A 229,397-nucleotide genomic window follows, 5' to 3' on the forward strand; every position below is an offset into this window, starting at 1 on the left:
CCCCCCCCCCCCCCCCCCCCCCCCCCCCCCCCCCCCCCCCCCCCCCCCCCCCCCCCCCCCCCCCCCCCCCCCCCCCCCCCCCCCCCCCCGCCGCCCAACGATCCCATACGGAATCGAAGGAGGAAACTGCCAGCCGGCCTGTAAGCCGGGTTCTGTGCCGCAGCCGAAACTGCGCGGCGACCATTCCTCTGGGACGCCGCTCGCGCGGCGCCTCTAGCAACCTACCCGGACGACGGCCCCGGAGCGGGTGACGGTTGCCCGTCGTGTCGTCCCTATTCGGTCTTGCTCCCGGTGGGGTTTACCATGCCGCCGTCGTTGCCGAAGGCGCGGTGGGCTCTTACCCCACCCTTTCACCCTTACCGCGACGGGTCGCCCGGTCGCGGCGGTCTGCTCTCTGTGGCACTATCCCTGGGGTCGCCCCCGCCGGGCGTTACCCGGCACCGTTTCTCCATGGAGCCCGGACTTTCCTCCCCCGGCGTCTTTCGACATGTACCGGAAGCGGCCGCCCAGCCAGCTGGCGCCCCGCGTGTCGCGCGCCGAGGCTAGCCTGTCAAGGCGCCCCATAGATCAGAGCTGGGCGAGGATCGTGCGGACCTTCTGGCAATAGCGCGCGGAGGTCGGGTTCATGCGCTTGGAATAGTGGCCGGCGTTGTATTTCAGGATCGTGCCGCACAGCGTGCCGTCGCCACGCCGCTCGGCACCCGCCAGATACTTCATGCCGTACTTGATGTTGACGGCCGGATTGTAGAGGGCGTTCGCGTCGCCATCGAAGCCCATGTCCCGGGCGGTCGCCGGCTTGATCTGCATCAGCCCGATCTCGCCGGCCCGTCCGGTCACGTCGATGCGGTAGTTGCTTTCCACCGACACGATGGCATGCGCCAGTTCGATCGGAACGTCGTTGGCGCGCGCTTCGCGCTCGATGATGTCGGCGAAGGGGCGGGCGGCCAGGGTCGCTTCGGTGTCGTCGGTCTCGACTGCGTCGGTCTGCTTGGTGATGGCGGGCTCCGCGACGGGAGCGGTGGACGTGGAGGATGCGGTATCGGCTTGGGCACCGGAAATCTGGGCAAGCAGAAGCGTCGCGGCGCAAGCCGCGGCAGGCAGTCGATTCATCGTGGTTCCGTGGATTCTCGAGGCCCCCTGTCGAACGGACGGGCGCCCTACCCCTCATGAGCCGCCCGATACGCGGCGGCGATGACGGAGGAGCTTTTCCCGCACGAAACGACCCGCAATGTGGCCCTCCGTTCACGGAGTATTAACGAGTGAAACAATTCGGCAATACGGGGGAATCGAGGCTTGCGCCTAGCTTGCGGACGGCCGGGTGATCAGAAGCCGATGCAAGGTCGCGATAGACCCCATGTCCGCGACCCCGTCCAAACGGCTCGGCCGGAAATGACGCTGGAACGCGAGGGTGTTCAAACGCGTTGCCTCATCGAAGGTTCCATCGATTTTTTGATCGTATCCGTAGGCTGCCAGAAGCCCCTGGTAGGCTTCGACCGGCTGCCCTCGATCCCCCAGCGTCAGAAATCGACCGCTGGGCGCTACGACGGGCTCCGTCCAATGGCCGACGCCAGCGAGGAAGAGTTGATCCCAAGGGAACAATTCGCCGGGATCCTCCTTCCGATCGGGCGCGATATCCGAATGGCCCAAGATCGAATGGGGCGCGATCGACCACCGCGTGACGCAATCGCGACACAATTCGATCACTGCCGAGACTTGGGCGGTTGGGAATGGCCGATATCCGAACTCGTGGCCGGGATTGACGATCTCGATGCCGATCGAGCGCGAATTGACGTCGCCTCGGCCCGCCCAAGACGAGACGCCCGCATGCCAGGCGCGTCGCGCCTCGGGCACGAGTTGGACGATGCGGCCGTCCTCCTCCACGACGTAATGCGCGGAAACCTCGCTGGCGGGATCGGTCAGGCGCTGGATCGCGGCCTCTCCGGTCTGCATTCCCGTGTAATGAAGGATCAGGAGTTCTGGCTTGGCTCCATCCCGCCGCTCGTTGTGCGAAGGCGACGGGACGATCTCGGAGACCAGCGCGCTGTCGGGCGTCACGTCACCGCCATCCGGCCGACGAGAGACCAGGCGGCGTTGATCGCCTTCATGCGCTCCGTCGCGATCGCCATGAACTCCTCCGGCACGCCGCGAGCCGCGAGACGATCGGGATGGTTCTCCTTGACGAGCTCGAGATAGCGTTTGCGGATCGCCTCCGGCGGATCGTCCGGATCCACGCCTAGAACGGCAAAGGCGCCGTCGACGCCGCCGCGAACATGCCTTGCCTTGACGCGCTCGAACTCGGCCTCCGTCAGGCCGAAGATTTCCGCGACGCGGCGCAGGAACTCCAGTTCCCGCTCATGGACGTAGTCGTCCGCCCCCGCGATATGGAAGAGACCGTCGAGGACATCGCCGAGCAGCGCGCAATCTCCGCCCCCGCCCCCATCGCACAAACCGCGCATCTTGGCGGCGTAGATCTCGAAGCCCGCCGTATCCTGGCGGGCGAGGTCGTAGAGGCGGAAGACGTTGCGCACCTCGCTCGGCGGAATCTTGAAGATTTCCTGGAAGGCGCGGATCTCGTTCTGGCTCACCACGCCGTCGGCCTTGGCCATCTTGGCCGCGAGCGCGATCATCGCCACGGAGAAGGCGACGCGGCGACGCGTTTCGCGATCCCCCGCGAAGGCGGAGCGGACACGCTCGACGATCGCCTCGACCGCTTCGGCACCCGAAACGGAAAGGTCGCGCAAAAGCTGCGCCAGTGTGGAGAAGATGGACATGGCCGACGAACCCCTTCGCCCCGAAGCGAATCCGCCGGGTTTTACCGCATCGCGTCGAAACGCATAAGAGGCGCGATCGAGCCGCGCCTTCCACACCCTTGGAATCGAGAGGGGCCCGCACCGATGGGTGCAGGCCCCTGCTTCGACCTTACGAAGGGTCGATCCAAGCTTACTGGGTAGTCGTCGTGCCGGTGGTGCCGGTCGTGCCCGTTGCCGGAGCCGGCGTCGTGGTGGTCGTCGTACCGGTGGCCGGGGCGGTGGTCGTCGCCGGAGCCGTGGTGGTGGTCGACGTACCGGCGGCCGGCGTCGTGGACGAGGAATTGCTGTTGTCGGAGCATGCGCCGAGCGCCAGCATCGAGAGGGCGCCAACGGCAATGGTCAAAGAACGCATGATCATTCTCCTGATATGGAACTGACCACACAACGACGCCAAGACCGGTTCGGTTCAATGCCTTCCGATCACGCATCGTGACAAAAGATTACGCAGGCGGGAATTCATTCGATCGTGAATTCGAAGTCCGGTCAGCCCGAGGTAAGGCTCCCGCACGAGTTTGCGGGTTGATCCGCCGATGATGACGCCGACACGGGAAGCCGCATGAATTCGACCCTCCGTTCGTTTTCGCGTGCGCCGTTGGCGGCGCGCCTCGTCGCCGTGGCCTGCGCGGCGCTTCTCCTTGCCGGTTGCCGCAGCGCTTCGCTCGATCCGAACGACCTCGGCCTCACCCCGCTCGGTGGATCGAAGCCGTTCCACTACCCCGTCCACGGGATCGACGTGTCCAAGTACCAGGGCAAGATCGACTGGGACTCGGCGCGTCTCGGCGGCGTCGCCTTCGCCTATATCAAGTCCACCGAAGGCGGGGACCGGGTCGATTCGGCCTTCCAGCGCAACTGGGACGGAGCGGGCGCAGCCGGAGTGCCGCGCGGCGCGTACCACTTCTTCTACTGGTGCCGGCCGGGCATCGAGCAGGCCCGCTGGTTCATCCAGAACGTTCCGCGCGACCCCCTAGCCCTGCCCCCGGTTCTCGATGTGGAATGGACGCCGGACTCGCCCACCTGCACCCGCCGCCCGCCGCGCGACGAGATGGTGCGCGAGATGACCGCCTTCATGGACGCCCTCGAAAAGCACTACGGCGTGCGCCCGATCATCTACGCTCCGATCGACATCCACCGCGATCGCCTCGTCGGCACCTTTCCCAAGCACCAGTTCTGGCTGCGCGGCGTGAAGGACCATCCGAGCGAGAACTATCCGGGCCGCGACTGGCGCTTCTGGCAATGGACGGCGACCGGCACGGTGCCGGGCGTCGCCGGCGAGGTGGACCGCAACGCCTTTTCCGGCTCCAAGGCCGATTGGGACGCTTGGTTGAAAGCGCATCGCCCCGCCGCCTGACGGCGCTTCTTCAAACCGCCCGATTTGCCGTTTCTACGGCGCACACGAACGATCGACCGAGGAGCCGTCCGCCCGCCATGGCCGCAACCTTCAAACGCCTGATGCTCGCCTCCACGCTTCTCCTGGCCGGCGCCTCGGCCGCCGCGGCCCAAGGGGCGCAATGCGGAGGCAACTGGAACGGCTTCCTGGACGGCGTCCGCGACGAGGCCCGAGCCAAGGGGCTGTCGGACGCCGGCATCGACCGGGCGCTCGCCAACGTGCGTCAGGACGAGAAGGTCCTGTCGCGCGATCGCGGGCAGGCCGTGTTCCAGCAGGAATGGAGCCGCTTCCAGGGCCGCATGGTCAACAAGGACCGGCTGGTGCGAGGCCTCGCCAACCTCAAGAAGTACGATGCGACCTTCCGCGCGGTGGAACGGGAGACCGGCGTGCCGGGCGCCGTGATCACGTCCTTCTGGGGCCTGGAAACCGACTACGGTGCGGTGCTCGGCGACTTCGACACGCTGAGCGCGCTAGCGACGCTCGCCCACGACTGCCGGCGCCCGGAAATCTTCCGCCCCCACCTGATCTCGGCGATCGAGCTGGTGGATCGCGGCTATCTCCCCCCGGACCAGATGCGCGGCGCCTGGGCGGGCGAGCTCGGCCAGACGCAGATGCTGCCCGAAGACTACATTGCCTTCGGCACCGACCAGGACGGCAACGGGCAGATCAACCTTCTGACCGACGTGCCGGACGTCCTGATGACGACCGGCAAGTTCATTCAGTCCATGGGATGGCAGCGCGGCCAGCCCTGGCTGGAGGCGATCCGCGTGCCGGCCGACTTCCCGTTCGACCGTGCCGCGCTCGTCAACAAGGAGCCGCGCCGCGCCTTCGCCGCGCTCGGCGTCACGAAGTCGGACGGCTCGCCGCTCGAACGGGACGACGTTCCCGCCTCCATCATCCTGCCGCAGGGCAAGGGCGGGCCGGCCTTCCTCGCCTTCCCGAACTTCGACATCTACCTCCAGTGGAACAATTCGCTGACCTACTCGCTGACCGCCGGCTATTTCGGCACGCGGCTGGCCGGCGGCCCGCCGGTGGACATGGGCAACCCGCAGCCCGGGCTCGACGGCGACCAGATGAAGGTCCTGCAGAACCGGCTGGTTTCGCTTGGCTACGACGTCGGCAAGGTGGACGGGATCCTCGGCGCCAACACGCGCGCGGCGGTGGCGAGCGAGCAGGCCAAGCGCGGCTTCGCTCCGGACGGCTGGCCGACCACGCAGTTCCTCGCCGCATTCAAATGAGCATTCCGGCAGGGTCGTTTCGACGAACCTGCCGGACAAGGTTTCGGGTCTCGTCCGCCGCTGATAACAGGGGGCGGGCGAAAACGAGCCGCCGACCTTCGAGACCCCGGACCTCATGAACGACGCATCCCCCTTTCGCGACACGCCCCGACGCTACGGGCTCGTCAGCCGCGCGCTGCACTGGGCGGTCGCCTATCTCCTGCTTTGGCAGTTCCTGACTCTCGCCGGATGGAAGCTGATCGGCGACGGCGAGGTGATGCGCACCGTGTCCGAGTTCGGCCCCTATCACGGAACGGTCGGCGTCCTCGTGCTGGCGGCGTTCGTGCCGCGCGTGATCTGGCTCGTCGTCAACCGCCGCCGCCGGCCGAAACAAGCGCGCACGCCGCTCGGCATCCTCGCGACGGCCGGGCATCACACCCTTTATCTTCTGATGTTTCTGGTGCCGGCGCTGGCGCTCCTACGCGCCTATGGCAACGGCAAGGGCTACACCCTTTGGGGCTTCCAGCTCGTGCCCACCACGGGCGAACGGATCGAATGGCTGGTCGCGACCGTGAACTGGCTCCATTCGCCGCTGGCCTGGGTCCTGGCCGCCATGATCGGCGGCCATATCCTCATGGCGCTCTTTCACCATACCGTGCGCCGCGACGACACGCTCCGCCGCATGGCGGGACCGATCCGAGCTGTCTCTCCGCAGGCCTGACGCGTCTTCGGCCGGAGAGGCGGCTTAGGCCGCCTTCTGCCAGCCAGCGCCGCCGGCCTCCGTCAGCAGGAACGCCTCGCCACATGCCTTCGCCAGCGTTCGCACGCGAAGGATGTAGCTCTGCCGCTCGGTGACGGAGATGACGCCTCGCGCGTCCAGAAGGTTGAACGCGTGGCTCGCCTTGATCGCCTGATCGTAGGCCGGTAGCACGCAGCGATGCAGGGCCTCCCCGGCGGTCGGCGCGCCGGCGGCGAGGATCGCCGCGCATTCCTTTTCGGCGTCGTCGAAATGCTGGAGCAAGAGCTTGGTGTCGGCGATCTCGAAGTTGAAGCGCGAATATTCCCGCTCCGCCTGGAGGAAGACGTCGCCGTAGGTGACCTTCTCGTCGCCCTCGCGCCCGTTGAAGTTCAGATCGTAGACGTTGTCGACGTTCTGGACATACATCGCCAGCCGCTCGAGACCGTAGGTCAGCTCGCCCGCGACCGGCGCGCATTCGATGCCGCAGACCTGCTGGAAGTAAGTGAACTGCGAGACTTCCATCCCGTCGCACCAGCATTCCCAGCCAAGGCCCCAGGCGCCGAGCGTCGGTGATTCCCAGTCGTCCTCGACGAAACGGATGTCGTGCAGCGACATGTCGACGCCGATCGCCTTCAGGGAGCCGAGGTAGAGCTCTTGCAGGTTGGGCGGGTTCGGCTTCAGGATGACCTGATACTGGTAGTAGTGCTGCAGGCGGTTGGGGTTCTCGCCGTATCGCCCGTCCTTGGGCCGGCGCGACGGCTGGACATAGGCCGCGTTCCACGGCCGAGGCCCCAGCGCGCGCAGCGTCGTCGCGGGATGGAACGTGCCGGCGCCGACTTCCATGTCGTAGGGCTGAAGAACCACGCAGCCGTAGTCCGCCCAGTAGCGGTGAAGCGCCAGGATCAGCCCCTGGAACGAGCGTTCGGGCCGCATGTGGGGCTGGAGTTCGGACATCGCGATCGGACCTTCGGAAATGCGCGGCGTCGGGATCGCCGGTTCGAGCGCCCGCGAGTTGCCACGCCCGGTTCCCCGGGGTCAAGCCTTCGGCGGAAAGGTCAGTCCCGGCGCAGGCGATACACGCCGTCGAGATCGCGCTCCAGCGTGCCGTGCGCGCCGGTTCGCGTTTCCGCCTCGGCCCGCTTGTTGCGCGCCACGACGCGCGCCGTTTCGCGGCGCAACTGACGGAAGCCGAGATAGGCGGCGGCACTCACCATTCCGAAAAGCAGGATGGGCATCACATCGACCATGGTTCACCTCGTCGGCAGTATCGGAAGCGTTTCGGGCGAACGCAAGGCGAAAGACGAGGCGCTCAGAGCCCGAAGCGCGCCCACATCGCTCGTTCTTCGGCCACACCGAAGGCGGCCTCCACTCCGGCCCCGACGAGCGAAGCCGCCGCGCCACCCGGCCGGCGCGAGAACAGCCCTCGTTTTTCTCGAATGACGGCAAGCTTGGCCTTGTCGCCGTACTTCTCCCGGACGACCGAGCGCAGATCGCCCAGGCGATCCACCAGCCCGAGTTCCAGCCCCCGCGTGCCGGACCAGAACAGGCCGGTGAAGAGATCGGGATGGTCGGAGAGCTTAGGTCCGCGCCGTGCCTTCACGAGGTCGATGAAGGTCTGGTGAACGTCGAGCTGCAGCGCCTTCAGATGCTCCACGTCCTCCGGCCGCTCCGGGCGGAAGGGGTCGAGGGTCGCCTTGTTCTGACCCGCCGTGTGGACGCGGCGCTCGACGCCCAGCTTCTTGATCAGATCGACGAAGCCGAAGCCGCCGGACACGACGCCGATGGAGCCGACCACGGACGAAGGGTCGGCGACGATCTCGTCGCCCGCGCAGGCGATCATGTAGCCGCCGGATGCCGCGAGGTCTTCGCAGGCGACGATGACGTGTTTGTTCTTTTCCACCGCCAGGTCGCGGATCCGCTGGAACACGAGGCGCGACTGCACCGGCGAGCCGCCCGGCGAATTGACGAGGATCGCGACGGCCGGCGCCTTCTTCTGCGCAAAGGCCTTTTCGAGAAGAGGAGCCACCGACTGGAGAGAGATCGAGGAGCGAAGCGGCGAGCCGCCCGACATGATCACTCCGTTCATCCGAACGACGGGAATGACGATGTCCTTCGAGCGGAAGCGCTGGGGCACGAGCTTGGCGAGCGGATTGGGCAAGGGAGCGGCCTTATACGTCGAGAGAGCCTGTCGGCGTCCCTCGCATGTAGGATCGCCTCGCCCTCGCGCAAACGGCTGGCGGGGCCGCTCAGTCCATCGTGATCCGCAAGGCGCCCTCCCCGAGCGCTTGGTTGGTAGCCTCGTCGAGAAGCAGCATGGGAAGAAGGCGCAGCGGCGCCCGCGAGCCGCGCCGGGCGGAAACCAGGAGCCGGACGGCGGGCGCATCGCTATGCGAATGCACCGGACGGATGCGAAGATCGCCGAAGCGGCCCATCGCCGCAGAGAGGATTTCGCCGAGCTGATCCGGCCGCCCGATCATCACGAGCTCGCCGCCCTGGCGCAGAAGCGCCGCCGAGACACGCAGCCAGCGATCGACGAAGTCCGCGTCCGGCGCGACTTTGGCCGCGTCGCGCAAAGGGTCCGGCGAGCGCCGGCCCGACGAAGGGTGAAAGGGCGGATTGGTCAGGACGAGGTCGAACGCACCGTCGCAAAGCCCTGCTGCTTCGCGAACCGGGCGCTGCGCCGTCACGTCGAGGCGGGCAAGTTGCAGCCGCGCCGTCCAGGGCGCGTTTTCCGGCAACAGGAGTGTCGCCTCGGCGAGAGTGGCCATACGCTCGTCGCGCTCAGCCATCACAACCTGGAGGCCCGGCGCCCGAACGGCGGCGGCAAGAGCAACGGCGCCCGCGCCCGATCCGAGATCGACCGCCCGACCCTTCCGCTCCGGCGCGACGGTGGACGCCAGGAGCAGCGCGTCATGTCCTGACCTGAGGCCCGCCCGCCTGGGCTGAAGAAGATGGAACCGGCCGGCGAAGAAGGCGTCGCGGCTGAAGTCTTCCCCCGCCAACCGATCAACCCGCGATGTCGGACAGCTCGTGCCCGAGGTCGGCATCGCGCAGCAGGCGGCGCGCCTGCGCGATCTCCTCCTCGTCGACCAGGAGCCGGCGCGGCAGGATGCCGATCGAGCCGTCGAGAACGCTCATGTGACTGTCGGCCAGAAGATGCGCGATCCCGGCGTCGCGCAGGAGCGCTTCGGCAAAGGACAGGAGGACCGGGTCGTTGGAGCGCAGGAGTTCGATCATTCCCCCCAGTGGCCCCAAACGGCTCCGTTCCGCAAGCGATCTCGCCCGTTCGGAGCACCGATCGTGCGATTCAAACGGCCACGCGTTCTCCCGAAGCACTTGCCGCCCTTCCCCGGCCCGGTTATGCCGCGCGCAGCGAACGGAGAAGTCCAGTGAACCTTGCCAGCCCCCTGGATCAGCACCGAGCGGTCGCCTCGATCGATCCGATCCTCGGCTTGACGCGCGCGGACATGGAGCGCGTCAACGCGCTGATCCTTTCCATGGCCGGGTCGAATGTCGAGCTGATCCCCGAGATCGCCGAGCACCTGATCTCGTCGGGCGGCAAGCGGCTGCGCCCGATCCTGACGATCGCCGCGGCGCTGGCCTTCGGCTACGAGGGCGAAGGCCACGTCAAGCTCGCCGCCAGCGTCGAGTTCCTTCACACCGCGACCCTCCTCCACGACGACGTGGTGGACGAAAGCGACCTTCGACGCGGCCGTAAGACCGCGCGCACCATCTGGGGCAACCAGGCGAGCGTTCTCGTCGGCGACTACCTCCTCGGCCAGGCCTTCAAGATGATGGTCGAGGTCGGCTCCATGCGCGCGCTCGCCATCCTGTCCAACGCATCGGCGGTGATCGCCGAGGGCGAGGTCTGGCAGCTGTCCGCGGCCAAGCGCCTCACCACGACCGAAGCGGACTACATGGCCGTCATCGGCGCCAAGACGGCGGCCCTGTTCGCCGCCGCCGCCGAAGTCGGCCCGGTGATCGCGGGTGCGGGCGCCCCGATGGAAGCGGCGATGCGCGACTACGGGCTCCATCTCGGCCTCGCTTTCCAGCTGGTGGACGACGTCCTCGACTACGGCGGCTCCGCTTCCGATCTCGGCAAGAATGTCGGCGACGATTTCCGCGAGGGCAAGATCACGCTGCCGGTGATCCTCGCCCATCAGGCGGGCGACGAGGCGGAACGCGCCTTCTGGCGCGGCGCGATGGAGGAAGGGCGGAGCGACGACGCGGCGCTCGCCGAGGCGCGCCTCCTGTTCGACCGGCACGGCTCTCTGGAAGCTACCAAGGCGCGGGCCCGCGAGCATGGGCGGCTGGCAGCCCAGGCGCTCGGGGCGCTCCCGCCCTCGCCCTACCGCGACGCGCTGGAAGACGTGGTCGCCTTTTCGGTCGAGCGGATCCGCTAGCGCGCTGGCGCTTTGCGCCGTCGCAAAATAAACATGCTGGAAGCGGAAGGGTAACGGGCGACGAGCGGCAGGATCTGCGACGCCCGATGCGGCAATCTCGCGCGGGCGGCAGCGGCCGGATCGCGAAAAGAGGGAATTCGACGTGGACAAGACCAGCATCTCGCGGATCGCACTCGCTGCCGCCATCGCCGCAACGCTGCTGGCCGCTCCGGCGCGCGCGCAAAGCGAGACGGCGCCGGACGCCGCGCCCGTCACCGGGACCGAGCGCGCCACCGTCGACGTCCAGTCGCTTTCGGGCGCCTATCTCGCCGCCAAGATCGCACGTGAGAACCGGCAGCCCGGTATCGCCGCCGACTACTACGACGAGGCGCTGCGCCTCGACCCGACCTCCGAGGTGCTTCAGCAGGAGGCGATGTTCGCCTATCTGGCGGACGGCCGCTTCGAGAAGGGCGTCGAACTCGCCGGCAAGCTCGAGAAGAACGCGGACATCGGCAAGGTCGCCCAGATCGCGCTCGCCCTCGATGCGCTGCACGACAAGCGATACGACGCGGCGATCGAGTCTCTCAAGCTGCGCGATACCAGCGATCTCGACTCGCTTCTCGTCGCCCATCTCTCGGCTTGGGCCGATGCCGGTGCTGGCCGCAAACAGGAAGCGATCCGGCGGATCGACGACCTGCAGGGCGCCTCCTGGTTCGCCGCCTTCAACCAGTATCAGACCGGCCTCCTCGCCGGCTTCACCGGTGATACGGAGCGCGCGCGCACCGCGCTCGGCGCGCTGATCTCCGACCAGGGCTCGGCCCAGACCTCGGTGGACGCCTACCTCGCCGGCGCCGAAGCGCTGGCGCGCCTCGAAGCGCGGGCCGGCCGCAAGCAGCAGGCGCTCGACGCGATCTCCAAGGGCCTCGACCTCGCCCCCGTCTACGAACCGCTGACGCAGCTTCGCTCCGAGATCGAGGCCGGCAAGGACATCGCCGCCCCGATCGACAGCGCGCAGGCCGGCGCTGCCGAAACGCTCTACATCCTCGGCCAGGCCATCAACCGGGGAGACGGGCAGGATGTCGCGCTCCTCTACTTCCAGTTCGCCAAGGCGGTGTCGAACAAGCCCGACGCCAAGCTGCTGACAGCTCTTGCGGGCGTCGCCGACCGCTCCAAGCAGATCGATCTCGCGATCTCCTACTACGAGCAGATCCCCGAGACCTCGCCCTTCCGCCGCACGGCCGAGCTTCAGATGGGGCTCGACCTTTGGCAGGCCGAGCGCAAGGAAGAATCCAAGGCACATCTGCGCAAGGCCGTCGCCAACTATCCCGACGACCTTCAGGCCCATCTCGCCTTCGCCGACGTTCTGGCGGCGGATAAGGAATACGGGGAAGCCGTCAAGCTTCTCGACCGCGCGATCGAGCTGGCGCCCGTCGACGGGCCGAACAACTGGAACATCTACTACCAGCGCGGCATCGCCCACGAGCGGCAGAAGGAGTGGGACAAGGCCGAATCCGACTTCAAGCGGGCGCTGGAGCTGCAGCCCGATCAGCCGCAGGTCCTGAACTACCTCGGCTATTCATGGGTCGACATGGACCGCAATCTCGACGAGGGGCTGCAGATGATCCGCACCGCCGTCGATCTGCGCCCAAACGACGGCTACATCATCGATTCGCTCGGCTGGGCCTACTACCGGCTCGGCCGCTACGACGACGCGGTGGAGCAGCTGGAGCGCGCCGTCCTGATCACGCCGGCCGATCCGACGATCAACGACCATCTCGGCGACGCCTATTGGCGCGTCGGCCGCCAGCGCGAGGCGCGCTTCCAGTGGAACCGCTCGCTCGTGGGAGACCCGAAGCCGGAAGAAGCGGACGCCGAGCGCATCCGCCGCAAGCTGACCGAAGGTCTCGTGGTGGACGGCAAGCCGGTTCCCCCGGGCACGCCCAAGCCCGTCCAACAGCGGGCGTCCAACGACGCCGGCGAGACGGCGGACCCGCAGCCCAACTGAGATGGACGCGCTCGTTCCCGGATCGACCACCGCCCGGCTGACGGCGCGCGCCAAGATCAACCTGGCCCTGCATGTTCTCGGGCAGCGACCGGACGGCTACCACGAACTCGAAAGCCTCGTGGTCTTCGCGAAATACGGGGACCGGCTGGAGATCACCCCGAGCGACGCCGATCGCCTTGTCATCACGGGATCGTTCGCGGATGGGGTTCCGACGGACGAGCGCAACCTCGTTCTTCGGGCGCTTCGACTGGCGCGGGAGGTGGCGGCGGAAGCCGGGCTCGGCATCCCCCCCTCGCACATCCGGCTCGAGAAGAACCTGCCGCACGCCGCCGGGATCGGCGGGGGCTCGGCCGACGCGGCCAGCCTGCTGGCTTACGTCGGACATCTGCACCCGGCGATACGAACCGTACTCACGAGCCGCGCAGTCGAGCTTGGAGCCGACGTGCCGATGTGTCTTCACGGCCGGCCGTCGCATGTGCGCGGCATAGGGGAAGACGGCCGGGATATCGGGGCCCTCCCCTTTCTTCCCCTGCTTCTCGTGAACCCCGGCGTCTCGGTTTCCACCCCTTCGGTCTTCGGTGCCTTGGCTCGGCGAGAGTGGCCGCCGCTGCCGCCGGTTCCGGAGGCAGGGTTTGGCACGCAGGACGAACTCCTCGCCTATCTCGCGCAAACGCGGAACGATCTTCAGCCTCCCGCCGTATCGATCGCACCCGTCGTCACCCAAGCGATCGACGCGGTCGCGGCGACCGGTGCTCGGCTCTCCCGCATGTCGGGATCGGGCGCCACGGTGTTCGGGCTGTTCGGCGACGAAGCGGCGCTTCGCAATGCGGCGACGCGGTTGAGGGAGGTCCACCCGGAATGGTGGATCCGCGAAACGCACTGCGCCGGAACGGGATCGATCCATGAGTGAGCGCGACTTCATTCCGCTTTCCATTGCCGTCCTCACCGTGTCCGACACACGGGACGCCGCCAACGACCGCTCCGGCGACACGCTGGCCGAGCGGCTGCAGGGCGCCGGCCACCGGCTCGCCGACCGCGCCATCGCGCCGGACGATCGCGACGCGATCCGCTCGCGGGTGCTCGCATGGTCGCAGGACCCCGGCATCGACGTCATCCTGACGACGGGCGGAACGGGCTTCACCGGCCGCGACGTGACGCCGGAAGCGCTGGAGCCGATCTTCGAAAAGCGGATGGACGGGTTCTCGGCCGTGTTCCACCGGGTGTCGTTCGAGACGATCGGCGTTTCGACGATCCAGTCGCGCGCCACCGGCGGCGTCGTCAATGCGACCTTCGTCTTCGTTCTGCCGGGCTCGCCCGGCGCTTGCCGCGATGCCTGGGACCATATCCTTGGCCCCCAGCTCGACTACCGTCACCGCCCCTGCAACTTCGTCGAGATCATGCCGCGCCTCGACGAACACCTCCGGCGCAAGGCGGGCTAGCCGCGCGGCGCCCTCACCGGCCTCATCCGTTCTATGGTTGCGAGCCCTGATCCCGCTTGGGCGAGCTTTGCCAGTTCCCCCTTCGGCAGGAGGCGTCCGCCCCGCCGGGGTCCGAGCAGTCGTTGTCGAAGGGTGCGCGGACCAGCCTCGGGCAGAAGAAGGGGACGGTGACGTGAGCCAGGCGACCCGGCCGAAACATGACGGATGGTATCGTCCATCCAACCCTCGCCAAGCCGCACGCCGGCCGCGAGGACGAGAACCCAATCCCCCTTGAGCCGGTCGACGTGTCGCAGACACTCCGCCTCGGCTTCCAGACGGCAACCGGCATGTTCGGCGAGCCTACGCGCGTCGCTCTCACTTACGTCCAGCACCACGACATCGCGCACGATGCCCTCCACCGCGCCGCTGATCAGCGGCGGCAGGCCGATCGCGAGCGTCGCGGCATCCCGAACATCGTGAATCAACACCGTCAGCATGGCTTCCGCAGTAGCGCGAGCCGAAGCGATCTTCCAGTGCCTCGATCCGTCGCTCGGTTTGTTCTTGTATTGTTCTCTTCGAATGCATAGGATTGGCGTCATATCGGGGTCGCATCCGAAGGGAACCCAGTCCCATGTCCGAGATCCGCAGCATCGACCGTTCCGCCCTTGCCCATGGGCAAAGCGTCGATATGGCGAACCATATGCTGAACCAGTCGGGGCTTCGCGTCGGCTTCGACCGGCGCCGCGGGCGCGGCGCCGGGCTCAATCCGGCGGGTCGCTACGAGCCCTTTTCGCGGGCCGCCTTCGACGACGGCTGGAACACGATCGACGAGTTGCCGGCGTTCAAGACCGAGGTCCAGAACGAGGCGGCGCGCACCATCATCACGCGCAACACCTCGCCCGACATTTCCTTCGAACAGTCGGTGAACCCCTATCGCGGCTGCGAGCACGGATGCGTCTATTGTTTCGCGCGTCCGAGCCATGCCTATATGGGTCTGTCGCCCGGTCTCGACTTCGAGTCCAAACTCTTCGCCAAGCCGAACGCGGCCGAGCTTCTGGAAGCGGAACTGTCGAAGCCGGGCTACGAGCCGAAGTCGATCGCCATCGGCACCAACACCGATCCCTATCAGCCGATCGAGAAGACGCGGCGCATCATGCGCGACCTTCTGGAAGTGCTGGAGCGGGCCAATCATCCGGTCGGCATCGTGACGAAGTCGGCGCTGGTCACGCGCGACATCGACATTCTCCAGCGCATGGCGGCCAAGGGATTGGCGCGCGTTGCGATCTCCGTCACCACGATGGACCGCAAGCTGGCGCGCACCATGGAGCCGCGCGCGGCAACGCCCGCCAAGCGCTTCGAGACGGTGCGCCAGCTGACGGAGGCGGGCATCCCGACCATGGTGATGACGGCACCGATCATCCCTGGTCTCACCGATTCCGAGATCGAACGACTTCTGGAGGCGGCCCGGGAAGCGGGTGCGCGCGAGGCCGGCTATGTCCTTCTCCGCCTGCCACTGGAGGTTTCGCCGCTCTTCAAGGAATGGCTCCTGCGCCACTACCCCAACCGCTTTCGCCATGTGATGACGCTCCTACGCGCGATGCGTGACGGGAGGGATTACGATCCCGAATGGGGACAGCGGATGACGGGCAAGGGTCCCTACGCCCTGCAGATCCGCCGCCGCTTCGAGTTGGCCGCCAAGCGGCTGGAACTCAATCTCGAACGCAGCCGGTTGCGCACCGATCTGTTCCGCTCCCCCAAGGGCGGCGGCGTCCAGCTTTCGCTTCTTTAGCGCATCGCGCTCCTCATCGGCGGCGGTTCCCCACCTCGCACCGCCGATCGGCGCGCCGGTTTTCCAACCCCGGCCGGCGCGCTTGTGAAGGATCGGAGAATGCGCGAGTTTCGCCGCATCATGACTCGCCATCTCTCCGATCCTTCCTCCCCTCTTCGCAAACCCCGCACTCGCAACATCGCGTCCAGGATACTCGTCGGCCCCGACTCCAATCGTGAGGAAGCCCTTCGCAAAAGTGGATGCCGCCTCGTTGCCGGCGTCGACGAGGCGGGCCGGGGTCCGCTGGCGGGTCCCGTCGTCGCCGCTGCCGCCATCCTCGATCCCGAGCACATCCCGGCGGGTCTGAACGATTCGAAGAAACTGACCGCTGGGGATCGCGAACGGCTGTTCGAAGAGATCCTCCGCTTTGCGGTCGTCGGTGTTGGAAGCGCCAGCGCGTCGGAGATCGACGAAATCAACATCCGGCAGGCGACCTTTGCCGCCATGCGCCGAGCGCTGGCCGGTCTCGCCGTGAAGCCCGACCATGCGCTGATCGACGGGCGCGACGTCCCACCGAAGCTTCCCTGCCTCGCGACGGCCGTGATCGGCGGCGATGCGGCTTCGCTGTCGATCGCTGCCGCCTCGATTGTCGCCAAGGTGGTTCGCGACCGGATGATGCATCAGCTCGGGCTGGCGTTTCCGCTCTACGGCTTCGGTGCGCACATGGGCTACGGAACGCCCGCGCATCTGACTGCCATCCGCACGCACGGTCCCTGTCTCCATCATCGGCGGACTTTCGCGCCGGTCCGCGAGCAGCTGATGCTTGGGATCTGACGTCGAGCATCGAACTTCGCAGCAGCCCGCCGGGCGGCGGGTTGCGATGCTAGGTATGGAGCGCAAGGGGTCGCCCGGCGGCGACATCCCCGGTTCCGGCCGCTCGATGGACCGCTTCGCTTGTTTCAACGACGGTCCGCGCCGTTCATTCGGGCCCGGAGACTTCCGCCAAACAGTCCACGGCAAAAAGAAAGCCGCCCCGGAGGGCGGCTTGCTAACCGTCTTGGAACGATGCGGGATCGGATCAGTTCAGCCGGCGCCGAACGTCCTCGATAGAGCGCTGGGTCATCTGGCCGTCACCACCCAGATTGCGCTCAGCGATGATACGCGTCGCGGCATCCACCGCGATGTTGACGGCGGACGCACGTACCTCGGCGATCGCATCGGCCTCGGCCTGAGCGATCTTCTGTTCGGCGACCTGGGTGCGGCGAGTGACGTATTCCTCGCTCTTGACCCGCGCCTCTTCGACAAGAGCCAGCGCCTCGCGCTGCGCGCTGGCGACGATCTCGGACGCCTCGGTTTCCGCCTCGCGGCGGCGACGCTGGTAGTCGGCCAGCTGGCGCTTGGCCTCTTCCTTCAATTCACGCGCTTCCTCCATCTCGTTCTCGATCCGCTTGGCGCGGTTGTCGAGCGAGCGGGCGGCGAAAGCCGGCGCCTTGAAGTAGACGACGATGGCGAGAAACAGGACGAGGCCGATCAGCGCCCAGAAAGTTGCATCGAAAGCCATGTCACTTCTCCTCAGGCGCGGACAGCGCGCACGGCGTTCGAAACGTCTTCGCGCGGAACGCTCGTCCCGGTCAGTTCGGTCAGGATGGCGTCGGCGGCCTCTTCGGCGATCGTGTCGACATCGGCAAGAGCCTTCGCCTTGATCTCGGCGATACGAGCCTGGGCGGATTCGAGCTTGGCGTCGAGTTCGCCCTCGATGCGCTTGCGCTCTGTGTCGGCGCCGGAACGCGCGGACTCGCGGGCGTCGAGCGCGATCTTCTGCGAGTTGGCGCGGGCGCTCGCCAGTTCCTGCTCGTAGGCGGCCTGCGCCTCGTCGGCGTCGGCGCGCATCCGCTCGGCGGCTTCCAGATCGGCCGCGATGCGCTCGCGACGATTCTCGAGCACGGAGGCGATGCGCGGCACGATGGTCTTCGACAGCACGTAGTAGAAAATGCCGAAGGTGATCGCCAGCCACAGGATCTGGGAGGCGAAGAATTCCGGGTTCAGCGGCGGAAAGGTCCCGCCCGCTTCGTGCGCGCCTTCCGGCACGCCGATGGCTTCGGATGTCGGGGGGGTCGGGGATGTTGTCAACGGAGTACCGTGTTCGACCGGGTGCGCCTCGGTCTGTGCATAAGCTTCAGTGACGAACATGTCCAACTCCGATGATACGGGTCCGGCCGCCCCTCCCGGGGCGGCCGGCTGCACAATCCCGAGAAACGCTGCTTAGACGAAGAGAAGAAGCAGCGCGATGAGCAGCGAGAAGATGCCCAGAGCTTCCGTGACGGCGAAGCCGAAGATCAGGCGGCCGAACTGGCCGTCGGCAGCCGACGGGTTGCGCAGCGCGCCGGTGAGGAAGCTCGAGAAGATGTTGCCGAGAGCGAGAGCCGTGCCGGCCATGCCGAAGCAGGCCAGACCAGCGCCGATGTAACGTGCAGCTTCCGCGTCCATGAGAAACTCCTTTGATTGGATCGTGCGGTGAAAGGGTCTGCGGCGCTCGAAGAGGAAGCCGCAAGACGAGGGGAAGCGGTCAGTGGTGAACGTGAACCGCGTCGTTGAGGTACATGCAGGTCAGGACTGCGAAGACGTAGGCCTGCAGGAAGGCGACCAGGAACTCGAGGGCCGTGATGCCGACGGTCATGAGAAGCGGAAGGATCGCGCCGCCGACGCCGATGGCGCCGAGCGCACCGAGCGAGGTCACAAAGCCCGCGAACACCTTGAGGGTGATGTGGCCCGCCAGCATGTTGGCGAAGAGTCGAACCGAGAGCGAAACCGGGCGCGACAGGAACGAGATGACCTCGATCAGCACCACGAAGGGCACTACGGCCGCCGGAACGCCCGAGGGAACGAACACCTTGAACCAGCCGAGTCCATGGCCCTTGATGCCGGCCACGACCACCGTGCCGATCACCAGAAGGGCAAGGCCGAAGGTGACGATGAGATGGCTGGTGACGGTGAAGAAGTAGGGGAACATCCCGAGGAGGTTCGCCACCAGGATGAACATGAATAGCGAGAACACGAGCGGGAAGAACTTCATCCCGTCGCGGCCCGCCGCATCGCGCAGCATGGAGGCGATGAACTCGTAGGACAGCTCCGACACCGACTGCGCGCGGTTCGGAACGAGACCCCGGCCGCGGGTCGACCAATAAAGGAAACCCGTCGCAACGGCGACGGTGGCGACCATGAACAGGGAGGAGTTGGTGAAGGAAAGATCCAGCCCGCCGATTTCGATCGGGATAAGCCGAGAAATCTGAAACTGATGAAGCGGATCGTTCGCCAAACGCCTGGTCCTCTTATGCTCGCCCTCTCGGAGCGAACCTGCCATAGCGTCCCGAACCGCGCTTCGCAACACCCATACGGGCGAAATGGGGGCTTCCTCCCCCGTGAGTTGCCTTATCGTGAACGCGGGTCCGTCGGCGTCGTGGTCTGGCTGGTGGAGCGGATAACGTTGAGCACGCCCGCGCCGAAGCCGAGAAGAAGGAACACGATCAAGCCGAACGGCAAGGTGCCCAGCAGCGTATCGACGCCGTAGCCGATCGCCCCGCCGACCAGCACTCCGGCGATGAACTCGCTCGCGATCTTGAGGCCCTGCGCCATGCCTTGGAGGCCTCCCGGGCGATCGACCTCCGGCTCCAGCGTCTTCTGCGTGGACTTGAAGCGATCGAGGCGCTCGCGCAGACGGGCGCGGTCGGCTTCGAGCTCGGCGTCCGTCGGCCGCATGTCGTCGTCGCGATCGCTCATGGATTTCTACCCTTCACTGGCCGTCGGGTAAGCCGCGCCCGTTCACGTCTGCGTGTTACGGACCGGCGTGTCCCCTCCTGTCATCTAAGGCGCCCTCGGACCGTTCGAAAGGCCGATTCGCGGCTTAGCGCCAGCCGCCGCCGAAGGTGCGGTAGAAGATGTGGTAGCCGATCTTGTCGACCCGCTGCATCGTCGCCGCCCAACGCGGCTTCACGTAGGTCGCGTGGTAATGCGTCGCCGAGCCGACCTCGGGGATCCAGGTTTCGCCGCGCGTCACCTCGCCGGCGATGCGTCGGGCGGTGCCATAGGCGCGCTTGTTCCAGATCACGTCCTTGATGCCGTCGCATGCGAAGGAGAACTGGCAGCGGTTGCGCCATTCCTTGTTCTGGTAGACCACGCCGCAGATCGTCTTGGGATAGGCGGGGTTGCGCACGCGGTTGAGGATGACCTGGGCAACGGCGGCCTGCCCCTGCTCCGTTTCGCCGCGCGCTTCGAAGTAGATGCCGTTGGCAAGACAGGTCTGCTCCTTCTCGGTGAAGGAGGAGGCGGGCAGGATCGACGCGGCCCAGGCATGGTCCTTCTCGCCGATCGGGGGAATGAAATCGGCGCCCGGCGGATGGAGCACGGCGTCAAACAGGCTGGACGAGCCCGGCTTCGAATCCGGCGCATAGGCCGCCAGCGTCTGCAACGCATCGACCGTGCCGGCCGGAGCGCCGTCCTCGTCGTCAAGCGTGGCCACCTGCACGGCGTCCGGCGTCGCGGGGGCTATGCGAACCCCGTCGGCCGGTCGGCGAAAGGCCGCCATCAAGGTCGATCCTCCGCCCGCGGGCGTCGGGCCGGCCAGCGCCGTGCGCATCTCGTCGTCGCCGAGCGCCAAGCCGGGACGCAGCAGGTTGGCAGCCGAGAACACGGAGCCGGCGGCGAACTTCGGCTGCACCTGAACCAGCGGACGCGGCCCGACGCGCCCTCCCCGCTCGGCCTGAACGCGCCGCGAACCATCCGCGACGAACACCGCGCCTTCGCCGAGCGGCGCGCGCATGTCGGGGGCGGCATCGGCGAAGTCCGGATCGTCGGCAAAGGCGGAAAGGGTCAGGAGCAGGTCGGCGGCCCCATCGCGACCAGGCCCGGAACTCGAGCCCGAGGATACCAGCGCCGTCGGCACGAGAGGCAGAAACAGAAGCGAGATCCCGAGCGCCAGCGCATGCCGTCGCAGCGCCGCGACCCTCGCGCCGCCGGTCTTTCGTCCCGGCCTTGGGGCGCGGTGTGTGGCTCGCGTCATGATCGGCTTCCGAGGGTTTCGATGGAAGCCGATCATCCCTCATTAACCTTAGTGAGCGGTTAACGAGGCGTCCTAGCGGTCGTCAGCGCGATTTCGCCTTGTGGGCGAAGGGATTGTCCGACTTGCGCATGGTGATGCGGATCGGAATGCCGGTGAGCCCGAACTGGTCGCGCAGGCCGTTGACGAGATAGCGGACATAGGCGGTGCCGACCGCTTCGGGACGCGAGGTCGAGATGATGAAGGTCGGCGGACGCGACTTGATCTGCGTCATGTACTTGATGTTGACGCGGCGGCCCGCAACGGCCGGCGGCGGATGATGCCCGACCATGCGCTCCAGCCACTGGTTGAGCTTGGCGGTGGAGATGCGGCGGTTCCAGGTTTCGTGGGTTTCCGTCACCGCCTTCATCAGGCGATCGAGCCCCTCGCCCGTCGCGCCCGCGACCGTCACCGCCTTGACGCCCCGCACCTGCGGCAGGAGGCGTTCGGTCTTTTCGCGAAGGTCCGCCAGCGTCGCCTGTCGGTCTTCCACGAGGTCCCACTTGTTGAAGGCGAGAACCGGCGCCCGGCCCTCCCGCGCGATCAGATCGACGATCGTCAGGTCCTGCTTCTCGAACGGCACGGTGACGTCGAAGACGATCACCACCACCTCGGCGAAGCGGATGGCGCGCAGCGCGTCGCCGACGGAGAGCTTTTCCAGCTTCTCCTGGACGCGCGCTCGCCGACGCAGGCCCGCCGTGTCGAACATCTTGATGCGCCGCCCGCGCCATTCCCATTCCACCGAGATGGAATCGCGCGTGATGCCTGCCTCCGGCCCGGTCAGCATCCGGTCCTCGCCGAGGAACCGGTTGACGAGGGTGGACTTGCCGGCGTTCGGTCGGCCGACGATGGCGATGTTGAGCGGCTTCGTCGCGTCGTAGCGCTCGATCGGCTCGCCGTCCTCGTCGAGCTCGATCTCGACGCCGGTGGCGTCGGAGTCCGCTTCCGGTTCCGCGAACGCTTCTTCGCCGAGCGCCTCGACGATCGCGTCGCGCAGGTCGCCCATGCCCTCGCCGTGCTCGGCCGAGATGGCGCAGGGCTGGCCGAGGCCGAGCGCGTAGGAATCGTAGAAGCCCGCGTCAGAGCCCCTCGCCTCACTCTTGTTGGCGACGAGGATCACCGGCTTGTTCTTGCGGCGCAGGAGGTCGCCGAACACCTCGTCCTGCGGGGTGATGCCGCTCTTGGCATCCACCACGAACAGGGACAGGTCGGCGTCGTCGATCGCGATCTCGGTCTGGGCACGCATGCGCCCTTCGAGCGTCTCCGCGCCGGCGTCCTCGAGCCCGGCCGTGTCGATGATGCGGAAATCGAGGTCGAGGAGACGAGCCTCGCCCTCGCGCCGGTCGCGCGTGACGCCGGGCCGATCGTCGACCAGCGCCAGCTTGCGGCCGACGAGCCGGTTGAACAGCGTCGACTTGCCGACGTTCGGCCGCCCGATGATGGCGATGGTGATCATGGTCGAAAGGTCCTTCGCGTCACGCCGGCGGCTGCGACGGGGCGGGCGCAGCCGGCGCGGCGGCGGGGTCCGTGGCGGGAGTCGGTGGCTCCGGCGTCGGCGCGGGCGCAGCCGAAGCGGGTGCCGGGGCCTCGGTCGGCGCCTGCGGTGCGACAGTGGTGGCGGCCGGGGCCGAGGCCGCGATGAGTTCCAGCATCAGGGACGCCCGTCGGCGGATGCCGGCCGGTGCGCCGAGGTCTTCCTGAAGCTGGGTGAAGAGCGTGTTGGCGGTGTCGCGGTCGCCCGCCTTCCAGGCGGACAGGCCGAGCGCCTCGCGCGCGGGGAAGCGAAGGGGCTCGGCGTCACCGGTCAGGCGCTCGACGCGGGAGCGGACCTCGTCCTGCGTCCCGGCGTCGACGAGAAGATAGGCGGCGCGAACGGCCGCCATGTCGCGCAGGCTCTGCGGCGTGCCGGAAGCGGCGGCCACCTCGTCGAACGCGGCGATGGCAGCTTTCGGATCGCTCGCGCCCTGCTGCTCGGCTAGCCGCATGCGGGCGAGCGCGGGATAGGCGTTCACGCCGTTGCCGGCGAGCGCTTCCAGAGCGGCACGACCCTCGTCGGTCTTGCCCTCCGTCAGAAGCGCGTTGGCGGCCAGGAGACGATCGCCGTCCGCTGCCGCGACGCCGGCCTGATGCCGCTGCCAGAGAACGTAGCCCGCAACGCCCAGAACGATCAACACCGCCGCCGCGATCGCGATCGTGCCGTAACGCACCCACAGCGTCCGCACACGCTCCTGCCGAAGCTCCTCGTTCACCTCGCGAACGAATGTGTCGTTACTCATGGACGCTCAACCTTGCGCGAATGGACGATGCCGCGCGGTGCGGCCGAAAAGACGTGTCGGCTGCGCTTTTGAACGATTTTTCGGCGCGAAGGAAGCGGGGGACGTCAATTGTCAGAGCGCGGCTTCCACGCGGGTCGCCGCGCCGGCAGGCAGCCAGGCACGCCAGACCGAGGGATAGCGCCTGAGGAAGTGAAGCGCGGCGGCATCCCCGTCCGCCCCGTTCTCGTCCTTCCATCGGAGAACCTGGTTGACGACGGCATTCGTCCACGAGCGATGGGCGAGATAGCTCGCCGGCGCCGGCGCGCCGTGTTCCAGCCGGGCGGAGACGAGGGTCCGCACCTCGGCCGGCGTCCAGGCGTTCGGCTTCGGATCGGGGCATTCCGGCTGCGTCGTGCAGCGAAGCCATTCGGCGCGGTCGAATGGAACGTCGAAGGCAAGCTTCTTCATCGGGTATCGGCCGAGAATGCCGGTCGGCGACCAGTAATAGCCGATCCATCCGCGCCGGGCGGTGAAGGCCGCCTCGATCGACGCGTCGAGCTCCACCGAACTCGCGATCTCCTTCAGGCGAAACCCTTTGCGCTCGCCGCCGGCGGCCCGGAACAGGTTCTCCACCATGATCTGGCAGCCCCAGCCGGCGGGGCAGCCCTGCATCACCCCTTGCGCGCCCTGGTCGTCCTGGAAAAGGTCGGGCCGCGCCAGGGCGTCCGATAGGCGCCGGATCTCGGGATGAGCGTCGGCGAGATACTGCGGGATCCAGAAGCCTTCCTGCGATCCGTCCGCGAGCACCTTCGCGCCGTAGTCGATCCGCCCGAGGCGGACGGCCGCATCGAGTTCGTCGCGAAACTGGTTCACGAAGATTTCGGGCGCGACGTCCGGCTCGCCGCTCGCCGTCATGGATTCAAAGGTCGGCATCGTGTCGCCGGGCACGAGCACGGCGTCGCAGCCGAAGCCGTGCTCGAGGATGAAGCGGTCGATGGCGGCCATCACCTCCGCCGAACCCCAGTTCATCGAGGCGATGCGAACCGTGCCGCAGGTGTTTGTGGGTCCCGCCGCGTCCACCGGAGGTGCAGCGCCCACCGCCAGCATCGTTGCAAGAAAGAGGATGGGACCCGCGCGAAACATCGGCGACCTGGAAGCTCATGGAATGGAAGCGAGGCGGATGCCGCGCCGCCCGTCCCTATCCCCGCTTCGTTTCCGCTCTGTGTCGTCGGGTGCGACCCATCATTCCCACTCGATCGTGCCGGGGGGCTTGGAGGTCACATCATAGACGACGCGGTTGATGCCGCGCACCTCGTTGATGATGCGCGTCGCCGTGTTGCCGAGAAATTCCATGTCGTAGGGGTAGAAGTCGGCCGTCATACCGTCCACCGATGTGACGGCGCGCAACGCGCACACGAACTCGTAGGTCCGCCCGTCGCCCATCACGCCGACCGTCTGCACGGGCAGAAGCACGGCGAAAGCCTGCCAGATCGCGTCGTAGAGGCCGGCCTTGCGGATCTCGTCGAGATAGATCGCGTCGGCCTGCTGGAGGATCGCGATCTTCTCGCGCGTCACGCCGCCGGGGCAGCGGATAGCAAGGCCGGGACCGGGGAACGGATGACGGCCGACGAAGCGCTCGGGCAGACCGAGCTCACGACCGAGAACGCGCACCTCGTCCTTGAAGAGCTCGCGGAGCGGCTCGACGAGCTTCATGTTCATGCGATCAGGAAGACCGCCGACATTGTGATGCGACTTGATCGTCACCGACGGGCCGCCGGTAAACGACACGCTCTCGATCACGTCCGGGTAAAGCGTCCCCTGCGCCAGGAACTCCGCGCCGCCGATCTTGGCGGCTTCCGCCTCGAAGGTCTCGATGAACAGGCGGCCGATGGTCTTGCGCTTGACCTCGGGATCCATCTCGCCTTCCAGCGCGCCGAGGAACAGGTCCTGCGCCTGCACGTGAACGAGCGGAATGTTGTAGTGGTCGCGGAACATCGTGACCACCTCCTCCGCCTCGTTGAGGCGCAGGAGACCGTGGTCGACGAAGATGCAGGTCAGCTGCTCGCCGATCGCCTCGTGGATCAGGACGGCAGCGACGGACGAATCGACACCGCCCGACAAGCCGCAGATCACCCGTCCCTTGCCGACCTTGGCGCGGATCTCGGCGATCGCCTGTTCGCGGAAGGCGGCCATGGTCCAGTCGCCCGGCAGCCCGGCGATGCGGTGGACGAAGTTGGAGATCAGCTTGGCGCCGTCGGGCGTGTGGATGACCTCCGGGTGGAACTGCACGCCGTAGAAGCGCCGCGCCTCGTCGGCGATGGCGGCGAAGGGCGCCCCGGGCGAGGCGCCGACGATCTCGAAGCCCTTGGGCAGTGCGGTGACGCGGTCGCCGTGGCTCATCCAGACCTGATGGCGCGTGCCTTCCGCCCAGATGCCGTCGAACAGGGGCGAAGGCTTCTGCACCTCCAGAAAGGCGCGGCCGAACTCGCGGTGCAGCCCGCCCTCGATCTTGCCGCCGAGCTGGGCGCACATGGTCTGCTGTCCGTAGCAGATGCCGAGCACCGGCACGCCGGCCTCGAAGATCGCGTCGGGGGCGCGGGGCGAGTTCTCTTCCGTCGTGGAAGCGGGAGAACCCGACAGGATCACGGCGCGCGGGTTAAGACGCCGGAAGCCCTCCTCGGCCGACTGGAACGGCACGATCTCGGAGTAGACGCCCGCCTCGCGCACGCGGCGCGCGATCAGCTGCGTCACCTGGGAGCCGAAGTCGATGATGAGGATGTTGTCGGGGTGCTGGGTCATGTCGGACTTCTAGTCAGGCAGTGCCGAAAAACAAGGGGCGTACGGTGCGATTTCGGCGCCGTATCAGGCAAGCTCGCTCACACGCGGCAGAACCGCCTCCAGCGCGTCCACGGCCTCGGCCAACCGTTCGTCGATCACTGGCAGGAGCGCCGTCCAATCCTCGTAATGCCGAAGTTCCTCCGCCCCATCCGAAATGCCGCGCAGCGCGATCACGGGAACGCCGAAGCGCGAGGCGGCGCGGAATACGGAATAGGTCTCCATATCAACCATATCCGCATCGATCGCTTCGTAGGCGTCGCCGGACACGACATTGCCGCCCGTGGAAAGCCGCGCGATCGGAAGGCCGGGAAGAAGGGTCGGCAGCGCGATCTCGGCGGGCGCGTCCAGAAACGGGGTGACGCCTTTCGCGAAGCCGAGAGCGCTGGCGTCCATGTCGCGCCATGACACGGAGGACGCCTGATACACCGCGCCCTGCGCCAGCGAGGCGGAGCCCGCCGAGCCGAGGCTGACGACGAGGTCGGGCAGCATCCGGCAGGTGGTCAGCGCGAGCGTCGTGGAAACGGCGGCCTCGACCGGACCGACGCCTGTCATCACCGGGCGGATGCGTTCCTTGAGCGCCGGCCCGTATTCCGGTGCCGCGGCCATCACGAAGAGGACGCGCCGCCCGCCGTAGAGCTGCCAAGGCTCGCCCGTCACCCGTTCAGCCTCCAGATCGCGAAATTCAGAAGCGTCGCATAGGCCACCCACATCGCGTAGGGCACGAAGCACCAGAAGGCGATGCGATCGCTTGAGGCGACCCGCGCTAGGAACGCGGCGATGGCAACGAACAAGCCGACAATGACGACGAGTGCCGGCAGGATCGCATGGGCGGAGAAGAACAGGGGCGACCACAGGAAGTTCAGCGCCATCTGGACGCCCCAGGCGACCATCGCGCGGCGATTGCCCACGCGGAACGCCCGCCAGCCGGCGATCGCGACGAGGACGTAGATCACCGTCCAGGCCGGCGCGAAGATCCAGTCCGGCGGGTTGAACCAGGGCTTTTGGAGGTGGCGATACCAGTCGTCCGGCGTATTGCCGGAGCCGATCAGGAAGCCGCCGCCGACCGAGATGACGAGAAAGACGAGAAGGCTCCCCCAGCGCGACATCACACCTTCTCCAGGAGCACGAAGAAGAAGCCGTCCGTGCCGGAGCGACGAGGTGTCAGAGTCAGGACGGAGCCCTCGCCCATGCGTTCTGCGTGATAGGCCGGCGGGGCGCTGGGCAGTCGCTCGGCCCAAACGCTCTCGGCGTCCAGAAGGCGCCAGCCGGGCGTTCGTTCGAGAAAGGCCTCGACCCGAGCCGCGTTTTCCTCGCGCAGAACCGAGCAGGTGATGTAGGCGAGCCGGCCGCCGCTCCTGGCGAAGCGCGAGGCAGCGTCCAGAACCTTGTCCTGCTCGCCCGTCCGCTTGGCGACCTGCGCTTCCGTCAGTCGCCACTTGGCATCCGGCCGCCGCCGCCACGTGCCGGCGCCCGTGCAGGGCGCATCGACGACGACGAGGTCCATCGTCCCATGAAGTGGCGAAAGGTCGTCGCGCGGCGCATGAACCGTGACGGACGTCGCGCCTGCCCTCGCCAGCCGATCCCAGATCGGGGCGAGGCGCTGCCTATCGGCGTCGAAGGCATGGATCTCGGCCTCGTTGCCGCTGGCGGCGGCCAGCGCCAGCGTCTTGCCGCCGGCCCCAGCACAATAGTCGAGGACACGCTCGCCTGTCTTCGCGCCGCTCAAGATGGCGGCGATCTGCGAGCCCTCGTCCTGGATCTCGAAGCCGCCCATCTGGAAGCCGCGCTCGACCTGGACGTTGGGGTGGCGCCCCTCCCCCGCGATCGGCGCGATGCGAAGGCCGACGGGCGAGATCGGCGTCGGCTCCGCCTGAAAGGGCGCGAGTTCGCCGAGCACCTCGTCGGGTGTTGCCTTAAGCGTGTTGACGCGCATGTCGAGCGGCGGGCGGGCGGACAAGGCGCGCGCCTCTTCGATCCAGTCCGCGCCGAGCGAGCGCTCGAGCGCATCAGCCAGCCAGTCGGGAACATCGGCGGCCACCGCCGGCGCCGCACCGTCCAGCGTCCCGTCGCTAAAGCGACGAAGGGGCTCGTCGTCCGGCAGGGTGGGCGCGAAGCGATCGCCGGCGAGCGCGGCGCGCAACTCGTCGATCGCCATGCCCGAACTGTCGAGACAGGCGCCGACGACAAGGAATCGCGTCTCGTCCGAACCCATGCGATAGGCCAGCGAACGGCGCTGACGCAAAACGTCGTAGACGAGGTTGCCGATCGCCGAGCGGTCGCCAGAGCCCGCAAAGCGATGCGACAGGCCCCAGTCCTTCAGCGAATCCGCCACCGGGCGACGCCGCGCGGCCATGTCGTCCAACACCTCGATCGCCGCCGCCAACCGTCCGCCAAGCCGCATGGAACTCGTTTCTCCGTTTAGGAGGCTTGGTAGTCCGCCGCACAGACGATCACAACCCGGCCGAAGCTGGGGAACCGGTTTCAGCGGCTCGCGTCGAACTCCACGTCGGCCACGGGCGCGTTCGGCAACTCGTGGTCAAGGCTGGAGCGGAAGGCGACGCAGCCGCGCATGAACTTCGGCCATGGCGGGACCGCGGCTTCGGGGCCGAGCGGCTCGGGAAGAAGCCCCCAAAGCTGCGGATGGAACCAGCAGAGGTCATGCCCCGAACTGTCTCGATGCTCGCGAATGCCGGCCCTCAACCGCCGCACCTCGGCGGCCAAGTCTTCACGGCTCATTGCGTGCAGATCGTCGTCCATATCCCCATCCCATCGCATGCGAAAAGGGCCGGAATTGCTCCCGGCCCTTTTCTATTCCAAACTCAGGTCCCAGCTTATTCGGCGGCGGCCGAGTGGCTGGTGGTCAGGCTGGCCTGCGCGTCGTCGCGGCCGAAGTTCGCCAGCGCGCGCCGAACACCCGCGCCGTAGTCGGCATGGACCTTATCGAAATGCGCCAGCTGCCGGTCCAGAATGAACTGCGGCACGCCCTGCATGGCGCCGGCGAGCGTCTGGAACAGGCGCTCCTTGTGCGCGTCGTCGAAGAGTTCGAACAAGGCGCGCGGCTGGCTGTAGTGGTCGGCTTCGCCGCGATAGTCGTAGCGGCCGACTTCGCCGCTGTAGCGGTGCGGCGGCTCGGCGACGCTCGGGTCCTCCACCGGGCCGTCGAACGAGTTCGGCTCGTAATAGGCGTCCGGGTTGGTGCGCAGGCCAAACGGCGTCGTGCCGTCGCGGTTGTAGTGATTCACCGGCGAGCGCGGCTTGTTGACGGGCAGCGACTCGTAGTGCGTGCCGATGCGGTAGCGGTGCGCGTCCGGGTAGGAGAACAGACGACCCTGCAGCATCTTGTCCGGCGAGAAGCCGATGCCCGGCACCACGTTGGACGGGTTGAAGGCGGACTGCTCGATCTCGGAGAAGTAGTTCTCCGGGTTCCGGTTGAGTTCGAAATGGCCGACCTTGATCAGCGGGTACATCCCGTGCGGCCAGACCTTGGTGAGGTCGAACGCGCTCCAGCCCGTCTTCCGCTCGAACTCGTCGGCTTCCAGCTCCGGCATGACCTGGATGAAGAAGTCCCACTTCGGGAACTGCCCGTCCTCGATCATTCCGTAGAGGGCTTCCTGATAGCTCTCACGCGAACGGGCGATGACCTTCTCGGCTTCCTCGTTGGTGAAGGTCTTGTGACCCTGCTGCGTCTTGAAGTGGAACTTCACCCAGAAGCGCTCGCCGGCGTCGTTCCAGAGCGAGAACGTGTGCGAACCGTAGCCGTTCATGCGGGACGGATCGACCGGGATGCCGCGATCCGACATCAGGATCGTCACCTGATGCAGCGACTCCGGGCAAAGCGACCAGAAGTCCCACATGGCGGTCGCCGAGCGCAGGTTGGTGCGCGGATGCCGCTTCTGCGTGTGGATGAAGTCCGGGAACTTGTAGGGGTCGGCGACGAAGAACACCGGCGTGTTGTTGCCGACGACGTCCCAGTTGCCCTCCTCGGTGTAGAACTTGAGGCTGAAGCCGCGCACGTCGCGCTCGGCGTCCGCCGCGCCCTGCTCGCCGGCCACGGTCGAGAAGCGGGCGAGAAGCTCGGTCTGCTTGCCCACCGTATCGAACACCTTGGCTCGGCTATAGCGCGTGATGTCCTCGGTCACGGTCAGCGTGCCGTAGGCGCCCCAGCCCTTGGCGTGGACGACGCGCTCGGGAACGCGCTCGCGGTTCTGATGGGCCAGCTTCTCGATCAGCTGGTAGTCTTCCAGAAGCACCGGGCCGTTGCGACCGACGGTCTTGGAATTCTGGTTCGAGGAAAGCGGCGCGCCGGCCGTCGTGGTCAGCCGTGGTCTGTCGGTCATGGATCACCTCCGATGCAAAGTTGAGAACCATTCCAACCCGATTCTTTCGATCGGTTCCAATCGTATTTGCAGCCGCTCTCGATCAGTTTATCCTATTGGCATGCTGACGATCCGGCAGATCCGCTATTTCGAGGCGCTGGCCGAGACGCTCCATTTCGGCAAGGCGGCCAAACGGCTCAACATTTCGCAGCCCGCCCTGTCGGCGCAGATCGCGCAGATGGAGGCTGACTTCGGCATGTCGCTGTTCGAGCGCCGGCCGAGCGGCGTATCGCTGACACCGGAAGGCGCGGCGGTCGGCCGCCGCGTCCGGCGTATCCTCGCCGAAATCCGGGATCTGGAAGCCCTCGCCAAGGCCAGTGACGAGCTTCTGGTCGGACAGCTGCGCCTCGGCATCATCGCCTCGCTCGCGCCCTATCTCCTGCCGGGTCTCCTGGCCGAGCTTGCACGCTCGTTCCCGCGCCTTGCCGTCGGCGTGCGCGAGAACGTGACGGCCTATCTCGGCGAGGAGTTGGTGCGCGGCGAGCTCGACTGCGTGGTGCAGGCCCTGCCCGTGGAGCGCAAGGGAATCGAGACGATCCCGCTTTGCGAAGACCCCTTCTTCCTGGCGGTGCCGGAAGCGGCAGCCGCGCGGATCGCCGCGCCCGTTTCGCCCGACCAGCTCGGCAACGAGCGGCTGATCCTCTTGGAGGAAGGGCACTGCCTGCGCGACCAAGCGCTCGACGTCTGCCGCATCGCCGAATCGCGCGACCTCGCCTCGCTCGGCGCGACCAGCCTCAATACGCTGATGCGCATGGTGGCGGGGGGCCTCGGGGTGACGCTCGCCCCGCAAAGCGCGCTCGAGGCCGAGCGCCGGGCCGGCGGCATTGCCTTCCTGCCCTTCGCCGAGCCGGTGCCGTCGAGGACGCTAGCCCTCGCCTTCCGCTCCTCATCCGGTCGCCGTTCGGACTTCGAACGGCTGGCCGAGATGATCCGCGCCTGCCTTGGGTCGCCTCAGGCGCCGAAGCCGGGGTAGTTCGGGCTTTCGCGGGTGATGGTGACGTCGTGCGCGTGGCTTTCGCGAAGGCCGGCGTTGGAGATGCGCACGAAGGTCGCACGCTCGCGGAAATCCTCCAGCGTCGCGGCGCCGGTATAGCCCATGGCGGCGCGCAGGCCACCGGTGAGCTGATGCAGGACCGCGCCGACGGCGCCCTTGTAGGCCACCTGCCCCTCGATGCCCTCGGGCACGAGTTTCAGCGTGTCGCGCACCTCGGCCTGGAAGTAGCGATCGGCCGAGCCGCGCGCCATGGCGCCGACGGAGCCCATGCCACGATAGGATTTGTATGACCGGCCGTTGTGCAGATACACCTCGCCGGGGCTTTCCTCGGTGCCGGCCAGAAGCGAGCCGACCATGACGGCGGAGGCACCGGCGGCGAGCGCCTTGGCGAGGTCGCCGGAGAACTTGATGCCGCCGTCGGCGATCACCGGCACGCCCGCCTTGTCGGCGACGTCGACGGCATCCATGACGGCGGACAGCTGCGGCACGCCGACTCCGGCCACGATGCGGGTCGTGCAGATCGAACCCGGCCCGATGCCGACCTTGATGCCGTCGGCGCCCGCGTCGATGAGGGCCTGCGCACCGCCGGGGGTCGCGATGTTCCCGGCGACGATCTGCACCTCGTTGGACAGCTTCTTGACGCGCGAAACGGCGTCCAGCACCCGCTGCGAGTGGCCGTGGGCGGTGTCCACCACGATGAGGTCGATGCCGGCGTCGATCAGCCGTTCGGCGCGCTCGAACCCGTCGTCGCCGACGCTGATGGCGGCGGCGGCCAGAAGGCGCCCCTGCGCGTCCTTGGCGGCGTTGGGGTTGAGCTGGGACTTCTCGATGTCCTTGACCGTGATGAGGCCGATGCAATGGCCCTCGCCGTCCACCACGAGAAGCTTCTCGATCCGGTGCTTGTGCAGGAGACGCTTGGCCTCATCCTGCTCGACGGTCTCGCGCACGGTAACGAGGTTCTCGCGCGTCATCAGCTCGAAGATCTTCTGCCGGTCGTCGGAGGCGAAGCGCACGTCGCGGTTGGTCAGGATGCCGACGAGGCGGCCCTTGGTCTGCCCGCCCCGCCCGGCGTTCTCGACCACCGGGATGCCGGAGATACGGTGCGCGCTCATCAGCGCGCGCGCGTCGCCGAGCGTCGCGTCCGGGCCGATGGTGACGGGATTCACCACCATGCCCGATTCGAACTTCTTGACCTGCCGCACCTCCTCGGCCTGCTCGGCCGGCGTCAGGTTGCGGTGGATGACGCCGATGCCGCCGGCCTGGGCCATGGCGATGGCGAGGCGCGACTCGGTCACCGTATCCATCGCGGCCGAGAGAATCGGGATGTTAAGGTTCAGGGTCCGGGTGATGCGCGTGCGCACGTCCACCTGACCCGGCATGACCTCCGAATGGCCCGGCTGCAGCAGCACGTCGTCGAAGGTGAGCGCGAGGGCGCCGGTGGCGGTCTCGATGATGCGGGCCATGGCCAGTCCTCGAAAATGAAAGCGGGCGCCCTTGGGGGGCGCCGGCGTTTGAAGGATTGGCACGGGCTCGTAGCATGGAGCCCCGGCAAAGGAAAGCTGGCGGAAAGGGCTCTCAGCCCGCCGCCAGATGCTGGTAGGTTTCCGGCACGAAGCGGAAGGCGTCGCCGTCCTTCTGCACGTATCCGAGGCCCGGAAACGGCAGATGGTAACCGAGGAAAGGGATGTTGCCTTCAGCCAGGAGCGTGGCGAAGCGGCGCCGCGTTTCGGCGGCCGCCGTCTTGTCCTGGTCGAAGCGGACCTGCCAGTCAGGCCGCTGCAGAGAAACGACGAAATGGCTGAACGTGTCGGCCATCAGGAACAGACGCTGCCCGGCCGACGTCACCTCGAAGGCGAACATGCCGGGCGTGTGCCCGAAGGCGGCGCGCGCCACCATGCCGGGCACCACCTCGTCGCCATCGCCCAGAAGCGTGGTGCGGTTCGCCAAGGGTACCACCATCGCCTCGACCATCTTGGCGTTCTCGGCGCGCGGCCCGTTCTTCGCCTCGTCCGAGGTCCAGAAGTCCATCTCCGCCTTGCCGACGGCATAGCGCGCATTGGCGAAGACCGGCGCGCCGCTTTCCATCAGGCCGCCGATATGGTCGCCGTGAAGATGCGTCAGAACCACCAGCGTGACGTCGCTCGGGTTGATACCCGCCGATCCGAGGCGCTGGTTGAGGAGCCCCAGCCCGTTGGCGCGTCCCCCGGCCCCCATGCCGGTATCCACCAAGATCGTCTGGTCGCCCATCCGCAGGACCACCGGCTGGAAGAAGTTGGCGAAGCGTGCCGGCGGAAGCGCGTTCGCCGCCATCAGGGCGCCGACCTCGTCTTGGCTTTTGTCCTCGCCGAAGGTCGGGAAAGGCCCCTCGCCCGGGCGCACCCCGTCGAGAATCACCGTGATCTCCGCGTCGCCATGTTTGAAGCGGCGCCAGCCGGGTGCCAGGGGATAGGTGTCGCTGGAGGCTTGCATCGTTTGTCCTTGTGCAACGGCGGCGCCCGGCGCCATCATCGTTCCGGCGACGCCACCGGCGGCGATGAGAAGCGCATCGCGGCGGTTCAGATTGAGACCTTCCGGCATTTCGGCCATCCCCGTTCGTTCCTGATCGATCGACTGGTGGGGATGATGTGCCACGCCGGACGAGAAGCAAGGGCACGGGTCGCGACGATCGAGGTCGCGACCACGCCTCCAAGGTCACTGGCGCCGATGCTAAGGGGCGCTTATATCGGCATCACTTTCCCGTGCCGAAAGCCGTTCCCTTGAAGCGCATCGTCCCGCTCGTCCTCGCCATCGCCCTGTTCATGGAGAACATCGACTCCACGGTGATCGCGACCTCGCTGGCGACGATCGCCAGGGATATCGGCACCAGCCCCATCGCTCTCAAGCTGGCGCTGACGAGCTACTATGTCGCGCTCGCCGTGTTCATCCCGATCTCAGGGCGCATGGCCGATCGCTTCGGCGCCAAGCCGATTTTTCAGACCGCGATCGGCGTGTTCCTCGTCGGCTCGCTGGCCTGCGGCTTCGCCCAGACGCTGGAGGGCTTCGTCGTCGCGCGCTTCGTGCAAGGCATGGGTGGCGCCATGATGACGCCGGTGGGCCGGCTTCTCCTGGTTCGGGCCGTGCCGCGCTCCGATCTCGTGTCGGCGATGGCCTGGTTCACCATGCCGGCCCTTGTCGGCCCGCTGATCGGCCCGCCGCTCGGGGGCGCGATCTCGACCTTTGCCGACTGGCGCTGGATCTTCTTCATCAACATCCCGATCGGAATCATCGGCATGGCGATGGCGCAACGCTTCCTGCCGCGCGTCGAGCCGGTGCGCGACGTCGTGTTCGACTGGACGGGCTTCGCGCTTTCGGGCCTCGCCTGCGCGGGCGTCGTGTTCGGCCTTTCCGTCGTGTCCCTGCCTGCCCTGCCGCCGGCGGTGGGCGTCGCCACCACGCTGGTCGGCGCCGTCTTCGCGGTTCTCTACATCAGGCATTCGCGCCGCACCGAGCATCCCGTCGTCCGGCTGGAGCTCCTGCGCATCGCGACGCTGCGCGCGTCCGTCGTCGGCGGGGCCCTGTTCCGGATCGGCGCGGGTGCCGTTCCGTTCCTGTTTCCGCTGATGCTGCAGCTCGGCTTCGGCTATTCGGCCTTCCAGTCGGGCCTCGTCAGCGCGGTGTCGATCGGCGGCGCCATGACGACCAAGGCGCTGATCCGTCCGATCCTTCGCACCTTCGGGTTCCGCTCGGCGCTTCTCTTCGCCTCGCTCGTCGGCGGGGTTCTGATCGCCGCCATCGCCTTCTATCGGCCGGACAGCCCGGTGGCGCTTCTCGTGGCGTTGCTTCTGATCGGCGGCTTCTTCCGCTCGATGTTCTTCACGGGCGTGAACACGCTGGCCTTCGCCGATGTGCCGCAGCGCTATTCCAGCGACGCGACCTCGATGCTGGCGGCCTTCCAGCAGATCGCGATCGCGAGCGGGGTCGCGACGGCGGGCGGCATCCTGGAAGCGGGCATCGTCCTCAACGGAACGGGCCACGCGACCCTTTCGGACTTCTCGGCCGCCTTCCTCGTCGTCGGCTTGGTCACCATGCTGGCCGCGCTGCCGATCCTCCGTCTGCCGAGGGAGGCCGGCGCGGAACTCGCGGGCCGGCGCGTTCCGGCGGAATAGCGCGGTGGGGACCTAGCCGAGCGGCCCGGCCTCCTCGTCGTCCTCTTCAGCGCCGTCAGGGCCGGCCTTGGCGGCGCCGCGAAAACCCTTCGCCAAGAGGTAGAGCTCCACCGAGCCCTCGCGCGATGCGGGCGGCTTCACATGGTGGACCGAGCGGAAGTTGCGCTTCAGCATCGCCAGTAGCTCGCCCTCCGTTCCGCCCTGAAAGGTCTTGGTCAGGAAGTGGCCGCCGGGCTTCAGTGTGCGGATGGCGAAGTCGGCCGCCACCTCGCACAGGTGCATGGTGCGCAGATGGTCCGTCCGGCGATGCCCCGTGGTGGGCGCAGCCATGTCCGATAGGACGATGTCGGGATCGCCGCCGAGCGCCTCGATCAGCCGCGCGGGCGCGCTCTCGTCCAGGAAGTCGAGCTCTAGGATGGTCGCGCCGGGAATGGGATCGACGGGCAGGTAGTCGATCCCGACCACATGCGCCTCGGCCGCCGAAGCGCTCGTCCGCTCGACCGCCACCTGGCACCAGCCGCCCGGCGCCGCGCCCAGATCCACGATCCGCATGCCCTTGCGCAGAAGCTTGTAGCGATCGTCGATCTCGATCAGCTTGTAGGCCGCGCGCGAGCGGTAGCCGTCGATCTTGGAGCGGCGTACATAGGGGTCGTTCAGCTGGCGCTGAAGCCACTGGCGCGACGATTCCTTTAGCTTGCTCTTCTTCTTGACGCGGACGGTCAGCCCGCGATCGTCACCCCGTCCCGAACTCGCCGTCACGCCGTCTGCCTTGCATTCGCGGGCGCGGGACGGCGCCAAACGCCGTCCGCTACCATCATTTCCGTCAAAAGCCCTTCGCGAAGGCCGCGATCGGCGACCCGCAGCGTCTTGGCCGGCCACACCCGGCGGATCGCCTCCAGAATGGCACACCCTGCGAGCACGAGATCGGCCCGCTCCGAGCCGATGCAGGGGTTGGCCACGCGCTCCTCGAAGCTCCATCCCGCGATGCGCGACACCAGACGATCGACCTCCGAGTCCGTCAGCCACAGGCCGTCCACCTGCCGGCGGTCGTAGCGCTCGAGTTCGAGTTGGACGCCGGCCAGCGTCGTCACAGTGCCGGACGTACCCAGAAGGTGAAACCCGTCCTGGCCGACGAGATCGCGCAGCTTGTCCGCCCCCGCGAACCCGGCGATCATCCCCTCGACCTCGCGGATCATCCGCTCGAACACGTCGGCCGAAACATCCCGCCCGCCATGCCGCTCGGCCAGCGACACGACGCCCACGGGAAGCGAGGTCCAAGCGACGATGTGGTTGGACAGGCGCCGGCTCGCTCCGCGCCGAAGGTCGAGAAGCGCGATCTCCGTGGACCCACCGCCGATGTCGAAGAGCACCGCTCCCTTGGCCGAACGGTCCACCAGCGAACCGCAGCCCGAAACGGCGAGCCGCGCCTCGGTTTCGCGCGTGACGATCTCCAGCGACAGGCCCGTTTCGCGCTGGACGCGCTCGATGAACTCCGCGCCGTTGGCCGCCGAGCGACAGGCCTCGGTGGCGATCAGCCGCGCGCCGCGAATTTCACGGGCGGACAGCTTCTGACTGCAAATCTCCAGCGCGGCCACCGCGCGGTCCATCGCGGTCGCCGCCAAGCTGCCGGTGCGCCCGAGCCCCTCACCGAGGCGCACGATGCGCGAAAACGCGTCGATCACCCGAAACTGGCCGGGGCGCGTCGGCACGGCCACCAGAAGCCGGCAATTGTTGGTGCCGAGATCGAGCGCGGCATAAGCCGGCTGACGCCCGAACTCGGTGCTGCCGAGCCCGGCTGCGCGCCCCGAAATCGGCACCGCGATCGAAACGCGCGCGGGCGCCGGGGAGAAGGGTGCCTTCACCGGGGCCGCACGCCCGCGCCCACGCCGTCGCCGCCGCCCCTTGCCGGCTGGCGCGGCGGCCTCCTCCGGTGCGTCGCGGCCACGTAACGCACGCTCCGCTTCCACGACCTTGGCACACAAAGCGGGCGGAAGGTCGTGCAGCGAAGCGTTCGTCGTCGAAGGAGCGCTGGCGGACTTGCGCCGGCGTCGGCGCTGACGTTTGGAAAGCTTGCGATCGCCGGGTTCGGACGCCCCGTCGCCGCCCTCCACGATGCGTTCGGTCTGAGCGGCCTCGCTCGCCTGCGGCCGCTCCATGGATGGGGAAACGGAGGCCACCCGCGGGCCGAGCATTCCGACGATATCGCTGTCTACCTGCCTCGCGGCCGACCGACCCTGCGGTTCATGGATCACTATTCTTCTCCGGAGCAGCCGCGAGGGCGCTCGACGATTTGCTGGTTCTCGACGTTGGCCGGAGTGTAGCCGACGCGCCACAATGCACAAGGGTTGACGAAGCCCCATCCCCCGATTGCGCCATGGGGACATGTTTTCGCCCCATTGGCGAAGAGTCGCCCTCGTCATGAATTGAACGGTTGACGGCCGCCGGCAAATCTCTTATTTGCGGCCTCAACGAACGCGACCGGTTCCGCCGGTTCGTTCGGTTCTCCTTTCGAGGCGGACATTCCTGCTGGGGAATAGTTTAAGGGTAGAACAGCGGACTCTGACTCCGCTAGTCTTGGTTCGAATCCAGGTTCCCCAGCCACTTCTTCCACAAAGTCCCGCGTACACAAATTGCTTTGCCGCAGTCGCCTTTGGCTCTGATCGGTCGTGGCGGAACAACTCGCCAAGCGCTCTCAAGGTATCTACACCATCGCCTTGAGGTCGATGCCGATCCATCGGCATCGACCTGGCGAAGAGGCGAAAGGCCGAGCGCGGGATCGCACGGGAGGTGTTCCGAGATGAAGGATTTTGCGCAAGCGCGGGCCGAGGCCGTCCGTCTGTTCAAGGCGGGTGTTGCGGCCGCCGATCCGACCGAATCGGTGGTGCGCTCGCTGCGCGACGCGCCGCTGCCGCCGGGCGGCCGCCTGTCGCTCATTGCCGTCGGCAAGGCGGCTCCCGCCATGGCGAAGGCCGCGCTTTCCGTGGTCGAGGCGGATGAAACGCTCGTGGTGACGATCGACGGATTGGATGCCGCGATACCCGGGGCCGAGGTCATGGCTGCCAGCCACCCGGTGCCCGACGAACGGGGCGAGCGCGCGGCGCGCGAGGCCCTGCGGCGCGCGAGCGCGCTCGGGCCGCGGGATCATCTTCTGGCGCTCGTTTCGGGCGGAGCGTCGGCGCTCCTGCCCGCCCCCCTCGAAGGCCTGACGCTCGCCGACAAGATCGCGGTCAACCGCCTGCTGCTTTCGTCGGGCGCGGACATCAGGGAAACCAATCTCGTCCGGCAATCGCTGTCGCGCCTCAAGGGCGGCGGCCTCGCGCGGGCCGCCCATCCCGCCCGGGTCGTTTCGCTCGTTCTGTCGGACGTCGTCGGCGACGATCTCAGTGTCGTCGCCAGCGGCCCGACCGCGCCGCCGCTCGGCACGCCCGCCGAAGCTGCTGCCCTGCTCCGCCGCCTCCATCTGTGGGACAGGCTCCCGGACGCCGTTCGAACCCATCTCCTGCGCAGCGATCGGCCGGCGAGCGCCCCGCCCGTGGCGGACAACCGGCTGATCGGGTCGAATACCCTGTCGCTGATGGCCATGGCGGAGGCGAGCGGGGCGGCGCGGATCGTCGCCGAGCCGCTCATCGGCGATGTGGCGGACGCTGCCGATACGGTTCTGCGGCATATGCCCGAGCCCGGCGGCGTGGTTCTCCTGGGCGGGGAGACTACGGTGCATGTCGTCGGCGGGGGCCTTGGCGGGCGCAATCAGGAACTCGCGCTGCGCGTCGCCGCGCTGGCCAAGGAACGCGGGCTCGCGGGCGACTGGGTGTTCCTTTCGGCCGGCACCGATGGCCGCGACGGACCGACCGACGCGGCGGGCGGCCTCGTCGATCCCGGCACCATCGCGCGCCTGCGCGCCGCCGGCGTGGACCCCTCCGACGCTCTTGCGCGCAACGACAGCTACCACGCGCTTCAGGCTTCCCGCGATCTCATCCGCATGGCGCCGACGGGAACGAACGTGGCCGACCTCCAGGTGCTGATCCGTCTTTGATTAGAGGCAACCGCTTCGTACGGCTTCGTGCCGAGCGTCCACCCGCTATCCATCGTACGCTCGATATTTTGCCGGTTCATCAAACAATATGCCGTCAGAGCGGAACCGGCATTCCACGCAGGCGATCCCGACCTGGTCCTTAACCTCTGACCTCTATGCGTTTGCGCTGGAGGAACGATGAACGTCCTGCTGAACTGCCTTGGTGTTCTGAACGATCCAAGGCTTCTGACCCTTGCGGCCGCGGTCTGCCTCGTCGGCGTCTACGGCTCCTTCTCCGTGGCGCGCCACGCGGGGCGTCGCGACGTCAGGGGACGGCGCCGCTGGGCGGTCTTGTCCCTGGTGACGGCGGGATGCACGGCTTGGGCGACGCATATGGTGGCCCTTCTGGCCTTCCGTCCGGGAATGCAGTCGGGGTTCGAGCCGTTCACCACGGCGCTGTCGCTTATTCTCGCCATTGCCGGCATCGGCGCCGGCCTGATGCTGACGCTCGGGCGCCGCGAACGCTGGCGGCGGTTCGCGGGCGGGATCGTGATCGGGCTCGGCGTCACCGTGCTCCACTATGTCGGACAGTCCGCCTATGTCGTCAGGGGCCATGTTGCCTGGGACATGACGATCGTATCGTCCACGATCCTGGCGAGCCTTCCCCTGTTCGGACTGGCGACCCTCGCCTCGGTGGAACGCCAGCGCGCGGTCAGCGCTGCCGGCGCCCCCCTTCTCGTTCTGGCGATCGGCGTGCTCCACATCGGGGGCATGGTGGCGATGACGCTGGAGTTCGATCCCCGTGTGCGGCTTCCCGCTTCGACGATCTCTCCCGACATCCTGGCGCCCGTCGTCGCCCTGGTCTCGTTCGGCCTTGCGGCGACCGCGATCCTCGGCCTGCGCCTGACGCTCGTGGCCAAGGCCAAACTGAGATACGAGAGGCAGCGTCTGGGCGAACTCGCCAATCTCGGCCTGGAAGGGCTGGCGATCTGCGAAGGAAACCGGATCATCACGGCCAACGACAGTCTGGCACGCCTGACGGGAATGTCCCGCGAAGCGCTGGCGGGGCGCGATCTGGCGCCTTTGCTCCCGGACATCGATCTTCGCGCCCTGCCCGAGCGCGAGGAGGTGGACGCCCGGCTCGCGACCGTATCGGGGGCGTTGCTGCCCGTTCGTGTCCTACGCAGCGACGTCAACCTCGCCGGTAGCCGGCAGACGGTGGTGGCGTTTCGCGATCAGAGCGAGCGTCTTCTGGCCGAGGAGCGCATCCGCACGCTCGCCTATTCCGACGCCCTGACGGGGCTGGCGAACCGGACGCGGTTCCAGGACGGCCTTTCGGCATGCGTCGGCGAGCATAGCGAGATCGGCACCCCCTTCTCGCTGCTTCTGATGGACCTCGACGGCTTCAAGGACGTGAACGATGCCGTCGGGCACGTGGGAGGGGACGAAGTCCTTCGCGCGGTGGCCCGGCGCGTCCGCGCTGTCGTCGGCGAAACACACCTTGTCGCGCGGCTCGGCGGTGACGAGTTCGCCGTTCTCCTGCGCGACACCGCCGATCCCCTGAGGGCGGCCGACGTCGGTCGCCGGCTCATCGCAGCCGTCGAGGACCCGATCGAGGTCGGTGATCAGATCGCCCACGTGTCGGCCAGCGTCGGATTGATGCCGTCCCAGTCGGACAGCATTTCCGCCGCCGACCTGATGCTGGCGGCCGACCTTGCGCTCTACGACGCGAAGGCCAATGGGCGAGCCCGTGTCCGCTTGTTCACGCCCGAACTTCGGACGTCCCTCAAGGAACGCCTCGGCGTCGCCGACGATCTGCGCGATGCATGGGACAGTCGGAACTTCGAACTCTACTACCAGCCGCAGGTGAACCTCGCCGACGATCGGATCGTGGGCGCAGAAGCCCTGATCCGGTGGAACCACCCCTATCTCGGCGTCCTGTCGCCGGCCGCCTTTCTGTCCATCCTGGAGTCCGGCCATCTCGCCGCCCCGGTCGGCGACTGGATCCTGCAGACGGCCTGCCGGGACGCGATGGCGATAAGGCGCTCGATCTGCCCTGATTTTCGCATCGGTGTGAACCTCTTCGCCGCGCAGTTGCGCATGCCCGACTTCGTGGAGCGCGTCGAGGAGGCGTTGCGCGTCACCGGTCTTCCAGCCGACGCCCTCGAACTCGAGATCACGGAGAACATCGTTCTTCGCAACGAGCGAACGATCGCCAACCATCTGTCGCGCGTTCGCGCGATGAACGTCGGCATTGCCTTCGACGATTTCGGAACCGGCTTCGCCTCGCTGACGATGCTGAAGCAACTGGATATCACGCGGCTGAAGATCGACCGCTCCTTCGTTCGCGACATCGAGACGGACGAGAAGGATCAGGGCATCGTGGATGCCGTGGTTCGCATGGCGCAGGGGTGCAGGCTCGAGGTCATCGCCGAAGGGATCGAGACGAGAGCGCAGGCCGACTACCTGAAGGACCGCGTCGTGGAAGGCCAGGGCTACCTGTTCGGCAAGCCGATGTGCCTTCGGGACTTCGAGCTCGCGCTGGAACAACAGGGGCGTGGCGAGGCCGCCGCGCCGGAAGCACGAGCCGTCGCCTGAGGGATCGGCGCGGCTTGTCGGCCGCGCTTCGAATTGGCTTCGTCCGTCGGCGAAGAGACGCGCGGGAGGCGGAACGGCCCGTCCCTATTCGGCGGCCAGCAGGACGTTCGCCTTCGGCCCTTGCCGGTCCGCGTCGCGCAGGAGGGGCCGGAGACGATCCGCCAGGATGCGCACAAAGGGTTCGAGCACCATCCCGTCGTGATCGCCCGGCACTTCGCGGATCGTCAGGTCGGCGACGAAGGGCGACCAGCCGTTGTCGTCCAACGCCGCGTTGCGGCCCGCCTGCAGGCGGCGTCCGCCGCGCAGGCGATATAGAACCTCAAGCCTCGGGCGAAGGAGCGCGACGCGCCCCTCGTAGGGCTGAACGGTGTAGCGCGGCAGCGCGGCGCGGAACGCCGTCTCGATCCGGGCACTGCGCAGCGAGGCTTCGCCCGCTTCCCCGTCGCGGGCTTGTCTCGTCGTGCGCAAATGCTCGCGCCAGTTGGCGCGGTCCTCGCGCCAGCGGCGCATGAAGCTGCGCCCGTCGCGGCGCAGGTCCTGCAGCTTCATGTGGAGCCGGTCGGCCAAGTCGAGCGACATCGCGCCGGGAAGCGGCGTATCGAGCATCACGACGAGTGCGACCTCCTCACCCGCCGCACGCAGCCGGCGCGCCATTTCGTAGGCGGTGATGCCGCCGCCCGAAAACCCGCCGAGGAGATAGGGCCCATGCGGCTGCACCGCGCGGATCTCCGCCAGGCACGTTTCGGCCATCTCCTCGAAGGTTTCCTGCGGGCTATCTCCTTCCAGAAGACCGCGGGCCTGGAGCCCGTAGACCGGACGCTCGGTCGCCAGATGAAGGGCGAGTTCGCGCAAATTGAGGACGTTGCCGAACATGCCCGCGCACAGGAACAACGGCGTGCCGTTCGCACCCGCCTGGGCGCCCATGGCGACGAGATGCGTCGGCCGCCGCGCGGGATCGGGGCCCTCGCCGGCGCGCGCCTTGCCCCCATCGTCATCCGCGACTGGCACCTCGCCGATCAGCGCGGCGCAACCGGCGATCGTCGGCGCCTCGTAGAGAACCGAGATCGGCAGATCCACGCCGAAGCGTTTGCGGATCATGCGGAACAGGCGCACCGCGATCAACGAATGGCCGCCGATATCGAAGAAGTTGTCGTCGACGCCGATCCGCTCGATCCCCAGGAGCTCGCTCCAGAAGCCGGCGATCGTGGTTTCCAGCTCCGTGCGCGGGGGCACGAAGGCACTGTCGAGATCGGGCCGCTCGAAGCGCATGCCGTCGGTATCGCCACTCGATCCCATGCCCATAGCGCCGCCCGCCGCCTGGCGCTGGAGCGTCGGCAGGTCGAGGGAGGATAGGATCGGCTGCGCCTCGCCGCTCGCCAGCGCCCGGCGTAGGAGTTCGAAGCCCTCGGCGGGCAGAATGCCTTGCCGAACCTGTGCTTCCAGGCGCTGCGTTTCGGGGCTGGAAGGGCGCACTGAGACCGCGCGCACGGGCTCAGGCCGGCGCGCGGCGAAGGCGACATCGCTGTCCAGCCGGCGCATGACGAAGCGCTCGATGCGGGCGAGGACACGGCCGTCGGGATCGCAAAGAACGACCGAAAAGCTGGCGAACCCGTCGCCGAGACGATCGGGAGACAGGGTCACGATGCTGGTGACCGATGAACCGAGCGGCGCATGAATCGCGACACGGCCATAGGACATCGGAGCCCAAAGCACGTCGCCGGGCGCGAAGCTCGGCTCCAGCCCCATGGCGAAACCGGTCGCGATGTCGAGAAGCGCCGGATGCATCTGCGCCGCGTCGCCGACGAAGCGCTCGTCCAGCGCCAGATCGGCGATCGCCTGGCCCTGCCCCATCGCGACGGACCGCAGGACCTGCCAGCGCGGACCGAACCCGATGCGCCCGTCCTGCACGGAGCGCAGCGCCTCGCCCTCGTCTGCACGCTCCGTCGCGCCGCAGGCGAGCCGGATGGCGTCCAGCGACAGTCGCTCCGGCGCGGCGGTCTGTCTGACGGGCACGAACCGGGCCTGCGCGAAGGTCTCGAACACGTCGGAGCGTTTCGCCTGGATCAGGGCGCGGTAGCCCTTCCCGTCCGGCTGGAGACCGGCGCGCAGGGTAACGATTTCGTCGTCGCCGACGAGAAGCGGCTGGAGAAAGGTCAGGTCCTCGATCGCCAGCGCGCGGCTGAAGCCGCATTCGGCCATCAGCTGCGCCAGGATCTCCACATAACCGGTGCCCGGCATCACGGCTTGGCCTGACACCATACGGTGTTCGTTCAGGACCCAGTCGGTGCGGGGCGAGAGCACCGTTTCCGCCCAGGAGGCGCCACTCTCGTCCTCGACCCAGGATCGGAAGAACGGCCCCTTGGCCGGCACCGGATCGGCGGACGCGGCCGGGTCGGCGCGCCCTGCCGGCATCGCGCGGGCGGCCAGGCCGATCTCGTTCCAGACGCCCCAGTGCAGGGCGAGCGTGCGCCGTCCGGGCCGGCCGCGTGCGGCGTCCGCATAGGCGTTGAGATAGGCGTTGGCCGCCACGTAGTCGGCTTGGCCGACCGGCGCGGTGTCGGTGCTGGTGGAGGAGAAAAGGACGAAGAGGTCGAGCGGGGCACCCCCGAAGATGCGATCGAGCACCCTCGTCCCGTCGACCTTCGGCGAAAGGACGGCTTCGAATGCCTCGTCGCCCTTGGTCGCAGCCAAGCCGTCGTCGACGAGACCGGCCGCATGGAACACACCGTCGATCCGGCCGAACTTACGGCGTGCATCGGCGACGATCTCGTTCATCGCGTCGAAATCGGCGACGTCGGCTTGGGCGATGTGCAGTTCGTACCCCTCCGCCTCCAGCGCTTCGATGCGCTCGATCGCGCGCCGAACCCGGTCGCTTCGTGCGCGAACCCGCCGCTCCGCCGCCCAGTCTTCGCGCGGCGGCAGGGGGGAGCGGCCGACGAGGACGAGGCGGGCCCCGTAGCGCTCGCACAGCGATCGGGCGAGCGAGAGGCCGAGATCGCCTAGGCCGCCGGTGACGAGGTAGACGCCGCCCTGCCGGATCGGCAGATCGGCCTCGCGATCGACGGGCGGAAGCGCCAGCGGCTCGACGATGCGCGTCCAGCGATGGGCGCCGCGATAGGCGACGATCTCGCTCGCGGGGTCGGCGTCCAGTTCCTCGATCAGCTGGCGATAGATCGCGGCGTTCGGCTCGGCCGCGGAAGCGTGGCGCGCGCGAATTTCCATCAGCACGGGGTCGATGTCGAGAACGCGGATCGAAAGGCCGGGCATCTCCTTCGGCAGCACCTGCGCCGGGCCGAGCACCAGCGCCTTTTCCGGCTGCAGGCCGGCTTCCTCGCCGATGCGCTGCAACCTGTTGGCGACGACCTGGATCGACCACGAGGCAGGAACCGCGTCGCCGGCGGCCTGCGTCAGATGGAGGAGGCTGAAGAAGCCCTCCTGCCGCACGCGCCGCGGATCGTCCTCGCCGCCGGACGTGACGAGCCAGAGGTGGAGAACCGTTTCGGGAATGCCGCCGCTCGACTTCAACGCCGAAACCAGCGCCTCGTAGCCGGCGCGCCCGTCCGCCGGGCGGAGCGAGTAACGATCCGGCGCATGCCGCGCGAACAGGTCGCCGACCCCCACGGTCACGACGCGGCGGCCCGACGCCCGCAGGGCGGAAACGAGCGGCGCGACGAACCCCTGTCGATCCAGAAACACGAGCACGGCGCCGCGCTCCGAAGCGTCGCTTTTCCCGAGCGTCAGACCGGGCGCGGAGCGGCGCCAGCCGGGACGCCAGCCCCAGCCCGCCATGTCGGGCAAGCGGCGCAGCGGGGCATCCTCCTCGGTCGCGGCGCTGGGTTTCACCCGCTCGATGAAGTAGCGCTGGCGCGCGAACGGATAGGTCGGAAGCGACACGCGCCGGCCGCCGGCCGCGCCCGGCAGGGCCGCGACGGGAACCGCGAGGTCCGCCAGGAAGGCACGGCCGAGCGCGCCTAGGAGATGCTGCGCATCATCCGCCGGATCGTCGCCGCGCGGCAGGCTGTTGATCACCTGCGCAGCGGCCACGCCCGGTTGAAGCTTGGCGAGCGAGGACAGGACGCGGCCGGGGCCGACCTCGATTAAGATCCGCCCGCGCCGCTTGGCCAGAAGCGCCATACCCTTGCCGAACTCGACGGTGGAGCGCAGATGGCGCACCCAGTAGAGCGGGTCGGTCGCATCCTCCACGGACAGCCAGCCGCCCGTCAGGTTGGACACGATGGGGATCGCGGGGCGCGACAGGCGCAAGGTACGCAGAAAGGCCTCGAAGCGGGGCAGAAGCGCATCCAGCATGCGCGAATGGGCCGCGATGTCGATCGGCACCCGGCGCGCTTCCTGCCCCCGCGCCTCCAGCGTTTGAGCGAAGCGCTCCAGATCCTCGTTGCGCCCCGAAACGACGCAAAGCTCGGGCGCGTTCTGCGAGGCGAGGTCCAGCGCGTCCGGCAGGATCTCGAGCAGCGCCTCACGGCTCATGGCGACCGATAGCATGCCGCCGGCTTCGGCCGTCTCGAAGAGTTCGCCGCGCAGGCGCACGAGACGAACGGCGTCACTGAGGGTCAGGACGCCGGACACGCAGGCCGCCGCGTTCTCGCCCATGGAATGACCCATGAGAACGGCCGGCCGCACACCACGCGCCATCCACCAGCGCGCCACCGCGACCTCGACGATCAGGATCGCGGGCAGTTGCAGCGACGGTCGCAGGAACGCCGTCTCGCCGGCCGCCCGGTCGTCGCACTCGGCCATCCAGACGCTTCGGATCTCGGCGGCGACCTGCGGCTCCAGCGCGGCGAGACCTTCCTCGACGGTGGCGCGAAAGCCCGCATCCGACGCGATCAGCGAGCGCGCCATGCCCACATGCTGCGCCCCGCCGCCGGGAAACAGGAAGGCCGGCTCACCCGCCTCCGCCACCGCCTCCTGATCGAAGGCGAGGCGCGGCGCCTCCCCGCGCAGCGAGGCGATCGCATGGGCCCGGCTTCCCGCCACCACGACACGCCGCTGCTCGAAGCGCTTGCGGCCGGTCAGGAGCGTGTGCGCGGTGTCGGCGAGTGTCAGTTCGGGGCGCTCGGACAGGGCGTCGGCCAACCGGCGTTCCGCCTCGTCGAGCCCGGTTCTGGTGCGCGCGGACAGAACCAGAAGCGCCGGGCCTTCGGGCGCAGCGTAGGCCGGAGCCTTCGCCGCGCTCGGCGGCGCTTCCACGATCGCATGCGCGTTGGTGCCGCCGACGCCGAGCGAATTGACGCCGGCCCGGCGCGGGCCCCGGCCCGCCGGCCAGGAGATCAGCGCATCGGCGACGCGGAACGGGCCGGTCTCGAAGGGGATCGCCGGGTTGGCCCGCTCGAAGCCGAGCGTCGGGGGAATGACGCCGTGCCGGACGCAGAGCGCGGCCTTGATCAGGCCGACGACGCCGGCGGCCGTGTCGAGATGGCCGATATTGCTCTTCACCGATCCGATCCGGCAGAAGCCGGTGGCATCCGTGGATTGGCGGAACGCCTGCGTCAGCGCCTCCACCTCGATCGGATCGCCGAGATAGGTGCCGGTGCCGTGGCATTCCACGTAGCCGATCGTGTCGGCGGCGATGCCGGCAAGCCCCAGCGCCTCGATCACCGCCTCGGACTGGCCGCCGACGCCGGGCGCCAGATACCCCGCCTTGTTCGAGCCGTCGTTGTTGACCGCCGTCGCCTTGATGACGGCGTGGACCGGGTCGCCGTCGGCGAGCGCGTCCGAAAGACGGCGCAGCACCACGACGCCGGTTCCCGACCCGAACACGGTGCCGCCGGCGCGATGGTCGAACGGGCGGCAGCGCCCGTCCGGTGACAGGATCTCGCCCTCCTGGTGGAGATAGCCGTGCCGATGCGGCAGCTCGATCGTCACGCCGCCGGCGAGCGCCGTCTCGCATTCGCCAGCCAGCAGGCTCTGGCACGCCATGTGGACGGCGACGAGCGAGGTCGAGCAGGCGGTCTGGACGTTGACGCTGGGGCCGCGCAGATCGAACAGGAACGAAGCGCGGGTGGTCAGGAAGTCCTTGTCGTTGCCGGTATGGCGCAAGAGGAACAGGCCGACCTCGTCCAACAGCTTCCGGTTGCCGCAGACATTGGCGTAGAAGTAGCTGCCCATGCCGCAGCCGCCGAAGACGCCGACCGGGCCGGACGTGGCGTCCGGCATGCGGCCCGCATCCTCCATCGCCTCCCAGGCGCACTGGAGGAACTGGCGATGCTGCGGGTCCATGATCGCCGCTTCCTTCGGGCTCATTCCGAAGAACTCGGCGTCGAAAATCTCCATGTCGGGAAGCTCGGCCGCGCGCGCGACATAGCGCGGGTCGTCCACGCGGTCGCCGGCGTCGGCGGCCGCGTTGCGCTCCTCCGCCGTCAGATCCCGGATCGACTCCACACCGCCCACAAGGTTCGCCCAGAACTCGCCGACGTTGCGCGCGCCCGGAACCCGCATCGCCATGCCCACGATCGCGATGTCGCTGCCCGACGCCTCGTCGCTCGATCCGCTCATGCCGCTTGTCCTCGCCCACGCGATCGACCGCCGGGATCGCCCTCCTCGTTTCAACTCATCGTTGCCGGGGAGAGGACACGCCGGACGGATCGCGATCCATGTCTTCCTTTGCCGGATAGAATGCCCAGAATGTCTAAAGGCAAAGCATCAAATGTTCGGCGTATTGGTAAACCTCCCTCTACGGTAAACAGTCCTGCAGCATTTGATCGATTTCGCTATTAACCTCACATCTACTTCTCGTCTGACAAACCGCAGGTCGGATGGCAATCTTGGCGTGTGACGCGGCAAGTGTGCCCGTATCCACGGATATCCGACATCGAAGGTCGCCATGATGGGCTTTTCCACTCTCCTGGTCGGTGACGAGACGCTGCTCGTGCAATGCGCCGAGATTCTCAAGGCGTGCGGACACACGGTGTCAGCGATCGTCACCGACTCCGGACCGATCCGGGACTATGCCCTCGCCCAAGGCATCCCCAGCTTGCCGCGCGGGGCCGACCTTGCCGAGCGCCTCGCCGCCTTCCGGTTCGACTGGCTGTTCTCGGCGGCCAACCTCTTCGTCCTGTGCCCGGAAATCCTGGCCCAGGCGCGCCAGGGCTCGGCGAACTTCCACGACGGGCCGCTGCCGCGCTATGCCGGGCTGAATGCGCCGGCCTGGGCGATCATGACGGGCGAGCGCGAACACGGTGTCACCTGGCACGAGATCACGGCCGGCATCGACGCGGGCGCCATCCTCGCCAGCCGCCGTTTCGAGATCGCTGCGGACGACACGTCGTTCCTCCTCAACACGCGCTGCTTCGAAGCCGCGATCGACGCCTTCGCTGAGCTGGTCGAGCGGATCGAGCGCGGCGAAGCGCATGGGCTCCCCCAGCCGGTCGAACCCGGCAGCTATTTCGGCCTCACCGACCGCCCGCCGCTCGCCGGAACGCTGCGCTTCGACCGGTCCACGAGCGAGCTCGACCGTCTCGTGCGCGCGCTCGACTTCGGCGCCTCGTATCGCAACCCGCTCGTGACCGCCAAGGTGCTTTTGCCGGACGGACCGCAGGTTGTCGCGACTCTTCGCGTCCTTCCGGGCGAGCCAGTCCCGTTCGGGGCACAGCCCGGTACGGTGCTCGGCACGAACGGCTTGCGACTTCGGATCGCGGCGACGGACGGCGTCGTCGAAGTCGAACTGGCGGAGGAACCCGCCGTACCGCTGATGCCCGGTACGGTGTTGCCGCTTCTTTCCCAGAACGAGCGCCAAGCGCTGGACGAGGCCGTGGCGAAGGCGGCCCGGTTCGAACGCGCCGCGCGCCGGCGCCTCGCCCATGCGGCGGACTTCGACCTTCTCGGCGTCGCCCCCCTTCGCGAAGGGCATTCGCGTGACCTGCAGTCGATCGACCTCCCGTCTCTCGCAGGCCTCGACGCCGATACACGCGTCGGCGCGGCGGCGGCGCTTCTTCTTCTCCTCACACGCAGCGAGGCGGCCTCGTTCGCCTATTCCGACGCCGCCTCGCGCGCGAGCGCGCTCCGCTTCCCCGGCTATTTCGAAGCCGCCCGTCCGCTCAACGTCGCGGCGGGAGCGGACACCTCGACGGAGGGCTTCCTTGCCATCGTCGCCGGCGAACTCGCCGCGCTGCGCCGCCACGGACCGCACCTTGCCGATCTCCCCATGCGCGAGCCGGGCCTCGCGCCGGTTCGGCTGACGGCCGCGATCGTGGAAGGCCAGGGCGATATCGCCGACGTGCCGAGCGGGGCGGCCCTCGCTTTCGTCCTGCCCGACGACAGTACCTGCCGGCTCGTCTTCGATGCCGCCCGCATCGAAGCCGCGGACGCGCGCGATCTCGCGGCGCGTTTGCAACTCGTGGCCGAAACCCTTGCCCATGCGCGGCCCGAGCGCCTTGCCGACCTGCCGCTGATGCGAGAGGACGAAAAGCGCCACCTTCTGTTCGATCTCAACGACACCGCGCGCCCGCCGCTGCCCGAAACGACGCTCCACGCGCTGATCGAGGCGCAGGTCGACCGCACGCCCGATCTCGTGGCGGTCGTCGATGCGCTCGGCTCCCTGACCTATCGCGAACTGGAAGCCCAAGCCAACCGGGTGGCGCACGCCCTCGTCTCGCTTGGGCTTCGGCCGGGCACGATGGTCGGCCTTCACCTTTCGCGCTCCACATCGCTCGTGGTCGCCGCGCTCGCCATCGCCAAGGCCGGCGGCGCCTATGTGCCGCTCGACCCGATGTTTCCCACCGATCGGCTCGCCTACATGGTGGAGGACAGCGCGGCGCCGATCGTTCTCACCGAGCGCCATCTCCTCGGCTCCATCGCGACACCAACCGTGCGCTTCGCCGCGATCGAGGACCTTCTCGCCTCCGACGCGCCGACGAGCCGTCCGGCCGTTCCCGTCGGGACGAACGACCTCGCCTACGTCATCTACACGTCCGGCTCCACCGGCCGTCCGAAGGGCGTGATGCTGGAGCACGGCAACGTCGCGAACTTCTTCGCCGGCATGGACGAGCGGGTTCCGGCGAAGAGAGCCGATGGAGCTCAGCCCGTGTGGCTCGCCGTCACCAGCCTGTCCTTCGACATTTCGGTGCTCGAACTCTTCTGGACGCTGGCGCGCGGCTTCAAGGTCGTCGTTCATTCGCCGGAGGTGCGCAGCCAATCGGCCGGGCTGGTCGCGGCGGACAGCGCCGGCAAGCTCGGTTTCGGCCTGTTCTTCTGGGGCAGCAACGAAGGGTCGGGTTCGCAGAAATACAAGCTGCTTCTCGACGGCGCGCGCTTTGCCGACGCCAACGGCTTCTCGGCCGTCTGGATGCCGGAGCGCCATTTCCACGCCTTCGGCGGCGGCTTCCCGAACCCGTCCGTCACCGCCGCGGCCGTGGCCGCCCTCACCCGCAACGTCGCGATCCGCGCGGGAAGCTGCGTCCTGCCGCTCCACCATCCGCTGCGCGTGGCCGAGGAATGGGCCGTCGTCGACAACATGAGCGACGGGCGCGTCGGCCTCGCCTTCGCATCCGGCTGGATGCCGGAGGACTTCGTCCTGCGCCCGGAGAACGCGCCGCCGCACAACCGCGAAGCGCTTCTGCGCGACATCGACACCGTGCGCCGACTGTGGCGCGGCGAGGCGCTCCCCTATCCGTTCGGCGAGGGGCGAAGCGCCGCCGTCGTCACGCAGCCCCGCCCGATCCAGCGCGAACTGCCCGTCTGGGTGACGACGGCAGGCAACCCGGACACCTGGGTCGAGGCCGCCCGGCTCGGGGCCAACGTCCTGACCCATCTTCTCGGCCAGTCGATCGCGGAGGTCGGCGAGAAGATCGCGCTCTACCGGCGGACGCTTCGCGAGACGGGGCGCGACCCGGCCGAGTTCAAGGTCGTCCTGATGCTCCACACGCTGCTGGGCGAGGACCGTGAGGAGGTCCGCGCCCGGGCGCGCGAGCCGATGAAGGCCTACCTGAAGACCGCCGCCAACCTCATCAAGCAATATGCCTGGGCCTTTCCCGCGTTCCGAAAGCCGGCGGGCCTTGGCCAAGCCCTCGATATCGACCTCCAGGGCCTGTCGGCGGAGGAGATGGATGCGATCCTCGAATTCGCCTTCGCCCGCTACTTCGACGACAGCGGCCTGTTCGGCACGGTCGAGGATGCCAAGCACCGCGCGGGGGAACTCGTCGCCATCGGCGTCGACGAGATCGCCTGCCTGATCGACTTCGGCGTGGCCGAGGATCTGGCGCTGGAACGGCTATCGCCCTTGGCGGAAGTCGTCGCAGCCTTCGGGCCGACGTACGCGGACTCCCCGCCGACGATCCGACGCAGCGTCGCCGAGGATATCGCGGCACACAGGGCGACCCATCTCCAGGCGACGCCTTCGATGATGCGCATGTTCCTGTCGGACGACGAGGACCGGCGAGCGCTCGGGCGTCTCGCCCACCTCTTCGTCGGCGGGGAGGCCTTTCCGGCCGCCCTCCTGGCTGAGCTTCGCGCCGCGACGGACGCCACGATCGAGAACATGTACGGGCCGACCGAGACGACGATCTGGTCCTCCACCACACGCGCCGAGAATACAGGCGGCGTCGTGCCGCTCGGCACGCCGATCGCCAACACGCAGCTCTACGTGCTCGACGAGGCGCTTCGCTTGGTACCGCCGGGAAGCCCGGGAGAGCTTTGCATCGGCGGCGCGGGCGTCGCGCGCGGCTATCATGGGCGCCCCGAACTGACGGCCGAGCGCTTCGTGCCCAACCCCTTCGCGCCCGGTCGGATCTACCGGACCGGCGATCTCGTGGCGCGGAGCCGGGACGGCACGCTCCAGTTCCTCGGGCGCACCGACCATCAGGTGAAGGTGCGCGGCTACCGGATCGAGCTCGGCGAGATCGAGGAACGGATCGAGGCCTTCCCCGGCGTCGCGCAGGCCGTCGTGGTGGCGCGTGAGGACCGGCCGGGCGACGTGCGCCTCGTCGCCTATCTGCGCACCCCCGCAGGCGCGGTGGACGAGACGGCGCTGCGTGCGCATCTGGCCGAGCGCCTGCCCTATTACATGGTGCCGGCCCATTTCATGACGCTCCAGGCCTTTCCGCTGACGCCCAACGCCAAGGTGGACCGCAAGGCCTTGCCGAAGCCGGGCAACGCGCCGGTGCCAACCCGCGCCCCCGCCGTGGAAGCGCCGCCGCTGGTTCCCGTCCTCGGTGCTCCAGGCATTCCGGCGGGCGAAATGGAACGGGCAGTCGCCGAATGCTTCGCTCGGGTGCTCGGCCTGTCCGAGGTGGCACCCGGCGACAGCTTCTTCGCGCTCGGCGGCCACTCGCTTCTGGCGGTGCAGGCGCATCGCGAGTTGAAGGCGAGCGTCGCGCCGGACATGGCGATCACCGACCTGTTCCGCTTTCCAACGGTTCGGGGCCTTGCGGAGCACCTGTCGAACCGCACGGGCGGCAACGAACGCCTCGACCGGGTAGCCGACCGGGCGGCGCAGCGGCGCGCTGCGCTCGGCGGTCGCCGCGCCGAAATGGAGCGCGCGCGGGGCGGCGGCTGATGGCGTCGGCCCCCGCGCGCGCGCTTCCGCCGGAGCAACGATCGGATCTTCGGGCCCTGTTCGGTCCGGGCGTCGCTCTCGCCTTCGGCGACCCGCGCGCGCCGTGGCCGCTCGCGCTCCCGGCGGAAGAGAGGGCGATCGCGTCGGTCGTCCCCAAGCGCCGCGCGGAGTTCCGAGCTGGGCGGGCGCTGGTTCGCCTCGCATCGGCCGAACTCGGCGCCCCTCCCCTGACGATCCCGGCCGGGGCCGACCGCGCGCCGCAATGGCCGGCGGGCTGGACCGGCTCGATCAGCCATTGCGCCGACCTGTGCGGCGCAGCCGTCGCACGTGCCGGCGACGGCATCCTGTCGCTGGGGCTCGATATCGAGCCCGCCGAGCCGCTGGACGTCAATCTCATCCCTTTCATCGCGAGGGCAGAGGAGCAGGCCCTTCTCGAAGGCGACGACGCACTCCTGCGCGCGCGGATGCTCTTCGGCGCGAAGGAATGCGCCTACAAGGCGCAGTATCCCTTGAGCGGCGCGATGCTGGAATTCGACGATCTCCATGTGACGTTCGAGACTGGCGGGCCGTGGTTCACCGCCCGGTTCATGCGCGGTGTCGGCCCGTTCGCCCAAGGCGACGCCATCGCGGGCTTCTGCGTCCAGGACGGCGCGCATGTGATCAGCGGCGCGGTTCTGCGCACCGGCGAAGGAGGCGACCGTTGAGCCTTGCCCGAACGACGGAGATCGTCGAGCCGCAGCCCATGGGAGGCCGGCTGCTTCTCGTCACCGCCGTGCGCCTGCGCCGGGGGGCGCAAGGGTTGGAGATCGACGACCAGACGGCGGCCGGGCTCGAACGGTGGGCGGAGCATTTCGCCGCCGTCACCTATGCCGGGATCCTCCTGAAGGGCGAGCGCGAGGAGAACACCACGGCCAACTGGGTCCCGGTGCGCCGCATTCCCGGCGCCGAGCGCATGCGCTTCCTGGCCCTGCCCATGGCCTATCGCATCGGTGCCTTCGCGCGCACCTACCGCGCGACGCGGCGGCAGCTCGGCCGCGAGATCGCGGCTGCCGATCACCTCTGCTTCACGCTCGGCTATCTCGCAGGCGACTGGGGCGCCGTCGCAGCGCTGGAAGCGCGCGCTCAAGATCGGCGCCACGCCGTGTGGTTCGACCGCGTCGAGCACGAGACGATAGCCCGCACACTGCATGCCATGCCGTGGAAACGGCGGCTCAAGGAACGCGCGTCGATCGCGCTGATGAAACCCTACCATCGCCGCCTGATCGCCGGCAGCAGCCTCGGGCTCTTCCAGGGCATGGACACGTTCGACGCCTATGCGGCGGGGTGCGCCAACCCGGCCTGCGTCTACGACGTCCACACGCGCCCGGCGGACTTCATAGGCGAGGCTGCGATCGCCGCAAAGATCGAGCGCCTCGCCTCTGGCGCGCCCGTGCGCATCCTCTATGCCGGACGCGCCGCCGAGATGAAGGGGCCGATCGACTGGCTGGAGGCGCTGGCCGAAGCGCACGCACAAGGCTTGGATTTCCGGGCGCGCTGGCTCGGCGACGGGCCGATGCTCGGCGCCATGCGCGAAGCGGTCGAGCGCCTGGGGCTCGGCCCCCATGTCGAGCTCGCCGGCTTCGTTTCGGACCGCGAGACCGTGCTCCAGGCGATGCGCGAGGCCGACATCTTCCTGTTCTGCCACAAGACGCCGGAATCGCCCCGCTGCCTCGTGGAGGCCCTCGTTTCCGCCTGTCCGCTCGTCGGCTACGAAAGCCGATACGCGTCCGGGTTGGTGGAGGGCTCCGGCGGCGCGCTTCCCGTCCCGCCGAACGATCCGCAGGCGCTGGGGCGCGCCCTGGCGGGACTTGCGAGCGACCGGGAACGGCTCGGAACCCTCGTGCGCCAAGCCGCCGTCTCGGGCCGCCGCTTCGACGAGGCCAAGCTCTACGCGGAGCGCGCCGGGTTGATCGCGGCTCATGCGTAAGGCTCGGGTCTTCGCTCTCGGCCTCGGCGCGCTTCTGACCGGGGCGGCCTTCATCGCCGCCCGTGAAGCGCCCGACCCCGCACGTATCGCGGCTCCCCGACCCATCGAGAGCGCGCGGAAGCTTTTCGTGTCCGGGCACAGCCTCACCACGCCTTTGATCGGTCCGCTGAACAGGATGACGCCTCCGCTCGACGTCGTGTCCCACTCGATCGACGGTTCCACCATTCGCCAGCGACGGGATACCGGCCCTTCCGCCGATACGGACATCCTCCTCGTCACCGAGCAGCATCGCCTTCTCGATGCGATGACGCTCGCGGACACGGTCGGGAGCCTGCGTGAGATGCACGAGCGCTTTCGCGCCCTCAACCCCTCCGGCGTGACCGTCTTCTACACATCTTGGGCCGATCTTTCGGACCCGGAGGCGCCGGAAGCCTGGGTCGAATTCGAACGCCGAGCCGCCCCGGTCTGGGCCTGCCTCGCGCATCGAGCCGGCGAGGGATCCGACGCGATCCGCGTCCTTCCCGCCTCGCTCGCGCTGGCCGATCTTGTCGCGGCGCTCACAGCCGAGCCCGACGCCTTCCCGGGCTTCGAGGGCACGGCGCCGCGCGCGATCACGCAGGCAATGTTCACGGACCGCGTTCACGTCAGCCCGCTCGGCGGCTTCTTTCTCGCCCGGCTGTCGGCCGAGTTCCTGGTCGGGAGCGAGCGCGCGGCTTCGCTGCGGGCACCGCCCGATCTCGACCCCGCGCAGGTACGCTCCGTCTCGCAGTTTGCCGCCGGATTCGCGAAGGATTGGCGGGCCGCCGGTGCTCCGGCCGATCCCTGCCGGGGCGCCACTCCAGCTGGCTTCGTGCCGGCTTATACCGACTATATGGAAGCGACCTATGGACAATCCGGCGAAAGCGTCTGGCGCAAGGAGGCCAGCCGGCTTCGCCACGCCCTCGCCCTGTATCGGCGACTGTTGCTCTGAGCCCGACGCCTACCGATCCCGGTCCGTCCTGATCCAGCCGGCGCTGCGCGAGCCGAGCGCCATGCGTGCGTACATTCCCGCCTTGGAAGCGGCATAGGGGAGAACGTGCAGCGCGAGCCGCATCGGCAGGACGGCACGCCCGAACCGCACCCAGGCCACGAACAGCGATCCGACGAGAAGCCCGAGCGCGCCGGACGCCATGGCCAGCGGCAGCGGCACCCGGCCGAAGGCGAGCTGCGCCAGCATCACCAGCACAAAGAAGGCTCCGACGACGAGGATCAGCAGCGTCAGCGGCGGGATCATCGTGTCGAGCGCCAGCATCGCGCTTGCCGGCCGCCTCGCCCGAACGGCGCGGGCGATGTGACGCGCCGCCAGGGCGATCATCCCCAGATGCCCCTCTTCCCAGCGCCGGCGCTGCGTTTGGGCGCCGCGCTCCGACATCGGAAAGTCGCTGAGGATCAGGGCGTCTTCGCAGAAGCGCGCGCCCGAGCCTGTCAGTGCCAGATCGAGCCCGAGGCGCATGTCCTCCACCAGACTGGAATGGGCGAGATCGGCGTCGCGGATCAGGGCCCAGGGAAAGGCCATGCCGCTTCCGGTCAGGTGGCACGGCAGGCCCATCCGCTGGAGGCCGGCAGGGCGGACACGGTTCTTGACCAAGAAAGCGAGTTCCGCGACCCGCATGCCGATCCGCGCCTCGGGCGGCGAGCGCATGAGATAGCAACCCTGGACCGGGCGGCGTTCGCTGACAGCCATCTCGTGAAGACGAGCCAAGGCACCCTGTGCCAGACGGCAGTCGGCGTCCACGACAACGACGACGGCCGGCGGATTCGTGGCGAGGTGGCGCAGGCCGAAATCGAGCGCGTAGCCCTTTCCCCGGCGCTCGCTGTCGAACCGCTCGATCACTTCCGCGCCGACACCGCGCGCGATCCGGGCCGTCTCGTCCCGGCAGTTGTCTGCGACTACGAGGATGCGAACGCCGCTCCAAGCCTGCGCCCGAAGGTTCTCGATGGCTCCTGCAATGCCGCCGGCCTCGTCATGGGCGGGAACCAGCACCGCGAGATCCGCCGGCGCCCCCGAGGCGACGCCGCTCGCAGTATTGCGCCGGCGCCCGGGAAGACAGGCGGCGGCAACCTCCAGGGCGAAGAGGCCGGTCAGGATCAAGAGCCCCAAGGCGGGAACGGCCAGGATCGTCTGCAGGATGGTCGGCATGGCAATCCCTCGAGCGGCAACCGGACGAACCTCGCATGCCGGCGGTTACGCGATCGCGAACGCCACCCGAACGCAACCCATGGTGGATGCCGCCGCTCGTCCGCCGTTGCGCTTCAATGAGCGCCGAAACCACCTTCGACCCTATGAAACGCCCGCTTCATACGGCAAGTGCCGCCACGTTAACCGTCTCAATAGATGATAGTCGCCACCAACTTCCAAGCGAACAATTAAACTGCTGTAACCCATTCGCGACACTCATCGACTTGCATAAAATTCGACGCATCCTCGGGGAGAAGAAGATGACACTGGCGTTCGACGGCGTTCCCCTTCTCAGACGGGCCAGCGATCGGTTTCTTGGAGTCGCGTTTCAGCGGATCGTCTTCAACGACATCATCGAAATTCTTGAGACGGTCGATCACGACGCGAAGTTCCGCTACGTCGTGACGCCGAACGTGGACCACGTCGTGCGACTGTCGCGACAGCCCGAACTCGTCGACATCTACCGAGGTGCCTGGCTGACGCTGTGCGACAGCCGCCCCGTGCGCCTCGCCGGCTGGCTTTTCGGCCGCGGCATTCCCGTCGTCACCGGGTCGGACCTGACGGCCACGATGTTCGGCCGCGTGATGCCGCATGGGTCGCGCGTCGCCGTGGTTGCCCCTTCGCAGCTGGCGCTGGATCGTCTCGTCGAGCGCTTTCCCCAGTTCGAGATCCACGGCCATGTGCCGCCGGCGGGGCTCGGGGGCAAACCGGAGGAGCTCGCCCGCTGCGCCGCCTTCGCGCGCGACTGCCGGGCCCGGTTCATCTTTCTCGCGGTCGGCTCGCCCCAGTCGGAGCGGATCGCCTGGCTGATGTCGCGCGATCCGGAGGCGCGCGGCACCGCCTTCTGCATCGGCGCTTCGATCGAGTTCATCACCGGCCTTCAGCGCCGCGCACCGCGCTGGATGCAGCGGGCGGGGCTCGAATGGCTCCACCGCGTGGCCAGCGACCCCGGCCGCCTGTGGAAGCGCTATGCGTTCTCGCTCGCCCCCTTCCTCGGCCTCATGACGCGCGAAGCGGATCGGAAGGCGGCAGACGCGGGATGGCGGCCATCGCCGCAGACCCCGCTTCCCGTGACGCGCGACCGGCGCTCCAAGGCCGTGGTGATCTCCCGGACCGGACGGCGGATCGACGCTTCCAAATCCCGCAAGGGTCCGCAAAGCGCGCACTGACCTCGTCGGGAGAACGTCCTGCGGGGCAGCTCAGTTGGCCACGAGATAAAGCGCCAAGGTGGCCATCGGCGCGATCGTCTGCTGCACAGTGTATTCCATCTGCATGACGAGACTCGGGTGCTCGACGAGGTACTCGTAGTAGGGCAGCGCGAAGCGCGCCGGCTCGATACGGCGGTGTTCGGCATCCTCGTCCCGCCCGGTTTCAGGCAGCGCCGACCAGGGCGGGCCGAAGATCCAGCCGAAGGCGGACGCCGATTGCGGCGCCCATCCATAGACCGTGATGCCGGGCGGCACGCCGACGCCCATCGCCAGACTGTCCTCGTGCAGGACGCCGCCGACGGAACGCACGCCGACCCCCGTCATCAGGCTGAGGCCGAGTTGGTTGGCGCCCAGCATCGCATGATGCGCACGCTCCATCGTCTTCAGGATGCGGGGGTCCCCGTTGAGCGTATGGGCGCGCATGAGAAGCATCGTCGCCCCGTAATCCGGAGAGCCGCCCTGCCCCCAGCCGGCCGGCGCGAACGGGTGCTTCATCGCGGGATAGCTCAAGCGATCCTGCGCGGCGACGAGACTGTCCGCTTCGGCCACGATCATCTTACCGATCTCGTTCTTGATCCGAGCATCGCCGCCCTTCGCCTGGAGATAGTCCCAGGCGGCATCGCCCTTGTGGGCGTAGAGATCCCAGCCGCCGTCCCATGCCTCCTCGAAGATTCGCGCCCGCGCCCGGCTTCCATCCAGCCGATAGAGCGCGGCGGCGGCGGCCACGCGAAGCTCGCCCGCCTGCGCCTGCATGGCGCGCCGCCGCTCGGACCAGGACGCAGCATCGAACGCGCCCGCCGCCTCGCCGGCCTGGATCGAGGACGCGAGAGCCGTGTCCGGGTCGGCATAGGCGGCTTCGGCAAAGAGCCAGGCGGCGAGCGCGCTCGCCTCGAACATGTCGGCGAGTTCGGCGCTACCGGCTTCGCGCAGCGTGCGCGCGAGCTTGGCGGCGGTGGCGGCGTAGAGGTAGCTCGACAGGTGGTCCGGCGCATAGGCGAACACCGTCCGGTGTTCCAGGAAGCTCGGCTCGCCCTTCTGTGGATGCCCGGCGCTCTCGATGCCGCCCGGAATGCTTCCGTCCGCGCCCTGGAGCCGCCGGTAGAAATCGAGAAGCCAGATCGCCTCGTGGACGAGCGGGGGCAGCGCGTCCGTGCCCCGGTAGATCGGGTCGGAAAGAACGGCGCTGGACAGGGGGATGGGGAGCGAGCGCGTCGACACGCCCGAGCGGGCGATCGCCTCCTCCACTTCCAGAAGCAGGGAGGAGACTTCCACGTGCTGGATGCGTCGATCCCAATCGCCCGCATCCATGTAGCCGCCCCAGGCGTCGGCCGGTGCTAGGCTTCGCGTGATCCACGGCTCCTTCGCCCCTTCAGCGAAGGGCACGAAGCCGCCGGCAAATTCCGACGACCAGGCGAGCGGCAGGCGCGAGCGCCAGACGCGAAAGCCATTCCCCGGCCGGAAGGCGGCAGGCCGCGTGAAGCCGGCCCGGTCGTCCAGCGCAATCCCGCTTCGGTGGTCGTAGAGCGCGCCGAGCGACAACGCGGCCGAGCGCAGCCAGATGTCGTCGGCGATCGTGAACGGGTCGGACACGCCGAGCCCCGGCACCTGAAGCCGATAGGCGCCGGGCGCCTTCGGCTTCCAGGCGGAATAGTCGAGTTCGAAGACGAAGGTCCCCGCCCGGTTCGTCTGGTGCGCGGGCGTCACCGAGGCACCCGGCTGCGCATGGCCCGGCAGGGCGGGACCGTCGAGTTCGGTGAGGGCGAAGCTCGTCCGGTCTGCCTCGGTCACGGTTCCGAAGGTTGCGGCCGCGTCCTGATCGCCGTTCAAGCGCTGAAGACCGACGCGCGTGCCGGCCTTCAATCCGTGCGGCTCCGTCGTGACGATGCGGACACCTTCCAGCGCGCGGATCGGAACGGGGTCGGCGTCGGCATCCAGCGTGTCGACGAGGTCGTGGGCAAGCCCGTTGCCGGGCTCGGGGTCGGCGGGGCCGGCGCGCAGGCGGATCGGGGCTTCGAAGACCGAGGCGCCGGCATCGTCGACGACGCGGAACGTCTTCAGCGCGTAGCGGCGGAAATCCACCGCCCCCTGATCGGGACCGCCAGGAAGCCAGAGCGACAGGAAGCCGACCTTGGCGAGGTCGTTTGCCCGGTGGCCGAGCTGCGTCGCGTGGATGGCGACGGCACGCGTTCGCCCGTCGTCGAAGGCGAAACGCGTATCCGCCGGCAGGACGCCGGGGGCGGCCAGCGCATATTCGCCCTCGCGAAGAGGCCCGTCGAGCTTGAGATAAAGCTGGTGTCGAAAGCTTGCCCCCGAGCGCTCCTCGCCGCCGGGCCCACGATACAGGCCGGAATCGTAGGGCATCGACTTGCGATACACGGCGGTGACGCGGCGCTGGCCGACGAGCCCGTAGTTCGCGGCATCGTCGGCCAACGCGCGGTCGAGGAAACTCGAAGGTGGCGTGTCGGCGAGCCGGAGATGGTCGCGCTCGGGCCCGACCACGAGCCCCCACCCCTCGCCGTGTCGCACCCATGTGCCGACCGGCTCGGAGCGCGGCGCATCGAGGCGGATCAGCCTGCCGCGTTCGAACGGCGGGCCCTCCAGCGTCAGGGCGACGATGTCGGGCGCGGCCATCGCGATCTCGCGCAAGGCAGGCTCCGCCTTCGCGTCCGGCGGCAAAAGGGCGATCAGCGCACCCGCGAGGGCGGCGAGGCATGGCAAGGTCACGAGCGTCCGGAACACTGCGTATCTTAACCCTTCGAGACGAATATGGACCACAACCAGGGGGGTGGGCAGGCCACACGTCCTGCCTATCGGCTAAGATGAAAGATCAGGGAAACAAGCGCGTCGCATGGAAACCCGCATGCCGACCATGATGAACGAGACGTTGCGATCGTTTTGGGCTTCGCGTTCGTCGGGTGACCGCGCGTCGTGAAGTTCCTGGCCCTTCTTTATGCGCTAATCCTCGCCGTTCCGCTCTGCATGATGCTGCGGGCGAGCCCGGCTTTCACGCGTCTGTTCTGGGTGGTCGTCGGCGCCCTGCCCTTCCTGGCGCCCGGCCTGCCCGTCTTCGACATCGGCCTCGTGAGCTGGGCGGACACGTGGGTCGGCTATGTCTACGGGCTGGAAGTCACCGTTCTCGACATCGCGATGCTGGCCGCCTTCTTCGCGTTTCGCGGTTCCCCGCTTCCGCTCTGGCTCAAACTGCCGGCGCTCGTCTTCGGCCTCGCGCTCGCGCTTTCGATGGGGCAGGCGGACGAGCCGATGGCCGCCTTCTTCGGGGTCTGGCAATACGCCCGCATGGTGCTCCTGATGATCGTGGTGGCACATGCCTGCCGCGCGGACCAAGACGTCGCCCCGCGCATCCTGCTCGGCATGGTGGTCGGCATCGGCGTCCAGCTCGCCGTATCGCTGGAGCAGCGTTTGTTTCTCGGCTTCACGCAGGCGCGCGGGCTCTTCGTCCACCAGAACACGCTCGGCATGATCGCGCACATGGTTCTGGTGCCGCACCTCGCCATGCTCCTTCATCGCGGCACCAGCCATTCCAGCACGTTCCGAAACCTCGTGGGCGTCGGCGCCGCTGCCTCCGTCGCGATCCTCACCGCCTCGCGCGGCACGATCGGCATGGCAGCCGCCGGGATGGCGCTGACCTATGGGGCGCTCGCCTTGTCGCACCTGACCCTGCGCAAGATCGCCTTCGCCGGCTCGGCCGCGCTGGTTCTCGTCGTCGCCGGGCCGCTCGCCTATTCGACGCTGGAAAACCGCTTCCACGCCGCCCCCTTGCGAGAGGACGTCTACGACGAGCGCGCCGCCTTCGCCGCCTCGGCCAAGGCGATCGTGGCGGACCATCCGTTCGGCGTCGGCACCAACCACTATGTCCACATCGCGCGCGACGAGGGCTATTCGTACCGGGCGGGCGTGGCGCGCGGCAGCCGCGAGAGCCTCGTCCACAATGCGTTCTGGCTGACGGCGGCGGAAGCCGGCTGGTTCGGCATGGCCGCCTTCATCGCCATGCTGGCGACGCCGCTCGTCACCGCTCTCGTCGTCGGCTGGCGCGTGCGCGGCACGTTCGGCGGGCACCTGATCTTCGGGCTCGGCCTGTCGCTGGTGCCGGTCTATCTCCAATCGCTCTACGAATGGGTGATCTACGCCCGCGAGGTGCAATATGTGCTGTTCACCACGATGGGAATGACCTTCGGCCTCGCGCTCGCCGCGCAGGCCCATCTTCGCAAAACGGCCGCCGCAGCGCCACACGAGGCGCCCGGCGCGGCGCGGGTTCCGGCATGACGAACGAACCGCCCAGGCCCGCGATTCCGCTCGGCTATTTCCTCAACACCTACCCGGCGCCCAGCGCGACCTTCATCCGCAACGAGATCGAGGCGCTGGAAGCCCTCGGCCACCGGGTCTCGCGCTTCGCCGTCCGCCGTTTCCCCGGCGCCCTGGTGGACCCGGCCGACCTGCGCGAACAGCGGGCGACGACCTATCTCATGGAGGGGTCCAAGGCGAACCTGATCGCATCGGGCCTGCGGGAACTCCTGACCCGCCCCCTCGCCTTCGCCAAGGGGCTCGGGGCAGCGCTCGGCCTCCTGCGGCAGGCGCGAGGCGGCGTGCTGCGCCATGCGGCTTATCTTCTCCAGGCGGCCAGCCTGCGCCAGAAGGCGGCGCGTCTCGGCATCGCCCACATCCATTCGCACTACGGGACGAACCCGGCGGCCGTCGCGATGCTCTGCCGTACGCTCGGCGGCCCGAGCTACAGCTTCACCGCGCACGGGCCGGACGAGTTCGTAGGGGCCGAAGGCCATGGCTTCCGCACCAAGATCGAGCGGAGCGCCTTCACCGTGGCGATCACCGACCACGCCCGCGCCCTTCTGGAAGGGCTGGCGCGGAAGGAGGATCGCGGGCGGATCGTGACGGTGCGCTGCGGGCTCGACCTGCCGCGCTTCCAGCCGGCGCCGCCGGTGGAGGCCGGCAACCGGGTGCTGGTCTGCGTCGGTCGGCTTTGCCCGGCCAAGGGGCAGGTCCACATTCCCGCTGCCGTAGCGGCCTTGACGGCGACGCTGCCGGACATCCGGGTGCTCCTCGTCGGCGACGGGGAAAGCCGGCCGCAGGTCGAGCGGGCGATCGCCGAGCACGGCGTCGGGGAACAGGTGATCCTCCACGGTTGGGCGCGGGGCGACGAGGTGCGCGCGCTTCTCGCCTCCTCGCGCGCGCTGCTCCTGCCGAGCTACGCGGAAGGATTGCCGATCGTCATCATGGAAGCCTTCGCGCTGGGACGACCGGTCATCACCACGACGATCGCCGGCATTCCGGAACTCGTCGACGACAGCTGCGGCTGGCTGATCCCGCCGGGCGACGTGGCCGCGCTGACCCGCGCGATGGAGGCCGCGCTCCGGGCCGACCTCGCCGAGCTTTCGCGCATGGGTCTCGCGGGGCGGGCCCGCGTGGAGCGCCTGCACGACCGCAACGCGCAAGGCGCGGCGCTGTCGCGCCACTTCGCCGAGCGAACCTGACGCTCACTTGTACTCGATAAGGGCCCCCCGCCCGCGCCCCGACAACCGGTGGAGATGGAAGCGCAGGGCGCCCTGCGCTTCGGGAAACTTCGCCAGCGTCTGGAACAAGGCGCGAGTCCAGGCACCCTCGCCCCGGTCGCGCAACGCCAGCCGGGCGACCTGCAGCGGGTAGACGAGAGCCGCCAGCCCGAAGGCCGGATGCACGACAGGAGCCGCAAGCACGATCAGCGCGGGCAGCACTAGACCCCAGGCGAGCGCCCGCCGCGCCTCATGGCGCCAGATCCCGAAGGGCGAGCCGACATGGCGCGCCGCCACCTCGGCAAAGGCATGGCCGCCGCGCACCATGCGCCGCCACCATTGCGAGAAGCGCGTGATCGCCGCATCGTGCGAGGTCATCTCGGCATCGATCCGTTGGATCGTCCAGCCCGCCGCCCGCAGGCGCACGCAAAGCTCGGGCTCCTCGCCGGCGATCAGATCGGGCGCATAGCCGCCCGCCGCGCGCAAGGGTTCCGCCCGCATGAGGCAATCGCCGCCGATCGCCAGCGCCTCGCCGACGGGCGTATCCCATTCCGCGTCGCAAAGCCGGTTGTAGACCGTCTGCTCGGGGTGGATCTCGCGCCGACGCCCCGCCACGGCCGCGACTTGAGGATGGGCCGCGAGGAAGCCGGCTGCCGCTTCGATCCAGCCCGGCGCCAACCGGCAATCGCCGTCCACGAACTGGACGAAGCGGAGATCGGGCAGAAGACGTTCCAGCTCGGCCAATCCGGCGTTGCGGGCGCGCGCCGCCGTGAACGGGCGGGAAAGGTCGAGTTCCACGACGGCGACGCCATGAGCGCGGGCTGCTTCCCGGCTCCCGTCCGTCGAGCCGGAATCGACATAGACGGCGCGCGCCGTGAGATCGCCGAGGGAATCCAAACAAGCCAGAAACCGCTCGCCCTCGTTGCGCCCGATGACGACGACGCCGATGCCCTCCGCCCGGACGCTCACCACGCCATCCCGCTGAAGGCGGTGCCGTATCCCAGCTGCCAGCGGACCGCGCTCGCCAGCGCCAGGGTGCCGAAGAGGAGCAGCGTCGCCAGGAGGTCCTGCCCGAGGAAGGGCAGGCGCTCGCGGATCTGGCCGGCGGCGATCACCAGATAGCGCGGCAGATCCGCGAGCGCGATCACCACGATCACCCCGCCGAGGCCCACCGTGCCCCAGGTCACCGTCAGCCCGAGTGCGAGGCACAGGAGCTTGGCGAGATTGCCCCCCGCCCCCCAGAGCGGGCGGCCGACACCCAGAAGGACGTATTCGTTGAGCGAGCAGAGAACGGCGACGAAGGCGCCGAGCAGCAGGACCGACAGCATCCAGCCGGCCTGCACATAGCGCGCGTCGTAGACGAGATCGACCGCGACGTCGGCGAAGGCCGCGCCGAGGCCGATCGCGGCCGCGCAGGCGATCAGGAGCTTGCGGCGGATCGGCACGAGATGCGCGTGCAGGAGGGCGCGCGGCAGGTCGCGCTCGCCCGAGATCAGCGGAAACAGGAGCGAGTGCCCGAGGCGCCCGGCGAGCGCCGCGGGAAGCTCGGCGATGTTGCGCGCGATGCCGTAGACGCCGAGCACCGCCAGCGGAATGGCCTGCCCGAGGAACAGCTTGTCGACGCTGGCGCAGGCGAAGGACAGGAGCGAGGCGATGTAGATCCAGCGCCCGAAGGACAGGATCCGCCCGGCATGGTCGCGGTTCCACTCGAAGCGCACGGCCGCTTCGGGCAGGAAGAACGTCGCCACCGTGCGAACGCCCGTCGCCACCACCGTCGCATAGATCAGGGACCAGATCGTCGGGCTGATCAGCGCGAAGCCGACCACGAACACGACCCCGACCGCGTCCATGGCGAGGTCGAACAGGTTGAGCGCGACGACGCGCAGACGCCGCTGCAGGAGATAGATCGAGATCGACGAAGCGCCCAGAAGCGGTATGCTGAGCGCGGCGATCTCGAACGCCGTCGTCGGCAGGCCGTAGAGCCGGGACAAGGGCGTCGCGGCCGCGAAGAAGATCGCGAACAGAAACAGGCCGCGCAGGAGCTGGATGGTCCAGGCCGTATCGCGAAAGGCCCTGTCGCCGCCGTTCGGGCTGTGGACGATGTTCTGCCCGATGCCGACGTCGGACAGAAGCTCCAGGCCGTTGCGCAGCGTGTTGATGATCAGCATCACGCCGAACACTTCCGGTGCCACGAGCCGGGACAGGACGACGTTCGAGCCGAAGCGCAGGACCGTCGACACGCCGTAGGTGCCGACGGTCCAGGCGGTGCCGCGCAGGACGAACTTTTCCGAAAGGTTCACGATCGCGCGCCCTCTTCGCGCAGGGCGAGGCGAACGGCGGGCGTGGGCGCCTTGCGTCGGCGCCGAAGCGCCTGGAACAAGGGCTTCTCGATCCGTTCGAACGCGAGTTGCCCCGCGACCCAGGACAGGAGGATGGCGAAGGCCACCGCGAGCCCGCCGCCATGCGGCATGCCCGCGACGAAGACGAGGCCGAGAAGGGCGATGTCGAGAAGAAGGTTGTGGAGGAGATAGACCGAATAGGACCCGTCCCCCAGCGGCGACAGGCGGGCGAAGAGGCGTGGCAGGCCCCTGCCGATCTCGCGCCGGACGAGGCCGAAGACGAGGCAGGTGCTGGGGATCCCCCACAGGATCACGGTCGGAATGTCGGGAAGCCCGGCGGCGATCCCTGCCGCGAACCCGACGACCCCGAGGAGAAGCACGAGATCGCCGACCCAGGCGGGAATGCGCCACGTCATCAGCGCCTTGGCGACCCAGACGCCGGCCAGGAACTCGAGCAGCAGCGGGTTGGTGACGACCTGCCAGAACGATCCGGACAGATCGAACGCGATGCCGGAAGCGATCATCGCCAGAAGCGCCAGCGTCAGCGCCGGCAAGGACAGAACCACCGGCAGCGCGATGCAAAGGCCGAAAACGAGGTAGAAATACACCTCGTAGGACAGGGTCCAGCCCGGCCCGATGATGGCCGCCGAACTTCCCGGCCAAAGCGCCAGGGCCGGCAGGACGCTCCGCCATTCCAGCCCCACGGTTCGGAACACGAGGACATGGAACAGGAGATAGAGCGAGGCGTAGAGCCAGTAGACCGGATAGATCCGCTCGAAGCGATGGCGCAGGAACGCCAGCGCGCCGCCTCCGGCCTGCGACCGGCCCGCCGTCGCATAGACCATGATGAAGCCGCTGATGACGAAGAAGACGTGGACCCCCGCCTCGCCGGCGACCGACAGGGCGAGCAGGCGATCATAGGCCGGCCCGAGGAACCCGTGATGTCGCCCCGCGATGCCGCCATGGTAGACCACGACGACGAGGGCCGCGACGAAGCGCAGGGTCTGGATCGAGGCGAGCGAGCGTCCCGGCATCAGGAGCGGGGCCCGCTCCCTCGCCATTCGGGTCCCGGCCGCGCTCATCGCCCCGCACCGGCGTGGCGCAGGCCATCCTTGGCGCGGCGGGCAAGGCGCATCGCGCCGGCGAGCGCGGGCATCCGGTCGAACCATTTGAGCGCTCCGATATCGGTTCGCGACGCCCGCTGGTGCGCGAGCGGGGGCATCAAGGCGTAGGTGCGGAACCCCTCCTGCCGCCGCGCGATGTTGAGCGCGCCGTCGATCGGCATGACGCCGCCGTCGGGATGGCCGCGCTCGCGGGCGAGAAAGCGCGCGGCGGCCGCCGCCAGCCGCTCCAGCGCGCACCCGTTCACGGCGTAGCAATGGAGGCCAATGAACTCGGCGTCCGGCGCGATGGCGACGAGGCCGGTCTCGCGCCACTCGCGCCGTACGCTCGGGTGCTGCATGTGGCCGAGATAGAGGATGTCCCAGTCCGGCGGCAGTGGTGCGGCATCGAACTCGGCGACACGCCCGCCGCGATCGAAGGCGACGTCGTCCTCCATGACGAGGATGGAGGCGCAGCCGACGGAGCGCCGCCAGAGTTCGAGATGGCTGAGATAGGCGCCGTGCTCGCCGATCGAGGAAAAGCCGCCCGTCTCGACGGGCCGCGTCGCGGCGACGAACTCGGCGCTTGCCCCGATCCGGCCGAGTTCCGCTTCCGTCTCGGAGCGACGGTCGGTGCGCTCGCGAAGATTGATCACGAAACGGCGCTCGAACGCGTTCAGCATTCCTGTCTCCGATCGGGCGAACGATGCCGGTGTTTAACACAACCTGGACATCAATCCCCTACGGAACGCCGACACGAATGCTTTAACGGTCGATAACCTTAACAGAGATCGCCTTGGACTCGGGAAGTAGGAACCAAGGCGATCGATATCGACGATTTGAACTATACTGTCGCGCCGATCGCCTCGCCGAGCGTGCGGACCATCTCGTCGATCTGCGCCTCCTCCACGATCAGCGGCGGCGACAGCGCGATGATGTCGCCGGTGACGCGGATCAGGAGCCCCTTCTCGAAGCAGCGGACGAAGACGTCGTAGGCGCGCGTTCCGGGAGAGGCGTCGCGCGAGGACAATTCGATGCCGGCGACCAGGCCGATGGTGCGGATGTCGATCACGTTCGGCTGGTCCCGCAGCGAATGCATCGCCGTTTCCCAGGCCGCTTCGAGGCTTGCCGCGCGCGTCAGCAGCCCTTCCCGCTCGTAGATGTCGAGGGTGGCTATGCCGGCGGCGCAAGCGGCCGGGTGGCCGGAATAGGTGTAGCCGTGGAAAAGCTCGATCGCCCCTTCCGGCCCGCGCATCATGGCGTCGTGAACGGCGCGGCTCGCGAACACGGCGCCCATCGGCAGGACACCGTTGGTCAGGCCCTTGGCGGTGGTGACGAGATCGGGAACGACGCCGAAATGGTCGGTCGCGAAGGGCGAGCCGAGGCGCCCGAAGCCGGAGATCACCTCGTCGAAAATCAGGAGGATGCCGTGACGCGTGGCGATCTCGCGCAGGCGCTCGAGGTATCCCTCCGGCGGCAGGAGAACGCCGGTGGAGCCCGCCACGGGCTCGACGATCACGGCGGCGATCGTTTCCGCGCCATGAAGCGCCACCAGCCGCTCCAGATCGTCCGCGAGCTCGGCTCCGTGCTCGGGCAGGCCGCCCCGCGTGAAGGCGTTGCGCGAAGCGTCGTGCGTGTGGCGCAGGTGGTCAGTGCCCGGCAGCTGCGGGAAGACGCGCCGGTTGTTGACGAGGCCGCCGACGGAGATGCCGCCGAAGCCGACGCCGTGATAGCCCCGCTCGCGTCCGATCAGGCGCGTGCGCGTCCCCTGCCCGATGGCGCGCTGGTAGGCGATCGCGATCTTCAGCGCCGTGTCGACCGATTCCGAGCCCGAACCCGTGAAGAAGACGCGGTCGAGCTTGGCGCCCGCCGGCCCCGGCGCGATCGAGGCGAGGCGTTCGGCGAACTCGAAGGCGATCGGGTGGCCCATCTGGAAGGACGGTGCGTAGTCCAGCGTCATCAGCTGGCTTTCCACCGCGCTCGCGATCTCGCGCCGGCCGTGCCCGGCGTTGACGCACCAGAGGCCCGCCGTCCCGTCCAGAACCGGGCGCCCTTCCATGTCGGCGTAGTGCATGCCGCTGGCGCTCGCCAGAAGGCGCGGCGCCTTCTTGAACTGCCGGTTGGCGGTGAACGGCATCCAGTAGCTGTCGAGGGCGGGCTGGTTGGAACGGGAATGGAAGGTCATCACGGCAGCTCCTGAGAAGGCTGGCGGTTAAGGAAGCCTGCCTGTCCTCGCACAACAAGTCCTTTTCTCCGTTCGTGCAAATCGTTGACAAGGTTGCGCGACGCGGCGAACCGTTGCGGATATCGAACAGGAGAAACACTTCGGTGACTGACGAGATCGATATCGGCGGCCGGTTGCGCCACCTCCGGCTGGCGCGCGGGCTTTCCCAGAGGCAGCTCGCTCGCGCGGCCGGCGTCACCAATTCGACGGTCTCGCTGATCGAGGCGAACGCCACCAACCCGTCCGTCGGGGCGCTGAAGCGCATCCTCGACGGCATTCCGATCGGGCTCGCGGAGTTCTTCGCGATGGAGCCCGATGCCCCGCGCAAGGTCTTCTACCAATCGGAGGAGCTAGTGGAGATCGGCAAGGGCTCGATCTCCTACCGGCAGGTCGGCGACAACCTCTTCGGCCGCGCCCTGCAAATCCTGAAGGAGCGATATCTACCCGGCGCCGACACCGGCAAGGTTCCGCTGGTCCACGACGGCGAGGAAGGGGGGGTCGTCCTCGCCGGGCGGCTGGAGGTGACGGTCGAGGACGAGCGGCGCATCCTCGGGCCGGGAGACGCCTATTATTTCGAAAGCCGGCGGCCCCACCGCTTCCGCTGCGTGGGGCCGAACCCTTGCGAGGTGGTCAGCGCCTGTACGCCGCCGACCTTCTGACGGCGATCAGGCGCCGTAGCCGACGACGCCCTTGATCTCCAGGAACTCCGCCAGCCCCCACTCGCCGTATTCGCGCCCGTTACCGGACTGCTTGTAGCCGCCGAACGGGGCACCCGCGTCCCAGGCCGGGTGGTTGATATAGACGTTGCCCGAGCGCATTCGCCGCGCGATGGAGCGCGCGCGTTCCAGATCCGATGACTGGACGTAGGAAGCGAGCCCGTAGACCGTATCGTTGGCGATGCGAACGGCCTCCTCCTCGCCGTCATAGGGGATGATCGAAAGAACCGGGCCGAAGATCTCCTCGCGCGCGATCGTCATCGACGGATCGACATGGGAGAAGACGGTCGGGCGCACGAACCAGCCGCGGTTGCAGTTTTCGGGCCGGCCGGGACCGCCGGCGGCGAGCGTCGCGCCCTCGCGCAACGCGGTCTCGATCAGCGCCTGGATCTTGTCGAACTGCACTTCGCTGACCACCGGCCCCATGGTGGTTCCTTCCGCATCGGCCGGGCCGACGACATGGGCGCTCGCCGCGCGCGCCGCGATGGCCGCGGCCTCGTCGTGGCGGTCGCGCGGCACGAGCATGCGTGTGGGCGCGTTGCAGCTCTGGCCGCTATTGCCGAAGCAGGAGTTGGCGCCCTTGGTCACGGCGGTCTCGAAGTCGGCGTCGGCCAAGAGGATGTTGGCGGACTTGCCGCCGAGTTCCTGATGCACGCGCTTGATCGTGTCCGCGCTCGCCTTGGCGATCTGGATGCCGGCGCGCGTCGAGCCGGTGAACGAGATCATGTCGACCTCGGGATGGACGGAAAGCGCCGCGCCCGCCTCCGGCCCGTCGCCGTTGACGAGGTTGAAGACGCCGGGCGGCGTTCTCGCCTCCTCCATGATCTCGGCAAACAGGATCGCGTCGAGCGGCGCAATCTCGGAGGGCTTCAGCACCATGGTGCAACCCGCCGCGATCGCCGGCGCCACCTTGCAGGCGATCTGGTTGATCGGCCAGTTCCACGGCGTGATCAGCCCGACGACGCCGATCGCCTCGCGCAGGATGCGCGTCGTGCCCTGCGCCTCCTCGAAGCGAAACGTGTCCAAAACCTCGATCATCTTTTCCAGATGCAGCTTTCCCATCGCGGCCTGCGAAGCGTGCGACATGGCGAGCGGCGCGCCCATCTCGCGCGAGATCACCTCCGCCATCTCGTCGTAGCGGCGCATGTACGCCGCCAGAATGCGGCGCAAGAGAGCCTGTCGCTCGGCGGGCGCCGAGGCAGCGAAGGCAGGGAAGGCGCGCCGGGCGGCCGCCACGGCGCGATCGATATCGGCGGCGCCGCCCATCGCGATCTCGGCGAAGGCTTCCTCGGTGGACGGATCGAGAACGGGAAGCGTGCGGGAGGAAAGCGGTGCGACCCACGCGCCATCGATGAAGAACTGAAGGGCATTCGTCATGGGGAATCCGTGAAACGGGTGGGGAAAGGGGCAGCGCCGGCGCGGGTGCGAAACTCGGGCGCTCCGCAAACTTGACAGGCGCAACGGCGCCTTGTCCAGCCCGCTCCGGACTTCAGTTTCGAACGCGCGCCGCGCGAAGGGCGCCGGCCAGGTGCAGTTCGGGATACTTGGCGTCGATCGTCGCGAGCTCGTGGCTCACCTCCGCCGCGATCCAGTCCCGGACCGCCGTGACCGCCGGTCGCGCAGGCCGATCCCGGGCGCGTACGAGTTGGCAGGAGCGCCCGGTGATCCGCATCTTCGCCGAAGCCGGCACGAGAGCGTCGACGCAAAGCCAGTGCGCCACGACACTGAGCCAGCCCAGCGCGATGCCTTGGCCCAGAAGCGCCGCCTGCACGACGATCGTATAGTCCGAGAAGGCCAGCGAGTGCCCGGTCTGGAAGGCGCCGGTGAAGTCCACGAGGTTGGACCAGTCCGGCTGCGCGCTCGACAGGTTGATGATGGCCTCGCTGTCGGTCGGCAGGCGTCCGTCGCGCAACTGGTCGCGATAGGCCGCGCTGCAGATCGGGAGGAGCACCTCGGGTGCGAGGAACAGAACCTCGTGATCGGCCCCGAACGCATCGAACCGCATCCCGAGATCCACCTCGTCCACCGCGCCGCCGAGCGCGCCGGGGACGAGCTGGAAGCGAAGATCCACATGCGGCAGATCCTGTTGGAACCGGTTGAAGCGCGGCATCAGCCAATGGGTTGTGAAGGCCGTGGACACCGACAGGGTGACGCTCTGGCTGCCACTCTGCCGCCGGGCGATCTCTTCCAGTGCCGCCTCAATCCCCCGGAAGCTCTGCGAGATGCCGTCGAACAGGATGGTTCCGTTTTCGCTGAGCGTGTTGCCCGTGGCGGAGCGATGTATCAGCCGCGTGCCGAGATGGTCCTCCAAGCGCCCGATCATGCGGCTGACGGCGGGTGGGGTGACCGAAAGCTCCGTCGCGGCCTTGGCGAACGAACCGCAACGTACCGCCGCTTCGAAGGCCAGGAGCGTGTTCATGGAAGGGACGAGGCGGCGAAGCGAGGGCATTACATTTTGTAACTCCATGCGGCACAATTATGCAATTGCGTCGCTGGCGACGATTTGTTCATCTGTAGAAGAAATGAGGTTCCGAACACAAAGTTTCGGGTCATTTTCAACCGAACGAGCCTCCCTTCGCGCAAAGAAGCGCGCTGGGTGGCGGCGTCCGACTTCGCTGCAACGCGGCACGAAAAGTCATCCATCGCAACGACGAGGTCCAGCCATATGCAGATACGCGAACGGGTGGGAGTGGAGATCGAGGGGGCGACGAGGCAGTACGGAAAGTATCTGGCGCTCGACAACCTTTCCTTGTCCGTCGCCCCCGGCGAGTTCGTGTCGCTGCTCGGCCCCTCGGGTTCTGGCAAAAGCACGCTCCTCGGCATTTTGGGCGGCTTCGTGACGCCGACGGCTGGCCGCGTGCATATCGGCGGGCAGGACGTTACGTTCACCCCGCCGCACAAACGCGACATCGGCGTCGTCTTCCAGAACTACGCCCTGTTCCCGCATCTGACGGTGGGCGAGAACGTCGCCTTTCCGCTGCGCGCCCGGCGCATCCCGAAGGCCGAGTGGCCTGCCAAGGTGCGCGACGCCTTGGCGATGGTCGAGCTGTCGGGCTACGAGGACCGGCGCATCTCCGCCATGTCGGGCGGCCAGCGCCAGCGCGTGGCGCTCGCCCGCGCCATGGTGTTCGAGCCGCGCCTGATCCTTATGGACGAGCCGCTATCCGCGCTCGACAAGCAGCTTCGCGAAACCATGCAGATCGAGTTGCGCGAGCTCCATGGCAAGCTCGGCGCCACCACGATCTACGTCACCCACGACCAGCGCGAGGCGCTCACCATGAGCGACCGCGTGGCGATCCTGTCGGACGGCAAGCTCGTCCAGGTCGATGCGCCCCAGCAGTTGCACGATCATCCGGCGGACGCCTTCGTCGCCCGCTTCATCGGCGAAGCGACGCTGGTGCCCGCCCGGCGGCTGGACGAGCGGACGGTGGAGGTGGCCGGCACCCCGATCGTTTCCGCCCGGCCGATCCCCGAGAACGGCCCCCTGTTTCTCGCCGTCCATACCGAGAAACTGCTGGTGGACGGCGGCGCGGCCGGCACGAACCGCATTACCGGCACGGTCGGAGACGTGATCTACCAGGGCGAATCCCTTCGCGTCGGGATCGACCTTCCCGGCGGCGCGCGGCTCGCCCTTCGCCAGCCGAGCCACCACCTCGCGCGCGCCGCGATCCCCGAGCGCGGCCAGCCGATCACCCTTTCCCTTCACCCCGAGGACGTCATCGTCGTCCCGGAAAAGCGCGGCTGACCTCCAGCCCCATCCCAACCGCAACAGGAACGACAAGATGGCATTCGAGCGGTTCAAGGTCCTCACCTTCGACGTCGTCGGCACCCTCATCGACTTCGAGAAGGGCGTCCTCGACAGCGTCCGGGCGCTCAACCCCGATGCCGCCAAGGATCTGTCGGACGACGACATCTTCAAGCCGTATGTGGAAGGCCGCGACCTCTTTCCCGGCCGCTCCAGCCAGGCGATGGCCGACGTCTATCGGCATCTGGCCGGCAAGCTCGGCCTCGACGCCGCCGACAACACGGCCGCCAGCTTCCAAGCGCGCATCCTGCAGCACCCCGCCTTCCCGGACTCCGTCGAGGCCTTGAAGCGCCTGCGCTCGCGCTTCCGGCTGGTCGCGATGACCAACGCCGACCGCGTCACCTTCCAGAGCTATTCGCACACGCTGGACAACCCGTTCCACGACAGCGTGACCGCGGACGAGGCGGGCACGCCGAAGCCCAGCCCCCTGTTCTTCGCCTTCAACCGCGGTCGGCAGTCCGCTCACGGCTTCAAGCAGGAGGAAATCCTCCACGTCGCGCAGAGCCAGTATCACGACATCGGCGTCGCCCGCGAGCTTGGCTACAAGGTATGTTGGATCGAGCGGCGCCAGGGGCAGAAGGGTTTTGGCGGCTCGCCCGTGCCGCCGCAGGTGACCAAGCCCGACTTCCACTTCTCGACGCTGGCTCAGCTCGCGGACGCGATCGAGGCAGAAGCGGGCACGGCCGTCCCGAACCGGGCCGCCGCGTAATGGACGCGGGGACGGCTCGTTTCCCGATGAACTGGCCGTCCTCGCTCTGGGCGGAAACCGCCCTGCCCCTTTCGAGTACCGTGGCCGGGCTCGAAGGCGACCACGCGGCGGACGTCGTGATCGTGGGGGCCGGATATACCGGCCTTTGCGCGGCGCTTCGGGTGGCCGAGCGCGGTCTCAAACCCGTCGTGATCGATGCCAACGCGGTCGGCTGGGGTGCCAGCGGGCGCAACGGGGGCGTCGTTTCCACCAAGTTTCGCGTATCCCTGCCGGGCGTCGCGCGCAGCCACGGCGTCGAGATGGCGCGGCGCATGTACGAGCTCGGCCACGACGCGGTGGCCGAAGTGGAACGCCTCGTCGAAACCCATGAGATCGAGGCTGCCGACTTCCGTCTTTGCGGCAACCTGCGCTGCGCCCACAACGAGGTGGCGATGCGCGGAATCGCCGACGAAGCCGAGATCATGGCCAAGACCTTCGGCGACCGGTCGATCCGCGTTCTCGATCGCGAGGAAGTCGCGGCCGAAACCGGCTCGCGCGACTTCGTCGGCGGCACGCTCGGCACCCATTCCGGCGCCATCCATCCCCTGAACTACGCACGGGGGCTGGCGCGGGCGCTTCTGCGCAAGGGAGGTGCGATCTTCGAGGAAACGCCGGCCCTTTCGATCGAGCGCACCGGCGCCGGCATCGCCGTGACCACGCCGAAAGGCCGTGTCTCGGCCCGCCACCTGATCCTGGCGACCAACGGCTACAGCGACCTGACGCCCGCGACCGGCCCCGTGCGACGCGCCGTCATCCCCTTCCGCAGCGCGATGGTCGCGACCGCGCCGATGGGCGACAACCTGTTCGCCACCGTGATGACCGAGCGCCGCTCCTATAGCGAGACCCGGCGCATGATGCGCTGGTTCCGCCCCTTCGGAAGCCGCATGATCTTCGGCGGGCGCGGCGCCTTCGGCAAGGCGGACAGCCAACCCGCCTTTGCGGCGCTGGAAAAGGCGATGGTGCAGATCTTCCCCCAGCTGGAAGGAACGCCGATCACCCATCGCTGGTCCGGCCTCGTCGCCATGACCCTCGACAGCCTGCCCCAGGTCGGCCGCGTCGACGAGCGGACCGCCTTCGCCATGGGCTACAACGGCACGGGAATCGCGATGGCGAGCCTGATGGGCGGCCGCGTCGCGGATCTCGCCCTCGGCGACACGCCGGAACTTGCCCTTCTGGCCGCGCCCGCGCCGAAGAACGTGCCCTTCTACGCCATCCGGGAGCCGGCCGTGCGCGCGGTCGCCGGCTGGTACCAGTTCCTGGATGCGATCGGACGCTGATCGCCATCCATCCACCCCCAACGACGCCAGCGACACCAGGAGACATGCCATGACAGCATTGAAACGCCTTCTCGCCGCGGGAACCGTCATCGCGCTCGGCGCGGGCGCCGTCGCCCCGGCCCTCGCGGCCGGACAGGTCACGTTCGTTTCGCAAGGGGGCGCCTATCAGGAAGCCCAGACCAAGGCGATCCTCGACCCGGCCGCCAAGGAACTCGGCATCACAATCAACCAGGATTCGGCTCCCGACGCCTGGCCGAGCATCAAGACGCAAGGCGAAACCGGCAAGCCGATCTGGGACGTGGTGGACACGCCGCCCGCCAACTGCGTTCGCGGCGGCAAGGCCGGGCTGATCGAGACGCTCGACTTCTCGAAGATCCCGAACGCGCAAAGCATGCCGGACGCCTACAAGACGCCCTATTCGGTGGCCTACGAGTTCTATTCCAGCGTTCTGGCCTACAACAAGGCCAATCTCGGCGACAAGATTCCCCAGACCTGGGCCGACTTCTGGAACGTCAAGGAGTTCCCCGGCACCCGTGCCCTGCGCAATCATCCGCATGTGACGTTGGAAGCCGCACTCCTCGCCGACGGCGTGCCGCGCGACAAGCTCTACCCGTTGGATGTCGACCGCGCCTTCAAGAAGCTGGAAGAGATCAAGCCGAACGTCACGGTGTGGTGGACCTCTGGCGGCCAGTCGGCGCAGCTTCTGGCCGATGGCGAAGTGGACATGGCCATGGTCTGGAACGGGCGCGCCAGCGCCGTGATCAAGGACGTTCCCGACATCGCCTTCACCTTCAACGACGGGTTCCTGCAGAACACGCAGCTCTGCATCCTCAAGAACGCGCCGAACCTAGAAACCGCGACGACCTTCCTCAACACAGCCGTTTCGCCCGAGCTTCAGGCCAACCTGCCGATGGAGATCGACTACGGCCCGGGCAACCCCGCCGCCTTCGACACTGGCAAGATCCCTGCCGAACGTGCGGCCGAACTGCCGAGCTCGCCCGAGAACGCAGCCAAGCAGACGCTGATCTCCGACGAATGGTGGGCCTCGCCCGAAGGCGAAGCCGCCGAACAGCGCTGGCTGAAGTTCATCCAGTAAGACGACGCATCCCGCCGGGCCCGCTGCGACGGGCCCGGCGCTTCCGCTCATTCCGAGATGCCGGAGACGCCATGACCGCCCTTCGAGACGCCCATCAGGCCAAGCGCTTCGAGCGGCGCGAGCACGCGCTGATGACGCTTCTGGCGATGCCCGCCTTCGCCGTCGTGTTTTTTCTGCTCGTTCTGCCGCTCGGCTGGCTCGTCGCGCAGTCCTTCTGGGACAACGGTCCGTCGCTGAACCACTATATCCGGTTGTTCTCGGACCCGGTCTACTTCAACACCTTTCTCCTGACGTTCCGCATCAGCTTCATCGTCACCATCATCGCGCTCGTTCTCGCCTACCCCGTCGCCTATGTCGCGACGGTCGCCAAAGGCGTCTGGCGGGCGCTGATCCTCGCCTTCATCCTCGTGCCGTTCTGGACCAGCGTCCTCGTGCGCGCCTATGCCTGGCTGATCCTGCTTCAGCGCTCGGGCGTCGTGAACGGCACGCTTCGCGACATCGGGCTGATCCAGCAGCCTTTGTCGCTCGTCCACAACGAACTCGGCACGATCATCGCGACCGTCCACATCCTCCTGCCCTTCATGGTGCTGCCGTTGCAGGCGACCATGGCCAAGATCCCGCGCGATCTCCTGACCGCCGGCTCCAGCCTTGGCGGCAGCCCGCTGCATGTGTTCCGGCGCGTGTTCCTGCCCTTGTCGCTGCCCGGCATCATCGCAGGCTGCACGCTCGTTTTCGTCCTGTGCCTCGGCTTCTACATCACGCCGGAGCTGATGGGCGGCGGGCGCACGGTGATGGTGTCCATGGTGATCTCGCGCAACATCGAGCTGTATCAGGCCTGGGGTGCGGCAAGCGCCGTCAGCGTCGTCCTTCTCGTCATCGTCGGGCTGATCTTCTGGACGGTCAGCCGCTTCCTGCCTCTCGACCGGGTGTTTTCGACGCGATGAACCAGTCCGCCCCCTCCCGCGTGCTGACCTATGCGCTGGTCGGCCTCGTCCTCCTCTTCCTGATCCTGCCGATCGTCATCATCATTCCGATGTCGTTCTCGGACGCCCGGTTCCTGACCTTCCCGCCGCGCGTTTATTCCACGCGCTGGTACGAAGCGTTCTTCTCCAACCCGGCCTGGACGAGCGCCGCCAAGACGAGCTTCCTCGTCGCCGTGCTCGCCACGGTGGTCGCGACGCCCATCGGCGTCGCCGCGGCCTATGCGATCACCTATTCCTCGCTGCGCGTCATGAAACTGCTCCGGCTCCTCCTGATGCTGCCGCTGATGGTGCCGATCATCATCGTGGCGATCGGCGTGTTCCTGATCTACGCGCAGACCGGACTTCTTTCCTCCGTGCCCGGCCTCGTTCTGGCCGACACGATGCTCGGCATTCCCTTCGTCGTGCTCGCCGTGACGGCGGGTCTCCAGAGCTTCGACCACACGCAGGAAATGGTCGCCCGCTCGCTCGGCATGAACCGCCTGCGCGCCTTCATGACCGTGACCCTGCCGCAGATCCGTCCGAGCGTCATTTCGGGGGCGATCTTCGTCTTCATCTCCTCACTCGACGAGACGGTGGTTGCCCTCTTCATATCGGGAGGCGAGGTGCAGACGCTGACCAAGCGCATGTTCACCGCGCTGCGCGACGAGATCGATCCGACGATCGCGGCGATCTCGACGCTCCTCACCGTCACGTCCTTCGCGCTGATCATGATCATCGGCCTGTTCCAGCGGAAGGCGGACTGAGTGGAGGCCGATGTCCTGATTCTCGGCGGCGGTTCGGCCGGCTGCGTCCTTGCCGCCCGCCTGTCGGAAGACCCGTCCCGCCGCGTGCTTCTCGTGGAGGCGGGACGCGACATTTCCGCCGAAACTATGCCGCCGGAGATCCGCTCACGCTATCCCGGCCGCGCCTATCTCGACACCGACAATATCTGGAAGCGCCTGACCGCGCGCATGGCAGCGCCGAAGGGAAACGGCCCTGCCCCGTCGCCGCGACGATACGAGCAGGCTCGGATTCTAGGCGGCGGCTCGGCGATCAACGCCCTGATGGCCAATCGCGGCCAGCCCGCCGACTACGACGAATGGGAGGAGCTCGGCGCCTCGGGCTGGGGGTGGGACGCCTGCCTTCCCTTTTTCCGCAAGCTGGAAGCCGACCAGGACTTCGACGGCTCGCTGCACGGCGCGGACGGCCCGATGCGCATCAGGCGCGCGCGCCCCGATCAGCTCTCGCCCTTCGTATCCGCCGTGATGAACACGCTGGCGGAAACGGGAACGCCGAAGGGCGAGGACCAGAACGGTATCTGGCGCGACGGCACCTATGTCGGCGCGCTGGCGGCCAGCGACGCGGGCGAACGTCTGCCGACCTCCGTCGCCTACCTAACGGCTGCGGTTCGCGCCCGCCCCAACCTTCGCATCCTGACCGGCCACATCGCCGAGACGCTCCTGTTCGAAGGCCGCCGCACGGTCGGCGCGCGGATCGCGCCGCTGGCCGGCGGTGAGGCAGCGATCGTGCGGGCGGGCGAAACGGTGGTGTCGTCCGGCGCGATCCATTCCCCGGCGCTGCTTCTGCGCAGCGGCATCGGGCCGGGTGCGGAACTCGCAGGCAGCGGCATCGAGGTGATCCGCAACTCTGCGGGCGTCGGGCGCAACCTGATGGAGCACCCTTCGATCGCAGTCTCTGCCGTCCTGAACCCACAGGTCCGCACGCCGCACGCCGAGGAGCATCACGAACAGGCGATCTGGCGTTTTTCCTCCGGCGTTGCCGGCGCGCCGGGCGGCGACATGCACGGCGCGATCCTGTCGCGCTCAGGGTGGCATTCGGTCGGCTGGCGGATCGGGACGATCTTCTTCTGGGTCAACAAGTCCTTCTCGCGCGGCTCGCTCCAGCTCGCCTCGCCGGATCCGCGCGCCGAGCCGGAGGTCGACTTCCGCATGTTGTCGGACGAGCGCGATCTCGATCGCCTCAAGCTGGCGATGCGTCGGGGCGCCGAGGTGCTCCGGCATCCGTCGCTCCGCGATGCCTGCCGACACGTCTTTCCCGCCAGCTATTCGCCCCGCGTTGCCCGCGTCGCCGTACCGGGCCGCTGGAACGGCGTGCAGCGCGGCGCCTTGAGCGCGCTTCTCGACCGCGCGGGACCACTCACCGGCGCGCTGGTCCACCGGCTGGTGACCGAAGGCGTGACGCTCGACCATCTCCTTTCGAGCGACGAGGCGCTGACCGGGTTCGTGCGCCGCGCGGTCGGCGGAACATGGCACCCGTCCGGCACCTGCCGGATGGGGCGGGAGGACGACCGCGCCGCCGTCACCGACCCGCAGGGCCGCGTCTACGGCGTCGAGAGCCTGCGCGTCTGCGACACTTCGCTGATGCCGAGTATCCCCTGCGCCAACACCAACATCCCGACCATCATGATCGCCGAGCGCATCGCCGCCTTCATGCGCGAGGAACGGCTGGAAGGCAGCTCCTCGCGGTGATAGCAGCGCTCTACGTCAGAGCCCGCCCATGTGGAACGATTTCAGCTCGAGATACTCGTCGATGCCGTAGGCCGAGCCCTCGCGGCCGAGGCCGGACTGCTTCACCCCGCCGAACGGCGCGGCTTCCATCGACACCGAGCCGGTGTTGAGCCCGACCATCCCGAACTCCAGCGCCTCGCCGACCCGCCAGGCGCGGGAGATGTCGCGCGTGTAGAAATAGGAGGCGAGACCGAACGGCGTCGCGTTGGCGATCTCCACCGCCTCCTCCTCGCGCGAGAAGCGCATCAGCGGTGCAAGAGGCCCGAAGGTTTCCTCGCTCGCGAGAAGCATCGACGTGTCGGCCCCCGTCAGAACGGTCGGCGCGACGAAGCGGCCGCCGGTCGGCTCGGCCGCGCCCGCGACGAGCCGAGCGCCCTTCGACAGCGCGTCCGACAGATGCCGACCGACCTTTTCGGCCGCCGCGTCGTTGATCAGCGGGCCGATCGTGACCCCGTCGTCGAAGCCGTTGCCGAGCTTCAGCTTGGCCGCTTCCGCGCCCAGACGCTCAGCGAAGCGGTCATAGATTCCGTCCTGCACCAGGATGCGGTTGGCGCATACGCAGGTCTGCCCCGCGTTGCGGAACTTCGAGGCCATCGCCCCGGCCACGGCCTGATCGAGATCGGCGTCGTCGAAGACGATGAAGGGCGCGTTGCCGCCGAGTTCCAGCGACAGGCGCTTGATGCTCTTGGCGGACTGCTCCATCAAGAGGCGGCCGACCGGGGTCGAGCCGGTGAACGAAAGCTTGCGCACGAGCTCGTTGCCCGTCATCTCGCCGCCGATCGCCTGCGCCTTGCCGGTGATGACGGACAGGACGCCTTTCGGCACACCCGCGCGCTCGGCAAGCACGGCCAGCGCCAGCGCCGATAGCGGCGTCAGGTCGGCCGGCTTGACGACGATCGGACAGCCGGCGGCAAAGGCGGGAGCCACCTTGCGCGTGATCATCGCGATCGGGAAGTTCCACGGCGTGATCGCCGCGCAAACGCCGACCGGCTCGCGCAGCACCAGGATGCGCCGGTCGCCCGTCGGTCCGGTAAAGGCGTCGCCGTAGATGCGCCGCGCTTCCTCGGCGAACCATTTGGCGAAGCTCGCGCCGTAGATCGCCTCGCCGCGCGCTTCGACCAATGGTTTGCCCTGTTCGGCGGTCATGATCGCGGCCAGATCGTCGGCGTTCTCGACGATCAGCGCGTACCAGCGCTCCAGGATCTCGGCGCGCTTGGCCGGCGGCGTCGCGCGCCACGCGGGAAAGGCGGCGGCAGCGGCCTCGATCGCCTGACGCGTTTCCGCCGCGCCGAGATCGGGCACCGTCGCGACCACCTCGCCCGTCGCCGGGTCCACGACCTCGATCGTGCGCGCTCCGTCCGCCCACTCGCCGGCTAGAAACGCTTGGCTGCGCAGGAGGGTGGGGTCCTTGAGACGGTTCTGAAGCAGCATCGTGGTCACCTGTCGCTTGGTCGCTGCGGCCTCATACGAGCCGCCTGGGTTTGGCATGCGATATAGGATCGTGAATCGGGCCGCGCGACCTGCATCAAGTCTTCGGCCGATGGACGCTCGAGATCGGGAAAGGCCAGCATAGAAGATCCGAACCCGGAGGCTCGATGTCTTCTCTCGGCAATGCGCCACGTTGTGCCGTTCGGTGCCGGCCTTGCGGCATGTCCTGCGGGCCGTTCGGCTCTAGCTTGCCCCTTCCAGGGAGCCTTGCGGCCGAATCCAACGATCGCGCAGCCAAGCCACGAAACAGGACAGACCATGAGCCAGGACCGGCACTACAAGATCGCAGTGATTCCCGGCGACGGGATCGGTCTCGAAGTGATGCCGGAGGGCGTGCGGATGCTGGAGGCGGCGGCGGCCCGTTTCGGCTTCACGCTGGACCTCCAGCACCACGCCTTCGCCTCCTGCGACTATTATCTCGAACACGGCCGGATGCTTCCCGAGAACTGGAAGGACCTTCTGACGCCGACGGACGCGATCTTCTTCGGCGCCGTCGGCTGGCCGCAGAAGGTGCCGGATCACATCTCGCTCTGGGGCTCGCTGCTTCAATTCCGCCGCGAATTCGACCAGTACGTCAACCTGCGTCCCGTCCGGCTGATGCCGGGCGTGCCCTCGCCGCTCGCCAACCGCAAGCCGGGCGACATCGACTTCTACGTGGTGCGGGAAAACACGGAAGGCGAATATTCCTCCGTCGGCGGCACGATGTTCCCGGGCACCGAACGCGAGGTGGTGATCCAGGAAACGGTGATGACGCGCCACGGCACGGACCGCATCCTGCGCTTCGCGTTCGAACTCGCGAACTCGCGCCCGAAGAAGCACCTGACCTCGGCCACCAAGTCCAACGGCATCGCCATCACCATGCCCTGGTGGGACGGGCGGGTCGAGGCGATGGGCGAGAGCTATCCCGCGGTTCGGCACGACAAGTACCATATCGACATCCTGACGGCGCATTTCGTCCTGAACCCCGATCGGTTCGACGTCGTCGTGGCCTCCAACCTCTTCGGCGACATCCTGTCCGATCTCGGCCCCGCCTGCACCGGCACGATCGGCATCGCGCCATCGGCCAACATCAACCCGGACGGCCGCTTTCCCTCGCTCTTCGAACCGGTCCACGGCTCGGCCCCGGATATCGCGGGCCAGGGCATCGCCAACCCGATCGGCCAGATCTGGACGGCCGCGATGATGCTGGAGCACCTCGGCGAGCGCGAGGCGGGAGAGGCGATCGTGCGCGCCATCGAGGCCGCGCTCCAGACGCCGGAAGGGCGCACGCGCGACCTGAAGGGCGAGGCTTCGACGAGCGGGGCCGGCGCGGCGGTGCTCGCCGCCTTCGAGACGGCCTGACCCGCGCGGCAACGTGATGCGTCGAAGGGCGCCGGCGTCCGCCCCATATGAGGGGGAATGACGCCCCGCCCGCTGATCGACCCCAAGCTGATCTATCTCGAGCCCGCCGTGCGGTCCTATCCGCGCGGCGTCGAGATTCTCGCGCGCTATCCTCACGCAGCTCAAGTGGAGGTCGAAAGCCACTGGCGCATCCCCGAGCTTTCAGCGGACGTCGCCAAGGCGGAGGACTGGCTGTCGGTGAAGCGAGACGTCCTGGTGCTCGGCATCAAGAAGGGCATGACCATGCGCCCCAACGGGCGCAGCGCCGACTTCATCGCCCCGTCCTCCTCCAACGGCTGCGCCATGGCCTGCTCCTACTGCTACGTGCCCCGGCGCAAGGGCTACGCCAACCCGGTCTCGGTCTTCGTCAACATTGACGACATCACCCGCGCCCTTCATCGCCACGCGGTGAAGCTCGGCCCCAAGCCCGAGCCCAACAGCGTCGATCCGGTCGATTGGGTCTACGATCTCGGCGAGAACGGCGATCTGTCGGTGGACGCCACGGTCTCGGACAACGTGCGCGATCTCGTCGCCGCCCTTCGCACCATTCCGGGCGCCAAGGGCTCGTTCGCCACCAAGTTCGTGAACACCGATCTCCTCGCCTACGACCCGCAGGGGCGCACCCGCATCCGCTTCTCGCTGATGCCCGCCGCGATGGCCAAGACGGTGGACATCCGCACCTCGCCGATGGAGAGCCGTATCCAAGCGATCAACGACTTCGTCGCCGCTGGCTACGAGGTGCATGCCAACTTCTCGCCGGTGATCGTCCACGAAGGCTGGGAGGCGGAATGGCGCGAACTCTTCCAACAGGTCGCTGACACCTTGAGCCCGGCGGCGAAGGCACAGCTCAAGTGCGAGGTGATCATGCTGACGCACAATGCGGGCCTGCACGAGGTCAACATGGCGTGGCACCCGAAGGGCGAGGCGCAGCTCTGGCGGCCGGACATCCAGGAGGAGAAGGTGAGCCAGGGCGGCATGGTGAACCTGCGCTACCGTACGCCCTGGAAGCGGCAGTGGCTCAACCGTCTCCTCGGCTGGATGGGTGAGACCCTGCCCTATTGCGAGGTGCGCTACGCCTTCTAGCGACGATCCAGTCGATAGAATGTTTCAGCGTTGCCGCCGAACACCTTGCGCAGTCCCTCCGGCCCGAGATGCCGCCCGAGAAGCGCGCGGGCGGCATGGGCGACCTCGCCATAGGATGCGGCGAGCGTCGCCACCGGCCAGTCCGATCCGAACAGCAGTCGATCCTCGCCGAAGCAGGCGACCACATGGTCGACATAGGGCGCGAGATCGTCCAGCGACCAGTCGGCGCCGGCTTCCGTGACCATGCCGGACACCTTGCAGGACACGTTCGGAAAGCGCGCCAGAGCCGCCATGCCTTCGCGCCATGGGTCGATCTCGCCGGCTGCGATCGCCGGCTTGGCCAGGTGGTCCACCACGGCGCGAAGGCTCGGCACCTCTCCCAGCGCCTCCGCCACATGTGGCAGATGGCGGGGAAACACAAGAATGTCGAAGGCGAGACGGGTCTCGGCCAGCCCCGCGAGATTGTCGAGAACGCGCGGACGCAGGATGAACCGATCGTCCGGGTGGTCCTGCAGCATCGGACGCAGGCCGACGAGCCAAGGGTTCGCCTCGTAGCGGGCAAGCCGTTCGCCGAAGGTGTCCGAGTCGAAGTCGAGCCAGCCGACGACGCCGGCCACGAACGGCGTTCGCGCGGCGATATCCAGAAGAAAGTCGGTTTCCGCTTCGGTCTCCGCCGCCTGGACCACGACCGTCCGCTCGATCCCGGTTCGCCGCAGGAGCGGGGCGAGATCGTCCGGCATGAAGTCGCGCAGGAGCGGCGCGACGTGCTCGCCCATCCACGTGTAGTCGCCGCGCGACGTCAGCCAGAAATGCTGATGGCTGTCGATCGTAATGCGTGAGGGTCGCGCCTCGTCCACCGCCGTCAGAACCCGAGCCGCCGCATCGTGTCCCGGTTGGCGGCCACCGCGCGCGTGGGATCGGCTCCCGCCTCCTCGGACTCCTCCTCCACGACGATCCAGCCGTTGAAGCGTGGTGCCTCGCGCACGACCTCGACCACGGCCGGAACGTCGAGAGTGCCACGCCCAAGCATCGCCCAGTCGCCGTCCGGTCCCACGTCCTTCAGATGGAGGTAGCGGATGCGGTTGGCATGCGCGCGCAGCGTATCCTGAATATCGCGGTGGCCGCGCAGGATATGCCCGGTGTCGGGAACCCATCCGACATCGCGCGGATCCAGAAGAGCGAAGAGCGTGTCGTAGTCCGCCCGGTCGAACAGAAGCGTATCGTGGTGCGAGCTCGGATGCACGGCGACATCGACGCCGACCGAGCGCCCGAGCTCGCCGGCCCGGTTGTAGACCTCGGCCGCGATGCGGAACTTGTCGGCTCTCGGCCCGTCCGACATCACGGTCGCCGAGCCCATGGAGATCAGCGCTCCGGGAAAGTGGCCGACGAAATCGAGCCAGCGCCGCACCGCCTCCAGATCGGTCTCGACCTCGTGCGCTTCCGTGAAGCCGCTCTTGGAGGCGACCGCGAAGGCGACGAGCGACAGGTTTCGATCACTGAGCGCCCGGGCGAAGGCGTCGGGGCGCGAGCTGTAGGGGCCGATCATCGCGTCGGTGATCTCGATCCCGGCATAGCCGCCGGCCGCGATCGCATCGATGAGGTCGTCCGGGCCGCCGCCAAAGCCGGCACCCAGCATTTCCCACGTGTAGGTCTGGCAGCCGACCCTCAGTTCATTCGTATTCATATCGCCCTCCCCTCGAGCCGGCGTCAGTCTGCCGATCGCGGTCGGAGGGTCAAGGTCCCTATGTCTTGAAACCGTCGAGCCCGGCTGCTAGACGTCGCCCCGCATCAAGAGTTGGACGACGTCCAACGCCAACCTGCCGTCCGGGCAAGGTGGCGCTCCCATCGGGAGGATGTGGCCGCACCGGCAATCCAACGGAGCTCAGCCATATCTCGTTCGTCATGTCCCGCGCTCGACCACGCGGAGATCGAACCCATGTCGCATACCGAGGCGCCCTTCACCCAGGACCATGGCCATCCACTGGCAAAGGCCGGCGTCGAGCGCATGTTCCTCGGGATGTCCCGCCACGCCGAGACCGGTTTCCGGCGGCGGCACGGCGAGATCTGGATCGTGCGCCACGCGGGCGAAACGGAGTGGATCGCCATATACCGGCTGGACCCGCGCGACCGGCGTACCGTGCATCTGGAGCGCGTGCTGGACGGAGCGTCGTGGCGCGATGGGCTCGCCTTTGCGATCCGAACCTTCGCGCTGGAAGCCGAGCGATCCGTGGTCGCAGCGAGCCCGGCTGCACGCACCGCCTCGGCCAATGACGAGGTGATCGAGAACCAAGCCCGCGCGGCTGCGGCATAGGGTCCGGCAGGGCTTCGATCCCCACGCGGCGCGGCAGCCCGCTCGCCGACCTCGCTTTCTCCTTGGAACCCTCTCGCCGCCGCATCGCTTGCCCGTCGGATGTGGCGAAGCGGCGAAGCGGGAATTCCGAGCGCTGATCGCCCGGTAACGCTCGCATGAGGAGACGAAGGCGATGAACGAACGCAACATGTCCCGCCGCACGGTTTTGGGAGGCGCGGCCTTGGGCGTGGCGGCCGCAACCGTTGTCGCGCCTGCCCGAGCGCAGGAAAGCGCGGCGCAAAGTGAACCTGTCCTGCGCGACCCCCGTACGAAATACACCAACGAGCCGTTTCCCGAGCAGAAGCAGCCCTGGCCGGCCCTCCAGTCGAAGATGAACCCCGTGCCCGACTGCGGCGAAACGAGCTACAAGGGCTCGGGGAAGCTAACGGGCCGGCGCGCCCTCGTCACCGGCGGCGACAGCGGTATCGGCCGGGCGGCGGCGATCGCGTTTGCGCGCGAGGGCGCGGACGTCGCGATCAACTATCACCCGGACGAGGAAGCGGACGCGCAGGATGTCGTCCGCTTGATCCGTGACGCCGGGCGCAAGGCCGTCGCCATTCCTGCCGACATCCGCACGCTGGAGGCCTGCGAGGGCGTCGTCGCCAAGGCGGTGGCCGAGCTCGGCGGGCTCGATCTCCTCGTCAACAATGCGGCCTACCAGCAGAGCAAGGAAGACATCCTCGAAATCAGCGACGAGCAGTTCGTTCGCACCTACGAGACCAACGTCTTCCATACGTTCCGCTTTTCCAAGGCCGCCATTCCGAACCTTCCGGCCGGTGCCTCGATCATCAACACCGTCTCGGTGAACTCCTACGACCCCGGCGAGGAACTGATCGACTACGCCTCCACCAAGGCCGCGATCCTCAACCTGACGAAGGGAATGGCCAAGCAACTCGCCAAGAAGGGCATCCGCGTCAACGCGGTGTCGCCGGGCCCCGTCTGGACGCCGCTGCAGGTCGCGGGCGGGCAGTTGCCGGGCACCATGGGCGAGTTCGGGCAGGACACGCCGCTCGGGCGGGCCGGCCAGCCCGCCGAACTCGCCTCGCTCTACGTCGCCTTGGCATCGGACGAGTCGAGCTTCAGCACCGGCACCGTGGTCGGCGCCCATGGCGGCGACGGCAATCCGTAGGCACAAGCCATAATGAAAGGCCGGCGCATCGATGAGATGCGCCGGCCTTTCCCCTTCGAAGTCGGCGAGCCGCGGATCGGCTCGCCGACAAGCGGTCGTCAGGCGACGCCCGCGCCGCCGGTGATGCCGTAGACTTCGCCGGAAATGTAGCTGCCCTCCTGGCTGGCGAGGAGCACGTAGATCGGCGCGCATTCCACCGGCTGGCCCGGCCGACCGAAGGCGCTCTCGGCCCCGAACTTCTGAACCTTCTCCTGCGGCTGGCCGCCGCTCGACTGGAGCGCCGTCCAGAACGGGCCCGGCGCCACCACGTTGGCGCGGATGCCCTTCTCGATCAGTTGCGCGGCCAGCGCCTTGGTGTAGGCAACGATGCCCGCTTTGGTGGTGGCGTAGTCGAGGAGAATGGCGGACGGGTCGTAGGCCTGGACCGAAGCGGTGGTGATCACCGATGCGCCGGGCGGAAGATGCGGCACGGCGGCCTGCGCGATCCAGTGCATGGCGTAGAGGTTGGTCTTCAGCGTCTTGTCGAAGTCCTCCGACGTCACCTTCGAGATGTCCTCGCGATTCTGCTGCCGGCCGGCGTTGATGACGAGGATGTCGATCCCGCCGAGTTCCTTGGCCGTGCGCTCGACCAGTTCGCGCGACCAGCTTTCCTGCGTGATGTCGCCGGGCAGCGCGAGAGCCTTGCGCCCTTCCGCTTCGATCAGCCCGATCACTTCGCGCGCGTCGCTTTCTTCGCTGTCGAGATACGAGATCGCCACATCGGCGCCTTCGCGCGCGAAGGCGATGGCGACGGCGCGACCGATGCCGCTGTCGCCGCCCGTGATTAGAGCGCGGCGTCCTTGAAGTCGACCCGAGCCCTTGTAGCTCGTTTCGCCGTGGTCCGGCACGGGGTCCATCTTGGCCGCCAGCCCCGGCACGGGCTGCGGCTGGCGCGGGAACGGGGGCTGCGGATACTGCTGACGGGGGTCCTGCATGGTGAGGCGATCGGTCAAGTGTGTCGTCCTTCTTGGAAGAGGTGTCCGCCCCTTAAGGGTGCGAACGCCGCTCGCGTTCCGAAGGCGCTCGCGGCGTTCACCCTTCAGCGTTCGGGAACCCTTTTCCCGTTTCGCGCGTCCGTAGACGATCGGAGGAACGCCCGGTGCCAGCCGCCGGGTCTTAGACCGGAGCCCATCGAAGAAAGATCCGCACCATGGCCCAAGCTTTTGTCCGCGAGATCGACGACGCACCTCCCCCGCCGCTGCCCGAGCATCCGGTCAGCCCGCATGCGAATTTCGTCACCGCGCGCGGCGCTTCGCTGATCGAGAAGAAGCTCGAGGAGCTACGGGACAAGCTATCCAACGAGATCGACCACGAGATGGAGATGCTTCTGGCGCGCGATCTGCGCTATTGGCAGACACGCCGCGCGACCATGCAGGTGCTGGGCCCGGACCCGGCATCCGATACCGTCGCCTTCGGCTCGCGCGTCACGATCTCGCGCCGAGGCCAGACGACGACGCTGCGCATCGTCGGCGAGGACGAGGCGGACCCTGCGATCGGCCTGATCGGCTGGACCGCACCGCTCGCGCGTGCTCTGCAGGGGGCGAGCGAGGGCGAGGAGGTCGAGTTCTTCGCCCCGGGTCACCGGGAAACGGTGGAGATTCTTGCCGTCGGCGCTTGAGCGCAGGCCCTTCGTTCGTCAGTTCGGATAGCGGCCCAGCGCTTGGTTCAGGGCCGTCAGACCCCGTGCGCCCTCGCTGCTGCCCGAGCGAGACACGGCGGAGAACACGCGCTCGGCGTCGGCGTAGCGTCGAAGCTCGAGATAGGCGTAGCCACGCAGAACCATGAGATCGAGGCGCTCGGGTGCGATCCGGGCCCGCTCGTCGAGGGCCTGCAGAGCCTCGACCGGACGCTTGGCCTCGAACGCGCTCGTGGCGCGGGCGCTGAGGATCGCGATGTTCAATTCGTTGCGCCGCTGCACGGGCTGGGGCGCGCGCGACGCCGCGATCGCTGCCCGATCGCTGACGCCGAGGCGCAGGTAAGCGAGGCTTTCGCCATAGGCCGAGTCCTGCCGCGTCCGGCCATTGCCGCGTCGCGCGGCGCTTTCGAACGCTGCGGCGGCTTCCAGCGAGCGGTTGAGGTTCAGGAGACACCAGCCCCGGGCCATGGACGCGTCGGGCGACAGGGTCGAGGGCTCGACCTGCCCCGCACAGCCTCGCTGACCACCCCCGCCCCCGCCTTGTGCGGGTGCCGCGCTACGGGCGGGACGCGCCGCCGCCCGGCGAACGGCTGGGGCGGTCTCGGCCCGCGGCTCCGGCGTCTCGTCATAAATGGCGGCGGTTGCGGGTGAGCTCGCAGGGATCGCCGGCTGGACCGGTGCGAAGGCAGCGGTGCTCGAAGGTAGTGCGGCAGGTGCGACGGCAACGGCCGCGACCGCCGGCGACGACGCGATCGCGGGAGGCGGCCCGCCGTTCCCCTCGCGCGCAGCCTGGGCGGCCGCCACCTCGGCCTGGTCCGGGCGGCCGATCGCCGCGATCCGGGGCGAGCGGGCGGCCCATTGCCGCTGCAGCGCGGAAAGGCCGACGGTTTCGCCGACGCGCTGGCGCACGAGGGCAAGGCCGTAGGCCGACTGCTCGTCATCGCTCTTCCAGCCGAGCGCCGTGGCGAACCATTGCCCTGCGGTCTGGAACTGGTTCAGCCCGTAGGCATACCAGCCGAGCTGCTGGGCGCTGGCCGCATCCCGCCCCTCGCCGACGGCGCCGACGATACGGGTGAGAACGGCGGGATCGAGCGTTTGCCCGGCGCTGGCGGCCAGAAGATTGGCAGCCGCAGCCAGATACACGGCCTTCGCCCCGTCCGACGTGGTGCGATAGTCCGCCATCGCGGCTTCGGCTTCGGCAAAGCGCCCGGCGGAGATGAGCGACAGCGCATAGCCCTGCGAGATCGTCGCGCTGTCGGCGCGCTCGCGAGCCCGGGTGAAGGATTTCAGCGCATTCGCCTCGTCGTTCCGACGATAGGCGTACCAGCCCAAGAGCTCGTCGTCGGACGCTTGACCGTCCGTCGCGTCCGCCAGGCGGCGGATCAGTTCGAGATCGGCCGGTGCGACGGTGACGGACGCGTCGTCGGCCGCCGACACGAGGCTGGCCCTGGCGAGATCGGCGCGAACCGAGGTGAACTCGCCGACCCCGTCCGGCCCGGTCCGCTCGGTCGCCAGAAGCGCGTCGAGATCGGGACGCTTCAGGCGCTGGGTCGCCATCTGCATCGTGGCGAGGCGTTCACCGGCGTCGTTGCAGTTGGTCAGGACGTAGAGATAGGCGTCCTTCGCCCGTTCCGGCCGGCCGGTCTCGGCGAAGGCGCGCGCCACGCGCCACAGGACGTCCACCTCCGAGCAGGTCAGAAGGCTCGGCGTGTCCGCCGCCAGGCGGATCACGGTCTGGTACTGCTGGAGATTGGAAGCGTTGACGAGCTGTAGTCGCGCTTCGGCAACGTTCAGCCGCTCGATGAGATCGGCCGGCGGCTGCCAGTTCGGCTGGCTCTGCGTGCGCGCGGCGATCGCCTCGCGCGCCTGCGCGAACTGCCCCTGCGCATAAAGCTGCCAGATACGATCGAGCTCCGGGTCGCCCTGGGGTGCGGAGGACGCCGCCTCCAACGGATTTTCCGGTGGTTGCCAGTTCGGATAAAGCGCCTTGAGCCGAGCGATCTCGGCTTCCAGCCGACGCGTGTCGCCCTGCTGCGCGAAATAACGGAGCGCCGTCAGGTCGATGGCCGGCGGCGCATCGGCCGGAGCCGCAGCACCTGCGGGAGCGGGCGCGGCACTCGCGGCCGGCGCCTGTGCGGTGGTCGGCGCTGGAGGGGCCGTACCCGGCGAAGGGGCAGGCGCTGCGGGGCTTGCCGGCGGGGAAAAGGCCTGCGCGATCCGCGTCGAGGCCGGGTCCGCCAGCAACTCGGCGGAAGCGCCCAAAGCCGGTTTGACGCCCATCGTCAGAGCGCTTCCGATCGGTGTCACCGACGCATCCTCGCCCCAGCCGCGCATGGCGAAGGCGAAGGCCGCGACCGCGCAAACGGCGACGGTGGTTCTCAACGCAGACATTCCGGGTGGACCTCCGTCAGGTGAGCCAGCGTCAGAAGATGCAGCGTCGAGGGATAGTAGAGGGTGGACGTATAGGTTCGTAGGTCCGGCGGCACCGGCACCTCATCGAGCACGCAGGCGACGGCAGCCGGAATGATCCGATAGCCGGGCTCGGTCAGCGCCTCGCGCGTCGTGTCGGTGGCAAGATCGACGATCCGCACCGCGCCGTTCGGGTCGGTCATCGCGCTTGCCATCTTGCGCAGGATGGCCTCGTCCCCATCGCCCGCGCGCAGGAGATAAAGCGGGATGCGCAGCGCGTTGTAGCCGAACTCGGCGGGAAAGCCGTCCGCCGGGCGCGCGATGCGCGCGACCGATAGCCATTCGGGCGGCAGCGACGAGTCACTCAAAACCGAAGCGAGAAGCGCCTTGCCGCCGTCCACCGCGCCCTTCCAGTCGTAGTTCGGCGCCAGCGCGGCCAGATCGTCGAACGCTTCGAACACCCAGTAGGACAGGTTGACCACGGGACCGTCGGCGCGCTCGCCCCGGTCGAAGCCGGTGACGGCCGGCCGCAGCAGGGTATGATCCTCGTTGATGAAGAGAAGGCGCGAGCCGATCGAGTCGGCCAGCGAAGCGGCCGCCTCTGTCAGATCCGGGCGCTGCCACAAGGCACCGCCCCGGGCCAAGGCGTAGGCGATCAGGATGTCACCGTCGCTGGCATCGTTGAGATCGGTGACCGGAGGCTGCTGGCCCGGCGTCCAGCGCCAGGCCGCGAGCCCGTCGTCGCGCACCAGGAGCTGCGTGCGCGTGAAGCTCCAGATTCTGTCGAAGTTGGCGGCGTCGTCGGCGAGAACGGCCAGCAGCAGACCGTAGCCCTGTCCCTCGCTGTGGCTGATATTGCCGTTGCCGGTATCGACGATGCGTCCGTCCTCGCCCAGGAAACTCTGCCGATAGGCGGCCCAGGCGTCGGGGGGGATCACAGGCGCGGCAAGCGCCGGGATGGAAGAGGCAATCAACGCCAAGGCTGCAAGCCCTTTCGAGACGATCCCGCACATCATCTCTGCCCCAGCGACCGGACGAAGACCGTCGTAGCGACGCCCAGAAGCAGCGCCACGGCCACGATCAGCGAAGCGTAGGACAGGACGTTTTCGGAAAGCCAGTTCGCCGCGATCAAGCGAACATTGGCGAGCGAGAGCGGCTGCGTCGTGATGAAGGTCACCTCCCCGATCGGCTGGCTGGTCATCGTGGATCTTGCGCCGTCGTAGCTCGAAACACGGCCCGCAAGTTGCACCCAGTTGCTGTCGCGAACCAGGAGATTGATCCCCTCGTTCAGCGCAGCGGTGCTCGGCGCCGCGATCACGGTCCAAACACTGCCGCTCGTCGTCCCCTCGCCCTGGCCCACCACGAGCGCCGATCCGTCGCCCGGAGCAAACGGCTGGCTGTCCCTCGGGATCAGCCGCAATCCATCCGCTTCGATCGAGAAGGTCGTGCGCAGCCAGTCCATCGCGCCGTCCACTCTCGCCGCCCAGCCTTCCGACGTGTCGAACTGCTCGCGCCAGCGATCGAGAGTCAGACCGTCCGAGGCGGCCGGCGCTGGCCCCTGTCCGCCCCACTGCACGGCGCTGGCGGGATCGATGTTGGCGCGCGCCAGGACGGCGGGCGCGATCTGGCGCGGCGTGCCGATGAAGAGCGCGCGGGTGCTGGTCTGGGGAAGAACGTCGCGAACCGCGATCGGAATGACGTGCCCGGCCGCAAAGGCGAGGCGACCGACCACGCTGGCCGCCGCCGAAAGCCCGGCCGCGCGATCGTCGGGCAGGACGACGTCCACCGGCTCGCGGGCCGTGTTGTAGGGAAATCCGACGCCCTGGAAGGCGGAAAGGTCCGGCACGCGCGCGATCCGGGCGAAATCGGGAATCTCGATCCGCGAGGAGTCGAACAGGGCGAAGCGCGGAACGTCCTGCCCCGGCGTTCCCGGCGCGCAGGCCTCGTCGGCCCGAGTCAGGAGATTGGCCTCCAGCGCGATCGTGTTGGCGCCGGGGCGCAGGTGGCGCATCGTCATGCGCAGCGGAAACTCGTCGAGATATCCCGCTCCGCCGCCACCGATCGGCAGCGTCGTCGCGATGTTGCCGTTGACATAGAGGTTGATCAGGCTGCCGGGCAGGATCTCGCGGCTATAGGCGGCGTCGATGCGCATGACCGCCTCGCCATAGGCCTCGGCGAAGAAGTCGCCGGGAACGGCCAGCGCGAACTCGGTGCGGAAGCGCCGTCCGGCGAACTCCTGCGAGGCGACGCCGAGATCGCGGAACGACACGGCCCCGCCTTCGCGCACCAGAAGCGCGTCCGGCTGCCGCAAGGCGGGGTTCATCACGGCCGGGCGAGGCGGCGAGTCCGCGTCGCCCGCAAACGAGACGACCCGCTCGACGCCCGCGCGCACGTCATCCCATCCGTTGCCCGTGACGGCAAGCACGCTGGAACCGTCGGCGCGCTTCAGAAAGCCGTTCGCGCTCGTTGCCGCTCCCTCGAGCCCACCGAGCGCGTCGCCGAGTGCGCCGACGGGGCCGACCACGACATCCAGCGTGCCGGCACGCTCTTCCGGCAGGGGACCCTGGATCACCTCGACGGATTGGTTGGGCATGCCGACGACGATGGATAGTGCCTGCGCCAGACGAAGGACCGTCGCGCTGGCGTCGCCCAGTTCGCCATCCGGCACGGTGAGGCGGATGCGGGTCAGGCCCTGCGTGTCGAGGCCGGTGGCGCGCAGATCGTCCAACCGGCGAGGGGCGAAACTGGCCGCCGGTCCGTCGAACTCCAGAAAGCTGCGCGTCGAATCGAACGTCGTCCAGAGATCGTAGGTGGAGGCGACGGTGCAGTCGGTCCGATGGCGGAGCTTGGTTTCCAGCGTCAGCGTGTTGAGCCCCGGTCGCAGGAGGCCGGCGGGAACCGCTGCGGCGAGATCCTTCACGCTGTCGGACGAGGCCACGGGCTCCTGAACCAGCGCCGTGTCGTTGATCAGGAAGCGAAGCTGCGACGTTTCCGGCGCGGCCAGGACCGCGTTCTGGTAGGCCAGTTGCAGGCGGGAAGCCGCTTCCGCTTCCTCGCGCGTCAAGTAGATCGCCCAGCTGCGCCGATCGATCTCGCCCGAAAGGGAAAGCTCCGATCCGGCAAACAGGTATCGCCGCCATGGCGAGGCTGCAGCCGCCGCGCCCGGCGCGTCGGCTGGACTGGCTGGGGCGGTCGCCGCGGCAGCCGGACTTGGCGGTGCGACGGGCGGGGACGCGACAGGAGGGCTCGCGGGGGAGGCTGGTGCGGTCTGCACCGGAGCCGGGGCCGGGCTCGAAGGGTGGACGGAATCCGCGCTCGGGGCGGCCGGAGGGCTGGCGGGGGCGGATGGGCCCCGTTCGGCACCCATGTCGAAGGGTGCGGTCTGGGCAAGAGCCGGGCCGGCGAGGAAGGCCAGAAGCAGAAGGGCGTTGGCGCGGGGCAACATCAATGCGCCCCCGCCTTTTGCACCGACGCGGCCGGCTTTCGGCCGGCTCCCTTGAGGAGATAACCGAGCCCCCGGAACGTCTGGTAGAAGCAGACGCCGAAGAACCACAGCGAGCCGCGAAGAAGGCCGGGATTGCGCCGCCGCGCGAGCTGGAAGGCGCGCCACTGGCCCGAATCGGCGAAGATCAGCTCGGCCATCAGCCGGTTGTGGTGCGCCCCTTCCGGCTCGAACGAGCAGCCCAGCACCTTGCTGTCCGCATCGCGCATGATGCGGGCGATGCGGATGGGGATGGTGTCGCCCCCGATCTCGCGGTCGATCCGCACTCGCAGGACGGCCTTGGCGCCCTTCTCGAAATCCGCCGGAAGCGAGCCGACGACGCGCGCGGCGATGCCGGACACGGAGACGTTCTCGATCGTGCCCGGCAGTTCGGTCTCTCCGACGACGATCTGGCACCGCCGCTTGAGCGAGATGCGCCGATCCGAGGTCGGGGTGCCCCTTTCCGATACGACGCCGAGCGCGCAGCCGGCGATCAGGAGGTTGAGGACGTTCCAGGCGCCGACCACCATGGTGAGATCGGCCCGGTAGGGCTCGGTCATCACCCGGTAGACGGTGGCGACCAGCCCGAGAACGAGAACCGCGAAGATGATGTAGAACGGCAGCCCGATCTCCGACACGCGGCTGACCGCGATCGACTCCTCCTTGGACGTCACGTTGAAGGTCGGCTTCTTGGGATGAAGGATCACGGAAACCACGGCGGGCAGGAGATGCACGCTCTGCACATACTCGTAGAGCTCCGAGATCCAGGGCCATCGGAACGAGCCGTACATGTAGTTCTGCATCATCAGGTTCACGGCCATGTAGGTCAGGGTGTAGGCCACGAACTCGCCCGACGAGGCGGTGAAGATCTGCAGGTCGAAGAACAGGTAGAAGAGGGGCGCGATCAGGAAGATGAGGCGCGGAAACGGAAACAGCCAGAACAGCGTCGAGGACATGTAGCAAAGGCGCTGCGGGAACGAGAGGCCGCTCTTCAGGATCGGGAAGCGGAAGAACAGGATCTGCATCATGCCCTGCGCCCAGCGCGAGCGCTGGCCGATGAAGGAGGCGAAGGTCGCCGGCTGAAGCCCGGCGATCAGCGGCTTGTCGATATAGATGCTGTTCCAGCCTCTCGAGTGCAGCTCGATCGCCGTTTCACAGTCCTCGGTGATCGACACGCCGGAGAAGCCGCCGGTCTCGTTCAGCGCCTCGCGGCGAAGGAGCGCCGCCGAGCCGCAGAAGAAGGCCGCGTTCCACTTGTCGAGCCCGCGCTGGATGATGCCGTAGAACATCTCGTTTTCCGACGGCATCGAATCGAAAGTCTGAAGGTTGCGCTCCAGCGGATCGGGGTTGAGGAAGAAGTGCGGCGTCTGCGCCAGGAACAGGCGCGGGTCGTCCTCGAAGTAGCCGACGGTTTCGGCCAGGAAGTCGCGGGCCGGCGCGTGGTCGGCGTCGAACACGGCGATCAGCTCGCCGGTGGACTGCGTCATGCCGTTGTTGAGGTTGCCGGCCTTGGCGGACGTGTTGCGCGCACGCGTGAGGTATCGCGCGCCCAGATCCTCGCAGAGCTGCTTCAACTCGGCATGACGCCGTTCGGCGGCCTGCGCGGAGACCATGTCGTCGGACTGGCGCTTCTGCTCCGACCCACCGTCGTCCAGCAGCCAGACGGTGAAGCGATCGGGCGGATAGTTCATCGCGAGCGCCGAGGCGATCGTGTTGGCGAGAAGCTTGGTCGGCTCGTTGTAGGTCGGGATGAAGACGTCGACGGTGGGGGGACGACGATCGGGGTCGAGCCGGCGGGACGGGCGCGGGGGCACGGGAGCCGCCACCACGAACAGGCTGAGCGCCAGCATGAACACGCTGTACATCTCGGCCAGATACAGGAGGAAGCCGGGGATGAAGTTCTCGAGCTGGTTGATCGGTGGCAGCGTCGAGGTCGTGCGCCAGTAGACGTAGCGCAGCACGATCGACGTGCCGAGCGCCAGCGCCACCAGCCGCCAGACGCCGCCCAGATCGAACGCCTTGAGGATGATCATGACGCCCAGAACGAAGAGAACGGCGAAGAGCTGAGCCTGAAGGCTGACCGGCAGCGTGATCACCCCGATCGCCAGGATCGACGTCACGATCCAGAGAAGGGTTGTGCCGATCCTCAACATGCGATGCCCTCCACGGACGCAAACGCTCCGTCAGCCACTCTTTGCGGATGAGAAAGCCCCGCCTTCCCGCCTACCGCTGCTGCGAAGCCGAAGCTCCCGCCCTGAAATTCTTGCGCCTGCCCCCACCACATTCAACGCCAAGCGCCTCCACGTCCACCAGTTATGGTTGATGCTGTATTAAGGAGGCCACACGGGGCGGAAGGCCGAGGTCCGGCGAAATCTCGAAGGTTCAGCAACCCGCATCCCCCTTCAGCCGGCCATCGGCGCAGACAACCGGAGCGGGCACCACCGGACGCACGGCCGCGCCTGCCTCCAACGGAGTGGTCCCACCCGACTGGCCCGGCATCGCTGCCGGCGACGTGCTGGAAAAACCACCGACGGAGGCGCCCGGCGGCGGCGGGACGGCGGGTCCGATCGGAGCCGGAAGGGGTTGGAGAACCGGGGCCGGCGCGGCGGGCGCGGCTCGGCGAACCGGTGGCCGCCGGCGAACCGGCTGGACCGCGGGCGCCGGCGGGTCCTCGACCAGAACGTCGGCCGGCGCGGCGACGAGGCCGGCGGAGACCGGCGGCTCGGGATAGATCGGTGCGCCGGTTTCGCCGAGTTCGGGCGACGGGCTCGGCGGCGCGCCGTAGGGAACCCAGCTGAAATGGTTGAGGAAGGCATTGATACCGAGGCCGTACATCGTGGCCAGAAGTTCGTTCTCGCTCGCCCCTGCGGCGCATAGGCGCAGCCGCATGTTGATGATGCCGCGCGGGCGCAGGAGCAGCGTGGCATGGTCGGTCCCGCTCATGCGCTGCCAGGCGTAGACGCAGGTCGTATTGCCCAGCCGACCGCTCGCGTAGCCGAAGGGCCCGTAGCGATTCTGGACGTAGAGGGCCGACCGGCGCATGGCGACGCCGGGAAACTCCTGCCGCAACTCGGCCGATATGTTGGTGACCGCCAGCGATCGCTCCGACAAGGGCGTGCGCCCAGACGTCGACGTATCCACCGGCCCGATGAACTGGACGCGCATGGCGTTCTGGACGGTGACCCCGCCCCCGCCCGACAGGACGATCTCCTGTTCGACGCCGTTGCTGTAGCGCTGCTCGAGGACCCCCACCACCGACGGCCCGCCGGCCGGCGGAAGCACGAACGCCTCACGCGGGGAAACATCCCGCACCGCCGAGAACCGATCGATCTCACCCCGGCCGGCGCAGCCCGAAAGGATCAGGAGCACCGACATCGCGAGACAAGAGCTGATCGTCGAAGAAGGAACACGCATCGTGGACAGCGAACACCATTGCCGGATTCGAATCGTACCTAGTTGATAATCTCCTTAGCTTAGCTTGCCCGAGACTCAACAGCAGGTTGCAACCCCCGTTATGTCACTCTTACGTTCGGAAGTCGAAACATGCTGGACTTATCCACCACAACCGGGAAGCCTGCCCTGAGACACCAAACGAGGAACGGGGGATAGCCGAGCGCAACATCGGGAGGCGAACCGCGAACGGGATGGGATGCATGCGGGACGAACGCGATCATCTACCGGGGCGGACGACGCAGCGCACCGCGTCCCGAAACATCCGGCGGACGGCAACCCACGCGCCGCCGACCGGGAATGCACCCGTCATTACACCCGCATCTTTTCTGCCTAAGTCTATTCACCGTATCAGCGTTTCATGATGCCGAGTTTGCCGAACGACCCCCTTTCAAGACCCCGCCGCCTATCGGATCGAGCGGTCGGTCGGCGCCAGCCGCGGCTGAGAAACCGAACCGTCTACTGGATGGGGCTGATCCTGCTCCTGCTCGGCTTCTGCGGTGCGTCGGCCGTGACGCTGGTGGAGTTGCGCAACGACAGTTGGGCCGCGGCCAACGGGACGGCCCAGAACCTCCTCACCGTGTTCTCGCAGGATGTGGAAAACGATATCCAGACCTACGACCGTGCGATCTCCACCGTCGTCAACAAGCTGGAAAACTCATCCCTCGGCCAGCTGGAACCGGACCTGCAACAGGAGTTCCTCTTCGATGGAGCGCTGGTGGCGCCCTATTTCACCAGCATTCTCGTTCTCGACCGCGATGGGAATGTCGTTCGCGATGCCGGCGGGATACCGCCGAGACGCGACAATTTTTCCGACCGGACCTACTTCCAAGTCCATGCCAACGGCACCGCACGCGGCCTCTATATCAGCGCGCCGTTTCAACGGCGCCTGACGGGAAGCGACGACGTGCTGGGCCTCAGCCGGCGGATCAACGCCCCTGACGGCAGTTTCGGGGGCGTCGTGGTCGGCACTCTGCGCCTGAGCTATTTCCGCGCGCTGTTGGAGAGAACCACACTCGGCCCGCAAGATTCGATCAGCCTCGTATCGGACAGGGGCACGCTCGTGATGCGCAGCCCCTACCATGCGGATCAGATCGGGCGCGACTTCTCGAACACCGAGAATTTTCGCAACTTCATATCGCGGCCCCAGGGGACCTTCACGGGCAAATCGACGGTGGACGGGGTAACGCGCGTCTACAATTTCGCCCGCGTCGGCTACCTGCCCCTCATTCTGAATGTCGCACTGTCCTACGACGACATCTTCATAGCGTGGCGTGAACAAGCCTTCGTGATCATCGGGATTCTCGCGTTCCTTTGCCTTCTCACCACCCTTCTGGGCCTGGTGGTGCGCCGCGAGTTCAAAAGGCGCGCGTCGGCCGAGGCGAAGACGCGAGAAAGCGAAGCGCAATACCGCCTGTTGGCCGACCACGCGACGGACCTGATCCTGCGCCTCGACGAGGGACTGACGCGCCGCTACGTTTCGCCGGCCTCGCGCACCATGCTCGGCTTCGAACCCGGCGAGATGGTGGACCGCAAGACGCGCGATCTCATCCATCCCGACGACTGGCCGATCGTCGAACGGATCGCCGACGAAGCGACGAGCAGCGACACCTATGCCGAGGCGGTCTACCGGCTGAAGCACAAGGCGGGACATTACGTCTGGGTGGAGGGACGATATCGGCATGTGGCGCGCGACAAGGGATTCATCGTCGTCCTGCGCGATATATCTCAGCGCAAGAGCGCCGAACTCGAGCTGGAGGCGGTACATGCCGAACTGGCGCGAAGGGCCGATACGGACGGGCTCACCGGCCTTGCCAACCGCAGACGCTTCGACGAGATGCTGCGTGCCGAGATCGCTCGCGCCGGAGAAAAAGGCGCGCCAATCTCCATGCTGCTGATCGACGTAGATCGGTTCAAGCTCTACAACGACAATTACGGCCATCCGGCAGGCGACGAGTGCCTGCGCCGGGTCGCGCAGGCCATCGCCTCCAGCATTCGCGGCGACGACTTCTGCGCCCGCTACGGCGGCGAGGAAATGGCGGTCATTCTTCCCGACACCAACGAGGACGACGCGCAACTCGTCGGCGAGCGGGTCCGGCGCGCGGTGGAGCAGCTGCAACTCGTCCACGAGTTCAACCAGGGCGGCTACGTCACGATCTCGGTCGGCTGTGCCATGCAGCGCGTTCCGGCCAACGACAACGCGGCGGAGAAGCTGATCACGACCGCCGACCGGGCGCTCTACGAAGCCAAGCGGACGGGCCGCAACAAGGTGGTCAACGCCGCCTCCCTCGAATCGCCGACCCCCCTGCCCGCTCTGGTCGACGACAAGGCGCGTCTTCGCGCGGTGGCGGATTTCCGCGAACGCATCACACAGGACGGCGCGCCCGATCTCGACCAGGTCGCACGCGCCGCCGCCCAACTTCTGGATACGCCGATCTCGTTCATATCGCTTGTCGGGCGGGACGAGCTGACGCTGATCGGCCGCTACGGGGTGAACGTGCAGAGCGCCGCGCGCGACGCGGGGTTCTGTTCCTACACGATCGCGGGCAACGAGCCGATGGTGGTGACCGATGCCCAGGCCGATGTCCGATTCCGCGACAGTCCGCTCGTGCGCGGCAAGGACGGGCTTCGATACTATGCCGGAGCGCCGCTGGTGGACCCCCACAGCGGCGAGACGGTCGGCGCCGTGTGCGTTCTCGATCGGAAGCCGCGCGAGGACACGTCGGCCTCCGATCGCGAGATCCTGAAGAACCTGTCGCAGATGGTGACGAACGAGATGAAGTAGGGCGAGCGTGGCGGCCCGCCCGAGACGCCGCGTCGAAGCCTTGGCTATTTTCTCGTCGACCCGACACGACAGCCAAGCGGGAAAAATCCGTCCTACGCCCTTCGACCGACGTGTAGTTCACGTTCCTTATTGTCTATTATTTTGGTATATAGTCCTCCGGCAGGGCGTCGCCCTCGCTTTATGTTGGCGAGATCAATGAGAGGGCGCGTGTTCTGCCCGCTCGCCGAACCCCGATCGTGCAAGGTGGTCCATGTCCGTCGCGATTTCCGCTGCCAATCCGTCCCGCCCCGTTCCCAACCTTAAGGGATTACGCCCCGTGTTCGGACTGAAGGACGCGATGCGCCACCTCGTCGGGGGCGTATGCGTGATCACGGCGGGGTCCGGTGCCGATCGGACGGGCGCGACCGTGACCTCCGCCCATTCGCTGGCGATGGATCCCGAAACCATGCTCGTGTCGATCAATCTCTCGTCCTCGACCTGGCCGGTGATCGAGCGCTACGGGCACTACGGGGTCAACCTTCTGGCCCATTACCAGCAGCCGATCGCGGATCGCTTCGCCGGGCGTGGCGGCCTGAAGGGCGCGGACCGCTATGCCGGCGCCGAATGGGAAGTTCTGGAAACCGGTGCCAGCCTTCTGACCGATGCATTGGCGGTGGTGGATTGCGAGGTCGAGCGGGTCGTCGAGCATCACAGCCACGCCCTCATCTTCGGCGCGGTGCGCGCCGTGCGCCTCGGAGAGGGCGAACCCCTCGTCTACAGCCATGGGCGCTATGGCCACTATCCCGTTTCGGGCTGAGACCGAGGGCTGGGACCACACCATGGGAAACCGGGCCGTCTTGTCTTCGACATGCAGCCGGAGGTGACCGGAAATTACTGGTGATGGCGGGGGCGCCGCAAAACGGCGCCCCCGCCACGTCGTCTCAATCGAGGCCGAGCTTGCCGCGCAGGGTGGAAAGATCCTCGGCCAGCGTGTTGACGTTGGCGGCAAGCACCTTCCGGTCGCCGTCGGTCAGCTCGGAATAGTGGGCATAGCCCTCGCCCTTGCGATACTTGGCCAGCGTCGTGTCGACCGTCTGGAAGCTTCCGTTGACCTTTTGGACGAAGGCCGTGTCGTCCTTTTCGATCAGCGGGCGCACGAGGTCGAAGATCTTGCGCGAGCCGTCGAAGTTCGCCTTGAAGTCCCAGAGATCGGTGCCGCTGTAGCGGTCCTCTTCGCCGGAAATCTTGGTGGCGGCCACTTCTTCCATCAGCGCGGCGGCGCCGCCCACGACCTTTTCGGGCGGCAGGGCGAGATCGCCGATGCGCTTTTCGAGATCGGCGACGTCAGCCATCAGCTTGTCGGCGACGGGCGCGAGCCCGTCCGTCGAGCCTTCCGCGAAGAGACCGTGCTCCAGCTTGTGGAAGCCGATGAAGCCGGGGTCCTTCTCGGCCTGTTCGTGATCGTCGGCGCGCGAGTCGATCGAGGCGTCGAGATCGCTGAAGAGTTCGGCGATCGGCTCGACCGCCTCGTAGCTCATGCGCGTCGGGGCGAAGAGGGTCTTCGCCTTCTCGAGGTCGCCGGCCTTCACCGCGTCGGTGAAGCTCTTGGTGTCGCGCGTCAGCTGCTCCAGCTTCTCGGACACGTAGATCTTGTACTCCGCCACCGGCTGGACGATGTCCAGCGGCGATACGGCGGCGAGCGCGGAGCCCGCGCCCAGGAGGATCGAGAATGCGGCGAGAGATCGTGTCAGCATGGGGTCTCCAGGTCTTGCGTCAGGATCGGATGTCGCGAGCCGCCGCGATCAGCGAGCGGCCGAGATAGTCGTCCCCGTCCCGGACGCCGGGCAGGGTGAAGAAGTAGCCGCCGCCGACGGGCTTCACGTATTCTTCCAGCGGCTCGCCATCGAGGCGGCGCTGCACGGCGATAAAGGCGCGCTCCAGGTCGGCCTGGTAGCTGATGAAGAGAAGGCCCTGATCGAGCTGACCGTTCTTCGTCACGCCGTTGGAATAGTTGAACGGCCGGCGCAGCATCAGGCTCGCCTGCGAGCCGGCGTCGCGCGGATTGGCGAGGCGGATATGGGCGTCGAGCCGGGTGGTGGCGCCGTCCGGGTCGGCGCGGTAGTTCGGCACGTCGGTCTCGTGCGATCCGTCGAACGGCGCACCCGATGCCTTGCGTCGCCCGATGATGCGCTCCTGCTCGCCGAGCGGCGTGCGATCCCAGCGTTCCACGAGGTTGCGGATGATGCGCACGGCCTGATACGTGCCGCCCCGCGCCCAAGGATGCTCGTCGCGGTCATCCTCGCCGACCCAGACGACGCGGCCCATCTCGGCGGGATCGCGCGAGTCGGGATTGGCAGAACCGTCGCGAAAGCCGAGGAAGTTGCGCGCGCTTTCCGAGGTGCCGTCGGGCTTCGCCGGCAGGATCGGCACCGTTCCCTCCTGCTTCCAGCGGATTACCAGAAGGTCGGGGACCGACTTGATGACATCGCGCAGGGCGTGGATCGTCGCGTCCGGGGAATTGGCGCAGATCTGGATCGACAGGTCGCCGTGGCAAAGCTCGGCGTTCAGCGCGTCGTTGCGAAATTTCGTCATGCGCTGCAGCCGGGCGGGCTTCAGCCCGGCGGCCCACGGACGGTCGGCGAAGAAGCTGGCACCCAGCGACAGCGTCATCGTCAGGTCGTCCGGCGCGATCACCGGCCCGAGGATTCCGGAATCGGCCGGCGGAAGCTTCGGATCGAGTTCGGGCACCGCGCCGCCGGCCATCAGGAAGCGGAAGCGATCGGTGAGCGTGCGAAGAAGGCGCTCTACCTCGTCCGGCGTCTGCGCCACGGTATCGAACGAGGCGATCATTCCGGCGGCCGGGCGGCGCGTGACGACGCCGGCCTGATGGGCGCCATGGAAAGGAACCACTTCCGGCCGATCGCCGAGACGCGGCGCGTCCGCGACCTGATCCGGCCGGTTCTCGGCGGCGCGCGCGGCAGCCCCCAGGCCCAGCACCGCCGCGGCCCCGCCGGCCGCTCCGAACAGGAGGCGCCGCCGGTCGGTTGCCAGATCCGTGGATGGTGGGGGCGACTTGTCGCTCACGCCCCGCCCTCCCCCAAGCCCAGCGCCGTACCCAGCCGCTCCATCGTATCCGCCGCCCGGTGGAGCGCATCACTCAATTGACGACGACGTTCGGACGGGATCGAGGAGAAGTCAGGCGTTTCGCCCGTGCCGCGCATGGACCGGAGATCATCATCGACGCTCGTCAGCGCCGCCTCGACCTCGGCGAGGGCAGCGGGCGCGCCCTGCGAGGCCACCGGCCTCAGCAGCGCCTCGATCTTGCGCAGGCCCGCAAGCTGGGCGTCGAACTCGTCGAGATCGTTTCCGGCATAGGGACTGATCCCGGCGGAAACGCCGGTATCGGCCATGGCGCGAAGGCCGCGCACCGCGCCTTGCGCCATGTCGTCCGGACCGAGACGCGCCGCGCGCAACCGGTCTCGTAGGAGCGCCGTGTCGGCCACCAGCTTTGACGAAACCGGCGCCAGCCCGTCGAGGCTGTTCGCTTCGAAGAGACCGTATTCGAGGCGGTGATAGCCGGTGAAGGCCGTGTCCGCTTCGCGCCCTGCCAGATAGCCCGCCGACGGGTCGATCGCGTCGCGCAAGTCCGCGAAGCGCGCGGCGACGGGCTCGACATGCAGATAGGGCGTGCGCGCCTCGCCATAGGCGCGGCGCGCCCCGTCCAGATCGCCGGCGCGGATCGCCGCGTCCAGCGCTTCGGCCGTGCGAGCGACCTTGGCCCCCTCGGTGGCCAGATACACCTGATACTCGGCCAGGGCGCCGATGAAGGCGGTGAGCGTCGGCTTCTCGGTCGCGTCGGCGGCGGTGGACGGGGTGACCGTCAGCGTGCCGCGCGGATTCGACAGGAGGCCGCAGGTGATCGCGTAGGTACCCTCGCGAAGCCGCGCCGAAAGGGTCTGCGACAGGCCGGGGGCGATGTTCTCGCGCTCCTCCACCACCATGACGCCGTCGAGGATCTCCCATTCCACGGCGCGATCCGTTCCGTTCACGATGCGGAACGTCGAGCGTCCGGCGGGAACGGTGAGTGCGTTCGGCTGGCAGGCGCCGTCGCGCAGCGTCACCAGAACCGCGTCGGGCGAGGCCGAGGCATCGCTTCCGGCCCGCATGGAAGCAAGCGCGAAGGCGACGCCGCCGCCCACCATCAGAAGGGCGGACGCGGCGACACCCCACCAAAGGAGACGGGGCGGCGGCGCCTGGGTCGAAGACGGAGCGCTCATGGCGTTTCGGCCCCTGCCGGCAAGGCGATCGCCGTTCGCGGCGCGGCCGGTCGCAGAAACAGGGTCAGCGTTACCAGGAGATACAGGACGTAGACGATCGCCTCGCCGAGCGTCGGATCGGCCTGATAGCCGAGGAGGCCGGAAAGCACCGAGCCGACGAGGCTGTCGGTCGGCAGGACCCCCGTCAGGTCGACCACCACCGTCTGCAACCCGTTCCAGAGACCGGCCTCGTGCAGGTGGCGCAGCGAGCCGGCGAGGATTCCGGCTGCCACGAACAGGATGAAGACGCCGGTCCAGCGAAAGAAGCGCGTGAGGTCCAGCCGGACGCCGCCCCGATAGATCCCGTAGCCGAGCAGCGCGGATACGAGAATGCCGAGGAGCGCGCCGAGGGGCCCGGCGGCACCCGGGCTCTGCTGGAAGATCGCGAGCAGGAAGAACACCGACTCCAGACCCTCGCGCGCCACGGCGAAGAAGACGAGGCCGACCAGCGCCAAGCTGCGGGTCTGCGATCCCGCCAGAGCCGCGTCGATCGAGGATTGGAGTTCAGACTTCATCGAACGGGCCGCCCGGCGCATCCACAGGACCATCGAGGTCAGGAGCACCACGGCGATGACGCCGACCACCGCCTCGAATAGTTCCTGCGTCGCCTGGGGAAATTCGGCGCTCGCCCATTGCAGCCCGGCGCCCGCGAAGAGCGCGAGCGCAACCGCCAGGAAGATGCCGATCCAGACCGCCGGCATCCAAGCGCGGCGCCCCGTGCGGGCGAGATAGCCGGCGACGATCCCGACGATCAGCGCAGCTTCCAGCCCCTCCCGCAGCATGATCAGAAACGGAACCAGCATGGCGCGCACGACCCAAACGAGACGAACTCCGGCCGACGCCCGGAACTCCTCAACCCGATCGGCACACTGCATAGTCGCTTGGAAAAAGCTTAGCAATCACAGTGTTTTAGAACCGTTCTAACGAGAACGTGATGGCATGGGAAAAGGCAATCCATCCGTTGTTTCGAGCAGTCTTTGTCTTCGTTTGATAACCCTCCCGACATTCATGATGGTCGACGCTCCATAAAACCCAGCGCGGCCGCTCGACGGGCCGACCCGCACGCGCAATCCCTTTCTTCGGTCGCCAGCATCTGGATCGTCCGTGGATCGGAGACGGTTCGTCAAGCCGACCGGGCTTTCGCCGGCCGCAGCGCTCGGCCATCTTCCGGGCGAACCGGGCCAGCTCCGAGCCCTTCACCGATATCGAAGAGGATACCATCATGAAAATCGCCCTGATCGGCGCGTCCGGAAATGCGGGCTCGCGCATCGCAGCCGAACTGTCTTCGCGTGGGCACAAGGTCACCGCGATCGCGCGCGATGCGTCCCGCATCACCGCGCTGCCGGGGGTGACGCCGCTGGCCCTCGACATCGCCGATACAGCCGCCTTGGCCGATGCGCTGAAGGGTCACGACGCGGTGGTGAGTTCCGTCCACTTCCTGGCTTCCGATGCGGAGCAGCTGATCGGCGCGGTCAAGGCGTCCGGTGTCCGGCGCTATCTCGTGGTCGGTGGTGCGGGAAGCCTTGAGGTGGCGCCGGGGGTCAAACTGTTCGACACCCCGCAATTTCCGCCGGAGTACAAGGCCGAGGCGACCAAGGGCGGCGCCTTCCTCGACAGGCTGAAGACGGAAAGCGATCTGGACTGGACGTTCCTGTCGCCCTCGGCCGTTTTCGTGCCGGGAACGCGCACGGGCACGTTCCGCCTCGGCGAGGACCAGCTGCTGCAGAACGAGAACGGAAGCAGCATCTCGTTCGAGGATTATGCGATCGCGCTCGTCGACGAGATCGAGACGCCGCGCCATTCGCGACGGCGCTTCACCGTCGGTTACTGAGCGGCTGAACGGCGCGTCCTAGCGCGGAAGGTGGATCGCGGCTTCCAGACCGGGAGCCCGATCCCGCAGAAGCACATCGCCCCCGTGCTGGCGCGCGATCGCGCGCGAAATCGAGAGACCGAGGCCGACGCCCCCGGTCTCGGCGTTGCGGGAGGTTTCGAGGCGCAAGAACGGGGCGAACACGTCCTCCTTTCGATCGGCGGGAATGCCGGGGCCCTCGTCCCGCACCAGGATCTCGATGCCGTCCGGTACGTTCGCCAGCGAGACGCGCGCGCAGCGCCCATATCGAACGGCGTTCTCGATCAGGTTGCGCACCGCGCGCCGAAGGCTGTCCGGTCGGCACCGCAGCGTGACGCGCCCGCTTTCCTCGAACCGGACGTCGTTGCCGACCTCGGCCAAATCCTCGCACAGGCTTTCCACGAGGGTTTCCAGATCCACCGTTCGCGTCGTTTCGATCTCGCTTTCCTGGCGTGCCAGAGCGAGGATCGCCTCCGTCATCGACCGCATCTCGTCGATCGTGGCGAACATGCGCGCCTGGAGTTCTTCGTCTTCCACGAATTCGGCGCGAAGGCGCATGGTGGTGAGCGGCGTGCGCAGGTCATGGCCGATCGCACCCAGCATCCGCGTGCGGTCCTGTACGAAGCGGTGAAGGCGCTCCTGCATCCGGTTGAAGGCGGCCGCGGTGTGTCGGATGTCGTCGGGGCCGGTTTCCACCAGCGGAGAAACAGGCTCGCCGCGTCCCAACGCTTCGGCCGCCTCGGCCAGTCCGGCGAGAGGCTTGGCGATGCGCCGGATCGCCACCAGAGCAACTAATGCCACGAGCGCGGCCGTCATGGCGAAGGTCACCGGGATCGGGGTGGCCAGGATCGTGCCGGAGAAGTGGTTGCGATAGGCCGCATTGAAGGTCGTGCCGTCGTTCAGCGGGATCGTGAAACCAGCGCCGAGGTCTCCCGCCAGATCGATGGCCTGCGCGCGCGCATCGAGATCGTCGGGCCAGACAGCGGGTGGCGACTGCTGGCTGGCGATCCGAGCCTCGGCCATGGCGCGGGCGGTCTCGCCGGGCGAACCGGCGCCTTGCCGGGTGGCGTCCTCGCCCGCTTCGAGCAGGCGCGTCAGCGGCGTTTCGAACTCGGCCCGCATTCGCCCGAGCCATGCGTCCGGCCCCGCTTGCGATCCGGGCGCGATCCAGAACCTCGTGTATTCGGTAGCGCTGGCACGCGCCACGCCGTCGCGCACGGCGGGGCTGAGCGAGGCGACGAGCCGGGCGAGCGACTGGGTGCGGTTGACGAACTCGGTGCGCTCGCTCGCCTCCAGCACCTGCTTGCGCTCCTGCCAGACGAAGAGGAACGAGATCGCTTGCGAAAGGAAAAGAGCGCCGAGAAGCGCTGCCACCAGTTGGCCCGACAGGCTCTTGCGCCACCACCGCATCATGCCGGCGCCACTTCGGCGGCCAGCCGGTAGCCGCCGCCCCAATGGGTCTGGATCAAGGACGGGTTCTTGGGATCCTTCTCCACCTTTTTGCGAAGGCGGCTGATCTGGTTGTCGATCGAGCGGTCGAACACGTCGCCTTCCCGGCCAGTCGTCAGGTCGAGGAGCTGGTCGCGCGTCAGCACCAGCCCGGGATGTTCCACCAACACCTTCAGGAGGCGGAACTCGGCGGTGGACAAGGAAACGCTGACCCCGTCCTCCCCCAGCAGCTCGCGCCGCCCGAGGTCGAACAGCCAGCCCGCGAAGCGCACGCGCTGGTTCGGGGGAAATTCGCGGTTCGGCGGGACCGCATGGAACCGACGGAGCACCGCCTTGATGCGCGCCAGAAGCTCGCGCGCGGAGAAGGGTTTGGTCAGATAGTCGTCGGCCCCCATTTCCAGCCCGATAATGCGGTCGGTCTCGTCGGCGACGGCGGTCAGGAAGATGATGGGAACGTTGGACTTCGCGCGCAGCTCACGGCAGATGCCGAGCCCGTCCTCGCCCGGCATCATGATATCGAGCACCACGAGATCGGGACGCTCGAACTGGAGAAGGCGGCGCAGCGCCCGCCCGCCGTCCGCCACGCTGACGCGGTAGCCCTGCTGGACGAGATACTTGCACACGAGGTCCCGGATTTCGCGATGGTCGTCGACCACCACGATATGGGGAGCGGCGGACATGAAACGGTCCTCGGATAGGTTCGAGCGGTGACGCCCTTCCGCTTTACATCGTCGCAGGCCGGCGAAGGGCGAAAACTTTGTAACCGAATGTGCCGCATCGGCGTTCAGGTGAGTTGCTGATACAATTTGCGACAAAGCACTGGGTTGGTGACACACCTTGTGCTGGCGCGCCGCGTTATGACCCATGCCCAAGATGGCGAGGCTTTGCCCTCGCGACCCGGAAAAGGTCCTCATGCCCATGCACTCCTCTTCGCTGCTTCGGCGCGCCGCAGGGCTTCTGATCTCGGCCGCGGCGATCATGTCGCTGGCGGCCTGCACCGAGCCGGAGGCCGCCTCCTCGCGCGACAACGCTCCCCCGGCGCCGACGCAGGTCGGCTTCGTAACGCTCCATCCCCAACCGGTGACGCTGCACAGCGACATGGCGGGACGCGTCGTTGCGTTCCGCACGGCCGAGATCCGGCCGCAGGTTTCGGGCATCGTCGTGGAGCGGGTGTTCGAGCCGGGAAGCCGGGTGGAGGCAGGCGACGTCCTGTTCCGCCTCGACCCCAAGCCCTATCAGGCGCAGCTGGCCTCCGCGCAGGCGACGCTCGCCAAGACGCAGGCCGCGCTGCCGAGCGTGCAGGCCAAGGCCGAGCGCTACGCCAACCTGTCGGCCAACTCGGTCGTCACCCAGCAGGACCGCGAGGACGCCCAGTCCCTGTTCCTGCAGACCAAGGCCGACATCGCGGTGGCCGAGGCGGCCGTCGAAACCGCCCGCATCGACCTGGAGCGCTCCGAGATCCACGCCCCGATCTCCGGCACCATCGGCACCACCAACGTCGATGTCGGCACGCTCCTGACCTCGGGGCAGGCGGATGCGATCGCCACCATCCGGCAGCTCGACCCGATCTATGTCGACCTCACCGAATCCTCGGGCAACCTGATCCGGCACCGGCAGGCACTCCAGACCGGCGCCTTCCGCTCCTCCTTCGGCGATGCCGCCTCGCCGCCCGAAATCCGTTTGAGCATGCCGGACGGCACGCCCTATCCCGAGACCGGCGCCATCGAGGCGCGCGACCGCTTCGTGTCGGAAACCACCAGCAGCTTCACCGTGCGAGCGCGCTTTCCGAACCCTGAGGCGGTTCTCCTGCCTGGGCTCTACGTGCGCGCATCGCTCGATGTCGGCATCGACGAGAAGGGCTTCCTCGTCCCCCAGCGCGCCGTGACGCGCAACAACAAGGGCGAGGCCACCGCCAGCTTCCTGACCGCCGAGAACACGGTGGAAACGCGCACGATTGAAGTCTCCACCGATGTCGGCGGCTCCTGGGTGGTGACCGCCGGCGTCAAGGATGGGGACCGGGTCGTGGTGGACGGGTTCCAGAAGATGCAGCCCGGCAAGCCGGTCTCCCCGATCGAGGTGCAGCTCGACGAGAACGGCGTGGTGAAGCCGGGATCCGAGCCGGCCGCCGCACCGCAGGCGCCTGCCGAGCCGGAAGGGCCGAAGGTCGCCGCGCGCGGCGAGGCCGCGGCTGCCGAAGCGAAGGAGTGACCCCGTGGCCCGCTTCTTCATCCGCCGTCCCGTCTTCGCCTGGGTGATCGCGATCGCGATCATGCTGGGCGGCATTCTCGGCCTGTCGCAGCTGTCGATCTCGCGCTATCCCGACATCGCCCCGCCCAACGTGCGCATCTCGGCGACCTATCCCGGCGCCAGCGCGGAAACGCTGGAAAACTCGGTGACCAAGATCATCGAGCAGAACATGACCGGGCTCGACGGCCTTCTCTACATGGCGTCGAACTCGACCTCGGCCGGCACGGCGCAGATCACCCTGACCTTCCAGAATGGCACCGACCCCGACATCGCGCAGGTGCAGACCCAGAACAAGCTCGCCCAGGTCACCTCGCAGCTGCCCGAAGCCGTCCAGCGCCAGGGCCTGACGGTGTCGAAGTCGTCGTCCGGCATCCTGATGGTGGCCGCGCTCACCTCGGAGAACCCGAACTACTCCTCGATCGATCTCGCCGATCTCGTATCCACCAACCTCGAGGACGCGATCCGCCGGGTGCCGGGCGTCGGCGATCTCAACATCTTCGGGTCGGGATACGCGATGCGCATCTGGCTCGACCCGGCCAAGCTCGCCCAGTTCCAGCTGACGCCGGGCGACGTGACGAGCGCGATCACCGCTCAGAACAGCCAGGTTTCCGTCGGCCAGCTCGGCGCCACGCCCGCCGCGCCGGGCGCCCAGATGAATTTCACGATCAACTCGCAGAACCAGCTGCAGACGCCCGACCAGTTCCGCGCGATCATCCTGAAGACGGCAACCGACGGCTCGCTGGTGACGATCGGCGATGTCGCGCGCGTCGAGATCGGGGCGGAAAGCTACAACACGAGCGGGCGCTACAATGGACACCCCGCCGCCGGCTTCGGCGTCAACCTTGCGGCCGGTGCCAACGCGATCGACACGGCCGAGGGCGTCGAAGCGGCGATGGAGCGGCTGAAAGGCTCGCTCCCTTCCGACGTCGAGATCGTCTATCCCAACGACACGACGCCCTTCGTGAAGCTGTCGATCGAGAAGGTCGTCCACACGCTGATCGAGGCGGTGATCCTCGTCTTCGTCGTCATGCTCCTGTTCCTGCAGAACTGGCGCGCCACCCTGATCCCGACGATCGCCGTGCCCGTGGTGCTCCTGGGAACGTTCGGCGTCCTGGCGGTCGCCGGCTATTCCATCAACACGCTGACCATGTTCGCCATGGTGCTCGCGATCGGGCTTCTCGTCGACGACGCGATCGTGGTGGTGGAAAACGTCGAGCGCGTGATGGAGGAAGAAGGGCTGGAGCCCCGCGAGGCGACCGAGAAGTCGATGAGCGAGATCACCGGCGCGCTCGTCGGCATCGCCCTCGTCCTGTCGGCCGTGTTCCTGCCGATGGCCTTCTTCGGCGGTTCGGTCGGCATCATCTACCAGCAGTTCTCCATCACCATCGTCACCGCCATGCTGCTTTCGGTGCTGGTCGCCGTGGTGCTGACGCCCGCGCTCTGCGCCACCATGCTGAAGCCCACTCACGGCAAGCCGAAGAACTGGTTCTTCCGCGGCTTCAATCGCGGCTTCGGGGCGCTGACCAACGGTTACGAGCGCACGACGGGCGGCCTCGTCGCCCGGCCGCTTCGCTTCCTTCTGGCGTTTCTCCTGATCTGCGGCGGCACGGCGTTCCTGTTCACGCGCCTCCCGTCCTCGTTCCTGCCCCCGGAGGACCAGGGCGTCCTGATGACGCAGATCGAGCTGCCGGTCGGCGCCACGCGGGCGCGCACGGTCGACGTGCTCGAACAGGTGGAGCGCTACTACCTCGAAGAGGAGAAGGCCAATGTCGATGGCGTCTTCGCCACGCAGGGCTTCTCCTTCGGCGGCCAGGGCCAGAACCTTGCCATGGCGTTCGTGCGGCTGAAGCCGTTCGACGAGCGTAGGGAAGACGGGCAGGACGCCGCCTCCATCGCGTCCCGTGCCATGAAAGCCTTCGGCAAGATCCGCGACGCGCGCGTCGTCGCCCTGTCGCCGCCTGCCATACCCGGCATGGGGCAATCGGGCGGGTTCGAGATGTACATCCAGGATTCGGGCAATCAGGGCACGGAAGCGCTGGCCGACGCGGGGCAGCGCCTGCTGCAGGCGGCGCAGGCCGACTCGGGGCTGACGGGCGTGCGCCGCAACGGAACGCCGACCCAGCCGCAGCTCGACGTCAAGATCGACCACCAGATGGCCGGGGCGCTCGGCATCGACGTGTCGGCAGTCAATGACGTCCTGTCCAAGGCCTGGGCCGGCTCCTACGTCAACGACTTCGACAACGACGGGCGCATCAAGCCGGTCTATGTCCAGGCCGACGCGCCCTTCCGCATGAACCCGAGCGATCTCGACCGCTGGTATGCACGCAACGACAAGGGCGAGATGGTGCCCTTCTCGGCCTTCACGCAGGTCGGATGGGACCAGGGGCCGGCGCGCCTCGAGCGCTTCAACGGCCTGTCGGCGATCAACATCCAGGGCACGGCGGCGAGCGGCACCTCGTCCGGCGAGGCGATGTCTCGCATAGAACAGATGGTGGCGGACCTCGGGCCCGGCTGGACGGCGGACTGGAGTGGGCTTTCCTATCAGGAACGCCTGTCCGGCTCCCAGGCGCCGCTTCTCTACGCCCTGTCGGTGCTCGTGGTGTTCCTATGCCTCGCCGCGCTCTACGAAAGCTGGACCGTGCCGTTCTCGGTGATCCTCGCGGTGCCGATCGGCGTCTTCGGGGCGCTGGTGGCGGCGACTGGCGCCGGCTTGTCGAACGACATCTACTTCAAGGTCGGTCTGCTGACGACGATCGGCTTGGCGGCCAAGAACGCGATCCTGATCGTGGAGTTCGCGCGCGATCTCCATGCCGCCGGCAAGCCGTTGCGCGAGGCGACGCTCGAAGCCGCCCGCCTTCGCCTTCGCCCGATCCTGATGACGTCGTTCGCCTTCATCCTCGGCGTCCTGCCGCTCGCGATATCGACGGGCGCGGGCGCGGGCGCGCAGCGCGCGATCGGCATCGGCGTGATGGGCGGCATGATCGCGGCCACCGCGCTCGGCATCTTCTTCGTGCCCTTGTTCTTCTCGGTGGTGATGCGCCTCAGCGCCAAGCTGACGAGACGCGGCAATGCGACATCCGCTCCGCCGGCCATCGCCGAACCGGCCGAATGATCGGCTAGGGGACGTCGGCGGGCGCGCAGTCGATAACGAACACTGTCCGGAAGCCATGTGCCTTCGGACAGTGTCCAACGGTTCCTCATTCGAAGACGGCGCGCAGTTCGGCGCCCGAATCCGCCTCCTTGATGGCCAATAGCCGTGCATGGACTACGGGCGGTAATGCGCAGAAGACCGGAAACAGCGCGATCTGGATCAGGACCGGCAAGCTGAGCAAGAGATCGGAAACGAGGCTACCGTCCTCGGGAACCTGCTCGATGAAGAAGGCCGATCCGAAGAAGAGGGCAAGACCGCCGAGATAAAGAAGGACGATCAGCCCCATGATCGGAAGGCGGTAGTCCCGCGTCAGACGCTGCGAGCGGCCCAAGGCGCCCCAGTTCCTGCCCTCCCAAACCAGCGCGGGCATGAAGGCGCTGAAGCAGGCCGCCACCCAGAGGCCGAGAATGCCGATCACGACCGAGCCAAGGGCGACGAGAAACGACGCCACGAGCCCCAGCAGGAAGACGATGTGAAGTCGCCGGGCCGAATGGCGCAGGGCGGCACCCAAGCTGCGTCGCTCGCCCGCCAACTCGTCGCAACCCACCACGGTCAGGACGCTCGTGCCGAGGAGCCAGGACGCGAGCGAAACGAAGACGGCGAGCGCGATCGTCGCCGCCTCGATACCGGTATCGGTCAGGGTGCCTTCGGGATCGACGACGCTCATCAAGGCGCCCAGGCCCGATACGACGCCGACCGGGATGACGATGAAGAGGAGAAGGCCGAGCCCGAGAAAGACGCCGGGCCTGCGCCGAAAGGTCAGCGAGAGCAATTCACCCAGCCGGGCGAAGACGCCGAACCGCGGTCGCTTGCCCGCCGTGACTGTGTCGGAGATCGTCATGACATCCTCCGCCGCACCGTTGCGGGGCTCATTCGAAGACCGTGCGCAGAGCTTCGCTGCCGTCGCCGTCCTTGATCGCGACGAGCCGGTGGTAAGCGACCGCGCAGACCGCGACGAAGAGGGCGGTGGTGACGGCGCTGACAGGCGCATCGAGCAACAGATAACGCAGAAGGACCGTCGTCGTGTTCGAGAAATCCGCGGGAACGAGGACCGCGAACAACCCCACGATCATACTGATCGCGATGAGCACGAGATAAAGCAACGCGAACAATCCGACGAGCGGCCAGCGGTAATCCTTGGACAGACGGCGGGTACGACCGAGAACGCCGCGAGCCCGGTCGTCGCCGATCATCACGACGGGTGCCAGGCCGTATACGCCCGCAAGCCAGACTCCCGGAACGACCAGTGCGACCAGACCGGCGGCGATGAGGAGCGAAACCAGAATGAAGCAGAGAAACATCGGCAGCATGAAGCGGAAACCGACACCGATCGCCTTCCCCGCACTGGTGCGCTCACCCGCATCGCGTTTCAGGGCGACATGGAAGATCGCGCCGGAAAAGGCTGAGAACACGATGGTAAGCACGAGCCCCAGAAGCACGAAGAGGACGATCTGGATGGCGCTGAACCCCGTCTCGGCCGCTTGCTCCACCGTTCCAAGCTGAATTCCGCGATTGGCCAACCATAACCCGATCCCAAACCCGCCGATCTGGATCGCAAGGGAATAAAGGAAGCACACACCGACCAACGGCAGGAATGCGCCGCGTATCAGACCGAACGAGCGGCCGAGAATGGCGAACACGCCGAGCGGGGGGCGCGGGCGGGTATCGAGGGACGAACTGCTTTCGACGACCGTCATGTCAGGCGTTTCCCTTGCTGGTTCGGAACGGGACTTGAATGCGCGCGTCGTCGATCACGGCGTTTCCTTGCCGCTTGTCGCCTCGCGATGGAACTTGTCGCCCCGCGCATCGCCGAAGAGCTTCTTCTGCTCCAGAAAGGCGCGCTGGGCCCGGTAGAAGGCGAGAAGGAAACCCGCGACCTCAATTGGGGGCACTTCCTCGCGGTAGTCGATCTTGCGCCGAATGCTGGCGGCCACCTCGACGAGCGCTTCCGACGGAAGCTCTCCGGGCGTGGTTGTCTTGGTGCGGAGAAGCCTTTCCAGGACCTGCAGTTCGTAGGCCCCGTAGAGATCGAGCTGGGCGGTATCGAACACGAAGCGCTCAGGAGCCGGGTCGCCGCCGCCCTTGCCTTCGGGCACGACGGCGAGATCGGGCAGGAGTTCCTGCCTCGGCTGCTCGACCACGACCGTATCGGCCGCGAAGTCGCCGATCCGCTGATGGGCACGGCTGCGCCAAACGACGCCCAGCACGACGGCGGACCAGCCGAGCGCCACGAAGCCGACCGGCGAGCCGGTGAAGAGCGACGGCAACATCTGGATGGGAAGCAGCACTTCCACTTCCTTCAGGAGGTTGCGCATCACGACCTGATGGGTCGACAGCCCGTTGCCGTCGAGCGACACGACGCGGATGCCCAGAAGGCGCTTGCCGGGCGTGCGCCCGTTCATCAGAAGTTCGAACAGGATGTAGAGCGGCGTTCCCGCCAGAAGCAGCACCAGCGAAACCAGCACCATCACGGCATCGCGCGGAATGGCGTCGGCGACGACCAGCGCGTAGACGAGAACACCCGCAGCGAGCGAGGTGAGAAGGAAGTCCACGATCTGAGCGCCGAGGCGCGCGCCGAGCGTCGGGATCGTCAGGTGCAGAGGCACGCCTTCCGGCGGCATGAGAACGAACGAGCGGCTCGTGGACGCCGCGCGGCGCCTGACGGCCGCAGAGACGCTGGGCGACACGGCGCTCACGCCCCCTCCTCCGGCCCGGGAGCGTTATCCTTCGACCCGCCGCGCCCCGCCAGCCCGAACCAGCCGAGCCAAAGGAGGCCCATGCCCCATCCGACCCCGATCCGGGTGTACGGATCGGTCACGAGCTGTCGCCCGAAGCCTTCCAGGAGGCCCGCCGCGATCAGCATGATGGAGGCGACGACGGCGAGCTTGGCCGCATCGCGCGCGGCGTGCCGCAGCGCGTTTCCCCGCGTTTCGAGGCCCGGAAACAGGACGGCGTAGCCCAGCCGCAGCCCGCCTGCCATGGCGATGGCGACGGCCGACAGTTCGGTGACGCCATGGATCGACAGCCAGGCGAAGAGATCGAAGGCGAGGCCCTTCTGCGCGTGGATGGCGAAGAAGGCGCCCATGATCGCCCCGTTGTAGAGCGCCAGCAGCATGGTCGGCACGCAGACCACGACGCCGAGCGCGAAGGAAAAGAGCGCGACCTGCGTGTTGTGCGAAAAAAGGTAGGTGGCAAAGGCCCCGAGCGACCCAAGGGACCCGGGATCCTGGTCGTAGAGCCCGGCCCGCAAAGCCTCGGCGCTGGCTTCCGGTCCGCGCCCACCCGACAGGCCGGAGGGCACCAGCGAGTGATACCAGCTGGGATCAGCCCGAACCGCGGCGAAGGCGAGGAGCGCGCCGAACAGGAGCCCCGCGAAACTGGCCGCGATCGCGAGGGCCGACCGGCGCATCGCCTGCGGCGCGCCCTGCGCGAGGAAGCGGGAAACGACGCCGCGCAAGCTGACGCGCGGCGCGTAGACTACGAGATAGGCGCGGGCGCACAGGCTCTCGAGATAGGCGATGGGCGCCGAATCGAGCGAAATCTCCCGTGCCACCGACAGGGCGGCGACGGCTTGGCGATACAGCGCCACGAGTTCCTGGACCTCGCGGAAGCCGAGCGCGCGCACGCCGCGCTTTTCGGCCGCGACGACGAGCGCTTCCAGTCGACGCCAGTCCGCTTCTCGCTCGGCCCGAAAGCGGCTGGACCGCAGGAGGTTCGGCACCGCGTTCATATGAGGCCGCGTCCCTTGACGGAAAGGTAGGTGTCGAGGAGCGGGGCGACGAGCTGACCGGGGGCTGCCTCCACCACGAGAACGCCGAGGCGGCGCAGCGCCTCCAGAGTGCGGCGCCGCTCGGCCTGAAGATCGGCCGCGACCACGGTCTCGGCGGCCTCGCCAAGGCTCTGGGACGGCCGCAGGAGATAGAACCGAACGAGCGGATCGCCGATGGTCACGAAGATCACGACATGACGCCGGCGCATCACCGCGACGTTTTCCAGAAGAAGCTCGGCGCTGGTCGTATCGACGAAGTCGGAAAACAGGACCACGAGGCTGCGACGGTGCAACTGCCCCTGCAGCTGCGACAGGGCGAGCGTCGGATTGGACTCCGTCGATCGATATTCGAGCTCGGCGGTGCGCGAGCGAAGCGCGGCGAAGGTTCGCCGGCCCCGATCGGGCGGCACGAACAGGCGCGGGCGCGCGTCGAAGGCGTAGAGGCCGACGAGATCGCCCGCGCCGAGCGCCGCCCAGCCGAGCGCGAGGGCGGCCGTCAGCATATGGTCGATCTTGGGGAGCCCTTCGATCTCCTCACGCATGAGGTGACCGTTGTCGAGCGCGAGGATGACGCTGTGGTTCTGCTCGGCGCGCATCTCGCGCACCAGAAGCGAGCCGTGCCGCGCCGAGCGTTTGTAGTCGATGGCGCGCGAATCCATTCCCGAAACAAAGTCGCGCAGCTGGTGGAATTCGGCCCCTTCGCCCCGGGTCGCGGCCGTCCTTGCCCCGAAGGTCACGCTGGCGACGTGCAGATCGACCTCGCCCGAGGTGACGGCCCGCATGTTGGGCACGACGCGCAACGCCCCTTCCAGCGGATGACGCGACAGAAGATCGAGAAGACCGAGCCGGCTGGCGCGTAAGAGAACGACCTCGCCCAGCGGATAGACGCCGCGCCGCACGGCGCGAACGCGAATGTCGGCCCTCGCGGCTCCGCCGCCTCCGTCCCGGCGTAAGTCGAAGGCGTCCGGTGCCTCGATCCCCGCACCCCACGCGATGCGCGCCTCAGCCGGCCCGGCGGGCATCCCGTCCGCGCGAGACAGCGAGAAGGCAAGGTTCGCGCCTTCGCCCGCGAAGATTTCGCGCATGCCGGGGCCCGCCAACACGAAGTGCCGGCGACGGGGCGAGATGACGACGTCGAGGAGAACCAGAAGGACGATGAGCCCCCAGAGTATCGGGACCGTTCGCGGCGGCAGGAACGGCAATGCCACCACGGCGAGCGAGGCCGCGGTGACGAGAACCGCCAGAAGAAGCAGCCGCCGCGAAGGTCGCACCATCAGCGCGGCGCCTCGATCGTTGCCAGAAGCGCGTTCAGCACCGAGACCGGATCGCGCCCTTCGATCTCGGCCGAGGGGCTGAGCACGATGCGGTGCCGGAAGGTCGGCACCACCAGCCGCTTGACGTCGTCGGGAATGGCATAGTCGCGCCCCGACAGGGCGGCGAGCGCGCGAACCGCGCCGCACAAGGCGTCCGCCGCGCGCGTGGACACTCCGAAGGCGATGTCGACATGGGCGCGCGTGGCGCGCGCGATGTCGAGCACGTATCGCAGGATGCTGTCGTCGAGGCGGATCCCGTCCACGAGGCTTTGGCCGGCGCGCAGCTCGGGCAGGCCGGCTACGGGCCGGATCGCGGCCTTGCGGGCGTCGTGGTCCAGCGGCTGGCCGGCATGGCGCTGGAGAATGGCGAACTCGGCCTCCGCATCGGGAAAGTCCACGGCGAGCTTGAACAGGAAGCGGTCGAGCTGGGCCTCGGGCAAGGGGTAGGTTCCCTGCTGCTCGATCGGGTTCTGCGTCGCCACCACGAAGAACACGTCGCCGACGGGATGGTCGGTCCCGTCGATCGTGACGCGATGCTCGTTCATCACCTGGAGGAGCGCGGCCTGCGTCTTGGGTGGGGCACGGTTGATCTCGTCCGCCAGGAGCACGTCGCAGAAGATCGGCCCCTTCACGAGCTCGAAGGCGTGCGTCTGGAAGTTGAAGATGTTGGAGCCGATCACGTCGCCCGGCATCAGGTCGGGCGTGAACTGGATTCGGTTGAATTGGAGCGGCAGCGTCGCCGAAAGGCTCTGCGCCAGAAGCGTCTTGGCCGTGCCCGGCGGCCCTTCGATCAGACAATGGCCACGGGCGAAGAGCGACACGAGGAGAAGCTCCACGATCTCGTCCTGCCCCTGGACGGCCTTCTCGATCTCAAGCGCGATCGCGTCGTGAAGGGCGCGAAGCTCTTCCAAATTCATCCAAGATCTCCTGAAACACCAATTCGAAGGGCCCGAGCGCGGCGGACGACGCACGCTCGCCCGGCGCTCGCGACACGACATTGCGATAAGCCTCCTCCATCCGCGCGCCGAGTTCGGGCGAGCGGTGTCGGAGGAAGCGGATCACGGCGCCGTCCGCCCCGCCCTCGGAGGCCCTTCGCGCGGCCTTGCCGAGAAGCAGGTCCGACAGCGCTTCCATGCGCGCACGAGCATAGGCCGCAACGAGCTCCTCCCCGTCCCCCGCCAGCCGCATCAGGCGTCCCGAGGCGCGGATCGTATCGCGCTTCGACTGGAACCCTTGGGACGCTCGGCCTGCGGGCGGAAATCCGAAGCGCACGTTGCCGCGCCAAAGGCTGAGAAGAAGGATCGCGGCCACGCCGAGCCAGACCAGCACGAACGGGTAGCGGAAGAAGCGCGAGGGGTCGGCAAAGCTTTCGGTCTCGACGGTGGACCTCGGTGCGTTCTCGCCGCCCGGATCGAGGTAGACAGAGCCGCCGGGCGCCAGAAGCCGCATCATCGACACCGCCACAGCGGCGTTGTCGCCGAGCGACAGCCCATGATTGTCGAGAATATCGGGATCGGACAGGACGTAGAAACTCGATCCATCCTCCGAGAAGCCGTCGCAGAAGGCCAGAAGCGTTCCCACATCGGCGACCTCCCAGATCGGCTCGCAAGCGTCGTCGAAGGTCCCCCCCAGCACCTGCGGGGCATAAAGGGTGACGGTGCCCGGCGTATCGCCGCCGGCGCTCTGCACATCCCATCGTCGGAACGGCTCGCCGCCGGGCCGGCGAACGACCTCTTCGCCCTCGCGGAGGAAGCCGATCCGGTCGCTCGGGATCAGGAGAGCGGGATGGGCTCGCCCCCGCCCGACGATACCCTCGCGCCATTTGGGAAGGACGACGAGGGTTTCGGGCGACAGGAGGATCCGCTCCTCGAAGGCGGTTCTCGTCATGTCGCGCGGCGAAAGCGCGCCGAGGCGTTGGGCCTCCTCCGTGCTTTCCCCATCGGGGATCGTGTCACCGATGTCGTTGTCGTAGATCGGAAGGATCCGAAGCGTGTCCCACCCGTCCGGGTCGTCATCCGAGGGCGCCGGACGCCGCACCGGAATGCCCTCGCGCGCCAACCAGATGCCGAGCCCGTCGAAGCCGATGGCGCTGCGCTCCAGCGGATAGGGGCGCGTCAGGAGAAACAGAAGTCCGAGCGCGAGGGCGATCGCCGCCGCGAGCCCGAGCATCGGACCGGCTCCGTTGCCGGGCGCGGCGCCCTTCACGCGCCCTTCACCCGGAACAAAAGCGGCGCCGCCAGATCGAGGCATTCCTGATAGGACTTCGGGCTCATCTCACGCCCGCCGAAGACGGTGAGCTCCACCCGGCCCGCCAGTTGTTCCAGGTCGGCGCGATGGCGCCAGCTGCCGGGAAGCGAGCGCATGAGTTCGCGCGTCGTCAGGCTGCGTCGAAGGACGATCTCGTTTTCCTCGGCAGCCAGCGCCAGGAAACGCTTGAGAAGGAGACGCAGCCCGACGCGCGGATCGCTCTCAGCTCTGAGCCGCGCCAGGAGATCCCCATCGATCCCCCGCGCCTGCATGCCGGGCTCCGGTCCGGCCGGCTGAGGGCCGAAGGCGCGGTCGCCTCCGGCGAAGAGTTCGGCCAGGAATCGCCGATATCGAACGGCCAGAAAGGCCATCCCGATGCCGAAGGCCCCCAGAAACGCCCATGCCGTCGCGTTCATGGCGAAGGAGCTCCCCCCTCCGGCATCCCATGGCTCTTCGGTCCGTTCCGGCGCGACATCGACATCCAGCGCGGCGTCCGGGGGGAGATAGAGAATGTCCCGTTGCAGGGCATCGCCGGCCACGGCGCGATCGTAGGCCTGCGCCGAGGTTCCCCGCGGCGGCACGAGCGGTTCGACGCGGCCAGGCTCGCCTATGCGAGCGAGCGCGGTTCCACCGAACGCGCCGGCCAGGAGGCAGAAACTGGAAATCAGAACCAGGGCCAATCTCATACGTCGATCGTGCGGCAAGCGTGGATGCGATGGGAGGACCTTCACGCTTCATGATAAAGCGCAGCACAACCAGAAGTGAATTCCCGTGAACGGATTAAATCCCTCTGGCGCTTTTCTGCTGACACAGGATCAAGGGTCGGAGTCCCTAGGTCGCCCCGCGCGAGCGGCCCCATCGGACGTCACGACGAGGGCTCTGCCTCTCCGCCATCGGTCATGACCGGTGCGCGCGAGGGTTGGAGCGACCCACCCATGGGGCCGCTGGAGGGGACTGCGGCGTTGGTCCGCACGACATCCCTCACCCCGGAGTCGCGCTACACGAAACGCGGACGCCGCGCGTTGGCGCGGCCTCAAGGTGTTGCACATGCCTCGCATGGCAAAAGCCGCACGATCGCGGGCTCGGGTTTCCGTCAGCCGCCGACGATGGCGGGTGGCCAGCGCCCGCCAAGCCCCTACCAGCCGGCGGCCACGCGCCGGCGCAGTTGATGGACGGGTGATGCGTCCTGGCTGTCCCGGCCGATCTCGAAGCGCGACAGCAGCCCGTTCAACGCGTTGACCTCCGTGGACAGCTCGTTGCAGGCGGCAGTGGACTCCTCGACCATGGCCGCGTTCTGCTGCGTTCCTTTGTCGAGCGTATCGACGGCGATGTTGATCTCGCTGAGACCCGTCGCCTGCGAACGGGCCGTCGTCACGATCGAGGCGACATGCCGATTGACCTCGCCGACCTGCTCCACGATGCCCTTCAAGGCTTCGCCGGCCCGCCCCACGAGATCGACCCCCTCCACCACCTGGCTGCGGGAGGTCGAGATGAGATCCTTGATCTCCTTGGCGGCTTCCGCCGAGCGCTGGGCAAGGCCGCGCACCTCCTGCGCCACCACTGCGAAGCCGCGTCCCGCCTCGCCGGCGCGCGCCGCCTCGACGCCCGCGTTCAAGGCCAGAAGATTGGTCTGGAAGGCGATCTCGTCGATCACGCCGATGATGCGCCCGATCTTTTCGGAAGACTCCTCGATCCGCCCCATCGCGCCCACCGCCAGGGTGACGATCTCACCGGAGCGCTCAGCCTCCGTCTTCGTACGCGACACGAGTTCGCCCGCCTCGTCCGCGCGCCGGCTGGATTGACCGACGCCCGTGGTCAATTCGGCAAGTGCCGCCGAGGTTTCCTCGATGGCCGCTGCCTGCTGTTCCGTACGTCGCGCCAGATCGTCGGATGCGGAGCGGATCTGATCGGCGCCCGATTGAATCATGTCGGCGTTGCGGCGCACGGTCCGCATGGCATCGCGCAACGTCTCGATCGAGGCGTTGAAGCTCTGCCGGATGGGTTCGAGCGCCGGAATGAACGCGTCGTCGATGCGCGCTTCGAGGTTGCCGCGAGCCAGATGATCCAGCGCCGTGCCGAGGCGGCGGACCGCCGAAACGCGGGCGCTGACGTCGGTGGCGAATTTCGCCACCTTCACGACGCGGCCGTTGAGATCGAAGATCGGGTTGTAGGACGCCTGAATGAAGACCTCGCGCCCTCCCTTGCCGATGCGCAGGAACTCGTCGGCGACCAGCTCGCCCCCTTGCAGCTTCTTCCAGAAGGCTTGGTAATCTTCGGACTGCGCGAAGGCGGGCTCGACGAAAATCCTATGATGACGCCCGACGAGTTCGGAGGCGGGATAGCCGAGCGCATCCAGGAAGTTCTGGTTGGCACTCAGGATATTGCCCTCGGGCGTGAACTCGATCACCGCCTGCGCCCGGTCGATGGCGTCCATCTTGGCACCGTTCTCCAGTTCGCGCAGCTTCGTGGCCGTGATGTCGTTGGCGAACTTGACGATCCTGACCACCTTGCCCGACCGGTTGGAGATCGGGTTGTAGTTGCCCCGAATGAAGACCTCTTTCCCGTTCTTGCCGATCCGCTTGAACTCGTCGCACTCGAAATCGCCCGATCGCAGCTTGGCCCAGAACGCAGCGTATGCCGGCGAAGCGGCATAGGCCTCTTCGACGAACATCCGATGGTGCCGACCCACGATCTCCTCCGGCCGGTAGCCTAGAAGAGTGCAGAAGTTGGCATTCGCCCGCAGGATCGTCCCCTCGGGATCGAACTCGATGATCGCCATCGACTTGTCCAACGCGGACAGAACGAGCTCAGACTGCGACGCGCGAAATGTGAACATAGGGCATCGTCCGTAGGGTCAGGTGTCCGTGATCCCACTACTTGAACGAGAAGAGTTGAGGATTTCTTGGAAACCGAAAGGTTTCCGAGAAATTTCATATTGAACCGAAGCGATAGATTGTCGCATCGACGCGCGGCTCGACTACGATCCGGCCCTCGGCCCGGATATATCCCGCAGTGTTTCGACAAGTCGCAGGAGCCGTTCGATCCGCTTCGCCCTATGCGTCGGAGAACCTCCACCGAGCGAGAGGCGCTTCTTTCCAGCGGGTGCGCGCCCCCTTGAAGATCGGCTTGCCTCGCTGGGATCGATGCTTTCCAGCCGTGCGTTGATGTCGAAGCTTTGCGGCGCGCATGTCCCGTGCGCCCGCTATCTTTCCGGAGGCCGGGCCGAACCCGACGGGGTCGTGCGTAGTTCGCGGAGGTAGTCGTTGGCCGCCCTCGCCGCATCGAAATGGGCGGGGTCGAGGTCGGCGATCAGCATCGCCGCGCCGTCCGTCCCGGCGCAGGCCAGCGCCCTGCCGTCCGGAGCGGCGACGATCGACATTCCCTGATAGACGAACCTCCCATCCGCCCCGGACCAGTCGGCGTAGGCGACGAAGATGCCGTTCTCGAAGGCCCGCGTCGGCACGAGGCTTCGGGCGATGAAGCGTGCCCCCTCGCCGGCGGGAAGAGCAGTCGGGATGAGCACGAGGTCGGCGCCCGCGAGAGCCAGGGCTCGGACGGTCTCGGGAAACTCGACGTCGAAGCAGACGAGAAGACCGATCCGCAGCCCCGCCACCATCACCAGCGGCGAAGCCTGCGTGCCGACGCGGAACAGATCCCGCTCGTAATCGCCATAAAGGAAGCGCTTGGCGTAGACGACCGGCTCCTCGGCCGGGCGACAGAGAACGGCTGTGTTGTGCAAGCGGCCGCCTAGCATCATCGGCATGCCGAGCGCGACGGATGTGCCGGTTTCGTCCGAAAGCGCTCTGAGGTACGCGAGCGTTTCCCGGGCTCGCTCGCCCTGTGTGCGGATCGCCTCCGCGCCCGCGCCGTATCCCGGTATGGCAAGTTCGGGCAGGAGCACGAGATCGGCCCCTCCGTCCGCCGCGACGCGCACCCGCCGCTCGATCCCGGCCAGGCCCTGCCCCCCGCCGGCAGCTTCGGCGGCGTCGAGCTGGAACAGGGTCAGTCTCACCCGCGCCGCTCCCATGCGCCCAGAAGCTTCGGCAGGTCGCCGAACCGGGCGATCAGGCCGAAGACGATCGTCGCGAGTCCGACGAAGAGGATCGAGATCGAGGCCATGACGGGCGTGTAGCCGTAGCGCAGGGCGTTGAAGATCTTGATCGGCACGGTCTCCACCGTGAAGCCGACCGTCATGTAGGCGATGAGATATTCGTTGAGCGACAGGACAAAGGCGAAGGCGAAACCGGAGACGAGATAGGGGCGGATCATCGGCAGGACGATCGTGCGCCGGATCGTCGCCTCGTTCGCGCCCATCGTGCGCGCAGCCTCGACGATCTCGCGATCGATCACGGAGAAGCCCAGCGTCAGCGTCACCAGCGGCAGGCTGGTGAAGAAGACGGCATGGCTTACCACCACCGTGAAGGGCGAGCCGTAGAAGCCGACCGTCGACCAGAACGCGAGCGCGCCGAGCGCGGTGATCACCGGCGGCAGCACGAAGGGCGAGATGCCGAGAAGCTGCACGAGGCGCCCGAGCGCGGTGACGCGCCGCCACAGCGCATAGGCGATGGGAAGCGCGATCAAGACCGCCAGCGCGGCTGCGAGCACGGCGATGGCGACGGATGCGAAAAGCGCGTTGCGCCAGCCGGGATCGGTGAAGATCGCACCGTACCAACGGAGCGAGACGCCTTGCGGCGGGAAGACGAGGCTCTGCTGGGCGTTCACCGAAACGCCGGCAATGATCGCGACCGGTGCCGCCAGGAACAAAGCCACGAGCACGAAAAGGAAACGCCCGGCAAGACGGTTCACGATGCGACCTCCCTTCGGCCCCGGCCGAACAGCGCCGTCAGCGCGACGAAGAGGAGGCTGGTCAGGACGAGAAACACGGCCATCGCGGCGGCGAACGGCATGTTGGACTGGTAGATCGCCTGGTCGGTGATCAGAACGGACAGGGTCCAGTGCTGCGGGCGGCCGAGGAGCTGCGGGAGAAGATAAGAGCCGAGCGCGAACACGAAGACGACCACGAAAGTGGCCGCGAGCGTGCTGCGCAAGGCGGGCAGGATCACGGTCAGGAAGGCACGGATCGGCGAGGCGCCCAGCGTTTCCGCCGCCTCGCCGAGCGCCGGATCGAGCCGCGAGAAGGACGGGTAGAGCACGAGGACGCAGTAGGGAAACGCCTGGTAGGACATGCCGAGAAGAACGGCCGCAAAGCTCGGCGTCAGCGCCGTGGGCGCGCCCATCAGGCCGAGCGCGACGAGAAGGTTGGTCACCCCCGCCGTGCGGCTGAGCAGCGTCGACCAGGAAAATCCGATGATCACCTCGGACAGCGAGAGGATGGCCAGAAGCGCCACCAGCCAAGGCACCTGGCGAGAACGCGGCAGGCGCGACAGGAGGTAGGTGAAGGGCGCGCCGACAAGAAGGCAAAGCGCGGCGACCAGCGCGGACAGCCCCAGCGAGAACAGGAGAATCTGCCCGAAGAACAGGCTGAGGAAGCGCGCGTAGTTCGCCCCCGTCAGGACCGGCTCGTAGAAGCCGCCCTGGACACGCTGGAAGAAGGAAACGGCGATCATCAGCCCGAAGGGCACGACGAAGAAGGCGGCGAGCATCGCGCCGGGAAAGGCGAGCGCCGCCGGGGTGGCGCCCTCGCTAGACCCTGGTTTCGCCCCGCTCATGCGGTGCCGCCTTCGAAGACGATCGCAGCGCCCGGCTTCACACTGGCCGACACGCGTGCGCCCGGCGGCGGGGCAGCCGTCCTCGCCTCGCAATGGGCGATGATGCGGGCGTCGCCGCATTTCAGATAGATTTCCACGGCCGAGCCCATGTCGCGCACGAATTCGACCTCGCCCGCGATCGGCCCCTCCCCTTCGGGCGCGATGACGACGTCTTCCGGCCGGATCGAAACCAGCGCCTCGCCGGCCGGCAGTTCGATGCCGGGCACCACGCCGCCGGCGATCAGCGCGCCGCCGCTCGCGCGCCGTGCCGGCAGGAGGTTCGTCAGGCCGAGGAAGTCGGCGACGAAGGGTGTCGCAGGCCGGCGGTAGACTTCGATCGGCCGATCCATCTGGAGGACCCGGCCGGCCTGCATGACCACGACGCGATCGGCCATGGTCATCGCCTCGCGCTGGTCGTGCGTGACCACGACCGTGGTGATGCCGAGACGCTGCTGGAGGAGGCGCAGTTCCACCTGCATCGCCTCGCGCAGCTTGGCGTCGAGCGCCGAAAGCGGCTCGTCCAGAAGAAAGAGGCGCGGCGCGACGGCGAGCGCGCGGGCGATCGCCACCCGCTGGCGCTGACCGCCGGAAAGCTGCGTGATCGCACGCCCTTCGACCCCGGGCAGGCGCACGAGATCCAGGAGCTCGCGCACGCGCGCCTCGACACTCGCCCGGTTCTGCCCACGGATGCGCAAGGGGTAGGCGATGTTGTCGCCGACGCTGAGATGGGGAAACAGCGCCAGCGACTGGAACACCATCCCGAAGCCGCGCCGGTGGACCGGCACGTTGGTAATCGTCTCGCTGCCGAAGCGGATCTCACCGGCGGTCGGCGCTTCCAGCCCGGCCACCATACGCATGAGCGTGGTCTTGCCGCATCCCGAAGGCCCGAGGAGACAGACGAACGTCCCCTCGGGAATGGTCAGGTCGACGGCCTCCACGGCCGTGGCCGCGCCATAGCGCTTGGTGACGCCCTCAAGAACGAGCGCGGTCATGGATCATGGGTTCCCTTCGGGGTCGGCGATATCGGCGGGTGACGGAACGGCCGGAAGAGTTCAGCCGACGATGAGCTCGGTCCACTTCTGGTTCAGCCAGTCGGCCTTGGAAACGTAGAGATCGTAGCGCGGCACGATCGGCGCGGCACTGGACGAGACGGCGGCGAACTCGGCGTCGGTCAAGTCGAGAAGCGGACGGGCGATCACCGGCGCGGTGCCGACCTTGCGCGCCAGCAGCGCCTGGGTCGCGGGCTGCGTCATGTAGTTGATGAATTCGTGCGCGACGTCGAGTTTGGCGGAAGCCTTGGTCACCGCCCAGCAGCCCGAATCCGAAATCCCGCCTTCCTTGGGGAAGGTCGAGCGCACGGGCGAGCCCTTCGAGGCGGCCAGGCCCGTGACGTCGTGGTAATACTGGCCCATCGGGATTTCGCCCGATTTGAGCGCCTGCTCGAACTGCGCCTCGTCGCGGTACCAGAGCTGGACGTTCGGCTTCAGCTCGGCGAGCTTGTCCATCACCTTGAGAATGCCCTCTTCGGTATCGAGGACCTGCGTGCCGCCGAAATAGGTCGAGGCCGTCACTTCCAGCAGGAACGAGTTCGACACCAGCGCGAGAAGGCCGAGCTTGCCCGCGTTCGCCGGATCCCAGAAGGCCGCCCAGCTTTCGGGCGCCTGCGGATAGGCCTCGGTGTTGGTGACGAGGTTGATGTACCACGCGACGGCCCCGACGCCCGCGACCCGCTCGTCGGGATAGCGCACCAGGAACGGGGGCAGGATGTCGCCCGCGCGCTCGATGCTGGCGAGATCGAGAGGCGCCCAAAGGTCCGTGGACAAGCCCTTGCGCATGGCGACCTGGCTGACCATGGAAACGTCGGCGGGCGCCACGCCGGCGCGCGCGGCCTGCTCGAGCTGGACCAGCCAGGCTTCGCCGGTGGGCTCGGCGATGCTTTCCACCGTGATGCCGGTCGCCTGCGTGAAGGCGGGAAAGACGTTGGTGTCGAAGCTTTCCTTGAAGTAGCCGCCGTAGACGCCGACCTTGAGCGAACGCTCCTGGGCGCGCAGGATGCCGGGCATGGCGAGCGTGGCCCCCGCTGCGGCCGCGCCGATCAGCACCGAGCGGCGCGTCGGATTTCCAAGCACTGTCGTCATGTCGATGTCTCCGTTCGGTGGCTCAAGGCTGGGTGGGACGGATGGCGGGCGAGAATGGCACGAGGCTGAGGATCTCGAACAGCATCTGCGCGCCGGCATGCGCGGTGTTGGTGGTGGCGTCGTATTGCGGGGCGACCTCGACCAGATCGCCGCCCGCGATGCGGATGCCCTTCAGACCGCGAAGGATGGCCTGCGCCTCGCGCGAGGTGAGACCACCGATCTCGGGTGTCCCGGTGCCCGGCGCGAAGGCCGGATCCAGGCTGTCGATGTCGAAGGAAACGTAGACGGGGGCATCCCCGACCACCTCGCGCGCCATCTGGACGATGCGCGCGACGCCAAGATCCGTGATCTCCTCCGCGTGGATCACCGTCATGCCCGAGGCCGCCGAGAACTCCCAAAGATATTCCGAGGAGCCCCGGATGCCGATCTGGATGGTGCGTCGGGGGTCGAGCACTCCGTCGAGCACGGCCTGACGGAAGGGTCCCCCATGGTGGAACTTGCAGCCGTCGAAGGGACCACTCGTGTCGCAATGAGCATCGATATGGATCATCGCGACAGGCCGGTCGCGCCCTACCGCCCGCAGGATCGGCAGCGAGATCGAGTGGTCGCCGCCGACCGACAGCGGCACGACGCCGGCCGAAACGATCCGGGCGAGCGTCGCCTCGATGTCGGCGTGCGAGCTTTCGAGGTCGAACCGCGAACGAAACGGCACGTCACCGATGTCCGCGACGCGCAGGTCGAGGGTCGGCATGGTCTTCAGGACGTGGTTGTAGGGTCCGACGCGCTCGATCGTGCGCAACGCGCGCGGTCCGAAGCGACTGCCGTTCCGGTTCGTGACGCCGAGATCCATCGGCACGCCGAGAAGGGCGACGTCGAGGTCCGACAGGTCGGGAGCGGACCAGTCCACCGGGCGGTGCGGCGCGTCGAGCAGCGTCGGCATGCCCGCAAAGGGAGCCACGCGCGTACCCTTCGGGTCGAAGAGGCGCGAGGCGACGGCGGCGAAGCCCTCGTCGTAGATCGCTCGTTCGTTGTCGCCGCCGAAGCGGGCGCGTAGGGCGTCGAGTTCGTCGCTCATGCTTGCGGTTCCAGTGTTGGGGATGGTGCCGCGCCGCCCAGACCGATGGCGAGACGGCGTGCGATCTCGGCGATGAGCGGAACGGTGACGTTCGCGAAGGCGATCCGCAGGAACGAGGCCTGACCCGGCCCGAAGAAGCTGCCGGGCAGGACGACGATTCCCAGCTCGCGCGCCAGCCGGGCGGCGATCTCTTCCGACGCGCTCTCGCCGAAGGGATGGCGGACATAGGCGAAGTAGGCGCCGAGCTGCCGGATCTCCCAGCCCGGCAGGGCAGCGAAGGCCGCTCGAAAGGCATGGGCGCGCGTTTCGATCTCGCGGGCGCTCGCCGCGCGAAAATCGCCGAGCGCCTCGATCGCCCAAGGAAGAGCTGCCTGCGCCGGGCGGGGCGCGCAAATCTGGACGCAGTCGATGACCTTCTCGATCTCGGCGATGGTCCGCTCGCCCGCGATCATCGCACCGACGCGATGCCCGGGGATCGCATAGGACTTGGAGAACGAATACAGGGCGACGAGATGGTCCTCCGCCTCGCCCCGATCGAAGAGGGAATGCGGCCTCGCACCTTCGGGCAGGAAGTCGCGATAGGTTTCGTCGAGCACCAACACGACGCCACGCCGCACGCAAAGATCCAAGATCTCGGACAGGAGCGCGGGCGGATAGATGGCGCCCGTCGGGTTGTTGGGCGAAACGAGGACCACGGCCCGCACGCTCTCGTCGATCGCCGCGTCGAGCGCGCCGGGATCGGGCAGGAAGCCCGCGGCCGAGTCGAGGGCGAAGGGGCGCGGCTCGATGCCGAGCATTTCCAGCGTCATGACGTGGTTGAAGTACCAGGGCGTCGGCAGGATCACGGCCTCGCCCGGCTCCGCCAGGGCGATCATCGCGGCGAAGAAGGCCTGGTTGCAGCCGCTGGTGATGGCGACCTGCGCGGCGTCGATCGTGGCGGCATAGCGCTGCGACACATGCGCGGCATAGGCCGAGCGCAGGGCCGGGTCCCCCAGGATGTTCCCGTAGCGCGCGGCCTGGAGATCGGCGCCGGCCTGCCCGAGCCGCTCGGCGAACTCGGCCGGCGGCGCATGGTTGGGAACGGCTTGGCTGCAGTCGATGGCAGGCCCATGGCGACCGTCGTAGTCCGAGACCCAGCGCGCGGCCTGCGTAATCGGCGGAACCGAAACCCTTGCGAGGCGCGAGGAGAGGGTCAAGACATCCCCCCGGAAATGGTCATCCGCAAATGGAGACGATCAGGCTGCATGAGAAACGATCACACCCGGTTGATGCCGTATCTCTAACCATAGGAACAGTCTCGACGCCCCAGCCATAGGACTTTATCAAAGCTTACCTTGACGATCCTCCAGCTAAGGCGCCGATCGATGCGTGTCTCGGGAAGTGACTTGCGTCTCCTGCAGGTCTTTGACGCCGTGGTTCGGGGCGGCGGGTATGTGGCTGCGGAAGCCGAACTCAACATCGGGCAGTCCACCATCAGCAACCACATGACGGCGCTGGAGGAACGGCTGGGCTTTTCGCTCTGCCAGCGCGGGCGAAGCGGCTTCCGCCTGACCGAGCGCGGTCATGCCGTGCACGAGGCATCACGCCGCCTCGGCCATGCGCTGCAGGAGTTCTCGGCCGACATCGCAGCCCTCAAGGGCGAACTTCGCGGCGAGTTGCGCATCGCCCTTCTCGACTGCGTCGCGGACGATCCTTCGAACCGGCTTGCCGAAACGGTGGCCGAGTTCGGGCGGATCGCACCGGACGTGCGTGTGGTTCTGGTCCAGGAGCGGCCCCAGGATATCCAGCCGAAGGTGGCCGAAGGCATCTACCACTGCGGCATCGGCAGTCATCGCTCGCGCGTCGATGGGATCGACTACCGGCTGCTCTACGAGGAGCGGCACGGTCTGTATTGCGGTGAAGGCCATCCCTTCTTCGCGCGAGCCGACGCCGACTTCACCGACGCGGTGCTGGAGGATCTGCCCTATGTCCATCGCGGCTACTGGCGCGAGGAGGACGGCATGCGCCACATCCGCTGGCGCATCGAGGCGACCGTCCAGCAGATCGAGCCCGAACTGATTCTGATCCGATCGGGGCGCTACATCGGCTTCCTGCCCCATCACACGGCGCATGCCGAGGTCGAAGCCGGCCGCATGCGGCCCATCCGGCCGGACGACATCGGCTATATCTGTCAGTTCGAGCTGTATACGCCCCGTTCGGGGCGCGGCGGCGACGTCCTTTCGGCGTTTCTCGAGGCCGTCCGCCGAAGCTGGCATGAAGCGGAAGCGCGCTCCCCGACCCAAAGGACCCCCATGCGCTCCCGGACGTTGCGACCCTAGGCTCAGGGTCTACGGGTTCGACCTGCACGGTCCGATTCCAGGCGCCAACGCGTGAACCGGATTGGGGCGCCCTCTCCTTTGAGGTATCGAACGAGCAGAGGGGGGCCTGCGGCGGTCCTTGCCATAAGGGGACGGAAGGCCATGGGTCGATGAAACTCAGGGTTCCGAGCGGAACCGAACTCATCGATCGCAACGATCTGCGGTTTCGAGATGCGCCGAGAGATCGTGGACCCGCGAAGACGCTCGGCCATCGCCGGAGACTGGAAAGACGTCCTCGTCCCCATGGTGCAAGGGCTGGCGATAGCCGTTGCCGAGTGGAAGACGATCGTGTTCGATGCGATCGACCTGAGGGCACACGGCAGGGCATCGAGCGTTGCGGCCCGGGGGATGGCTTGGATGCCTAGTCGGTCGCATCGAGGGTGGCTTGAACACCAAGGTCCGTGCCGTGGTCGATGCGAACGGCGGCCCCTTGAGCCTCTTCTACCGGTAGGGAGCTACGAACGATAAGAAGCCCGCCCCGGATCGCTCCCGGGCGGGCTTCCCCATCAGTCGGTTCAGTTGGCAGGCGCGGCGGTCTCGCCCGCGCTGTTGCCGGGCACCGGCGAAGCCGGCGTGGTGGGAACAGGCGCCGCATCGGAACCGACCACGACGGTCGAGGCCGCATCAACGGGCATCGTCGAATCAATGCCGGAGTTGTTGCCCGGCACCGGCACCTTGCTCGTGGCCTCCGCCGTCGAGGCGACCGGCGCATCGCCACTCGTCACCACTTCGCTTGCGGCCGCTGCGGGGACGGTGGAATCAATGCCGGAGTTGTTGCCGGGGACCGGGACTGTGCTGGCGCTTTCAGGTGTCGCTACCGACGGCGCGGTTTGCGCCGAGGCCGCGCCATTCGCCAATGTGAATACGGTCATCGCGGCTAGGATCGTCGACTTCATTACGGGAATCTCCTTTGATCTCGCAGATGAAGTTTCGGCTGCGAACGGAGTTCCAGTCGTGTGGCAGATAATTCGACACGATTGAGGGAGCGGCACGTGATAGGCGTGGCGACCGACATCGTTCGAGCGATCTCGACAACGAAAGCCGAACGATTTTAGCTTTCCACAACCCCGAAAGGCGAACCCTCCCCTATGGACGGAGCTTGCCTGCCGACCGGGCGGCTTCCGCACCGTCCGCTCGGGCCCATTGGATCGTTGCCGGTTCATCCACCCACGAAAAAGGGCCGGACGTTGATGTCCGACCCTTCGAAAACGTCGTGAAGACTGACGTCAGAGCTTGCGGTGCGCGGCGTCCGAAAGATTGTCAGCCCCCCGCTTCACGGCTGCCTTCGCGTCGCCCACCGTCTGCTGGGCTTCGCCCTTCAGCTCCTGCGCCGCACCTTCGGCCTGCAGACGATCGTTGCCCACCGCCTTGCCGACACCCTGCTTGATGTTACCGACGGCTTCGTTGGCAAGGCCCGAAGCTTTGTCCGCCGTGCTACCCATGCTCTCATCTCCTACGACATGTTTCTGTCGGACACGCGCCGACAGATGTTCCATGTCCGAAACGTCACAGGCGTCATTTGGTTCGTCGGGGTCGAGGAAATGAAACGAGGCTTGTTTGGATCCGGAACCCGGCGGTCGTGACCGAAGGCCCCGACAACGCGATTGCGAAACTCGGAGACGAGACGGATATTCCCACGGGCATCCGCGGGTTTCGAATGCCGCCGAACTACAGTTCCCGCAACATCGGCCAGAAATGAGAATACCAGCTTTCGCGGGTGACGCGGCCCGACGTCTGCGCTAGGGCATGCATCGCCACTCCGCTCCGCGTGCGGTTCGAACAATTGTCAACGTTCCCGGTCGCCGCGATGCCTGATCTATCAGCACAGCCCTCCTCTTCCGACCGCATCGACGCCCTTCGCCGCAGTGGCCTTCTCAATCGCTCGGCGAAGGACGAGTTCGGTCACCTGACCAACCTCGTGCGAGATGTGCTCGGCGTCCCGGTCGCCATCGTCACGCTGGTGGACGAGGATCGGCAGGTCTTCGCGGGACATAGCGGTCTGCCCGAGCCTTGGAGCGAACGCGGCGAAACGCCCATGACGCATTCCTTCTGCCAGCATGTCGTGGACCGCAACGCTCCGCTGATCACGCCGGACGCCCGCCTCGATCCACTTCTGCGTGGCAACATGGCGATCGAGGATATCGGCGTCGTGGCCTATCTCGGCGTACCGCTATCCCTTCCCGATGGCGAGGTCGTCGGCGCACTGGCCGCGATCGACAGCCAACCCCGCGTTTGGACGGAGGATGATGTCAGGCGCCTTCGCCTAATGGCTCACACCGTGGAAAAGGAGATGGCGGTCCGCATCTCCGAAAGCCGGTGGCGGACCCTGTTCGAAAGCCTGCATGAAGGCTTCGTTCTGGGGCGTGTCGTGCGCGACGAAAGCGGCGCTGTGGTCGACTGGCGCTACGAGGAAGTCAACGACGCCTGGCACGATCTCGTCGGCGTGTCTCGCGGAACGGCGCTGGGACGAACCATTCGGGAGATATTTCCCGGCGTCGAGGACGAATGGATCAACGAGTTCGCCCGCGTCGTAGAAACACGGGAGCCGGTGCGCTTCACCCGTCAGGTCGGCTCGCTCGGGCGCTGGTATGACGGTGCGGCGCAGGCGATTGGCGGCGATCGCTTCACGGTGATCTTCATCGAGGTGACGGAGCGCATCAAGCGCGACCGGCGCCAGGCAGCTTTGATGACCCTCGGCGACGAGTTGCGTGGTCGCTCCAACCTGGAAACCATCGTGACGGCGGCGGCCCGCTGCCTTGCCGATGGTCTGGACGTCGATCGCACGGGCTCGGGCATCGTGGATCTGCGCAACGACACCGTCGATGTTCGATCCGACTGGTGCGAGCCCGGAATACGAAGCCTTGCCGGCCTGCACACCTTCGAATCGTTCGGTTCCTGTATCAACGAGCTGAAACGCGACGAGATCGTCGCCATCGACGACGTCCATACCGATGGGCGAACGAGCAGCCGATCGGTCGCGTTCGACGATATCCAAGTGCGCTCTCTTCTGGACCTTCCCATCAGCTTCGACGCGCATCTGCACGCCATCGTATTTGCGCATTCGCGCACCCTCCACATCTGGACGGACGGGGAGTTGCAGTTCGTGCAGCAGGTCGGCGACCGGGTGCGAGTGGCGCTGGCGCGGCAACAGATCGAGGACGCTCAGCGTCTTCTCACCCAGGAGATGGCCCATCGAATGAAGAATTCGCTGGCCATGGTGCAGGCCATCGCCACCCAGACGCTGCGTCAGGCCCGGACCATGGACGAAGGACGGGAAGCCATCGCCAGCCGCCTGTCGGCCTTGGCTCGAGCCCAGGACATCCTGACGCAAACGAGCTTTGCCGGCGCGAACACGAGCGACGTCGTGGAGGCGGCCATCGCCCCGCATCGGCTGCCGGGCAACCGCACCACCCTTCATGGCCCAGACATCGATCTGACGGCGCAGCAGGCACTGGGGCTTTCGCTCGCGATCCATGAACTCGCCACGAACGCCGCCAAATACGGCGCCTTCTCGAACGAGACGGGTTGCGTCGCCATCTCCTGGAGCAACACGGAGGGGACCTTCCAGTTCGTCTGGATCGAAACCGGCGGCCCACCCGTTTGCCCTCCGAAGCAACGCGGATTCGGATCCAAGCTGATCGAGCGTATCGTCGCCGCCTATTTCGACGGCGACGGTCGATTGGACTTCGATCCCGCCGGACTTCGCTTCACGCTGACGGGCGCGCCCGGCCAACTCTTTCGAAACTCGCAGGGCTGAAGCGCATACCCATGGCCCAATCCTTCGATCCCGCCCGCTATGCCGTTCTGGTCGTAGAAGACGATGCGCTTGTTCGTGCCGAAGCTGTCGACCTTTGCGAGGAAGCCGGCTTCGTCACCTACGAGGCTCGCAATGCCGAGCAGGCGATCCGGCAACTCGAGCGCCATTCCGACATTCGGGTTCTGTTCACCGACGTCGAAATGCCCGGCACGATGGATGGCCTGAACCTGGCCCGCGCCGTGCGGGATCGTTGGCCGCCGGTGACGATCATCGTGACGTCCGGCCGGGTCCAAGTCGGCAAGGACGACATGCCGGAGAACGGGCTGTTCTTCGCCAAGCCCTATCCTCCCAGAAGCATCATCAAGGCGCTGAACGACATCGCCGCGCAGATCCAGGAGTAAGCGTCGAGCCGTCGTTACAGGTCCTGGCACGCACTCCGACGCGAGAGCATCGCAACGAATCATATGGATTTGCGGGCCCCATTCTACTGGCGGCACCTTATAAATCCGCACCGGGTGGGCGTGCCAAAGCTGCAGCACGTTGGTGAAAGAAGGTTCGCGGTTCTCTGGTTGCGACGCCAGCGAGCGTGAGTGGATAACCCCGCACAACGACAAGACGGTATGGGAAAGGCTTACGTGTCGCTCCGAAAGTAGCGATAACTTTCGATAGTTTAGATCAAATTAAGTGGCGGAGAGGGAGGGATACTCCGCCACATTCCAAATTAGCCATTTGAAACAGGCCGTTAGCGCCCAGAGAGACCGCAGGGTTTCGAAGGGGGCTACAGACACCGTAATCCGGAGGTCTCGGGCTTGTCCAGAACCATCACCGGGAGCGGCGCGTCTGCCGCTTCCGATGATGGAGCGGACGGGTTCGCGTCGGTCTCCTCACAGCATGTCACGGTCGGCGGTGAGGTTGGCGCAACGCGCAGGTCCGGCCGGCATTCGCCCGTTCCCGCCCGCGAGCGCCACCGGCACGACGAGGTACTGTTCGGCCGCTTGAAGAGCTCGGGTTCACCCATGCGACGCGGTCGGCAGATCGTTCTCGTGGACCAGGAGGTCGAGGTCGGAAGGGCGTTCCCCCTGTCGTCCTTGCCCGCGCACATAGTCTTCTCCGGAACCGCCGCCCGGCGTGCCGGCGCCATCGCTCTGTCGTTCGACGCGTTCCTGGAGGAACGACCGCAGCCTATGGCTCGGCAGTGGGTCCTACGGCCTAGTATAGGTCCGGTCCGCCCAGACGAGTTACACGACGCCATCCGTCACCTGTCGGCCTCGTACGACGACGCGATGAAGGGGCTGACGGCTTCGGGGCGCGTCTCGCCGCTCCTTGCCAGTCTGCACCTCCGATGGATGGACGAGGTCCAGGCCTTCGACATCCATATGCACTGTGTGTGGAGCTGTCAGACCAGGGATGTCGCCGGCATCCAGGCGTTCCTCGCCCAGCTCCGGATCAGTCTGGCACGCCGAGGAGACGGCCCGTAACCCCGGCGCCGTGGTCAACTACGACTTGTCCGGTGTGCTCGACCACGCCGACCTCCTGTCCTGGCCGCCCGACGCGCTGCTTGCCGTGTCGAGCCTCCAGCGAGTGCGCTTCCACCGCCCGGCCGGAGCGTTCGCCGCGTTTCGAGCAGACCTTACGACGCAAGGTGTCAGGCTGCGACGGGGAGGCCATGGCATCGAGCGCGTTCCGATCGTGCGTCGTCCAGCACGTCAGGACGACGCGGACGCGACCTCCATGCCGGAGCGTGGGACGTTTCGTGGCCTTCGACACGTCCGTCTCGATGGTCGCCGCCGACTGTGTGCGGTTCACATCCTGACGGACATGGACCCTGGTGACGCAGAGAACGACTCGGAACGTCCGGATTCATCGGAGGGGACGATCATCCCGTTCTCTGTCAGGTATACGAATCCCACTTTAACTCCCCGTCTCGTCGATCAAACCGACCCGTCGTCGATGGACCACGATGCCGAGGAGGAGGACGCGGCAACCAGGCCCGAAGAACTAGATGGTGATCCCGTTCCCGAGATCGATGCGAGCCGATCTGAAACGCTCGTTCGCGACACCCAAGCGGAAGGGGACGCCGCCGATGCACCAGCCCTGGTGAGCCGACGAGGGCGGTGCGTCTGCGGGATGTGGGCGGACTGGTGGGTGCTTCTGCGGGTCCGTCTCATCGCAACCCTACTCGTGATCCGCATAGCCTGGGGCGCTCTGTGGGCCTTCTGGGAGCCTTCGGAACGATCGACTTTGCCGAAGAGGTTGATCTGCCGGCTTTCCTCCTCCGGGCCTCGTCACTACCGCCTATCGTCGTTCAACGACCACCGTACGATCAAGCGTCGACGCCTTCATCCTCCGATCCGCGCTGATCCCCGGTCCTGAATGGGTCATGAGAAGAGGCACACGGTGAACGGCGAGGAGCGCGTTGACCGATGCCCGCAGGACCGAACAGTTGGAAACTGATCCGCGATCACGAGGCTCACTACGGCGCCATGAGGGCGCGCTACGCCTCGTGATCGCTTCCGCATGTGTGATGCCGACCGCCATACCACCACGCCTTCTGCGTGCCGATGAGGTGCTCTACCATCGGTCAGCGGACCGGCTTCGAGTCCGAACTCGCTTCCAGCCGACGTGATGACCTTCAGCACGCCTTCATGCTGCCAACGCTACATTCGCCTTACCTTCTCGGGCGTGCGCCGATCGCGATCTCAGTTCGCAGCGGCGACAGCGTAGCAGGTGTAGGCCACGCGTTTGATCGCCGCACACGCCGTGTCGGCCGACGCCTTCGACGCGAAACCCGTGAAGCGTGCTCGGTAGAGGGTGCGATCTCCGTCACGTAGCTCCTGGGCGACGGGCTGAGACGCTCCCAGCACCGACGCGGCGAGGCGTGCCTGAACCTCCGAGAGGATGTGGCGGGCCGTCGCCTGCGACGGCGTGGCCGCGATCTGAACATCCCAAGTGTCCGACATCGAGCGGGACGCGACGAGCGACGAATGGACCGAGGCTGTCGGCATGCTCGCCGGACGCTGGAGTTCGGTTCCCGACATGGCCTTCATTGTCGGAACGGGCAGTTGGGCGGGCTTGGCACGGGGCTCCTCGGACAGCGCCTGCAGGATGGCGGCGCGCACGGAGTCCTGCGACGATCCCTTGTTCGGATCCACCACGACCTCGTCCCTGGAACGGCTCCCGAACGCCTGTGCGATCCGGCTCTCGACAAGATCGGGCTTGGCGGTCGGATAGGGAACGGCGGCGGGCAGAGAGGCCGCGTGAGAGCGCACTGCGGGGCCTTTGAACGTTGGCCGGAGAGATGCCATGAGGGGGCCGGATCGTCGCGTGCTGGCCTTCGGCAGATATGCCTGGACCAAGCTGCCGACATAATCGTCGCGGGAGCGCGCCGTACGGCCTCCGAACACGACGATCAACAGTCGCTTGCCTTCCGAACTCACCGAGGTCGCGATGTTGAAGCCGGAGGCGTTGGTGTAGCCGGTCTTGATTCCGTCGAAGATCGCGCTGCGCTTCAGAAGGTTGTTGTGCGTCGGGATGGTGGTGCCGCGAAACGAGAAGGACTTGATCTGGAAGTAGGCGTAGCGTTCGGGGAAATGCTCCCGGAGGGCCATGGCGAGCCTGGCGATGTCCGTCGCGGTCGAGACGTTGCCGGGGTTCGGAAGACCGTGGGCGTTCGCGAAGGTCGTGCGCGACATGCCAAGCTGGCGGGCCTTGGCCGTCATCATCTCGGCGAACCGGGCTTCGGTGCCCCCGAGTTGCTCCGCGATCACCACCGCCGCGTCGTTGGCCGACCGGGTGATGAGGGCCGGGATTGCCTCCTTCACCAGAAGGCTCGAGCCGACCTTCAGGCCGAGCTTGGTGGGCGGTCGCGCCGCTGCGTAGGCGGAAACCTTCATCGGCGTGTCGAGTGTCAGGGCGCCGGTCTCCAGTGCCTCGAACACGAGATAGAGCGTCATCATCTTGGTCAGCGAGGCTGGGAAGCGCTGCGTATCGGCCTCCCTCGACAGGAGGACCTCGCCGGTGTTCGCATCCATGACCAAGGTCGATCCGACATTGGCGGCCTTGGCCGGGGCAGCCATCAGGATCGACGCCGCCATCAGCACGAAGCCTGCGACCGACATCCCAAGGACGGACCGGTCTCCACGGCTCCGCTCGCAACCCCACCCAACCATCATCGCGAACGTTCCTACTTCGCCCGATGCGTCATGCAGGCGGGCGCCCGATCCGTATGGCTGTGGTAAGCCGGTGACAGTCGTTAGGATTGGTCAGGAACCCATAACATCCTGTTAAGCAGTATGCCTAACGGGCGGCGGCAGCGATCATGCCGAGCAGTTCGATGAAGCGGCTGGTTCGCACGCCTTTCGGGTTCTGCCTCGGATCAACGGTCTGCACCACGACGAGCCGTTTGGACGGAACGATGGCGACGGCCTGTCCGCCGTAACCGGATGCCAAGGTGGCCCCTTGGCCGAACGTGTCCGGGTTCAAGGTCCACCAGAGGTAGCCGTAGCCCATGCTGCCCCGGTCCGTCTGCGAATAAGCGGCGGTGGACGCCTTCACCCAGCTCACGGGAACGATCTGGGCCCCGTTCCATCGTCCGCCTTCCAGATAGAGCTGACCGAAGCGGGCTGCATCGCGGGCACTGAGCCGGAACGGATAGGCCGCATGGTCGGAGACGGGGGCGGACACGTAGCGCCCATTTCGGGCCGAGAAGTCCTCCATGCCGATCGGGACGGCGATCCGCCGCTCGAAGCTGCGGAAGATGTCTTCGCCGGTCTTCTGCCTGTAGATCGTGCCGAGCGCGTTGAAGTCCCAGTTGTTGTACCACCAGAAGGTGCCGGGAGCATGGCTGCCCCGCTTCGGCCGGTTGCGGCGCATCTCGCCGGTCTCGTGGGAGGCCGGATGATAAATGCCTGATCGCGCCATCAGGAGGTCGCGCACCGTGGCCTGCTTCTCCGCGTCGGTCAGCGCGGGCGCCTTGTCGTCGATCTCAAGCTCGGCGAGGGTACTGTCAAGATTGATCCGCCCGTCTGACACCGCGATGCCGTAGAGCGCGCTTAGCAGACTCTTACGCACCGAGGCGAGATCGACCTTTCGGGACACGTCGCCCCAGGCTGCGATCACGTGGCCGCCCTGCACCACCATCACGGAGGTCGGCTTCAGTTTGGCTGCATACGCATGGGCGGCTTCCAGTCTCTCGACGGACCATCCGACCGATGCAGGATCGACGGTCTGCCAGGGCCGTGCATTCGCGGTACCGGTCGCGATGACCACGACCAACGCGATGCACAGACCGACGGCACTGGTGACGGTCCGCTTCGTGGACGAAACCAGCAACCCTCGCGCATGTGCGATCACATCGTCTCTCAAGCGTGCCCCCCTGTTCGGAGTTGTTGTATCGGGGCTTGGCGGCATATCCATGTCAGGGCTATCCCTCACCCTATTACGGAAGAAGGCTCCGTTTTCAGACGGTCGTCTCCCAATGATGGATGTTCGCCGTTTCCACCTAACTTCTCTCGGCTAATCCGGTTCAATTTGGGTGTGCCTTTTCGGAACCACACGACGGTTAGTTCAGGAAACCCCTTTCACCCAACCTAACTGAACCGCTATGGTATGAACCATCCTAACGGAACCGATGGGTCATGCTCGCACGCCTCTACCTTCGCGCTTCGACCGATGAGCAGGACGCCGAGCGCGCCCGCGCCGACCTGGAGGCCTTCGCCGAAGATCATGGTCTCCGCGTCGCCGGAACCTATGTCGAGAATGACAGCTGCGCGAAGCTCGCTCGTCCCGAGTTGTTCAGGCTCCTTCGCGACAGTCGCCCTGGCGACGTTCTCGTGATCGAGCAGGTCGACCGTCTATCCCGCCTGACCGCGCAGGACTGGCAGAAGCTTCGGGCCGAACTGGACACGAGGCAAGTCCGCGTCGTCGCACTCGACCTCCCGACATCCTGGATGCTGACAGCGCCTTCCGACGAGTTCACGGGACGCATGTTCCAGGCGATCAACGGAATGATGCTGGACGTTCTGGCAGCCGTCGCCCGCAAGGACTACGACGACCGCCGACGCAGACAAGCACAGGGGCAGGCGAAGGCGAAAGCGGAGGGACGCTACAAGGGCCGCCCTGAGGACGCCAAGCGCAACGCTGGCATCGCGACGATGCTTCGGGCTGGTTCCTCGTGGACCCAGGTGCAGGGGGCGTTTGGGTGCTCCCGGGCGACGGTGGCGAAGATCGCGAAGCGACAGGCGGCGAACGTCCGTTCTGTGGCACAGGGCGATTGTTGAATTCCAGGAGTGCGGGCATCCTGGGCGATGCCAGCCATGCGCCATGTGGCGCAACTGGCCAGGGGGCTTGCGCCCCCGTGGACCCCCTTCCAGAGTCCTCCATGAAGACTTCCGACGCGACGATCCGCTTCCGCTCTCGCCCCGACGACCGGCGCCTCTACGAGCAGGCCGCCGGCCGCGCCGACCTGCGCCTGTCGGCCTGGGTGCGCCGGGCCTGCCGCAACGCCGCCACGGGTCAGACCGTCGACATCGACACGCGCCGCGACCTCGTGCGCCTGCGCATGTCGCTGAACCGCTTGGCGACCCTGTCCACCGCTCTTCCACCGGACGGCGAGGCGGCGGTCACGATCCGCGAGATGCGGGCCGTTCTCGACCGGCGCATCGGACGGGCGGGTCCATGATCGTCAAGAGCGTCCGCATCCCCGCCGACGAGGCCCTATCGCGCATCCGGGACCACCTTCTCCGGGGACCGGAGAACGTGGCGGTGCGCGTTCTACGGGGCTGCGAGGCGGACCTTGCGGACTTCCGCCGAATGGCCCAAGCCAAGGGGGCGACATACGCGATCCGGCACTTCATCGTCGCGCCCCAGATCGCCATGACGACCGAGGCGTACCTCGGCGTCGTCGACGACCTCGCTCGCGAGTTCGGCTTCGACCCTGCCGTGTGCGTCGTGCTGCTGCATGAGAAGCCGCGCTGCGTCGAGGCGAGCCCGACGCATCTGCATGTCCTCGTGCCCGAGGTCGATGCAGTGTCGGGCGGCATCCTCGACGACTCGCACGACTGGCTCCGGCACGAGAAGCTCGCCCGGATTGTGGAGTGGCGTCACGGGCACCCGCTGCTTGAGGGCGAGCACCTGGCGGCGGTCCTGCGCCATCTGGAACGGGAAGGCCACTTGGACCTGTGCCGGGCCCTGCGCGAGGCCTACCCGCAGGCGTCCGGCGGTCGGGAAGCCTTCACCAGCCAGAACGCCGCCAGGACGAAGCGGATGGCAGGCCTGGATCTTGCCCGCCTCAAGCAGTCGGGCCAAGCCGCCTGGCGTGCCGACCCGACACCCGAGGGCCTGGCGGGCTGGATCGCCTCGGAAGGGCTGACCGTCTCCCCCGGCGACCAGCCGCGCACCCTTGTCCTACGCAAGAACAGCCTTCACATCGCCTCGCTCAATCGCCTTCTCGCCCTACCCAAAGGGCAGACCTTCGAGGACCTCCGCCATGTCCCAGACCTCGTCGCCGCGCACCGCGCAGCCTGCGAACGCCCAGACCCCGAACGCCGCGACCCTGATCCTCGCCGAGACCCGTGCGGTCCGGCGGCTGATGGAGGAGGCGTTCTTGACCCCGGAGCCGTCGCAGGAGCCGGGCACGGGGCAGGAGGCAGACCCAGTGTCGGCGATCCTCGACGTGCAGGCGGCGATCCTACGAGCCCTGGAGGACATACGGGGGAGCCTCCAGGCCCTGCACCTGCGCCTCGACCGCTCGACCCGTCCCGCATCCGGCGACGCACGCTAGCGGCACGCCTGAGGCTCGGAGCGGCGGCGGAAACCCTCGACCGTCTGGCCTCGGTCCGCGAGGCCGCCAGCCGTGTCGCCCTGACGGCGGGCGAGGCGTGCCGGCGGTGGATCGCGGACGGCCTTGCCGCGATCGAGGCCGAGCGGGCGCGCCTCACCGGCCCGGATGACCATCTCGACGCCGAGACCGAGCGGCTGGCGCATCGTGCGCGCATGATGAAGGCGGCGCACGGGGGGTGCGAGAGCGACCTCGCCAGGGCGAAGGCCCGCATGGCCGACGTCGAACGGGTGGCGGCGGCCCGTGCCCGGTGGGGCTGGCTCGCTCCCAGGCCCGATCCCGACGCGCACCGGAAGGCCAAGGCGGACCTGGACGCGGCGCAGCTCCGGTTCGACAACGCGGTCACGATGGACCGGGACGCTGCCGGGGCCGAGGCCCGCGAGCGGGGGCGCGTGGTGCGCCTGCGCAAGGACGCCAAGGCCAGCCTGCCGGACGAGCTCGCCGCCCTGGACCGCCGGGCCGAGGCCTTGCGCACGTTCGGCCATCTCGTCGCCGCCGAGCCGCAGATCGCCTACGGGGGCGTGCCGGCCTTCGAGGCCTGGATTGCGGTGAAGCCTGTCGAAGGCGGACCGGCTCCGTCGTCGCCTGTGCGGTCGCCGCCTGTGACGTTGCCGGACGACGCGAGGCTGACCATCGTCGCGCCGGGTTCCGTCCGCTAGGCCAGCACCTCCTCCTGCCGTCCACTCGTCACCTGCCGTCCCTTGGCCCCCGGTCGCCCCTTCTTAGGCCCCGGCGCCTTTGGACGCCTTCCACCCTTGGGACGTCGCGCTGCCAGGGCGTCGAAGTCGAGGCCGGTGAACCCACCGAAGTCCAACTCCGCAGGCACTGGAAGGGTGCGCAACTCGTTCGCCTCCGCAGGCGAGAAGACAGCGGCATACTTCTCGTGGATGTCGGGCGCCTCGTGGCCGACCTGAAGCCGCTTCAGCCTCGCCTCGATCTTCAGGTCAAAGTCGAGGGCGATCCGCGTGCTACGAAGCGAATGGAACGTCTCCAGGTTGGCCCCGTCGAGCCCGGCCGAGCGGAACAGGCGGCCCATGCGCTTCTGCGCCGCGTCCGCCGGGTCCGCGCAGCCCGCCAGATGCTCGAACAGCCAGCCGGTCCGCTTCCGCTGCATCCAGTCGATCAGACCGACCTCCTCGAACACCTTGTGGAGAACGAAGGGGCGCAGGCTCGGCTTGGTCTTGAACGGAACGCGAACCGTCTTGCCATCCACGACCATGGTGGGCGTCGGGCAGATCATCCACACGCCATGGATCTGCTTATGCCATTCGTGCCGGATGAACGTCAGGAGCCCCTCGCGCCGGCCGGTCATCAGCGCCAGGAGGGGCAGGAGCTTGTCGGCCAGGACGTCCGCAGCGCGGCACTCGGCGAACACGCTGCCTACCTGAGGCATCGTCAGGGGATTTCTTTCGCGCTTGGACCTAGCCCGCTCTGGAATCTTGATGGTCTTGCCCGACAAGGGGTCGGCCACGTCCGCCTCGTCGCATCCGTGCCGGATGATCGACCGGACCCTGTCGAGATAGGTCCCCTCGATCGTGGTCTGCGCCAGACCGTCGGCATCGACCTTGCGTTGGGTGGCAACGTGCGCCCGCAGGTCGGACACCGTCGCGTCGGCGTTCTTCTTCAGGAAGTTCGCTTCCACGAAGCTCAGGTCGTTGACGTAGGCCTGGACCTCCTTGCGCGTGTACCGGTCGACCGGCTTGTCGCCCACCAGCGCGACGAAGACCTCGGACACACGCCGGATGGTCCCAAGGTCCGGATGGTCCGCCCGCTTCGTCGACTGGATGTGCTCGATGAGCGAGCGCGTGGCGTCCGAGAAGAGGGCGCCTGCCTTCGTCGGGGCGTGCTGCGCCTCCAGAAGGGCTGTTTGCCGTGCGTTCTCAGCCCGCATGGCTTTCATCTCGGCCCAGATAAGGTCGAACTGCCGGTTCTGGTCGGGCGTCGCCTCCTCTTTCGGAGGGAAGCCAAAGACCTCGCGGGCATGACGATCGCTCGATAGACTGAGACGCAGCGACCGCTCGACGGAGTCACCCATCATCGCCGTCAGGGCGCCCGTTCCCGTTGCCCGGTCGAAGCCGAGACCAGCGAAGCCGTCGAAGACCTTATCGCGGACCTCCGCGCCAATGTCCTCACCCAGGTCCCCGTCCAGGAGAAAGTTCATGCCGGCGAGAGACGGCATGACCAACGCCATCCTCTGGCCCTCGGTCATGGCGGCGAGAAGACGATCGACTTGCTCGTCCTCCGGCAGGCGTGGGTCGAGGGCTTGTGCCACCTGTGCGCATGTCTCGGGCGTCATGGGCGTGCGCCGTTGCCGGAAGAGTTGCCGTAGGAATCCCGCATAGACATCCGCCTTCGCCTGTGCCGCGATCCAACCGATGGGACCGAGGCGAACCCGAATCGGGCTCAAGACGTATTTTGCCCTCAGGCGCTGTGGGACGCGAATCTGGAAGAGGTAGACGTCACCGCGACGGGTGAGAAAGCGCGTCCGCACGTGTACGATCCGGTGTACATGCGGTATCGTGTGGCACAAACGGCTTGCGATTCGGGCGTTTGGAATGTGGCGGAGAGGGAGGGATTTGAACCCCCGATACCCTTGCGAGTATGCCGCATTTCGAGTGCGGTGCATTCAACCACTCTGCCACCTCTCCGTCCGAGGTCGATCTTGCGATCGATGAAGCATACGCTGTCGAGCGTGGTCGGCGCCCTGCGGCGCGAGGGCTCTCTAGCAAAGGAACGGGGCGTTTTGCGCGCATTCTCCCTATCAAAGGCTCGAGCCGTGCCGAGGACGTGCCGATCAATTCGATATCAGCGCTCCATCGACTGCCACTCGTGCTTTTTTGGCAGCCTCCACCAATCTAGCTCGGACCTCGTCCGACGCAGGTGCGATCATGTAACCTGTCCGGAGATCTCCGATCATGATTGAGGCAGACCGCGGATTCATCAACCAATGAAACCCTATGAGAGCGCAGAGAACGGCGTCCAGCTTATCCTGATCTGATTTCTGAGGCGCAGCGACCTGAGCCAACCGCGCTAGCCAGTCGGCCATACCGTTGATCCCATGTGTTCGCGCATAGTTGGTAGCAGTCACGACCATGGCGTCCCAGTCAGATCGCCGAAAGGTCTGCTTACGTGCGGGATTGTAACGTGGGCCAAGGAGGCGACCGAAAAAGGCGCTCTCGAACGAGGCTACAGCCAGAGCCGGGAAAACCTCGATCAGGAAGCGCCCGCTCGCGGCAGCTCGTGCCGCCTCAGGATCCTCTACCGCCTGCAGTTTTTTGAGGAAAGGCCATAGAGGCGCGCCATCGTCGAACATGCCGATCTTCGAGCGGTTGGCAGGCTGCACCCCACCGCCCAGCCACGAGATCAGCGATGCCGCGACACGATCCACCGGCCGGAGGCTTGTCAGGTTTGGGACGATGGTAGGCTGGTCCAGCGCAACGAGGCAGCGGTCAGAACCTCGCGCCTCGCGTTCAATGGTGTCGAGCGCCTGCCGAAAGGAGGCGAGCTCAGGCTCCTTAAAACCAAATCGGCCAGCGCCCTCGACCGTGATGACGCAGATCGCTCCCGGCGCCTTTGGCTTATCTGTCCATGCCGAGTCGAAGCCAACGATACATGTCGAGCCGATCGAGACGCCTTCTGGCATGGCCGGAACGTCGATGCTCATGCCGGCCAGTAGATCCGCTTGAGCGGAAGGAGCTGCTTGGTTTCGATATCGAGGCGGTCGTAGTTAGCTATGAGGGCCGCAACAAGTTCGTCGATCGTCATCAACTCTAACGGGATGGAGGCCCGATCGGCTTCGTAGTAGGCGTCCTTCGTGAAGCCGCCGGTCGATACGTAGAGGCCTTTGTCCTGGTTGTGACGGCCGCCGAGGAAACTCCGGATGGCCTGAGCGCCCATCGCCTCCTTCCGGTGCTTCACTTCGACGACAATCCTTGGCGACTCGAAGCCGAAGCCATCGGGCGAGGCGACGATGTCCTTGCCACGATCGGCGCCAGCCGGAGAGACGCGCGTTTTGTAGCCTAGCGCCCGTAGGAGGCCGGCAACGAGATCCTGCATCTGCGACCAGTCGAGGCTCGACACGCGATCTTTCGCGAACTCCAAGGCCTTGGCCTGAATGTTCTGGAAGATGTCCTCCTCGACGGCGTCGAGCGCGTCGGTGGTATTTTCAGACGCTGGCTCATTCGATTTAAGTGCACGACCGATGTCCTCGACCGTCTCTGGAGCCAGCTGAAAGAGCGTCGAAATGGCACCGAGGCTATTCCGACTCGCAGCGGACAGGAGGTCGCGCGACACCTCGCCACGCCACTTTACAGGACGCACGTTCGGATCCTCCGGATCCACGTTTTCGTCCCGGCGGTAGTCGCCAGCGATCTCTCCGACGAGATACACTCGACGTCTCGGGTCATAGGTCAGCACTGTGTCGCCGGCCTTCATCTCATTTCGAAAACGATGCAGCTGTCCAACGGCCATCGCCTGCGCCTGTGCCTTCCAGTCAGGCCACGCCGCGCGCACCTTGGCGGCGATCGCATCGCGGGTGCGAAGATGTTCGAGCGAGCCGATCTCGTGCCAGCCGATCGCGACGAGGCCCTCCTCCTTGAAGGGGTCGTAGAGCCGGCCGTTGCGTTCGGCACGCACCATCCACGCATTCGCCATCGGGTCCTTTCCCTCCCCTTCATCTCTGGTCGGCGGCAGCTTACGGTCCTGCGCGATGGACGTAAATGAACGCAGGGCAGTGCATGCTGACGGGTGGGCTACGCAACAAGGTCGACGCGGTCTGGAATGCCTTCTGGTCGGGCGGCATCGCCAATCCGCTCGAGGTGATCGAGCAGATCACCTATCTCCTGTTCCTGCGCGGTCTGGATGATGCGCAGACCCGCGAGGAGAACCGTGCAAGGCGCACGGGCAAGCCGATGCAGCGCCGCATCTTTCCCGAAGGCCGCGACGAGATCGGCAAGGACGGAGGCCTGCCCTACGAAGAGATGCGCTGGTCGCGCTTTCGCAACAAGGCGCCGGCCGAGATGTTCGGGATTGTCGCCGACCACGTCTTCCCCTTCATCCGCACCATGGCAGGCGCCGATACGGCCCATGCCGCGCATATGAAGGATGCGCGCTTCACCATCCCGACACCAGGCTTGCTTGCGAAGGTCGTCGACCTCCTCGCCGAGATCCCGATGGAGGACCGCGACACCAAGGGCGACCTCTACGAATACATGCTCTCGAAGATCGCGAGCGCTGGGCAGAACGGGCAGTTCCGCACGCCGCGCCATATCATCGAGCTGATGGTCGCGATGACGGCGCCCGGCCCGAAGGACGTCATTTGCGATCCCGCGTCCGGCACCTGCGGCTTCCTCGTTGGGGCCGGCGAATACCTGCGCGACAATCATCCCAAGATCTTCAGCGACGATGTCGCTAAGCGGCATTTCCACGAGAGCATGTTCCACGGCTTCGACTTCGACGGCACGATGCTGCGCATTGGCTCGATGAACATGCTGCTGCACGGCGTCGAGAAGCCGGACATCCGCTATAAGGACGCGTTGGCTGAAGAGCATGGCGGCGACAGCGACCGCTACAGTCTCGTGCTCGCCAACCCGCCTTTCGCCGGCTCGCTCGACTACGAGACGACGGCCAAAGACCTGCAGAAGATCGTCAAGACCAAGAAGACCGAGCTTCTCTTCCTCGCCCTCTTCCTAAAGCTCCTGAAGCCCGGCGGGCGCGCCGCCGTCATCGTGCCGGACGGCGTCCTCTTCGGCTCCTCCACCGCGCACAAGGCGATCCGCAAGATGCTGGTCGAGGACCATCGGCTCGACGGCATCGTGAAGCTGCCCTCTGGCGTCTTCCGACCCTATGCCGGCGTCTCCACCGCGATCCTCCTCTTCACCAAGACCAATTCCGGCGGCACGGACTTCGTCTGGTTCTACGACCTCAAGGCCGACGGCTTCTCGCTCGACGACAAGCGCACGGCCCTGCTGCCGGCGGAGGAACAGGGCGTGAACCCCGGTCGACACGAGGGCTCGACCTTCGTCGCCCACACGCTGAGTGAGGAGGAGCACGCCAGGAACAACCTCCCCGACGCCGCCGCGCGCTGGACGCGGCGGGCGGGCGAGGAACGAGCCCGCGCGCGGACCGAGCAGAGCTTCTGCGTGCCTAAGGCCGAGATCGTGGCGGCCTGCTACGACCTCTCGTTGAACCGCTACAAGGAGGTGGTGCACGAGGCGGCGGAGCACCGCGCGCCGAAGAACATAATCGCGGAACTGCGGGCGCTGGAGCGGGAGATCGCGGTCGGACTGGATGAGCTGGAGGCGATGCTGTGAGCACAGGCCTATCAGTTGGTTTCGAAGAACTCGTTGCAGACGTTTCCGCGGGAAACAACAAAATCCAGCGCACAAACTATCTTCTGACAGGCGCGCATCCAATAGTCGATCAGGGGCACGAATTGATTGGAGGGTATTCAAACTCCAGCGAAGATTTGGTTTGCGGCGGCGGTCCATGGGTCGTCTTTGGAGATCACACGCGATCGGTAAAGTATCTCGATCAACCGTTTTGCATGGGTGCGGATGGCGTGAAAGTCCTCCGACCACGTTCGTTGGAAAGACTCGATCCTAAATACCTCTACCATTTTCTAGTTGCTCATCCCGTTCCTAGCGCCGGCTACAGTCGTCATTTCAAGTTTTTGAAAAAGCTGGCCATTCCCCTCCCGCCTATAGCCGAGCAGCGGCGGATCGCGGCGATCCTGGACAAGGCGGACGCGCTGCGCCGGAAGCGCAAGCGCGCGCTGGAGCTGCTCGACAGTTTCCTCGTGGCTCGATTCATTGAGCTCTTCGGGCATCCGGGTGAGAACTCACGAAACCTCGCTACCGTATCTCTGGGTCAATTAGGAAAATGGCAAAGTGGAGGGACACCTCCACGATCTCAGGTTGCCTATTTCGGTGGGGGTATCAAATGGTTTTCATCAGGTGATTTAGGAAAGAAATTTTCTGAAAATAGCTCAGAAACAATCACAAAAGAGGCCTTGATAAATACTTCTGCCAAATTGGTTCCATCTGGGGCTTTGATGTTAGGCATGTATGATACGGCAGCATTGAAATCCACCATAGCAACAGAAGATTGCTCGTGCAATCAAGCTGTTGCATTTGCATCTATTAATCAAGATATAGCAATCACAGAGTATGTATACCATGCTATACAAATTGGAAAAGAACATTTTCGAAAAAAACAAAGAGGAGTAAGGCAGAAAAATTTGAACCTCGATCTCGTCCGGGAGATTGAAATTCCTTTTCCGCCGATGTCAGATCAAGCTCTATTTTTGTCGACTATAAAGACGATCGAAGTTGCGAACTCTGGCGCTGCAGCTTCTTTGATGCAGCAAGATCAGCTCTTTGCCTCCCTCCAACATCGCGCCTTTTCTGGCCAGCTGTAACGATGCCCGTCAACTTGGCTTGCAGCGACAGGACGGATTCGCAGGTCGACCTGATCGTCGCCGACTAATTCGACACGCTGGCGCTGGAGCTTCGAGGAAAACTCTTCGTGAGGAGCAACGCCGCGGTGCAGGTGCGAACGGGGCGCAAAAGGGGCCCGATCGAGTTCAAGCACCAGAACATCGGCGCCGTGTTGCTGCGATTTGGCATGCCCTGAAGCGAGGGCTACAAGCCGGTGGCCAACTTAAAGCGCGCGCTGGTCGACGGCGTCTAGCGCTTTTTTGCTGCCCGGCCGGCGCTGTTTGAGAACCCGGTCGCCACCGTCGCGCCGGCGTGGCTCGCCGAGCCAGAAAACCTGTTCCTTGAAGCGCCGACGACGCGGGGCTTCGAGCCGGCGTCGGCGCCTGGGGAGCGGATCGTGAAAAAGTTCGATCCGGCGCTAAGGGACGCGCGCAATCGAGCGCTTGGGAGAAAGGGCGAGGAGCGCATCTTTCTCGATGAGAAGGCGAGCTTGCGCGCCGCCGGCCGGGCCGATCTCCCGTGCGCCGTGCGCCGGGTCTCGGAGGAGGACGGGGACGGGGCGGGCTACGACATCCGGTCCTTCGACCTCGCCGGGCGCGAGCGGCTGATCTAGGTCAAGACGATGGTCGGGCAGAGCACGACGCCGTTCTTCCTGTCCGACAACGAGCGCGCCTTCGCCGAGGAGCAGCCCGACGCCTTCCGCCTCGCGCGGCTCTTCGACTTCGCGCGCCAGCTCCCCGCCTTTGAACTCGTGCCGCCGCTCGATCGCTGCATGATGCTGAGACCCGCCAACTGGCGGGCGGAATAGTAGCGCGGCCACGTTACAACTTGCGATTTCAACGCGTCCCAGCCAGTCTGAGGCCCATGTCCAATTTCGACTTCCTTCTCCCCGAATTTCCCCATATCCACGAGGCGGCGGTGGAGGCCGAGCGGCAGGTGGCGGCCTCGCCGACGGCGGGTGCCTTTTTTGCCGGCAAGGCCGTCGAGGTCGCGGTGAAATGGGCATTCCGCAACGATGGCGGGCTGAAGCTGCCCTATCAGGACAACATCGCGGCGCTCCTTGCCGAGCCAAGCTTCAAGCAGTTGGCAGGGCCGGCCGTCGTGGAGAAGGCGCGGCTGATCAACCGGCTGCGCAATCGCGCCGTTCACGAGGAGAAGGCGATCTCGCCCACCGAGGCGCAGGGGGCGGTGAAGGAGCTGTTCCACGTCTGCTTCTGGTTCGCGCGCACCTACGCACGGGGGACGCGCCCGGCCGATGCGCTGAGCTTCGATGCCGCCCAGCTGACGCGCCGGGACGACGTCGTGCGCCGCGCCTTCGCCCAGTTGCAGAGCCAGCAGAAGGCGCTGGAAGCGCGGGACGGCGAACTGACGAAGCTGCTCGCGGGGCGTCTGGAACTCGACCAGGAGCTCAAGGCCCTCAGGGCCGAGGTAGCGAAGGCGCGCCAAGCGAATGCCGCCGTTCCCGACACACACGACTACAAGGAGGCCGAGACCCGCGATCGCTTCATCGACCTGCTCCTTAAGGAAGCGGGTTGGGCACTGGATCGGCCGGAGGACGTGGAGTTCGAGGTCTCCGGCATGCCGTCCGCGAGCGGCATCGGCTTCGTTGACTACGTGCTTTGGGGCGCCGATGGTATGCCGCTCGCCCTCGTCGAGGCCAAGGCGACGAAGCACAGCCCTCAGAAGGGTCGGCAGCAGGCCAAGCTCTATGCCGACGCGCTCGAAGCACGGTTCGGCCGGCGCCCGGTGATCTTCCTCTCCAACGGCTACGAACATTGGATCTGGGACGATCTGCAATCGCCGCCCCGCGCCATCGGCGGCTTCTACAAGCGCGACGAGCTGGAGCTGATGATCCAACGCCGCTCGAGCCGCAGATCGCTGGCTTCGGAGCGGCTGAACCACAGAATCGTGGAACGGCCCTATCAGCACCGCGCGATCCGTGCGATCGCCCGAAGCTTCGAGGACGAGCGCGAGCGCAAAGCGCTACTCGTGATGGCGACGGGCTCGGGCAAGACGCGCACCGTGATCGCGCTGGTCGATCTACTGATGCGCGCGGGCTGGGTGAAGCGCGTCCTCTTCCTGGCCGACCGCACGGCGCTGGTGAGCCAGGCGGCGAACGCCTTCAAAGCCCATCTGCCGGACTCGGCGCCCGTGAACCTCGTGACGGAGAAGACGGTCGAGGGCCGGGTGTTCCTGTCGACCTATCCGACCATGATGAACCTCATCGACGGCAGGTCGCAAGGGCAGCGCGCCTTCGGTCCCGGCCATTTCGACCTCTTGGTAATCGACGAGGCGCACCGCTCCGTCTACCAGCGCTACCGCGCCATCTTCCAATATTTCGACAGCTGCCTCGTCGGCCTCACCGCGACCCCGCGCGAGGATGTCGATCACGACACCTATGCCCTCTTCGACCTCGAGGACGGCGTGCCGACCGACGCCTATTCGCTCGACGAGGCCGTGCGCGACGGTCATCTCGTGCCGCCCGAAGCGATGTCGGTCCCGTTAAAGATCATGCGTTCCGGCCTCCGCTATGACGATCTGTCCGAGGCGGAGAAGGACCAGTGGGACATGCTGGAGTGGGGCGAGGACGAGATCCCCGACAGCGTGGAAGCGGCTGAGATCAACAAGCGGCTATTCAACGAGGATACAGTCGACCACGTCATCGCGCATTTCATGGAGAAAGGCGTCAAGGTCGAGGGCGGCGACCGGCTCGGGAAGACGATCGTGTTCGCCAAAAATCAGGCCCATGCCGAGTTCATCGAGAAGCGCTTCAACCTCGCCTACCCCGAGCACAAGGGTCACTTCGCCCGGATCGTCACCTACAAGACCGATTACGCTCAGAGCCTGATCGACGACTTCTCCGAGAAGACCAAGGCGCCCCATGTGGCGATTTCTGTCGACATGCTGGACACCGGCATCGACGTGCCGGAGGTGGTGAACCTAGTCTTCTTCAAGCCCGTGCGGTCCAAGACCAAATTCTGGCAGATGATGGGGCGCGGCACGCGGCTCTGCCCCGACCTCTTCGGTCCCGGCGACGACAAGGCTTTTTTCCGCGTCTTCGACTTCTGCCAGAACCTCGAATTCTTCGGCGCGAACCCTGAGATGAAGGATGCCGGGGCCGCAGTCTCGCTCTCGACACGCCTCTTCGCGGCGCGGCTCGATCTGGTGCGTGCGCTCGACGACAAGCGGACGAAGGTCGGCGGGCTCGTCGAGGAGGCCGCGTCCTACGAAGCCAGGGATGACGCCGTGCGGAGCGAGGAGCAGATCCGCAACGACGCGGTCGCCGAGCTGCGCGAGACCGTCGCCGGCATGAATCTCGACAATTTCATCGTTCGGCAGCGGCGGCGCTCGGTCGAGAAATATCTGGCGCCCGAGGCCTGGATCGCGATCGACGCCGAGGCGCGCGATGAACTCGTCGAGGAGGTTGCCCCGCTGCCGACGGCCAAGCGGCACGGCACCGAGGAGGCGAAGCGTTTCGACCTTCTCATGTTTTCGCTCGAACTCGCCCTACTGAAGGGCTCGAAGCGGTTCAACGCACTACGCACGCAGTTGTTGGAGATTGCCTCTGCCCTGGAAGAGCAGACTGCAATCCCGGGCATCGCGGCTCAGGCCGTGCTGATCGAAGAGATCCAGAACGATCTCTGGTGGCAAGGCGTGACAGTGCCGCTGTTGGAACTCGTTCGCCTGCGCCTGCGCGATCTCATCCAGCACATCGAGAAGCGCAAGCGGTCGATCGTCTATTCCGACTTCGCCGACGAGATTGGAGAGGGGATCCTCCATGATCTGCCACAGGTCGGAGCCGTCGACTTCGTTCGGTTCAAGGCGAAAGCGCGTGCTTTCCTGAGGAAGCATGAAGACCACATTGCGCTGCACAAGCTCCGGCAGGGCCGGCCCCTCACCGCAACCGATCTCAGCGTGCTGGAGCATATGCTACTCGACGCTGGCATCGGCGACACCGTGGCCATCGAACAGGCGCGAGGGAGCAGCGCCGGCTTCGGCCGTTTCGTCCGCTCGCTGATCGGTCTCGATCGCAACGCCGTCAGCTCGGCCTTCGGCGAATTCATCGCCGATGGAGCCGCGACAGCCGCACAGATCGAGTTCATCGGTCTGGTCGTCGATCACCTGACCCAGCGAGGCGTGATGGAGCCGGAGCTTCTCTACGAGAGTCCGTTCACCGACGTCGCTCCGCGAGGACCCGACCAAGTCTTCGATACGGTGAGGATCGACCGTCTGTTCCAGGTCATCCGGGAAATTAACGAGAGCGCAGTGGCATAAGCGTTCCGCACCTAGAGTTCGTGCGCCTGCTCCTGCGCAACCTCGTGCAGCATATCGAGAAGCAGAAGCGTGCGATCGTCTACTTCGATTTTGCCGACGAGCTAAGCGAGCCCTCCACGAGCTACCGCAAGTGGGCGAGATCGATTTCGTGCGAGTGAAACAGAAGGATCGAGACGTTCAACGACAGCGAGATAGCGAACCAGAAGTTCGCGAACATCGTTGGTGATTCATACGAGCTCGCCAGCGAGCACCAGCTCCCTGTTCGCTCCGTCGTGCACATAAACAACCGCGCTGGCTGGTGAGCTCGTATGAGCGCCTGCCCCTATGCGACCCTTCAGCGCCGATAACCAAGACACGTTGAGGCGGTCGACGCCTCCTCACCGAGCTGAAGACGGATCAGTTGCGCGACCTCGCCATAGGTGCGCGGGCGTGCGATTACGCCAGATCCAGCACGCGCCATAATGCGTCGTAGATCCAGGTCATAGTGACGGGGGAACGGTTCACTGTCGTTCTGGAGATGCCAACACATGTCGGCAAGGGTGAACGACGATCCGTCGAGCTCGGCCGCCGCGCTCACATCGCCGTAGTCTGCATAGATTTCGAAGCGATTGCGGAAGAACCGCCGGAGGTCGGTTGAATAGGATGTCATCATGTTCTCGTTTTGTAGGTCGACGGAAACGGTGGGGACGCAAGCATAGAACCGGAGATGGGGAGTGTCGCGATGTCAGCAGCCGAATAGAGGTGTAACGGTTTCCCTATTATCTGTTCTTTTTAAAGAGAATATATTTTTGGGAAACCGTTACAGCACGGCTAGGACGCTAAGCAGCTTCCCCGTCTCCGGTTGTCAAAGACAGCGCTGCTGGGTTCACACAAGCCGCGGCTCGAACCTTCGCTCGATGCTTTGCGGTCCGGCGGCGTTGACCCTCTCTTCGCCGGCTATCCTGCGCCACCTGCACCGGCGACAGACATCCATGTCGCGACAGCATTTGCGCTGTGACCCGTTCACCAAACCGACTGCCGAACTCCTCGAAAGCGAGATCCTTGCGTCCGCCGGTAGAAACCTCCTGAGCGCCCGAGAGACCGAAAGACGCGGGCACATAGGCGATCTGCGGCAAGAACTCTTGAGCTGCCGCTCCCAGGACTCCGCGCTCACGATCAGAACGAAGCTCTCGGACAAGGTTTGCGCGCAGATGGGGCGATACAATACTCAACGCCATTCGGAGCGGCAGGTGACGCAGCTCTAGACACTGTCGGCCGATCTTAGCGTGCCATGGACCTGAGGCCACCGCTAACCGAGCAAGGAGCAGCGCTCTGAACTCGTCCTGCGCCACAAGGCCGCGATAGTTCTCGACACGATACTGCGGCAGGTCCATCAAGCGATCGATCGCCAATGGCATACGGTCGCCCAGGAACTTGTTGAACTCGAGCTGCCAAGCGACTGGCGAGCCCTTTGTGCCGAACAGCTGCGACGGTCTCGGTGCATGCTTCCACACTCGACCTCCAGCGAAGCGGAAACCGAACTCGATCAGGACATCGTAAGGCACGCCGATTTCGTCGGCACGCTGACGGGCCTTCCAAAGCTGGGTCAGTGAGCTCGACGGCTTACTAAAGATTGCCATCGAGAGCGCCTTCGCTTGCTGTGCCAGCGCGACGTCGCCATTGACGCGAATGTAGTTCTTGAACTCTCGGCGATAGATCTCGGCGAACAACTTCGTCGCGACCATTGGCGACGCGAAGCGGTAAGCAAACCATTTGCTTTGGGCGACCTCCTGTTCCCGCTCGAGAATGTCGGGCATGATCAGGCTTCTGGCCTGGATCGTGTCCAGGAGGCGCTCCCCCGCGCTGCATGAATAAAGGTGCATGTGTCCTCGCTCTCCTCGCTGCCGGCCTACTCTCCGAGCTTTTGCTCGGTTGGTAGGTCAGCTATAGCGAGATGGCCGGAGGGTTGCGTATTTTGTCGGAGAGAGCGGTGGCGCCTCGATACATGGCCTTGGGCTGCACATGCAGCCGGACGGGATTTTCCGAGCGTCCACGACCTCCTGATCACTTCTGCCTACAAGAACCGACCATAGATCACGTGGCGCGCTTTCCATATCGGCGAAAATACCGATCTTGGCCTCTGGTCGTCAATTTGATGTAAAGGTAGCGACAAGATCCCTCTTAATTGGCCTAAGAGGAAACTAGCGGGCAGTTTCGATTTACGGATCGGCGGAGCCGTTGGGCATGGATAACATTGCTCAACCGCCAAGGAATGTTGTCACCCCATCCGAAGCGGTGGTTGCATGCCGATTCCGGTCGGCACCGAGACGCATCTCCTTCGACTAATACGAATTCCTCTAGGACTTCGACTTTCGACGTCCTACTATCAGGAAATTCGCGCTACCAGATCGTCTGCACTCAGGTGGGAATACCGCTTCAGCATCCGAAGCTCCTTGTGCCCACTGATGGCAGAGACCTCGATCACATTTAGCCCTCGCTCGAAAAGGCGACTGACGGCTTCATGGCGCAGGTCGTGAAAGCGCAGCCCATCTACCTTCGCGTGCCTACATAGACGACGCCACATCTGCTCTAAGCTACCAGGTGAAATCGGGAACACCACGTCGTCCAGGTCGACGTCGTCACCCTTCAGTTCGCCAAGCATTTCGACCGCTCGCTTCGTCAGAGGCACCTGTCGCGGGCTACCGTTTTTCGTGACGTGGAGGGACGCGATCTGCCTCTCCAATGCTACATCTTTCCACCGGAGACCCAGAAGCTCGCCACGGCGCATCCCTGAGTCACTGGCGACGATCAGGAGGGCTTTCAAGCATGGCGTCCGCAGCAGCGCGCAGGCGGACAACAATCGGGCTTCTTCGTCGCCCTCCAGACGACGCTCACGGGCGTTGCTGACGTGCGGGCGACGAATGCTCTTCGCCCAGTTACGAGCGAGCGGATAGCTCCAGTCCCGGATGGCGACTTCCAGGACGTGCGACAAGACTGCGATCTCTCGGAGCGCCGTCGCGGGACTGACCGTCAGTAGACGCTCGTCTCGATATGTTGCGAAGTCTGACGCGGCGAGAGCGACCAGTGTGCGGTGCGCCAGGTCATGCCGCATGAGGACGTCGAGGCGTTGGTGCTCCTGGTCCCTCCCCCGCTTTCCTGGCGTAACCTCTCGCTGGTATCGTTCGAGAAGATCACGGAGGGTCGTGGTCTCCAGGATCTTCGTATCGGGCGCGGCACCGAAGCGGTCGACCTGCGTCTCCAGGTCTCGAGCCCAGCGCTCCGCTTCGCCTTTCGTGTCGAAGCTCTTCGCTCTCGGCTTCATACCTCGACGGCGCACTTGGGCTTGCCATCGTCCCCTGAGCTTCCTGATCGTTGCCACGTCGATCTCCTGATAGGTCTTGAAGAGATCGTCTAGGACGCCCCAGGCGCGGTCCCAAGGCTCCGTTGGGCAGAGGCTGGCTGCACGGCAGTGATGCCGAAGGCAAAGTCGCGATAAGAGTGAAGCGAACGACCAAAGCAGCTCGTTAGGTGCTCGACGTCGTCGGCGTCGCCGTCTCCATCTGAACCGCCCTCACCGCTTCGAGTGCCGCTAGCGCAGCGGCAACCTTGGCACGCGCCTCTTCGATGTCTGCCATCACGAGGCAGTCATTCCGCCGGATGGCCGCAAGGAAAGCGGCAAGCACGGCGGGGCAATTTGCGGCCAGACCTAGGAAGTGATCTCCGCTCGGCGCCCGTTCGCCGGACAGCCAGTTCTTCACTGTCCTCTCGTTCGCACCTGTCCAAAGGGCCACCGTCTTCACCTTCGAGGACTGGCCTTTGAGAGACGTCCGCAGAGCGGTCGAAATTAGCCGGGCGAAGGACGGTTGGGTCGGCGTCCCACGCCGCCGATTGGGCAAGGTCTTACACGACTTCGGAAAGGACATTCCACGCTCCTGCGCGCTGTAGTGCCGAGCGAGATACGCCGACACGATTGCAACGAGCGGAGCCTAGGCGATTGAGTGGACGTGACGGATCACCGCCGACGGCCGGAAGACGCGAGGATCGGCCGCGTTGGGCAGCAGCCTACGTGCGGATGTCGACCGAAAACCAACGCTACTCAACGGAGAACCAACTGGCGGCCATTGAACGGTTTGCCGAGGCTCGGAACATCGAGATCGTCCGGGTTTACGAGGATGCCGGCAAGAGCGGCCTCAACCTAGAGGGGCGCGACGCATTCCGGCGCCTCCTCGCCGACGTAGAAAGTGGTTCCGCTGGCTTCGGCGCGATCCTGGTCTACGACGTCAGCCGCTGGGGGCGCTTCCAAAACGCCGACCACGGGGCGCATCTTGAGTTCCTGTGCGCGCGGGCGGACATCGTCGTCCACTACTGCGCCGAGCAATTTGAGAACGATGGCAGCATCGGCTCCAACCTTCTGAAGACCGTGAAGCGGGTCATGGCTGGTGAATACAGCCGCGAGCTTTCCGTGAAGGTCTTCGCCGGTCAATGCCGCCTCGTCGAGAAAGGGTATCGTCAGGGCGGGATGGCTGGCTACGGCCTTCGGCGGCTTCTGATTGACGCGAACGGCGAGCGGAAGGCTGAACTCGCAATCGGCGAGCGCAAGAGCCTTCAGACTGATCGCGTAATTCTGGTCCCCGGCCCCTCTGAAGAGGTCGAAGTGATCAAACGTATCTATCAGCTCTTCGTCGATCTAAGAATCGGAGAGCTGGAAATCGCGGCACAGCTGAACGGCGAAGGCATTTTGACTGATCTCGGACGCCCATGGACGCGGGGCACAGTTCATCAAGTGCTGACGAACCCGAAATACATCGGCGACAACGTCTTCAACCGGGTCTCATTCAAGCTAAAAATGCGCCGGGTCGTTAACACCCAGGAGCACTGGGTGCGCGCACGCGGCGCCTTCGCGCCGATCGTCGATCCCGCCGTCTTCGAGCGGGCCGCGAAGATTGTGGAGGAGCGAAGCCGAAGACTGTCCGACGACGAGCTCCTCGAACTGCTCAGGTCTCTCTTGAGAGCGCAAGGGTCCTTGTCCAGCATCGTCATCGACGAGCGCGAGGACATGCCTTCGAGTAGCGTCTATAGAAACCGGTTCGGTAGCCTGCTGCGCGCTTATCGCCTCGTCGGTTACAGCCCTCAGCGAGATTACCGTTACGTCGAGATCAACCAGCGGCTGCGAGCCATGCATCCCGACGTCGTCACCGTGGTGGTTGATGGCCTGCGCGCTGCGGGCGGCGACGTCCACGTTGATCCCGCGACGGGGCTGATCGACGTCAACGGCGAATTCACCACGTCCGTCGTCGTGGCTCGGTGCGGGGAAACGCGAGGGGCCTCGCCGCGCTGGCGCATCCGGCTCGACACAGGACTCGCGCCTGACATCACCGTCGCGATACGCATGGACAGCGGCAACGTCGCTCCCCTGGACTATTACCTGCTTCCACGTCTCGACATGACTGCGCCGAAGCTTCGACTGGCTGAGAACAACGGTCTGTCACTGGACGGCTATCGCTTCGAGACACTCGACTTCCTGTTCTCCCTTGCAGCTCGAGCCCGATTTGAGGAGGCCGCATGACTGTGGCGAAGCACACCCAAACGCAGATGGTCCCTATCGACCAAATCATCATCCTGAACCCGCGTGCCCGTAACCGGCGTAAGTTCCTGGAGGTAGTGGAGAGTATTCGAGCGGTCGGATTGAAGCGGCCGATCAGCGTCAACAGGATGATCGGCCCGGATGGCCGGCGAACCTATGGCCTCATCTGCGGTCAGGGACGGATTGAGGCTTTTCGAGAGCTTGGCCGGGCAGAGATCCCGGCCATCGTCAAAGAGGCGTCCGAGGAGGAATGCCTCATCATGAGCCTCGTCGAAAACTGCGCTCGCCGGCAGCATCGATCCGTCGACCTGCTTCAGGACGTGGCGACGCTGCGCGGGCGGGGCTACAACGACCGGCAGATCGCCGAGAAGATCGGCGCCTCGCCCGAATGGGTTAGTATGATGGCGACGCTGATCGAAAAGGGCGAGCAGCGCCTCATCGAGGCCGTGGATGTGGGAACAATCCCCATCTCGGTAGCGATCGAGATCGCCCGCGCTGACGACGAGACCATCCAACAAATGTTGGCTGAGGCCTATACCGAGGGCAGGATCTCCGGTTCCCGGTTGGTGAAGATGCGGCGCCTGATCGAGCAGAGGACGCGGCGCGGCAAACACTTGTCGACCAATCCATTCGGCAAGAAGCTGAGCAAGGCTAAGACATCTGAGGCCATTGTCCGCATCTTTCAGCAGGAGGCCGACAAGCAGCGCTTGCTCGTGAAGAAGGCTGAGGTGACGCAGACCCGCCTGCTCTTCGTCGTCGAGGCGCTCAAAACCCTACGTGCCGATGAGAACTTCGTCACGCTTCTGCGGGCCGAACGCCTCGATACCATGCCTCGGGATTTGGAGATCCGGATCGTTGGAGGCCAGGCATGACGAACATCGAGAGCACAAGGGACATCGCCTTCGAATCGGAATGCGTTACCGTGTCCATCGCATGCCTCCTCCCTGTCCGCCCCCCTCGGGCGTCGGTCAAGGCGAGCCACAAATACCAGCAGATCCGCACTTCTGTAATAGAGGTCGGGCTGGTGGAGCCGCCGGTGATCGCAAGGATTGTCGGCGATCCGTGCAACTTCCTCCTTCTCGATGGCCACGTGCGCGTTGAGATCCTGAAGGATCTCGGCCGAACAGAAGTTGAGTGCCTCGTCTCAACCGACGATGAGAGCTTCACCTTCAACAAGCGGATCAGTCGCCTGTCCGCAGTCCAGGAAAACGCCATGATCTTGAAGGCGATGGCTCGCGGCGTCTCAAATGAGAAGATCGCGCGTGCCCTCAGCCTCCACGTCAACAGCGTGCGTAGGAAGGCTACACTGCTCGACGGCGTCTGCCAGGAGGCGGTGTCGATGCTCAAGGACACGATGTGTCCGATGGCGGTCTTCGAGATCTTGAAGCGAATGAAACCGCTGCGCCAGATCGAGGCCACCGAGCTGATGATCGCCGCGAATAACTATACGGTGGGTTATGCGACGGCGCTTCTGGCAGGCACACCTTCCAGCGAGCTCGCCGGCGACAGAAAGTCGAAAAAGGTGCGCAACGTCACGCCTGAGACGATGGCTCGAATGGAGAAGGAGCTTGCCCGGCTTCAGGAGACCATGGTCGAGATCCAGGAGACTTACGGTAAGGAGCATCTCCAGCTAACCGTGATGAAGGGTTATCTCGGCAAACTTCTTAGCAATCCTCGCATCGTTCGCTACCTTCTCCAGCACAGACCGGAATACCTTGAGCACTTCCAGGCAATCGCTGAGGCCACCACGCTGACCGACAAAGCGGCCTGATCCTCTGCTGGCGCCACGTAAGGTCTTTAGCCACAATAAGCCGTATCCGCTTCGTCCCTTCTGCCAGGACAAGGGGTGCGTGCAACGACGGAGGACCTAACACTCCGGTCGGAACGGTGACGCTGCGCTCACCTGCTGGCGCGAACCGCAGTTTCAGCCTCGATTCCGACGGTCCGCGCTAGCCGCTCGCATCTCAATCTGAGCGGTCGTGCCGGGATCGTGGCTGATTTTTCGAATTCTGCGCCGGCGTTCTAGGAAGCGTCGCAAAGAACCCAAAGCAGATATTGCCTCAAGTCAGTGTATTTGCTGGGAAATCGGCGGCGGAGAGGGAGGGATTTGAACCCCCGATACCCTTGCGAGTATGCCGCATTTCGAGTGCGGTGCATTCAACCACTCTGCCACCTCTCCGTCCGAGGTCGATCCCGAGGGATCAAAAGCATGCGCTGTAAGGCGTGGTCGACGCCGATCGGCGCGAGCGCTCTGTAACAAAACGTCGGATGGTTTTACAAGGGGCAATCGTCGGCAATCATCGCAGCCTGGCGACGGCGTCCCGCTCCGGTCAACGCGACGGCGGCGAACCCTTGTTGCGAGCGCTCGAGTTCACTTGACCTTTGCCCCCTCAAGGGCTAGGCAACGCGCGTCGATAGCCATGCCTCGGATCCCATCGAGCCTTGGTGAGCGGCTTCGGCATCGTCAAGAAACAAAAGAAGACGACCCGTGCGCCCTGACGCGCGAGAGTCGGACCCAAGAGGCAAGATGATGTTTGCAGTGATCAAGACCGGCGGAAAGCAGTACCGCGTCGCCGCCAACGACCAGTTCGAGATCGAGCGCCTTCCCGGTGCGGCGGGCGACAGCGTGTCGTTCACCGAAGTCCTGATGGTCGGCTCTACGATCGGCGCGCCCTTCGTGGCCGGCGCCACCGTCGTCGGCGAGATCGTCGAACAGACGCGCGGCCCGAAGGTGATCTCCTTCAAGAAGCGTCGTCGCCAGAATTCCAAGCGCACCCGCGGCCATCGCCAAGATCTGACGCTGATCCGCATCTCGGAGATCCTGACCGACGGCAAGGCGCCCGAGGCGAAGGCCGCCAAGGCCGAGACCGCCGGCGAGGAGACCGCTGCCAAGAAGCCTCGCGCTGCCAAGAAGAAGGCCGAAGGCGAAGAGGCCTGAGACATGTCCGAGGGAGCCTTGCGGCTTCCTCCCCGTTGAGACGCAAACACACTTCCAGCGCTCGTGCGGCGCCTTCCTCGAAGGCCCCGGGCGCATCCCGAGATCAGGAGATCTGAGACATGGCACACAAGAAAGCTGGCGGTTCTTCCCGCAACGGTCGCGATTCCGAGTCCAAGCGCCTCGGCGTGAAGAAGTTCGGCGGTGAAGCCGTGATTTCCGGCAACATCCTCGTGCGTCAGCGCGGTACGCGCTGGCACCCGGGTGCCAATGTCGGCATCGGCCGCGACCACACCCTCTTCGCTGTCGCCGACGGCACCGTGACCTTCCAGCGCAAGGCGCAGGGGCGAACCTACGTGTCCGTCATGCCGAAAGCCGAAGCCGCCGAGTGACCGGTTGCTTCAGAGCGCCGGCGTCCCACCGACCCGGCCTTTGAACGACGCAGCAGTCGGACAAGGAACAAGAACCGGGGAGATGGGCCGCCATCTCCCCGTTTTCTTGTTTCGGAGGGGTCCGATGACCTGCGAGGACAGTTGCTTGGATGCCGACGACGAATGTCGGCTCGAAGCCCACCATCTTTTTCTGCGGTCCGCGGGAATAGCCGATGCGCCCGAGATCGCGCGTCATGCGAACGACCGGCATCTGGCGGAAATGACGTCGCGCATTCCCCATCCCTATACGCTGGGCCACGCCGAGGCGTTTCTGGCGGGGTCGGCGGACGAACTGGTGCTGACCATTCGCGACCGCACGTCCGGCACGTTTCTCGGCTTGTGCAGCCTGGCGGCACGCGAGCGGGAAGGCGTCGCCGAGCTCGGCTACTGGATCGCCCGCCCCTTCTGGGGCCGAGGGCATGCGACCGAGGCAGCGCAGACCGTCCTCGACTACGGGTTCGGGCCCCTTTCGCTCGACGCCATCGAAGTGCGCTGCCGCGTCATCAACAATGCTTCGCGCCGCGTGATTCAAAAATGCGGCTTCGGCTATGTGGGAACGGGCCTTTCCACCTCGCTCGCGGCCGGGCGGGTCGCCAGCGAAACCTATCGGATGGATCGGCGCACCTGGCAGTCCTTGAAGAGTTGGGGCGTCGGCCGGTGAAAAGGCGATGTCTTTTCTTCGCTGGGATCCTGGCACCTGTGATGCTGGCGGCGCTTCACCAACCTGCGCTGGCCCAGGCGCACGATACGACGGACGTCTTTGCGTTCTTCGACGGTCGGAGCGTCAGCGAGGGTCGCATCCGCACCCTTCTCGTGTTCAAGGAGACGTTCACCGCCACGTTTCAGGGCCGGGCCGTCGCCGATCATCTCGATCTCGACGAGCGCTTCCACTTCGAAGACGGCGAGCGGTTGCAGCGGTGGGCGCTGGATCGAAACGGCATGAGTGTGTCGGGCACGGTTCGCACGGAACAAAAGGACGGTGCCCTGAGCCAGCCATTCCCCGTTCGGGGCGAGCTGACGACGGACGGCATGGTTCTCCATTATCAGAGCATCGCGCCGGGCGGCGGTTCCCTCCTGCTGAACTTTCGCCACGAGATGCATGCGAACGCCGACGCAACGATCGCCAACACGGTCGGCGTTTCGAAGTTCGGTCTGCCCCTGGCGCGATCGAGCGTGACCTTCGCCAAGAGCGAGGACGCCTTACGGGCGCACGACCAGCCGCGATGAACGGCACGGTTCTCATTTCAACCCGGCGCCAAGCGCGCTAAACAAACCGCAACCGGGATCGAATCCGCCCGTATCGGTTTCCAAGGCAGGACGATGAAGTTTCTCGACAAGGTCAAGGTTTATGTGCGCTCCGGCGACGGTGGCGCTGGCGCCGTGTCCTTTCGGCGCGAGAAGTTCATCGAGTTCGGCGGACCGGACGGGGGCGACGGCGGGCGGGGCGGCGACGTCTTCATCGAGGCCGTGTCGGGCCTCAACACCCTGATCGACTACCGCTACCAGCAGCATTTCCGCGCCAAGATCGGCATGCACGGCATGGGCCGCAACAGGACCGGCGCCAAGGGCGACGACGTCACGCTGAAAGTGCCGGTCGGCACGCAGGTCTTCGCCGAGGACGAGGAAACGCTGCTCGCGGACCTCACGGACGTCGGGCAGGTGTTCCGTGTGGCCGCCGGCGGCAACGGTGGCTTCGGCAACTGGCAGTTCAAGTCGTCGGTCAACCAGGCGCCGCGCCGCGCCAACCCGGGCCTTGAGGGCGAAGAGCTGACGATCTGGCTGCAGCTCAAGCTGATCGCCGATGCAGGGCTCGTCGGCCTGCCCAATGCCGGCAAATCGACGTTCCTCGCCAGTGTCACGGCGGCGCGCCCGAAGATTGCGGACTATCCGTTCACGACGCTGCATCCCAATCTCGGCGTTGCCAGTGTCGACGGGCACGAGTTCGTCATCGCCGACATTCCCGGCCTGATCGAAGGCGCGCACGAGGGCGTCGGGATCGGCGACCGGTTCCTCGGCCATGTCGAGCGCACCCGCGTGCTTCTCCACCTCGTCTCGGCGGTGGAGGAGGATGTCGCCCATGCCTACACCACGGTGCGCCGCGAGCTTGAGCTGTACGACGCCGGGCTGATCGAGAAGCCCGAGATCGTCGCCCTTTCGCAGGCCGATACGGTGGACGACGAGACGAGGCGTGACAAGCTGGACGCGCTCGCCGAGGTCGCTGGAACGAAGCCGATGGTTCTGTCCGCCGTCACGCGCCACGGCCTGCCTGACGCGCTGCGTCGCCTTCGGCGCGAGATCGAAGGCCTTTCCGCGGACGCCGCGGAAGAACAGGAGGCGAGCGACGCCAAGCGGTTCGGCGCCGCCTTGAGCGAGGAGGACTGGCGCCGATGAGCGACGGCCTTTCCGGGTTTCGGCGCATCGTCGTCAAGATCGGATCGGCGCTCCTGGTCGATCCGGAAACGGGCTTGAAGGCGGACTGGCTCCGCTCGCTCGCCGCCGACGTGGCGACGCTTCAGGGCGAAGGGCGCGAGGTTCTTCTCGTGTCGTCGGGGTCGATCGCGCTCGGGCGCTCGATCCTCAAACTGTCGCGCGGGGCGCTGAAGCTGGAGGAAAGCCAGGCGGCGGCGGCCGTCGGGCAGATCGCGCTGGCGCGCGCCTATAGCGAGGCGCTCAGCACCCACGGGATCGAAGCCGGGCAGATCCTTCTGACGCTCGGCGACACGGAGGAGCGGCGACGCTACCTCAACGCGCGCGCGACGGTTGGAACGCTGCTCGGCTTCGGCGCCGTTCCGGTGATCAACGAGAACGACACGGTCGCCACGGCCGAGATCCGCTACGGCGACAACGACCGGCTCGCCGCGCGCGTCGCCGCGATGATGTCGGCCGACCTCCTCATCCTCCTGTCGGATATCGACGGGCTCTACACCGCGCCCCCGGCGCTAAATCCCGATGCCCGCCACATTCCGCTGGTCGAGGCCATCACGCCGCAGATCGAGGCGATGGCGGGGGGCGCCGCATCCGTGTTGTCGCGCGGCGGCATGAAGACCAAGATCGACGCCGGCAAGATCGCCTGCGGCGCGGGTGCGGCGATGATCATCACCGCGGGCCAGCGGATGAACCCGCTTGCCGCCATCCGGCGCGGCGAGCGCTCGACCCTGTTTCACCCGGCCGCCGATCCCGTGCGCTCGCGCAAGCGCTGGATCGCCGGCCATCTCAACGCCTCCGGCCGTCTCCTCGTGGATGCGGGCGCTGTGCAGGCGCTGCACGCCGGCAAAAGCCTGCTTCCGGCCGGCGTTCGCCGTGTCGAGGGCGATTTCCGGCGCGGCGACACGATCCTCGTTCTGGACGAAACTGGGGTGGAGGTCGCGCGCGGCCTCGTCGCCTACGATGCGAGCGATGCGCGGCTCGTGGCGGGAATGCGCTCGGCCGAGATCGAGGCGCGGCTCGGCCAGGGCGCGCGCGGGGCAATGATCCACCGCGACGATCTCGTGGTCGGGCGCAACTGGCAGGATGAAGGAGCTGTGAGCGATGCTGGATAAGGTAGCCGACCTCCAGGGCCTGATGCGCAACATGGGCGCGCGCGCCAAGGCCGCCTCGCGGATCCTCGCCCAAAGCCCGCCCGAGACCAAGGACGCCGCGCTGCGCGCCATGGCGGACGCGGTGGAAGCCGCGACGCACGAAATCCTCGCCGCCAATGCTGAAGATCTCGAGCGCGCGCGAAGCTCCGCCATGGCCGCGTCCTTCATCGACCGGCTGACGCTGAACGAGGCGCGGATCGCGGGCATCGCCGAGAGCCTTCGCGACATCGCCGCCCTGCCCGATCCGGTGGGTGCCGTCGCCGCCGAGTGGACCCGGCCCAACGGGCTCGTCATCCGGCGCGTGAGGACGCCCATCGGCACGATCGGCGTGATCTACGAGAGCCGGCCGAACGTGACGGCCGATGCCGGCGCCCTGTGCCTCAAATCCGGCAACGCGGTGATCCTGCGCGGCGGCTCGGATTCGGCGCGCTCGTCGGCCGCCATCCATGCGGCCCTCGCGCGCGGCCTCGAAGCCGCCGGCCTGCCGGCGGACGCGATCCAGATCGTGCCGGTGTCCGACCGCGCGGCCGTCGGCGAGATGCTGGCGGGACTGGACGGGGCGGTCGACGTGATCGTGCCGCGCGGCGGGCGTTCGCTGGTGGAGCGCGTCCAGCGCGATGCCCGCGTGCCCGTGTTCGCCCATCTGGAAGGCCTGTGCCACGTCTATGTCGACAAATCAGCCGATATCGATATGGCGGTATCGGTCGCGGTGAACTCCAAGATGCGGCGCACCGGCGTTTGCGGGTCGGCGGAAACGCTGCTCGTGGACGAGGCGGTGGCCGGCACGCACCTTCTGCCGATCCTCGACGCGCTGCGCGCGGCAGGCTGCGAGGTGCGCGGCTCGGGTGCCGTTCGCGCGCTCGACCCCGCCGCCGTCCCCGCGACGGACGAGGACTTCCGCACCGAATATCTCGACGCGATCATCTCGGTCGACCTCGTGAACGGCGTCGAAGGGGCGATCTCGCATATCGCCCGCTATTCCTCCGGCCATACGGAATCGATCGTCACGCAGGATCCGGCAGCGGCCGAGCGCTTCTTCGGTGCGGTGGATTCGGCGATCCTCCTGCACAACGCCTCCACCCAGTTCGCCGACGGCGGCGAGTTCGGTTTCGGCGGCGAGATCGGCATCGCCACGGGCAAGATGCACGCGCGCGGACCCGTCGGGGTGGAGCAGTTGACGAGCTTCAACTACCGCGTCTCGGGATCGGGCCAGCTCCGGCCTTGAACTCAGGTCCCGCGCTTCGCCCGCCCCTGCCCGCCAACCTGCGCCTGCCTCCCGCCCCCGCCGGGGCGCGGATCGGGCTGTTCGGCGGGTCGTTCAATCCGCCGCACGAGGGGCACCTCCTCGTGGCCGAGACCGCGCTTCGTCGCCTCGGGCTCGATCGGCTGTGGTGGATCGTCACGCCCGGCAATCCGCTGAAGGCCGGGCGCCCGCTGGCGCCGCTCGCGGAGCGCATCGCCGCCTGCCGCGATCTGGCCCGCGATCGGCGCATCGTCGTCACCGGTTTCGAGGCCGCCCATCGTATTCGCTACACCGCCGACATGGTGGAACTGGTTCGCGCCCGGCGGCCGAACGCGCGGTTCGTCTGGGTGATGGGGGCGGACAATCTTGCCGGCTTCCATCTCTGGCAGTCCTGGCGGGCGATCGCGCAGAGCCTGCCGATCGCGGTCATCGACCGGCCTGGCGCGACGCTCGCCCCCATGAGTTCGCGCGCCGCGCGCACCCTGTGGCGCCATCGGCTCGACGAGCGCGACGCCCCGCTCCTGCCCTTCGCCGCGCCGCCCGCCTGGGTGTTCCTGCACGGGCGGCGCTCGACGCTGTCCTCCACCGCGGTTCGCGAAGCGTTAAGCCGTTCGTCTTGAAAGGGTCACGGAGGCTTGCCACCTTGATCGAAGACCGGCAAAGAACAAGTGCCGTGCCCCGCTCGCACAAGGATGATTGACCTGAGCCCCGTCGCCGAAATGAAATCGCAAGTCGAAGCCGCATCCGCCGATCCGTCCACCGAGGTCGCCGCCGATCGCCCGATGATCGATGTCGTGATCGCAAGCCTCGACGATTCCAAGGCCGAGGAAGTGGTCTCCATCGATCTGCGCACCCGGTCGGCGCTCGCCGACCATATGGTGATCGCGTCGGGCCGCTCGCATCGCCACGTGTCGGCCGTCGCCGACCATCTCCTGCGCGACCTGAAGGAAGCCGGCTTCGGCAATGCCAAGGTCGAGGGCTTGCAGAACGGCGATTGGGTGCTGATCGATACGGGCGACATCATCGTCCACATCTTCCGCCCCGAGGTCCGCTCCTTCTACAACATCGAGAAGATGTGGAGCCTCAGCGAATCCAAGGATTCGACGGTTCATTGAACCGGGCGACCCGGTTCTGACGCGGTGCGCCTCTGGATCGTCGCCGTCGGCCGGATGAAGTCCGGGCCGGAGCCCGAGCTCGTCGCCCGCTATCTCGACCGGTTGCGCAAGAGTGGCACCGCGCTCGGCCTCGAATGGGGCGGCGTCACGGAACTCACCGAAGCACGCCAGACCACGACGCCGGAGCGCAAGCGCGACGAGGCCGCGCGCATCGCGGACGCGCTGCCTGCCGGCGCGCGTTTCGTGGTTCTGGACGAGACCGGCAAGACGCCCGACTCACCCGAATTTGCCGACCTCATCGCCCGGTGGCGCGATTCCGGCATCCGCGATCTCGCCTTCGTCATCGGCGGCCCGGATGGGCTCGACCCGTCGCTGCGCGCCAAGGCCGAGAAGGCGATTGCCTTCGGTCGCCTCACCCTCCCCCATCAGATCGTGCGCATCCTTCTCGCCGAGCAGCTCTACCGCGCGACGACGATCCTTTCCGGGCACCCCTATCACCGCGCTTGAACCCGAGCGCCGGCGATGTCGATCCGCCACAACTCGTTGAAAATCATGAGATCGCAGGCCGTTGGTCATGGAACAGCCGCGCTCGCCGGTTTGCAATCGCAGCAAGGCGGGCGGTCCGTCATGGTTGATGAAATCTTAAACCCTTTCCTCGATCCTGGCCGAGCCTTCGAGGAGCGGTGATCGGGATCAGGACGTGCAGGGCTTGGGCAAATTCGGGCATGCGAAGGCGACGCGGAGCTTGATGCTCGGCCTTTTCCTGTCGGCGACCGTCCTTCCCCCGGCTCACGCGGCGCCGGACGGCGGCGCTCGGGAAACGCAGGACATCGCCTCCCGCCTCGCCGGCAACCAGGCCGAGTTGCAGCGGATCGGCGACGAGATCCGCCGCTCGCAGGAGCTTTCCGCTCGCTTGGACAAGGAGATCGCGGCGCTCGCGGCGGACCGCGACGGCATCCGACAGGCGATGATCACGGCGGCCGCCGAGCAGAAGCGCATCTCCGTCGAACTCGCGGCCTCCAGCGAGCGCCTCTCCGCCCTTCAGGGTCAGGAAGGCACCGTCAAGGCGTCGCTGCGCGAGCGGCGCGGCGTCCTCGCCGAGGTTCTGGCCGCGCTGGAGCGCATGGGCCGCAAGCCGCCCCCGGCGCTCCTGGTGAAGCCAGACGATGCGCTGGGCTCGGTTCGCAGCGCCATTCTTCTCGGCGCGGTGGTGCCCGAAATGCGCGAGCAGACCGCCAAGCTCGTGGCAGACCTCACTCGGCTGTCCGCGATCCGGAAGGAACTCGAAGACGAACGGACCACCTTTGCCGAAGCCGAGCGACGCGGGGTCGAGGAAGAGGCACGCCTCGAGCGTCTTCTGGCGGAGAAGCAGAAGCTGGAAGCCGACGGACGCCAGCGGATCGGCGAGGAGAACCGTCGCGCCGCCGAACTCGCCGCCCGCGCCACGACGCTGAACGATCTGATCGCCACCCTGGAAGCCGAGGCCACGCGCGCCGAGGCGGCCGAGAAGGAGCGCCTGCGGCTGGCCGAAGCCGCCGAGGCCGAACGCGCCCGGCAGGCCGAAGCGGCGGAGAAGAGCGCACCGGACGAGGCCGAGAGCCGCGTCGCCGAAACGCCGGACGCCGAGAAGCCGGCGGGCGCCTACGATATCGCGGCACTGCGTCGCGAAATGACGAAACTGGAACCCGCCGCCCCATTTTCGACATTGAAGAAGAGCCTCGTACGCCCCGTGGCAGGCCGGCAGATACGGCGTTTTGCCGAAGGAGACGGAATTGGGCGACCGTCTTCCGGCATCGTTCTGGCGGCGCGCTCCGGCGATGTCGTGACCGCACCGGCGGAAGGTCACGTCCTTTATGCGGGTCCGTTCCGATCCTATGGGCAACTCTTGATCCTGAACGCCGGCGATGGCTATCATATCGTGTTGGCCGGCATGAGCCGGATCGATGTGGCGGTTGGTCAGTTCGTTCTGGCCGGCGAGCCGTTGGCGGCCATGGGGCCGTTGCGGGTCGCCAGCGCGGCGGAAGCGGACGTGTCGAATGCCGAACCCTCGCTCTACGTGGAATTTCGCAAGGACGGGAAACCGGTCGATCCGACCCCCTGGTGGGCGGATGGATCATCTGGAAGGACGAGGAATGATACGTAAGCTCTCCATTCTCTTCGCCGGAGCGCTTTTGGGTGCGACCGCGATGACCGCGTTCGTCGGCCCGCATGCCGGCGTCGCCAATGCCGCCGGGTCCGACACCTATCGCCAGCTCGCGATCTTCGGCGACGTGTTCGAGCGCGTGCGCGCCCAGTACGTGGACGTTCCCGACGACCAGAAGCTGATCGAGACCGCGATCAACGGCATGCTGACCTCGCTCGACCCGCATTCGAGCTACATGAACGCCAAGGAAACGGCGGATATGCGCACCGAAACGCGCGGTGAGTTCGGCGGCCTCGGCATCGAGGTCACCATGGAGAACGAGCTCGTCAAGGTGATCTCGCCCTTCGACGGGACCCCGGCCGACAAGGCCGGCGTGCTGGCGGGCGACCTCATCGCCGAGATCAACGGCGAGCAGGTTCGCGGGCTGACGCTCGCCGAAGCCGTCGAGAAGATGAAGGGCGAGATCGGCACGTCCGTCGATCTCGTGATCGTGCGCGAAGGCGCGACCCAGCCCGTGCGGCTTTCGATCGAGCGCGCCGAGATCAAGGTCCCGTCCGTGCGCCACACGGTCGAGAACGACGTCGGCTACATCAAGCTTCTGCGTTTCAACGAGCAGACGACGTCCGGCATGGAAGAGGCGATCGCCGACATCAAGTCGAAGATTCCCGCCGACAAGCTCAAGGGCTACGTGCTCGACCTGCGCCGCAACCCGGGCGGCCTGCTCGACGAGGCGGTCAGCGTGTCCGACGCGTTCCTCGAAAGCGGCGAGATCGTCTCGACGCGTGGCCGCAACGCCGAGGAAACCCGCCGCTACAACGCCCGCTCGGGCGACGACGTGGACGGCAAGCCGGTGGTGGTACTGGTCAACGGCGGATCGGCCTCGGCCTCCGAGATCGTCGCCGGCGCCCTGCAGGACCAGAAGCGCGCGACCGTCGTCGGCTCGCGTTCCTTCGGCAAGGGCTCGGTGCAGACCATCATTCCGCTGGGCGCCAACGGCGCGCTGCGTCTGACGACGGCGCTCTACTACACCCCGTCCGGCTCCTCCATCCAGGGTCGCGGCATCCGCCCCGACATCGAGGTCGATCAGCCGCTGCCCGAGGAAATCAAGGCGCAGATGGGTCTGAAGGCCGACGAGGATCTGAAGATGGGCGAATCGTCCCTTCGGGGCCACATCCAGGGCGCCGAGGAGGGCGACGAGGGCTCCGGCTCGCTGGACTACGTGCCGCCGGAAGCCAAGGACGATCTCCAGATGCAGTACGCGCTGGAACTCCTGCGCGGCACCAAGACCAACGCGGCCTTCCCGCCGAAGCAGGACTCGGCCTCCGTCGCGAACTGAGGCGAGTCCCATTTCCATCGAAGGGCCCCGGCGACGACGCCGGGGCCTTTTTCGTTCGCCCTTAACGCTTCGAGACCGTTCGGGACGACCGTGGGCGGATCGCCGGGTGAAGCCGGGCATCCGATCGGCGACGATCATCCGTCCCCGCACGTTCTAAGCTCCGATCCAGTTCTGCGTCCTATGAAGGATGCATGCGTGACGAGCTCTACCGCCCCCTTGGCCAGGACCTGCAGCCGACCGACAGCCGCTCCCCGCCGCAAACGGGACGCTGGATCGCGGCTGCATCCGCAATCGCGCTTCTCGCTGCCGGCTCGGCCTTCACCGCCGCCACGCAGCCCCATTTCGCCCCGGCGCCCGCCGCGCCCTCCCCCGAGCCGATACTGTCCGCGAAGCTCGCGGAGACGCCGCCGCCCGAGCCCTCGATCGTTCGGATGAACCCGAATGGCGGCGTCACCATCACGGACGGCATGGGCACGCGCCCGCTGGTGGACGACGCCAATCCCTATACCGGCTCGATCCGCGTCCTGGAGCCGGGCTCGCTGCGCCAGCCGCAGGCCTTTGCCCATCTGCCGGATCAGGAACTCTTGGAAATGACCGACGGGGGCGCCCTGCCCGTTCGCGGCGGCGACGGACGGCGGCCGCTGGACGTCTATGCCGGCGCCTGGTCGGGCTCGGGCGGCACGCGCATCGCGCTCGTGGTCGGCGGGATCGGCATCAGCCAGACCGGCTCGCAGAAGGCCGTCAACGACCTGCCGCCGAGCGTGACGCTGGGCTTTGCCGCCGAGGGCAACAGCCTCGACCGCTGGATGCAGAGCGCGCGGCGCAGCGGCCACGAACTCGTCCTTCAGGCGCCGCTGGAACCCATGGGCTATCCGCAGGTGTCGGCGGGCGAGCACACGCTCACCGTCGCGGATGCGGCCGCCGGGCATTTCGATGCCCTTCGCTGGTCCATGGGGCGGCTCACCAACTATGTCGGCGTCATGAATTACATGGGCGCCCGCTTCAACGCCGATCCCGCCGCCCTGCAGCCCTTCCTCGGCGAACTATCCCGCCGTGGTCTCCTCTATCTCGACGACGGAACGTCGCCGCGCTCGCAGACCCGCGATGTGGCGCTCGCCAGCGGAACGCCGTTTGCCGCAGCCGATCTCGTGCTCGACGCCGACCGGACGCCGGATGCCATTGCCCGTCAGCTCGACGTCCTGGAGCGGATCGCCCGCGCGAAGGGCACGGCGATCGGCAGCGCCAGCGCGTTCGAAACCACCGTCGACGTCATCGCCGCCTGGACCGCCGCCGCGCAGCAGCGCGGCATCGAGATCGTTCCCATCTCGGCTCTCGCCTTCGATCCGGAAGCTCGGACCTAACGGCGACGCCCGCCGGGCGCGCGGTTTCATCCGGGGGGACCTTGGGTTAGAACGGGTTCGACCCGAACTCCCGGAGATGCCATGTCCCCCTCCCCCGATACGCTGCCCTATCGCCCCTGCGTCGGCATCATGGTCCTGAACGCGCGAGGTCAGGTGTTCGTCGGGCGACGGATTGCGGAGCCGAAGGGAGAGATGGACGGAGCGCTCCAGCTCTGGCAGATGCCGCAAGGCGGCATCGACGAGGGCGAGGACGCGCTGGAGGCCGCCAAGCGCGAGCTTTACGAGGAAACGGGGATCCGTTCCGTATCCCTGCTCGACGCCACCAAGGACTGGGTCCGCTACGAACTCCCGCCCGAACTCGTCGGCATCGCCCTTAAGGGTCGCTTCCGCGGCCAGAAACAGAAATGGTTCGCCTTTCGCTTTGAGGGACAGGAAAGCGAGATCCAGATCGATCCGCCGCCCGGCAACCACACGGCCGAGTTCAGCGAATGGGCATGGAAATCGTTGGACGAGGCGCTCGACCTCATCGTTCCCTTCAAACGTCCGGTCTACGAGACCGTGATCGCCACCTTCCGTCATCTGGAGGCGGCGTGATGGCTCGCGCGAACGACGAACTCGTGATCCGGGAGATGGGCGCCGGCGAGCTCGTTCTCGTCGAGACGATCCATGCGGCAGCCTTCGGTCGAGACACGGAAGCCCGCCTGCCACATGAGATCATCTCGGCCGGTCACGACGTCATTTCCGTCGTCGCGCTCGACGGGGACTACTTCGTCGCGCACGCGCTGTTCACGGCCTTGGAAGGCGCCGACCGCGCCTTGGCGCTGGGTCCGGTCGCCGTCGTGCCGGATCGGCAGGGCCATGGGATCGGGGTCCGCCTCGTCCGCTTCGGCCTCGATCTCGCGCGCCGGCGCGGCTGGCGCTCGGTCTTCGTCCTCGGCGATCCCGCCTTCTACGGCCGGCTCGGCTTCCGCGCTGATCTTGCGCGCGGCGCCATCGTGCCCTGGGCAGGACCCAACTTCCAGGCGCTGGAACTCGACCCCGGCGCCCTGTCCGGCTGGTCCGGCATCCTCGTCTATCCCAAGGCCTTCGGCAGCGGCGAAGACGAAACCGACGACTGACCGCAGATACAGAAAAGGGCCCGGAAACCTCCGAGCCCTTTCGAATCTTCGATGTGGAGTCTCGATTAGAGCCCCAGCGCATCCTTGGCGTTGCGCAGATCGGCCAAACGCCGCTCGGCCTTCAAGCGAACGGCACCGTCCTCGGCATCGGCGACGTCCTCTTCGGCATCGCGGATGTGCTGCTCGAGATCGGCGACATTGATCTCCTCGACCGGGGTCGCATGCTCGGCGAGCAGCGTGAACCCTTCAGGATTGATGTCGGCAAAGCCGCCCTGGACGAAGATGCGGCGCTCGCCGCCCGAAACGAGCGTCGCCTGAACGACGCCCGGTTTCAGCGTCGTCATCAGCGGGGCATGACCGGCCATGGCGGTGAAGTAGCCTTCGCTGCCGGGAGCCAGAACCGCCGAAACCTGTTCGGACAGGAGCAGACGCTCCGGGGATACCAGTTCGAACTTGAAGCCGTCAGCCACGATCCGCCTGCCTTGCTGCGCTCACCAAATGGAGCTCCGCCTGAAGCGCGGTCTCGAAATGACGGACCGCGATCTCGAATTTGTCGCGGCAGCCGGGATTGCAGAACCCGACCACCCGTTCGCGATAAAGGGTCAACGCGCCTTCCGAGATCGGTTGTCCCGACCAAGGGCAGGTCGTGTTGATCGCGTCCTCGATCCGCAGGGTCTCGGACGCGTCCATCACCATCAGGCCTGTGCGGCCATCTTCTGGGCCTTCTCGATCGCCATCTCGATCGAGCCGACCATGTAGAACGCCGCCTCCGGCAGGTGGTCGTACTCGCCGTCCACCAAGCCCTTGAAGGACTTGATCGTGTCTTCGAGCGGCACGAGCTGGCCCGGCGAGCCGGTGAACACCTCGGCCACGAAGAACGGCTGAGAAAGGAAGCGCTCGACCTTGCGCGCGCGCGCCACGGTCAGCTTGTCCTCTTCCGACAGCTCGTCCATGCCGAGAATCGCGATGATGTCCTGCAGCGACTTGTAGCGCTGGAGGATCTGCTGAACGCGGTTGGCGACCTCGTAGTGCTCCTCGCCCACGATATAGGGCTGGAGCATGCGCGAGGTGGAGTCGAGCGGATCGACGGCGGGGTAGATGCCCTTTTCCGAGATCGCGCGGTTGAGAACCGTGCGCGCATCAAGGTGGGCGAACGAGGTCGCCGGCGCCGGGTCGGTCAGATCGTCGGCAGGCACGTAGATCGCCTGGACGCTCGTGATCGAGCCCTTGGTGGTCGTCGTGATGCGCTCCTGCATGGCACCCATATCGGTCGCCAGCGTCGGCTGGTAACCCACGGCTGACGGAATACGGCCGAGAAGCGCCGACACCTCGGCGCCCGCCTGCGTGAAGCGGAAGATGTTGTCGACGAAGAAGAGCACGTCCTGGCCTTGGTCGCGGAAGTTCTCCGCGATGGTAAGACCGGTCAGCGCGACGCGCGCGCGGGCACCCGGGGGCTCGTTCATCTGGCCGTAGACGAGCGCGGCCTTGGAGCCGGCGGTCGAGCCACCGTTCTCGTGCGGGTCCTTGTTCACGCCGGACTCGATCATCTCGTGGTAGAGATCGTTGCCTTCGCGGGTGCGCTCGCCGACGCCGGCGAACACGGAATAGCCGCCATGCGCCTTCGCGACGTTGTTGATGAGTTCCTGGATCAGAACCGTCTTGCCGACGCCCGCGCCGCCGAACAGGCCGACCTTGCCGCCGCGCGCGTAGGGCGCGAGAAGGTCGATGACCTTGATGCCGGTAACGAGGATCTGCGACTCGGGGTTCTGCTCGATATACGGGGGAGCCGGCTGGTGAATGCCGCGCTTGGCCGAATGCTCGATCGGGCCGACCTCGTCGATCGGCTCGCCGATGACGTTCATGATGCGGCCGAGCGTGCCGTCGCCGACGGGCACTTCGATGGTCGTGCCGGTATCCGTCACCGGCTGACCGCGCACGAGGCCTTCGGTCAGATCCATCGCGATGGTGCGGACCGTGTTCTCGCCGAGATGCTGGGCGACTTCGAGAACGAGACGGTTGCCGTTGTTGTCGGTTTCCAGCGCGTTCAGAATCTCCGGCAGGTGATCGTCGAACTCGACGTCGACCACGGCGCCGATGACCTGCGCGACCCGCCCGCGGCGGCCATTGATGTCCAGAGTGTCAGCCATGCGAGTTTCCTCTCGATCGTATCGGGCGCTTCCGGCGATCCTCGCCTCCGGCGCCCATCATGTCGTCATGCCGGCGCGCTGCCCGAAAGGGCAGCGCGATTGAATTCCTTAGAGCGCCTCGGCGCCCGCGATGATCTCGATCAGCTCCGTCGTGATCTGCGCCTGGCGCTGACGGTTGTATGAGATCGAAAGCTTGTTGATCATGTCGCCGGCGTTGCGCGTGGCGTTGTCCATCGCGCTCATCCGGGCGCCCTGCTCGGACGCTCCGTTCTCGAGCAACGCGCGGAACACCTGCACCTTGATGTTGCGCGGGATGAGATCGGCGAGGATCTCTTCCGGACCCGGCTCGTACTCATAAAGCGCGTTCGTGCCGGACGCCTGCGCATCCGCGGCGACCGGCACTTCGGCCGGGATGATCCGCTGCGCGGTCGGGCGCTGAGTGATGACGTTCTCGAAAGCGGAGTAGAAGATCGTCGCGACGTCGAACTCGCCGGCCGCAAACATCTCCATGACCTTGTCGGCCACCGTCTCGGCCGCGTCGAAGCCGATCGTGCGCGCGCCGCCGTGGTCGAGACGGGCGACGATCTTCGAGCCGTAATCACGGCGCATCAGATCGGTGCCCTTCTTGCCGACGGACAGGATCTTGACCGTCTTGCCCTCGGCCTCGAGCCGGCGGATGTGCTCGCGCACCAGACGCACGATCTGCGAGTTGAAGCCGCCGCACAGGCCGCGGTCGGAGGTGAAGACGACGAGCAGATGCGTGTCGTCCTTGCCCGTCCCCGCCATCAACGGCAGCGCCTCGCCGTCCTCCATCGCACCCGCGATGTTGGCCAAAACGGATGCCATCCGCTCGGAATAGGGGCGCGCCGCCTCGGCCGCTTCCTGGGCGCGGCGGAGCTTGGCCGCCGCGACCATCTGCATGGCCTTGGTGATCTTCTGCGTCGCCTTCACCGAAGCGATGCGATTTCGCAGTTCCTTGAGCGAAGCCATCTGTCGGTTCAGTCTCCTGCGCTGACGGCGCCGTTAGTTCAAGCGAAGGACTTGGCGAACTGGTCGAGGGCAGCCTTCAGCTTGGCCCGCGTGTCGTCCGACAGTGCCTTCTCGGTGGCGATCGTGTCGAGGATCGACTTGTGCTCGGTGCGCAGCGAGGACAGGAGACCTTCCTCGAAGCGACCGACATCGGTCACCTTGAGCTTGTCGAGATAGCCCTGCGTACCCGCGAAGATCACCGCGACCTGCTCTTCCGTCTTCAGCGGCGAGAACTGCGGCTGCTTCAGAAGCTCGGTCAGGCGTGCGCCGCGGTTGAGGAGGCGCTGCGTCGAGGCGTCGAGATCCGAGCCGAACTGCGCGAAGGCCGCCATCTCGCGGTACTGCGCGAGCTCGCCCTTGATCGAGCCGGCGACCTGCTTCATCGCCTTGACCTGCGCGGCCGAGCCGACGCGGCTGACCGACAGACCGACGTTCACCGCCGGGCGGATGCCCTGGTAGAACAGGTTGGTTTCAAGGAAAATCTGGCCGTCGGTGATCGAGATCACGTTGGTCGGGATGTAGGCCGACACGTCGTTGGCCTGCGTCTCGATGACCGGAAGCGCGGTCAAGGAGCCGGAGCCGAGTTCGTCGTTGAGCTTGGCAGCGCGCTCGAGGAGACGCGAGTGAAGGTAGAACACGTCACCCGGATAGGCTTCGCGGCCCGGCGGACGGCGAAGGAGGAGCGACATCTGGCGATACGACACAGCCTGCTTGGACAGGTCGTCGTAGCCGATCACGGCATGCATGCCGTTGTCGCGGAAATACTCGCCGATCGCGCAGCCGGCGAAGGGGGCGATGTACTGCATGGGCGCGGGGTCCGAGGCGGTCGCCGCGATCACGACCGAATAGGCCATGGCGCCGCGCTCCTCAAGGGTGCGCACGAACTGGGCGACGGTCGAACGCTTCTGACCGATCGCGACGTAGATGCAGTAGAGCTTGTCCTTCTCGTTGCCCGCGTCGTGCGCCGGCTTCTGATTCAGGAACGTGTCGAGCAGGATCGCAGTCTTGCCGGTCTGACGATCGCCGATAACGAGCTCGCGCTGGCCGCGGCCGACCGGGATCAGGGCGTCGATGGCCTTGAGGCCGGTCGACATCGGCTCATGGACCGACTTGCGCGGGATGATGCCGGGCGCCTTGACGTCGACGCGGCGACGCTCGGTGGCGTCGATCGGGCCCTTGCCGTCGATCGGATTGCCGAGCCCGTCGACCACGCGGCCGAGGAGGCCCTTGCCGACGGGAACGTCCACGATCGCGCCGGTGCGGCGGACGGTGTCGCCTTCCTTGATGTCGCGGTCCGAGCCGAAGAGCACGACGCCGACATTGTCGGACTCGAGGTTCAGCGCCATGCCGCGCACACCGCCGGGGAACTCGACCATCTCGCCGGCCTGGCAATTGTCGAGGCCGTAGACGCGGGCGATGCCGTCACCGACGGAAAGAACCGTACCGACCTCGGAGACTTCCGCCTCGTTGCCGAAGTTCTTGATCTGGTTCTTGAGGATTGCGGAAATTTCCGCGGCCCGGATGTCCATCAGCCGACCTCTTTCAGCGCAAGCTTAAGGGATGAGAGTTTGGTGCGAAGCGAGTTGTCGATCTGGCGCGAGCCGATGCGGACCACGAGGCCGCCCAGAATCGCAGGATCGACGCTTTCGCGCATGGTGACAGTCTTGTTGGTGTAGGCGTGGAGCGCGTCGCGAAGCTCGCGCCGCTGGTCGTCGGTGAGGGCATGCGCGCTGACGACCTCGGCCTCGACCTCGCCGCGATGGGCGGCGGCCATCTGGCGGAAACCGCGCACGATGGAAGGGAAGGCGAACAGGCGGCGGTTAGCCGCGATCACCTTCAGGAAGTTGCCGACGAGCTGGCTCGGGCGCGTCTCGGCGACCACGGCCGTCAGCGCGCGAAGCTGGTCGTCGGAGGTGAAGGCCGGGCTTTCCACGAGGCGCCGGAAGTCGGAGTTCTCATCGACCAGCTGCTGGTATTGAAGGAGTTCGGACTCCGTCGCGTCGATCGAACCGTCGTCGCGAGCAAGCTCGAAAAGGGACTGGGCGTAGCGTTCGGCGACTCCGGAAACCGGAGAGGAGGATTGTGCCACGGACGATCGCTTCTCTTCTTGTCTGCGTTCCCGCACCGCCCCCGATGGGGTTCACGAAGGCGACGAGAACTGGTCGAAAAAATTTCGCGAAACCCCTGGAAACTGACCCAGGGCTGACCCGCGACGTGGGGGTCGTCTAGCACAGCGTTTCCCACTCCACAACCGAGCTTGGCCCTTCCAAACGCGGCTTCTCGCTATGGTTTACGCGGGCGTTGCCTCAGGCGGGAACGAGACCGAAGACGGGGGCGAGACAGGCGGCGGCCAGCGCGGTGTTGAGGAGAAGCCAGAGCCAGTTGCCGAAGGTGGAAGCATCGTCCGACAGGATCGACACGAGCCGCCCGAACGCGACGAACAGCCAGCCGGCGCCCAGCGTCATCTGCATGAAGGGCTGATCGAAGAAGAACAGCGTCGCCAGCCCAGCACCGAGCGGGAAACCCGCCAGCGTTCCACGGATTTCCGACAACCCGACCCGCCGCTCGGTGATCGGCTGAAGCTTGGCCATGCGCAAGAAATAGCCCGGCGCGAAAAGGGCGAAGAGACCGTAGAGCACGCTGAAGGCGGCCGCCACGAAGGGCAGCGTATCGGCGGTGGTGACGGGAAGCGTGAACTGCATGGGAGCTCGCGGGGAAGCCGCCGGAAACAAGGGGCGGCGGAAACGTCGGATGCGCCGGGTCTAGCCGATATCCCCAGCGGCGCAAAGGCACCCTCTTCAGCCGGAGCAGGTGCCCTCGATCTCCGTTTCCTTGCGGCCCTCGCCGCGAATCAAGGTCATGCGCCCGGCCAGCGAAACGGCCTCGCCCTCGCGCCCCGTTTCGCTCACCGTCACGTTCACGTTCACGCGAGGTTCGCCGGGCGAGCGCCACACCGTCACGATGGACTGATTCGCGTCCGCCCCGGTTCGAACCATCTCGAGTTCTCGCAAGGTCCCGTCCACCATGACGTAGCCGCGCTCGACGGGCTTCTCGCCCTTCGTCTCGCGCATCACCAGAAAGGCGAAGCGCCAGGTGTCGGGGTCGTCGTAGCGGAAGGCGCGCTTGGCGTCCGGCGTGAAGTAGGTGCATCGCGAAGGAGCGGGGTACCAGAAGATCTGGTCCTGCGCGGCGGGTGGACCTGCCGGCGTCTCGGGTCCGGACGCAAGCGCCTGCGCGAAGGCGGAACCGGGGGAGCTCGAAGCCAGCAGGAGAACCGCGATCGCCCGACGCTTCCATCCCATCATGCTTCTCCCTCCTGCCGCGGATTCGAAATGGACGGATCGGCGGGGGGATCGCAAGAGCGCGAGCGGAGAAATCTGCCGCGTTTCCTAAAGAAAGCTTTGCGGATCGATATCGACCTGCACATGCACCGATCCGCGCGCCTTCGGGGCGGCGGCCAGCATGGCGCGCACGAAGGCCTGGAGCGGCGCCCGGCGCCCGCCCTGGCACAGGAGGCGGAACCGGTGGCGACCCCGCACGAGGCCGAGCGGCGCTTCCGCCGGGCCCAGAACCTCGATGTCCATGTCCTCAGGCGCGGCGATGCGCAGCTGGCGCCCGTGCTCCTCCGCTTCGCGCCGCGTGTCAGCCGACACGATGATCGCGGCGAGGCGCCCGAAGGGCGGAAGCCCCGCCCGCTCACGCTCGCTCGCTTCGCGGTCGTAGAACAGCGACGGATCGGCTGATATCAGCGCCTGCATCACCGGATGCTCCGGCGTATAGGTCTGGATCATTCCCCGGCTCGGCAGTCCCGAGCGCCCCGCCCTGCCCGTCACCTGATGGAGAAGCTGGAACGTGCGCTCGGCCGCGCGCGGATCGCCGTTGGACAGGCCGAGATCGGCGTCCACCGCGCCGACCAGCGTCATCAGCGGGAAGTGGTGCCCCTTGGCGACGAGCTGCGTGCCGATCACGATATCGGCCTCGCCGTCCGCCACCGCGTCGAGCTCGCGCCGCAGGCGTCGCGCGCCGCCGGGAAGATCCGACGACAGGAGGATGGTACGGGCTTCCGGGAAGGTTTCCAGCATTTCCTCGGCGATCCGCTCGACGCCGGGTCCGCAGGCGACGAGATGGTCGAGCGTGCCGCAGGCGGGACAGGCTTCCGGCCGGTGCTGCTGATGGCCGCAATGGTGGCATTGGAGAACGCCACGCAGGCGATGATCCACCAGCCAGGCCGAGCACTGCGTGCACTGGAACCGGTGGCCGCAGGCGCGGCAGAGCGTCAGCGGCGCATAACCCCGACGGTTGAGGAACAGGAGCGCCTGCTCGCCACGCCCAATCGTTTCCTCGATCGCAGTGCGCAGGACAGGGGAAAGAAACTTGCCCCGCGGCGGCGCGTGGCGGCGCAGGTCCACCAGCGACAGGTCGGGCAGTGCCGCGTCCGCGAAGCGGCTTTCCAGCGGCACATGGGCGTAGCGGCCGGCCCGCGCGTTGACGCGGCTTTCCAGCGAGGGCGTGGCGGAGGCCAGGATCACCGGGAACTCCCCGCCCCGCCCGCGCACCACCGCCATATCGCGCGCGTGATAGAAGGTCCGGTCCTCCTGCTTGTAGGCGGGGTCGTGCTCCTCGTCGACGATCGCGAGGCCGAGGTTCGTGAAGGGCAGGAACAGGGCGGAGCGCGCGCCGGCCACGACCTTGATGCGGCCCTCGGCCACCTGCCGCCAGACCTTCTCGCGCATGCGCGGGGGCACGTCGGAATGCCATTGCGCCGGCTCTGCGCCGAAGCGGGCGTGGAAGCGATCGATGAAGCTCTGCGTCAGCGCGATCTCGGGCAGGAGAATCAGCACTTGGCTCCCGGCTTCCAGCGCCTTGGCGACCGCCTCGAAATAGACCTCCGTCTTGCCCGAGCCGGTGACCCCCTCCAGAAGGCTCACCGAAAAGCCGCCGCGCTCCACCGCCGCGCCGAGGCGCTCGGCGGCTTCGCTCTGCGCCGGGGTCAGCTCGGCCCGGCGATGCGAGGTGTCGGGCTCGGGCACGGCGGGATGGGGCGGCAGGCGGATCGGCTCCAGCGCGCCGTTCTTCAGGAGGCCGTCCACGACCGAGACGGCGACACCGGCCGCATTGGCGAGCCCGGAGCGCGTCCATTCCGGCGAATGGGCGACCGTTTCCATCACGCGCGCGCGCGTCGGCGTCATCCGGGGCGGGAGCGTGCCGGTCGCCCGCAAGCCGTCCACCATGGGCTCGGGGTCGAAGGCGGCCGGCGCGCGCAGCACCATGCGCGCGACGAGGCCGGGCGGCGACAAGGTGTAGTCGGCGACCCAGTCCACGAAGCGGCGCATGGTGGCGTCGATCGGCGGGCAGTCGAAGACGTGGGTGATCGCGCGCAGCTTCTTCGGGTCGACCGGATCGCCCATCGCGTCCCAGACGACGCCCGCGACCTGTCGCGGCCCGAGCGGCACCTGAACGATCGAGCCCGGCTCCACCACCATTCCCTCGGGCACGCGGTAGGAATACGGCTTGTCCGCCGGCAGGGGTACGAGGACGGGCACCACCTGCGCGCGGGTCTCCGGCACGTCTTCCCGCGCAAACAGCAGATCGGTCGAAGCAGGCAGGACGGGCTCCATGATCGGGATCGGTTCGGGCTGGGAACGCCACGCGGTTCGCCGGCTCCCCTTCATATCGGTGAACGCCGGGCACGTTGAAAGAGCCGGGCTGCCCCTCAAACGCCCGAAACCGGCCCGTTTTCCTTCTTGCTTCCCTTATCCGCTCCTATATCACCACGAAGCACGAGGATCGACGGCCGAAGGCCGAGGGTCCCGAGAGGGGTCGGCCGCCCGGCCGCCGGAGAACGCGAAGGACGAATTCCATGAAATTTTTCGTCGACACCGGTGATATCGCCGAGATCAAGGAGCTTCAGGAAGCGGGCCTGATCGACGGCGTCACCACCAACCCGTCCTTGGTGCTGAAGGCCAACCGGCCGATCAAGGAGCTCCTGAAGGATATCTGCGAGGTCACCGACGGGCCCGTATCGGGCGAGGTCGCCTCGATCGACTTCGACGGCATGATGCGCGAGGGCAAGATCCTCGCCGACATCGCGCCCAACATCGTCATCAAGCTGCCGCTGACGCTGGACGGGCTGAAGGCCTGCAAGCACTTCACGCAGGACGGCTTCAAGACCAACGTGACCCTCTGCTTCTCGGCCAACCAGGCGCTGCTCGCGGCGAAAGCCGGCGCGACCTACATCTCGCCCTTCATCGGCCGCCTCGACGACATCAACATCGACGGCATGGAGCTGATCGCTGACATCCGCCGGATCTACGACAACTACGACTTCGAGACAGAAATCCTGGCCGCTTCGATCCGCACGCCGAACCATGTGCGCGAAGCGGCGCTTCTGGGCGCCGACGTCGCGACCGTGCCGCCGGCAACCCTCAAGGCGCTCGTCAAGCATCCGCTGACCGACAAGGGCCTCGAAGGCTTCGTGGCCGACTGGAAGAAGACCGGCCAGACGATCGCCTGATCGGTAGAGCCGAGAATGCAAAAAAGGGCGGCCCGGTGGCCGCCCTTTTTCGTTGGTGGAAACGGATCGCTCAGGCGCGCTGGAAGTGGCTTTCCAGGAAGTAGAGCGACTTGTCGATCCCGCGCCCGACCTCGGTGAAGAGATCGGCGGTCAGGTCGTCGCCGGCTTCGTCGGCCTCCGAGACCGCCTCGCGCAGCGCACCGCTCCACTTGGCGTAGTTGTCGGCGAGTCGCTTCAGGTGATCCATCGAATCGACGAGATCCAGCGGATACGGGTCGAGGATCGTGCCTTCGGCGGACGCCTGAACCGTGCCGCGCGCCTGACCGCCCAGCGCCGTCAGACGCTCGGCGATCGTGTCGACATAACCTTCCGCTTCCTCGTGCAGGCGGTCGAACAAGAGGTGGACGCCGATGAAGTTCGAGCCTTTCACGTTCCAATGGGCCTGCTTGGCGGAATAGCTGAGGTCGATCGACGAGGCGAGGTGCACCTGCAGAAGCTCGACCATCGAGCGGCGCAGGTTCTCGTTCATGCTGTTCTTGGTCGGATGGATCGGGGTCGTGCCCTTCTTGGCCATCGAAAAACTCCTGGAACCGAACGTAAGGCGGCCGCCCGGGATCGAGCTTAGCCGCGTCGGCTCCGATACGCTTGGGGCGGCCGATCGGTTCCCTGCGTCCGGAACGCCTCCGAACGCGATCAGCCCATCTTGCCCTTCAGCTCGGCCTGCGCCTTGGCGCCCCAGACGGCACGCACCTGCGCGTCGCGTCCGCATCCGGTGCGGTAGAGCTTGTAGTGGCCCGGGTTCTTCCGCGCGTAATCCTGATGGTAGTCCTCGGCCGGATAGAAGGTCGCCGTCTTCTGCACCGTGGTGGCGACCGGCTTGCCGAGTTCGTCCTGAACGGAAACGAGGCTCGCCTTCGCGGCCTTCGCCTGCGCGTCGTTCACCGGGAAGATCGCCGTGCGATAGGACGGGCCGCGATCGCAGAACTGGCCGCCGGCATCCGTCGGGTCAATCGAATGCCAGTAGGCATTCAGAAGCTGGTCATAGGAAATCTTCGCCGGATCGTAGGTGACCTTCACCGCCTCGTAGTGCCCGGTCGTCTCGGTGATGACGTCCTGGTAGGTCGGGTTCTTCAGAGTGCCGCCGATATAGCCGGACTGCGTCGCGGTGACGCCGTCGACATGGTCGAGGTCGGTTTCCATCGACCAGAAGCAGCCGCCCGCGAAGATCGCCTCGTCGGCCTGCGCCGCGAGCGGCGAAAGAAACATGAAAAAGCCGAGCGCCGCCGCACCCGGCCGAACAAGGATCGAACGCATCATCTCAAAGGAACTCCCGCCGCAGGTCTTCCGACGAGATACGGCGCCGGGAACGCGGCGGATGCATGGCGCCTGGGATCAGACGCGGCGTTCCACCATCATCTTCTTGATCTCGGCAATGGCCTTCGCCGGGTTCAGCCCCTTGGGGCAGGCCTGCGTGCAGTTCATGATCGTGTGGCAGCGATACAGGCGGAACGGATCTTCCAGCTGATCCAGCCGGTCGCCGGTCGCCTCGTCGCGGCTGTCGATCAGCCAGCGATAGGCCTGGAGCAGCACGGCGGGGCCGAGATAGCGGTCGCCGTTCCACCAGTAGCTCGGGCACGAGGTCTGGCAGCAGAAGCACAGGATGCACTCGTAGAGCCCGTCGAGCCTCTCGCGGTCGCCATGGCTCTGGCGCCATTCCTTCTCCGGCTCGGGCGTCTCGGTCTTCAGCCAGGGCTCGATCGAGCGCAGCTGCGCGTAGGGCACCGTCAGATCGGGTACGAGGTCCTTGATCACCGGCATGTGCGGCAGCGGATAGACCTTCACCGCGCCCTTCACCTCGTCCATGCCCTTGGTGCAGGCGAGCGTGTTGGAGCCGTCGATGTTCATGGCGCAGGAGCCGCAGATGCCCTCGCGGCAGGAGCGGCGCAGCGTGAGCGTCGAATCGACCTTGTTCTTGATCCATAAAAGCGCGTCGAGCACCATCGGACCGCAGTCGTCGGTATCGACATAGAACGTGTCGACGCGCGGGTTCTGCCCATCGTCCGGCGACCAGCGGTAGATGCCGAACTCGCGCACGTTCTTGGCGCCTTCGGGCTTCGGCCAGACCTTGCCTTTGCCGATGACGGAATTCTTGGGAAGGGAGAGTTCGACCATGACTGGGGTCCCGGCACTCGCTGCGCGTCTTTAGAATGGGGCTAAACACGAATGCTCGTGCGGCGCAACACGGCAGTTGAGCGCAGGCGGGCTTAAACCGTTTGTATGTCCGAATGCTCTCACACGCCCCGCCGCGCTCAGACCGTTAGGGCTGGACGATCTGCGGAAAGCGGCCGAACCGCTCCGGCTTGTTGGCCTCGTCGGCGATCTCGGACAGGACGCAGGCATGGGTCCCGGCCTTGACGAAACCGGCCGCCTCCGCCTGCGCCGCCGCCGCGCCCAGCGTGCGCCCGAGCGTCGCGGGCACGCCCGCGGCCTCGATCCGGCGCAGCTCGCGCTCCACCTCGCCCTTCGGCAGACCGACCGGGCGCACGTCGTGAATGTGGACGGCGAGGATGCGGCCGGGATGGCGCGCCACGGCCTCGGCATAGACGGTCGCGTCCTTCTGTCCCGAATCGCCGATCAGGATGAAGGGAAGGCTCAGGTAGGCGGCGAGGATCTCGTCGATCACCACCGCCTTGTGGCTGCGGTGGCGCTTCAGAAGCCAGCCGAGCGCGTCGCTCGACAGGGAGCGCAGAAACATCGGACCCGCCGGAATGTTCTTCAGCACCATGAAGCGCTCGAAGATGTCGGACAGGTTCCACGGGCTGGACGACACGTAGAACACCGGGTTGGTTTCCGGCCCCGCCGCCCCTTCGCAAAGCGCGCGGTAGAATTCCGACACGCCGGGAAAGGCGGTGCGCGCTTCCGGAGAATTGGCGGTGACGATGCGCCAATGGCGCAGGAGCTTGAAGGCGCCGGTGTGGATGATCGTGTCGTCGATGTCGGAGATCACGCCGAACCGCGCTTGTCCCGAGACGACGCGCGCGCGTCCCTCCGCTTCCACCGGCGCGAAGTCGTAGCCGCTGGCTTTCTCCAGCCGGAGCGTGACCGGCGTCCAAGGCGCGTCGGCTTCGCCGATCGCCGCGGCGTCGAGGTCGAGGCTGAGATAGCCGTCGGTTCCGCTATGCACCTCGCCCGAGCCTGCCGGTCCGGCGTAGCTCACGCGCGCCCCACCGATCTCGTCCGTTTCGTAGCGTTTGAACGTCAGCCAGAGGTTGCGCAGCGTCGAGTTGGAGTGGGGCGCGTCGAACACCCCTTCGTCCTCCAGGACGCGGGCCAGCACACGGAGCCGCCCGTTGGCGACATGGCCGGGATAGACCACCAGCGTCGGCCGGTCGGTCAGGCCCACACGGCGCTTGAAGGCGAAGCGCAGGACGCGGCTTCGCGTCAGGAACTGCCGGCCGAGGTTACGCAGCGTGCTCGAACTCATGGATTGGCGATAGCAGGAGGCACCGGCCCGAAACAAGCCGACCGGTGCTCGGCTCACCAGTCTTCGGGCGGCGAATCCGAGATCGGGCCGACCAGAAAGAACGCGTCCTCCACGGTGGCGAGGTCGCCGCAATAGGTCGAGGCGATCTCGTCGCCCGCGCCCGAAAACCCGTCGAGAAACAGGACGCCGCCATCGGCATGGGCGCGAATGCGCCAGTCCCCGCCGTCCGTCGGCACGAACAGGAGCTTGTCGCCCTGGCGTGATCCGATCTCGTCGACCTCGCAGGTCCAACGTCCGGTGAACGGTTCGGAGACCGTGCCGTAGATTCGCACGCGATTGCCGAGCAGCGGTCGGAGCTCGAACTCGCCCCAGGCATTGCGCCAAGTCCCTACGAGATCGGACGAGCCCTGCGGCCGAATGCGGTCGAGCATCTCGGCCCGCTCGCCGAGGAGATCGCGCAGCCACTCGCGCGGGTCCCCGTCGACACCCGGACGCAGCCACTCGCGAATGCCGAGAAACGCGTTTTGATCGGCGCGCAGGGCATTTCTCGCCCCGCCCTGTCCGAAGCGTTTCGCCAGTTCTGCGAAGCGCCGGTCGATGCGCCGGTCGAGGGCCGCGCTTTGCGGATCGTCGCAGATCGCCCTTTCCGACCAGGAGTGCGCCTTGCGGCAGTCGAAGGAGGGTTTGGCGCGGGGAGCGGCGTCCGCCTGATGAAGGAAGAGGAAGGCCGAAGCGAGCGACAGGGCGAGAAAGGCGGAACGAAGCATGGAATAGGCCGATCGAGGTTTCGATCGGCCTATTCCATATGGGCGCGGTTTCGCTGCGATGTCGCATCGCCGCCGATCCTGTTTCGTCGGCGATGCCCGATGTTTCGCGTCAGTAGACTCGCTTCTTCGGCTGGATGTACTCGATCTCGTTCGACATCGTGTAGGTGTGAACCGGCCGGTCCTCTAGCGTCACGGTCTTGTCGACCGTGTCGCAGAACGACAGCGTATGCTTCATCCAGTTGGCGTCGTCGCGGTCGGGGAAGTCCTCGCGCGCATGGGCCCCGCGCGATTCCTGGCGGGCGAGCGCCGAGTCCATGGTGACGACGGCCTGAGCGATCAGGTTGTCGTATTCCAGGGTCTCGATGAGGTCCGTGTTCCAGATCAGCGAGCGGTCGGTGACGCGCACGTCGTCGGACGACTGCCAGACCTGATGGATCTTGTGGTGCCCTTCTTCCAGCACCTCGCCGGTGCGGAACACGGCGCAGTTGGACTGCATCGTGCGCTGCATGTTGTCGCGAAGCTCGGCCGTGGAGGTCGATCCTTGCGCGTAGCGGAAGCGGTCGAGGCGGGCGAGCGAGTTGTCGCCGGCGTCCGCTGGCAGCGGCGCGTGGCCCTCGCCGGCCGAGACCGTCTCGGCGCAGCGCAGGCCCGCCGCGCGGCCGAACACCACGAGGTCGATCAGCGAGTTGGAGCCCAGACGATTGGCGCCGTGCACCGACACGCAGGCCGCCTCGCCGACCGCCATCAGGCCGGGCACCACCGAATCCGGGTTGCCGTCGCGCTTGGTCAGGACCTCGCCGTGATAGTTCGTCGGGATGCCGCCCATGTTGTAGTGGACGGTCGGCAGAACCGGGATCGGCTCCTTGGTGACGTCGACGCCGGCGAAGATGCGAGCCGACTCCGAAATACCCGGCAGACGCTCGTGAAGGATCTTCGGGTCGAGATGGTCGAGGTGGAGGAAGATATGGTCCTTCCCCTTGCCGACGCCGCGCCCGTCGCGGATCTCCATGGTCATCGAGCGGGACACGACGTCTCGGCTCGCCAGATCCTTGGCGGACGGGGCGTAGCGCTCCATGAAGCGCTCGCCTTCGGAATTGGTGAGGTAGCCGCCCTCGCCGCGCGCGCCTTCGGTGATCAGGCAGCCCGCGCCGTAGATGCCGGTCGGGTGGAACTGGACGAACTCCATGTCCTGCAACGGCAGGCCGGCGCGCAGCACCATGGCGTTGCCGTCGCCCGTGCAGGTGTGGGCGGAGGTCGCCGAGAAGTAGGCGCGGCCGTAGCCGCCGGTTGCGAGAATCACCTTCTTGGAGCGGAAGCGGTGGATCGAGCCGTCGTCCATGTTAAGGGCGACGACGCCGCGGCAGGCGCCTTCCTCGTCCATGATGAGGTCGATCGCGAAATACTCGATGAAGAACTCGGAGGAGTAGCGGAGCGACTGGCCGTAGAGCGTGTGGAGGATCGCGTGGCCGGTCCGGTCGGCGGCGGCGCAGGTGCGCTGCGCGGGCGGGCCGTTGCCGAAGTCGGTGGTCATGCCGCCGAAGGGGCGCTGGTAGATCTTGCCGTCCGTGGTGCGCGAGAAGGGCACGCCGAAATGCTCGAGCTCGTAGACCGCCTTCGGCGCCTCTCGCACGAGATACTCGATGGCATCCTGGTCGCCCAGCCAGTCCGACCCCTTGACGGTGTCGTACATGTGCCAGCGCCAGTTGTCTTCGCCCATGTTGCCGAGCGAGGCAGCGACGCCGCCTTGCGCGGCGACCGTATGCGAGCGGGTCGGGAAGACCTTGGAGATGCAGGCGGTCTTCAGGCCGGCCTGCGCGGCGCCGAGCGTGGCGCGAAGGCCGGCGCCCCCGGCGCCCACAACGACCACGTCGAACGTGTGGTCGACGAACGTGTAGGCCTTGCCGTTCTGCGCCGGAGCGCTGCGATGGGGCTGGGCAGTGGCCATGGGTTCAGGCTCCGAAGCTCATCTTGACGATCGCGAAAAGGCTCGCCGAGGCGACGAGGACCGCGAAGAAGGTGTTGAGGATCACGAGGACGACGCGCGCCCCGCCGTGAACGTAGTCCTCGATCACGGTCTGCATGCCGAGGCGCATGTGCACGGTGACGGCGATCACCACCAGCGCCATCACGAGGCCGACGAGCGGGTTGCCGAAGGCCGCGACGACGCCGGCGTAGGGCTCGTCGTGCAGCGCGATCAGAAGCACCACGAAGAAGGAGATCAGGAAGAGGTTGGCGATCGCGGTCAGCCGCTGCAGCCAGAAGTGGCCGGTGCCTTCACCCGCCGCGCCGTAGCCGCGAACCCGCTTGAGGGGCGTTCTCATGTCCATGACGGCTGTTCCTTCAGAGTACGACGACGGCGAGCCAGAGAAGCACGGTGCCGACCAGCGACGCGACGAGCGTCGCGATGGCGAACCGCGTCGACTGCTCGCGCCCGAGCCCGGCGCCCGTGTCCCAGATCAGGTGGCGGATGCCCCCCGCCATGTGATGGAGGAGCGCCCAGCTATAGCCGAACAGGATCAAACGGCCGACGATCGAGTTGAAGAAGGCCGAGGCCCAGGAGAACGCGTCCGGCCCGCTGGCCGCCGCCACCAGCCACCAGACCACGAGCGCGGTGCCGACATAGAGCGCGCAGCCGGTGATGCGATGCAGGATCGACATCGCCATGGTCGGCCGGAACCGGTAGACCGTAAGATGCGGCGACAGGGGCCGGGCGGATTTGATGTCGGACAAGGACGACTCCTCGAGCGGTCACGGCAATGGGACGGCACGCCGTTGGAATGGCGACGCAACTGGACTGCTTCTAAAAAACCTCTCGCGCGGCGAAATCAAGCGCCCGGACGCGCCTTTCGCCTGCAAACCGATTGAATGTCGACGTGTCGCACGCGGGGTGGCTCAGCGATCGATGAAGCGCAGCACGTAGCTCGACCAGTCGGCGGGCTCGGCGACCTTCTCGTAGAGGTGCCGCCCCGACCCGCCGTGGCGCGGCGCGTGGAGCACGAGACGCGACCAGCCGCGCGAATCGGCCTCGTCGGCCAGAAGGTCGACCATCGCCTTGGCGATGCCCTTGCGCCTATGCAGATGCTCGACGAAGACATGCTCGGCGAGCCCGGCACGCATTCCCGTCCACGGGTCGGGCAGGTCGTAGAAGAGGAGAAAGGCTACGAGCCGGCCGTCGAGCCGGGCGCCCAAGATTTCGCCCGTCCGGTCCTGAAGGAGCTGCTCGGCATAGAACGTGTCCGGCGCGCCGGGGGCGCCTCGGAACATGTCCTGGTTGTAGGCGGCCAGGAGCGGCGCCAGTTCGCGCGCGTCCTTCAAACGAAGGAGGCCAATCTCGATGTCGGGAACGCGCTCGCCAAGGCTCATGCCGGTGATGTGCGGCGGAACGGGGTGGGCGTCAAGCGCGAAGGCCGGCGGCGCCCGCAATTGCCCGCGATCTATCCGCTAGCCTATAGTGGCTTTCCGTTGGGGTAGGCATGTAATAAGTCAAGGGACCCGATTCGACTGCAACCTTCGGAAGGTCTGCATTCATGCCGTCAAAGGAGCCGAGCCGCCTGCTTCGATCGAAAGGATGCGGTCGATGCGCGCCGATATCCTAGCCTGGTCCGTTCCCGCCGTTTTCGCGGCCTTCGGGCTGTGCTTCGCGCTTCTGTCCCACCTCCACCGCAGCCTGAGGTGGTGGAGCGGCTCCTTCTTCGTCGCCGCGCTCGGCTTCGCGATGACCGTGGTGCCGACCGCGCCCGGCTCGGTGGTGAAGCCGACGGTCGAGGACTCGATGTTCCTGTTCGCCTTGAGCGGCGCCAACGTCGCGTTCGCCATGCGCGCCGCGCGCCCTCCGAACTTCGTCGCACTTGTGCTTCTGACCGCGCTCGGCACGTTCGGGGCGGCCCTTTCGCTCTTCTTCCTCGACAGCGCGCCCTACGAGATCTTCTGGGTCCAGTCCGCCTGCGCCCTGATCATGCTCCTGTCGGCCTTCGAGATGCGGAACGGCACGGGAAATCTCGATCCCCTTCTGTTCTGGCTGTGCATCGCGATCGCGATCAGCCTCGGGCTGCAGAACGTCCTCTTCATGTCGGAGCCGCCCTCGGACCTCACCGTGTCCACCTGGCGCGAAACGGACTGGGGCTTCGTGTTCCAGCTCAGCGGCGCGGCGAGCGGCCTGCTTCTGGCGATCGGCGTGATCCTGGCGACGACGCTCGACATCATCGAGCGGCTGCACGCCAGCGCCCACAACGACGCCCTGACCGGCGCGCTCAACCGACGAGGGCTGGAGCAGCGGGTGGAGGCGATCCGAAAGGGCCTCAAGCCCGGTGCTTCCCTGTCGTTGGTGGTCAGCGACCTCGACCATTTCAAGTCGATCAACGACCGGTTCGGGCACGAGGCGGGCGATGCGGTCCTGTGCGCCTTCACCGCGCTGTGCGAAACCTATGTCGGCGCGAAGGGCTGCTTCGCGCGGCTGGGAGGCGAGGAGTTCGCCATCGTCTTCGCCCAGCTCGACGCATCGGCGGCGGCGCGCTCCACGGAGCGGCTGCGCGCGGCGACGCAGGCGATCGAATGGCCGGGACGCTTTCTCGACCTCGAAGTGACGGCGAGCTTCGGCGTGGTGGAGCTTCGACCCGGCGAAGCGCTGGCGCAGGCGATCGGACGCGCCGACGAACTGCTCTACCGGGCGAAGGCCCGCGGTCGCAACATGGTGGTGGCGGAAGACGGCGCCAGCTCGGAGCCACTGAGCGAGTTGCCGCTGGCAGCCGGCACTGACGCGCGCCAGCCGGCGAGTGCGAGGGGCCCCCTCCTGCCGACCTGAGATCCCACGCGTCTTCGGGAAGGCGGGTGGAGTCGAACGACCCCGCCCGCCCCCCTTTTCAGCTCCAGTTGCGGATATCCACGAAGCGCCCGGCGATCGCGGCCGCCGCCGCCATGGCGGGCGAAACGAGGTGCGTGCGGCCCTTGAAGCCCTGCCGGCCCTCGAAGTTCCGGTTCGAGGTCGAGGCGCAGCGCTCGAACGGCTTCAGGCGGTCCTCGTTCATGCCGAGACACATGGAACAGCCCGGCTCGCGCCAGTCGAAGCCGGCGGCCTTGAAGATCGCGTCGAGGCCTTCGGCTTCGGCCTGCAGCTTCACGAGACCCGAGCCCGGCACGATCATCGCCGACACGGTGTCGGCGACCTTGCGACCCTCCACCACCTTGGCGACGGCCCGCAGATCCTCGATGCGCCCGTTGGTGCAGGAGCCGATAAAGACGCGGTCGAGCGTCAGGTCGGTCATCGGCGTGCCGGGCGTCAGGCCCATGTAGTCGAGGGCGCGCTTCTTGGTTTCGCGCTTGGCCTCGTCGGCGATCTCGTCCGGGTTCGGCACGGTGCCGGCGATCGACACGACATCCTCGGGCGAGGAGCCCCAGGAGACGATCGGCGGCAGGTTGGCGGCATCGAGGCGCACCACCTTGTCGAAATGGGCGCCCTCGTCCGTTTCGAGCGTGCGCCAATAGCGAACCGCCTGCTCGAACGCCTCACCCTTGGGGGCGCGAGGCTTGTCCTCGATATAGCGGTAGGTGGTCTCGTCCGGGGCGATCAGGCCGGCCCGCGCGCCGCCCTCGATCGTCATGTTGCAGATCGTCATCCGCCCTTCCATCGAAAGCGCGCGGATCGCCTCGCCGGCGAACTCGATGACGTAGCCCGTGCCGCCGGCGGTGCCGATCTCGCCGATGATGGCGAGGATGATGTCCTTGGCGGTCACGCCCTCGGGCAGTTGCCCGTCCACCTGGACGAGCATGTTCTTGGCCTTCTGCTGGATCAGCGTCTGGGTGGCCAGAACGTGCTCGACCTCGGACGTGCCGATGCCGTGTGCCAGTGCGCCGAAGGCGCCGTGCGTCGAGGTGTGGCTGTCGCCGCACACGATCGTCATGCCCGGCAGGGTGAAGCCCTGCTCGGGGCCGATGATGTGGACGATGCCCTGTCGGTTGTCGACCTCGTTGAAATACTCGACGCCGAACTCGGCCGCGTTCTTCGCCAGAGTCTCGACCTGGATGCGGCTTTCCTCGTTGTGGATGCCGCCGCGCCGGTCGTAGGTCGGCACGTTGTGATCGACGACGGCGAGCGTGCGCGAGGGGTGGCGCACCCGCCGCCCGGCGGTGCGCAATCCTTCGAACGCCTGCGGGCTCGTCACCTCGTGGACGAGGTGGCGGTCGATATAAAGAAGGCTCTCGCCTCCTTCCCCGTTGGAGACGACGTGGTCGTCCCAGATCTTGTCGTAGAGGGTCCGCGGACGGGTCTCGGTCATGGAAACGGTCCTGATGGCGGCGCCGGGTTCACGGGACCGCTGCAAATTCGATCATTGGGATGAAGAACGAACGCCAGGGAGCGCTCGCGAAACAGGGCTCAAGCCCGAAGGTGAACCGCCGAAATCTGGCGGTAGAAGAAGCGGCCGGGCATGCGCGCGCGGTCCTCCACCGGGGAGAACCCCAGCGTGGTCGGCAGACGCCCTAAGATCGTGCTTCTTCGCATGGTTCCAAAATACGCCGGTGCGGCGGGCGGCGCAATGCCCCCTCGCCCCGGCGGCGCTTCAAGGGTTGGCGGTCGCCGCTGCGCTGTCAACGCTGGCGCGCTCGCGCGTCGCCGCTTCCGCCACGCTCGGCGTCGCGACCGCTTGGTTTTGTCTGGCATAGCGCTGCGCCAGCGCCGCGCAGGCGAAAAGCTGGATCTGATGGAACAGCATCAGCGGCAGGACGACGAGCGCCATCGCGTGCCCTGCGAACAGGATGCCCGCCATCGGAATGCCGGTCGCCATGCTCTTCTTGGAGCCGCAGAAGACGATGGCGATCTCGTCCGCCCGCTCGAAGCCGAGCCAGCGGGCAGCGAGCGTCGTCGCCGTCAGCGCGACCGCCAGGATCGCGATCGCGAACACGACCACCAGCGCGAGGTCCTGCCAGTCGAGGCTGGTCCAGACCCCGGCGACGACCCCTTCCGAAAACGCCGCGTAGACGACGAGAAGGATGGAGCCGCGATCCACCACCACCGTGACGGGCTTGTGGCGGGCGAGCCAACCGCCGATCAGCGGGCGCAGGAGCTGCCCGGCGACGAAGGGCGCAAGGATCTGCAGGGCGATCTTCTCGATCGCGTCGAACGAGAACGCTCCGCCCGCGCCGCCCGCCAGAAGAAGCACCAGAACGGGCGTCACGATGACGCCGAGCATATTGGACACCGAGGCGCTGGTGAGCGCTGCCGGCACGTTGCCGCCGGCGATCGAGGTGAAGGCGATCGACGACTGCACGGTGGACGGCAGGAGCGTCAGGTAAAGAAGGCCAAGCGCGAGCTCGGGCGGCAGGATCCGCCCCGCCACCGGCATCACGGCGAGGCCGATCAGCGGAAAAAGCGCGAAGGTCGATAGGAATACCAGCGACTGGAGGCGCCAGTGCAGGAGCCCTTCCCACACGGCCTTGGGCGCCAGCCGCGCGCCGTAGAGGAAGAACAGGAGCGCGATCGCCCCGTAGGTGATCCAACCGAAAGCTTCGGCCACCTCCCCCCGCGCCGGCAGGAGCGCGGCCAGAACCACGGTGCCGATCAGGAGGAGCAGAAACCGATCCACCGGGATCGACTGGAGGCGGGTGCGGAGACTCATGGCGAACCGATCCTGACACGCATGGCGCCCGGACGCATATGGCATGCGTGCGAACGCGAAAGGGCGGCACAATGGCCGCCCTTTGCAAAATCCACGAGAGGCGGAAAGCCTTACTCGGCGGCTTCCTTGGCAGCGGTCTTGGCCGCTTCCTTGGCGGCGCGCTCGTCGGCGGCCACGGAACGGGCCTCGTCGTTGAGCTTGCGGGCGCGCACGTTGGTCGCCTCGACGATACGGGCCGACTTACCGCGACGATCGCGCAGGTAGTAGAGCTTGGCGCGGCGAACGCGGCCGCGGCGAACCACCTCGACCGATTCCAGCGACGGCGAGTAGACCGGGAACACGCGCTCGACGCCTTCGCCGTAGGAGATCTTGCGAACCGTGAAGTTCTCCTGGATGCCCGCGCCCGAACGCGCGATGCAGACGCCCTCGTAGGCCTGCACGCGGGTGCGCGTGCCTTCGGTGACGCGCACGTTCACGCGCAGCGTATCGCCCGGCGAGAAGGTCGGAAGGGTGCGGATGGCTTCGATGCGGGCGGCCTCTTGGGCCTCCAGTTCGGCGATGATGTTCATGGTCTGCCTCGGTTCGTTTCATGCCGGCGAGCCGGTCATGGCCGTGAAACACGGTCAAGTTATTCTGAGGAAAGCGTGGCGGCTCTTACACGCGGAGGGCCCTTTTGTCGAGAGGCGCGCTTTGCGCCCGCGCGCCGATCGCCTAAGGGCTGGGGCGACGCCCCCTCGCGAAAGCCGCCCGATGACCGTCCTTTATGCGCTCGCCCTGTTTCTGTCGGGACTTCTGGCCGGCGCGATCAACGCGGTGGCGGGCGGCGGCACGTTCCTCACCTTCGGCGCGATGACGCTGGGCGGCCTGTCGCCGATCGTGGCCAACGCCACGTCCTCCATGGTGCAGTTCCCGGGCTATGTCACGTCGACTCTCGCCTATCTCGCCGACATCCGGCCGATGTGGCGCGGCGCGCTGCTTCTGGCGGCGGCGTCCGTCCTTGGCTCTGGCGTCGGCGCCCTCATCCTCCTGTCGCTCGACAATCCCCGCTTCCAAAGCATGGTGCCTTGGCTGCTTCTGGCCGCGACCGCCCTCTTCGCCGCCGGCCCGTGGCTTGCCCCCAAGCGCCGAAACGCAGCGGAGGCTGCGGAGGGCCGAGGGCTTGCCGCACCGATCGTCCAGTTCCTGACCTCGATCTACGGCGGCTTCTTCGGCGCGGGAATGGGCATCATGATGCTGGCGACGCTGGGCCTCACCCAAGGGGGCGACTACCACAGGCTGAACGCGCTCAAGAATATGCTCGCCACCGTGATCGCGGTGGTCGCCATCGTCGTCTTCGTGTCGGGCGGCGTCGTCGCTTGGGTCGAGGCCGCGATCATGATGCCGGGCGTCGCGCTCGGCGGCTATGGCGGCGTCTGGATCGCCCGGCGCGTGCCGCAGACTTACGTGCGCGCCGTCGTGATCGCGGTGGGCCTCGCCCTTGCCGTCTACTACTTCTGGCGCAACGCGGGCGCCTGAGCGGGTAGCATTGCCCTGCGGTTCTTGCCATATAGGCGGCAACTCCGAACACGACCCACGCCCGAGATGACGCACCCGATCCCCTTCGCCCGCATGAACGGGCTCGGCAACGAGATCCTCGTCGCGGACCTGCGCGGGACGAAGCATCGCATCGCGCCGCAAGCCGCGCGCGCTCTCGCGGCCCGGGCGGAAACGCATTTCGACCAGATCATGGCGATCCACGATCCGCGCACCCCCGGCACCTTCGCCCATGTGCGCATCGTCAACGCCGACGGTACGGAAGCGGGCGCCTGCGGCAACGGCACGCGCTGCGTGGTCCAGGCGCTCGCCGCCGAGACGGGCATCCGCCGGTTCACCTTCGAGACGAAGGCCGGCCTTCTCGAAGCCTTCGAGCGCGAGGACGGGCTGGTGACGGTCGATATGGGCCGCCCCCGGTTCGACTGGCGCGACATTCCGCTGGCCGAAGAGTTCGCCGACACGCGCGCGATCGAGCTGCAGATCGGGCCGATCGACGCGCCGATCCTCCACTCCCCGTCCGTCGCCTCCATGGGCAATCCGCACGCGATCTTCTGGGTGAAGGACGACGTCTGGTCCTATGCGCTCGACCGCTTCGGCCCGATCCTCGAGAACCATCCGATCTTCCCCGACCGCGCCAACATCACGATCGCCGAGGTCACAAGCCGCGAGGCGATGCGGATTCGCACCTGGGAGCGCGGCGCTGGACTGACGAAGGCCTGCGGCTCGGCCGCCTGCGCCGCCGCCGTGTCCGCCGCCCGGACGGGGCGCACGGGGCGCACCGTCGCGGTCACCGTTCCGGCCGGCGGCGAGCTTCTGATCGAATGGCGCGAAGACGACCACGTCCTGATGACCGGGCCGGCCGAATGGGAATGGTCCGGCACGCTCGACCCCGCGACCGGCGACTTCACGCGCGACGAAGCGCCCGCCGAGGTTCGCGCATGAGCGGCGTCGAGGTCATTTCCTTCGGCTGCCGCCTCAACACCTACGAGGCCGAAGTGATGCGGCGCGAGGCCGGCGAGGCGGGCCTGGGCACCGACGGGCGCAAGGCGATCCTCGTCAACACCTGCGCCGTCACCTCCGAAGCCGTGCGCCAGGCGCGTCAGGCCGTGCGCCGCGCCCGCCGCGACAACCCGGATGCGCGCATCGTCGTCACCGGCTGCGCCGCGCAGACGCAAGGGCCCGACTTCGCCGCCATGCCGGAAGTCGATGCCGTGATCGGCAACGAGGAAAAGCTGCGCGCGCAAAGCTACCGGGCGCTGCCCGACTTCGGCGTCGCGGCGGCCGAGAAGATCCGCGTCAACGACATCATGAGCGTGCGCGAAACGGCCGGACACATGGTCGACGCGATCGAAGGCCGGGCGCGCGCCATCGTCCAGGTGCAGAACGGCTGCGACCATCGCTGCACCTTCTGCATCATCCCCTATGGGCGCGGAAACTCGCGCTCCGTGCCGATGGGCGCGGCGGTGGATCAGGTGAAGCGCCTTGTGGGCAACGGGTATGGCGAGGTCGTCCTGTCGGGCGTCGACATGACGAGCTGGGGCGCGGACCTGCCCGGCGCGCCGCGCCTCGGGGCTCTCGTCCAGTCCATCCTGCGCCATGTGCCGGATCTGAAGCGCCTCCGCCTGTCGTCCATCGATTCGGTGGAAGCCGACGAAGCGCTGCTGGAGGCGATCGGCGGCGACCCCCGCGTGATGCCGCACCTCCACCTGTCGCTGCAGGCTGGCGACGACATGATCCTGAAGCGCATGAAACGCCGGCACCTTCGCGCCGATTCCATCCGCTTCTGCGCCGAGCTTCGGAACAAGCGACCCGACATCGTCTTCGGCGCCGACATCATCGCCGGCTTCCCGACCGAAACCGAGGCAATGTTTCAGAACTCGCTGCGCCTCGTCGACGAATGCGGGTTGACGCATCTCCACGTCTTTCCGTTCTCCCCGCGCGAGGGAACGCCGGCCGCGCGTATGCCGCAACTGGCCAAAGCGGTGGTCAAGGAGCGCGCCGGGCGCCTGCGGGCTGTCGGCGAAACGGCCTACCGCGCGCATCTCCAGCGATCGGTGGGTCAGCGCCGCGCCATCCTCGTCGAGCGCGAAGGCCTTGGCCGGACGGAAGACTTCACGCTCGCCGAAATCCCCGTCGGCCTCCCCGGCGAGATCATCGACGCTATCATTCATGGCGAAACGGGCGAACGCCTTCTTGCCACTCCCGTCAGCGCCGCACGCATAGCGGCCTGACCCGACCGATCGGATTGACGATTCCATGGCCGAGCAAAAGGGCTTCTTCCGCCGCATGTTTTCCTTCGGAGCGAAGGAAGACGAGCGCACACAGCACGAAGGCGGCCTCGCCCGCACGCAGGACACCACCGCCGCGCGTCCCGACGCCACGGCCCCCGAGATTCATCAGCCCGCCATGGCCTCGGCCGATGTCGATTCGGAAGCGGGCGCGGCCGCCGACGAGCCGGCCGGCGGCGGCATTACCCCGCTTCAACCCAAGGATCAGGACGCCCCGAGCGTCCCGGCTGAAAAAAAAACTCCGAACTAGAGCCTCCGGAGCCTGAAACCGGGCAACTCGTCGCCGAAACCTCCTTCGCGCCGCTGCCCGTCGAGCCGATCGACGAGCCCGAGCCCGAACCGGAAGCCGCCGACGACACGAGCTTTCTCGACGAGCCTCTGAAGCCGGAGGCCGAACCCGCCTCGGACTTCTCCTGGCTGGACGAGCCGGCTGAGGACGCGGAAGAAGACCCCGTATCTGAGGAAAGCGCGCTCGCACCTGCGGAAGCCGTGCTGGTGGCGAGCGACGGCGGCATCGATGCCGGCGCTGCGGCACCGGAGGACCCCACGCCGCTCGGCGCGCCCGAAGAGCGCGATCACGACGAGTTCGCCTGGCTCGACGCCCCCCTCCCCCCGGAAGAGCCGTTCGAGACCGCTTCCCCCTCGGCGCTCGGCTCCGACGCGCCCGACCGGCTGGATGTCGCCGAAGCGCAAGGCCCCGCCGGTGCCTTGTCCGGCATTCCCGGCCTGCCGCCGATCCCCGCCTCGCCCGCGCGCCTTCCGGTGGACGGCGAGGGCTGGAACCTCAAGGAGCGCCGCGCCGACGAGGCGCTGGCAGCCGCGCCGCGCAAGCCCTTCTTCCTGCGGCTGCGCGAAGGGCTTGCGCGCTCCTCCAACCAGCTTTCCGGCCAGATCACCGCGCTGTTCACCAAGCGCCGCCTCGACGAGACGACGCTGCAGGAGTTCGAGGATGTCCTGATCCAGGCGGATCTCGGCGTCGAGACCGCGATGCGCATCACCGACCGCCTGTCGGACGGGCGCTTCGGCAAGGAGATCTCGGGCGACGCGGTGCGCGCCATCCTTGCCGACGAGGTGGAAAAGGCGCTGGACGCCGTCGCCCGCCCCCTGGAGCTCGACCTGTCGGTGAAGCCGCACGTCATGCTCGTCGTCGGCGTCAACGGCACGGGCAAGACCACCACGATCGGCAAGCTCACCGCCAAGCTGGTGCGCGGCGGCTTGAAGGTGACGCTGGCGGCCGGCGACACGTTCCGCGCCGCCGCCGTCGAGCAACTCAAGATCTGGGGCGAGCGCACCGCCTCGCCCGTCGTCGCCAAGGCGATCGGCGCGGACGCGGCGGGCCTTGCCTTCGAAGCCTATGACGAAGCCGTGCGCAACGGCTCCGACGTCCTCATCATCGACACGGCCGGCCGGCTTCAGAACCGGGCCGAGCTGATGGACGAGCTCGCCAAGATCGTGCGCGTTCTCCAAAAGCGCGAGCCGGACGCGCCCCACACCGTGCTGCAAACGCTGGACGCCACCACCGGGCAGAACGCGCTCAACCAGGTCGAGATCTTCCGCAACGTGGCGGGCGTCAACGGCCTCGTGATGACCAAGCTCGACGGCACGGCGCGCGGCGGCATCCTCGTCGCCATCGCCGCCAAACACAAGCTGCCGGTCTTCTTCGTCGGCGTCGGCGAGGGCATCGACGATCTCGAGCCCTTCAAGGCGCGCGACTTCGCCGAAGCGATCGCCGGCCGCGCCGGCACCGCCTGAAATCAGCCGCGAAGAGGCGGAAACACATCGCGCTCGCGAGCCCCGAGGAATCAAGCCCATGTCCGACCCGATCATCGAGAAGCCGCCGAACGCGCCGGGGCGGCGGGAGATCAACCCGTTCCTGAAATTCGCGCTGGAACTCGGCCCCCTCGTCGTCTTCTTCTTCGCCAACAACCGGGCCGACGCGATCGCCTCGGCCGTGCCGGCGCTGGGGGCGCTCGGCGGTCCGCTCTTCGTCGCCACCGCGCTGTTCATGGTGGCGACCGTGGTGGCGCTCGTAGTGTCCTACGCGCTGACGCGCACGCTCCCGATCATGCCGATCGTGTCCGGCCTCGTGGTCGTGGTGTTCGGCACACTGACCCTCTGGCTGCAGGACGAGGTCTTCATCAAGATGAAGCCGACCATCGTCAACGGCCTGTTCGCCGCCGTCCTTCTCGGCGGCTTGGCGTTCGGCAAGTCGCTGCTCGGCTACGTCTTCGACCAGGCCTTCAAGCTCGACGACGAGGGCTGGCGCAAGCTGACGCTGCGCTGGGGCCTGTTCTTCGTCTTCCTCGCCGTGCTGAACGAGGTCGTCTGGCGCTTGTTTTCGACGGATGCCTGGGTGGCCTTCAAGGTGTGGGGCACGATGCCGATCACCATCCTCTTCATGCTGTTCCAGTTCCCGCTCCTGAAGCGCCACGCCCTGGAGCCGCTGTTCGACAAGAAAGCGTGATCCGCCCCATCACGTAGTTCCTTCGCTTGTAGCCTCGGCCGGGCATCCCACATGCCGTTCCGAAATCGGCGGAAAGGAGCCCACTCATGGTCGATGCGCAGAAGCTTCTGGATCAGTTCCTTGGCACCGGTCGCGGGTACGGGACACAAGGATCGCGCCCGAACCTCGGCCAGGGTGCGAGTGCCGGCGGCTCGATCCAGGACACGCTCGGCAAGGTGCTCGGCGGTGCGCTCGGCGGCACGGGCGCGCGCTCGGGTGGCGGCATCGGCGATATTCTCGGCAGCGTCCTGTCCGGCTCCAAGGGCGGCGGCGGCGGCTTGGGCGGAGGCCTCGCCGGCCAGGCGATCGGCGGCGCGCTGGCCGGCGGTCTCGCCTCGCATCTCCTGCGAGGCAAGCGCGGCAAGGGCCTCGGCGGCTCGGCCGTGAAGCTCGGCGGCCTCGCCCTCGTCGCGGGCCTCGGCTACAAGGCGTGGCAGAACTATCAGGCGCAGCAGCGCGCCGCAGGCGTGGGCGCCGTGCCGGCGCAGATGCGCCTTCCGCCCGAGCACATTCCCGTCGCCGAAGGCACGCCCTTCCATCCGGCGGCCCCGAGCGAAGCGGAAACCCGCTCCCGCCTTCTCCTTTCGGCGATGATCGCGGCGGCCAAGGCCGACGGCTATATCGACCGGGACGAGGAACAGGCGATCTTCGGGCGCATCGACGATCTGGAACTCGACGCCGAGGAAAAGGGCGTCCTGATGGACGAGCTTCGCCGGCCGCTGTCGATCGACGAGATCGTCGCCCGCGCGGGGAGCCAGGAAACCGCCATCGAGGTCTACACCGCCTCGGTTCTGGCGATCGACGCCGACCATCCGGCCGAGCGCGCCTATCTCGATCTTCTGGCCGCGCGCCTCGAACTTCCGGCCGAACTCGTCGCCGAGATCCGCCGCACCGCCGACGAAGCGCAGGCTTGAAGACGAGCTGGGGTCGGGGCTAGTCCTCGGCCCCATGTTCACCCTCACACGCCCCGAGCGCTACGCGCAGGAGATCCGGAAAAGCCGCTTCTTGGGGCTAGCCGCGCCGATCGAAAGCGAGGCGGACGCTAAGCGCTTCCTCGCCGAGCACTCCGACGCGTCAGCCAGCCACAATTGCTGGGCTTGGCGCCTCGGTAGCGTCTACCGGTTCAGCGACGACGGCGAGCCGGGCGGCACCGCCGGCAAGCCGATCCTCCAGGCGATCGACGGGCAGGAACTCGACCGGGTGGTCGTCCTCGTCACCCGCTGGTTCGGCGGCGTGCTGCTCGGCGCGGGCGGCCTGATCCGGGCTTATGGCGGAACGGCGGCCCAGTGCTTGCGAGCCGCCGAAAAGGTGCCTTTGGTTGCGACGGTCGAGATCAGCATCACGTGCGACTTCGCCGATCTGGCCCTGGTCCAGTCGCGGCTTTCCAACCGTCCCGGCGCGCAGATCGACAACCAGCACTTCACCGATACGGGCGCCGTCCTCGCCGTTGCGGTGGCTGAAGACGACGCAGAGCTTCTGGCCGCCCTCATCCGGGACCTGACCCACGGGCGCGCCGTCGTTGCCCGGCCCGACTGACGCCGCTTAGAACTCGCCGACCGGCAGCGGTCGTCCGTCCGGCATCTGGTCGCCCGCCGCCCCTTGCGGATTGCCGAAGGGGATCGGCGGCGCGCCGGCCGCCGCCTCGCGCTCGTGACGCAGCGCCCAGTGGACGGAGGGAAAGGCGAGTTCGTCCCACGGGATCTCGTCCCAGTCGAAGAAGCGAAGCTCCAGCGTCTCGACGCCCGGCGCGACGTCTGCGCTCGCCAGTTCCGCCCGGAAGATCAGTTGCACCTGACTGATGCGCGGCACCGAATAGATGGCCAGCAGCCGCTCGATGCGCAGCTGGGCGCCCGCTTCCTCGCGCGCCTCGCGGGCCGCGCCCGCTTCCGGCGTCTCGTTCAGCTCCATGTAGCCGGCGGGGATCGTCCAGAAGCCGGAGCGCGGCTCGATCGCGCGACGGCACAAGAGAACGCGCCCGTCGTGCCGCACCACCGAGCCGACCACGATCTTCGGGTTCTCGTAGGCGACGAAGCCGCAATGGTCGCAGACCCGACGCGGCAGCACGTCGCCGTCGGGAACAGTCAGGGAAAAGCTCGGCGATAGACTCATGCGATGCGGAGATAAGGCGCCCGCGCCGTCCGGCGATGGGTGCGACGATGCCTCGCTTCTTTCGCCGGCATGGCGGAGCGGCGCGCGTTGCGCTATCGCTGGATCAGCCATGGTTCGAGGACCACCCCCGTCATGCCCGCATCCGCCCGTTCGCCCTGGATCCCGCTTCTGTGCGGTGCCGTCATCGTCACCATCGCGATGGGCCTGCGCCAGAGCTTCGGCCTGCTCCTGCGCCCGGTCGAGGTGGATATCGGGGTCGGTCGCGAGGCCTTCGGGCTCGCCATCGCTCTGCAGAACCTCCTCCTCGGCCTCGGCCAGCCCTTCGTCGGCGCCTTGGCGGACCGGTTCGGCGCGGGCCGCATCGCGGCGGCGGGCGCCGCGCTCTATGCCGTCTCCCTCGTCCTCGCCTCGCAGGCAGCGTCGGCGCTCGGGCTGCAGATGACGCTCGGCACCCTTCTCGGCTTCGCGCTGACCGGCGTCACCTTCGTCGTCGTGCTCGGCGCCGTCGGGCGCTTCGTGCCGGCGGAAAAGCGTGGGCTCGCCTTCGGCATCGTCACCGCCGGCGGCTCGGTCGGGCAGTTCCTCCTGGTGCCGATTATGCAGATCGCCATCGCCGAAATCGGCTGGCGCGGCGCGCTTCTGGCGGGCGCGGCGCTTTCGGCGACGATCGCGCTCCTGGCGATCGGCATCGCCGGCCGTCCGAACGCGATCACCGCCGCCAAGGCGGGAAGCCCCGTGCCGGACGCCGGGCTCGGCGCGGCCCTGCGTGAGGCCGGCGGCCACGGCGGCTACTGGCTCCTCAATGTCGGCTTCTTCGTCTGCGGCTTCCATGTCGCCTTCATCCAGACCCACCTTCCCGCCTTCCTGGTGGATCACGGACTGGACCCCTCGATCGGCGCGCGGGCGCTGGCGCTGGTCGGCCTGTTCAACATCTTCGGCTCCTATGTCTTCGGTCTGTCGGCCGATCGCCTGCGCAAGAAGAACGTGCTCGCCGCGATCTATTTCGGGCGGGCCGTAGTCATCGCCGCCTTTCTGGCCGTGCCCTTCACGCCGATGTCGGTCACCGTCTTCGCGTGTGCCATGGGCTTCCTGTGGCTCGGCACCGTGCCGCTGACGAGCGGCCTCGTCGGACAGATCTTCGGGGTGCGCTATCTGTCGACCCTGTTCGGCATCGTCTTCATGAGCCACCAGATCGGCGCCTTCTTCGGCGCCTGGGCCGGCGGCCTCCTGTTCGAGAAGACGGGGAGCTACGACGCGGTGTGGATGGTCTCGATCGCGCTCGCGGTCGTCGCGGGCCTTGCCAACCTGCCGATCCGCGACGCGTCGCTGCGTCGGCCCGCCGGGGCCGCCGCATGAGCCGGACGAGCGAGATCGCGGTGCTCGGCGCCCTCGGCGCCCTGTCGGCGCTGGGCTACGCGCTCTGGCAGTCCGAGGGCCTTCTACTCTGGAGCGGCATGGCCTTCGGCTTCTGCCTCTAGGGTCCGGCCTTGGCCAGCGCCGGCAGGAACCCACCCTCGACGGCTTCGGGCGTCAACGGGCCGGTCTGCTTCCAGAGGATCGTTCCGTCCGCGCCGACGAGAAAGGTTTCCGGCACGCCGTAGACGCCCCAGTCGATCGTCGAGCGCCCGGCCTCGTCGGTGCCGACTGCGTCGAACGGATTGCCGAGTTCGCGCAGGAAGCCGAGCGCATTGTCCGGCTTGTCCTTGTAGTTGATGCCGACGATCTCGAAGCGCGGATCGGCCGAGAGCGCCATCAGCGCCAGGTGCTCCTGGCGGCAAGGCACGCACCAAGAGGCGAAGACGTTGACGAGCTTGACGCCGCCGCCGTCCCCCGGTCGGATGTCGATGCCCGGGACCGGCACGCCGGCTCGATCCTTCAGGCCAGCCAGAGCGGGAAGCTGCGTGGCTGGCGCCGGCTTGCCGATCAAGACGGAGGGCAGCGTCTGCGGATCGTGGCCTGACACGAGTTGGTAGAGGAAGAGGCCAGCGAGAAGCGTAAAAATGCCGACCGGCAGGAGCGTCAGCCAGGAGCGGCGACGCACGGGTTTCGCGTCGCTCACCGCCCCGCCTCCCGGCGGCGGCCGCTCGCCGCTTCCAGCTCGCTCAATCGGCGGCGGATGCGCCGCGCGTCCCAGAACACGAAGGCGCCCAAGGCTCCGAGCGCGACAACCGACATCGCATAGGCGCTGGCGACGAAGGCGAAATAGGATCCGCTCATCGCCTCACGCGTCCCGTAGGCCGAGCCGGCGCTCGAGGCTGGCGAGGCGGCGGCGGCGGATCTCGGTGCGCATCATCGTCAGGTGGAGCGCGAAGAACAGGACGGAGAATCCGAAGGCGGTCAGGGCCAGCGGCCAGAGATAGGCGGGGTCGAGGCTTGGCCCGTCCATGCGCAGGACGCTGGCCGGCTGGTGCAGCGTGTTCCACCAGTCCACCGAGAACTTGATGATCGGAATGATCACGAAGCCGACGAGCACGAAGACCGCCGCCATGCGCCCCGAGCGCTGCGGTTCCTCGAAGGCGCGTGTCAGGGCGATCAGGCCGAGATACATCAGGAACAGAACGAAGACGGAGGTGAGCCGCGCGTCCCAGACCCACCACGTCCCCCACATCGGCCGCCCCCAGACCGAGCCGGTGAAAAGGCAAAGGAAGGTGAAGACCGCCCCGATCGGCGCCGCCGTGCGGATCGCCACCTCCGCGATCGGATGGCGCCACACGAGAAGCCCGAGCGCCGAGACGCTCATCACTGTCCAGCCCATCATCGAGAGCCAGGCGAAGGGCACGTGGATGAAGAGAATGCGAACCGTCGCGCCCTGCTGGTAGTCCTCCGGCGCGCGAAGCGCCATGGCGAGCCCGACCGCGAGGAGCACCAGCGCCAGCGCATAGAGCCAGGGCTGGACGCGACACGAAAGTTCCAGGAACCGTGTCGGGTTCGCCAGAAGCGTGAAACGGGACGGACGGGCGGCGAGATCGCTCATGGGTTTTGTTCTTAGAACGGCTCCGACCGGCTCGCAAACCTCAAGATGCTTGCGGCGTCCGCCCGCCGATCCGCAACGCCATGCCGATCGAGGCCGGCATCACCGGCTCGAAGCCGAACTGGGCATAGAGATGACGGGCATTCCCGTCGGCGATCAGGCTGACATAGGCGCTTTCGGGCGCATGGGCGTGCAGCCAGTCCATGAGGTCGGCGAAGATGCGCTTTCCCAAGCCCTGCCCCTGGTGCTCCGGCTCCACCGCCATGTCGACGATCTGGAAGAAGCAGCCGCCGTCGCCGATCACTCGTCCCATGGCGACCGCTCGCCCCTCGAAGCGGACGAGAACGGCATGCAGCGTTCCCAGCAGGCCGCGTTCGGCCGCGTCTTGCGTCTTCGGGCTGAGGCCCGACACAGCCCTGAGACGCCGGAAGTCGGCGATGGCGGGCGTTTCGGCGGTAATGGCGTAGCGCGACGGGTCGAAGGGCATCGGGATCCATTCCGTTCAGTCGGAGGAGAGTTTCAGCGCGGCAGCCGCCGCGAATGGCCCGATGACGCCGTAGAGAAGCGTCAGCGCGCACAGGATCAAGAAGGGCGAGCGGAACGGGGCGGGATCGTTCACCGCGCCATAGGTGGCCGCGACGCCGAAGATCAGGACGGGCAGCGCCAACGGCAGCACCAGCACCGAGACGAGAACGCCCCCGCGCGGCAGGGACGCCGCCACTGCCGCCCCGACCGCCCCGATCAGGACGATCGCCGGCGTTCCCACGAGAAGCGTCAGCGCGGTGGCGAAGAGAGCCATCGGCTCCATCGCCAGGAACAGCCCGAGCAAGGGGCTGGCGACCACCAGCGGAAGGGAGGACGCGCACCAGAGCGCGGCGCATTTGGCCAGCACCGCGAGTGGCGCCGGCACCGGGCCGGTCAGGATAAGGTCGAGGCTGCCGTCGTCCCGGTCCGCTTGGAACAAGCGGTCCAGCGTCAGAAGCGTCGACAGGAGCGCGCCGATCCACAGGATTGCCGGCCCGATACGCGCCAGCAGCCGGAGGTCGGGGCCGATGCCGAAGGGGATCGTCGCGATGACGGCGAGAAAGAACACGACGCCGACGAGCCCGCCGCCCGAGCCGGAAAGCTGCAGCCGAAGATCGCGCACGAAGAGGGCTCCCATCAGCCGACCTCGTCCCAGCCGCCGTCGCTTGCCGCCGCCGCCACGGGTTCGGGCGCCACGAGTTCCAGAATGCGCGCGCCGGCAAGCTCCAGCGGCTGGTGCGTCGCCGCGATCACAATGCCCCCACCGCGCAGCCGCTCGCGGCAAAGCTCGGAGATGCGCGCTTGCGAGGCGGCGTCGAGCGCCGTCGTCGGCTCGTCGAGAAGCCAGATCGGACGGTCCGACACGAGAAGGCGGGCAAAGGCGACGCGCCGCTGCTGGCCGGCCGACAGAGCGCCGACGGGCAGCCTGCCGGCATGGGGAAGATCGACCGCCGCCAGCGCCTGCTCGATACCAGCGGCCGGACGCCCAAGAAAGCGTCGCCAGAAGCCGAGTTCCTCGGCGACCGTGCGCCCCGGCTTCATCGCGTTGCGATGGCCGAAGTAATGCGCGAGTTCGATCAGCCGGCCCGCCGGCTCGCCGCCGGGCAGCGCGCCTTCGATGCGAATCGCGCCCGCGACCGGCGGCAGGAGCCCGGCCAGCGTGCGCAGCAGCGTCGACTTGCCGGCCCCGTTCGGCCCCGTCACCACCAGCGCCTCACCCCCCGTCAGCCGCCAGTCGATCGGGCGAGTCGCTGCACGCCCGGCGCGTCCGCACACGAGATCGGTCAGGGTGATCGCGATCACGGTGTGGGAGCCTCCGGGCGGGGAAGAACGACGCGTTCGGAGCCGTTTTTGGCGAGCGCCCCGTGGAAAGGCAAGGCGCATGGGCGCGAAGTTGGCGCGAGGGTGGAATTCCCTAACCCAAAAGGGACCCCGGCGGATTTGACCCCTTTATAGCCATTACAAACTTGCCTATAAGGCCCCCAACCACACCAGCGACCGGCGTGGAGTCATCAGCGCCGATCTCCGTGCCCCGCCCTTTCGGCGGGTACTGAGGCGGACGGGCGGAAATGGTCGTACCCGCATTCTCCATCGCGCCCGGCCCGGGGTGCGGCGGTCGTTCGCCTTTCGGACATTCTTTGGTTCGAGAAGGAACGAGAGTTCTATGTCCCATCCCGATAGCTTCAAAAGCCGCAAGACGCTCTCCGTCGGCGGCAAGGACTATGTCTATTTCGACCTTCAAGAGGCGGAGAGGAACGGCCTCGCCGGCGCCTCGCGCCTGCCCTACTCGCTGAAGGTGATCCTCGAGAACCTCCTGCGCAACGAAGACGGGCGCACGGTTCTGGCCGACGACATCCGCGCCATGGTGAAGTGGCTCGACGACAAGGGCTCGGCCGGTCACGAGATCGCCTATCGCCCGGCGCGCGTCCTGATGCAGGACTTCACCGGCGTTCCGGCCGTCGTCGATCTGGCCGCCATGCGCGACGCCACCGAAACGCTCGGTGCCGACCCGCAGAAGATCAACCCGCTGGTGCCGGTCGATCTCGTGATCGACCACTCGGTGATGGTGGACTATTTCGGCCAGCCCGATTCCTTCGCCAAGAACGTCGACATCGAATACGACCGCAACGGCGAGCGCTACACGTTCCTGCGCTGGGGTTCGGGCACGTTCCAGAACTTCCGCGTCGTGCCTCCGGGCACCGGCATCTGCCATCAGGTGAACCTCGAATACCTCGCCCAGACCGTCTGGACCAAGGACGAGAACGGCGAAACGATCGCCTACCCGGACACGCTGGTCGGCACCGACAGCCACACGACCATGGTCAACGGCCTTGCGGTTCTCGGCTGGGGCGTCGGCGGCATCGAGGCCGAGGCCGTCATGCTCGGCCAGCCGATCTCCATGCTGATCCCGGAGGTCATCGGCTTCCGCCTCGACGGCAAGCTGCCCGAGGGCACCACGGCGACCGACCTCGTGCTCACCGTCACCGAGATGCTACGGAAGAAAGGGGTAGTGGGCAAGTTCGTCGAGTACTACGGCCCGGGCCTTGCCAACCTGACCCTGGAAGACCAAGCGACCATCGCCAACATGGCGCCGGAATACGGCGCGACCTGCGGCTTCTTCCCGGTCGACAAGGACACGATCGCCTATCTCGAGGCCACGGGCCGCGACAAGGCGCGCATCGCGCTCGTCGAAGCCTATGCCAAGGCGCAAGGCATGTGGTTCGACGCCTCGGCCGAAGAGCCCGTCTTCACCGACACGCTCTCGCTCGACCTGTCCACCGTCGTCCCCTCGCTCGCCGGCCCGAAGCGTCCGCAAGACCGCGTCGCGCTCACCGAGGCCTCGCCGAAGTTCGCCGCCGCGCTCACCGAGCTGCAGGGTGGTCGCAAGAAGAGCGAGCTTCCGACCTCGGTCGGCGATTCGCGCTTCATGGACGAAGGCGCCGTGCCTCCGCACAAGACGCCCGACACGGTGCGTCACGCCGTGGAAGGCGCGACCCACGGCATTTCGGACGGCGACGTCGTGATCGCGGCGATCACCTCCTGCACCAACACGTCGAACCCGAACGTTCTCGTGGCCGCCGGCCTCGTCGCCCGCAAGGCGGCAGCGCTCGGCCTTAGCCCCAAGCCCTGGGTCAAGACCTCGCTGGCGCCGGGCTCCCAGGTCGTCACCGAGTATCTCGAGAAGGCCGGCCTTCAGAAGGACCTCGACGCGCTCGGCTTCAACCTCGTCGGCTACGGCTGCACGACCTGCATCGGCAATTCGGGCCCGCTTCCCGAGGCGATCTCCGAGGCGATCAACAAGAACGACCTCGTCGCCGTGTCGGTGCTTTCGGGCAACCGCAACTTCGAAGGCCGCGTGAACCCGGACGTGCGGGCGAACTATCTCGCCTCGCCCCCGCTCGTCGTCGCCTACGCGATCGCCGGCTCGATGTTCGTCGACATCACCAAGGACCCGCTTGGCCAGGACCGGAACGGCAACGATGTCTTCCTGAAGGACATCTGGCCGACCACGCAGGAAGTCTCCGAGATCGTGCGCCGCACGGTCACGCGCGACCTCTTCGAGAGCCGCTACTCGGACGTCTTCAAGGGCGATCCGAACTGGCAGAAGATCGCGACCTCCGGCGGGCTCACCTACGACTGGGACGACCGCTCGACCTACGTGCAGAACCCGCCCTACTTCGAGGGCATGACGATGACGCCCGAACCCGTCACCGACATCCACGAAGCGCGCGTTCTCGCTCTCTTCCTCGATTCGATTACCACCGACCACATCTCGCCGGCGGGCTCGATCAAGAAGAACGGCCCGGCGGGCGAGTACCTCGTCAGCCATCAGGTGCGCCCGGTGGACTTCAACTCCTACGGCGCACGTCGCGGCAACCATGAAGTCATGATGCGCGGCACCTTCGCCAACATCCGCATCAAGAATCAGATGGTGCCGGGCGTCGAGGGCGGCATCACCAAGCACTTCCCCTCCGGCGAGCAGCTGGCGATCTACGATGCGGCGATGAAGTACCAGGCGGAAGAGGTTCCTCTGGTGGTCTTCGCCGGCAAGGAATACGGCACCGGCTCCAGCCGAGACTGGGCCGCCAAGGGCACCGTGCTCCTCGGTGTTCGCGCCGTGATCGCGCAGAGCTTCGAGCGCATCCATCGCTCCAACCTCGTCGGCATGGGCGTCGTGCCCTTCGTCTTCCAGGACGGCACGAGCTGGCAGACGCTCGGCCTCAAGGGCGACGAGAAGGTGACGATCGAGGGCCTCACCTCGGTGAAGCCGCGCCAGACCATGAACGCCGTCATCACCCGCGCCGATGGCGAAGTGCTCACCGTTCCGCTGCTCTGCCGCATCGATACGCTGGACGAACTCGAATACTTCAAGAACGGCGGCATCCTGCACTACGTGCTGCGTCAGCTCGCCGCCTGACCTCGGCATTCCCTCGCCGCGTTTCCAGCGCCGCCGCCCTTCCCGGGGCGGCGGCGTTTTGCATGGGGGACAACTGTAAGCTTCACTGCCAATTGAACGCGGCGCGATCGATCCGCCCTTCTGCCCGGGAGGTGTCCGGTCCATGTATCGGACCTTCGAAAGCCGGACGGAGGTTCCCCGTGGCGTCATGCCGAACAGTCGCCGCCTGCCTTCTGTCCGTTGGCCTTCTTGCTGGCGGAGTGCGCCTCGCGCTCGCGCAGGAAACGGAGGCGACCAGCCGCGACGTGCGGGGCGTCGTCGAACTCTTCACCAGCCAGGGCTGCCCGGAATGCCCGCCGGCCGACGCGCTGATCGCGCGGCAAGGCCGCACGCAAGGCATCGTCGCCCTCGCCTACCACGTCGACTACTGGGACTACATCGGCTGGCAGGACCCGTTGGCCGCCAGAAAGAACGCCGAGCGGCAAAAGGCGTATGCCAAGCGCCTGAAGCTCGGGACGCTCGCGACGCCCCAGATCGTCGTCAACGGCGACACGGTCCTCGATCGGCCGGACGATCGCGCGCTCGTCCGCCTGCTGGAGGCGAACCCTCCCGAAGCGGACGCGGAGGTGCGCCTGACGATCCGGGACGAGACGCTCCAGATCGAGGCGCGAACGGCGCAAGTACGCCCCGGCGCCCCGGCCCCGGTGCTGATGCTCGTCACCTATGCCGACCGCGTCGAGACCGCGGTGACGCGCGGCGAAAACGAGGGCCGCGTCCTGGTGGACCACCACCCCGTGCGCGACTGGCGCCTTCTCGGCATGGTCGACGAGGAAACGATGCGCGTGGACATGCCGCTGGCGCTTCTAGCCGAGCCGGACGGGCGGCGAACGGGACTGGCGGCGCTTCTCCAGGTGGTCGGAGAGGACAAGAAGCCCGGCCGCATCCTGGCGGCCGCCGCGCTCGAGTTCTGATCAACCCGCGCGCGGCCGCGCGTTCGGATGAACCCTCGCCGTTGCATCCGCCTTCGCTCCTCTCCATTTCCATGACAGGATGATGTCGCAGACTGGCGACACGACGCCGCGACACCCACGCGCTGGATGCCGCCGCCGGCCAGACATGGGGACCGCTGATTTGACCGATACCACCGTCCAGCCTTCCGCCGCCCTGATCGACCTCGCCCAGGTCCGGGGCTCCACCGTTCCCGACATCGTTTCCTTCGACCGGCACGAGCTCGGCCAGATCCTGCGCGTCTACGGGCGCATGGTGGCGGCGGGCGAATGGCGGGACTACGCGATCGACACGCTGAAGGACCGGGCCGTGTTCTCGATCTTCCGCCGCTCCTCCGAGATGCCGCTGTTTCGCGTCGAGAAGACCCCGAAGCTCGCGCGCCGCCAGGGCGCCTACAGCGTCACGGCGGCCGGCGGCCTCGTCATGAAGCGCGGACACGAGCTGGAACAGGTGCTGCGCGTCTTCGACAAGAGCCTCAAGCTGATCGAAAGCTGATCGTCCTGCCCGGCATGCGGCATGGGGTTCAGATGTAGTCGGCTGCCTGCCCCGGCCGGAGATAGCCAAAGACGCGAAACCCCTCGGCCGTTTCTTCGCCCGGCACGTGCACCCGCTTGAGTGCCGCTCGGACAAGTTCCCGCTGGGCGAGCGTGTCCGTGAAGATGTCGACGAGAAGGATGTCGTCGTATCCGCCAGCGGAGAAATGGTAGAACCATTCCCCGTCGCGTGGATACCGATGGCCGTGCGTCGAAAGGGTGCTCCAAAGCGGACGTGGCTGGATTTCCAGCATCTCCAGCCGGATCTCGTTCCATTTGGTGTTGTTCATGCAGGCGTGGCGCATCGGCCTCTCCCGTCGATCGATGCCGTCGTCCATTCTGGCGGATGTCAGTCGGCGGAGCCCAACTGAACGCGCATCGTCTCCGCCGTCGCGATATCAGCGAACTCGCCGGACAGGTTCGCCAGCGTCATCGCCTGCACATCCTCGGCCGAATGGCGCCGCCCGTCCGGCCCATCGAGGTCGAAGCACCAGCAGGCGTCCTCGACGAGCACCGCATCGAAGCCGAGATTGCCGGCCATGCGGGTCGTCGTCTCGACGCAGTGGTTGGTGGTCGCTCCGCAGATCGCCACGCGGCGGATGCCAGCGGCGCGCAGCCGGGCTTCGAGATCGGTGCCGATGAAGGAGCTGTTGACGCCCTTCACGATCACCGGCTCGTCCCCCTGTTCGTGTGCCGCCTCCTCCACGACGTACCCCTCTGCGTCCGGATGGAAGGACGAGCCGGGCGAGCGGTTCTCGTGCCGGATGTGGAAGATCGGCTGTCCCGTCCGGCGAAAGAGGGCGAGGAGGTCGGCGATGCGATCGAGGGCGTCGGGATTGTTGCGCCGCTTGCCCGCCGCCTCCCACAGGCGAAAGGCGCGCTGCGCGTCCACGACGACCAGCGCGATCGGATCGCTCAAGACAGCGTTCCGGGATAGGCGGTTTCGTCGGGAGCCGTCGCCGTGCCGCCGTTCAGCGGATATTGCATGAGGACGGTGTCGATCCAGCGGCCGAACTTGAAGCCCGAGCCCTGGAAGATGCCGATATGGGTGAACCCGAGCTTGGCGTGGAGCCGGATCGAGGGCTGATGGTCGGAGCCGCCGATCACCGCGATCATCTGGCGGAAGCCCTTCGCCTCGCAAAGCTCCAGAAGGCGCCGGAGAAGCGCCGTGCCGATCCCCCGCCCCTTGGCTTCCGGAGCGAGATAGATCGAATCCTCCACCGACCAGCGATAGGCCGGGCGCGTGCGGAACGGGCCGGCATAGGCGTAGGCCACCACCGCGCCGTCGCCGTCGCAGGCGACGATGTAGGGATAGTCCTGCCGCGTCAGGTTGAGCATGCGCGCCGCCATCTCGGTCTCGTCCGGGGGCACGAGCTCGTAGGTCGCCGTGCCATTCAGCACGGCGTGTTCGTAGATCCGGGTGATGGCGGCGATGTCGTCGATCTCGGCATCGCGAATGGTGAAGGCGCTCATGGGCGGCGGGACTCGAATGGAATCGGTGCGCCGATCATAGGAGCCGTACCCCCGCGCGTTCAATCGGCCGGCGCTCGCACCGCACACGAAAAAGGGCGACCCGAAGGCCGCCCCGTTTCCAGTCTTTCAGCCGGCGCCGCTCAGTTGCGGTTGCCGAAGAGCTGCAGCATGAACATGAACATGTTGATGAAGTTCAGGTACAGCGACAGCGCGCCCATGATCGCCTTGCGGCCGGCCACCAGCGTATCGTCGCCCTCCCAGTACATCTCCTTGATGCGCTGCGTGTCGTAGGCGGTCAGGCCGGCGAACACGAGGACGCCGATCACCGAGATCGCAAAACCGAGCGCCGACGACTGGAGGAAGATGTTCACCAGCATCGCGATCAGGATGCCGAACACACCCATGATCAGGAACGAGCCCATGGCCGACAGGTCGCGACGCGTCGTGTAGCCGAACAGCGACAGCGCGCCGAACGAGGCGGCCGTGATGTAGAACACCTGGACGATGGATTCCTGCGTGTAGACGAGGAAGATCGTCGACAGGCTGAGGCCCACCATCGCGGCATAGGCCCAGAAGGTCGTCTGCGCGGCCGAAACGCTCATCTTGTGAACGCGGAACGACAGGAAGAACACCATCGCCAGCGGCGCCAGCATCAGCACCCACTTCAGCGGTGAAACGAACACGGTCACGCCGAGCTGGGTCAGCATCGTGCCGTTGATCTCGGCCGCGGCCAGCGACGGGTCGGTCGTGGTCGCCAGGGAGAACAGCCCGTAGGCCGCCGCACCGGTGATGACGAGACCGATCGCCATCAGGTTGTAGACCTTGAGCATGTAGGACCGGAGGCCCTGGTCGATGGAGGCGTCGACCCGGCTGCCGGCAGCCGGAACGCTCCTCACGCCCTGGTTCCATTTCTGCGCCATCGCTTCGATTTCCTTTCGCTTCCGTCCCGTCGGTGTCGTTCGCCCGGTCCAAAACCGGTCGAGGCACAGCTGGCGGGACTCGCAGCAAGCCTTGAGGAGAAATATGCGAAGGTCCCGCCCCGTTCACAAGGGCGTAAACGGCCGGAAACGGCTGCCGTCCCCACCCCGCGCGATTAAATTTCCGTTATTTCCCGGCCGTTAACCACCGGCGCCGTGCCGTCAAAGCTCGCGCAGCACCGGCGCCGCCTTTTGTCCGAGGATGCGCCACGTGCCCGCCAGACCGAAGCCGACGGTCAGCACCAGTGAGGCGCCAAGCGTCGCCAGCGCGAGACCCCCGTCGAAGACGAAGGGCAGTTGCATGATGCGCGCGACCACGTACCACGCCGCCAGCGCGCCCGCAGCGATGGCGAAGACCGCGGTCGCGGCGCCGAGCGACATGTATTCCGTCACATAGGCGCGGATCAGCGTCGCCCGCGTGGCGCCCAGCGTCTTCAACACCACCGCATCGTGCACCCGGGCCCGGTTGCCGGCGGCGAGCGCGCCGGACAGGACGAGCACCGAGGCCACCAGCGCCACCGCCGCCGCGGCGCGGATGGCGAGCGCCAGCTGCGCCACGAGAGCGTTGACGGCATCCAGCGCGTCCTTGACGCGAACCGTCGTCACCGCCGGAAACGCGTTGGAGATGCCGGACAGGACGCCGCGCTCGATCTCCGCCGTGTCGTTCGGGATCTCCAGCGTCGCCAGCCAGGCGTGCGGCGCGCCGGCGAACGTGTTCGGCGAGAACACCATCACGAAGTTGATCGCCAGCGATTCCCATTCCACCTGGCGCAGGTTCGCGATGCGCGCCGTGATGTCGCGCCCGAGCACGTTCACGGTGATCGTGTCGCCGATCTTCAGGCCGAGTTCGCCCGCTTCCTTGGCCGAGAACGACACGAGCGGTTCGCCGGCATAGTCCGCCGGCCACCACTCGCCTGCCGTGACCGTGGCGTTTTCCGGCACGCTCGCGTCGTAGGTCACCCCACGATCGCCCCGCAGCACCCAGGCGCCTTCGGGAGGCACGTCGAGCTTGGCGACATCCGTGCCGTTGAGCTGGGTGATGCGCCCGCGCAGCATCGGCACGGCCTGGAGCGAGGAACCGGGGGCCAGTTCCGCGATGCGGGAGCGGAACCCCTCGACCTCGGCCGACTGGATATCGACGAAGAAGAAGTTGGGCGCGCGCGCCGCCAGCCCCGAGCCGATCTCGGTGCGCAGGTTCTGGTCGATCGAGGCGAGCGTGACGAGAAGCGTCAGTCCGAGACCGAGCGAAAGAACCACAGACGAGGTCAAGGCGCCCGGCCGATGGATGTTGCCGATGGCAAGGCGCAGCGGCGTCGAGCGCACGCGCGGCAGCCGCGCGGCGATGTGGCGGATCGCGAAGGCGACGAGCCGCAGGATCACGAAGGAGGCGGCGGTCGCCGCCAGGAACACGCCGGCCACCTTGCGGTCGGATGCCATGAAGAGCGCCAGCCCCGCGATGGCGCCCGCCAGCACGAGCGCCGACGCGACATAGGACCAGCGCATGGAAAACGCCGCGGGCTGCTCGTTGGATCGGAACAGCGCGGTCGCCGCCACGTCGCGCGTGCGCCCGAGCGGCAGGATCGCGAAGGCGAGCGCCGTCAGGTAGCCGAACAGGGCGCCGATCAGAAGCGCGCCGGGATAGATCGAAGCTTCCGCCGCAACCGGGATATAGGCCTCCAGGAAGCGCGCCGCCGCGAACGGCGCCATGGCCCCGAGCACGAGCCCAAAGGCGATGCCGACGGTCGCCAGGATCAGGATCTGGAGGAGATAGACGGTGACCACGAACGGACCGCTGGCGCCCAGGCTCTTGAACGTCGCGATGACCTGCCGCTTGGCATCGAGATAGGCGCCCACCGCATTGGCGATGCCGACGCCCCCGACCACCAGCGCCGTCAGGCCGACCAGCGTCAGGAACTGCGAGAAGCGCTCGATGTTGCGCTGGAGCGAGGGGGCGGCTTCCGTGGCGTTGCGGATGCTCCACCCGGCCTGGGGAAAGCGGGCGTTGGCCTCCGTCTGCACGGCTTCCGGGTCTCGGTCGGGATCCGCGAAGCGCGTCTTGTAGTCGTATTCCACCAGCGATCCCGGCTGGACGAGGCCGCTCGCCGCCAGGGCATCCAGCGAAACCAGAAGGCGCGGGGCGAAGATGAAGCCGTCCGACAGGACGTCGGGCTCGCGCGCGAGGCGCGCGCGCAACTCGACCTCGAGCCCGCCCAGCCGGATCACGGCCCCCGGCTGGATGCCGAGCCGGTCGAAGAACTCGGGCGCCGCCAGCGCGCCGAAGCGGCCGTTCCGCTCGGCCAGAAGCTCGGGCAAGGGTGCCGCCGGCTCGCTCTCGACCGCGCCGTAGAGCGGATAGCGAGTGGGATCGACGGCCTTCACCTCGCTGAGCGTCTGGTTCGAGCCGTCCGGCAGGCGCGCCATGGAGCGGAGCGAGCCGCTTTCCGCCACCTCGCCGAGCGTCCGGAGATAGGCGCGCTCGTCCGCGCTCGCCTGTCGCCCGTTGAGGCCGAAGCGCATGTCGCCGCCCAGGATCGTGCGCCCTTCGCGCTCGATTCCGCTCGTCATCATCACCGAGACGGAATTCACCGCCGCGATCGAGGCGACGCCGAGCGTCAGGCAGGCGAGAAAGATCACGAAGCCGCGCAACCCCCCGCGCAGCTCGCGCAGCGCGAAGCGCAGCGCGAGCTTCAGGCCGCCGGTGCGCGGCGTCGCGCCCGCAGTCGCGCTCACTGAGCGGCTTCCAGAACCACGGGCGACACGCCGTTCTCGATGAGGCCCGATCGCACAGCGACCTCGCGCCCGCAGCGCGCGGCAAGCGTCTTGTCGTGAGTGACGAGGATCAGCGTCATGCCGCGCCGCGCCTGCTCTGCAAACAGGAGATCGGCGATCTGCGCACCGGTTTCCCCGTCGAGATTGCCGGTCGGCTCGTCGGCGATCAGGATGTCGGGCTCGGGCGCCAGCGCGCGGGCGAGCGCCACGCGCTGCTGCTCGCCGCCCGAAAGCTCGCCGGGATAGTGCGTCACGCGCGCCGCCAGCCCGACCGCGCCGAGCTCGCGCTCGGCCCGCGCGAAGGCGTCCGGCACACCCGCCAGCTCCAGCGGCACGGCGACGTTTTCCAGCGCTGTCATGTTGGGAATGAGATGGAAGGACTGGAAGACGATGCCGACATGGCGCCCGCGAAAGGCGGCGAGCCGGTCCTCCGAAAGCCCGCCGAGCGGCTGGCCGGCGATCTCTACCAACCCTTCGTCGGCACGCTCCAGGCCTGCCAGAACCATCAGAAGCGTCGACTTGCCCGAGCCCGACGGCCCGACGATGCCGACGGACTCGCCGCGCGTCACGTCGAGGTCGATGCCCTTCAGAACATGCACCGCGCTGCGGCCCGATCCCAGCGTCAGATGAACCTTTCGTAACCGGACCGCCGCTTCAGCCAAGGCCTACCCTTCCCTATATCCAGGGCCACAAACGGCAGAAGGCCCGCTCGCCGAGAGAACGGACCGCCTTTTGCGGCAACGCGGAATATGGGTGGTCCATGCAGCGCTTCCAATCGCTTCTCGCCTTCGTGACAATCGGTCTCGGCCTGGGGCTTGCCGCTCCGGCATCGGCGCAGGAGCCGCGGGAAGTCGTCGCCTTCGGCGACAGCCTGTCGGCCGGCTACGGCGTCGGGCCGGGCGAGTCCTTTCCCGAGCAGCTCCAAGCGGCGCTGACGGGCGCGGGGCACCCCGTGAAGGTCGTCAACGCCGGCGTTTCGGGCGACACCACGACCGGCGGCCTCGCCCGCCTCGACTGGTCGGTGCCCGCGACGGCCGACGTCGTGATCGTCGAACTCGGCGCCAACGACGCGTTGCGCGGCATCAGCCCGGAGGTGACGCGCACCAATCTCGACGCGATCCTCGCAAAGCTCACCACCCGGGCAAACACGCAGGTGATCCTCGCCGGCATGCTCGCCCCGCCCAACATGGGGCCGGAATACGCGAGCGCCTTCAACCCGATCTATGGTGAACTTGCCGCCAAGCACGGCGTGCCGCTCTATCCCTTCTTCCTCGAGGGCGTCGCCAGCGTCCCGACGCTGAACCAGGCCGACTACATGCACCCCAACGCACAAGGCGTGGCGGTGATCGTGAAGAGCATGCTGCCGATCGTCGAGGAGGCGCTGAAGAACGCTTCGGCGCCGAGCTGAAGCGGGCTTGGAGGGCGATGGTGCGCTGCCGCAACGGATTCACCAGAACTGTGAACATCGCACGCCGCCGTCCTTGAAGTCGCTTCGGTCCGATGAACATCATGAGCGTGTAAGGCACTCGGTCGCGGCATCGTGACAGGCAGGCGTCTGGTCTCGCGCGCGGCCCCGGAACGGGAAGGATCCTCCTATGCCGAGATTGTTCACCGCCCTCGAAATCCCGCGCGACGCGGCCATGTCGCTTTCCTTCCTGCGCGGCGGCCTGCCTTCGGCCCGCTGGATCGACCCTGAAAACTACCACCTCACCCTGCGCTTCATAGGCGACGTGGAATATCGCGTGGCCGACGAGATCGTGGCCGCTCTCGATCGGGTCCATCGCTCCGCCTTCGCCCTGACGCTGCGGGGCCTCGGCGCCTTCGGCTCGAAGAAGCCGCACTCGGTCTATGCCGACGTCGCGCCTTCACCCCCGCTCGATCTTCTCCAAGGCGACATCGACCGCCTCCTGAAGCGGCTCGGCCTACCCTGCGACGCACGTCGGTTCACGCCGCACGTCACCCTTGCGCGATTGAAGAACGCCAAGGCCGAGGAGGTCGCCCATTATCTCTCGACGCGCGGCGACTTCCGCGCACCGTCCTTCCCCGTCACCCGCTTCGTTCTGTTCTCCTCGAAGGATTCGGTCGGCGGCGGCCCCTACGTGATGGAGGAAGCCTTCCCGCTCGAGCGTGTCGCCGCCACCCCCTCGCATGCCTCGATGCCGGCAGCGGCGGGATAGCGGTCCGTCCTCGCTCCGTTTGAAACCGGATGGGCTCCGCGCCATATGCGCGGGGCCTGGAATTGAACGTGCCAAACCGAGGACGAGGCCGATGACGAACCCTTCCCACCCCGTTGCCGCACCGTCCGACGTCGCTGCAGGCGCCTCCCTTCCGGCCCAGCCCGACGAGGCGCTGATCGGCGAGATCCTCCTGCCGGGTGACGAGCGCGAGCAGGCACGCCAGGAAACGCGGGTTCGCAAGGGCTTCTTCTCGACCCTGAAGCGCGCCGCGCGCCATATCCCCTTCGTGGAGGACGTCGTCGCCTCCTATCACTGCGCCCTCGACCCCGAGACGCCGACCGCCTCGCGCGGCATCCTCCTCGCGGCGCTGGCCTACTTCGTGCTTCCGATCGACGTGATCCCGGACTTCATCGTCGGCCTCGGCTTCACCGACGACGCGGCCGTGCTGCTCGCCGCCTTTTCCGCCGTCCAGAAGAACATCCGCCCCGAACACTACGAGCGCGCCCGCCAGACCTTGAGCGAGGACGGCGAGCCGGCGCCCCGCGCGGCAAGCTGACGAGCCGGCCACGCGATCGGCCGCTTTCGTCCAACTGTCGCCCCATTTCCTGCGTTCCTCATGGGCCGCGATCGGTGGGCCTTCGCGGGCCGCGCCTTCCCGGTTCGCGCCTGGAATTTTTCGATATCCTGGTTTCGTGTTCGGAAATTTCCGGTTCGTTTACCCTGTGGAAAGGGCTTCTCGCTCACCCTGCCGACGATCAGCACCGCCGCTCGCGGCGCGTGCTGCCGATGGAATTTCCAAGACGAGGCGGGAGACGCGCTCCATGAAACATGTTCTGACGACAGCTGCGGCGATGGTGGCTTTTTCCAGCATGGCGGCGGTTGCGCAGACGCCCGCCCGCATCAGCCAGTTCAACGACTGGGGCAGCTATTCCTACGACGCCAGCGGCTCCAAGGTCTGCTACGTGCTGACGACGCCAAAGACCTCGCAGCCCTCCTCCGTCGACCACGGCGACATCTTCTTCCTCGTCTCGCAGAAGCCGGGCAACAAGTCCGCCTACGAGCCGCAGGCGGTGATGGGCTATCCGATGCGAGAGGGGTCCAAGGTCACGGTGGACATCGACGGCAAGAAGTTCACCCTGTTCACGCGCGGCGAAAGCGCCTGGGTCGAGAACGCCGCCGAGGAGCCCCAGCTCGTCGCCGCCCTCAAGGCCGGCAAGTCGATGAAGGTGGACGCCACCTCCCAGCGCGGCACCGCCACCAACTATACCTATTCGCTGGCCGGCGTGACGGCGGCGATCAACTCGCTCGCCAACTGCAAGTAGGCCGGGCGGTACCTGGAAAAGTTTGAAGGCGCCGGCGCGAAGCCGGCGTCTTTTTCGTATCCGGGCCGCCCTTCGCAGTCTCGTTTTCCGCCCAACCCTTGCGAAAATGCGCGTTTCGGATCATGTGAAGCCGATCCGGACGAAATTGGCAGGGCACGAAGCGGAACAGATCATCGTTCCGCGCGGCAGGATGCGACCATGAGCGTGACGATCGATCTGACGAGTTCCGCCGAACGGCCCCGGCCCGCGCCGGCCGCAGCGCCCACCTCCGCGCCCGCCAAACGCTCCCTCCTCGGCCTGTCGCGCGAGGAGATGGGCGCCGCGCTCGTCGAGGCCGGTATCCCAACGCGCCAGGCGAAGATGCGCGTCCAGCAGCTCTGGCACTGGCTCTACGTTCGCGGCGTCAAGGACATCTCGCAGATGGCCAACGTCTCGAAGGACCTGCGCGCGGTCCTCGACGAGCGGTTCGAGATCCAGCGTCCCGAAATCGTCGAGGAGCAGATCTCCGTCGACGGCACGCGCAAGTGGCTGTTCCGCTTCCCGTCGCGCGGCGCCGGGCGCCCGGTCGAGATCGAGACCGTCTACATTCCCGAAGAAGGGCGCGGCACGCTTTGCGTCTCCTCCCAGGTCGGCTGCACGTTGACCTGCACCTTCTGCCACACCGGCACCCAGCGCCTCGTGCGCAATCTCGAACCGTCCGAGATCGTCGGCCAGCTCCTGACGGCGCGCGAGCGGCTCGGCGACTTTCCCGACGCAGCAACGCCGCAAGGAGCGATCGTGCCCACGGAAGGGCGCCTCGTGTCCAACGTCGTGATGATGGGCATGGGCGAGCCGCTCTACAACTACGACAACGTGAAATCGGCGCTCGCCGTCGTGTCGGACGGCGACGGGCTCGCCTTGTCCAAGCGCCGCATCACCCTGTCGACCTCCGGCGTCGTGCCGATGATCCCGAGGACCGGCGACGAGATGGGCGTCATGCTCGCCATCTCGCTTCATGCGGTGACGGACGAGCTGCGCGACGTGCTCGTGCCGATCAACAAGAAGTACCCGATCCGCGATCTGATGGACGCCTGCCGCGCCTATCCCGGCCTGTCCAACGCGCGCCGCATCACCTTCGAATACGTCATGCTGAAGGGCGTCAACGACAGCCTCGCCGACGCGCGCGAGCTGGTGCGCCTCCTCAAGGGCATTCCGGCCAAGATCAACCTGATCCCCTTCAACCCCTGGCCGGGCTCCCCGTACGAGTGCTCCGACTGGGACCAGATCGAGCGCTTCGCCGATCTCGTCAACGCCGCCGGCTACGCCTCGCCCATCCGCACCCCGCGCGGCCGGGACATCTTCGCCGCCTGCGGCCAGTTGAAGTCCGAGTCCGAGCGCATGAAGCGTGGCGACCGCCTCGCGCTGGAGGCGGCGGTCGCGGTGTGAAGCGCCTCGCCGGTTTCGCGCGTCGCCTGTTGGCCTATAGCCAAGCCTGCCTCGTCGCCGGAACGACGTTCTTCCTCCTTTCGCTGGTCCTCCCGGACTCTCCCGCAGGGAGCGCAGACGAGATGGTCCTGCGCTTCGGCATCTCGCTCTTCTACGTCGTGCTGGCTGGTACGCCATTCGCTCTGATCGTTCTGTTTCTTCTGCATCTGACGGGATCGACAGGCTGGACTCCGACGATCGTCGGCGGAGCCGTGGCCGGCATCCTGCCGATCCTGTTTCTCGCCGCCGTTCTCGGAAATCCGTTCTCGCTCCCGCTTCTCCCGTCCCTGATTGCCGGCGTTTCGGGCGCCGCGGGCGCTGCGGCATACCGAGCGATCGCACCCGAGCGGAGCGTCGTATCGTGACCGTCGTCCGTCCCGCTCCGAACGCGACGACGGCGTTCCCGAAAGGCGCCAGGGTGGGTATCGGACCGTGATCGCCGTCCTCCGCTTCCTGTTCCTGATCCCGCTCGGCTTCGTGCTCGCCTGCCTCGCCGCGAGCTTCGCGATGCTCTGGCCGTTCGTCGCCCTGCCCTCGGACATGACCGACCCGTTCGTGTGGATGGAGCTTTCGGTCGGCTTCCTCGCGCAAGGGGCGCAGATCGGCTCGCTCGCCTTCATCCCTTGGGCGCTCTTCATGATCGTCACGGAGGCGATGGGCTGGCGCTCGCTTCTTCCTCACGCCGGCGCCGGCATTCTCGCCGGGTTCGTCGCGACGCGCGCCCTGCCCGGCATCGACACACGCTCGCTCCAGACGGCCATGGTGGTGGCCGGTCTCTCCTTCTCGCTCGTCTATTGGCTGATCGCCGGATCGAGCGCGGGAAGCTGGCGCCGACGGCGCACCGACACCCCTCCCTCCGACCATTGAGGAGCCGATCCATGGCCCGACGCCCGACCAATCCGCGCGATGCCGCCGAAGCCGCCTTCAAGGCGGCCACCACCAAGCCGCCGGAGCGCACCCGGGAAGCCCCCGCCATTCCCGGCCGGCGCGAGCAGATCAGCCTGCGCGTCGATGCCGAGGTGATCGAGTGGTTCCAGGACGACGGCCCCGGCTGGCAGGACCGCATGGCCGACGCCCTGCGCAAGGCGGCCGGCAAGTAGGGCTACCGGACCCACCGAACACGGAACGGGTTGGCATCCGTGCGCCACCGACATGTGTCGTCACGAGGGGCGGTCTCTGCAGGGTTGAGGCTGTGGGTTGAGCATCGACTATCGACCCTTCATCGCCGTTCATACGCTACATAGCTCGATCTGGAAGCGGACGTTCGCAACGGGACTGAGCAACAGCTATGGTCGCCAAGTGATCGCGACCCGAGTTCGGTCAGGAGAAGCCCGTGAGGGTCGTGTGGACGCTGAGAACCGAGGAGGGCGAGACCTGGGACCTGTTCCGCGACGACGGGCCACTTGCGGATGCGGACCTCATGGACGAACGCGGCGTCAAAGCCATAACCGCCCAGAAGATGATCTTCGAGGATCGCCCCTCCTACACCTTGCTTCCCGCAGCTCGGCGGGAGCCGTCGTTGCCGCAGAAGGGTGCGCGGCTGCCGCCCATCCATGACGACAAGCGCTTCTACCTCGTTGTG

The 229,397-nt window shown here is 67.1% G+C and carries 208 protein-coding genes, 3 tRNA genes, 1 other RNA gene and 1 riboswitch (1 of these 213 running past the window's edge); of the genes, 96 read left to right on the plus strand and 116 right to left on the minus strand.

The genetic code is table 11. The annotated features are described in order from the left end of the window. Positions 1-125 precede the first annotated feature (125 nt). The 4 genes from rnpB to H7A85_RS10270 all read right to left on the minus strand — a co-directional run bounded on the left by rnpB (position 126) and on the right by H7A85_RS10270 (position 2,771). An RNA gene (gene rnpB / locus H7A85_RS10255) (RNase P RNA component class A) lies at positions 126-518 on the minus strand. 49 nt (positions 519-567) lie between these two features. Continuing rightward, the gene (locus H7A85_RS10260; protein WP_182085851.1) at positions 568-1,110 is read right to left on the minus strand and encodes a transglycosylase SLT domain-containing protein; all 543 of its coding nucleotides are present in this window, start codon (positions 1,108-1,110) and stop codon (positions 568-570) included. A gap of 189 nt (positions 1,111-1,299) precedes the next feature. Then, on the minus strand, positions 1,300-2,055 hold the full coding sequence (locus H7A85_RS10265) for an N-acetylmuramoyl-L-alanine amidase (protein ID WP_182085852.1): 756 nt from the start codon (positions 2,053-2,055) through the stop codon (positions 1,300-1,302). Next, positions 2,052-2,771, minus strand: coding sequence for a DnaJ family molecular chaperone (locus tag H7A85_RS10270; protein ID WP_182085853.1), 720 nt, complete (start codon positions 2,769-2,771; stop codon positions 2,052-2,054). Before H7A85_RS10270 ends, H7A85_RS10265 begins: the two co-directional genes overlap by 4 nt. 185 nt (positions 2,772-2,956) lie before the next feature. Between H7A85_RS10270 and H7A85_RS10275 the strand changes: the two genes are divergently transcribed. From H7A85_RS10275 to H7A85_RS10290, 4 genes are all read left to right on the plus strand, one after another. Next, positions 2,957-3,187 (plus strand): hypothetical protein, encoded by a 231-nt coding sequence (locus H7A85_RS10275; protein ID WP_182085854.1) that lies wholly within the window; start codon positions 2,957-2,959, stop codon positions 3,185-3,187. 179 nt (positions 3,188-3,366) lie between these two features. Further along, a complete protein-coding gene (locus H7A85_RS10280) occupies positions 3,367-4,158 on the plus strand; it encodes a GH25 family lysozyme (protein WP_182085855.1) in 792 nt (263 codons plus the stop codon). A gap of 77 nt (positions 4,159-4,235) precedes the next feature. After that, complete coding sequence (locus H7A85_RS10285; RefSeq protein WP_182085856.1) at positions 4,236-5,435, plus strand: lytic murein transglycosylase; 1,200 nt, start codon at positions 4,236-4,238, stop codon at positions 5,433-5,435. Positions 5,436-5,550: 115 nt separating this feature from the next. Beyond that, the gene (locus H7A85_RS10290; RefSeq protein WP_182085857.1) at positions 5,551-6,135 is read left to right on the plus strand and encodes a cytochrome b; all 585 of its coding nucleotides are present in this window, start codon (positions 5,551-5,553) and stop codon (positions 6,133-6,135) included. A 24-nt stretch (positions 6,136-6,159) separates the two neighbouring features. On the opposite strand, the gene H7A85_RS10295 is transcribed toward H7A85_RS10290, so the two are convergent. The 5 genes from H7A85_RS10295 to H7A85_RS10315 all read right to left on the minus strand — a co-directional run bounded on the left by H7A85_RS10295 (position 6,160) and on the right by H7A85_RS10315 (position 9,390). Next, positions 6,160-7,107 carry a glycine--tRNA ligase subunit alpha gene (locus H7A85_RS10295; protein WP_182085858.1) on the minus strand — a complete coding sequence of 316 codons (948 nt, stop codon included), beginning with the start codon at positions 7,105-7,107 and terminating at the stop codon, positions 6,160-6,162. A gap of 101 nt (positions 7,108-7,208) precedes the next feature. Continuing rightward, on the minus strand, positions 7,209-7,400 hold the full coding sequence (locus H7A85_RS10300) for a hypothetical protein (RefSeq protein ID WP_182085859.1): 192 nt from the start codon (positions 7,398-7,400) through the stop codon (positions 7,209-7,211). 62 nt (positions 7,401-7,462) lie between these two features. After that, a complete protein-coding gene (locus tag H7A85_RS10305) occupies positions 7,463-8,311 on the minus strand; it encodes a S49 family peptidase (protein ID WP_182085860.1) in 849 nt (282 codons plus the stop codon). An 88-nt stretch (positions 8,312-8,399) separates the two neighbouring features. Beyond that, on the minus strand, positions 8,400-9,155 hold the full coding sequence (locus tag H7A85_RS10310) for a methyltransferase (protein WP_182085861.1): 756 nt from the start codon (positions 9,153-9,155) through the stop codon (positions 8,400-8,402). Positions 9,156-9,159: 4 nt separating this feature from the next. Then, the gene (locus tag H7A85_RS10315; RefSeq protein WP_182085862.1) at positions 9,160-9,390 is read right to left on the minus strand and encodes a DUF2007 domain-containing protein; all 231 of its coding nucleotides are present in this window, start codon (positions 9,388-9,390) and stop codon (positions 9,160-9,162) included. A gap of 230 nt (positions 9,391-9,620) precedes the next feature. Here H7A85_RS10315 and H7A85_RS10320 point away from each other — a divergent pair, with 230 nt between their 5' ends. The 4 genes from H7A85_RS10320 to moaB all read left to right on the plus strand — a co-directional run bounded on the left by H7A85_RS10320 (position 9,621) and on the right by moaB (position 13,979). Next, positions 9,621-10,556 carry a polyprenyl synthetase family protein gene (locus H7A85_RS10320; RefSeq protein WP_182086099.1) on the plus strand — a complete coding sequence of 312 codons (936 nt, stop codon included), beginning with the start codon at positions 9,621-9,623 and terminating at the stop codon, positions 10,554-10,556. Between the two features lie 142 nt (positions 10,557-10,698). Beyond that, the gene (locus tag H7A85_RS10325) at positions 10,699-12,540 is read left to right on the plus strand and encodes a tetratricopeptide repeat protein (RefSeq protein WP_182085863.1); all 1,842 of its coding nucleotides are present in this window, start codon (positions 10,699-10,701) and stop codon (positions 12,538-12,540) included. Between the two features lies 1 nt (position 12,541). After that, entirely contained in the window at positions 12,542-13,450 is a 909-nt protein-coding gene (locus tag H7A85_RS10330) for a 4-(cytidine 5'-diphospho)-2-C-methyl-D-erythritol kinase (protein WP_182085864.1), read from the plus strand. Beyond that, the gene (gene moaB, locus H7A85_RS10335) at positions 13,443-13,979 is read left to right on the plus strand and encodes a molybdenum cofactor biosynthesis protein B (protein ID WP_182085865.1); all 537 of its coding nucleotides are present in this window, start codon (positions 13,443-13,445) and stop codon (positions 13,977-13,979) included. Before H7A85_RS10330 ends, moaB begins: the two co-directional genes overlap by 8 nt. Here the strand turns inward: moaB and H7A85_RS10340 are convergent. Continuing rightward, positions 13,976-14,557, minus strand: a complete 582-nt coding sequence (locus H7A85_RS10340; RefSeq protein WP_182085866.1) for a hypothetical protein — start codon at positions 14,555-14,557, stop codon at positions 13,976-13,978. The genes moaB and H7A85_RS10340 overlap by 4 nt on opposite strands. 32 nt (positions 14,558-14,589) lie before the next feature. On the opposite strand from H7A85_RS10340, the gene H7A85_RS10345 reads away from it, so the two are divergent. Together H7A85_RS10345 and H7A85_RS10350 are read left to right on the plus strand one after the other, a co-directional pair. Next, complete coding sequence (locus H7A85_RS10345) at positions 14,590-15,747, plus strand: PA0069 family radical SAM protein (RefSeq protein ID WP_182085867.1); 1,158 nt, start codon at positions 14,590-14,592, stop codon at positions 15,745-15,747. 99 nt (positions 15,748-15,846) lie between these two features. Then, positions 15,847-16,560 (plus strand): ribonuclease HII, encoded by a 714-nt coding sequence (locus H7A85_RS10350; protein WP_182085868.1) that lies wholly within the window; start codon positions 15,847-15,849, stop codon positions 16,558-16,560. Positions 16,561-16,804: 244 nt separating this feature from the next. On the opposite strand, the gene H7A85_RS10355 is transcribed toward H7A85_RS10350, so the two are convergent. From H7A85_RS10355 to H7A85_RS10425, 15 genes are all read right to left on the minus strand, one after another. Next, positions 16,805-17,287, minus strand: a complete 483-nt coding sequence (locus H7A85_RS10355) for a F0F1 ATP synthase subunit B (protein ID WP_182085869.1) — start codon at positions 17,285-17,287, stop codon at positions 16,805-16,807. Between the two features lie 11 nt (positions 17,288-17,298). Next, positions 17,299-17,916, minus strand: a complete 618-nt coding sequence (locus H7A85_RS10360; RefSeq protein WP_182085870.1) for a F0F1 ATP synthase subunit B — start codon at positions 17,914-17,916, stop codon at positions 17,299-17,301. 72 nt (positions 17,917-17,988) lie between these two features. Further along, positions 17,989-18,213, minus strand: a complete 225-nt coding sequence (locus H7A85_RS10365; protein WP_055888550.1) for a F0F1 ATP synthase subunit C — start codon at positions 18,211-18,213, stop codon at positions 17,989-17,991. A gap of 79 nt (positions 18,214-18,292) precedes the next feature. Continuing rightward, the gene (locus tag H7A85_RS10370; protein ID WP_182085871.1) at positions 18,293-19,042 is read right to left on the minus strand and encodes a F0F1 ATP synthase subunit A; all 750 of its coding nucleotides are present in this window, start codon (positions 19,040-19,042) and stop codon (positions 18,293-18,295) included. Between the two features lie 113 nt (positions 19,043-19,155). Next, positions 19,156-19,503 carry an AtpZ/AtpI family protein gene (locus tag H7A85_RS10375; protein WP_182085872.1) on the minus strand — a complete coding sequence of 116 codons (348 nt, stop codon included), beginning with the start codon at positions 19,501-19,503 and terminating at the stop codon, positions 19,156-19,158. Positions 19,504-19,627: 124 nt separating this feature from the next. Then, entirely contained in the window at positions 19,628-20,782 is a 1,155-nt protein-coding gene (locus H7A85_RS10380; RefSeq protein WP_182085873.1) for a cell wall hydrolase, read from the minus strand. Positions 20,783-20,864: 82 nt separating this feature from the next. Beyond that, a complete protein-coding gene (gene der, locus H7A85_RS10385) occupies positions 20,865-22,274 on the minus strand; it encodes a ribosome biogenesis GTPase Der (protein WP_182085874.1) in 1,410 nt (469 codons plus the stop codon). A gap of 19 nt (positions 22,275-22,293) precedes the next feature. Then, the gene (locus H7A85_RS10390; RefSeq protein WP_182085875.1) at positions 22,294-23,094 is read right to left on the minus strand and encodes a tetratricopeptide repeat protein; all 801 of its coding nucleotides are present in this window, start codon (positions 23,092-23,094) and stop codon (positions 22,294-22,296) included. 111 nt (positions 23,095-23,205) lie between these two features. Beyond that, the gene (locus H7A85_RS10395; protein ID WP_182085876.1) at positions 23,206-24,171 is read right to left on the minus strand and encodes a glycine betaine ABC transporter substrate-binding protein; all 966 of its coding nucleotides are present in this window, start codon (positions 24,169-24,171) and stop codon (positions 23,206-23,208) included. 144 nt (positions 24,172-24,315) lie between these two features. Then, a complete protein-coding gene (gene guaA / locus H7A85_RS10400) occupies positions 24,316-25,872 on the minus strand; it encodes a glutamine-hydrolyzing GMP synthase (RefSeq protein ID WP_182085877.1) in 1,557 nt (518 codons plus the stop codon). Between the two features lie 63 nt (positions 25,873-25,935). Next, a complete protein-coding gene (locus H7A85_RS10405; protein WP_280514915.1) occupies positions 25,936-26,568 on the minus strand; it encodes a 5'-methylthioadenosine/S-adenosylhomocysteine nucleosidase in 633 nt (210 codons plus the stop codon). Beyond that, positions 26,565-27,017 carry a TspO/MBR family protein gene (locus tag H7A85_RS10410; RefSeq protein ID WP_182085878.1) on the minus strand — a complete coding sequence of 151 codons (453 nt, stop codon included), beginning with the start codon at positions 27,015-27,017 and terminating at the stop codon, positions 26,565-26,567. Before H7A85_RS10410 ends, H7A85_RS10405 begins: the two co-directional genes overlap by 4 nt. Continuing rightward, complete coding sequence (locus H7A85_RS10415; protein ID WP_182085879.1) at positions 27,017-28,312, minus strand: RsmB/NOP family class I SAM-dependent RNA methyltransferase; 1,296 nt, start codon at positions 28,310-28,312, stop codon at positions 27,017-27,019. The genes H7A85_RS10410 and H7A85_RS10415 overlap by 1 nt, the downstream gene beginning before the upstream one ends. An 80-nt stretch (positions 28,313-28,392) precedes the next feature. Beyond that, on the minus strand, positions 28,393-28,668 hold the full coding sequence (locus H7A85_RS10420) for a hypothetical protein (RefSeq protein ID WP_182085880.1): 276 nt from the start codon (positions 28,666-28,668) through the stop codon (positions 28,393-28,395). Positions 28,669-28,742: 74 nt separating this feature from the next. Further along, positions 28,743-30,248, minus strand: coding sequence for a catalase (locus H7A85_RS10425; RefSeq protein ID WP_182085881.1), 1,506 nt, complete (start codon positions 30,246-30,248; stop codon positions 28,743-28,745). 100 nt (positions 30,249-30,348) lie between these two features. Between H7A85_RS10425 and H7A85_RS10430 the strand changes: the two genes are divergently transcribed. Then, a complete protein-coding gene (locus H7A85_RS10430; protein ID WP_182085882.1) occupies positions 30,349-31,260 on the plus strand; it encodes a hydrogen peroxide-inducible genes activator in 912 nt (303 codons plus the stop codon). Here the strand turns inward: H7A85_RS10430 and guaB are convergent. Both guaB and H7A85_RS10440 read right to left on the minus strand, forming a co-directional pair. After that, on the minus strand, positions 31,239-32,744 hold the full coding sequence (gene guaB, locus H7A85_RS10435; protein ID WP_182085883.1) for an IMP dehydrogenase: 1,506 nt from the start codon (positions 32,742-32,744) through the stop codon (positions 31,239-31,241). The genes H7A85_RS10430 and guaB overlap by 22 nt on opposite strands. Before the next feature lie 112 nt (positions 32,745-32,856). After that, positions 32,857-33,867, minus strand: a complete 1,011-nt coding sequence (locus tag H7A85_RS10440; protein WP_182085884.1) for an MBL fold metallo-hydrolase — start codon at positions 33,865-33,867, stop codon at positions 32,857-32,859. A gap of 170 nt (positions 33,868-34,037) precedes the next feature. Here H7A85_RS10440 and H7A85_RS10445 point away from each other — a divergent pair, with 170 nt between their 5' ends. After that, positions 34,038-35,426 carry an MFS transporter gene (locus H7A85_RS10445; RefSeq protein WP_182085885.1) on the plus strand — a complete coding sequence of 463 codons (1,389 nt, stop codon included), beginning with the start codon at positions 34,038-34,040 and terminating at the stop codon, positions 35,424-35,426. A 12-nt stretch (positions 35,427-35,438) separates the two neighbouring features. Here H7A85_RS10445 and H7A85_RS10450 read toward each other — a convergent pair whose 3' ends face one another. Then, positions 35,439-36,185, minus strand: a complete 747-nt coding sequence (locus H7A85_RS10450) for an RlmE family RNA methyltransferase (protein WP_182085886.1) — start codon at positions 36,183-36,185, stop codon at positions 35,439-35,441. Further along, positions 36,182-37,618 (minus strand): Ppx/GppA phosphatase family protein, encoded by a 1,437-nt coding sequence (locus H7A85_RS10455; protein ID WP_244631106.1) that lies wholly within the window; start codon positions 37,616-37,618, stop codon positions 36,182-36,184. The genes H7A85_RS10450 and H7A85_RS10455 overlap by 4 nt, the downstream gene beginning before the upstream one ends. Positions 37,619-37,953: 335 nt before the next feature. Here H7A85_RS10455 and H7A85_RS10460 point away from each other — a divergent pair. The 3 genes from H7A85_RS10460 (at position 37,954) to H7A85_RS10470 (ending at position 42,036) form a co-directional block, all read left to right on the plus strand. Further along, positions 37,954-38,027: transfer RNA gene (locus tag H7A85_RS10460), tRNA-Gln, on the plus strand. 196 nt (positions 38,028-38,223) lie between these two features. Beyond that, the gene (locus H7A85_RS10465) at positions 38,224-39,459 is read left to right on the plus strand and encodes a DUF4147 domain-containing protein (RefSeq protein WP_182085887.1); all 1,236 of its coding nucleotides are present in this window, start codon (positions 38,224-38,226) and stop codon (positions 39,457-39,459) included. A 177-nt stretch (positions 39,460-39,636) separates the two neighbouring features. After that, positions 39,637-42,036 carry an EAL domain-containing protein gene (locus H7A85_RS10470; protein ID WP_182085888.1) on the plus strand — a complete coding sequence of 800 codons (2,400 nt, stop codon included), beginning with the start codon at positions 39,637-39,639 and terminating at the stop codon, positions 42,034-42,036. 84 nt (positions 42,037-42,120) lie between these two features. Here the strand turns inward: H7A85_RS10470 and H7A85_RS10475 are convergent, their stop codons facing one another. After that, positions 42,121-48,552: a type I polyketide synthase gene (locus H7A85_RS10475; protein ID WP_182085889.1), complete on the minus strand. Its 6,432-nt coding sequence runs from the start codon at positions 48,550-48,552 to the stop codon at positions 42,121-42,123. A gap of 328 nt (positions 48,553-48,880) precedes the next feature. Here H7A85_RS10475 and H7A85_RS10480 point away from each other — a divergent pair, with 328 nt between their 5' ends. The 4 genes from H7A85_RS10480 to H7A85_RS10495 are packed head-to-tail and all read left to right on the plus strand — an operon-like array spanning position 48,881 to position 56,484. Continuing rightward, on the plus strand, positions 48,881-53,548 hold the full coding sequence (locus H7A85_RS10480; protein WP_182085890.1) for a MupA/Atu3671 family FMN-dependent luciferase-like monooxygenase: 4,668 nt from the start codon (positions 48,881-48,883) through the stop codon (positions 53,546-53,548). Then, entirely contained in the window at positions 53,548-54,252 is a 705-nt protein-coding gene (locus tag H7A85_RS10485) for a 4'-phosphopantetheinyl transferase superfamily protein (RefSeq protein ID WP_182085891.1), read from the plus strand. Before H7A85_RS10480 ends, H7A85_RS10485 begins: the two co-directional genes overlap by 1 nt. Then, positions 54,249-55,514, plus strand: coding sequence for a glycosyltransferase (locus H7A85_RS10490; protein WP_182085892.1), 1,266 nt, complete (start codon positions 54,249-54,251; stop codon positions 55,512-55,514). Before H7A85_RS10485 ends, H7A85_RS10490 begins: the two co-directional genes overlap by 4 nt. Then, positions 55,507-56,484, plus strand: coding sequence for a hypothetical protein (locus tag H7A85_RS10495; protein ID WP_182085893.1), 978 nt, complete (start codon positions 55,507-55,509; stop codon positions 56,482-56,484). The genes H7A85_RS10490 and H7A85_RS10495 overlap by 8 nt, the downstream gene beginning before the upstream one ends. Before the next feature lie 9 nt (positions 56,485-56,493). On the opposite strand, the gene H7A85_RS10500 is transcribed toward H7A85_RS10495, so the two are convergent. Beyond that, positions 56,494-57,693 carry a glycosyltransferase family 2 protein gene (locus H7A85_RS10500; protein WP_182085894.1) on the minus strand — a complete coding sequence of 400 codons (1,200 nt, stop codon included), beginning with the start codon at positions 57,691-57,693 and terminating at the stop codon, positions 56,494-56,496. 299 nt (positions 57,694-57,992) lie between these two features. Here H7A85_RS10500 and H7A85_RS10505 point away from each other — a divergent pair, with 299 nt between their 5' ends. Continuing rightward, complete coding sequence (locus H7A85_RS10505) at positions 57,993-58,901, plus strand: WecB/TagA/CpsF family glycosyltransferase (RefSeq protein WP_182085895.1); 909 nt, start codon at positions 57,993-57,995, stop codon at positions 58,899-58,901. A gap of 30 nt (positions 58,902-58,931) precedes the next feature. Here the strand turns inward: H7A85_RS10505 and H7A85_RS10510 are convergent, their stop codons facing one another. Further along, a complete protein-coding gene (locus H7A85_RS10510) occupies positions 58,932-61,679 on the minus strand; it encodes a glycoside hydrolase family 9 protein (protein ID WP_182085896.1) in 2,748 nt (915 codons plus the stop codon). Positions 61,680-61,868: 189 nt separating this feature from the next. Here H7A85_RS10510 and H7A85_RS10515 point away from each other — a divergent pair, with 189 nt between their 5' ends. Together H7A85_RS10515 and H7A85_RS10520 are read left to right on the plus strand one after the other, a co-directional pair. Then, positions 61,869-63,224, plus strand: coding sequence for an O-antigen ligase family protein (locus H7A85_RS10515; RefSeq protein WP_182085897.1), 1,356 nt, complete (start codon positions 61,869-61,871; stop codon positions 63,222-63,224). Then, the gene (locus H7A85_RS10520; protein WP_210270240.1) at positions 63,221-64,447 is read left to right on the plus strand and encodes a glycosyltransferase family 4 protein; all 1,227 of its coding nucleotides are present in this window, start codon (positions 63,221-63,223) and stop codon (positions 64,445-64,447) included. Before H7A85_RS10515 ends, H7A85_RS10520 begins: the two co-directional genes overlap by 4 nt. A 3-nt stretch (positions 64,448-64,450) precedes the next feature. Here the strand turns inward: H7A85_RS10520 and H7A85_RS10525 are convergent, their stop codons facing one another. The 5 genes from H7A85_RS10525 to H7A85_RS10545 form a co-directional block, all read right to left on the minus strand. Then, positions 64,451-65,434, minus strand: coding sequence for a glycosyltransferase family A protein (locus H7A85_RS10525; protein ID WP_182085898.1), 984 nt, complete (start codon positions 65,432-65,434; stop codon positions 64,451-64,453). Continuing rightward, positions 65,431-66,765 carry an oligosaccharide flippase family protein gene (locus H7A85_RS10530; protein WP_182085899.1) on the minus strand — a complete coding sequence of 445 codons (1,335 nt, stop codon included), beginning with the start codon at positions 66,763-66,765 and terminating at the stop codon, positions 65,431-65,433. Before H7A85_RS10530 ends, H7A85_RS10525 begins: the two co-directional genes overlap by 4 nt. Further along, positions 66,762-67,886, minus strand: a complete 1,125-nt coding sequence (locus tag H7A85_RS10535; RefSeq protein ID WP_182085900.1) for an acyltransferase — start codon at positions 67,884-67,886, stop codon at positions 66,762-66,764. The genes H7A85_RS10530 and H7A85_RS10535 overlap by 4 nt, the downstream gene beginning before the upstream one ends. Next, on the minus strand, positions 67,883-68,587 hold the full coding sequence (locus H7A85_RS10540; RefSeq protein ID WP_182085901.1) for an LPS biosynthesis glycosyltransferase: 705 nt from the start codon (positions 68,585-68,587) through the stop codon (positions 67,883-67,885). Before H7A85_RS10540 ends, H7A85_RS10535 begins: the two co-directional genes overlap by 4 nt. 161 nt (positions 68,588-68,748) lie before the next feature. Then, positions 68,749-70,089, minus strand: coding sequence for an aspartate aminotransferase family protein (locus H7A85_RS10545; RefSeq protein WP_182085902.1), 1,341 nt, complete (start codon positions 70,087-70,089; stop codon positions 68,749-68,751). 155 nt (positions 70,090-70,244) lie between these two features. Here H7A85_RS10545 and H7A85_RS10550 point away from each other — a divergent pair, with 155 nt between their 5' ends. Further along, positions 70,245-70,787, plus strand: coding sequence for a cupin domain-containing protein (locus tag H7A85_RS10550; protein WP_182086103.1), 543 nt, complete (start codon positions 70,245-70,247; stop codon positions 70,785-70,787). Between the two features lie 6 nt (positions 70,788-70,793). Here the strand turns inward: H7A85_RS10550 and H7A85_RS10555 are convergent, their stop codons facing one another. Both H7A85_RS10555 and H7A85_RS10560 read right to left on the minus strand, forming a co-directional pair. Then, positions 70,794-72,221 (minus strand): aldehyde dehydrogenase family protein, encoded by a 1,428-nt coding sequence (locus H7A85_RS10555; protein WP_182085903.1) that lies wholly within the window; start codon positions 72,219-72,221, stop codon positions 70,794-70,796. 112 nt (positions 72,222-72,333) lie between these two features. After that, entirely contained in the window at positions 72,334-73,293 is a 960-nt protein-coding gene (locus H7A85_RS10560) for a LysR family transcriptional regulator (protein WP_182085904.1), read from the minus strand. Positions 73,294-73,509: 216 nt separating this feature from the next. Between H7A85_RS10560 and H7A85_RS10565 the strand changes: the two genes are divergently transcribed. The 7 genes from H7A85_RS10565 to H7A85_RS10595 all read left to right on the plus strand — a co-directional run bounded on the left by H7A85_RS10565 (position 73,510) and on the right by H7A85_RS10595 (position 81,221). Beyond that, complete coding sequence (locus H7A85_RS10565) at positions 73,510-74,589, plus strand: ABC transporter ATP-binding protein (RefSeq protein WP_182085905.1); 1,080 nt, start codon at positions 73,510-73,512, stop codon at positions 74,587-74,589. A gap of 37 nt (positions 74,590-74,626) precedes the next feature. Then, positions 74,627-75,358: an HAD-IA family hydrolase gene (locus H7A85_RS10570; RefSeq protein ID WP_182085906.1), complete on the plus strand. Its 732-nt coding sequence runs from the start codon at positions 74,627-74,629 to the stop codon at positions 75,356-75,358. A gap of 26 nt (positions 75,359-75,384) precedes the next feature. Continuing rightward, positions 75,385-76,674, plus strand: a complete 1,290-nt coding sequence (locus H7A85_RS10575; protein WP_182085907.1) for an FAD-binding oxidoreductase — start codon at positions 75,385-75,387, stop codon at positions 76,672-76,674. Positions 76,675-76,723: 49 nt separating this feature from the next. Beyond that, complete coding sequence (locus tag H7A85_RS10580; protein ID WP_182085908.1) at positions 76,724-77,770, plus strand: ABC transporter substrate-binding protein; 1,047 nt, start codon at positions 76,724-76,726, stop codon at positions 77,768-77,770. 71 nt (positions 77,771-77,841) lie between these two features. Next, the gene (locus tag H7A85_RS10585) at positions 77,842-78,714 is read left to right on the plus strand and encodes an ABC transporter permease (protein ID WP_182085909.1); all 873 of its coding nucleotides are present in this window, start codon (positions 77,842-77,844) and stop codon (positions 78,712-78,714) included. Further along, positions 78,711-79,496, plus strand: coding sequence for an ABC transporter permease (locus H7A85_RS10590; RefSeq protein ID WP_182085910.1), 786 nt, complete (start codon positions 78,711-78,713; stop codon positions 79,494-79,496). Before H7A85_RS10585 ends, H7A85_RS10590 begins: the two co-directional genes overlap by 4 nt. Further along, positions 79,497-81,221 carry a GMC family oxidoreductase N-terminal domain-containing protein gene (locus H7A85_RS10595; RefSeq protein WP_182085911.1) on the plus strand — a complete coding sequence of 575 codons (1,725 nt, stop codon included), beginning with the start codon at positions 79,497-79,499 and terminating at the stop codon, positions 81,219-81,221. A 15-nt stretch (positions 81,222-81,236) separates the two neighbouring features. Here the strand turns inward: H7A85_RS10595 and H7A85_RS10600 are convergent, their stop codons facing one another. Next, positions 81,237-82,691, minus strand: coding sequence for an NAD-dependent succinate-semialdehyde dehydrogenase (locus H7A85_RS10600; protein ID WP_210270245.1), 1,455 nt, complete (start codon positions 82,689-82,691; stop codon positions 81,237-81,239). 315 nt (positions 82,692-83,006) lie between these two features. Between H7A85_RS10600 and H7A85_RS10605 the strand changes: the two genes are divergently transcribed. Both H7A85_RS10605 and H7A85_RS10610 read left to right on the plus strand, forming a co-directional pair. Then, positions 83,007-84,089, plus strand: a complete 1,083-nt coding sequence (locus tag H7A85_RS10605; protein ID WP_182085912.1) for a tartrate dehydrogenase — start codon at positions 83,007-83,009, stop codon at positions 84,087-84,089. A 57-nt stretch (positions 84,090-84,146) separates the two neighbouring features. Beyond that, entirely contained in the window at positions 84,147-85,211 is a 1,065-nt protein-coding gene (locus H7A85_RS10610; protein ID WP_182085913.1) for a spore photoproduct lyase family protein, read from the plus strand. On the opposite strand, the gene H7A85_RS10615 is transcribed toward H7A85_RS10610, so the two are convergent. Together H7A85_RS10615 and H7A85_RS10620 are read right to left on the minus strand one after the other, a co-directional pair. Continuing rightward, positions 85,208-86,068, minus strand: a complete 861-nt coding sequence (locus H7A85_RS10615; RefSeq protein ID WP_244631109.1) for an amidohydrolase family protein — start codon at positions 86,066-86,068, stop codon at positions 85,208-85,210. The genes H7A85_RS10610 and H7A85_RS10615 overlap by 4 nt on opposite strands. Positions 86,069-86,073: 5 nt before the next feature. Then, complete coding sequence (locus tag H7A85_RS10620) at positions 86,074-86,895, minus strand: sugar phosphate isomerase/epimerase (RefSeq protein WP_182085914.1); 822 nt, start codon at positions 86,893-86,895, stop codon at positions 86,074-86,076. A gap of 96 nt (positions 86,896-86,991) precedes the next feature. Further along, positions 86,992-87,096: riboswitch (SAM-I-IV-variant riboswitch) on the plus strand. Between the two features lie 51 nt (positions 87,097-87,147). On the opposite strand from H7A85_RS10620, the gene H7A85_RS10625 reads away from it, so the two are divergent. Then, complete coding sequence (locus tag H7A85_RS10625; RefSeq protein WP_182085915.1) at positions 87,148-87,522, plus strand: hypothetical protein; 375 nt, start codon at positions 87,148-87,150, stop codon at positions 87,520-87,522. A gap of 172 nt (positions 87,523-87,694) precedes the next feature. Further along, complete coding sequence (locus H7A85_RS10630; protein WP_182085916.1) at positions 87,695-88,690, plus strand: SDR family oxidoreductase; 996 nt, start codon at positions 87,695-87,697, stop codon at positions 88,688-88,690. Between the two features lie 98 nt (positions 88,691-88,788). Here the strand turns inward: H7A85_RS10630 and H7A85_RS10635 are convergent, their stop codons facing one another. Beyond that, complete coding sequence (locus H7A85_RS10635) at positions 88,789-89,682, minus strand: SDR family oxidoreductase (RefSeq protein WP_280514916.1); 894 nt, start codon at positions 89,680-89,682, stop codon at positions 88,789-88,791. 197 nt (positions 89,683-89,879) lie between these two features. On the opposite strand from H7A85_RS10635, the gene H7A85_RS10640 reads away from it, so the two are divergent. Further along, positions 89,880-90,347: a GreA/GreB family elongation factor gene (locus tag H7A85_RS10640; RefSeq protein ID WP_182085917.1), complete on the plus strand. Its 468-nt coding sequence runs from the start codon at positions 89,880-89,882 to the stop codon at positions 90,345-90,347. Between the two features lie 18 nt (positions 90,348-90,365). On the opposite strand, the gene H7A85_RS10645 is transcribed toward H7A85_RS10640, so the two are convergent. The 5 genes from H7A85_RS10645 to bcsN form a co-directional block, all read right to left on the minus strand. Beyond that, positions 90,366-92,756, minus strand: a complete 2,391-nt coding sequence (locus H7A85_RS10645; protein ID WP_244631110.1) for a cellulose synthase — start codon at positions 92,754-92,756, stop codon at positions 90,366-90,368. Continuing rightward, entirely contained in the window at positions 92,744-93,754 is a 1,011-nt protein-coding gene (locus tag H7A85_RS10650) for a glycosyl hydrolase family 8 (protein ID WP_244631112.1), read from the minus strand. The genes H7A85_RS10645 and H7A85_RS10650 overlap by 13 nt, the downstream gene beginning before the upstream one ends. A 32-nt stretch (positions 93,755-93,786) precedes the next feature. Then, positions 93,787-96,219 (minus strand): cellulose biosynthesis cyclic di-GMP-binding regulatory protein BcsB, encoded by a 2,433-nt coding sequence (locus tag H7A85_RS10655; RefSeq protein WP_182085919.1) that lies wholly within the window; start codon positions 96,217-96,219, stop codon positions 93,787-93,789. Then, complete coding sequence (gene bcsA, locus H7A85_RS10660; protein WP_182085920.1) at positions 96,219-98,408, minus strand: UDP-forming cellulose synthase catalytic subunit; 2,190 nt, start codon at positions 98,406-98,408, stop codon at positions 96,219-96,221. Before bcsA ends, H7A85_RS10655 begins: the two co-directional genes overlap by 1 nt. A gap of 229 nt (positions 98,409-98,637) precedes the next feature. Further along, positions 98,638-99,630, minus strand: coding sequence for a cellulose biosynthesis protein BcsN (gene bcsN, locus H7A85_RS10665; protein ID WP_182085921.1), 993 nt, complete (start codon positions 99,628-99,630; stop codon positions 98,638-98,640). Between the two features lie 541 nt (positions 99,631-100,171). Between bcsN and H7A85_RS10670 the strand changes: the two genes are divergently transcribed. After that, on the plus strand, positions 100,172-102,490 hold the full coding sequence (locus H7A85_RS10670) for a diguanylate cyclase (protein WP_182085922.1): 2,319 nt from the start codon (positions 100,172-100,174) through the stop codon (positions 102,488-102,490). 250 nt (positions 102,491-102,740) lie between these two features. Then, the gene (locus H7A85_RS10675; RefSeq protein WP_182085923.1) at positions 102,741-103,286 is read left to right on the plus strand and encodes a flavin reductase family protein; all 546 of its coding nucleotides are present in this window, start codon (positions 102,741-102,743) and stop codon (positions 103,284-103,286) included. Between the two features lie 124 nt (positions 103,287-103,410). On the opposite strand, the gene efeO (H7A85_RS10680) is transcribed toward H7A85_RS10675, so the two are convergent. From efeO (H7A85_RS10680) to efeU, 4 genes are read right to left on the minus strand one after another with little or no spacing between them, the layout of a single operon-like run. Beyond that, the gene (gene efeO / locus H7A85_RS10680; protein ID WP_182085924.1) at positions 103,411-104,223 is read right to left on the minus strand and encodes an iron uptake system protein EfeO; all 813 of its coding nucleotides are present in this window, start codon (positions 104,221-104,223) and stop codon (positions 103,411-103,413) included. A gap of 19 nt (positions 104,224-104,242) precedes the next feature. Next, positions 104,243-105,553 carry an iron uptake transporter deferrochelatase/peroxidase subunit gene (gene efeB, locus H7A85_RS10685; protein WP_182085925.1) on the minus strand — a complete coding sequence of 437 codons (1,311 nt, stop codon included), beginning with the start codon at positions 105,551-105,553 and terminating at the stop codon, positions 104,243-104,245. Further along, a complete protein-coding gene (gene efeO / locus H7A85_RS10690; protein ID WP_182085926.1) occupies positions 105,550-106,746 on the minus strand; it encodes an iron uptake system protein EfeO in 1,197 nt (398 codons plus the stop codon). The genes efeB and efeO (H7A85_RS10690) overlap by 4 nt, the downstream gene beginning before the upstream one ends. After that, on the minus strand, positions 106,743-107,588 hold the full coding sequence (efeU, locus tag H7A85_RS10695; protein WP_182085927.1) for an iron uptake transporter permease EfeU: 846 nt from the start codon (positions 107,586-107,588) through the stop codon (positions 106,743-106,745). Before efeU ends, efeO (H7A85_RS10690) begins: the two co-directional genes overlap by 4 nt. 416 nt (positions 107,589-108,004) lie before the next feature. Between efeU and H7A85_RS10700 the strand changes: the two genes are divergently transcribed. Further along, positions 108,005-108,616, plus strand: coding sequence for an NAD(P)-dependent oxidoreductase (locus H7A85_RS10700; RefSeq protein WP_182086108.1), 612 nt, complete (start codon positions 108,005-108,007; stop codon positions 108,614-108,616). An 18-nt stretch (positions 108,617-108,634) separates the two neighbouring features. Here the strand turns inward: H7A85_RS10700 and H7A85_RS10705 are convergent, their stop codons facing one another. Continuing rightward, on the minus strand, positions 108,635-110,047 hold the full coding sequence (locus H7A85_RS10705; protein WP_182085928.1) for a HAMP domain-containing sensor histidine kinase: 1,413 nt from the start codon (positions 110,045-110,047) through the stop codon (positions 108,635-108,637). Continuing rightward, positions 110,044-110,763, minus strand: a complete 720-nt coding sequence (locus tag H7A85_RS10710) for a response regulator (protein WP_182085929.1) — start codon at positions 110,761-110,763, stop codon at positions 110,044-110,046. The genes H7A85_RS10705 and H7A85_RS10710 overlap by 4 nt, the downstream gene beginning before the upstream one ends. A 232-nt stretch (positions 110,764-110,995) precedes the next feature. Between H7A85_RS10710 and H7A85_RS10715 the strand changes: the two genes are divergently transcribed. Together H7A85_RS10715 and H7A85_RS10720 are read left to right on the plus strand one after the other, a co-directional pair. Next, positions 110,996-112,291 (plus strand): efflux RND transporter periplasmic adaptor subunit, encoded by a 1,296-nt coding sequence (locus tag H7A85_RS10715; protein ID WP_182085930.1) that lies wholly within the window; start codon positions 110,996-110,998, stop codon positions 112,289-112,291. Positions 112,292-112,295: 4 nt separating this feature from the next. Beyond that, a complete protein-coding gene (locus H7A85_RS10720; RefSeq protein WP_182085931.1) occupies positions 112,296-115,442 on the plus strand; it encodes an efflux RND transporter permease subunit in 3,147 nt (1,048 codons plus the stop codon). Between the two features lie 85 nt (positions 115,443-115,527). On the opposite strand, the gene H7A85_RS10725 is transcribed toward H7A85_RS10720, so the two are convergent. The 16 genes from H7A85_RS10725 to H7A85_RS10800 all read right to left on the minus strand — a co-directional run bounded on the left by H7A85_RS10725 (position 115,528) and on the right by H7A85_RS10800 (position 132,927). Further along, positions 115,528-116,322 (minus strand): hypothetical protein, encoded by a 795-nt coding sequence (locus H7A85_RS10725; RefSeq protein ID WP_182085932.1) that lies wholly within the window; start codon positions 116,320-116,322, stop codon positions 115,528-115,530. A gap of 28 nt (positions 116,323-116,350) precedes the next feature. Continuing rightward, on the minus strand, positions 116,351-117,178 hold the full coding sequence (locus H7A85_RS10730; RefSeq protein ID WP_182085933.1) for a hypothetical protein: 828 nt from the start codon (positions 117,176-117,178) through the stop codon (positions 116,351-116,353). A 54-nt stretch (positions 117,179-117,232) separates the two neighbouring features. Then, entirely contained in the window at positions 117,233-118,177 is a 945-nt protein-coding gene (locus H7A85_RS10735) for an RDD family protein (RefSeq protein ID WP_182085934.1), read from the minus strand. Further along, entirely contained in the window at positions 118,174-119,211 is a 1,038-nt protein-coding gene (locus H7A85_RS10740) for a stage II sporulation protein M (protein ID WP_182085935.1), read from the minus strand. The genes H7A85_RS10735 and H7A85_RS10740 overlap by 4 nt, the downstream gene beginning before the upstream one ends. Further along, positions 119,208-120,524 carry a DUF58 domain-containing protein gene (locus H7A85_RS10745; RefSeq protein WP_182085936.1) on the minus strand — a complete coding sequence of 439 codons (1,317 nt, stop codon included), beginning with the start codon at positions 120,522-120,524 and terminating at the stop codon, positions 119,208-119,210. Before H7A85_RS10745 ends, H7A85_RS10740 begins: the two co-directional genes overlap by 4 nt. After that, entirely contained in the window at positions 120,524-121,480 is a 957-nt protein-coding gene (locus H7A85_RS10750; RefSeq protein ID WP_182085937.1) for a MoxR family ATPase, read from the minus strand. The genes H7A85_RS10745 and H7A85_RS10750 overlap by 1 nt, the downstream gene beginning before the upstream one ends. Next, a complete protein-coding gene (locus H7A85_RS10755; RefSeq protein ID WP_182085938.1) occupies positions 121,434-122,768 on the minus strand; it encodes a hypothetical protein in 1,335 nt (444 codons plus the stop codon). Before H7A85_RS10755 ends, H7A85_RS10750 begins: the two co-directional genes overlap by 47 nt. Further along, a complete protein-coding gene (locus H7A85_RS10760) occupies positions 122,765-123,496 on the minus strand; it encodes a DUF4129 domain-containing protein (RefSeq protein WP_182085939.1) in 732 nt (243 codons plus the stop codon). Before H7A85_RS10760 ends, H7A85_RS10755 begins: the two co-directional genes overlap by 4 nt. Before the next feature lie 449 nt (positions 123,497-123,945). Next, positions 123,946-125,646, minus strand: coding sequence for a PAS domain-containing methyl-accepting chemotaxis protein (locus tag H7A85_RS10765; protein ID WP_182085940.1), 1,701 nt, complete (start codon positions 125,644-125,646; stop codon positions 123,946-123,948). Positions 125,647-126,012: 366 nt separating this feature from the next. Continuing rightward, positions 126,013-126,822: a nitrilase-related carbon-nitrogen hydrolase gene (locus H7A85_RS10770; RefSeq protein ID WP_182085941.1), complete on the minus strand. Its 810-nt coding sequence runs from the start codon at positions 126,820-126,822 to the stop codon at positions 126,013-126,015. Beyond that, positions 126,819-127,616 (minus strand): ABC transporter permease, encoded by a 798-nt coding sequence (locus H7A85_RS10775; protein ID WP_182085942.1) that lies wholly within the window; start codon positions 127,614-127,616, stop codon positions 126,819-126,821. Before H7A85_RS10775 ends, H7A85_RS10770 begins: the two co-directional genes overlap by 4 nt. Beyond that, positions 127,613-128,479 (minus strand): ABC transporter permease, encoded by an 867-nt coding sequence (locus H7A85_RS10780; RefSeq protein WP_182085943.1) that lies wholly within the window; start codon positions 128,477-128,479, stop codon positions 127,613-127,615. Before H7A85_RS10780 ends, H7A85_RS10775 begins: the two co-directional genes overlap by 4 nt. Continuing rightward, positions 128,476-129,510 (minus strand): ABC transporter ATP-binding protein, encoded by a 1,035-nt coding sequence (locus tag H7A85_RS10785; protein WP_182085944.1) that lies wholly within the window; start codon positions 129,508-129,510, stop codon positions 128,476-128,478. The genes H7A85_RS10780 and H7A85_RS10785 overlap by 4 nt, the downstream gene beginning before the upstream one ends. Positions 129,511-129,570: 60 nt before the next feature. After that, the gene (locus H7A85_RS10790) at positions 129,571-130,647 is read right to left on the minus strand and encodes an extracellular solute-binding protein (protein ID WP_182086109.1); all 1,077 of its coding nucleotides are present in this window, start codon (positions 130,645-130,647) and stop codon (positions 129,571-129,573) included. Positions 130,648-130,678: 31 nt separating this feature from the next. Further along, on the minus strand, positions 130,679-131,731 hold the full coding sequence (gene speB / locus H7A85_RS10795; protein ID WP_182085945.1) for an agmatinase: 1,053 nt from the start codon (positions 131,729-131,731) through the stop codon (positions 130,679-130,681). Next, positions 131,728-132,927 carry an aminotransferase gene (locus tag H7A85_RS10800; RefSeq protein ID WP_182085946.1) on the minus strand — a complete coding sequence of 400 codons (1,200 nt, stop codon included), beginning with the start codon at positions 132,925-132,927 and terminating at the stop codon, positions 131,728-131,730. Before H7A85_RS10800 ends, speB begins: the two co-directional genes overlap by 4 nt. Positions 132,928-133,116: 189 nt before the next feature. Between H7A85_RS10800 and H7A85_RS10805 the strand changes: the two genes are divergently transcribed. Next, entirely contained in the window at positions 133,117-134,049 is a 933-nt protein-coding gene (locus H7A85_RS10805; RefSeq protein ID WP_244631114.1) for a LysR family transcriptional regulator, read from the plus strand. Positions 134,050-134,603: 554 nt separating this feature from the next. Here the strand turns inward: H7A85_RS10805 and H7A85_RS10810 are convergent. Together H7A85_RS10810 and H7A85_RS10815 are read right to left on the minus strand one after the other, a co-directional pair. Next, on the minus strand, positions 134,604-134,984 hold the full coding sequence (locus H7A85_RS10810) for a hypothetical protein (RefSeq protein WP_182085948.1): 381 nt from the start codon (positions 134,982-134,984) through the stop codon (positions 134,604-134,606). 330 nt (positions 134,985-135,314) lie between these two features. Beyond that, positions 135,315-135,530 carry a CsbD family protein gene (locus H7A85_RS10815; protein ID WP_182085949.1) on the minus strand — a complete coding sequence of 72 codons (216 nt, stop codon included), beginning with the start codon at positions 135,528-135,530 and terminating at the stop codon, positions 135,315-135,317. 365 nt (positions 135,531-135,895) lie between these two features. Between H7A85_RS10815 and H7A85_RS10820 the strand changes: the two genes are divergently transcribed. From H7A85_RS10820 to H7A85_RS10830, 3 genes are all read left to right on the plus strand, one after another. Continuing rightward, positions 135,896-137,845, plus strand: a complete 1,950-nt coding sequence (locus H7A85_RS10820) for a GAF domain-containing protein (protein ID WP_182085950.1) — start codon at positions 135,896-135,898, stop codon at positions 137,843-137,845. Between the two features lie 11 nt (positions 137,846-137,856). Next, positions 137,857-138,246: a response regulator gene (locus tag H7A85_RS10825; protein ID WP_182085951.1), complete on the plus strand. Its 390-nt coding sequence runs from the start codon at positions 137,857-137,859 to the stop codon at positions 138,244-138,246. 615 nt (positions 138,247-138,861) lie between these two features. Next, positions 138,862-139,323: a hypothetical protein gene (locus H7A85_RS10830; RefSeq protein ID WP_182085952.1), complete on the plus strand. Its 462-nt coding sequence runs from the start codon at positions 138,862-138,864 to the stop codon at positions 139,321-139,323. 1,221 nt (positions 139,324-140,544) lie between these two features. Here the strand turns inward: H7A85_RS10830 and H7A85_RS10835 are convergent. Further along, positions 140,545-141,963, minus strand: coding sequence for a D-alanyl-D-alanine carboxypeptidase (locus H7A85_RS10835; protein ID WP_182085953.1), 1,419 nt, complete (start codon positions 141,961-141,963; stop codon positions 140,545-140,547). A 178-nt stretch (positions 141,964-142,141) separates the two neighbouring features. Further along, positions 142,142-143,209 (minus strand): serine hydrolase, encoded by a 1,068-nt coding sequence (locus tag H7A85_RS10840; protein WP_244631115.1) that lies wholly within the window; start codon positions 143,207-143,209, stop codon positions 142,142-142,144. 272 nt (positions 143,210-143,481) lie between these two features. On the opposite strand from H7A85_RS10840, the gene H7A85_RS10845 reads away from it, so the two are divergent. From H7A85_RS10845 to H7A85_RS10855, 3 genes are all read left to right on the plus strand, one after another. After that, positions 143,482-144,123, plus strand: coding sequence for a recombinase family protein (locus tag H7A85_RS10845; RefSeq protein ID WP_182085954.1), 642 nt, complete (start codon positions 143,482-143,484; stop codon positions 144,121-144,123). 101 nt (positions 144,124-144,224) lie between these two features. Next, on the plus strand, positions 144,225-144,524 hold the full coding sequence (locus tag H7A85_RS10850; protein ID WP_182085955.1) for a hypothetical protein: 300 nt from the start codon (positions 144,225-144,227) through the stop codon (positions 144,522-144,524). Beyond that, positions 144,521-146,341: a hypothetical protein gene (locus H7A85_RS10855; RefSeq protein WP_182085956.1), complete on the plus strand. Its 1,821-nt coding sequence runs from the start codon at positions 144,521-144,523 to the stop codon at positions 146,339-146,341. The genes H7A85_RS10850 and H7A85_RS10855 overlap by 4 nt, the downstream gene beginning before the upstream one ends. Here H7A85_RS10855 and H7A85_RS10860 read toward each other — a convergent pair. The 4 genes from H7A85_RS10860 to H7A85_RS10875 all read right to left on the minus strand — a co-directional run bounded on the left by H7A85_RS10860 (position 146,338) and on the right by H7A85_RS10875 (position 150,335). Continuing rightward, a complete protein-coding gene (locus H7A85_RS10860) occupies positions 146,338-147,954 on the minus strand; it encodes a hypothetical protein (RefSeq protein WP_182085957.1) in 1,617 nt (538 codons plus the stop codon). The genes H7A85_RS10855 and H7A85_RS10860 overlap by 4 nt on opposite strands. Before the next feature lie 286 nt (positions 147,955-148,240). Beyond that, positions 148,241-148,330, minus strand: a tRNA-Ser gene (locus H7A85_RS10865). A gap of 146 nt (positions 148,331-148,476) precedes the next feature. Then, complete coding sequence (locus H7A85_RS10870) at positions 148,477-149,346, minus strand: DUF429 domain-containing protein (protein ID WP_244631116.1); 870 nt, start codon at positions 149,344-149,346, stop codon at positions 148,477-148,479. Beyond that, positions 149,343-150,335, minus strand: a complete 993-nt coding sequence (locus H7A85_RS10875) for a restriction endonuclease (protein WP_182085958.1) — start codon at positions 150,333-150,335, stop codon at positions 149,343-149,345. The genes H7A85_RS10870 and H7A85_RS10875 overlap by 4 nt, the downstream gene beginning before the upstream one ends. An 83-nt stretch (positions 150,336-150,418) precedes the next feature. Here H7A85_RS10875 and H7A85_RS10880 point away from each other — a divergent pair, with 83 nt between their 5' ends. The 6 genes from H7A85_RS10880 (at position 150,419) to H7A85_RS10905 (ending at position 157,551) form a co-directional block, all read left to right on the plus strand. Continuing rightward, positions 150,419-151,993 carry a class I SAM-dependent DNA methyltransferase gene (locus tag H7A85_RS10880; protein WP_182086112.1) on the plus strand — a complete coding sequence of 525 codons (1,575 nt, stop codon included), beginning with the start codon at positions 150,419-150,421 and terminating at the stop codon, positions 151,991-151,993. Continuing rightward, positions 151,990-153,099 (plus strand): restriction endonuclease subunit S, encoded by a 1,110-nt coding sequence (locus H7A85_RS10885; RefSeq protein ID WP_182085959.1) that lies wholly within the window; start codon positions 151,990-151,992, stop codon positions 153,097-153,099. The genes H7A85_RS10880 and H7A85_RS10885 overlap by 4 nt, the downstream gene beginning before the upstream one ends. 416 nt (positions 153,100-153,515) lie before the next feature. After that, positions 153,516-153,731 carry a DUF3883 domain-containing protein gene (locus H7A85_RS10890; protein WP_182085960.1) on the plus strand — a complete coding sequence of 72 codons (216 nt, stop codon included), beginning with the start codon at positions 153,516-153,518 and terminating at the stop codon, positions 153,729-153,731. A 9-nt stretch (positions 153,732-153,740) separates the two neighbouring features. After that, the gene (locus H7A85_RS10895; RefSeq protein ID WP_182085961.1) at positions 153,741-153,926 is read left to right on the plus strand and encodes a DUF3883 domain-containing protein; all 186 of its coding nucleotides are present in this window, start codon (positions 153,741-153,743) and stop codon (positions 153,924-153,926) included. A 56-nt stretch (positions 153,927-153,982) separates the two neighbouring features. Then, on the plus strand, positions 153,983-157,393 hold the full coding sequence (locus tag H7A85_RS10900) for a DEAD/DEAH box helicase family protein (protein WP_182085962.1): 3,411 nt from the start codon (positions 153,983-153,985) through the stop codon (positions 157,391-157,393). 20 nt (positions 157,394-157,413) lie between these two features. Beyond that, positions 157,414-157,551: a hypothetical protein gene (locus tag H7A85_RS10905; RefSeq protein WP_182085963.1), complete on the plus strand. Its 138-nt coding sequence runs from the start codon at positions 157,414-157,416 to the stop codon at positions 157,549-157,551. 176 nt (positions 157,552-157,727) lie between these two features. Here H7A85_RS10905 and H7A85_RS10910 read toward each other — a convergent pair whose 3' ends face one another. From H7A85_RS10910 to H7A85_RS10920, 3 genes are all read right to left on the minus strand, one after another. Next, a complete protein-coding gene (locus tag H7A85_RS10910; protein ID WP_182085964.1) occupies positions 157,728-158,045 on the minus strand; it encodes a hypothetical protein in 318 nt (105 codons plus the stop codon). A 166-nt stretch (positions 158,046-158,211) separates the two neighbouring features. Then, positions 158,212-159,189, minus strand: coding sequence for a hypothetical protein (locus tag H7A85_RS10915; RefSeq protein WP_182085965.1), 978 nt, complete (start codon positions 159,187-159,189; stop codon positions 158,212-158,214). Positions 159,190-159,758: 569 nt separating this feature from the next. Then, a complete protein-coding gene (locus H7A85_RS10920) occupies positions 159,759-160,751 on the minus strand; it encodes a site-specific integrase (RefSeq protein ID WP_182085966.1) in 993 nt (330 codons plus the stop codon). Positions 160,752-161,366: 615 nt separating this feature from the next. Between H7A85_RS10920 and H7A85_RS10925 the strand changes: the two genes are divergently transcribed. The 3 genes from H7A85_RS10925 to H7A85_RS10935 are packed head-to-tail and all read left to right on the plus strand — an operon-like array spanning position 161,367 to position 164,727. Continuing rightward, on the plus strand, positions 161,367-162,938 hold the full coding sequence (locus tag H7A85_RS10925; RefSeq protein WP_280514917.1) for a recombinase family protein: 1,572 nt from the start codon (positions 161,367-161,369) through the stop codon (positions 162,936-162,938). Further along, positions 162,935-163,828, plus strand: a complete 894-nt coding sequence (locus tag H7A85_RS10930) for a plasmid partitioning protein RepB C-terminal domain-containing protein (protein ID WP_182085967.1) — start codon at positions 162,935-162,937, stop codon at positions 163,826-163,828. Before H7A85_RS10925 ends, H7A85_RS10930 begins: the two co-directional genes overlap by 4 nt. Continuing rightward, positions 163,825-164,727 (plus strand): plasmid partitioning protein RepB C-terminal domain-containing protein, encoded by a 903-nt coding sequence (locus H7A85_RS10935; protein ID WP_182085968.1) that lies wholly within the window; start codon positions 163,825-163,827, stop codon positions 164,725-164,727. Before H7A85_RS10930 ends, H7A85_RS10935 begins: the two co-directional genes overlap by 4 nt. 321 nt (positions 164,728-165,048) lie before the next feature. Here H7A85_RS10935 and H7A85_RS10940 read toward each other — a convergent pair. Beyond that, a tRNA-Ser gene (locus H7A85_RS10940) sits at positions 165,049-165,135 on the minus strand. A 351-nt stretch (positions 165,136-165,486) separates the two neighbouring features. On the opposite strand from H7A85_RS10940, the gene rplU reads away from it, so the two are divergent. The 16 genes from rplU to H7A85_RS11020 all read left to right on the plus strand — a co-directional run bounded on the left by rplU (position 165,487) and on the right by H7A85_RS11020 (position 178,216). After that, the gene (gene rplU / locus H7A85_RS10945; RefSeq protein ID WP_182086114.1) at positions 165,487-165,894 is read left to right on the plus strand and encodes a 50S ribosomal protein L21; all 408 of its coding nucleotides are present in this window, start codon (positions 165,487-165,489) and stop codon (positions 165,892-165,894) included. A 119-nt stretch (positions 165,895-166,013) separates the two neighbouring features. Beyond that, the gene (rpmA, locus tag H7A85_RS10950) at positions 166,014-166,283 is read left to right on the plus strand and encodes a 50S ribosomal protein L27 (protein ID WP_182085969.1); all 270 of its coding nucleotides are present in this window, start codon (positions 166,014-166,016) and stop codon (positions 166,281-166,283) included. Positions 166,284-166,407: 124 nt separating this feature from the next. Beyond that, positions 166,408-166,983 carry a GNAT family N-acetyltransferase gene (locus tag H7A85_RS10955; RefSeq protein WP_182085970.1) on the plus strand — a complete coding sequence of 192 codons (576 nt, stop codon included), beginning with the start codon at positions 166,408-166,410 and terminating at the stop codon, positions 166,981-166,983. A gap of 41 nt (positions 166,984-167,024) precedes the next feature. Further along, on the plus strand, positions 167,025-167,549 hold the full coding sequence (locus tag H7A85_RS10960; protein ID WP_182085971.1) for a DUF3833 family protein: 525 nt from the start codon (positions 167,025-167,027) through the stop codon (positions 167,547-167,549). A 93-nt stretch (positions 167,550-167,642) separates the two neighbouring features. Next, positions 167,643-168,713, plus strand: a complete 1,071-nt coding sequence (gene obgE / locus H7A85_RS10965) for a GTPase ObgE (RefSeq protein ID WP_182085972.1) — start codon at positions 167,643-167,645, stop codon at positions 168,711-168,713. Then, positions 168,710-169,861 (plus strand): glutamate 5-kinase, encoded by a 1,152-nt coding sequence (gene proB, locus H7A85_RS10970; protein WP_182085973.1) that lies wholly within the window; start codon positions 168,710-168,712, stop codon positions 169,859-169,861. Before obgE ends, proB begins: the two co-directional genes overlap by 4 nt. After that, positions 169,851-171,125, plus strand: a complete 1,275-nt coding sequence (locus H7A85_RS10975) for a glutamate-5-semialdehyde dehydrogenase (protein WP_182085974.1) — start codon at positions 169,851-169,853, stop codon at positions 171,123-171,125. Before proB ends, H7A85_RS10975 begins: the two co-directional genes overlap by 11 nt. Then, complete coding sequence (locus H7A85_RS10980; RefSeq protein WP_244631118.1) at positions 171,122-171,763, plus strand: nicotinate-nucleotide adenylyltransferase; 642 nt, start codon at positions 171,122-171,124, stop codon at positions 171,761-171,763. Before H7A85_RS10975 ends, H7A85_RS10980 begins: the two co-directional genes overlap by 4 nt. A 162-nt stretch (positions 171,764-171,925) precedes the next feature. Then, on the plus strand, positions 171,926-172,258 hold the full coding sequence (gene rsfS, locus H7A85_RS10985) for a ribosome silencing factor (RefSeq protein ID WP_182086116.1): 333 nt from the start codon (positions 171,926-171,928) through the stop codon (positions 172,256-172,258). A 24-nt stretch (positions 172,259-172,282) separates the two neighbouring features. Then, a complete protein-coding gene (rlmH, locus tag H7A85_RS10990) occupies positions 172,283-172,765 on the plus strand; it encodes a 23S rRNA (pseudouridine(1915)-N(3))-methyltransferase RlmH (RefSeq protein WP_182085975.1) in 483 nt (160 codons plus the stop codon). A gap of 15 nt (positions 172,766-172,780) precedes the next feature. Beyond that, complete coding sequence (locus H7A85_RS10995) at positions 172,781-172,945, plus strand: hypothetical protein (protein ID WP_182085976.1); 165 nt, start codon at positions 172,781-172,783, stop codon at positions 172,943-172,945. A gap of 61 nt (positions 172,946-173,006) precedes the next feature. Continuing rightward, positions 173,007-174,401, plus strand: a complete 1,395-nt coding sequence (locus H7A85_RS11000; protein ID WP_182085977.1) for a peptidoglycan DD-metalloendopeptidase family protein — start codon at positions 173,007-173,009, stop codon at positions 174,399-174,401. Then, positions 174,391-175,737, plus strand: coding sequence for a S41 family peptidase (locus H7A85_RS11005; RefSeq protein ID WP_182085978.1), 1,347 nt, complete (start codon positions 174,391-174,393; stop codon positions 175,735-175,737). Before H7A85_RS11000 ends, H7A85_RS11005 begins: the two co-directional genes overlap by 11 nt. 191 nt (positions 175,738-175,928) lie before the next feature. Then, positions 175,929-177,098, plus strand: coding sequence for a divergent polysaccharide deacetylase family protein (locus tag H7A85_RS11010; RefSeq protein ID WP_182085979.1), 1,170 nt, complete (start codon positions 175,929-175,931; stop codon positions 177,096-177,098). An 81-nt stretch (positions 177,099-177,179) separates the two neighbouring features. Beyond that, positions 177,180-177,692, plus strand: a complete 513-nt coding sequence (locus tag H7A85_RS11015) for an RNA pyrophosphohydrolase (protein ID WP_182085980.1) — start codon at positions 177,180-177,182, stop codon at positions 177,690-177,692. Continuing rightward, positions 177,692-178,216: an N-acetyltransferase gene (locus H7A85_RS11020; RefSeq protein ID WP_182085981.1), complete on the plus strand. Its 525-nt coding sequence runs from the start codon at positions 177,692-177,694 to the stop codon at positions 178,214-178,216. Before H7A85_RS11015 ends, H7A85_RS11020 begins: the two co-directional genes overlap by 1 nt. 65 nt (positions 178,217-178,281) lie before the next feature. On the opposite strand, the gene H7A85_RS11025 is transcribed toward H7A85_RS11020, so the two are convergent. From H7A85_RS11025 to H7A85_RS11065, 9 genes are all read right to left on the minus strand, one after another. Further along, positions 178,282-178,686 (minus strand): F0F1 ATP synthase subunit epsilon, encoded by a 405-nt coding sequence (locus H7A85_RS11025; RefSeq protein ID WP_182085982.1) that lies wholly within the window; start codon positions 178,684-178,686, stop codon positions 178,282-178,284. Next, on the minus strand, positions 178,679-178,912 hold the full coding sequence (locus H7A85_RS11030; RefSeq protein WP_348519698.1) for a glutathione S-transferase: 234 nt from the start codon (positions 178,910-178,912) through the stop codon (positions 178,679-178,681). The genes H7A85_RS11025 and H7A85_RS11030 overlap by 8 nt, the downstream gene beginning before the upstream one ends. After that, positions 178,912-180,363 (minus strand): F0F1 ATP synthase subunit beta, encoded by a 1,452-nt coding sequence (gene atpD / locus H7A85_RS11035; RefSeq protein WP_182085983.1) that lies wholly within the window; start codon positions 180,361-180,363, stop codon positions 178,912-178,914. The genes H7A85_RS11030 and atpD overlap by 1 nt, the downstream gene beginning before the upstream one ends. Before the next feature lie 108 nt (positions 180,364-180,471). Next, a complete protein-coding gene (locus tag H7A85_RS11040; protein WP_182085984.1) occupies positions 180,472-181,353 on the minus strand; it encodes a F0F1 ATP synthase subunit gamma in 882 nt (293 codons plus the stop codon). A gap of 38 nt (positions 181,354-181,391) precedes the next feature. Continuing rightward, positions 181,392-182,921, minus strand: a complete 1,530-nt coding sequence (atpA, locus tag H7A85_RS11045) for a F0F1 ATP synthase subunit alpha (RefSeq protein WP_182085985.1) — start codon at positions 182,919-182,921, stop codon at positions 181,392-181,394. Continuing rightward, complete coding sequence (locus tag H7A85_RS11050) at positions 182,921-183,481, minus strand: F0F1 ATP synthase subunit delta (RefSeq protein ID WP_182085986.1); 561 nt, start codon at positions 183,479-183,481, stop codon at positions 182,921-182,923. Before H7A85_RS11050 ends, atpA begins: the two co-directional genes overlap by 1 nt. A gap of 217 nt (positions 183,482-183,698) precedes the next feature. After that, positions 183,699-184,094: a DUF4345 family protein gene (locus tag H7A85_RS11055; RefSeq protein ID WP_182085987.1), complete on the minus strand. Its 396-nt coding sequence runs from the start codon at positions 184,092-184,094 to the stop codon at positions 183,699-183,701. A gap of 96 nt (positions 184,095-184,190) precedes the next feature. Beyond that, complete coding sequence (locus tag H7A85_RS11060; RefSeq protein ID WP_182085988.1) at positions 184,191-184,697, minus strand: hypothetical protein; 507 nt, start codon at positions 184,695-184,697, stop codon at positions 184,191-184,193. A gap of 84 nt (positions 184,698-184,781) precedes the next feature. Then, complete coding sequence (locus H7A85_RS11065; protein WP_244631120.1) at positions 184,782-186,959, minus strand: primosomal protein N'; 2,178 nt, start codon at positions 186,957-186,959, stop codon at positions 184,782-184,784. A 293-nt stretch (positions 186,960-187,252) separates the two neighbouring features. Here H7A85_RS11065 and fsa point away from each other — a divergent pair, with 293 nt between their 5' ends. Continuing rightward, positions 187,253-187,906 (plus strand): fructose-6-phosphate aldolase, encoded by a 654-nt coding sequence (gene fsa, locus H7A85_RS11070; RefSeq protein ID WP_182085990.1) that lies wholly within the window; start codon positions 187,253-187,255, stop codon positions 187,904-187,906. A gap of 70 nt (positions 187,907-187,976) precedes the next feature. Here fsa and dps read toward each other — a convergent pair whose 3' ends face one another. The 9 genes from dps to H7A85_RS11115 form a co-directional block, all read right to left on the minus strand. Continuing rightward, positions 187,977-188,480 carry a DNA starvation/stationary phase protection protein Dps gene (gene dps / locus H7A85_RS11075; protein ID WP_182085991.1) on the minus strand — a complete coding sequence of 168 codons (504 nt, stop codon included), beginning with the start codon at positions 188,478-188,480 and terminating at the stop codon, positions 187,977-187,979. A 119-nt stretch (positions 188,481-188,599) separates the two neighbouring features. Then, positions 188,600-189,223, minus strand: coding sequence for a peptide-methionine (S)-S-oxide reductase MsrA (gene msrA / locus H7A85_RS11080; RefSeq protein ID WP_182085992.1), 624 nt, complete (start codon positions 189,221-189,223; stop codon positions 188,600-188,602). Between the two features lie 75 nt (positions 189,224-189,298). After that, positions 189,299-190,078 (minus strand): succinate dehydrogenase iron-sulfur subunit, encoded by a 780-nt coding sequence (locus tag H7A85_RS11085; RefSeq protein WP_182085993.1) that lies wholly within the window; start codon positions 190,076-190,078, stop codon positions 189,299-189,301. A gap of 145 nt (positions 190,079-190,223) precedes the next feature. After that, positions 190,224-191,447 carry a phosphatase domain-containing protein gene (locus H7A85_RS11090; protein WP_182085994.1) on the minus strand — a complete coding sequence of 408 codons (1,224 nt, stop codon included), beginning with the start codon at positions 191,445-191,447 and terminating at the stop codon, positions 190,224-190,226. Next, a complete protein-coding gene (locus H7A85_RS11095; RefSeq protein ID WP_182085995.1) occupies positions 191,444-192,157 on the minus strand; it encodes a hypothetical protein in 714 nt (237 codons plus the stop codon). The genes H7A85_RS11090 and H7A85_RS11095 overlap by 4 nt, the downstream gene beginning before the upstream one ends. Positions 192,158-192,266: 109 nt before the next feature. Further along, positions 192,267-194,102, minus strand: coding sequence for a succinate dehydrogenase flavoprotein subunit (gene sdhA, locus H7A85_RS11100; RefSeq protein WP_182085996.1), 1,836 nt, complete (start codon positions 194,100-194,102; stop codon positions 192,267-192,269). Between the two features lie 4 nt (positions 194,103-194,106). Then, a complete protein-coding gene (sdhD, locus tag H7A85_RS11105; RefSeq protein ID WP_182085997.1) occupies positions 194,107-194,484 on the minus strand; it encodes a succinate dehydrogenase, hydrophobic membrane anchor protein in 378 nt (125 codons plus the stop codon). Positions 194,485-194,497: 13 nt separating this feature from the next. Then, on the minus strand, positions 194,498-194,887 hold the full coding sequence (gene sdhC / locus H7A85_RS11110; protein ID WP_182085998.1) for a succinate dehydrogenase, cytochrome b556 subunit: 390 nt from the start codon (positions 194,885-194,887) through the stop codon (positions 194,498-194,500). A gap of 162 nt (positions 194,888-195,049) precedes the next feature. Next, the gene (locus H7A85_RS11115) at positions 195,050-195,520 is read right to left on the minus strand and encodes a GNAT family N-acetyltransferase (RefSeq protein ID WP_182086118.1); all 471 of its coding nucleotides are present in this window, start codon (positions 195,518-195,520) and stop codon (positions 195,050-195,052) included. Positions 195,521-195,734: 214 nt separating this feature from the next. Between H7A85_RS11115 and H7A85_RS11120 the strand changes: the two genes are divergently transcribed. Further along, a complete protein-coding gene (locus H7A85_RS11120) occupies positions 195,735-196,958 on the plus strand; it encodes a GGDEF domain-containing protein (protein ID WP_182085999.1) in 1,224 nt (407 codons plus the stop codon). A 58-nt stretch (positions 196,959-197,016) separates the two neighbouring features. On the opposite strand, the gene leuC is transcribed toward H7A85_RS11120, so the two are convergent. The 3 genes from leuC to rplS form a co-directional block, all read right to left on the minus strand. Beyond that, entirely contained in the window at positions 197,017-198,429 is a 1,413-nt protein-coding gene (gene leuC / locus H7A85_RS11125) for a 3-isopropylmalate dehydratase large subunit (protein ID WP_182086000.1), read from the minus strand. A 282-nt stretch (positions 198,430-198,711) separates the two neighbouring features. Next, entirely contained in the window at positions 198,712-199,767 is a 1,056-nt protein-coding gene (locus H7A85_RS11130; RefSeq protein ID WP_182086001.1) for a bile acid:sodium symporter family protein, read from the minus strand. Positions 199,768-199,877: 110 nt separating this feature from the next. Then, the gene (gene rplS, locus H7A85_RS11135) at positions 199,878-200,336 is read right to left on the minus strand and encodes a 50S ribosomal protein L19 (RefSeq protein ID WP_182086002.1); all 459 of its coding nucleotides are present in this window, start codon (positions 200,334-200,336) and stop codon (positions 199,878-199,880) included. Between the two features lie 181 nt (positions 200,337-200,517). Here rplS and H7A85_RS11140 point away from each other — a divergent pair, with 181 nt between their 5' ends. From H7A85_RS11140 to H7A85_RS11180, 8 genes are all read left to right on the plus strand, one after another. After that, positions 200,518-201,282 (plus strand): sulfite exporter TauE/SafE family protein, encoded by a 765-nt coding sequence (locus tag H7A85_RS11140; RefSeq protein WP_182086003.1) that lies wholly within the window; start codon positions 200,518-200,520, stop codon positions 201,280-201,282. A 66-nt stretch (positions 201,283-201,348) separates the two neighbouring features. Beyond that, positions 201,349-202,242, plus strand: coding sequence for a diaminopimelate epimerase (gene dapF / locus H7A85_RS11145; RefSeq protein WP_182086004.1), 894 nt, complete (start codon positions 201,349-201,351; stop codon positions 202,240-202,242). Beyond that, positions 202,239-203,531, plus strand: a complete 1,293-nt coding sequence (gene mtaB, locus H7A85_RS11150; protein ID WP_244631121.1) for a tRNA (N(6)-L-threonylcarbamoyladenosine(37)-C(2))-methylthiotransferase MtaB — start codon at positions 202,239-202,241, stop codon at positions 203,529-203,531. The genes dapF and mtaB overlap by 4 nt, the downstream gene beginning before the upstream one ends. A 25-nt stretch (positions 203,532-203,556) precedes the next feature. Next, complete coding sequence (locus H7A85_RS11155) at positions 203,557-203,838, plus strand: hypothetical protein (protein WP_182086006.1); 282 nt, start codon at positions 203,557-203,559, stop codon at positions 203,836-203,838. 53 nt (positions 203,839-203,891) lie between these two features. After that, positions 203,892-205,340 (plus strand): signal recognition particle-docking protein FtsY, encoded by a 1,449-nt coding sequence (gene ftsY / locus H7A85_RS11160; RefSeq protein ID WP_182086119.1) that lies wholly within the window; start codon positions 203,892-203,894, stop codon positions 205,338-205,340. Between the two features lie 58 nt (positions 205,341-205,398). After that, complete coding sequence (locus H7A85_RS11165; RefSeq protein ID WP_182086007.1) at positions 205,399-206,052, plus strand: septation protein A; 654 nt, start codon at positions 205,399-205,401, stop codon at positions 206,050-206,052. 86 nt (positions 206,053-206,138) lie between these two features. After that, a complete protein-coding gene (locus tag H7A85_RS11175) occupies positions 206,139-207,005 on the plus strand; it encodes a tellurite resistance TerB family protein (RefSeq protein ID WP_280514918.1) in 867 nt (288 codons plus the stop codon). Between the two features lie 34 nt (positions 207,006-207,039). Continuing rightward, positions 207,040-207,627 (plus strand): YigZ family protein, encoded by a 588-nt coding sequence (locus tag H7A85_RS11180; RefSeq protein WP_182086009.1) that lies wholly within the window; start codon positions 207,040-207,042, stop codon positions 207,625-207,627. A 6-nt stretch (positions 207,628-207,633) separates the two neighbouring features. On the opposite strand, the gene H7A85_RS11185 is transcribed toward H7A85_RS11180, so the two are convergent. Then, complete coding sequence (locus H7A85_RS11185; RefSeq protein ID WP_182086010.1) at positions 207,634-208,200, minus strand: NUDIX hydrolase; 567 nt, start codon at positions 208,198-208,200, stop codon at positions 207,634-207,636. Positions 208,201-208,332: 132 nt separating this feature from the next. Here H7A85_RS11185 and H7A85_RS11190 point away from each other — a divergent pair, with 132 nt between their 5' ends. Continuing rightward, complete coding sequence (locus tag H7A85_RS11190) at positions 208,333-209,556, plus strand: MFS transporter (protein WP_182086011.1); 1,224 nt, start codon at positions 208,333-208,335, stop codon at positions 209,554-209,556. Then, positions 209,553-209,678 carry a hypothetical protein gene (locus H7A85_RS20995; RefSeq protein ID WP_280514919.1) on the plus strand — a complete coding sequence of 42 codons (126 nt, stop codon included), beginning with the start codon at positions 209,553-209,555 and terminating at the stop codon, positions 209,676-209,678. Before H7A85_RS11190 ends, H7A85_RS20995 begins: the two co-directional genes overlap by 4 nt. Here the strand turns inward: H7A85_RS20995 and H7A85_RS11195 are convergent. The 6 genes from H7A85_RS11195 to ccmA are packed head-to-tail and all read right to left on the minus strand — an operon-like array spanning position 209,675 to position 212,998. Then, positions 209,675-210,259 carry a DsbE family thiol:disulfide interchange protein gene (locus H7A85_RS11195; protein ID WP_182086012.1) on the minus strand — a complete coding sequence of 195 codons (585 nt, stop codon included), beginning with the start codon at positions 210,257-210,259 and terminating at the stop codon, positions 209,675-209,677. The two genes, H7A85_RS20995 and H7A85_RS11195, sit on opposite strands and share 4 nt — an antisense overlap. Continuing rightward, positions 210,256-210,417, minus strand: coding sequence for a heme exporter protein CcmD (gene ccmD, locus H7A85_RS11200; RefSeq protein WP_182086013.1), 162 nt, complete (start codon positions 210,415-210,417; stop codon positions 210,256-210,258). The genes H7A85_RS11195 and ccmD overlap by 4 nt, the downstream gene beginning before the upstream one ends. A 4-nt stretch (positions 210,418-210,421) precedes the next feature. Further along, positions 210,422-211,174 carry a heme ABC transporter permease gene (locus H7A85_RS11205; protein ID WP_182086014.1) on the minus strand — a complete coding sequence of 251 codons (753 nt, stop codon included), beginning with the start codon at positions 211,172-211,174 and terminating at the stop codon, positions 210,422-210,424. Between the two features lie 40 nt (positions 211,175-211,214). Continuing rightward, a complete protein-coding gene (locus H7A85_RS11210) occupies positions 211,215-211,658 on the minus strand; it encodes a GNAT family N-acetyltransferase (protein WP_182086015.1) in 444 nt (147 codons plus the stop codon). A 15-nt stretch (positions 211,659-211,673) separates the two neighbouring features. Continuing rightward, positions 211,674-212,333, minus strand: coding sequence for a heme exporter protein CcmB (ccmB, locus tag H7A85_RS11215; protein WP_182086016.1), 660 nt, complete (start codon positions 212,331-212,333; stop codon positions 211,674-211,676). Then, a complete protein-coding gene (gene ccmA, locus H7A85_RS11220) occupies positions 212,333-212,998 on the minus strand; it encodes a heme ABC exporter ATP-binding protein CcmA (protein WP_244631125.1) in 666 nt (221 codons plus the stop codon). The genes ccmB and ccmA overlap by 1 nt, the downstream gene beginning before the upstream one ends. Before the next feature lie 361 nt (positions 212,999-213,359). Here ccmA and acnA point away from each other — a divergent pair, with 361 nt between their 5' ends. The 3 genes from acnA to H7A85_RS11235 all read left to right on the plus strand — a co-directional run bounded on the left by acnA (position 213,360) and on the right by H7A85_RS11235 (position 217,595). Continuing rightward, positions 213,360-216,113 carry an aconitate hydratase AcnA gene (gene acnA / locus H7A85_RS11225; protein ID WP_182086018.1) on the plus strand — a complete coding sequence of 918 codons (2,754 nt, stop codon included), beginning with the start codon at positions 213,360-213,362 and terminating at the stop codon, positions 216,111-216,113. A 179-nt stretch (positions 216,114-216,292) separates the two neighbouring features. Continuing rightward, on the plus strand, positions 216,293-217,063 hold the full coding sequence (locus H7A85_RS11230) for a DUF1223 domain-containing protein (protein ID WP_182086019.1): 771 nt from the start codon (positions 216,293-216,295) through the stop codon (positions 217,061-217,063). A gap of 145 nt (positions 217,064-217,208) precedes the next feature. Beyond that, a complete protein-coding gene (locus H7A85_RS11235; protein WP_182086020.1) occupies positions 217,209-217,595 on the plus strand; it encodes a DUF2794 domain-containing protein in 387 nt (128 codons plus the stop codon). Between the two features lie 28 nt (positions 217,596-217,623). Here the strand turns inward: H7A85_RS11235 and H7A85_RS11240 are convergent, their stop codons facing one another. The 6 genes from H7A85_RS11240 to H7A85_RS11265 all read right to left on the minus strand — a co-directional run bounded on the left by H7A85_RS11240 (position 217,624) and on the right by H7A85_RS11265 (position 223,514). Continuing rightward, positions 217,624-217,938 (minus strand): DUF6678 family protein, encoded by a 315-nt coding sequence (locus H7A85_RS11240; RefSeq protein WP_244631127.1) that lies wholly within the window; start codon positions 217,936-217,938, stop codon positions 217,624-217,626. 44 nt (positions 217,939-217,982) lie between these two features. Continuing rightward, positions 217,983-218,552: a cysteine hydrolase family protein gene (locus H7A85_RS11245; RefSeq protein WP_182086021.1), complete on the minus strand. Its 570-nt coding sequence runs from the start codon at positions 218,550-218,552 to the stop codon at positions 217,983-217,985. Then, entirely contained in the window at positions 218,549-219,106 is a 558-nt protein-coding gene (locus tag H7A85_RS11250; RefSeq protein ID WP_182086022.1) for a GNAT family N-acetyltransferase, read from the minus strand. The genes H7A85_RS11245 and H7A85_RS11250 overlap by 4 nt, the downstream gene beginning before the upstream one ends. Before the next feature lie 140 nt (positions 219,107-219,246). Continuing rightward, positions 219,247-220,026, minus strand: a complete 780-nt coding sequence (locus H7A85_RS11255; RefSeq protein ID WP_182086023.1) for a Bax inhibitor-1/YccA family protein — start codon at positions 220,024-220,026, stop codon at positions 219,247-219,249. Between the two features lie 219 nt (positions 220,027-220,245). Continuing rightward, a complete protein-coding gene (locus H7A85_RS11260; RefSeq protein ID WP_244631128.1) occupies positions 220,246-222,813 on the minus strand; it encodes an ABC transporter permease in 2,568 nt (855 codons plus the stop codon). Continuing rightward, positions 222,810-223,514 (minus strand): ABC transporter ATP-binding protein, encoded by a 705-nt coding sequence (locus tag H7A85_RS11265; RefSeq protein ID WP_182086024.1) that lies wholly within the window; start codon positions 223,512-223,514, stop codon positions 222,810-222,812. The genes H7A85_RS11260 and H7A85_RS11265 overlap by 4 nt, the downstream gene beginning before the upstream one ends. A gap of 98 nt (positions 223,515-223,612) precedes the next feature. Here H7A85_RS11265 and H7A85_RS11270 point away from each other — a divergent pair, with 98 nt between their 5' ends. From H7A85_RS11270 to H7A85_RS11310, 9 genes are all read left to right on the plus strand, one after another. Then, complete coding sequence (locus H7A85_RS11270) at positions 223,613-224,260, plus strand: arylesterase (protein ID WP_182086025.1); 648 nt, start codon at positions 223,613-223,615, stop codon at positions 224,258-224,260. 187 nt (positions 224,261-224,447) lie between these two features. Further along, on the plus strand, positions 224,448-225,029 hold the full coding sequence (gene thpR, locus H7A85_RS11275; protein ID WP_182086026.1) for an RNA 2',3'-cyclic phosphodiesterase: 582 nt from the start codon (positions 224,448-224,450) through the stop codon (positions 225,027-225,029). A gap of 91 nt (positions 225,030-225,120) precedes the next feature. Further along, positions 225,121-225,585: a YkvA family protein gene (locus H7A85_RS11280; protein WP_182086027.1), complete on the plus strand. Its 465-nt coding sequence runs from the start codon at positions 225,121-225,123 to the stop codon at positions 225,583-225,585. 265 nt (positions 225,586-225,850) lie between these two features. Then, positions 225,851-226,351: an invasion associated locus B family protein gene (locus H7A85_RS11285; protein ID WP_182086028.1), complete on the plus strand. Its 501-nt coding sequence runs from the start codon at positions 225,851-225,853 to the stop codon at positions 226,349-226,351. A 198-nt stretch (positions 226,352-226,549) separates the two neighbouring features. Next, the gene (gene rlmN / locus H7A85_RS11290; RefSeq protein WP_182086029.1) at positions 226,550-227,776 is read left to right on the plus strand and encodes a 23S rRNA (adenine(2503)-C(2))-methyltransferase RlmN; all 1,227 of its coding nucleotides are present in this window, start codon (positions 226,550-226,552) and stop codon (positions 227,774-227,776) included. Then, positions 227,773-228,180 (plus strand): hypothetical protein, encoded by a 408-nt coding sequence (locus H7A85_RS11295; RefSeq protein WP_182086030.1) that lies wholly within the window; start codon positions 227,773-227,775, stop codon positions 228,178-228,180. Before rlmN ends, H7A85_RS11295 begins: the two co-directional genes overlap by 4 nt. Before the next feature lie 67 nt (positions 228,181-228,247). Continuing rightward, a complete protein-coding gene (locus H7A85_RS11300; protein ID WP_182086031.1) occupies positions 228,248-228,682 on the plus strand; it encodes a hypothetical protein in 435 nt (144 codons plus the stop codon). A gap of 11 nt (positions 228,683-228,693) precedes the next feature. Then, the gene (locus H7A85_RS11305) at positions 228,694-228,915 is read left to right on the plus strand and encodes a BrnA antitoxin family protein (protein ID WP_182086032.1); all 222 of its coding nucleotides are present in this window, start codon (positions 228,694-228,696) and stop codon (positions 228,913-228,915) included. A gap of 320 nt (positions 228,916-229,235) precedes the next feature. Continuing rightward, on the plus strand, positions 229,236-229,397 hold the 5' portion of the coding sequence (locus H7A85_RS11310; protein WP_182086033.1) for a hypothetical protein. 135 nt of this gene lie beyond the right edge of the window; only the first 162 of its 297 coding nucleotides appear in the window; the start codon lies at positions 229,236-229,238; its stop codon lies beyond the right edge, outside the window.

It is taken from the genome of Aureimonas sp. ME7, from assembly GCF_903970965.1.
In the GTDB taxonomy this organism is placed as follows: Bacteria; Pseudomonadota; Alphaproteobacteria; order Rhizobiales; family Rhizobiaceae; genus Aureimonas.

Bases quoted from the DNA above. Each gene is read 5' to 3' on its own strand.
- H7A85_RS10260 (WP_182085851.1), bottom strand. From the start codon at position 1,110: ATGAATCGACTGCCTGCCGCGGCTTGCGCCGCGACGCTTCTGCTTGCC.
- H7A85_RS10270 (WP_182085853.1), bottom strand. From the start codon at position 2,771: ATGTCCATCTTCTCCACACTGGCGCAGCTTTTGCGCGACCTTTCCGTT.
- H7A85_RS10280 (WP_182085855.1), top strand. From the start codon at position 3,367: ATGAATTCGACCCTCCGTTCGTTTTCGCGTGCGCCGTTGGCGGCGCGC.
- H7A85_RS10285 (WP_182085856.1), top strand. From the start codon at position 4,236: ATGGCCGCAACCTTCAAACGCCTGATGCTCGCCTCCACGCTTCTCCTG.
- H7A85_RS10290 (WP_182085857.1), top strand. From the start codon at position 5,551: ATGAACGACGCATCCCCCTTTCGCGACACGCCCCGACGCTACGGGCTC.
- H7A85_RS10295 (WP_182085858.1), bottom strand. From the start codon at position 7,107: ATGTCCGAACTCCAGCCCCACATGCGGCCCGAACGCTCGTTCCAGGGG.
- H7A85_RS10300 (WP_182085859.1), bottom strand. From the start codon at position 7,400: ATGGTCGATGTGATGCCCATCCTGCTTTTCGGAATGGTGAGTGCCGCC.
- H7A85_RS10315 (WP_182085862.1), bottom strand. From the start codon at position 9,390: ATGATCGAACTCCTGCGCTCCAACGACCCGGTCCTCCTGTCCTTTGCC.
- H7A85_RS10320 (WP_182086099.1), top strand. From the start codon at position 9,621: ATGGAGCGCGTCAACGCGCTGATCCTTTCCATGGCCGGGTCGAATGTC.
- H7A85_RS10330 (WP_182085864.1), top strand. From the start codon at position 12,542: ATGGACGCGCTCGTTCCCGGATCGACCACCGCCCGGCTGACGGCGCGC.
- moaB (WP_182085865.1), top strand. From the start codon at position 13,443: ATGAGTGAGCGCGACTTCATTCCGCTTTCCATTGCCGTCCTCACCGTG.
- H7A85_RS10340 (WP_182085866.1), bottom strand. From the start codon at position 14,557: ATGACGCCAATCCTATGCATTCGAAGAGAACAATACAAGAACAAACCG.
- H7A85_RS10345 (WP_182085867.1), top strand. From the start codon at position 14,590: ATGTCCGAGATCCGCAGCATCGACCGTTCCGCCCTTGCCCATGGGCAA.
- H7A85_RS10350 (WP_182085868.1), top strand. From the start codon at position 15,847: ATGCGCGAGTTTCGCCGCATCATGACTCGCCATCTCTCCGATCCTTCC.
- H7A85_RS10355 (WP_182085869.1), bottom strand. From the start codon at position 17,287: ATGGCTTTCGATGCAACTTTCTGGGCGCTGATCGGCCTCGTCCTGTTT.
- H7A85_RS10360 (WP_182085870.1), bottom strand. From the start codon at position 17,916: ATGTTCGTCACTGAAGCTTATGCACAGACCGAGGCGCACCCGGTCGAA.
- H7A85_RS10365 (WP_055888550.1), bottom strand. From the start codon at position 18,213: ATGGACGCGGAAGCTGCACGTTACATCGGCGCTGGTCTGGCCTGCTTC.
- H7A85_RS10375 (WP_182085872.1), bottom strand. From the start codon at position 19,503: ATGAGCGATCGCGACGACGACATGCGGCCGACGGACGCCGAGCTCGAA.
- H7A85_RS10380 (WP_182085873.1), bottom strand. From the start codon at position 20,782: ATGACGCGAGCCACACACCGCGCCCCAAGGCCGGGACGAAAGACCGGC.
- der (WP_182085874.1), bottom strand. From the start codon at position 22,274: ATGATCACCATCGCCATCATCGGGCGGCCGAACGTCGGCAAGTCGACG.
- H7A85_RS10390 (WP_182085875.1), bottom strand. From the start codon at position 23,094: ATGAGTAACGACACATTCGTTCGCGAGGTGAACGAGGAGCTTCGGCAG.
- guaA (WP_182085877.1), bottom strand. From the start codon at position 25,872: ATGACCCAGCACCCCGACAACATCCTCATCATCGACTTCGGCTCCCAG.
- H7A85_RS10410 (WP_182085878.1), bottom strand. From the start codon at position 27,017: ATGTCGCGCTGGGGGAGCCTTCTCGTCTTTCTCGTCATCTCGGTCGGC.
- H7A85_RS10415 (WP_182085879.1), bottom strand. From the start codon at position 28,312: ATGCGGCTTGGCGGACGGTTGGCGGCGGCGATCGAGGTGTTGGACGAC.
- H7A85_RS10420 (WP_182085880.1), bottom strand. From the start codon at position 28,668: ATGGACGACGATCTGCACGCAATGAGCCGTGAAGACTTGGCCGCCGAG.
- H7A85_RS10425 (WP_182085881.1), bottom strand. From the start codon at position 30,248: ATGACCGACAGACCACGGCTGACCACGACGGCCGGCGCGCCGCTTTCC.
- H7A85_RS10430 (WP_182085882.1), top strand. From the start codon at position 30,349: ATGCTGACGATCCGGCAGATCCGCTATTTCGAGGCGCTGGCCGAGACG.
- guaB (WP_182085883.1), bottom strand. From the start codon at position 32,744: ATGGCCCGCATCATCGAGACCGCCACCGGCGCCCTCGCGCTCACCTTC.
- H7A85_RS10440 (WP_182085884.1), bottom strand. From the start codon at position 33,867: ATGGCCGAAATGCCGGAAGGTCTCAATCTGAACCGCCGCGATGCGCTT.
- H7A85_RS10455 (WP_244631106.1), bottom strand. From the start codon at position 37,618: ATGCTCGGCCCGCGGGTGGCCTCCGTTTCCCCATCCATGGAGCGGCCG.
- H7A85_RS10465 (WP_182085887.1), top strand. From the start codon at position 38,224: ATGAAGGATTTTGCGCAAGCGCGGGCCGAGGCCGTCCGTCTGTTCAAG.
- H7A85_RS10470 (WP_182085888.1), top strand. From the start codon at position 39,637: ATGAACGTCCTGCTGAACTGCCTTGGTGTTCTGAACGATCCAAGGCTT.
- H7A85_RS10475 (WP_182085889.1), bottom strand. From the start codon at position 48,552: ATGAGCGGATCGAGCGACGAGGCGTCGGGCAGCGACATCGCGATCGTG.
- H7A85_RS10480 (WP_182085890.1), top strand. From the start codon at position 48,881: ATGATGGGCTTTTCCACTCTCCTGGTCGGTGACGAGACGCTGCTCGTG.
- H7A85_RS10485 (WP_182085891.1), top strand. From the start codon at position 53,548: ATGGCGTCGGCCCCCGCGCGCGCGCTTCCGCCGGAGCAACGATCGGAT.
- H7A85_RS10495 (WP_182085893.1), top strand. From the start codon at position 55,507: ATGCGTAAGGCTCGGGTCTTCGCTCTCGGCCTCGGCGCGCTTCTGACC.
- H7A85_RS10500 (WP_182085894.1), bottom strand. From the start codon at position 57,693: ATGCCGACCATCCTGCAGACGATCCTGGCCGTTCCCGCCTTGGGGCTC.
- H7A85_RS10505 (WP_182085895.1), top strand. From the start codon at position 57,993: ATGACACTGGCGTTCGACGGCGTTCCCCTTCTCAGACGGGCCAGCGAT.
- H7A85_RS10520 (WP_210270240.1), top strand. From the start codon at position 63,221: ATGACGAACGAACCGCCCAGGCCCGCGATTCCGCTCGGCTATTTCCTC.
- H7A85_RS10535 (WP_182085900.1), bottom strand. From the start codon at position 67,886: ATGAGCGCGGCCGGGACCCGAATGGCGAGGGAGCGGGCCCCGCTCCTG.
- H7A85_RS10540 (WP_182085901.1), bottom strand. From the start codon at position 68,587: ATGCTGAACGCGTTCGAGCGCCGTTTCGTGATCAATCTTCGCGAGCGC.
- H7A85_RS10545 (WP_182085902.1), bottom strand. From the start codon at position 70,089: ATGACCTTCCATTCCCGTTCCAACCAGCCCGCCCTCGACAGCTACTGG.
- H7A85_RS10555 (WP_182085903.1), bottom strand. From the start codon at position 72,221: ATGACGAATGCCCTTCAGTTCTTCATCGATGGCGCGTGGGTCGCACCG.
- H7A85_RS10560 (WP_182085904.1), bottom strand. From the start codon at position 73,293: ATGCCCTCGCTTCGCCGCCTCGTCCCTTCCATGAACACGCTCCTGGCC.
- H7A85_RS10565 (WP_182085905.1), top strand. From the start codon at position 73,510: ATGCAGATACGCGAACGGGTGGGAGTGGAGATCGAGGGGGCGACGAGG.
- H7A85_RS10570 (WP_182085906.1), top strand. From the start codon at position 74,627: ATGGCATTCGAGCGGTTCAAGGTCCTCACCTTCGACGTCGTCGGCACC.
- H7A85_RS10575 (WP_182085907.1), top strand. From the start codon at position 75,385: ATGAACTGGCCGTCCTCGCTCTGGGCGGAAACCGCCCTGCCCCTTTCG.
- H7A85_RS10580 (WP_182085908.1), top strand. From the start codon at position 76,724: ATGACAGCATTGAAACGCCTTCTCGCCGCGGGAACCGTCATCGCGCTC.
- H7A85_RS10585 (WP_182085909.1), top strand. From the start codon at position 77,842: ATGACCGCCCTTCGAGACGCCCATCAGGCCAAGCGCTTCGAGCGGCGC.
- H7A85_RS10590 (WP_182085910.1), top strand. From the start codon at position 78,711: ATGAACCAGTCCGCCCCCTCCCGCGTGCTGACCTATGCGCTGGTCGGC.
- H7A85_RS10600 (WP_210270245.1), bottom strand. From the start codon at position 82,691: ATGCTGCTTCAGAACCGTCTCAAGGACCCCACCCTCCTGCGCAGCCAA.
- H7A85_RS10605 (WP_182085912.1), top strand. From the start codon at position 83,007: ATGAGCCAGGACCGGCACTACAAGATCGCAGTGATTCCCGGCGACGGG.
- H7A85_RS10610 (WP_182085913.1), top strand. From the start codon at position 84,147: ATGACGCCCCGCCCGCTGATCGACCCCAAGCTGATCTATCTCGAGCCC.
- H7A85_RS10620 (WP_182085914.1), bottom strand. From the start codon at position 86,895: ATGAATACGAATGAACTGAGGGTCGGCTGCCAGACCTACACGTGGGAA.
- H7A85_RS10625 (WP_182085915.1), top strand. From the start codon at position 87,148: ATGTCGCATACCGAGGCGCCCTTCACCCAGGACCATGGCCATCCACTG.
- H7A85_RS10630 (WP_182085916.1), top strand. From the start codon at position 87,695: ATGAACGAACGCAACATGTCCCGCCGCACGGTTTTGGGAGGCGCGGCC.
- H7A85_RS10640 (WP_182085917.1), top strand. From the start codon at position 89,880: ATGGCCCAAGCTTTTGTCCGCGAGATCGACGACGCACCTCCCCCGCCG.
- H7A85_RS10645 (WP_244631110.1), bottom strand. From the start codon at position 92,756: ATGTCTGCGTTGAGAACCACCGTCGCCGTTTGCGCGGTCGCGGCCTTC.
- H7A85_RS10655 (WP_182085919.1), bottom strand. From the start codon at position 96,219: ATGTTGCCCCGCGCCAACGCCCTTCTGCTTCTGGCCTTCCTCGCCGGC.
- bcsA (WP_182085920.1), bottom strand. From the start codon at position 98,408: ATGTTGAGGATCGGCACAACCCTTCTCTGGATCGTGACGTCGATCCTG.
- bcsN (WP_182085921.1), bottom strand. From the start codon at position 99,630: ATGTCGGTGCTCCTGATCCTTTCGGGCTGCGCCGGCCGGGGTGAGATC.
- H7A85_RS10670 (WP_182085922.1), top strand. From the start codon at position 100,172: ATGGGGCTGATCCTGCTCCTGCTCGGCTTCTGCGGTGCGTCGGCCGTG.
- H7A85_RS10675 (WP_182085923.1), top strand. From the start codon at position 102,741: ATGTCCGTCGCGATTTCCGCTGCCAATCCGTCCCGCCCCGTTCCCAAC.
- efeO (WP_182085924.1), bottom strand. From the start codon at position 104,223: ATGCTGACACGATCTCTCGCCGCATTCTCGATCCTCCTGGGCGCGGGC.
- efeO (WP_182085926.1), bottom strand. From the start codon at position 106,746: ATGAGCGCTCCGTCTTCGACCCAGGCGCCGCCGCCCCGTCTCCTTTGG.
- efeU (WP_182085927.1), bottom strand. From the start codon at position 107,588: ATGCTGGTTCCGTTTCTGATCATGCTGCGGGAGGGGCTGGAAGCTGCG.
- H7A85_RS10705 (WP_182085928.1), bottom strand. From the start codon at position 110,047: ATGATGCGGTGGTGGCGCAAGAGCCTGTCGGGCCAACTGGTGGCAGCG.
- H7A85_RS10710 (WP_182085929.1), bottom strand. From the start codon at position 110,763: ATGTCCGCCGCTCCCCATATCGTGGTGGTCGACGACCATCGCGAAATC.
- H7A85_RS10715 (WP_182085930.1), top strand. From the start codon at position 110,996: ATGCCCATGCACTCCTCTTCGCTGCTTCGGCGCGCCGCAGGGCTTCTG.
- H7A85_RS10725 (WP_182085932.1), bottom strand. From the start codon at position 116,322: ATGACGATCTCCGACACAGTCACGGCGGGCAAGCGACCGCGGTTCGGC.
- H7A85_RS10730 (WP_182085933.1), bottom strand. From the start codon at position 117,178: ATGACGGTCGTCGAAAGCAGTTCGTCCCTCGATACCCGCCCGCGCCCC.
- H7A85_RS10740 (WP_182085935.1), bottom strand. From the start codon at position 119,211: ATGAACGCGGTGCCGAACCTCCTGCGGTCCAGCCGCTTTCGGGCCGAG.
- H7A85_RS10745 (WP_182085936.1), bottom strand. From the start codon at position 120,524: ATGGTGCGACCTTCGCGGCGGCTGCTTCTTCTGGCGGTTCTCGTCACC.
- H7A85_RS10750 (WP_182085937.1), bottom strand. From the start codon at position 121,480: ATGAATTTGGAAGAGCTTCGCGCCCTTCACGACGCGATCGCGCTTGAG.
- H7A85_RS10760 (WP_182085939.1), bottom strand. From the start codon at position 123,496: ATGAGATTGGCCCTGGTTCTGATTTCCAGTTTCTGCCTCCTGGCCGGC.
- H7A85_RS10765 (WP_182085940.1), bottom strand. From the start codon at position 125,646: ATGTTCACATTTCGCGCGTCGCAGTCTGAGCTCGTTCTGTCCGCGTTG.
- H7A85_RS10780 (WP_182085943.1), bottom strand. From the start codon at position 128,479: ATGAGCGGGGCGAAACCAGGGTCTAGCGAGGGCGCCACCCCGGCGGCG.
- H7A85_RS10785 (WP_182085944.1), bottom strand. From the start codon at position 129,510: ATGACCGCGCTCGTTCTTGAGGGCGTCACCAAGCGCTATGGCGCGGCC.
- speB (WP_182085945.1), bottom strand. From the start codon at position 131,731: ATGAGCGACGAACTCGACGCCCTACGCGCCCGCTTCGGCGGCGACAAC.
- H7A85_RS10810 (WP_182085948.1), bottom strand. From the start codon at position 134,984: ATGAAGTCGACGATCCTAGCCGCGATGACCGTATTCACATTGGCGAAT.
- H7A85_RS10815 (WP_182085949.1), bottom strand. From the start codon at position 135,530: ATGGGTAGCACGGCGGACAAAGCTTCGGGCCTTGCCAACGAAGCCGTC.
- H7A85_RS10820 (WP_182085950.1), top strand. From the start codon at position 135,896: ATGCCTGATCTATCAGCACAGCCCTCCTCTTCCGACCGCATCGACGCC.
- H7A85_RS10825 (WP_182085951.1), top strand. From the start codon at position 137,857: ATGGCCCAATCCTTCGATCCCGCCCGCTATGCCGTTCTGGTCGTAGAA.
- H7A85_RS10830 (WP_182085952.1), top strand. From the start codon at position 138,862: ATGCGACGCGGTCGGCAGATCGTTCTCGTGGACCAGGAGGTCGAGGTC.
- H7A85_RS10835 (WP_182085953.1), bottom strand. From the start codon at position 141,963: ATGTCGGTCGCAGGCTTCGTGCTGATGGCGGCGTCGATCCTGATGGCT.
- H7A85_RS10845 (WP_182085954.1), top strand. From the start codon at position 143,482: ATGCTCGCACGCCTCTACCTTCGCGCTTCGACCGATGAGCAGGACGCC.
- H7A85_RS10850 (WP_182085955.1), top strand. From the start codon at position 144,225: ATGAAGACTTCCGACGCGACGATCCGCTTCCGCTCTCGCCCCGACGAC.
- H7A85_RS10855 (WP_182085956.1), top strand. From the start codon at position 144,521: ATGATCGTCAAGAGCGTCCGCATCCCCGCCGACGAGGCCCTATCGCGC.
- H7A85_RS10870 (WP_244631116.1), bottom strand. From the start codon at position 149,346: ATGAGCATCGACGTTCCGGCCATGCCAGAAGGCGTCTCGATCGGCTCG.
- H7A85_RS10875 (WP_182085958.1), bottom strand. From the start codon at position 150,335: ATGGCGAATGCGTGGATGGTGCGTGCCGAACGCAACGGCCGGCTCTAC.
- H7A85_RS10880 (WP_182086112.1), top strand. From the start codon at position 150,419: ATGCTGACGGGTGGGCTACGCAACAAGGTCGACGCGGTCTGGAATGCC.
- H7A85_RS10895 (WP_182085961.1), top strand. From the start codon at position 153,741: ATGGTCGGGCAGAGCACGACGCCGTTCTTCCTGTCCGACAACGAGCGC.
- H7A85_RS10900 (WP_182085962.1), top strand. From the start codon at position 153,983: ATGTCCAATTTCGACTTCCTTCTCCCCGAATTTCCCCATATCCACGAG.
- H7A85_RS10910 (WP_182085964.1), bottom strand. From the start codon at position 158,045: ATGATGACATCCTATTCAACCGACCTCCGGCGGTTCTTCCGCAATCGC.
- H7A85_RS10915 (WP_182085965.1), bottom strand. From the start codon at position 159,189: ATGCCCGACATTCTCGAGCGGGAACAGGAGGTCGCCCAAAGCAAATGG.
- H7A85_RS10930 (WP_182085967.1), top strand. From the start codon at position 162,935: ATGACTGTGGCGAAGCACACCCAAACGCAGATGGTCCCTATCGACCAA.
- H7A85_RS10935 (WP_182085968.1), top strand. From the start codon at position 163,825: ATGACGAACATCGAGAGCACAAGGGACATCGCCTTCGAATCGGAATGC.
- rplU (WP_182086114.1), top strand. From the start codon at position 165,487: ATGTTTGCAGTGATCAAGACCGGCGGAAAGCAGTACCGCGTCGCCGCC.
- rpmA (WP_182085969.1), top strand. From the start codon at position 166,014: ATGGCACACAAGAAAGCTGGCGGTTCTTCCCGCAACGGTCGCGATTCC.
- H7A85_RS10955 (WP_182085970.1), top strand. From the start codon at position 166,408: ATGACCTGCGAGGACAGTTGCTTGGATGCCGACGACGAATGTCGGCTC.
- H7A85_RS10960 (WP_182085971.1), top strand. From the start codon at position 167,025: ATGCTGGCGGCGCTTCACCAACCTGCGCTGGCCCAGGCGCACGATACG.
- obgE (WP_182085972.1), top strand. From the start codon at position 167,643: ATGAAGTTTCTCGACAAGGTCAAGGTTTATGTGCGCTCCGGCGACGGT.
- proB (WP_182085973.1), top strand. From the start codon at position 168,710: ATGAGCGACGGCCTTTCCGGGTTTCGGCGCATCGTCGTCAAGATCGGA.
- H7A85_RS10975 (WP_182085974.1), top strand. From the start codon at position 169,851: ATGCTGGATAAGGTAGCCGACCTCCAGGGCCTGATGCGCAACATGGGC.
- rsfS (WP_182086116.1), top strand. From the start codon at position 171,926: ATGATCGATGTCGTGATCGCAAGCCTCGACGATTCCAAGGCCGAGGAA.
- H7A85_RS10995 (WP_182085976.1), top strand. From the start codon at position 172,781: ATGTCGATCCGCCACAACTCGTTGAAAATCATGAGATCGCAGGCCGTT.
- H7A85_RS11000 (WP_182085977.1), top strand. From the start codon at position 173,007: ATGCTCGGCCTTTTCCTGTCGGCGACCGTCCTTCCCCCGGCTCACGCG.
- H7A85_RS11005 (WP_182085978.1), top strand. From the start codon at position 174,391: ATGATACGTAAGCTCTCCATTCTCTTCGCCGGAGCGCTTTTGGGTGCG.
- H7A85_RS11010 (WP_182085979.1), top strand. From the start codon at position 175,929: ATGCGTGACGAGCTCTACCGCCCCCTTGGCCAGGACCTGCAGCCGACC.
- H7A85_RS11015 (WP_182085980.1), top strand. From the start codon at position 177,180: ATGTCCCCCTCCCCCGATACGCTGCCCTATCGCCCCTGCGTCGGCATC.
- H7A85_RS11020 (WP_182085981.1), top strand. From the start codon at position 177,692: ATGGCTCGCGCGAACGACGAACTCGTGATCCGGGAGATGGGCGCCGGC.
- H7A85_RS11030 (WP_348519698.1), bottom strand. From the start codon at position 178,912: ATGGTGATGGACGCGTCCGAGACCCTGCGGATCGAGGACGCGATCAAC.
- atpD (WP_182085983.1), bottom strand. From the start codon at position 180,363: ATGGCTGACACTCTGGACATCAATGGCCGCCGCGGGCGGGTCGCGCAG.
- H7A85_RS11040 (WP_182085984.1), bottom strand. From the start codon at position 181,353: ATGGCTTCGCTCAAGGAACTGCGAAATCGCATCGCTTCGGTGAAGGCG.
- atpA (WP_182085985.1), bottom strand. From the start codon at position 182,921: ATGGACATCCGGGCCGCGGAAATTTCCGCAATCCTCAAGAACCAGATC.
- H7A85_RS11055 (WP_182085987.1), bottom strand. From the start codon at position 184,094: ATGCAGTTCACGCTTCCCGTCACCACCGCCGATACGCTGCCCTTCGTG.
- H7A85_RS11060 (WP_182085988.1), bottom strand. From the start codon at position 184,697: ATGATGGGATGGAAGCGTCGGGCGATCGCGGTTCTCCTGCTGGCTTCG.
- fsa (WP_182085990.1), top strand. From the start codon at position 187,253: ATGAAATTTTTCGTCGACACCGGTGATATCGCCGAGATCAAGGAGCTT.
- dps (WP_182085991.1), bottom strand. From the start codon at position 188,480: ATGGCCAAGAAGGGCACGACCCCGATCCATCCGACCAAGAACAGCATG.
- msrA (WP_182085992.1), bottom strand. From the start codon at position 189,223: ATGATGCGTTCGATCCTTGTTCGGCCGGGTGCGGCGGCGCTCGGCTTT.
- H7A85_RS11085 (WP_182085993.1), bottom strand. From the start codon at position 190,078: ATGGTCGAACTCTCCCTTCCCAAGAATTCCGTCATCGGCAAAGGCAAG.
- H7A85_RS11095 (WP_182085995.1), bottom strand. From the start codon at position 192,157: ATGCTTCGTTCCGCCTTTCTCGCCCTGTCGCTCGCTTCGGCCTTCCTC.
- sdhA (WP_182085996.1), bottom strand. From the start codon at position 194,102: ATGGCCACTGCCCAGCCCCATCGCAGCGCTCCGGCGCAGAACGGCAAG.
- sdhD (WP_182085997.1), bottom strand. From the start codon at position 194,484: ATGGACATGAGAACGCCCCTCAAGCGGGTTCGCGGCTACGGCGCGGCG.
- H7A85_RS11115 (WP_182086118.1), bottom strand. From the start codon at position 195,520: ATGAGCCTTGGCGAGCGCGTTCCCGACATCGAGATTGGCCTCCTTCGT.
- H7A85_RS11120 (WP_182085999.1), top strand. From the start codon at position 195,735: ATGCGCGCCGATATCCTAGCCTGGTCCGTTCCCGCCGTTTTCGCGGCC.
- leuC (WP_182086000.1), bottom strand. From the start codon at position 198,429: ATGACCGAGACCCGTCCGCGGACCCTCTACGACAAGATCTGGGACGAC.
- H7A85_RS11130 (WP_182086001.1), bottom strand. From the start codon at position 199,767: ATGAGTCTCCGCACCCGCCTCCAGTCGATCCCGGTGGATCGGTTTCTG.
- rplS (WP_182086002.1), bottom strand. From the start codon at position 200,336: ATGAACATCATCGCCGAACTGGAGGCCCAAGAGGCCGCCCGCATCGAA.
- H7A85_RS11140 (WP_182086003.1), top strand. From the start codon at position 200,518: ATGACCGTCCTTTATGCGCTCGCCCTGTTTCTGTCGGGACTTCTGGCC.
- dapF (WP_182086004.1), top strand. From the start codon at position 201,349: ATGACGCACCCGATCCCCTTCGCCCGCATGAACGGGCTCGGCAACGAG.
- mtaB (WP_244631121.1), top strand. From the start codon at position 202,239: ATGAGCGGCGTCGAGGTCATTTCCTTCGGCTGCCGCCTCAACACCTAC.
- H7A85_RS11155 (WP_182086006.1), top strand. From the start codon at position 203,557: ATGGCCGAGCAAAAGGGCTTCTTCCGCCGCATGTTTTCCTTCGGAGCG.
- H7A85_RS11165 (WP_182086007.1), top strand. From the start codon at position 205,399: ATGTCCGACCCGATCATCGAGAAGCCGCCGAACGCGCCGGGGCGGCGG.
- H7A85_RS11175 (WP_280514918.1), top strand. From the start codon at position 206,139: ATGGTCGATGCGCAGAAGCTTCTGGATCAGTTCCTTGGCACCGGTCGC.
- H7A85_RS11180 (WP_182086009.1), top strand. From the start codon at position 207,040: ATGTTCACCCTCACACGCCCCGAGCGCTACGCGCAGGAGATCCGGAAA.
- H7A85_RS11185 (WP_182086010.1), bottom strand. From the start codon at position 208,200: ATGAGTCTATCGCCGAGCTTTTCCCTGACTGTTCCCGACGGCGACGTG.
- H7A85_RS11190 (WP_182086011.1), top strand. From the start codon at position 208,333: ATGCCCGCATCCGCCCGTTCGCCCTGGATCCCGCTTCTGTGCGGTGCC.
- H7A85_RS20995 (WP_280514919.1), top strand. From the start codon at position 209,553: ATGAGCCGGACGAGCGAGATCGCGGTGCTCGGCGCCCTCGGCGCCCTG.
- ccmD (WP_182086013.1), bottom strand. From the start codon at position 210,417: ATGAGCGGATCCTATTTCGCCTTCGTCGCCAGCGCCTATGCGATGTCG.
- H7A85_RS11205 (WP_182086014.1), bottom strand. From the start codon at position 211,174: ATGAGCGATCTCGCCGCCCGTCCGTCCCGTTTCACGCTTCTGGCGAAC.
- H7A85_RS11210 (WP_182086015.1), bottom strand. From the start codon at position 211,658: ATGCCCTTCGACCCGTCGCGCTACGCCATTACCGCCGAAACGCCCGCC.
- ccmB (WP_182086016.1), bottom strand. From the start codon at position 212,333: ATGGGAGCCCTCTTCGTGCGCGATCTTCGGCTGCAGCTTTCCGGCTCG.
- acnA (WP_182086018.1), top strand. From the start codon at position 213,360: ATGTCCCATCCCGATAGCTTCAAAAGCCGCAAGACGCTCTCCGTCGGC.
- H7A85_RS11235 (WP_182086020.1), top strand. From the start codon at position 217,209: ATGGGGACCGCTGATTTGACCGATACCACCGTCCAGCCTTCCGCCGCC.
- H7A85_RS11240 (WP_244631127.1), bottom strand. From the start codon at position 217,938: ATGCGCCACGCCTGCATGAACAACACCAAATGGAACGAGATCCGGCTG.
- H7A85_RS11250 (WP_182086022.1), bottom strand. From the start codon at position 219,106: ATGAGCGCCTTCACCATTCGCGATGCCGAGATCGACGACATCGCCGCC.
- H7A85_RS11255 (WP_182086023.1), bottom strand. From the start codon at position 220,026: ATGGCGCAGAAATGGAACCAGGGCGTGAGGAGCGTTCCGGCTGCCGGC.
- H7A85_RS11270 (WP_182086025.1), top strand. From the start codon at position 223,613: ATGCAGCGCTTCCAATCGCTTCTCGCCTTCGTGACAATCGGTCTCGGC.
- thpR (WP_182086026.1), top strand. From the start codon at position 224,448: ATGCCGAGATTGTTCACCGCCCTCGAAATCCCGCGCGACGCGGCCATG.
- H7A85_RS11280 (WP_182086027.1), top strand. From the start codon at position 225,121: ATGACGAACCCTTCCCACCCCGTTGCCGCACCGTCCGACGTCGCTGCA.
- H7A85_RS11285 (WP_182086028.1), top strand. From the start codon at position 225,851: ATGAAACATGTTCTGACGACAGCTGCGGCGATGGTGGCTTTTTCCAGC.
- rlmN (WP_182086029.1), top strand. From the start codon at position 226,550: ATGAGCGTGACGATCGATCTGACGAGTTCCGCCGAACGGCCCCGGCCC.
- H7A85_RS11305 (WP_182086032.1), top strand. From the start codon at position 228,694: ATGGCCCGACGCCCGACCAATCCGCGCGATGCCGCCGAAGCCGCCTTC.